The sequence below is a fragment of the Niabella terrae genome (assembly GCF_054783135.1).
In genome coordinates, this window is the sequence record NZ_BAAGRD010000005.1 from 57,672 (window position 1) to 288,357 (window position 230,686).

The following is a 230,686-nucleotide window of genomic DNA, read 5'->3' on the forward strand; positions in this document are numbered from 1 at the left end:
TTACCGGGATGAGAATGATAACCTGGGCGGCGCCGCTATTTCAATGGCGGATGCTTTTAGGGCTGCTGTGAACTACCTGGAACTACCTTTAACAGAAGCCGTGGCGATGACCAGTAGCCGGGTAGCGACCTCCATTGGGATGGCGGAAGAAGTCGGACAACTCAAAGAAGGGTACCCCGCGCGGTTTACTGTATTTGATCAGAAACTTCAGTCATTCCGTACTTTGATCGTTTAAATCCCCGCGCTGCTGAGCAAGGTAGGGGTTTTGTTGGCTTGGATATAAGTATTCGTGTATAAACGTAAATATCAACCTGACACGTCGGTCGTTATTTGACATAGAATCCTGTCAGCTGATTAGGAGTGTAAGGTTTCAGTCATGCATACCAACTACTGAATACTCGTCAAATAGGGCTTTTACCTCCTGCCACAGTTCGTAAACAATATGGGCATCAGCAGCTAATATGGTCGGGTGGTTATTTCGTTTGTTTATTGGTGAAGCAAGTCCAGATACGATACATCAGTACATCCTTTCACCAGGTTAATTATCTGTGTACCTTACCTCCCATCCACGCTTAAGCGATGAATGGATTTTACGGCACATTGTATAAAAAACGGCACCATTTGTCTTCGAATGGTGCCGCTTGGCTTTAGTCGGGATGACTGGATTCGAACCAGCGGCCTCTTCGTCCCGAACGAAGCGCGCTACCGGGCTGCGCTACATCCCGAATTAATCATCGGATTTTCATTGTGAAACGGGGAGCAAAATTAATGAATTTCGCGTGATTTTTTTAACTGTCCGAAATTTTGATAGAATCTTTAAATTGATTTTTATCGGTTTTTGCATCAGTCTTTCTCCAGGTATGAACAAGCGCTGGCTATAGGTCAGCGCAAATCTTTTTTACGATAAGTGGACCCTCATAAATAAACCCGGTCCATACCTGAACCAGCTGGGCGCCGGCCGCCATCTTATCCCGGGCATCCGCTGCCGTAAAAATCCCTCCTGATCCGACGATGGGGATCTGGCCGCCTGTTTGACGGTTGACATATTCGATTAGTGCGGTACTTCTGGCCCTGACCGGTCGGCCGCTTAATCCACCGGCTCCGATTTTTTCCTGTTCCGCTATCGGTGTATTTAAGCCTGTCCGGTCTATTGTTGTATTGGAAATTACCAATCCGTCCAGTTTTACCTCCAGGGAAAGTTCAATAACGTCATCGACCTGCGCCTGCGTGAGGTCCGGGGCTATTTTAAGCAGAATGGGTTTGGCGACCGCCTTCCCGTTATTGATCATGGCCAGGTTCCAGATAATCTTTCTCAATGACTCTTTTTCCTGCAATGCTCTTAATCCGGGGGTGTTGGGACTGCTCACGTTGACAACAAAATAATCCACGTAACGGTGGAGCTTGTTGAAACAGGTGGCGTAATCCTTCCAGGCTTCTTCATTCGGCGTGACTTTATTCTTACCGATATTACCGCCTATAATCAACGGATGGGTTTCCTGCACCTGTGCTTTATGGGCCCTCCATTCTTGCAACCGGACTGCGATGGCATCCGCCCCTTCGTTGTTAAAACCCATCCGGTTAATCAGGGCCTGGTCACTGGGAAGCCGAAACAGCCGGGGTTGGGGATTTCCATCCTGGGGCAGGGGTGTCACCGTACCAATTTCCACAAAGCCGAATCCCAGAGCTTCCAACTGTCTGAGGTATTGCGCATTTTTATCAAATCCGGCGCCCAGACCCACCGGATTCTTCAACAACATATTCAAAAAAGAAGTTTGAAGTCTTTTCCGGTTCGTGGCGGTGAATGACTGTACCAGTTTCTTGCTCCAGGAGGCTGAGGTCAGTAGTCCCAGTTGCCGCATTGCCATATGATGGGCCTGCTCTGGGGGAAACTGAAAATAGAGTTTGCGGAGTAAAGCGTACATGAGTAGCAAATATAGCCCAAGTTGCGCTGAGTTCGGACAACTGCCGGCTGATCTTATCAACAGGAATTCTTCAGGAGAAGCCCTTGGTATCAGGAAAATTGCCTGAAATCATCTTCCTGCAGGGAGCGGCTATAATTCGCAAGGAAAGCTTAAATTTGGTTTACAAAGTTGTTTATGCAACCAAATATCACCTTTTAACGATCAATATGGAAGCCTATATCGTCGCAGGATACAGAACAGCAGTGGGTAAAGCCAAAAAAGGAGGATTCCGTTTTTATCGGCCCGATGACCTGGCGATCGATGTGATTAAGGGGCTGTTGGCTAGTCTGCCGCAACTGGATCCGTCCAGGGTGGATGATGTAATTGTCGGTAATGCGGTACCCGAGGCAGAACAGGGCTTGCAGGTAGGCCGGATTATTGCGGCCCGGGCGATAGGCATTGATACGCCGGGTGCTACGGTAAACCGGTATTGCGCTTCAGGCTTGGAAACGATAGCTATCGCTACCGCGAAGATCCGTGCCGGTATGGCAGACTGCATTATAGCGGGAGGAACGGAAAGCATGAGCCTGGTGCCGGCTTCCGGCTGGAAAACCGTTCCGGCTTATTCCATTGCCAGTACGGATCCGGATTACTATCTGAATATGGGTCTGACTGCTGAGGCGGTGGCTGAAGAGTATAAAGTGAGTAGGGAGGATCAGGATGCCTTCAGTTATCAGTCCCATAAGAAGGCATTAGCTGCTATTGAGCATGGCTATTTTAAAGAGGGGATTCTACCCATTACGGTAGAAGAAGTATATCTGGATGAGCACAACAAACGAGCCGTCAGATCCAGTGTAGTAGCCGTTGATGAAGGCCCCAGGGCAGACACCTCTCCCGAACGGCTGGCCCAGCTAAAGCCCGTTTTCGCGGCCGGGGGAACAGTAACAGCGGGAAATTCTTCGCAAACCAGTGACGGTGCGGCTTTTGTGATTGTGATGAGTGAGAAAATGATGCAGGAACTGCAACTGGCACCCATCGGCCGGTTGGTCGCCTGCGCGGTTGCAGGCGTCGAGCCCCGGATAATGGGTATTGGGCCGGTAGCTGCCATTCCCAAAGTACTCCGTCAGTCGGGACAGCGGTTAAGTGATATGGATTTGATCGAGTTAAATGAAGCTTTTGCCGCGCAGTCCATTGCGGTAATCCGGGAGGCCGGGCTGGAGCCTGAAAAAGTAAATATCAACGGAGGGGCTATTGCGCTTGGTCATCCGCTGGGATGTACCGGAACCAAGCTGACCATTCAGATCCTGGGGGATCTGAAAAGACTGAACAAGAAGTACGGACTGGTCACTGCCTGTGTAGGCGGCGGGCAAGGCATTGCTGGAATATTAGAGCGGCTGTGAACTACCAAACCACTAAAGATGGTTTGGCTTCGTACTTCATAGCAACTTGCTTACTGCTCCGAAGAGTTAGAAGTCTTACTGTCGCTCCATACGTGTACTCGCAAGTCCCTTACGAGGTTTTTTAAGTCTTGTACTGACAAAACAAAGGTAAATGGCTTTTGTGAAATAGCCAAATACGTTGTGCCTTACATCCCAAAAACTAAAAGACTTTTGGGTTTTACGGCACGTCTTATAAACCGTTTGTTTTACATGGTAAAGCTGCCTTGTGCAGCTTTTTTTCTGTCAGAACTGACCCTAGTGTTTTTGGGTGTTGGGAATTGCGGTTTGAGTTTCCAAAAGTTTTGAACGGAAAAATCCGTCTAACCTTTTTAAATCTTATCGGTAACTATGGTGAAACCTTTCTCTAAAACCCTGAATCTCGCAAATATTGTCCGGCAATTATGGCCTTTCGTTAAGCCCTACCGTAAAATGGTACTCGGGACCCTGACATTGACACTGATCGGAGCCCTGGCGGCACAGGTCAATCCGCTGATCCTGAAGTATACGGTTGATGAGGTCGATATGCTGCTGCATCAGCCAGATCCTATGCAACAGGGTGCCCGTCTGCTAATGATCATTTCTGCGGTGTTATTTGGCAAAGAACTGGTCAATATATTTATTCAGTTTGGCCAGAAATATTATGGCGAGAAGATCAGGATCAATATTAGTAACAGCCTCGCAGAAAGAGCGATTGAGAAGATTCTGACCTATAAGATGCATTTTTTTTCGTTGCCGGAAAACCAATCCGGGAAGCTGCAGACCCGGATTGATCGCGGGGTGGAAAGCCTCACCAAACTGGTCCAGAATTTTTTTATTGATATTCTGCCGCTCTTGTCGAATTCCATCCTGGCACTGGTCATCATGTTTATGGCCAATGTTTATGTGGGGCTGATAGCCGTGACGATATTGCCGGCCTATTTTTATGTAAGCTCCCGTCAGGCGAAAAAGCTGCAAGGTGTCAGAAGGCAACTGCGGCGGGGCCGCGAAAACAAGAGCAACGGCCTGCTTAACCTGATAGACTCTATGACCGTGATCAAAAGTTTCGTACGCGAAGATATTGAAGAAAAAAAGCAATTAACCATTCAGCAGCAGCTGACCAATGATCAGCTATACACCCGAAGAACCAATTTCACCTATGACGGCGTTAAAAGCTTTATTGAACAGATTGGCGTGGTACTGATCATTATCCTGACGGCCTATCTCGTCCTGGACCATCAGATCAGCATTGGTGCAATTATGCTGCATATTATGCTATTCAACAATGTTTCTTCTCCCATCCGGCAGCTACACCGCATCTACGATGAAGTCAATGATGCCTTTATTTATGCGGAAGCGTATTTTCAAATCATTGAAGATGATGATGAAATTGAACAGTCCGGGACCCATATTGTGCAGGAAGCAGACGGCAACTTCGAAATGCAGCATGTGGATTTTACCTATCCCAACGGCACTAAAGCACTGCATGACATCAGCCTGAAAATTGAAAGGGATAAAACTACCGCGCTGGTGGGATTAAGCGGCGCCGGTAAAAGTACCATCCTCAACCTGCTGAATAAATTTTATCAACCCGACAGTGGCCGTATCCTGCTGGATGGCATCGATCTGTCTGAGTACGAGAATGCGAGCCTTCGATCTGAAATCGGTCTGGTATTACAGAAGAACCATATTTTCAAAGGAACCATTGAAGAAAATATCCGCTACGGTAAAATGACTGCTACCTCCGAGGAGATCATGGAGGCGGCCAAGAAAGCCTACCTGCACGATCAAATTATGGAATTGCCGATGCAATACGAGAGTGACGCTCAGTTACTGAGTGGCGGACAGCAGCAGCGGATCGCTATTGCGCGGTTATTTCTCAAGGATCCTCCGATTATATTTCTGGATGAACCTACGGCGAGTCTGGATGCGATTGCTACCGAGCAAATTAAGAACAGTCTGGATGCGATAAAGAAGAACCGGACTGTGGTGATCATCTCGCATTCTATTTCCCAAATTGTGGACGCGGATATTATTTATGTACTCAAACAGGGGCGGGTCGTGGAAAGTGGTACCCATGAATCTCTGAGCGGGACCCCCGGCGTTTATAGGGAAATTTTCGAAGCTTCTGCACGCAGCCTGAATATTGAAAGAATCGCCCGCACATTTGTGGGCTGATTTAGATTTTCATTAACATCTTTTTGAGCGGACTACCTGTCTACTTATAAAGTATCCGTTATGAAAATGAAAATCGCATTTAGTATGATCGTTGCCGCAACAATGAGCATTGTTGGGGCACAGGCGCAAAGCCGTTATGTGCCCAAGCCTTCAGTACACATATCGATAGGTATCAATCAGCCACCTGTTTATTATGCACCCAGACCGGTTGCTGTTTATCCGGTACGCTACGCCAGCAGGCCCTATTATTCAGGATACCGCCATAACCGTTATCACCGCAGCAGGCATCATTATCAAAGCCAATATATGCCCCACGGGCATGCAAAAAAGTATTACAAATACAAATCCGTTAAGGGTTCTCACTCTGGTCATTATAAGTATAAAAAGCATCGCAGATAGCCGGTGCTGCTATTTCCGGAGATGGCACTTGCAAAAATTACAGGCTGTGTACCGGCAGGTCCCTATGCACAGACAGAATGATTAACCCAGTTTTATTTTATTAAAAAGAATGCCATGAAAAATTATCGTCTTAAACCTTTTATTGTAGTAATCGGTCTATTGTTTTTGTTTATCGTTGCCGGTTTCAGTTCCTGTGCGCCCCCCATGCATTCCCACCGGCATCACGGATATTATGGGCAGCACCGACATATGCCGCCCGGCCATGCAAAAAAATATTATGGCCAGAAATCAGCAAGGTCTTTCGCACCGGGGCATAACAAGAATAGGAAATACCGGAGATAGCTATTGATGCTGATACTCAACGGGAAACCTTGTCGTTTGCAATGAATAGCATTACGTACCATTTACTGGCATTTTCTTTGATCCCTTACGATAAAGCAATATCATGAAAACTTCTAAATGTAGACAGCCGGTACTCGTTGGCGGCCTATTGATAATGTTTATGTTGGGAGCAGGTTCCTGCGCGCCGCCCCTGCACCCACGCCGCCCGCCCGGGCACAAGCACCGTCGCCCACCACATGCTTATAATGAACAATTTCATAAACATGACCCATCTGTATTGTATTATAGCTACGTTCGATAAGAGATAAGTCCTGATGGTACTTTAATAGTAATGAGCATCCACAATGGATGCTTTTTAGTTCTCAGACCCGAATTTCCGTATATCGTAAAAAGATTTTCCCAAATTCGACAACGAGTCGGTGGGTTCTTTTATAGTTTTGTGTTAACAATGAAAAAGCGAAATGGGCGATACCTCCGCTTTTTATATCGGGAAACCAATGGTTTTATGTGAGGTCGGCCCAACTAAAATTGGATGAAAGATTTTTCCTTAAGCAGATAGTTTTCGAGAGCGCACCGTTTATGTCTATAAGTGGTGCTTTTTTTATACAGGTCGGCCTAACCGCATCCTGTCCGATATTTGCAGCCGTTTTCTCTTTTGGTCAGGGGACATTTATATATTTATGAATCTGGAGGCTCAGTTCCCATTGCGGATGCTTTTTAATATAGTCAACGATCAGTGGCTGCATTTCCTGCGCCTTGGACCATTCCGGTTGCAGGTATAATTTACAGGTGGGCCCCACCTGAGCGGCAAATTTTTCACCCCAGACAAAATCAGATTTATTATATACGATGATCTTTAATTCATGGGCCCGCTCAGTGACCTCCGGTAAAGGGGCTTTAAATTTCTTGGGCGAAAGACAGATCCAGTCCCAGCTGCCTGATAAGGGGGAGGAACCCGAAGTTTCAATATTGGTTTGAATGCCCCGATCCTGCAATGCGCAGGTAAGCGCATCCAGGTTATGGAGGAGGGGTTCGCCGCCGGTAATGACAGCCAGGGGGGCGCCGGATTGCTGCACTTTCTCCGCCATTTCAGTTACCGAGAATTCCGAATGGCCCGTCATCGGCCAACTTTCCTTTACATCGCACCAGACGCAGCCCACATCACAACCACCCAGTCGGATAAAATATGCCGCCCGCCCCTGATGGTAACCTTCCCCCTGGATGGTGTAAAAGTCCTCCATCACCGGAAGCAGGTTTTTTTGATGAATATCTGTCTTTAGGTTTTTGATTTTAGTAATATTTACTGGAAGAGACAAAGGTACGATATTGTGAACCGGCGATGAGAAGACCACCTGCGGAAAGAGGTCCGCTGGCAGCCCTTTGAAACCAATAGACTATAATTTAGATGCCGGCCTTAGTCCCGCTCCAAGCAGGATTTATAGGTATTTTTCATCAATGCGGCGATCGTCATCGGGCCGACGCCCCCCGGTACCGGCGTGATGAAAGCACATTTTGGCGCTACTTCTTTAAAGTCCACATCACCGGCCAGCCGATAACCGGATTTTTTGCTGGAATCAGGCAGTCGGGTAATCCCTACATCAATTACTACGGCGCCCTCTTTGACCATATCCGCTTTCAAGAATTCAGGGATGCCGATAGCAGCTACAATAATATCCGCCTGCAGACAGATTTCTTTCAGGTTTTCTGTCTTGGAATGACAGAGGGTTACCGTGCAGTTACCGGGATTCGCGTTTTCACTTAGAAGAATACTCATCGGTCTGCCAACAATATTACTACGACCCAGCACTACCGCATGTTTTCCGGCGGTAGGAACTTTATTATGTTCCAACAGCAACATGATGCCATATGGCGTCGCAGCAATAAAAGCCTCTTTTTCCCGAAGCACCATTCTGCCAATGTTCTGGGGATGAAACCCGTCTACATCCTTGGAAGGGGAGATGGTCTCAATGACTTTTTTCTCAGAAATATGTTCCGGTAAAGGCAGCTGTACCAGGATGCCGTCTACATCGGGATCTTCATTGAGTTCCTCGATCTTCTCCAGAAGTTTATTTTCAGCGATATCCGCTTCGTACTCTATTAATGTTGAAAGAAATCCAATTTCATTACAGGTTTTAACTTTTGAAGCCACATACGTCTGACTCGCGCCGTTATCGCCCACCAGAATTGCTGCCAGGTGGGGTTTTTTCTTTCCACTTGCCGAGCGTTGCGCTACGTCCAGCTTAATTGCATCCAATATGGTTCTGGATGTCTTCTTACCATCTAATAATTGCATAGCCTGCAAAGATGCACAAAGTTTTTGATCTGTATATCAATTATCAACTGATCCGCGGGTTAGCGAAAATTATTCCTTTTCAGATCTGACAGACGGACAGATTGTGGTTTTTTTGTGTGAATTTGTCCAGAACCCCGTTGAGCGAGAAACCTGCAAATACTTGCAAATTACAACTAACGGACGTTATTTTTTGGTTGATTTTGATCAATATTTTTAACAACTGCCATTACGGGACTTACCGGGTAAGAAATTGCCTATCAATATTTTAATAATCATCTTGATAAGATTCGCTTAAAAAGCCGACACTAACCATTAAAGTAATTTGAAATAATTGTTAAAAAAAATATAACTTGGTCTTGGCTAATTGCAGGTTTATCAAGAAAGTTGAAACCCTGTTTATGTTTTAATCCGATTTAATCAATTTTTTAACAAAAAAGTTTTACATGAGAAAAATTCTATTGCTATTAGCAATGTTTATGGGATTTTCGTTTCTGGCTTTTTCTCAAACCGGTACTGTTTCCGGTACAGTTATCGATGAAAATGGAGCGCCAGTTCCGTTTGCTACGGTAGCGGTAAAAGGTACAGAAACTGCCGTATCTGCGGATGCTGATGGTAAGTTTACGATTAGTGCGGCTCAGGGAGCTACCCTGGTATTTACAGCGACCGGCTTTAACGAGGCGGAATCAGTAGTGAGTGGCGAAGCCATGAATGTTGTGCTAACTAGAAGCGATTCAACGATTATTCCTGAAGTAGTGGTAACGGGCGCCTTTAATACAAAGCGTGCCGCGCGTGGATTAAGTTCCAATACCCAAACCGTAAGCAGTGATCAACTGAATACGATTCGCCAACAGAATATTAATAATGCGTTAGCCGGGAAAGTGGCAGGTATTCAGGTAAGAAGCCAGTCTGTCGCAAAACTGGGCGTTGAAACGGTAATTCGTTTAAGAGGGGAGAATGGTTTCGGCATTGGTGATGGCGCAATCTATGTAGTGGATGGTACCATCGTTCCCAGTGGTGGCGATATTAATATGGATGATATCGAAAATGTCTCAGTTCTTCAGGGACCTGCAGCCAGTGCGCTGTTTGGTTCTGACGGTTCTAATGGTGCCATTGTTATCACGACGAAAAGGGCCAGAAAGAATCAGAAAGGCATGGGCTTGGAAATTAACAGCGGCGTACAATTTGATAAAGTGTATATCATGCCTGACTTCCAGAATTCATATGCTGGTGGTAATGATTATGATATGCATAAATTTACCTATATACCAGGCTTTCACCCTGAAGAATGGGCTTCTCTGGATGGTAAATATTATCACGATTATCAGGAAGATGTCAGCTGGGGTCCCCGTATGCTTGGCCAAGAGTATATTCCCTGGTATTCCTGGTATCCGGGTACTAAATATACAGGTACAACGGCCAGCCTGGTACCACAAAAGAATAATGCAAGGGATTACTTTAATACAGGCGTAACAGCGGTAAACAATGTCAATTTTTCTAAGGCTGGCGAAGGGTTTAACTTTAGGGCGTCTTATACCAATACAGACATTAAAGGGTTAATCCCCACATCCTGGTTAAAGAGAAATATGTTCAATGTCAACACATCTGTTGACCTGGGTAAGAAGTTAACCCTGTCTGCGAACATTACTTATTTGGACCAGCGTTCCAATGCGGAAAATGATGACGGTTATTCGAACAATACTTCTGGCTCCTTTAACCAATGGTTCCATCGGGATCTGGATATTGATATTATGCGGGAATTTACCGATTACTTGAATGTATATGGACAACAAGCATCCTGGAACCATACAAATCCGAGTGGATACGATCCTGCGAATCCGACGGCTTTTTACCGACCCTATTACTGGTTCAGTCCTTATAGTTGGCAGAAAGGTATTTCAAATGTGAATGATAAAACCCGTTTGTACGGGAATGCCTCCTTGGCCTATAAGCCAATTGAAGACTTAACGGTCAGATTTACCTATCGGAAGGCATATCTGAATCAGAATACTGATAGAAGACAATATTATGTGTTACAACAGACCAATGCAGGTAATACCTCATCCGGATTTAACTATTGGGAGTTGATCTCCGGAAGAAGCGCTACCTGGCAAGGCTTTGGTTATTCGACAAACCGTTCAGATCGTCAGAATTTCGAGTTCCTGGCAAGCTATAACAAAAAACTTACTGAAGATTGGGAGATAGGTGCCAACGCCGGTGTGGATATATTAAAAACCGCACAGGAAGTAACTTCCTGGAACTCCCTTGGGGGACTGAATGTTCCTGATGAGTTTATCATTTCTAACTCTGTAAAGGCTAATCCTCCGGCCAGAACACTTATCAATGTTGGAAGACGCGCCTTGTTTTTGACCGCGAACGTTGGATTTAAGAAAGCTTTTTATATCGATGGAACTTTCCGAAGAGACTATTGGTCCACAGAACTTGAGCCGATTGATACAAAAAGCGGTGGTTTTGCGGTAGTTTTCAATGATCTATTGGGATTAAACAATAGTACGCCCCTTAACTATTTAAAACTCCGCGGTTCAATAGGTCAAATTGCCAATGCGTTGGGTGCCTATGACAACTCGTTGGTGTATGCGAATCTTTACCCAATTCCATTTGATGGTTCTGTGAGAATGGCTACCGAGCCTAATTCCGGATTAGATCCCAATCTTCATGGGTCTGTAAATACAGAAAAGGAATTAGGTTTGGAATTGAGATTCTTGAGACAAAGACTGACATTGAATGCTACCTATTGGGATAGGACAAATAAGGATTTTCCGTATAGTGTAGCTGTTGCGCCAACTTCTGGTATAAGTTCTTTACGTACCAACGTCGGAGAGATTAAGAAAAAAGGTATCGAGTTGCAAGTCAACGCCCTTCCTGTCGACATACAGAATCTTAAATGGAATATTAACGTGAACTGGGCATACCTGCTTAATAACGATGTTATTTCGATTTCTCCAGGTGTACCTTCGTTTACAATTTCCAGTGGACAGGCAGGCACTGATGCCTATGTTCAGATTGAAGAAGGTCACCGCTGGGGTCAGCTGGTTGGTAGAGCGATCATGAGAATTGACGGTCAACCCGTAATAGACGAAGATGGCCTGTTTGTCATGGACGTTGATGAAAATGATGCGGTGAAGCTGAAAAACTACGGTTCGGTACTGCCCAGGTATACCGGTGGTGTTCAAAACAGTTTTACCCTGTTTAACAATTTTATACTCGATGCGAGTATTGACTTTTCTTCCGGAGGTAAATTCATGTCAATGTCCAAAGCCTACGGTACCGCTACCGGACTGTGGAGCTGGACTGCCACAGCCAACGACAAGGGAAATCCCATCCGGGATGCTCCTGAAGACGGAGGTGGTGTGCACGTTGTAGGTGTGGATATTGACGGAAATCCCGTTGATACCTATGTTGCGGCGAGACCCTATTTTGAGCAGTTTGCTTACGGTACCGGAATTGTAGAACCGTTTATCTCAGATCTTACATTCGTGAAGCTTAGGGAACTAAGTTTGGGTTATTTGATTCCGTTGGAGAAAATAGGAAGGGTTGGTAACTATATTACCAATGCTACATTTTCTATCGTAGCGAGAAATCCCTGGTTAATATATGCCAAACAACCCGGATTTGATCCTTCTGAAATTTCAACTAACTACGGTGAGGATGGACAATTGCCTGGTACAAGATCGATTGGATTTAATTTGAAGATCGGTTTTTAAAATAGTTGTAAATTATAATATTAATAAAATGAATATAAAGAAATCAACAAAGCTGGTTACGGGCCTTCTGCTATTGAGCGTGATCGGATTCATTGGTTGTGATAAGTTGGGTGATTTTGGAGACAAGAATGTAAACCCAAATGAAAGTACTTATGCTTCTACCGGAACGCTGATCTCAACCGTTCAGTTAAGGCTCGGGGCTAATAATTTTGGTACGACTACATCCTCTACTGCTATACCAGCTGCCGAGATACTCAGTGGGCTGCTTTGTCAGTATTTTTCTGAACCGACATATCCGCAGGCTTCTATGTACTCTGCGGCTTCACTTAACATAAGCACGACAGCTCCTTATGTTGGCGTATTATACGATTTAAAAAAGGTGATCGACCGAAATATGGACGAAACAGAAAAGGTCGAAGCGGCAAAATCGGGTTCCAATGCAAGCCAAATCGCAATAGCGCGTATCATGAAAGCCTATATTTATTGGGTAGTAACTGATAAATGGGGAAATGTGCCTTATTCTGAAGCTTTGCAATCGCCCGATATCTTTACGCCAAAATATGATGAACAGGAAGCAATCTATACAGACCTCTTAAAGGAACTGAAGGAAGCTCAGGCGCAGTTTGACGGCGGATTTGCTGTCAGTTCCGATTTGATCTATAACGGAGATGAGTCTAAATGGAAGAAATTTGCTAATTCTCTCAGAATGCTGATCGCATTACGAATGAGTAAAGTATATCCTACCCCATCGGGCCTCGCTGCACAGGAGTTTTCAGCCGCTTTTAATGATCCCGCAGGATATATCGAATCTAATGAAGATGGATTTAAACTGGACTATCCAGGCAATGCCAATCCATATAATAATCCCTATTATGCACCTTTTAACAGTGCTGATAATGGCGTTTCTGAAACATACACTAAATTAATGTCTGGATTAGGCGATACCAGAATTTCTGCTCATGCTACCAATACAACCGGTGTACCTTATGGTAGTAAAAGTCCCGCAGCAACCGGCGTGGATTGGGCAAGAATTTTGAGTTCAGAGTTTAAACAAACGGAGGGCACGGTACATTTTATAAATGCAGCTTCAGTATTACTTGCGGCTGCCGAGGCGTGCCAGTTAGGATGGGTATCAGGTTCAGCAAAGGACCTATATGAGAAAGGTGTCGAAACATCTTTTGATCAGTGGGGTGTTGATATTCCAGCTAATTATCTTACAACGGGTAGTGCCAATTTTACGACTGGGTCGGGCGTAAATGACATCAGCGGTGAACTAGTTCCGGGTTCAACAGCTAAAACTAACAATCCGTTACAAAGGATTCAATTACAACAGTATATCGCTTTTTATCCTGACGGTCATCAAGGGTGGTCAAATTGGAGGAGGACTGGTGTGCCTGGTTTGAAACCAACTACCGACGCTCTAAACAGTTCGAAGGAAATATCCCGCAGATTTACATATGGAACTACGGATTATTCAACCAACGAAATTCAGGTGAAAGCTGCCGCTGCTGCGATGGGTGGAGATAATGATGCGGTTAGAATGTGGTGGGATAAATAGATTAGAGGGTACTACCAAATAAAATAATAAAATATTATATATGAAAAGGTCTTACAAATATTTGAATTTGTTTTTATTAATTTATTCAATTTACCTTTTGTCGTCATGTATCAAAGGGCAAGTGGATGAATTAGGAAATGCAGGGTCTCCAATGATTGGTCTCGGGGAAGTTCCTGATAATATCCAATACTTTGCACCCTATGAAGGGAACAAGAACATCGACCTGTTTACTTTAAGAAGAGAGGAGGTTAGTAATGCAGGAGTAAATCAAACTGTTAAAGCAACTATTGTCATAAATTCCGACTCTCTGGATGCCTATAATGAGGCTAATGAAACAAACTTTTCAGCATTACCAGATAGTATATATACACTAGTAACAGGCAAAGGAGTTGAAGAAGTTGCTGATGGAATTTATGAAATTACTTTTCAGCCTGGAGTAACAGCCGTACCCTTTACAGTTAATGTAAATGGATCAAAATGGGATCTATCTCAAACCTATGGTTTCTATTTTGTCCTTCAGGATGCTGGTGGAAAGACAGTAAAATACGGAACAGCGGAAACAATGGCTGCTATTGCCATCACAAATCAATACGATGGATACTATATAATGAAAGGTCATCATAATAGGTCGCCTTATGATTTTGAGTATGAAGTGGAAATGTTGATGGCTACTGTGGGGATTAATAAAGTAGCATTTTATTGGCCTGAGGCGGGAAGTGTAGGGCATCCTATTGGTGTAGGGGAAGGAGAGGTAAGTTGGTATGGCGCATCAATTGCACCCATAATTGAATTTGATGTGGAAACCAACAAAATAACCAATGTTTATAATGCAGCCGGAGATCCGGTAATTTCCTTGTATACTGACGCGACTGGTCCGGGGGCAATGAGTAATTTATATGATCCGGAGACCCAAACTATTTATGTGTCATGGATGTACAATAATAATCCACAACGTGCTTTTTTCGATGAATTGAAATTTTCGCATTCAAGGTAATCCATTAAGGGTTTGTTGAAAAAAAAGAGGCTGTCAATGAAGACAGCCTTTTTTTTTATATTTATAGGAGTTAGGTAAAAGGCAAGCTATGCGATGTATAATCCGGTGTCTGGAGAACCAATAAATCAGAAAAGTCAATCCTTAAAATTTTTTAGAAATGATAGGTATCCAAAAATGGATATCACTCTACGATCAGCAAATGGACTCCTGGATCGCCTGCCAACTATAAAGCGAACCTTGAAACGATGGGTGGTGCGGACGAAGTAACAGGCCGGGTTTGGTTTGATAAAGATTAACTACGGCAAATAGCTACGCGCATTTGTCCCTCAGGCAGCCCTGAAGCCTATCCGGAACTATATAGGCCGGAAGCTTCAGGGCTTGTTTTTTGCAGCAAAATTGCCAGTATAAAGCCCGCAACAATTGTTTTCTTACCTTCGCTCTTAAATAAAATACAGACATGCAGGAACAGCAACCCAACCAGTTAAATATTGAGATTTCAGAAGATGTAGCTGAAGGAACCTATGCCAATCTGGCGGTAATTACTCATTCCCATGCGGAGTTTGTGATTGATTTCGTGAACATCATGCCGGGGACACCTAAGAGCCGGGTGAAGTCCAGAATTATTTTTACACCTCAGCATGCCAAACGGTTTATGAAGGCGTTGATTGATAATATTGAGAAGTTTGAAGCGGCTCAGGGAACAATCAAAGACCTGGATGAAGTGCAGATTCCGGTGAACTTTGGTGGACCAACAGCACAGGCTTAAAACAGATGCAGATGCGGGATTGATGCCGGTATGCCGGTTTTTACCGCAATAGCTTAGCTGATTTTTATGTGTCAGAAGAGAAGGTTCAAGGATGTAGGGATCGCTTTCGGGAAGATTTCCGGGTTGCTGCATTCCGGTCATAAGCAGGCAGGGGCGGATCCGGTTGCTGTTTGATCCAGATCGTTATTTTTTTGGATATTGAAGAATCCGATTTCAGCGCCACAGATACCTGTACTTTTTTTGCTGTGGTCTGTTCGGGTAAGATTAGGTCGTTGCCCTCAAATTTGCCATAATCTGTTTTGAACACCAGTTCTCTGCTGGTAAGTGGTTTCCAGCGACCGTTGCTCATTTTCCCATCGACATTGATATAATTATGGGTGCCTTTTTTAAGGCTGTCCGTATAGAGATTAATATAAAAACTTTCAATATGCTGGGCTTTTGCCGACCAGCCCGCAATCATAAGAAACAGTATGTAAATCAATTTCTTCATCCGCATTTTCCAATATTTTATAGAATCTGGCGAAGTCCGCCCGGTGGCCACAGCCTCGTCGAATCTCCTGCCTTAGTGCTTGTAACTATGACGAGAAAAGCATAAAAAAGGTTTGCTTTGATTTTTGCGGATCGGGTTAGTTGCAAAGCTGCCTTTTATAAAGTTGAATTGTGTTTTCAAAACCCAGATAAAGCGCGTCGCATATGAGGGCATGCCCGATACTGACTTCCCGGAGCCAGGGGATGCTCTGGCTGAAAAACTGCAAATTCTGTAAGTCCAGATCATGGCCCGCATTCAGCTCCAGCCCCAATTCCTGCGCTTTTTCGGCAGCTGCGACAAAGGGTGTAATAGCTTCCTGGGGATCAGTTACATAACCTTTAGCGTATGATTCAGTATACAGCTCGATGCGATCCGTACCGGTAGCGGCGGCTCCCTGAATCATTCGGATGTCCGGATCTACGAAAATGGATACCCGGATACCGGCAGTTTTAAAAAGACCCATCATTTCTGTAAGGTATTCTTTGTGGGTGAGGGTATCCCAGCCGTGATCGGATGTCAGCTGTCCCAGGGCGTCTGGCACCAGGGTTACCTGTGCCGGTTGGACTTCCAGCACCAGGTCGATAAACTTTTGTTCCCGGCAATTACCTTCAATATTGAGTTCTGTCTGAATGACCTTCTTCAACTGACGCACGTCCTCATATCGGATATGTCGTTCGTCGGGGCGGGGATGTACGGTAATACCATCAGCGCCGAATCTTTCTGCATCAAGTGCCATTTTAACCAGGTCGGGATTATTTCCCCCTCTGGAATTCCTTAATGTGGCAATCTTGTTTATATTTACCGAAAGTTTCGTCATTTTGCTAATTTATCGTTGGGATTTGTAAGGGTTTTCAATCACCCGGCTATGAAAACAGGCAGTATTACATGCTTCCATCGGTGCAAAGATAATCGCTATGTTGCAGAAATTATGTATGGGTCTTTTGCTGGTGGGGCTAAGTGTCACCAGCAATGCACAACAGGTCGCGCCATCCTCCGCTAAAGCAGTCGTTGCAGCAGCCGTGCGCCAGGCGGCTCAAGAGCATAAGGCGGTATTTGTCATTTTCCATGCTTCCTGGTGCGGCTGGTGTCGTAAAATGGATTCGGCGATCAATGCACCTGAATGCAAGACATTATTTAATGATCATTATGTTATCAGGCACCTTACTATTTTGGAATCCAAAGACAAAAAGAATCTGGAGAATCCGGGTGCAGACAGCCTGTTTAAACAATATGCTCCCTTGCAGAGTGGCATTCCATTCTGGCTCATCTTTAACAACAAAGGCGAAGTAGTGGCGGATGCAAAAATGGCGGATGGATCTAATAGTGGTTGTCCGGCAGCGGAAGAAGAAGTCAAACACCTGATAGCGGTACTGCAACAAACTTCCTCATTGAGTCAGGCCGAGCTGGATATTATATACCGGCGTTTCCGAAAAAACGACCCGGACTTTACACCGTAATGCCAATAGCCATACGGCATTGCACCGGGTACTAAGACACCGGGGACTCCGGGGGTATGAAGAATGCTGGGAAAAGAACCGTTCAGCTGTTAATTTTCAAGTATGCCTTCCTGGAGTTCGGAAACTAGTTGGTCTTTATGGCTTTCCACCCATTCAGGTACTTCGTCCTTACTTTCCGCCCTCCAGGTATCATTTTCCCGGATCAGCCGGAAAAAAATACGATTACCACGATCATCTGCTGTATCTATATCAAAGACATAATCGCCGGCGTTATTGTTTTTTTTAAAGTTGAACTCTCGTAATCTGTTATTTATTTTTACCAACCGGGTGAAATGTACAATTTTGACAAATGAGTTGCTCATTTTATAGCTGCTTTTGCTTGTATCCTCCATTTTATACCACATTTAAACATATTGCCAAAAAGTGCAATATCGGCGAAAGGGCCATTAACCCGTCTAAGATAAAATAAAATAGGTAATCATCTTTGGTTTTTATAGCCGTGCGATAAAGCAAAAATGTTAAAGCGGTAGGAATCAATAATATAAAGTTTTCCACAAGCGTTTGGGGGCGGATTTGGTGGAGCCAGACGGTGGCCAGCAGGTTCAACAGAATACAAGCGTTGAACACAATGCGGATCTGAACCGGTGAAAGCAGGGTAACCAGACTTTTTACCCCGCCGGCTTTGTCAAATTCGCGATCGCGCAGATCAAAGGGGATGCAAATGGCAAAAATCAATAAGAACCGGTTGATGAAAAACAGGGTATAGCCAGATTGCCATGCTTCGTCCAGCAGTAATAAAGGTAAAGCGGAGGTCACATAAGCCCACATCAGGGCAAGCAGGAGGGTTTTGGCATAAATAAAATTCCGAAGCAATGTGAAAGGCGGAAAGGGTATTTTAGGCGCCGTATATATAAAGGTCAGCAAGACCGCAGGCAGAATCCATTTAATGTAGGCCAGTTCCTGCAGGAGCAAAAAACCACAACCCACGGCACTGACAATAAAAAACAGCAAATGGGTTCGTTTATTACGTCCCAGCCAGGGCGTTCGCTGTTCTGTAATTTCGGTACCGGCATCGGTCAGGTACCAATGAATACTGTAGCTGGCCAGGGTGGAAAAGAAAACAAAAGCAGTGAAATTCAACGGCGGCAGATGTCCCGTGAATAAATGGGTGGTATAGCAGGCCATCAGTACGGCACAGACAGCAATAAAAATATTGCTGAAAACAACGAAATCAAAAAAACGCCTTTTATACAATTTACACGCAGTTTTAATTTTTCAAAAGTACTAAACCCCTCAAATATTACTGTCCTGAACCTTACCGTTCCACTCCGAAGAGCCGATTGACGGAAAATAATTATTATTGTGCTTTTTTTTTCTCTTGGTATAATTAAAAATGAATTTTGAGACTCCAGACACCATTTGACCCGCAGATCCTGTTCAGACCGGAACTGGATTTTGATGCAGCGGCTTTGCAGTTGTTTCATTTTCAATATACGCATACCGAGATTTACAGAAGATATGTGGACCTACTGGGAGTGGATCCCGATGCGATCCATAGTGTAGAAGCCATACCCTTTCTACCCATCCGGTTTTTTAAATCTCATCAGGTGGTGGCCGGGGAAGCGGCAGGTGCTACGATTTTTGAAAGCAGTGGTACCACAGGGATGCAGAACAGCCGCCATTATGTGCAGGATATCCACATTTATGAGCAAAGTTTTCATGCGGCATTTAAAGCGGCTTATGGCCATCCGGATCAATGGTGCATTATCGGACTTTTGCCTTCCTATCTGGAACGTAGGAATGCATCCCTTGCCTATATGGTACAAAAACTCATTGACAGCAGCGGCCATCCGGATAGTGGATTTTACCTTCATGAAAATGCGCAGCTGGCTGCGATCCTGACGGAGCTCGAAGCCCGCCGGCAGCCTACACTACTTTTCGGTGTGACTTTCGCCCTCCTGGATTTGGCCGAATCACACCCTATGGGATTGCAGCATACCATTATCATGGAAACCGGAGGTATGAAAGGCAGAAGAAAGGAGCTCGTAAGAGCGGAGCTACAGGACCGGCTGCGACAGGCTTTTAGTCTGGAACAGATTCATTCTGAGTACGGAATGACGGAGTTATTATCCCAGGCTTATTCCCAGGGTCAGGGAAGGTTTCGCGCACCCGGCTGGATGCGGATACGTATGAGAGATGAAGAAGACCCGCTGAGCCTGAAACCACAGGGTAGCCTGAACCGGGGCCTGATCAATATTATCGATCTTGCCAATATCTATTCCTGCAGTTTTATCGCCACGGATGACCTGGGTCTCTTGTATCCCGATGGTAGTTTTGAAGTGACCGGACGCCGGGACCATAGTGATCTTCGGGGGTGTAGTTTGTTGGCATTATAGATTGATATACATGATTTTATGTATTTGTGCTTCTTGTTCGAACCGCCCGAATGCCAAATGGCAACGGGAATTACCCCCCTGTTTTGCACCGCTAGCCGGCCCGACTTTTAAAAACAATGATTTAGTCCTTAATTTGCATTATGCAACAATATCTTGATCTGCTCCAACATATTCTGGACAAAGGTGCGGTGAAAACCGATCGTACCGGGACCGGCACCATCAGTACTTTTGGATATCAAATGCGTTTTGATTTACAGGAGGGCTTCCCATTGGTGACAACAAAAAAGGTCCATCTTAAGAGCATTATTTATGAGTTATTATGGTTTTTGAAAGGAGCGACCAATACCGCTTATTTAAAGGAACATGGCGTCAGTATCTGGGATGAATGGGCAGATGAAAACGGAGCGCTTGGACCGGTATACGGCAAACAATGGCGGAGCTGGCAGGCCAGTGATGGTCATCAGATTGATCAGATTTCGAATCTGATTGAACAGATCAGAAAAACACCCGACAGCCGCCGGCTGATTGTAAGTGCCTGGAATGTGGGCGATTTACCGCAAATGGCTTTGATGCCCTGTCATGCCCTGTTTCAGTTTTATGTAATCCCCCCCGCAGAACAGGGAGGTCGAGGCAGATTGTCCTGTCAGTTATACCAGCGTAGCGCTGATGTGTTTCTGGGGGTCCCCTTTAATATTGCGTCCTATGCGTTGCTAACGATGATGATTGCTCAGGTATGCGATCTGGCTCCGGGAGAATTCATCCATAGTTTTGGAGATGTGCATATCTATATGAATCATCTGGATCAGGTCCGTCTGCAATTGAGCCGCGAACCTTATCCCTTACCCCGAATGGTCCTCAATCCTGAAGTAAAAGATATTTTTTCCTTTGGTTTTGAAGACTTCAGACTGGAAGCTTATCAGTGTCATCCCGGTATCAAAGCGCCGGTAGCCATATAGGATCCACCTGAAATTATACTTATATTCGTTGCATGAATATATCACTAGTAGCGGCGGCTTCTGAGAATAATGTCATTGGCAAAAACAACCAGCTGGTCTGGAATCTGCCGGATGATATGAAGCATTTCAAGAATGTAACCTGGGGTATGCCGGTAGTGATGGGACGCAAAACCTTTGAATCTTTTAAGCGTCCCTTACCCGGAAGAAAGAATATTGTTTTAAGTAACAATAAGGACCTGAAGATTGACGGGGCTATTGTATCGCACTCGATGAAGGATGTCGAATTTTTGGTACGGGAAATGGACGTCAGGGAACTCATGGTAATTGGGGGTGGAGAAATTTATAAAATGTATTATCCCAGGGCCAATAAAATTTATCTCACCCGGGTCCATGCAGTACTGGAAGGCGATACTTATTTTCCGGCGATTGAGGAGAAAGACTGGCAATTGGTCAGTACCATTCATAATCCTGCGGATCAACGGCATACTTTCGCTTTTGATTATGAAAGGTGGGAAAGGAGGTAATTCAAAGTAGTTTCGATAACAGCATTCGATTGTTAAATTTAATATTCTGAAAATTGGTGTATTCTCCTCTTCAGGCTGCGGCCAAATATTTCAAGTATTATATCCACGCTGCCAATAGCAAAGGACATGGCACCCATTCGCCCTTCGTATATGAGTTCATTACCAAGGTAATGAATGATTTTACCAAATACGAGGATTACACCCGGGTGGAAACGCTTCGCAAGCGATTGCTGGCTGACAACCGTACCATCACCGTACAGGATCTTGGTGCTGGTTCGGCTGCGACTAGTGCCGATGAACGCAGTGTTGCTTCGATCGCCCGGAATGCCGCCAAGCCCAAGAAATTTGGACAATTGCTTTACCGGATGGTAAGATTCTATCAGCCAAAAGTGATCCTGGAAATGGGAAGTTCATTGGGTCTTACCACCAGTTATCTGGCACTCGCTAATCCGCAGGCGAAAGTAATTACCCTGGAAGGTGCGCCTTCAGTTGCCGATCAGGCAGAACAACATTACCGGGAGCTGGGCCTCAATAATATCGAAATGGTTCGGGGCGATTTCGATGCCACGCTGCCCCGCGTACTGAAAAAGCATCCACAAATTGATTTCGCTTTTGTGGATGGGAATCACCGCCAGGAGCCCACGTTGCGTTATTACAGGCAGCTTCTAAATCATACCGATAATGAGAGCCTTCTGGTCTTTGACGATATTCACTGGAGTCAGGGCATGGAGCAGGCCTGGAAGGAAATCATTCAGGACGATGCAGTCGCATGTGATATCGATCTTTTTTATATCGGTATTATCAGTTTCAGAAAAGAGTTTAAAGAAAAGCAGCATTTTAGTGTTCGGGTTTAAAGGGTTTTGAATATCTTTAAGAAAGGATCTATTCTTGAAGATAAACCAACTCCTATGAAGCTCGGGATCTTGAAAGAACTGGACACTGAACAGAGGGTTTCCTTGTTACCGGAAGCAGTCCGCTCCCTGACTGCTAAACATATAACAGTATTGGTCGAGTCAAACGCCGGAATCAAAGCCCTTGCTGACGATGAGGCTTATCACCAGGCAGGCGCCGTTGTGGAAAGCAGAAATGTATTATTACAGGAAGCAGATATTCTGTTAACGATTCAGGGATTGTGTCCAGCAGATCTTACCCAAATTGCCGACCTAAGGAATACTGTTCCCGAAGAAAAATCAAGGAGAAGGATGCTGATCGGCATGTACCAGCCATTATACAACAAGCCATCCATGGAAGTCTACGCCCATGCAGGACTCACTGTGTTTTCACTGGATATGTTGCCTAGAATCACCCGTGCACAGCCTATGGATGTGCTCAGTTCCCAGGCTAGTATTGCAGGATACAAGGCTGTTTTGATTGCGGCTAATCTATATGGCCGGTATTTTCCGATGTATATCACGGCCGCAGGTAGTATCGCGCCGGCAAAAGTCTTGGTGTTAGGCGCGGGCGTTGCCGGCCTACAGGCGATCGCTACCGCCAGAAGGCTGGGCGCGGTAGTGGAAGTATTTGATACCAGACCAGTAGTGCGGCTGGAAGTCCAAAGCCTGGGTGCCCGATTTGTTGAAGTGGCCGGCAATGCCGATGCCAGTCAGGCCGGTGGGTATGGTGTAGAACAGTCAGCCGCCTATCAGCAGGCTCAAGAGGAACTGATTGCCACCCATATTGCTAAATCGGATATTGTCATTACTACGGCTCAAATCCCGGGCAAGAAGGCGCCGGTACTCGTAACCGAAGCAATGTTAACCTCGATGCGGAAGGGATCTGTTATAGTGGATCTGGCGGCTGGTACTGGCGGGAATACACCCTTCACCCCTAGCAATGAAACGATAAATTTTAAGGGGATTACCCTGGTGGGCGCCTCCAACCTGCCAAGCAGTCTGCCTGTAGATGCCAGTAAGTTATACGGCAATAATCTGGTCAGTTTTATCGATCTGCTGTTGAAAGATGGGCGATTGGAAATGGATTTTGAAGATGAGCTCATCAGGAAAACCTGCATAACCGTCGAAGGAAAAATTGTTTACGAACAATTGCTGTAAACGGGGTATGTGCCACCCTTGAGGAATAGGAAAGAATGATGGAAACGTTGAATCAAAATATGTAGTTATGAACATTTTCGAATGGATAACGCTGCATCAGCAAATCCTGTACATTATTATCCTGATGATTTTCGTTGGTATCGAAGTTATTGGTCATGTACCCAGCGTGCTTCATACACCTTTAATGAGCGGCGCGAATGCCATACATGGCGTTGTGATTATAGGTGCCATCATTGTAATGGGGAAAGCCGCTACTGATAATTATCCCGCATTAATTTTGGGATTTCTTGCCGTAGTTGTGGGCACCCTGAATGTCGTGGGCGGATTTGTAGTCACCGACAGGATGCTGGAAATGTTCAGTCAGCGAAAAGCAAGATCCCCGAAATCTCAGGGAAAGGAAACTTAGTTGCGTATGATTACCTGCTGTTATTTATTGGCTTCTGTTAGTTTTATTCTCGGACTAAAAATGTTGTCTGATCCTGCTAAAGCCCGGACAGGCAATCTGGTGGCAGCAGCAGGAATGACGCTGGCCATTATTGCTACGATATTTTTATACCGGGACGGGGCAGGTCACAGGCTGGGCAACTACGGGTGGATTTTCGGTGGCATTGCTATTGGTGCCTGTGGCGGTGTTCTTGCCGCCCGGAAAGTGAAAATGACTGCCATGCCGGAAATGGTGAGTTTATTTAACGGTATGGGGGGGCTTTGTGCCGCACTGATTTCGGTCGTAGAATTCAACGAAATAACTGCTGCCGGAACACTGGCTGACGGACATCTGATAATTATTCTAACTGGTTTGGTGATTGGTGCCGTTTCATTCGCCGGTAGCCTGGTGGCCTGGGCCAAATTGAACGGACGATTGAAAGATTTTTCTTTTCGGGGACAGCAGTTGTTAAATAGCTTGTTGCTACTGTCCATCGTTTCAGCCGCTATTATCCTGATGGGGCCTACATCCGGTATCCGGCAAACGACATCATTATTGCAGCCCGCTTCTGTCTTTTACAGCCTGTTTTTGCTTTCGCTTATATACGGTCTTTTTTTCGTATTGCCGATTGGTGGAGCAGATATGCCCGTTGTTATTTCATTATTGAATTCATTTACCGGCGTTGCGGCAGCCTGTGCGGGTCTGCTCTATGATAATTCCGTAATGCTGACAGGCGGCATTCTTGTCGGGGCCGCAGGCACCCTGTTGACAATCTTAATGTGCCGGGCAATGAACCGTTCACTTTTAAATGTGCTTATCGGTTCTTTTTCTGCAACCAAAACCGGTGATGGAGGAGCAGCGCCATCTGGCGTGTATAAGGAAATCCGGATCAATGACGCTGCTGTAGCACTGAGTTACGCGCATAAAGTAATGATCGTCCCCGGTTATGGGTTGGCTGTGGCACAGGCCCAGCATGCTTGTCACGACCTGCAGAAATTGCTGGAATCCAAAGGTGTGGAACTATATTATGCCATCCATCCGGTGGCGGGTCGTATGCCCGGGCATATGAATGTCCTGCTGGCAGAAGCCGACGTTTCTTACGATAAGTTGTTGGAAATGGACGCAGCCAATGAAGCTTTCCCTACAACAGATGTGGTACTGGTTCTTGGCGCCAATGATGTGGTCAATCCGGCTGCCCTGCAGGATCCTGATTCACCTATTTATGGTATGCCAGTATTAGAATTGGAGCAATCAAAGATGGTGATTGTAGTGAAACGTTCCATGCAAACAGGATACGCGGGTATTGAGAATGCCTTGTTTTTCCAGCCTAAAACTTCGATGTTGTTTGGCGATGCCAAGAAAGTGCTCCAGGAACTTATTGCCGCCGCCAAGGAGCTTTGAGAATTCCGAATTAAAACCGGACACAGCACTATTCTTCTACCAGGAATCTTTAGCATTTCTCCGTTTGAATGTGCGTATTATTAGGTGCATTCTCTAATTTTGCCCGGTGAATTTACCCCAGCCGTTTTTGCAGTCCCTGCGCGGATTGCCCGGATATAATGAATCCGAATTTCTCGCTGCACACGATCTGAAATCACCGGTAACCTCGGTGCGTTTGAATCCGCGGAAACCGTCCATTGTGTTACAGCATTGGGAATCCCGCGGCCTGGACACTGATACTATACCCTGGACACGCGATGGCTATTACCTTTCTGAACGCCCTTCTTTTACTTTTGATCCCTTGTTTCATGCAGGTGCTTACTATGTGCAGGATGCCAGCAGTATGTTTGTGGAACAGGCACTAAAACAGACCGTAGATCTTCAGTCATCATTGCGGGTGCTGGATCTTTGTGCCGCACCCGGCGGAAAATCCACATTGATACAGTCGTTACTGAATGATAGCAGCATGCTGGTCAGCAATGAAGTAATTCGTCAACGCGTATCTGTTCTTAAAGAGAACATTATCAAATGGGGGAGCGGCAATGTTGTGGTTACGCATAATGATCCCCGTGATTTTTCAAAATTTAAAGGCTATTTTGATGTAATTGTAGTCGATGCGCCTTGCAGCGGTAGCGGTTTGTTCCGCAAGGACCCGAAGGCGGTTGAGGAGTGGAGTGAGAATAATGTAGCGCTATGCAGCCAGCGGCAACAGCGCATCCTTGCTGATGTGCTGCCTGCGTTGAAACCAGAGGGGATATTAATTTATGCAACCTGCTCCTACTCCCCCCAGGAAGACGAACATATCCTGGACTGGTTATCGGAACAGTATTCTTTGGAATCTGTTGAACTAAAGACATCTTCAGACTGGAAGCTTACACCGGTCGTGACAGCCAACCGGAATTTCGGATACCGGTTCTGGCCCCAGCAGGTTAAAGGAGAAGGCTTTTTTCTGGCAGTTTTCAGAAATCAGGGTTTGGGAAACCATCGCTATAAACCGGGAAAACAATTGCGGCTGCTTTCTAAAAAATCAGAACCCCTGCTGCAGTCCTGGGTTCACACGGCTGACCACCGCCTCATTGACATTCAAGGAACAATTTATGCCTGGCCGGTACCGCTTATTGGAGACTATAGTTTGTTGATGGAAGGGTTGCGGGTCATTTATTCCGGAACACAGTTGGGAACCCTGGCACATCATAAATTTTTGCCAGCGCATGCTTTGGCCATGAGCAGCTTGCACTCCGAAGAAATCGCCCGAATTGATATAGACTATGATACCGCTATTTCTTTTTTAAGAAAAAGTTCAATTAAACTGCCCGATCACAGAAATGGTTGGCAGTTGCTTTGCTGGAACCAGCAGGCCCTGGGCTGGGTTAATGTATTGGATAACCGGGTCAATAATTATTATCCAAAAGAATGGCGGATATTGAAGGCTAAATCCTAATTTTAACAAATACGACCAAACTGACTTACTCAGTGCTTTCCTGAGTACAAAATTGAGCAAACGGTTGCGCAGCCATCGGTACCAGTTTTTTACTACTTTCATATTATAAAGGTTGATTGGGACAGACTTTGAGACTCTGGCTTTTGATATTTGAGAAGAGTTAAACGAAGACTGGAGCGACTTTTCAGGAAACGATGAGTTTTGAACTGTGTGAAAATGACTGGGAGAAAAATTAACATTTGAATTGTTTTATTGGCTATTTGTAACCGGATGACTTGCTTAGCTGAACTTTTTTCAGAAGTTGGTCAAAGAATCGTAAAAAAAGAAGAAATCTTTCCAGTTTCACGATGAGGCGGAATTTGCCGCAGCAGTCATGAAAACGAAAATTTGTGCCTTCGGCTTTATGTAGTGCATAATACAGCATAATGTAAAGACCGTAAGTGGAAGTTATTGTCTGGAATATATGTATCGCATAATACGAAATTCCGCAAAGTGCCGATTCAGTTCTTAAAGCCAGAGATAGCTGCTAAATAGGATCACATTATACATACCCACAGGATATTATGAGAAGATACATTACATCAAATGATTGCAGGCGCTTTATTGCGATCGGAGCGTTCTTACTTGTTGCTCAATTTGTTGCAAATGCTCAGGAGCGTAACAAGCTGCCGGAATCTGATACCATCCCTGAACTGGATACCACTCAGTATTTTATCGGGACCGACAGATCGGATGGTGTTTTTTTTCAAAGCAGCCAGCTGGCTGTAAATAACGGAGATTCCAATCTGCTCAACATGTTACCCTATGTTTCCATTCAGCAACAGGGAAAAGGAAGATTGAGTGGCGTATTAACCAGCGAGCCAAGCGGAGAACCCGGCACGGACCAGCCTATATTCATACAGGGCTTAAACGGCCCGTTGCTGACGAAGAAGGATTTATTTGATCAGCAGGCGACCGTATTTCTGAACGGCATTCCTCTAACCAGAGATCATCCGTTTGCGTACGAGATCCAGAAAACGGATTACACGCGTATCGGAACCAATACCAACAATCTGGCTATTTTTCATATCGATAATATCCAGTCGATAAAAGTGATTAAAGATCCTGCAGCGCTGGCTGCTCTGGGCCCGCTTGCTGCAAACGGAGCGATTTGGATTACTACCAAGAACGCTTCTGCAGGACAAAATAAAGGCAGTGTAAATTTGTATTCCGGTTTTGTTTCCGTTCCCGCAATATCGCCTACGAATTCCGCCTACGAACGAGCGTTCCGGCAACCATATTATAATAAATATGCCAGCATCGAAGACCTGATCAATGTGCCGGCATTTTTAAAGGATTCGACGAATGCTGACTATTATGGCCCGGCAAACTGGTATGAATCCTATTACAAGCCTACTTATACATATGGTGCGGACGCCAGCCTGGAAGGGGGATCTGAAAGGGCGAACTTTCGATTATTCCTGAGTTCAGTGAGAGATGCAAACAGTGCAGACCGAACCGCGCTGCAAAGACATAATGCATCGTTTTTTATCAATGTGGCGCCGCTGACATGGCTGAACTTTTCTTCCATGATCAACTATAACCGTCTCGATCGTACCCGGAACCGCAGTATTACGGAGCGACTGGCGGAACAGCGCTATTTACCCGATCTGGCAAACCCGTTGACGCCCAATAAAGTGCTCTATGATGAATACCTGCATGAATTTGATAAGGCTATTGATGATAATGTAAATAATAGTTTTCAATCATATTTTACATTAACTGCCAGGTACAAAACATTACAACTGCATTCTTCGTTGATGGTTGATTACAGCGATATTACCAGAGATGCGTTCTGGCCGCAAACCCTGTTGGAAAAAAATAATTTCGTATCTCACTATCTAGGTATTAACCAACGGGTACTGATTTCGAACGCAGTTTCCAATGAGTTCGAATTTACCGGGCCGCACCGGCTGAAACTTACTGCACGTCAATCCTATGTCACGGATATGTACCGTTACAAGTACGCGATTGGGTATAATGGTCCCAATGATTTTATTAAGATAAATCTTTATCACAATAATTCCGACGAAGCTGCTTATATCAGTTACTACTACCCCAATCGTATATCTACTGCCCTGTTGACATATTCCGGTGAAGCAGCATACAGCTATAATGATGTATTATTCGTGAATGCGGTCGTCAGGAGAGACGGTTCTTCGACCAAGGACCTGGACAATCGCTGGATAACAGGTTATTCGGGGAGTGTCGAATACGATCTAGGAAAACAACTGCAACTCGAACGTGCAGGTATGCGCCTTTTCGCAGGGTATGGGCGGATAGGAAAAGTCATTTCCGATGACCGGTTTTCTAATGGTCCGATTTATTCATCCTATGTCGGCTGGTCCAATGAGCCTACCCTGGGCACTTATCTGGGGCTCCCTGCGCTCGCAAGACCCTATAACTTTGGATGGGTCGGAAATGATCTACCCTGGGCTTATTACGAAAAAATGAATATCGGTATTCAGCACTCGTTGCTGGGTAACCGGGTTAACTACGCCATTGAGTTCTATAACAGAAATGACAAAAATGGCGCTTTGTTGGTCCCCACTCCGGCAGAATGGGGCTATGAAGGACAGTATTTATCGGGATTGGAAGTTAACAATCGCGGGTTGGATTTCTCGTTAAATGCGCTGATTATCAAGAATCAAAGAGGAATCAATTGGTCATTGAACGGTAACATAAGTTTTAATGCCAACAAACTGGTCGCGCTGCCCAACGGTCGATCCGAGATCATTGTTGCGAACTCGAAGCTGAAAGTGGGAGAAAGGGTCGATGCACTCTGGCTCTATAAAAATGAAGGGATTTACAACAGTGACGCCGATGTGCCCCAGAATCCCGCGACAGGGAAGCCGCTTACTTATAATGGTGTGACATTCGGTGCCGGGGACGCACGCTGGGTTGATACCAATGGAGATTTTGATGTCAATAATGCCGATCGCGTATTAATGGGCAACTACATGCCCAAACAGTTTGGAGGATTTGGCACACGCCTGGATTATAAGGGTCTCTCTCTTGATTTGCAATTCTATTTTGCAGCGGGACAGAAATACTTGAATCAGTATGCAGCCTCCAGACTTGATTTTGTCAATAGTGATTTTACGAAGGCTTTGAGTTCCGTTAAAGAAATTACTTTCTGGCAGAAGGGTGAGGACCTTTCCGGTTATCCACAGTATAACCCCTGGAGTAGTCTGGTGCCGTTTCAGTTGAACCAGGATCTTTTCATGCAGGACGCCTCTTATATTAAACTGCGTTCGGCGACACTGGCCTATAGCATTCCTACCAACGACCGATTGATTAAAAAGGCGCAGGTGTATCTGATTGGCAATAACCTGCTCACATTTACAAAGTTTAAGGGGGACGATCCGGAGCTGATCAATTATCAGGGTATATATGACGGCAAGGCCCTGCCTTTGGTGCGTACTGTCACGCTTGGTGTTAGAATTGATTTATAAAGATTGAAGTAATACAATATGCTAAAGAAAATGCGACAAACAACTTTATTGAGTGCTTTGCTGCTCGTTGCAGTTTTGATGTCTGTTTCCTGTAATAAAAAGTTAGACATAGACGCTTCCTCAGTAGTATATCAGAAGAATGCCTGGAAAACACTTGAGGACGCAAGAGGTGGTATTCTTGGAAGCTATGCTTTATTTAGAACTGCTGTGGCAAATAACAATGCTTATTGGCTATATGGAGAGTTTAGAAGCGGTGTGTTTTCCGCCATCAACAGTCCCGATCTCGCAGCTGTTATTTCCAATGAGCTGACTGCAGGATATCCTTCCATTGTCAGTGCATCTGACTGGACCAAATTTTATGCAGCGATTAACAGTTGTAACAGCCTGATTGAGAATGTAGGAAATTGTAAGACTGACATCCGGTATACAGATGATTATTTTCGGCTGGACGTGGCACAGGCCCGCGCATTACGTGCCTTTGCCTATTTTCTGATGGTACGGATCTGGGGTGATGTACCGCTCATTACCACTTCAGGTGAAGGCCAGGGCTTTCCCGAAGTGGCCCGAACTGATAAAGATGTAGTGCTCCAGTTCGCTGAAAATGAACTCATAGAGATCGCTAAAGACCTGCCATATCTGTATTCAGGTCAAGACCTGGAGAATAAGTTTCCTGCCAACTATTATAACAAATCAGCGGGGTTTTGGCTGAATGCCCCAATTACAAGGCTGGGTGCCTATGCGATACTTTCTCATATTAGTGCCTGGCAGGGCAACTATGCTGAAGCATTGGTATATACAGAGTTTGTCATTAATAATTCGAGTCGGGGAAACCTCGAGCCCGTGGAGACCGATGAACTTGTTGCAGGTACCGGAATGTTTCAGGCAGGTTCCAATAACTATCGACAGCTGGTAGGCTTCAGTTTCGACAAAGCCGATGGTGAAACAACGACAGACGGTCATATTGAAAATTACACTTTGGCGAATACGCCGGTTTTCCCCATGTCGAAGCAGTTACCAAGCTTATTTGTACCCAGAGAACAGATTCTGGCGATATTCAATGAGAATGGTGATGAACGCTTCGGAGTGGATTTTGATGTGACACCTGCCATCTATAGGGATGCTTACTTTGAGAATTTTAATGGTGAAATACCTGTATTTAAAAAGATTCGTGTTCTTGATGCCGGGAGCTCTGTGACCAATGGTCGCTTTGTTGTCTACAACTCTTCCATCATTTTCACCCGCTTCGAAGAAATCAAGCTGTTACGGGCCGAAGCATTTGCGGCTGTAAACAGATTAAACGAATCCGTTCAGTTGTTAAATGAAGTTCGGGTACTAAGGGGCCTGAATGCCACTTCATATACAGGCCGGGAAGATTTGCTTGAGAAAATATTTTTGGAAAGAACCCGTGAGTTGATGGGCGAGGGATGGCATTGGTTTGATCAGATCAGGAGAACCAGGTTACTGAAAGATCGTCCTGAGATGGAAATGCTGATCAGTACGGAAGGTATTTACTGGCCGCTATCCAAGAATGTTATCGAACGGAACGGAACATTGAATCAAAACGACTACTGGAATTAAAATAATGACAAGATGAAGCTGTACAATTTTCTGTTTATTATGATTATGGGCATTATGTTTTCTCTGAGCTCCTGCGAGAAAACTGATGATACTTATAAGAATTACGAAAATGAGCTGAACGTGTTTGACGGGAATGCTTATGATTATTTTCAAAGCCAACCCCCCGGAAGCTATGATTCGCTGCTCCTGGCACTGGACAGATGCCCTGATTTGAAAGAATTTATGAGTAAAAATGATGTGACGGTGTTTGCACTTGCCAATCGATCTTTCACTTTGTCTTTTCAGAACCTTAATAGTGCCCGCGCAGACTCTGTTCCTGCGCTGCCAGCATTGAACATTAGTACGATCGATACTTCGATGTTGCAAAGGTACTTGGCAAGGTATATTGTGGTGGATAAGTATACCACTGCCGATATTTCGGTTTCTTCTGATGGTATCCGGGTACCCAGTGTTCTGTATGATTATGATATGCACTTGCAGTATGTATCGACTGACGCGTCGGGTTTTGTCGGTGGCGGCCCCAAATCTTTATTGTTCAGCGATACCAATAATTCACTGGATATTAATAACTGGATACGGGTAGGGACCACAACGGTTGACGTTTTGACCAGTAACGCCATAATTAACTACCTGCCGGCCAACCATATTTTCGGATTTGGTACTGATTTTATCATGAATGTCAACAAGGACTGAATCTTTTAACTTTTATCGATTGAAAAATATGATACAGATTTTCAGCAATAACCGAACATTATTATTATTCCTGCTCCTGCCGGTTGTGATGGTTTCCTGTGACAAATATTTACCGGATGCAAGGGAAAATATTGGTATAGATTCGGAAATTCCGGTAAAGACCTACACGCCTGTCTTAGGTCGAAATTCCGTTTATTCGAATATCTTCTCCAAGTTGAGTACTTCCTATCCGGCCACTTTTAAACTTGTGAATCTGAGACGGAGGAGTGGAGACGATGCTCCTGAATTACGGACTGTAGTGCCGGTGAAGGTATGGTCCCATGCATATACTGGTGAAGAAACCTCTCTGGAAGAAATTGAAGCAAAAAGAGAAATACAGAATCGACCAGTATTCGAGATAGGGGAACATTCGGGCGACCTTATTTTCTGGAATACCGCCAATTCTAATTTTATCAGGGCCTTACCTGATTCGGGTTATCTGTTTGATATCGAAGTTTCCAATAGCGGAGGTCGGAGATATTTTCAGGACCTGCAGTTACAACCGCTACGCGAAGTAGCTTATGAACCCAATAGTTTTGATGCCTACACCGGTATGCAGACTTCTCCTTACGTACACCCGAATGATATTATCAATGTACAGGTAGATACATCACTTGCAAACATGTATATGGGAAATTTTGCGATTGATGTCACCTTCAACAAGATCATGGATGGTAACGAGAACAAGCTAACCTTCCGTTTTCTGGATCGGGATAATAATTTTATTAATCCTGACAAATTCACCGATACTGACTGGCCTGGACTGGTGCATGGGTTTAATATGGAAAAAACGGCTACTGGAGTGAGTTATGATGTGGCTTATCCAATACCACTGGCCCGGATACCAACGAAGTATACTTCCAATGGTGGTTTGTTAAACAGGGTGATGTTCCGATACCGCTCCCTTGGATTTGGAAACGCGATAGAGGAGAACTATTTCGGGTTGAACTTTGCGATATATGAACCCGGCAACTGGGAGATAATCTTCCGATTCAGCATTTTCAATCCCAAGTTCGACTAACGGCTTATTACTTCATAAAATATCCAAAACATTTCGTGATGATAACTTTCAGCAATAAATTTTTAATCTTATCTGGCTTATTTATTATGCTGGCGACGGGTACGATCGCTCAGAATAATATTACAGTTACCGGTAAGGTCGTGGATTTGAATAGTAAAAGTGGACTTGCCTATGTGAATATAGCCACTTTAAAAGATGATAATCACCTGGGGACCACAGATGCTGAGGGTGCTTTTACGATTACGGCTCCCCAAGGCACCACTATTCTATTTACTTATGCCGGATATGACAGTTACAAAATGGCAATAAAGACTACAGGACCGCTGCTGATTGAACTTTCTCCCAAACAAGGCGGAAAAGATGATGAGGTTATTGTACAGGCTTTCAGCGAAAGGAACCGTGATTTAAAAACAGGAGCTTCCACGAGGGTGAGTGGTGATGTGGTAAAGAATGTTCCGGCGTCTTCCTTTGTGGACCTTTTACAAGGGCGGGCTGCAGGGTTGAATATCCAGAATAATGCCGGCTCTCCCGGTGCTGTAGGTACGATTACCATTCGGGGTACTTCCCAGATTGGCGTTTCCAGCGATGGATTTTTGACACCCTCTTCGCCATTGTTTATCATTGACGGTGTCCCCGTGGATATCAACAGTAACTACAGTTATAATAATAATACTACTGCAAATAACGTAAATCCGCTGTCACTAATCCCACCTGATGATATTGAATCTTTTGATATCCTGAAAGATGCGGCAGCGATGTCTTTGTACGGTTCAAGAGCTGCCAACGGGGTGATTATTGTAACTACCAAAAGAGGTCGTTCCAGAATACCCCAGGTCAACTACCGTGCAGATTTTTTTGTAAACCGTCCGCCCAGATTACTCCCGACCATCGGAGGTGTTGAGGAGAGAAATATGCGGATCAATACCATTCTGGCTTACGATACTACCCGTCTTGAAACACTGAAAGCACTGGTGAATCAGTCTTTCTTTCTTGCAGATAGTCTGAATCCCTACTTCAATAATTCGACGAACTGGCAGGATGTTTACTACCGGCCTTCCGCCAACCAAACCCATAATATTCAGATTTCAGGTGGCGACATGAAGTTCAATTATAAAACCAACCTGAACTATTATTCAGAGAAGGGGATTGTAAAGAATACGGATTTTGAACGTTATACATTGAACATGCAGGCCGGTTATAATCCCAACCCGAAATTCAGGATGCTGGCTACGATCACTGCCGGCTACGGGGTACGGGGAAACGGGACCAGTGTCGATGGACTGCAGTCGGGTATCGCAAGTTCGGCAGCCACATCTTCCCTGTTGCCTCCGCCTACGCTCTATGATGTAAACAGTGCCGCTGCAGGCCCTGATACGAAGAATAATCAAAACCGGGCCAACAGCATTTCCGGTAATCTGGATGTGCAGTATACCTTTATCGATGGTTTGACTGCTCAGAATGCTTTTAGTTATAATTATAATACCAACAATAACAACCTGTTTATCCCCTCAGCTTTATCCGGAAGTGCCGCAGATGTCCGGTTTTTGGATGATCGAAATTACACGATCAATAACCGGAGTGTACTGAAGTATAATAAAGAAGCGGGGAAACATTCGTTTGCACCTTTTGTATTTTCCGAATTGAATGCCTTTGGTTCCAAATATTATAATGTTCGCCTGGCGGGAACCGCCAATGACCAGATCAAGGGACCGCTGGGCTATGAATGGGGCAGTTCTCAGGGAGCTATCGGATCTTTAGATGGAAATGGAAATGTAGTTAATCCGGTCAAAGAGACCCGTATGATTGGTTATGGGGGATCCATGTTTTACAGTTTTGATAAGAAGTATATATTCTCGGTGGATTATCGGGTGGATCTCTCGTCCAGTAATGGTCCGACCCGGGGCTGGGTGCATTCACCTTCTGTGTCAGGCCGCTGGAATTTCTTCCGGGAGAAATGGTTTGAAGATGCTGCCTGGTTATCTGAGGGTGCCATACGAGGTAGTTGGGGACAGGTAACAACACCGGTGGGCGATATCTTTAATGTATACGGTAAATATATCGTGGGTGCTCCCTATAATAATAACCCGACGGTGACTTTGGATTTTAATTCGATTCCGAATGTTGATTTTTCTCCCCAGGTGGTTACTTACTTAAATGGAGGTCTGGATATCGGATTGTTTAGTAATAATGTGCGGGTGACGCTGGATGCCTATTATAAAACCACTGAAAACCAGCTGACCGATATTCAACTCAACAATACCACCGCATTTGGTAAGTATGTCCTGAACGGCGCTTCTGTGGTGAACCGGGGTTTTGAATTTACCGGCGATTTTGTCATTCTCAACCGGGAAGACCTGAGAATTTTCCTGAATACCAACTTTGCCATAGATAAATCAACATTGGTAAAACTTCCTGGCGGGTTAAGGGAGCGGACGCAAAGTATCACTGATGGGACGATGAGCCTGCCGGTTTTGCAGCGGATTGGATTGTCGCAGTTTACCAATATTATGCTGATTAATAAAGGTGTCTATGCTTCCACGGATGATGTGCCGGTGGATCCGAACACAGGATTACGGTTGCAATATGGCCGGAATAATAATATGTTCTTTAAGGCGGGAGACCCCATCTGGGTGGATATCAATGGTGACTATGTTATTGATGATAATGATCTGGTTCCGGTGGGTAATCCGATACCGCTGATCAACGGGGGATTTAACCCCAGTTTAACCTACAAGGATTTTGTCCTGAATTTTAGTATTGCTTTTACCCTGAAAAGAGATATTATCAATCAGGTGCTGGCTTCGCGCATGGCGGCCTATACTAGTCCTTATGCACTCAATGCGCGCCAAAGCATCAGTGATTATAATTACTGGAAACCCAATAATGGCGACCTCGACAATGGTACGGTGGGAGCTGTTTACCCCAACCCCTATGACTATGTACGCTCGAATAGTTTGGGAACATTTCGACCCAATCAAACCCTGTACCTGGAAGATGGTTCCTATGTGAAAATGAACAGTATTTCATTAATGTACAATATCAACCGAAAGCTGATTTCCCGATATGGCCTGACCCAGTTTCAGCTGAGAGCCAGTATGCGTAATGTATTTACGATCACCAATTATAGTGGGGTGAATCCGGAGAGTGTTACCAGTCTCGGCCGGGATGTATCCGGCGGGTATCCGAATGCAAAAAGTTATTCTTTAGGTATCGGAATAATATTTTAAAACAGAAAAAGAGTCGATCTATGTATAAGTTTATAACAGCACTGGTCTTATTGTTAACCCTGACATTCAGTGGTTGCAAGAAGTTTGTGGACCTGGATCCGCCAAGTAGTCTCTCGGGAAATAATTTCTGGCAGTCTGTAGATGATGTGGAGGCATTTACCAACGGTACATATCAGTTATTGCGGGAATGTTTTACCCGCCCGAATCTCCAGGCAGGTAGCGGTACAGATGAATTTCCGTTCTTTCTTTTTGCCGGAGATCTGCGTGGCGCCCCGGTCATCCGGAACACCGCATGGAGTCGGGTGTATATTGACTATTTGTCTAATAATAACCTGAGGGCTTTCTTTAACGCCACCAGCTCGGGCGATGTCTACTGGTTTGATTTGTGGAATATGCAGCGGTTCAGTCAGTGGGATAAACTATATAAAGTAGTGGCATCTGCGAATATTGAATACGTGAAGGTGGACGATGTCAAAGATCCGGATATGACAGCTGCCCTGAGAACGAAGTATAAAGCAGAATCCATTTTTCTACGTTGCTTTGCTTATTTTATTATGGTTCGGCAATGGGGAGATGTTCCGTATTATACCAATGCCTACCAGACAGATCCGCTACCAAGAACCAAGATGGTAACCGTGCTAAAGAATTGTGTCGCCGACCTGGAATCGGTTTATCAGGAACTCCCCTGGACTTATGAAGACCCGGTATATGTGGCCGTCAGAGCGATGAGGGGATCGGCACTAGCACTGTTGATGCATATGAATATGTGGCTGGCAGCTTTTGATGCGGATAATAAGCAGGCGTATTATGAAAAAGTCACCGCTTACGGGAATGAATTAATTAGTGAGAATGGAGGCGCCTACCGGTTGCTTCCGATCGAACAAACCGGTGAGATATTCAAGGGCCGGTCACCGGAAGGCTTGTTTGAAATTCCTCAGAACAGACGCTATAATGAAAGTTTCGGCTGGGGTACTTATTTTGACCATATCAACGAACAAAGCGGTAGCTATGCCTATCCTTATATTTTCTATACGACAAAGTTTATGGAAGATTTATGGCCGCAAAGTGATGCTTCAACCGATCTGCGCAAAACTGTTTGGTACCGGGCTTCCACACTCTACACCCAGGACAACCAGTTCCGGATGTATAAATTTCAGTTGAGCATAGATGAAAACAATCCGGACAACGGGACATTTGACGCGAGCTTAACGGTATTTCGGTACACAGATGCGATTCTTTTGTATGCAGAAGCTTTGGCGGATCTGGGAAGGGATGACGAGGCGATAGAGGTAGCGCAACTGGTAAGAGACAGGGCTAATGCGCCCCGACTGACCAATTCGGGCGATGATTTAAAGGAAGATCTGTATCTGGAACGTTGCCGCGAACTGATGGGAGAAGGGCATTGGTGGTTTGACCTGATAAGAACCAAAAGGATTTTGACCAACCCTTACGGATACAGAGCGACGCTCTCTCAGTTTAACGCGGGTTGCTGGACCTGGCCAATTGATGAGAAGGCACTTGAAAACAATCCCGGAATGACATTGAATACCTATTGGGAATAAAATGAATAAAATGAAATTAAGAATTATTGGTACCCTGGTTCTGGCTGCTACTACGTTGATTTTCAGTTGCAGTAAAAAAGATTATTACGAGGACACCGGTACACTGAATCCGGAGTACAATGGAACGGTTATGCAGTACCTGGAGTCCAAGCCGGAGTATTTTGACAGTCTTGTCAGAATTATTAAAATGGCAGATTACGAAACAGTACTGAACCAGGAAAACATAACTTTTTTTGCACCGACCGATTCCTCCATCCGGGCTGCTATGGAGATAGCTAATGACTACAGAGAACGGGTGGGAAAGCCAAGGTTGTATAAGATCTCCGATGTAGCTCCTTCCATCTGGAAAAAATACCTGGGTCGGTATATATTTGAATTTGCCCGTGGACTCAATGATTTTTCTCAGATCGATTTCGCGAATATTACTTCCTATCCCGGTCAGATGTATACATCTTATTCGGGTGAACAGATGAATATCGGGTCAGTTTATACCGATCTGGTCAATAAGAACGAGGCGACGGGGACTACCACCACCATTAAATATGGAGGCTATCGCTTTCTCACGATTTCCTATTTAACAAGTCCGTTCAGTCCCACCGAGTATGATACCTGGAGGTCGGCAGTAGTTTCTTCGGTAAACATCAAGCCCAAAAACGGTTATGTACATGTATTGAGTATGTTGTTGCATGTTTTTGGTTTTGATGAAAATGAGTTTTCTCAGGATGTGGCTTATTACAATGATTAATAAAACGATGTATACAATGCTTATAAGAAGTTTTGCGTTTGGTTTCCTGTTGCTGATGGCAATAAGCTCCTGTACCAAGGACGTAGTACTGGCTGAACCGGTGTATCCGCCTGGCGAGCGCCCTGCCATTCAATTTTCCTCGGACAAGCCGATTCCGGCAAACAGTAATGTGGGTGGCACTGTTAAGTTTACTATCGCAGGACTTGATGCCTATGCCGGCCAGTTTAAATTTTATATCAATGATGCAGAAGCCGAAGTGGTGGCGTTGGATAATAATAGTGTAACAGTAAGAATACCTCAAACAGCTATTACCGGGAACGCTTCTATCAAGGTTGCAGACAAGACCTACTTTGGCCCACTTATTAAAATCAATGGCAGTATCGAGATTGATCCTAATTTTTCTACCGCTGGTTCACAAGCCGTTGGCACAACTTATGGCATCGTTCCGAGTCCGAATGGGTACTATGTTTACGGTACGTTTTCCGATTTTAATAATAAAGCGTCGATAACTGTTCCGATCCGGGGTGTTGTGAATATAAATGCTGATGGAAATTACTCGGATAATCAGTACTTAATGAGTCGGGTATTTGACGGGACCGGCGTCCGGAGTATGATCCCTTTAAACGGTGGCCGCTATTTTGTTGCCGGAGGTTTTAATAGTATTTTTTATGATGAGTCCAATGATGCGTTGGACCGGCGCTTCGACAATATCAACAATATGGCCGTTGTTTATCAGGAAGGCCTGCTGGATACGACAATCGTTGATATTATTAATTCCAATCCTGCAGAAAATCCTAACGGGGATAAAGATACCGTCAGTACTTTCAATGGAGGCGTTACGGCTGGGGATGTGGTAAAGGCATTTGTGGACAGTGATGGCAAAATTGTGGTAGTAGGGAACTTCTACGTCTACAGCTCCGTTTTTTACCCGGCGTCTACAGCCACCAGCTACTATACTGATCTGATCGTAACACCGGTAAACGTACGGATGAATCAGGACGGTAGTTTTGACTCTACTTATAATTATAATCCAGCTACTAAAAGAGGCGGAGATGGCGCTACCGGAAATATTCTGGATGCGGCAATGCTGCCGGGCGATGATATACTGCTGGCAGGTAACTTTACTGCTATCCATGGTGTAGCTGCGCGTTATCTGGCCCGGATCAAGGCCAGCGACGGTACTGTTGATGCTTCGTTTAACCCGGGTGGTGTAGGTCCCAACGGAGATGTAAGCTCAGTTAAGTATAACCCGGCCACCGGGAAGGTTCTGATCGCAGGTCCATTTACCACTTATAACGGCGTTGCCGTCAATGGTGTGGCGATGCTCAATCCCGACGGCAGCCTGGACAATAATTTCCAGTTTAAACAAATAACGGGTGGGCTCGTAAATTTTGCCCAGCAGCTGAATTTCAAGAATATTATAGTCGTATCAGGTTCTTTTACCCATTATAATAATCAGGTACGTCCGGGTCTGATGTTTCTGGATGCAAGCGGGAACCTGATTCCGGAGTATAACCGTTTTGGTTTGTTCAGTGGCGCGTTAACCGGCATCCTGGAACAAGCGGATGCCAATACCGGACTCACCAGCTTATTCCTGACCGGACGTTTCTCGAGGTTCGACAATATAGAAGTGGGTAATTTCCTGAAAGTTAATTTTCTGGAGTAAATAAAAAGACTTCTAACAGATACAAATGAATCAGATTTTTTAAGGATAAAATTAGTTCAATGATGCGGATTACTAAATGGTTGATCGTTGTGATGGCCGGGTTTTTGACTGCCTCCTGTAATAAAACAGCGGATTATAGCCTGAATTCTCCCCTGAATACAACCGATACTGCCCGGGCAGGAAACAAAGTTCTATTAGTGATAGTTGATGGTCTGGTCGGAGCCGAAGTAAAGGCTGCATCACCTGTGCATTTGACATCTTATGTACCCAATGCGATATTCAGCTATGATGCCATTAATTCCTATATTGATGACAGTGTTAGCAATGCCTACGGCTGGACAAGCCTGTTAACAGGCGTAAGAGCTGCAAAGCACCAGGTTACCGGAGATTTCGACGAAGGAGAATTGGATCTGTATCCGCCGCTGATTAGCAGAATGAAACAGCTGAAGCCCGCCCTTACTACTATTGGCATAACCACCAGTCAGTCACTAAAGGACGAACTGCTCAAGGATGCAACACAGACCTATGTTTTCGCACAGCAGGATGCACAGGCTTTTAGTAAGGCGAAGGAGCTGCTGCAATCTGAAAACCCGGATCTGGCTGTTGTACAGTTTTCGGGTGTGGACAGTGCGGGTTCGGCAACGGATTATACCGCTGCTACGCCGACTTATAAACAGGCCATTAACCGTATAGACGCCTATATTGGTTCCTTGGTTCAGACTATCCAGCAACGCAAGAATTATGACAAAGAGGAGTGGCTGGTAGTTGTGAGTTCCGGCAAAGGTTCGAATACCCGGTACCAGCCGGCTGGAACAGCCTGGGATGCTTTTAGTGATAAAATGCATAATACTTTCATTATGCTGTACAATCCCAGATTTGTAGGACGCCAGATAAAAAAGCCAACAGGTGTAAATCCTTATGTCGGCCAAACCTACAATGTTAAATCCGGAAATGCGAATATCGCCGACCGCAGCGCCCTGGCTTCGCTGAGTTATAGTAATTCTATATTTGGTGAAGAAGACGAGTTTACCATGCAGTGTAAAGTCCGTCTGCCTAAAAGTGCCAATGGCAGCTATGGCTATATCAGCTGTGGTTTTCTGGGCTTCAGGCGCAGCTCGGATAATAATGCAGCCGGGATTACATTCACGATAACCGGCAACCGACCCGCACTTGCGCTCCGCTCAGGAGATGGTGGTTCGCTCATCTCTCAGGTTACCGGTCCCACCGACGTTGCCGATGATTATTGGCATACCCTGACTTTTGTTAAGAGAAGGAGTACGTCTGGCACCTCCTATACCGGACTGTTCTATATGGATGGTAACATCATTGGTGAGATTCCTGGTATTACGGCTTCGTTCAATACTGAATCCCCTTTATGTGTTGGCATGACTAAATTATCGGTGCCTAATCCCATTGTAAATGCAACTTATGGCACCCAATCCAGCGATTCCTGGGCTACTACCGTACTGCGGGTGACCGATATCCGGATTTACAATACAGCTTTGACTGATCAGTACATACAAAATAACTATTGTGCTGTTGAAATTGCTGAATCCGACCCCTATTATATTAATCTCCTGGGCTTTTGGAAAGGAACCGAAATAGCAAAAGATGGTAGCAGTTTTTATTATCCGAACCTGGCCGCTAGTGACAATACATCACTGGACATTCTGGAAGCGGGGGCAGATGGGAATTTTGTGGAAATAAACGAAACTTCCAACAAAGTATGTCCACAGCTCAGCGAAACTACCTACAAGGAAATGATGAATACCGTGGATGTGACATATCAGATCTACAGCTGGCTGGGAATGCCTCCTGCCACCTCCTGGGGACTCGATGGTAAGGTATACCTGCCAAAATATATTGATATATCAAATTAAATAATCTGAACATGAAATATTGGGTTTACAAAGCAGCGTTTATTTGTCTGATCTGTGTGGGTGTGTATTCCTGCAAACCGGATCTGGGAGATTATAATTACGGGTTCAATCAGAACGGGCTGGATTCCACGAATCTGGAAGTTGACACTTCAACTCAGCTGACCAATACAAGTAAGTATGCTAAAGCCAGGGTCTTCCCGGGTCTGGTATGTGATAACGAACGGATCGATACGACGATCACACTGGACCTCAATTATCATTATGTGACGAACGCCAAGATTCGGATTAGTGTTCCTCCAACGCCTTTGTTCAGCACAGGCCTTTATGCTGCTCCGGGAGACCTGGTGACGATCATTGTTCCAGAAGGTGAGTATTCTCTGAGTGTTCAGGTAGGCGCATGGACTGACGATCTTACCGCAAAAGAAGCAGAAGAACCGCTTTTGCGCGACCCCAGAATAGTAGAGAGAAAAGCATTGTCGCCAGGTGTCAACAGGGTTCGAAATCTCTACGGAGGACATATTTATATTGTTCCTTCCAGACCCATTAGCACCCCGCTTACTTTTAAGTTTGAACGGGTGAATGCTTCTCCGGATTTTGTACTGGGTAAGACAACCAATGCAGCGTGGCAGCAGAAAATTCAGAATTCCTGTGTGCCCTGGCTGGAACTTCGGAGTAAGTATATCGTTTTTGTAGTTTCCAGGGAATTCTGCCTGAACCAGCGTATTGAGGATCCGCAGGCTTTGATGGAAGAATGGGAAACCGCCATCCGGGAAGATTTTTTCGGCTGGATGGGGCTGGTGGAACAGGCTTCTGACGAAGTGGATGAATCGCCGGCGCTACCGTATCGGGTAGTATTTGATATCCAGCCTTCGGTGGGCTATGGCCATAATGGTAGCCCAATAGTCGTCACCAACGATTATCACTGGTTCAGCTTCTGTTCCGATCTTACCTGGCTGAAAGGCTCCAATGCCTGGGGGATTTACCATGAAATCGGACATAACGCCCAAATGAGTGTATGGAGTTGGAGTACGCTGGGTGAAACCACCAATAACCTTTTTAATTATAAACTCGCCAGACGAAATGAACTTTCTGGATATCCCAATGCCTGGCCCGCAAAACATGACAGCTGGTCTGCGCAACTGGTAGAGACATTCGATGCGGCAATAGCATTTGCCAATTCCTCCGGTGGTAAGAATTTTGATGGTTCCAATGAAGCCATCGATGATCCCTTCAGAAGAATGACGCCTTTCCTTCAGATTTTTGATTTCGTGAAGCCCAATATGCCAGGTGTGAATAACAGCCCGAATGATGGCTGGGGATTCATGACTTATTTATATCAGCAGGGCCGACGCAGTGTACGGCCCCCGACCAGCGATATTCTCAAACATGATTTTGTTTATACGAATCTTTGCGAGTATACAAAAATGGACTGGCGCTTGTTCTTTAATGCCTGGGGAATTCAGATCAGTAATATTGCTTCGGCCGGTATGTTTGGCCGTTATCCGATCATGGATAAGGAGATATGGAACTACAATCCTGCTACACGAGATGCCAGCAATGTAGGTACAGTGAACGTAGATCTGTATTCGCCAGCTAATTGGGCCATTGAGAGTTTCACTTCGGAAGAGCCATCTGGAGAAGGCGCGTCCAACGGCAAGGCCATTTTCCTGATTGACGGCAACATTAATTCATTCTGGCACTCCCAGTGGGCTGCAGCTTCCGCAACGCCACCGCATATGCTGGTGGTGGACATAGGCAGGCTTTTTGGTATGCCGCTTACATTCTCCCGTATAAAATATGCACATCGGCAATCATTGACCCGCACAGCCAATTTGGTGCATTTTGATTACAGTAATGATAATGATAACTGGACAGAAATTCCCGGAAGTCCGTTCACATTACCCAAAGTGACAGGATATATCAACCTGGATCTGGGTACCACTATAAGTGCCAGATACGTGAGAATCCGTGTGGAAAGTGCCGCTGACGGCGATGGAACGAATTTTCTGGCAATTGGAGAATTTGCCGTTGAACCGTAATAACTTGAAAGGAGGTCCTTTCAAAGGGCATCCTTTACAACTAAAGCATAAGAAAAGGGGTGGCCCCGAAATCTAAAAAAAATAATTGCAGAAAATGAAAAGAGTATCTAATACATTCTTACTATCGGGGGTTCTGGCCGCCATCGTCTGGGCGGGCATTAGTACAGGATGCAAAAAGTTTGAAGATATGCCCCCATACTTTGAGCAGATCGATACCATAAAGTCGAGTGCGGTAAGAAAAGTGTTGCTTATCGGTGTAGATGGTGTTGTAGGTGAAGCCCTGCGTGAAATTGCCCCGGCCAATCTCACAGCAATGGAACAACACAGCAAGTTTTCCTATGAATCATGGGCAGATGAAGTAACCACAGATGCAGCTTCCTGGAAAACCCTGCTTTCAGGGGTTTCCTATGCAAAACATGCGGTCAGTGACAGTTCCTTTGCATATAATTTCGATGGTGAATCAGAAGATCATGATGCAGTGAAACAGTATCCTTCGATCTTCATGAATATTCTCAGTTCTGAGAAGGCGGATCTGTCAACGGCAATTATGAGTCCCTGGAACAACCTGATTACCAAGTTGACACCGGAAGTGGAAAATAATTATGTTGCGGCAGATGATGCGGCCGTCAGTGATTCTGCGATCCGCATGATTCAGCAAAACCGTACGCCTGCGTTTTCCGTAATTAATTTCAATGAGCCTGCCATTGCAGGGAAAGCCGGCAGTTTTTCCGCTGCTGACGCAGGTTATAAAGCTGCGATTAACAAAGTCGATGGCTATATAGGTAAAATCCTCGAAGCGGTAAAAGCCCGTCCTGGCTATAATACATCCGAAGAGTGGCTGATTATCGTCACCAGTACCCATGGCGGTATCGGTAATAATTATGGCGGCAACAGCGCCGACGAGATCAATACGTTTATCTTCTTCTACAACGAACGATTTTCCGCAACCGAGTTAACTAAGGAAGGTACTTTTTCCTCTCCATATCTGAATGGCACCGGGAGCTCAGCTGTCAGAGCGGTGATCGGGGATGTGACCGCTTATGATCTGAGCTCGGCCCCGATGACCTATGAGTTTAAGGTGAAAGGCTCACGTAGTGGCAATTATCCTGTATTCTTTTCTAAAAGAGGTCCGGAAAGTGGTAATACCATCCGGTCAAATAACGATCCCGGCTTTGCATTAATAGCCGGCAATGGCGGCGGGATTCAGAATTTTTTACGCGGTACCGGCTCCAATTCTCCAGGCTCGGCTTCCGGCTTCAATGTGCAGAACGGCAGTTGGCATGATATTGCCATGACTTATGAGGACAGCGCCTCTTTCAAATTGGCTAAGATTTATATCGATGGGGAACTGGCTTCCCGGGCCGATATTAGCTCAGCAGGCGATTGGAGCAGTTATCAATCGCCTTTCCCGCTTACTTTCGGATATAAACAGGGAGATTTTGTTTCTTCTTTTAATTGCTATATCTCGGATGTTAAAGTGTTCAATGTGGCGCTGACGGCTAAAGAAGTGGCGGATAATCTCTGTACCCAGAATCCACTGGAAAACCATAGTAGAAAAGATAAAATTATTGGCTATTGGCCCTGTAATGACGGTATTGGCGGTGTGTTCAAGAATTATGCCCCGGCCGGTGCAGGCAAAGATTTTGTCATTGAGAATATTGGAAGCTGGGATATCTCAAATGATATTCCCTGTGTTTTCCCGACCTCGCCAGGCGCTGGTAAACTTTCCCTGGTGCTGACTTCGCTGGATGTTGCACCTACAGTTATGTATTGGCTTGGTATTAATATCAACAACCGTTGGGGCTGGCAGGGATCTGCAAGCTGGATGGATCAGTTTGAAGTAGAATTTCTGGAGTCTTCAGGATTCTGATCCCGCTTATAGAACAACTGATTAAGGACCTGTCACTGTCGAAATACAGCGGCGGGTTCTTTTTATTGGCCTGGTCGAGCTGATGCTGCCTTCATTAACGGAAAGGTTCCGGATTGCTGCTTAATTGTAAACCGTGGATTTATACATTTTCCAAAGTCTCAACCATCAGATGATTGTAGGCTTCATCCAGAAAATTGGGAATCAGGTTGCTATTGGTACGGTAAATCTTGTCTGGATCTTCCAAATGTTCCAGCATACTGGTAAGTTTTGCTTCGGAGTGGTTACGAATCACGGTCATTCTTTTTTCCTCTTCCTGGAAATATTTATGCATGCCCTGCGCATCCGCCTCCGGGTGGAATTGTGTACCAAAAATATACGGACTGAAACGGATCCCCATAACGGCTCTTTCGTAGGGCACATGCGGGCGCTCTTTTTCGATACAGGTGACATAGGCGCCCATGTCATGGAGCAGGTCCAGATTAGGCTGTATGAGTTGAAAATCACGGCTGTCTACGGCGTAAAAAGGGTTTTTCAGATTTCTGAAAATGGGATCACCCAGCGCATCAGGAAGTATATGGATGGGAAATATGCCGAATGAGGTGGATTTGCGTTTGCAGATCAGCCCGGCATTAAAGTAGCGGCTGGCCAGCTGAAAAGAATGACAAATCAGAAAAACATATTTCTTTACGGTATTATCAGGATTTTCGTTCCACCGGATCAAATCTCCAAACCAGCGGCTCCAGCCTATATCCCAGTCTTCAAAGCGCGTACTCAGTGGATCACCGGGCCCTCCGCTTGAAATATAAATATCGTGGGACAAATCAGGAAGTTCGTTTTTAACCCTCAGGTCAAAAACGGTATATTGAATGGAGTAGTTTTTTGCTTCTGCCCAGCGGTATGCAATTTCACGGATACATCTCATACCCTGATTGGGATAACCTGCATTTAAGTCTAAAACGGCTATCTTAACCAGCCTTTTTTCGTTCTCAAGCATCCTGCGAAAGTAAGATTTTATTTTTTACCAGCGGGTATCCGGGGAATCTGAGTCAGTAGGCCAGGGGTTGAAAAGCCCGGAAATTTGATCCGGGTTAAGTTCTTTTTGCGGGATTTACCGGTATTTTTTGGCGATGGAATAACCAACGGAATCGTTGAGGCGGTAGAGTGGATAACCGTTAACCTGTTTTTTCAACGATCGTTCATATTTATCCACAATTCTGCCTTTTTTATCAAATACTTGTGGAGAATTAAAAAAAGTAAGCAGACAGTAGCTTTCTCCTTTGAATGTGCTGTTTAAAGCCTGGTTCCTCACGGCCATCAGTATCATATATTTTTTTTGGTATTGTTCGAAGTAATTCAAACGGGTAATCCAGGTGCATCCGATGGATTTCAAATCCCTGATCAGTCGCAAGACGGCTGGCCGGTCAAAATGATATTTGTCCAGGCTGTCACCAAATGCGGGTGCATCTATATTGAAATGATAGATGTATTTTATTTTCGGGGTAATGATTTCAAACGCGATTTCAGTAAATGTGCGGTTCTCAAAGAGCACGGTAAAAGGTTTGTCGTTATAGAGCTTTTCATAACGTTCACAGACCGAGTTCAGCGCTGAAGCATTATGATCAAAGAAATTCGTGCTGAAATTTTTAGGGTAGCCGCAGGACAACAGGGTCATCGTCCAGCAACCGGAAATAATATATATAAGAATCAGCTTCAAGTCTTTCGTTTTTTCGGGTTATAAGAAGTAATGCCATAAACAATATCCCTGAAAAGGCTGGCGGGTAATTGCTGCAAGGTCAGCCGGCCATAATCCCAGTATACGATCTCTATTTTATCTCCGGGGAGCCGGGCGATATGGGTCAACAGTATATAGTGGGTGGGGGTTTTGATAAAGGACCGGGAATGCCTCTTGCGGTAAAGCTTTTTATTGTTTATATACAGAAAGACTTCGTTATCATTTATTTTCCCTGCGATATATGCATAAAGACTGACCTTGGGTCGGATTAGATCTGCGCCTACCGATTTAATTGTACCTGGGAACAGCCGACGTGTCATCCGGTTGAATTTGGCAAAGTTGGTGGAGGCCCAGAAAGTGTTTTCATCTCCCATCTGAAACCGGCGATTGAAGAAATTCAGATATCCTTTAAAATGATCTGCCAGGGATAAAAACCACATCTGTCCGGCGGGATTGATGTCCAGTTCCGCTTTATATTTCAGTAGACCAGCCGCTTTTCGAACGTCCATTCCGGGTTTGATGACCGTTTTGCCCATGCGGGCCTCCCCGTATTTAAACAGGTGAATCATGAATTTTGAAAACCCGAGAGGATCGTAGGTCAGCGGTAAGTAGGTCAGCGCGGAATAGGCACAGAAATTCGTGGGTTTGCCTTCATGAAAGGCAAAAGGGCTGGTCGTGAAAGTTCTTAAATTGTCAAGCAGCAGGCCGGGATCCACATTTGGCCAGAAATGGCTTTTGTCCAGATGGGAAATGGAATCCAGGTAAGCCACCGCCTGGGCGGCGGTACTGGTGGCCGGTGCTTTGGGAACCTGAGCCATCAGGGAACCATGAAATAAGAGGGACAGTGCCAAAAGCAGCCGTCCGAATTGCTGAAAGTTCATTGTTGTCGGAAATAATATCTCTTTTTCCCGAAAGTAAAGATTTCTGTACAATCTGATTTCGGGATTGTTAAAGGGGAAGGGTGCATAAGCAGGCGGCGCAGATGCAGCCGATTGAAAAACTCAGTCAGAAGTGCATTTTCCGGCATCATCTGTTTAAGCAGGCGAAAAATTGTCCGGTTAATGCTCCTGCACCCGGCCATAGAATGAAATCGGGGTCTTGTTGGTCTGCAGCACCTGCAACGTCGCATATCCAGATGGAGAAACGGTCAGGTATAAATCTCTTACATCCCGGTTGTCATTGGGCCGGATTTCAATCACAAAATTGCCTTTCTTTCGGCTTTGCTTATAGGAAAAGTCAGTAGAAGTGAATTTGATCCCACCTTCAGAAGGGTTCATGGGAGCCGTAAAAGATCTGCCAAAAAAAGGTAAATAGGCTATGACGGAGTCCTGGCTCACCCTGAGGTCATATCCCAGGGATAGCTGATAAAGGTTATTGGCTGCATTGGGAAACATGAGCCGCGGATTGTAACGGCTGTCTTCCGTAGGATTTACAGATTGTGCGGCAAAAGTATATTCTTGCTGGTCGATCAGGGCTTCAATTTCCGGGTCAGTTGCTGATTTCCTGGAACCGGCACAGCTAAGTACCAAACTGGTAACCAGAGCAACTAACAAATAAGATAATAAGGGTTTCATAATGCTAAATTTAATTACTTAAAAAAGATGTAACCCGAAGGATAATTGCATAACAAAGTTCCTTAATTTTCAGTAAAAAAGAACTGCGGTTGACCAGTATGCCGACCGGAGTACTAATAAGTCATAAAAACCGATCACAAATGAGAAATATTTTTCTCTGCATTTTTATCATTTCATTAACACGGTTCGGAGCTGCGGGTCAATCTACCTCAGATTCAGTATGTCAGCGTGTTCAAACACTTTTCGATGCGATGCGTCGTTCCGATGCCGCAACGGTCAAAGACTGTTTTACGGCCACAGCCAGGCTGGAGACAGTAAAGGCCGGAGGGCTGGAAACAGAAACGATTGAAAATTTCGCTCAAATTTTCGCAAAACTCAGTCCGGGAGACGCCGATGAAAGGATCGAGTTTGAAGCTGTCCATATCGATGGAGATCTGGCGACGGTCTGGACGCCTTATCAGTTTTATTTCAGGAGCAAATTTTCACATTGTGGCGTCAATGCTTTACAATTGTTGCGTATCGAAGGTAAATGGAAGATTCATTCCATAATTGACACCCGCCGAAAACAACCTTGCCAAAAACAGCGCTAACGCCGCTCGAATATATAAGTCACGGTATTGATGCTGTTGTAAACCTTTGCCTTAAAGCGGTTGGCATTACCAAAGCGTGGGATCTCCAACTGGTCAAATTTGCGGCCGCCGGGTCCGTTGACATCGATGGTCAGGATAAAATCTGTCTCAGTTTCGTCATCGTCAGAATAATAAGTATAGGCATCCATTGACCAGTTCCCGCTATAACGTTGCTCTGTTCTATCATAATAAATGGCAGTATTGTCATTGTTAAACTGGAAATGGCCGCCGTCAAAAATAATGTGGCTATTGCCAATTCCGAATGTATTGACTTCGACAAGTGCCCAATTACCCACAATACGGGAATTGAATTTTTCGAGTCGTTGTTTGGTGCAACCCAGCAGGCAGAGGCTGATCAGAAATAAGTATATGGCTTTCATAAAGGGGGGATTTAATAGGTTGACGTTAAGCATTTAAGATCGGTTGCACCCCTTTTGATCCGAACAGGGATATGGGCCGACGGCGGGATTGAAAAAACCGCCCGAAGGCGGCTTTCCTATTCTCAGGCTTCTGAAAAACAGCGGCTCACTGTCCTTAATTGAGGATGATCAGTTTGGGTCGCAACTGATCCAGGGTAACCTGCCGTTTGCGTAAGGCGGTGGCCATTGTTGGTATCAGTGCTTTTTTATCAATCACCTTGACTACCTTGCTCCGGTAGGCATTTTTCCCAAATTTTTCATTGATTTTTTTCTCTTTAATCAGCCCAGGAAAAAGCACTGCAATATCCTTTGCATTCATTCCGTAGTTTTTGCCCGGATCCAGATTCAGGTCCGCAATGAGATGAACTTCAGCGTCCAGAACGATAACCTGTTCGGGAGCGCTGAGCTGGGCGAAGGCTGTCATAGTAAAAAGTAATGTAAAAGCCAGTATCAATTGTTTCATATTTGTTGTTATTTGGGATTACTAAGCAGGTCATTCGCGGAATAATCCGTATACGAACTCTTTGACGATCTCCTGCTTGTCCGATGATGGAGATTCAGGTTTTTGCACCAGGTTCAACTCCAATATTGCTTATAGCATGGACGGGGAGAGGCATAAGAATCATCCGTGGAAGAGAATTCTCCTGGTTTCTTGTTGGGTAACAATCAGCAGTTTTCGGGAGGAGGGGTCAATTTGGAGGCGGCTATCTGCGGAAGCGGGGTCTCGTCAAACAGATTTCTTTCAGGACCGGTTAACCGGGGCAGCGTCGGCAAACGAAAGAGAACGGAAAGGAATTTATGTTCAGGCTCAGCTTCTTTTTCCGCGACCGGATTCTCTGAACCCGATTGCTCCCTGTCACAGAGCGCCATGGTTTGCTGTGCACGCAGCAGCTGCATATTGCCGGCGATTTCCTTGCCCAGGAAAAGCGTCAGTAAGCAGAGGCTAATGATGTGCAGAAAAGGCTGTTTCACTACATGCAAATATATTATTCCGTGTATTGAATCAACAGAAATTTTTTTAAAAAAATCCCAAAAATAGCGGGTCTATTTCGGCGGGGGCCTCCAAAAAAGCCCGCCGTTTACGGGGCGGGCTCTTGGGGTTTACATCCTTATTTCGTCCTGTATATTAATAACGATAATGTTCCGGCTTATAAGGGCCTTCCTGGGGAATGCCGAGATAAGAAGCCTGGGTAGAAGTCAGGCTGTCCAGTTCGACACCGATTTTCGCCAGGTGAAGACGGGCTACTTTTTCATCCAGGTGTTTGGGAAGCACGAACACATTATTATCATAGCTATCGTGACGGGTCCAAAGTTCAATCTGGGCCAGGGTCTGGTTGGTAAAAGAGTTACTCATTACGAAACTGGGATGACCGGTTGCGCAACCCAGGTTAACCAGACGGCCTTCCGCCAGCAGGATAATGTCTTTTCCATCCACATTATAAATATCAACCTGAGGCTTGATGGTATCTTTGGTTCCACCATAATTTTCATTCAGCCAGGCAACATCGATTTCAATATCGAAATGCCCGATATTACAAACGATGGTTTTATCCTTCATGCGTTTGAAATGTTCTCCGGTAATCAGGTCCCGGCAACCGGAAGCGGTGACTACAATATCGGCTTCCTGCACCGCATCGATCATTTTCTTTACTTCAAAACCATCCATGGCTGCCTGTAAAGCACAAATCGGATCGATCTCGGTGACGATTACCCGGCAACCGGCGCCCGCCAGTGAGGCGGCAGAACCCTTGCCTACGTCACCATATCCGCCAACTACGGCTACTTTACCTGCCAGCATCACATCAGTCGCCCGGCGGATGGCATCTACCAGGCTTTCTTTACAACCATATTTATTGTCGAATTTGGATTTTGTCACCGAATCATTCACGTTAATCGCCGGTACGGGCAGGGTACCCTTGGTAACACGCTCATAGAGGCGGTGTACGCCGGTCGTGGTTTCTTCACTAATGCCTTTCACATGCTGCACCAATTCCGGATAAACATCCAGTACCATATTGGTCAGATCACCACCATCGTCCAAAATCATATTCAGGGTGCGATCGGCAGTTCCGAAAAATAAAGTCTGTTCAATGCACCAGTCTGCTTCTGCCTGGCTTTGTCCTTTCCAGGCGAAAACGCCAATACCAGCTGCCGCGATGGCAGCAGCAGCGTGATCCTGGGTAGAAAAAATATTACAGGAGCTCCATTTGACTTCGGCACCCAGGGCGACCAGGGTTTCGATGAGAACCGCCGTCTGAATGGTCATATGCAGACAACCGGCGATCCGGGCCCCTTTTAAAGGCTGAGAAGCGGCATATTCCTCACGAATACTCATCAGGCCGGGCATTTCAGCTTCCGCCAGACGGATTTCCTTGCGGCCCCACTCGGCCAGGCTGATATCTTTTACCTTGTATTTAAGATCAAAATCGATCTGCGATTTGGTTACGGTGGACATATTTTTTTTAGATTTTAAATGATGCGATAACGAGAAGTACTTTGCTTCGGCGACGGTACCCCAAAATGAACCGCAAATTTAATTTAATAGTATATAATACTAAAGTTAAACCTTTATTATAGTCATTTATTCTCATAAAATGCCTATTTTCAAGTAAAAATACCTGAAGGTCATGAAATCCAAGCTTTCTAAAGTAGAAAAAACTATCCCAACCTACCCCGGATTGGATGAGAAGGACATTGCTATTCTGCAACTATTGCAACGCAATGCGCGTATGAGTGTTAAAGAGATTGCGACAACCATCCACCTGAGTGCGACACCTGTACATGAGCGCATCAAACGATTGGAACAGTCCGGTATTATTATGCACTATGCCGCCATGCTCAACGCTGTCAAGCTGGGTAGAAAGCTGATGGTGATCTGTCATGTGTCCCTAAGGGAGCATAATAAGATCGCCGGATCCAAGTTCATTCAATCTATACTTGAAATGCCGGAGGTACTGGAATGTTACAGCATTTCAGGAGAGTTTGATTTTTTGCTGAAAGTGTTGACCGAGGATATGGAAACCTACTATGATTTCCATGTCAATAAACTGAGTCAGGTTGAAAATGTCGGCCATGTCCAGAGCACGTTCGTCATGGGCGTTGTCAAACAGCGTTACGAGCTGGTCTGAGCTCCGGGAGCGTCGTCATTACTGTGCTGTCGCCTTTTTAACCTCAAGTAATTCTACATCAAAAATCAACAAAGAACCGCCGGGAATGGTCGGAGGTGCGCCCCGCAGGCCATAACCCAGTTCATAAGGTATATAGAACTGAAATTTAGCGCCGGGAGACATGAGCTGCAGACCCTCGGTCCAGCCCGGGATGACATTGGCTACAACGATATTGAGTGGGGTACCCCGTTCGTAGGAATTGTCGAACTCGGTACTGTCCGACAGCCGGCCGATATAATGGCAAACCACAGTATCGGTAGCTGTGGGTCTGACGCCCGATCCGTCCTTAAGAATTTTGTATTGTAAACCACTTGGTGTGGTAATTACGCCAGGCTGGGTTTTGTTTTTTTCGAGAAAAGCCTGACCTGCGTCGATGGTGGATTTCGATTCCTGTTCTTCCTGTTGCTGGGAGAAGGCGGATAGAATGCTGTGGAGTTCTTCGGTCTGGAACCGAGCTGTCTGTCCGTTGAATACCGTTCGGATGGCTTCCAGAAAAGCATCCTTGTTCAGGTCCTTCAGATCTTTACTAATCGAGCTGGCGATATTTTGCCCAATGGCATAACTCGCGGAATCATATAGTGTTCTCAGGGCAACCTGATTCGCAGGAGGCTGGGATACCGGAGCTGCAGGTTTTTTGGTCTGTGCTGCCAGACTGCCGGCGAATAAAAGGGAAAGACCAAGTGTATGTAAAGATTTCATAATTATTTTATTTAAGTTTTTACCGAGCGACTTCACCGAAGCTTGTCCGGCTATGTTCCGAACGCCTCATTTTGCAGGCTGTCCTGTGAAAATGGAGCTGCAAAAATAGTCGTAACATTGTTACAGAACTGTAAACAAAAAACTATTTTCCATGAGCTACCAGCTGGAATTGCAGATCAGATGGGCCGACCTGGATGCCAACGGGCACCTGCGGCATAGTGTATATTATGATTGGGGGTCTTATTGCCGGATCGTTTTTCTGGCAGCGCATGGACTATCTGTGGGGCAGATGCAGGCCTTACATACCGGTCCTGTATTGTTTCGGGAAACCGCCCTGTTCAAAAGGGAAATTCTGCAGGCAGATACCGTTAGCATTGATCTGGAATTGCTCAGCGCCAGAAATGATTTCAGCAGGTTTTCTATACGACATAATATCCGCCGCCAGGAAGACATACTGGCAGCCGTCATCGAGGTAGAAGGTGCCTGGATGGATACCCTGCGCAGGAAACTGCATACGCCGCCCGAAGCAGTTGCCCGGGCCTATGAACATATGCCGAAAGCCCCGGAATTCGAGTGGCGTTGAGCCTGATTAGCCTTCCTGTGATGGTTGTTGCCTCAGGTAATTGAGTTTCATCTGAAACATGGCTGCCATTTTATCGCTGCGCCATTTGGCTTCTTCTGCAATAGCTCCGCTGAAGTGACTGTCAATGGTTTGTTTCCAGAGCCGCAGCCAGATTTCAAAATGCCGGGCGTCAATGGGTAAACGGGCATGTGGCGGAAAGGGGGAGCCGTAATAACTGTGTTCTTCCAGTAAAATTGTCTGCCAGAAGCGGTACATTTTATCCAGGTGCACCGGCCACTGATCGCCAATGACTCCTTCAAAGACCGGTCCGATTACCGGGTCCTGCCGGACAGCCGTATAAAAACGATCAACCAGCAATTTTATATCATCTATACTAAGAATGTCTTGGGGAGTTTCCATACTTAATTATTGCCTCAGCGTAAAATAGGTAAATAAATAAAACAATGCCCAGCCGGCAAAACCGATAATCAGGATCCAGACCCACCAGGGTATGCTCTGGGGTGTCTCGCTGCCCTCAATCAGAAAGGATTTCTGATCTCCTTTTCCGTAGGCATTGATCATCAAAGGTAAGATTCCGTCGACCACGGCACCCTCTTTAATGCCTTCAATCGCAATGGCCGGGCCGTTGCGTACCACGAAAGGAATCTTCCGAATGCCTTCTTTTCCTGTGGGATCCTTGCTGACAATTTTCAGCACATGATCTCCATCGGTGAGTTTGCGGGTATCCAGTTCAAAACTAACCGGTGATTTTACTTCGGCGATCGGCCGGACTTCTTCATCCAGGAAAATGAAGATGGTACTTTTGTCAATCATTTCAGTCATCTTTAAATCATTGATCTGTTAAAGGGTATCGTTGAGTATAAACCTTTTAATATGTGTTCCAGATTTTTCCCCGGGGCGTATCAGCCATTTAACCGAGTAGAAAAGTGTGAAAGCCACTATAATCAGGGCGATAGCCACGATCAGATAGTCCCATTTACTCTCAGGTCCGGCACCATGTGTTATGCCTTTTAATATCTTGGGCTGATTGCGTTCGCAGACCGGGCAGGCCAGCAGCCAGAGACTGCTGAGCAACAAACTTAAAGTAGCGATTAATTTTTTCATCTTAATATTTTTTGTTTACCATAATTCAACTTAATGACAGGCCCTGCTTTTCAGGTAAATACGGTATTTCAATGATGGTTATTCCGTCAGGGCGCCGCATTTAATTTGACAAAATCAAGTATTTTCTTGATTTCCTCAGGGGTTACTTTTTTACCATTATTTCCCCAGCTGGTCCTTTCGTGATTGATGATGGCCGCTACCTCTACTTCGGTAAAGTTCATGGTGGTGCCGATATTCGGCATCTGGCCATATTCGGGTCGGGCATCATAACCATTCATAATAATGTCCACGTACTTTTCCAGGTTATCGTCCAGAACCACGGCACTGCCTTTGAGCGGCGGGAAGGCGCCCGGAAGTCCTTCACCATTATCCTGGTGACAGCTTTGGCAGTTAGCGGTGTACAGTGCGGCGCCGTCAACTGCTGCCCCGTCACCGGAAGCGCCTTTTTCTTTGACTTCCCTTTTATACAGGAAGGCGGGCGCTTCGGTGCCATCGGGCAGTTTGGTTTGTTTGAGTGATTGCAGATAGGCCACCAGATATAGGGCCTCTTTGGTTGCGACTACCGTACCGGTCCTGCCATTCATATATGCCGCTGGTACTTTAACGACCACATCCGATTTGGATGCGGAATCCTTGACCCTGAACAACCAGGGATAGGAGGGCATAACCGATTCCTTGACAACAATCCGGGGGTTATATAAATGGACCAGATTCCAGTCCTTACTGGGCTGGCGGTTACCGATATCTGTAAGATCGGGGCCGGTTCTCTCAGTACCCATTAGCGTAGCCGTATTACGCCAGAAGTCTGTACGCTCAATGGCGGCGTAGTCAGCTGCCAGGCTCGGCCGGCTGCCCCAGGACTTGTCCATGTCGACATTCCGGACTTGCTGCGTATGGCAGGCTACACAGCCGTTGGATACAAAGATTGCCTTGCCCTTAATAGCGTCGGCACTCAGTGGTTCGGCACCCGGCAGGGGTTTATTATTATTCTGATTGCTGATGGCCGGTGCGATGGCCACCATAATGGTCAGGCCAACAAAAAGTGCAGTCGCTACACCAAAGAGTTTTTTATGATCATCGAAGAAATTCATATTCGTGTAGTTTAGAAATTAGCTTGAACAGAAGATTTTGTTTCCAGGTGACGGATGGCGGCCTCTGCGACATCGGTCATTTTTCTATTACGGAGCATTTTGTAGACGTTGTAGGCGAATAGTATATGGCTCAGCCACATCAGGCTGCCACCGATGGCCCGCCACAACCAATAGGGTGCCATCAGGGTCACACTATCAATAAAGGGTTTGCCCTGGATCCAAAGCAATCCTTTCAGGGTGCTGCCATACATCAGTGGAATGGTATAGAAGAGCATACCGATAAAAGCCAGCCAGAAATGCGCACCAATTAGTATCTGAGGCGCCTCTTTTCCGGTAAGTCTTGGGATAATGGCATACATACAGGCCCATAAGAAGAAAGTAATAATGCCGTACATGGTCAGGTGAGAGTGTGCAACTGTAAAATCAGTAAAGTGCCAGATCAGGTTCGTGGTCCGGAATGCTTCTGCCGTGCCCTGCATCGATCCTGTAAAGTAGAAGATGATACCTACCAGAAAGAATGGCAGGGTATAACTGTCTTTGATCTTGTACCAGGCGCCCTTAAAAGTCATCAGGAAATTGGTGGTTCCCGCAATGACCGGTATGGCCATTCCCGCACTGCCCACGATAGCCACCGTCTGCAACCACCAGGGGATGGAACTAAATACAAAATGGTGGGTGCCGATCAGGGTGTAGAAAAGTATCTGGGTCCAGAAAGCCAGGATACCCAGGCTGTAGGAATAAATGGGTTTGTTCAGTTGCTGGGGCAGGAAATAGTATACGATACCCAGGGTAAAGAGCATGAACCACATACCCACGCCCTGGTGCATATAATATCCCTGAATAATCGTTTCTCCCAGGCCATTCTGCCAGTAGGGGATATATGCGGCCAGTGCAATGACAATTGTAAATATTATGGCCGCGACCATATACCAGTTAGAGATATAGATTTCCCGTGTCGTGCGGCGGGCAATGGTTTGAATATAATTGATAAGAGTCAGTACCAGACCGATGGCAAAAAGCAGCATCACCGGCCAGATATATTCCCGGTATTCACCACCACCATTGTTGATACCCGCCATCAGGCAGAGGGTGCCAATGATTACCGATGCGTTGATCAGGATCAGGGTATACCAGCCATATTTGATATGGGCCAGTCGGGTATTGCTGACCCTTGGCACGATATAGTATCCCAGACCGATCATACCCAGAGAAGCCCAGCCCCAGAAAACGGCATTGGTATGCACCGGCCGCAGCCGGCCGAAACTCAGCCAGCTCAGGTGATCGGCTTCGGGGGCGACAAATTTAATACCCAGGTATTCACCAACCGTCGTACCAAAAAGCAGCCAGAAAGTGGCGCAACCCATATACCAGAGAATCATCCTGGACAGGGCAGGATCAATATTAGGTCGGGGCAGGGCCCGCTTTTTAGGTGCAACAATATTGATCCCTGTCTGTTCATTGAGTTGCAGCAAGCCTTTGTCATCTTCGGCTGCCAGTGCCCCTGAAAGTGCATGGCCCGAAGGCTGAAAATCCAATGCGGCTTTTCTTTTCTCCATTTGTTCCAGCAGGTCAGGGTCCTGCTGTGTTTCAAGGTATTCGGCCAGTTCCCGGGCCTGTTTGATTTTTCTTTTATTACGAATCTGGAATCGGGTATGGTCCACCTTTATCATCAGCAGTACCAGTCCGGCAAGGATTGGGATCAGTAATAATACTATTGTGATCAATATACCTGCTTCGCCGAACAGGGCGCTACCGGAATTCGGCGCTACTTGCTGTGCCAAAGCGGCAACGGGGGCGCCCAGCAGCGCTATACTGATCAGAACCAGAACAGTAAGTGCGGATGAAGAGTTCTTCTTTTTCAGGGCCAGCAGCCGCTGCAATTGCTGACTACTGAACCGGGTTAACTGTCGTTGCAGGGTTTCCCGATTGAGTTTTTCAGTTGTCGGGTCGGCTGGGCCTTTCAAGGCGCTGACTTTGACAGCCAGTACGATGGCGACGCAAAGTACAATCAGGGCCAGCAGCAGTAGCAGCCAGCGTACGGTCTGTGGAGCGCTAAAGGAGAAATCAAAAGGAAGTGCCCTGTTGGGCGGACTGGCCAGTAGACTGTTGAACACTTGTAGGGATGAAAAGTAGTGTGCCATAGTTGATTGGTTAAAACAAGATATTAATACCTTTTTGTCTTTATTTTAGAAAATTTTATTTTAAAATTTCAAATACTGTATCTCTGATTCCGGAATATCCTTGAAATCGGAAAGCCGGGACTTTTCCAGCATGGTATTCATGTCTTTTCGGATCTTTTTAAACTTATGGTGTATGGGGCAGGGATGCGCCTCAGAACATTTTTTAAGTCCCAGACCACATTCGGAGAAGATTTTTTCACCGTCTACGGCGCGTACTACATCAGCCAGGGAATGCTTCAGGGATTCAACATCGTGGTAGAAACCTCCATTGGGCCCTTTTACAGAAAGTACCAGTTCCTTGCGGCTGAGCTGCTGCAAAATTTTAGCAATGAAATGTTCAGGAGAGCCAATTCCCTCGGCTACCTCCTTTATGTTAATTTTATTGCCTTTTTCCGATTTATGAGCAATGTAGATCATCGCCCGAATCGCGTATTCGCAGGTCTTTGAGAACATTTCGATCGCTTTTGTCACGCAAAGGTAATGACAAAATTTAAATAAAGATAAAAAACTCTTTTATTATTTTTTTTAAGTGGTTCCGGGGCAAATTTCACCGGAACAATCGGTGCCAGTCCCGGACTATCTGAACTATTCGTCCTGAAAATCGGAATCCTCGCTGTCCTCCTGATGGAGGTCATTGATATTGAGCATACTTCCGAAGAGATCCTTGAATTCAATTTTGGTTTCAAAGGATTTTTTGCTAATCGTCGAATATGCTGCCAGGCCATGCAGGACAAATTCCATAAGCAGACCGGCCTGTGTTTCTCCTGCACCCGGAAAGAACTTCTGAACCAGGGGATACAGCCCGTCTACCTGATAAAGCAGTTGGAGTTTTTGATCGTCTCTCAGGTCAAAAGGCAGCTCCAGCTGATGCCCCTGATCAAACCAATTGATAATAGATCGATAAGGGTCTTCGGTTGCCCTGCCAGCTACAGATGGCTTGGCGGAATTCCGGCGTTTTTTTAACTGTTCGGGGTCCGGAAAATATTTTACAAATTGGGAACGTATGGACTTGTCCAGCAGGTTCATCGCCACCTGATAAGGGCCTTCCTGTTCACCTTCATATACCAGTTCGATTTTCCCGGTTACGGAGGGTATGATACCCATCAGATCGGAAATCCAGACCTGTGTCTGGTCCTGACCATTCACCAGGGCCCGCCTTTCGGCGGTACTGATGGCATTTTCACGTGCAGAAATACTTAAGCGGGCACTGACACCGCTTTTTTTATCTACAAATTCTGAGCTACGGGCTTCAAATGCCAGCTGTTCGATCAGTCTTTTGACCAGATCGTTGACGGCCACCGTTTTCGCGGCGGCGGCATCTATTCGGGCTTCCTGTTCGGTGATTTCGAGGGCCTGTTCCAGGGTCTTGGGATAATGGGTAAGAATCTGCGACTGGATCCGGTCTTTCAGCGGCGTGACGATGGAGCCCCGGTTGGTATAATCCTCGGGATTGGCGGTAAAAACAAATAGAATATCCAGGGGCATACGCAATTTAAAACCGCGGATCTGAATATCACCTTCTTCCAGGATATTAAACAGGGCTACCTGAATCCGGGCCTGGAGATCCGGAAGTTCATTGATTACAAAAATGCCCCGGTTGCTGCGGGGGATAATGCCGTAATGCAATACCCGTTCGTCTGCAAAGCTAAGTCGCAGGTTAGCCGCCTTGATGGGGTCAATATCGCCGATCAGATCAGCGACACTCACATCGGGTGTGGCCAGTTTTTCACCATACCGGGCTGAGCGGTGCAACCACTCAATAGGCGTATCATCACCTTTTTGGGCAATCAGGTCCAGGGCATAGCGGGAAATCGGGTTGAACGGGTCATCATTGATATCACTACCCCCAATGACGGGAATATATTCATCCAGCAGATTGATCATCTGTCGCGCCATCCGGGTCTTGGCCTGGCCTCTGAGCCCCAGTAACAAAATATTATGCCGGCTGAGCAACGCCGCTTCCATTTCCGGAATGACGGAATCTTCATAACCAATGATACCGGAGAAACTCTCGTCCCGCTGCCGGAGTTTTGTGATCAGATTCTGCCTGATTTCTTCTTTGATACTGCGGGATTGATAGCCTGATTTTTTAAGGGCACCCAGGGTTGAGGGCCGGAGAACTTCTTGTTTCAATATTATGGATTTGCGTTTAGATTCTGAAATGGGATAAGAAGCATGTTTAAAAGACGGTTTTAGATTTACCGCTTTCAAAATTTTTAAAGATAAAACTTCCGAGGTTATCCAGGGAAGCAAAATAAGCCAGGCCCTGGTTCATCTCCGTAAATTCCTGCACAAACCGCTGCAGGTAGGGATCGGTAGCGATCATAAAAGTAGTAATGGGTATCTTATTTTTCTTGCATTGAGCGGCCAGGTTCATGCAGCGGTTGACCACTTTGCGATCCAGCCCAAAGGCATTTTTATAATAGCGTTTGCCGATTTTCAGACAGGTGGGTTTCCCGTCGGTAATCATAAATATTTGCTTGTTGGGATTCTTTCTGCGGCGCAGAATGTCCATGGCCAGTTCCAGGCCAGCGACCGTATTGGTATGATATGGCCCCACCTGCAGGTAGGGGAGGTCTTTGATTTCCACCGGCCAGGCATCATTACCGAATACCACAATGTCCAGGGTGTCCTTGGGATATCGGGTAGTGATTAGTTCACTGAGTGCCATGGCCACTTTCTTGGCCGGCGTGATACGGTCTTCTCCATAAAGAATCATGGAATGCGAAATATCGATCATTAGCACCGTGGAGGTCTGGGTTTTGAAATCAGTTTCCCTGATGCTCAGGTCTTCTTCCTGCAACCGGAACCGTTCAAGACCGTGATTGATCTGGGCATTGCGGATGGATTCAGTAAAATCAATCTGTTCCAGCATATCTCCAAACTGGAAGGGGCGGGTTTCGGGGCTGACTTCATCTCCCTGGCCGGGCTTAAAGGTTTTATGATCGCCGGCATTGGATTTTTTCAGTTTGCCGAAAATTTCTTCCAGGCTCTTCTTGCGGATCCCTTGTTCGGTCTTAGGCGTGATTTTGATGGAGCCATCGATGGGCTCTTCGGAGAGATAGCCCTTTTCCTTCAATTCCTCCACAAAATCGCCGACACCATACGCTCTATCAGTCAGCTGGTACTGCTTATCCAGTTCATTGAGCCAGCTCAGGGCTTCGGCTGCATCACCCGAAGTATAAGTCAACAACTGCATAAATATATCCTTTAACTTGTCAAAGGGGGATTTAGCCTGCTGTTGCAAATCAAATTTTGAAAATTGAATGCCACGCATAATTTAAATATAACAAATTATGACGGGATTGGTTCCAATTCCGTTCGATCCGGCAGGAGTAAAAAAGGCCGCCTCAAAGGGCGGCCTTATAAAATCTGATGTCTGTACCAACTAAGGGTTGCTGCTGTCAACCGTAGTTGCGGCCGCACTGTCTGCAGCCGATTGCAGCCCACCCGGAATAATTTCCTGTCCCGGGTTCGTTACCGATTTCTTCATCGGATCATAATGCTGTTCGACCGCATTCAGGGTTTCACTCATGATCTCATTCAAAATCACTTCCGTGCCTTCCATGCCGGCATAAAATTCCGGTTTATTGGTCTTCAGATAATCATAATACGCTTTCTGGCTGCTGATGTCTTTTTTTATTTCTTCAGCGATCTTGCGGGCCATATCCAGTTTACCTGCCTTGTAATAAGCCTCCGTCAGCAGTATGCTGGTCTGGTTGTGTTGACTGTATACACTTGCCATGCCATAGGGCAGGTTCTCCGGATCAATACCCTGGGCTTCCTTGTTGAGCAGTTTCAGGGCTTCTTCCGTCTTGCCCGCGTCGGCCAGATTGCCCGCCGCCTCCGCAAAAATACTACGGATATTCAGCAGGTGCCGCCGGTTTTCCTCATCGAAATAAACACCTCTTTTACTGGCACCGCCGAAAGCATATTTATTCAGCAGGTTATCGTAAATGGCCTGCAAATTATTATCCCGTACCGAACTGCCGCCGGCCCGCATGGAACGCAGCGCCTGATCGGTTACCCAGTTTTCCTGCCGGTTTTTAGCCGGGAAGGGGATGAGCCGGTAGGCCAGTCCGTCTTTACGCAGGTACTGACCAAAGCCCAACTGACCGTAAGGTGCGGTAAAATAAATGGGCCGCCGCCACTGGTTGGTGGCGATGATATTGAGCATAATGAGGTCATTTCTGGCCAGACCGCCGCTGGCAGGTATTTCAAAAGCCATCTGATCGGTCACACTATCGGTCGGCAATGCCGTTCCGTTTTTCAATACCAGCGCTTTGTCCACCGGTATGAAGAATTTCCTGAAAGGCATCACACGTGGTCCAACATCATTGCCGTCTTCATCTGTTACCCGCTGACCGAGATACTGCGTCATGATGTCCTGCAGCGGATAAAAGGCATTGGCATCCAGTTGCTGACCCGGTACCTCACCCAGTTGGACGTATTCCCGGTTATGGCCTTCCACCTGGGCAGGGCTCCAGATGACGTCCACACTATCGGCATTGTTGATTTTATAACGTAACTGGTTGATGTACCAGTCGATCCCCAGCAGACTGGTATTGATGATGCGGATATCAGGCCGGATGCCTTCCACTTCCTGGGCATACCAGAGCGGATACGTGTCATTATCTCCGAAAGTGAAAATAATCGCATTCGGTGCGCAGCTTTCCAGGTAATTTTTGGCCAGGTCGGGTGCCATCGTCTTCTTGCTCCGGTCATGGTCGTCCCATTCCTGTTGGGCCATCAGTGCGGGTACCAGCAGACAGAGTACCGAAGCGGTAATGACGGCGGTTTTCCAGTTCTTACCTCCACCGGAAACTGCCCTGACGAGGTAGGTGACCGCTATTGTGACAATCAGGAAAAGCAGGGCGGCCATAATACTGGCCGTAATCAGGCCGCTGAAAGTGCCGTTGAGACTACTGAAAAACACAAAGAGGAAGGTAATGGTAGCGCCATAGACCAGTACTTTTTTGAATAATTCCTTGTCGGTCTTTTCACGTGCCAGCCGTACAAACCCAATAACGGATAAGCCAATCCAGATGGCGAAAGCGTAACAGGCACCCACAAACACATAGTCCCTTTCCCGGGGCATATTACCCGGTGCGTTAAGATAGATCACAATGGCTTCTCCCAGGAAGAAGAACAGCACAAATACTACAATAAAATCCTTTTTATTCCGGGCCAGCTGGAATACCATGCCCAGTACACCCAGAATCAGCGGCAGCAGAAAGAGCCGGTTATGGGCCTTGTTGATTTTCAGACTGGTTGGCATTTTGGACTGATCACCCAGCCGCGGACTGTCGATGAGGCCGATACCTGAAATCCAGTTGCCGTCGCGCTTGTTCCCCTTGCCCTGAATGTCATTCTGCTTACCCGCGAAATTCCACATGAAATAACGCAGGAAAAGAAAATCGGTCTGATAGGTAAATAACCAGTTGATATTATCGCCATAAGAGGGTGCACCGTATTTAACGACCTGACCGGTATTGGGATCCCGCTGCTGGTCCAGATTCAGCCAGTCGGCATAGAACTGGGCATGTCCCTGATCATTACTCTGATCCCAGATGCGCGGAAAAAGTTGTTTGTCTGCGGACTCATATGCATATCTTCTGGTACGGCCGGTTTTAATATATTGATCCGCACCCTTGACATACTGCATTTCTCCGTATTCGATTTTGGGATAACCGCTTTCATCCCGGGCTACCTCTGCTGCGAAATGTGGGCCATAGATCAAGGGGGCACTACCATATTGTTCCCGGGCCAGATAATAGACCAGGTTGATGGGATTGTCCACATTGTTCATGTCAATTGCGGGGTTGGCATTACTGCGGATGATCGACGTGAAATACATAAAATAACCCAGCATCATAAAGGAGAAACACCAGAGGGTGAGTTTGATGACTTTGATGGCTGCCGGTTTAATGAAATAACCCAGCAGGGCGCCTACTGCCAACAGTAAAATGATCTTTAAAATTGCAGCTGTCCCGGATGCAAAAGCGAAGGGCAGAAAGGCCAGGGTAAAGAACAGGGCCGTCCAGACGATGATCGTGGTTTTGGATACCGTGGGTTTAAAACGCAGCGCCCAGGCGATCAGCAGGGCCAGGAACAGGAAATAAAAAGTAAATCCGGAAAAGAAGGGTAGTCCGAAATTATTGACAAAGAATACGTCAAACAGACCGGCCGCTTTCATGCTGTATTGAATCACTGCGACTTGCACCAGGCCGGTAATGGCGCAACCAATCAGAAATGCGATAATGGCGCCCTTGGTGGTGGCTTGGTAGCGCCGGTAATAATAAATCATTACAATGGCAGGGATGGTCAGCAGGTTTAACAAATGCACGCCGATAGACATCCCCATCATAAAGAACAAAAACACGATCCAGCGTTCACTTTTGACCCTGGCTGCCTGGTCGGTGCCGGCGCGTTCATCGGCATGCTCCCATTTCAGGGCAATCCAGAAGACCAAGGCAGTGAAAAAAGAAGATAATGCGTAGACTTCACCTTCCACCGCGCTGTACCAGAAAGAATCGGTAAAAGTATAAGCAAGCGCACCAACAGTGCCGGCTCCCATGACTGCAATCAGTTCCGGAACCGAAAGCTCTTCACCTGTCTTGCCGTACATTTTACGTGCGAAATGCGTGATACTCCAGAAAATGAACAGGATGGTAGCGGAACTGGCCAGGGCACTCATAAAGTTCACCGCATTGGCTGCGGTTTGAGGACTATCACCGAAGAGCACGATAAAAAACCGGCCCAACAGGGTAAACATCGGTGCGCCGGGGGGGTGGGGCATGCCCAACTTAAAGGCGCTTGCCACAAATTCACCGCAGTCCCAAAGGGAGCCGCGTGCTTCCCGGGTCAGCATATAGGTTATCGTAGCGATGGCAAAAACCACCCATCCGGTAAGGTTGTTTACTTTTCTGAAGTTCATCGATATTAAAGTTTATAACGCTCGCAAAAATAGGGATAAACCCCTCAGAGCGGCGATTGAAAGACAGGTATATTTGAATTTCCGGTTCAAATTAATTTTCAGCGTCTGATATATGCAGGGTTCCGGTAGGGATCATTGTACCACATCGCATCAATTTCCCGGACAAAATTTTCTATGTCCCGGTCAAAAGATTCCCTGAGATTAAAATCCTGTTTCAGGTTCCCGCCATAGAAAAAGGCAACTGTCTGATAGACCCGCGCATTCAGCCCCCCTTTAAATTCCTTCAGTATTTCATAACAGTTGTTACCGGTCTGCCGGTTGATCAGTTTCATAAGGACTTTGCCCTGGTAGACCGAGAGGTTGGTCAGGGGGTCAGCAAACTGTTTTTTGAGTTCCTTCTCCTTACTTTTAATCACGGATTTTCGGTCCTTTTTTTTATCCATGCCCGCAATCTGCTGGTTGATATCATTAATCGTTCTGCCGGCGATCCGCGCATAGGGATAGCAAACATAGACCGCATTGCGCAAACGGTTATATTCCCTTTTTACTTTTTCGAGTTTTGCAGGCGGCAGTTTGGAAATCCAGATATTTTCCTCTTCCTTATATGGCAGCATTTTAAAGGAATTAAAATCGGTGCCGTACCAGATCGCACCTACCTTGGTCAGATCCCGGGGACCCCAGTCTTTCATGATTTCTTCCATCGAGGGGCGGGGCGGGATACGCAGGCTGTCAGCCGGTCCGTTGAACTGCGCATAACAGTAACCCTTTACAGTTAATGTTATGGCCACAACAATCGTATATTTCCAAAGGGACTTCAACCTCACAAAGTTAATGGCAATACGCAAATAAATGCCGAAGCGTAACAGTCGGAATGGTAAGAAATTCTTAATTATTTGTGTTCGATCTGGTATTTATCCGCTAAGGGCTCCGAGAACGGCAGCAGTCAATGCCCCGATCGCGGTACAGCTAAAATTCACGAGATTATTACCCATCAGCCCTTTTCGCTCCCAGAATGCGCCTAACAGGGAATCCGTCAGGTTGCCCAGACAGCCGGCCAGACCTATTATCCAAAAATGGGCAGTCCAGCCGTAAAAAGCACTGTACAGGCCGGCGATCAACAGGCTGCCGGCCAGTCCAGCCAGACTGCCTTCAATGCTTACCACCCCGTTGGCGCCCCGTTGCCCCTTCCTTAAATTCCGCAGATCCAGGAATTTACGACCATAAATATTCCCCAGTTCGGAGGACAGGCTGTCACTGCATGCAGCTGCAAGCGCCCCACCGATCCATAAAGGGGCATCAATACCTGGCGGGGGTAACAGGGTCGCAATAAGTCCCAGGGCGCCAGCCAGTCCGCCGTTGGCCAGCACCTGCCCCGCATGGCGCCGGCCGGTGGGACCTTCTGCCAGTCCCCGATTCTGTTTATCCTGCCATTTCCAGGCTGTAGCCAGCACGCCGCAGGCAAAAAACGCAGCCAATAATACCAGTCCGGCGGCTCCGGCACCCAGGTAGATGCCACCGGCAATTAAAAAGCCCATCAGGGCACCTGCAGGACTCAGTTTGCCCAGCCCACAGGCCGCGACTGCGGCTGCGAGTGTCAGTATCAGCAGCATCCATTCGTTCCAGGACATAGCCGCAAGATAGGAATTGTGTTCGCTCCTTGCCGGAATCGGTAAGAAATTAAGATAAGGGGCTGATCCTGTGACCGGAATTTGTTTTTCCACATCGGTTCCGGACAGACTGTGTATAAAAGCCGATACGCCAACCAATACATCGTTATATATTCGCCCTTGGATTTAAAATGATGTAAAGTGAGATTAAAAAGTTTAGAGATAAAGGGTTTTAAAAGCTTTGCCGATAAAACCATCGTGAATTTTGATGATAATATTACCGGGATCGTCGGTCCCAACGGCTGTGGTAAATCCAATATTGTGGACAGTATCCGCTGGGTAATCGGTGAACAGCGGATCAGCAACCTGCGGAGTGAGAATCTGGACAGCCTGGTTTTCAACGGCTCCAAAACCCGTTCCGCGAGTGGTCTGGCGGAAGTGAGTCTGACCTTCGAGAATACCCGTAACCTGCTGCCAACGGAGTTTAGTACGGTGCGTATTACCCGGAAATTCTATAAAAGCGGTGAAAGTGAATACCGGCTCAATGACGTGCAATGCCGGCTCAAAGACATCCAGAACCTCTTTATGGACACAGGCGTCAGTACGGATTCCTATGCGATTATTGCCCTGGATATGGTCGATGACCTGATCCGTGACAAGGAAAACAGCCGCCGCAAAATGCTGGAACAGGCCGCAGGTATCTCCATATATAAAACCCGGAAAAAAGAAGCCAAACAGAAACTGGACGCCACAGAGCAGGACCTGAATCGGATTGAAGACCTGCTTTTCGAAATCAATAATCAGTTGAAAGCCCTGGAAAATCAGGCAAAAAAAGCGGAGAAGTACCATCAGATCAAGCAGGAGTACCGTGAAATCAGTATCGAACTGGCCAAGGCCGCCCTGGAAGGGTTCAATCTGACTTATAAAGACCTGACTGATCAGCAGGAAGCGGAAACCGATAGGGTGGTGCAGCTGGAAGCCGCCGTCGCCGGAGCCGAGGCAGCTATCGAAGGAGAGAAATTGGAATTCGTGGAAAAAGAAAGAACCCTGCAAAGCATGCAACATGCTTTTAATGAACTTGAGCAACAGGTTCGTACCAGGGAAGGAGAGAAAAATCTGGCGGTACAACGCCTCCAGTACCTTAAGGAAAAAGGCACCGGCTTACAGGATTTTCTGGATAAATCCGACGCCCAGCTGAAAGGAATTGAAGAGAGCATTGAATTCACCTCCCGTCAGGTGGAAGAAGAGGAAAATATTTATCAGAGTCTGAACGGCCAACTGGAAGAACTCAAACTGGAAGCCGATGAGCGCCGCGGAGTTCTCGACAGCAAACGCAATACCCTGGACGAACTCAGGCTCGAGAATCAGCAGGTACAAAGACGACAGTTCGAAGTTGAGAAAAAGGTTGCTGTGGCGGATACTTCCATCCAGAACCTGCAACGCACCATTCAGCAGATCGAACAGGAATCCGAACAGCGCAATGCCAGCTATCAGCAACTGGAGTCACAGCGCAATGAACAACAGCAGGCCCTTGCCCTGCAACAACAATCCCTGGAACAATTGCAGGCCCATAATGCCCAAACCAAGGAACAGATCCTGCAGACCCAGGAACAGCTCGATCAGCTACGCAATGAAATGGCTGATGAGAGCCGAAAACTGGATGCCAAAAAGAATGAACATGACCTGCTCAAGAGCATGATTGACTCCATGGAGGGGTATCCGGACAGCGTTAAATTTTTGCATCAGAATCAGGACTGGGGCTATGAAGCACCCATCCTCTCCGATATAATATATGTGAAGGAGGAATACCGTACGGCCCTGGAAAACGTACTGGAACCCTACCTGAACTATTATGTGGTGGAAGACCTTCGGCAGGGCCTCCAGGCAGTCCACCTGCTGGATCAACACAAGAAAGGAAAAGCCAATTTCTTCCTCCTCGACAAAATTGATCCGGCAGCTGTATCGACCAGTGATCATCAGTTGGAGAACGCCACCCCCGCCTTAAGCGTGGTGGAAATAGAACCGCGGTACAGCAAGCTTGCCCGCCAGCTGCTCAGCAATGTATACATTGCAGAGGGTGAGCAGGCACTTAATCACAGCAACGGATTTACCGTAATTGAAAAAAATGGTAAATACGTGAAAGGGAAATACATGCTGACTGGTGGTAGTGTGGGCCTCATCGAAGGCAAGAAGATCGGCCGTGCGAAGAACCTGGAAAAACTCCAGGAGGATATTGCCGCTCAGGACCATGTGGTGCAGGAACTACGCCAGCAGATCCAGGCCCGACATAACGAAGTTATCGCCTTTAATGAGGACCTCAGGGAAAATGCGATCAAGGAGACCGAGAAGGAAATCCAGGTACTGACCAACCAGGTCTTTTCTCTGGAAAATAAGCTGGAAAACATACAAGGGCAGCAGGCTGCGTCCCGCAACCGCCTGGAAGATCTTAACCAGCAGTTGCAACAGACCCTGAATGATGTCGAAGGTTCCCGCAAGGAACTCGGGGAACTCAATACGGTATTACAGGAGCATGCCGACAGGCTGGCCGATGCGGAGCAGACCTATAAGTCAGCACAGGGCGCCCATGAAGAAGCACTGGGCTACTTCAACGAATTCAACCTGAATGTGACCCGGCAGCAGAGCAAAGTACAGGCCCTGAAACAGGAACTGAACTTTAAAAGCAACCAACTCGGTGAATTGCAAAGGCAGGTCAGCCAGAGCAGGGAGCAGCTTTCACATACCGAAGCGGATATCAGCACCAATGAAGCCGCGCTTGAACAAACGGAACAAAGCCTGCTGCAACTGATGCAGACAAGGGAAACCGATAAAAAAGTACTGGACGAAGCCGACCAGTCCTATTATAACCTGCGCAACCAGCTCAGCGAAAAGGAAAGCGCTTTGCGGCAGAAGACCAAAGAGAAAGAACAGGCGGAACATTTACTGGCAGCCATCAAAGACAAACTCAATGAGTTGAAACTGCAGCTGGCCGGTACCCGGGAACGTCTGAATGTTGAATTTAAAATTCAAATTGAAGATATCCTGGATGAGCAACGTAGCTCAGAGACGACTGTAGACGAATTGCAGGAAAAAGCCGACCGGCTGAAAAAGCGACTGGAGAACCTCGGGGAAGTCAATCCCACGGCCATTGAAGCTTTTACAGAGATGAAGAAGCGTTATGAATTCATCGTGGAACAGAAGAATGATCTGGTCAATGCCAAGGAGAGCCTGATGAAAACCATTGAAGAAGTGGAAGCCACGGCCAATCAGAAATTCCTGGATACGTTTAATCAGGTGCGGGAGAATTTCCAGAAAGTATTCAAATCCCTGTTCACCGACGATGACCAGTGCGATCTGGTACTGGAAAAACCGGACAATCTGGCGGAGACGGGTATCGATGTCATGGCCAGACCCAAGGGCAAGCGTCCTACTTCACTTACCCAACTCAGCGGGGGTGAAAGAACCCTCACGGCCACTGCCCTGCTTTTTGCCATCTACCTCATCAAGCCAGCGCCCTTCTGTATCCTGGATGAAGTGGACGCACCGCTGGATGATGCCAATGTGAGTAAATTCACCAATATGATTCGCCAGTTCAGCGATAATTCCCAGTTCATCATAGTGACGCATAATAAGACCACCATGAGTACGGTAGATGTTATCTATGGTGTCACCATGCAGGAACCCGGTGTCAGCAAGCTGGTGAGCGTAGACTTCAGAAGCCTGGCAGCAGCAGGATAACCTAATGGTATTGACAGTTCTGTTCGCAGCAGCACAGGTTGCCCCGTCAGCCCCACAGGCCGGGGCGCCTGACTATTGGTCCGGTTTCTACCGCACCAGTCATATTGATCGGATGGCTGTGCTTCAAAAAACTGTAGGGCTTTTCCGCAGCTCATCCTGACCCTTCTCCTGATTTGAAAAGAAAATGTCGTTGTCATTCACTCTTTTCGGCTTTAGGTGGCGTTGGACTGCCCCTTAAAACTGCCGGAGAAATCAGCTAAATCATCAAAATAGCGGGGAATTTGACAGAAACCTCATTAATTTGTAACAGCAAAACGATACGCGATTATGAATCTACCCCCATGTCGATCATCATTAGTAATACTATTTCTACTGCTCTGTGGCAATCTCCTGAATGCACAAACGCGACCGCAACTTACCGCTGCTGATTACGACCGCGCCTTAAGCAAAATGAGCAATAAGTTCAATGAACTGTTGCAACAATCAGCCGTTCGGGCAGACTGGATAGCCGGTGGTTTATTGCAATACAGGAAGCCTGGGGATCAAATGTTTACAATTTACGATCCGCGTACCCGGAAAACCAGTCAGGCCGCTAAAGCTGCGGCTGTCTATCAGCCCCGGCGTTATAACCGCGTCGCCGCCCAGGTGATCGCACCGGATGGTAAAAAAGCCGCCTTTGTCCGGGATTGGAATCTCTGGGTGAAAGATCTGGAATCCGGTACTGAAAAGCAACTCACTTATGATGGCATCCCCGATTTTGGTTATGCCACTGATAATGCCGGCTGGACCCATTCTGACAACGCCGTCCTGCTCTGGTCGCCGGACAGCCGACAGCTGGCGACTTTTCAACAGGACCAGCGCCATGTGAAGGATATGTACCTGGTTCGAACAAAAGTGGGCGCGCCTGAGCTGGAATCCTGGAAATATCCACTGCCGGGTGATTCCGCAGTTATCAAAATACACCGGGTCATCGTTAATGTTGAAACCGGGAATATCCTGCGGCTGAAAATGAATCCGGATGAACACCGGGGTACCCTAAGCGATGATATATCCAGTTCCGGTGCATTTGATGACAACCAATGGAGCAGTGACAGCAGGCAGCTGGCTTTTGTTTCCGTCAGCCGGGATCATAAAATCAGTACTTTTCGTGTGGCAGATGCCAGTACCGGCGTCGTCCGTACTGTATTTGAGGAAAAAGTCGCGACCCAGTACGAGTCCGGTCAGGGTGCCATCAACTGGCGCTTCTTACCGGAAAGCCGGGAAGTCATCTGGTACTCCGAGCGGGATAACTGGGGGCATCTGTACCTGTATGATCTGACCACCGGTCAACTGCGCCATCAGATCACCAAGGGCAATTTCGTGGTGACCAAACTGATGAAGCTGGATGCCGCCAAAAAGCGGCTGGTATTTGAAGCCAGGGGTCGGGAACAGGGTGAGAATCCCTATAACCGACATTACTACCGCATCGATTTCAGTGGTGACAACCTGATCGCCCTTACACCGGAAGCCGGCGATCACAGTATCCGGTTCTCGGCAGACAGCAGTTTTTTTATTGACAAATATTCTACGCCGGTAACGGCGCCTGTCACCCATGTCCGTGACCTGAATGGTCGCAGCATCCTCGATTTGGGTCAGGCAGACCTGGAGCCACTGCAGCAGGAAGGCTGGGTCGCACCGAAACCGTTCACAGTAAAATCTGCCAATGGTGAATTTGATCTGTATGGACTGATGTATCAGCCGGAACAGCTGGATGTACAAAAAAAGTATCCTGTGGTGGTGTATATTTATCCCGGACCGCAGGGTGGCAGTGTAGGCAATTGGTCCTTTTCTGCCCTGTCGGGCGATTTTCAGGCCCTGGCTGAACTGGGTTTTATCGTCGTGCGGCTGGAAGGTAGTTGCAATCCCAACCGTTCCAAATCCTTTCATGATGCCTGTTATGGAGATATGGCGGTGAATACCCTGCCTGATCAGATCGCTGGGTTAAAACAATTGTCAGCGAAATTTGGCTATCTGGATCTCGATCGGGTGGGGATTTGGGGCCACAGTGGTGGCGGATTTGCAACAGCTGCCGCTTTGCTGCGTTATCCCGATTTTTTCAAAGTTGGTGTTGCTCAGTCGGGTAACCATGACAACCGGAACTATGAGGACGACTGGGGCGAACGGTATATCGGTCTGCTCCAGGGCGACAATTATAAACGTCAGGCCAATCAGGAATATGCCGGCAACCTGAAAGGCAAACTCCTGATTGCGCACGGGGGTATGGACAGTAATGTACCGCCTTACGGCGCCTACCTGCTGGTAGACGCATTGATCAAAGCCAATAAGGATTTTGACCTGCTGATCTTCCCGAATGCGCGTCATGGGTATGGGGCTGATAATAATTATATGATGCGTCGGCGTTGGGATTACTTCGTGCGCTACCTGAAAGGAGCAGAACCTCCGGAAAACTATAAAATCGGCGGACGCTGAGCATGCGCCGGTTGATTAACACCATGAACGGGGGTGCCTAGTGTTTTTTAGCACCCATATGTCGGTGGGATTTCCAGCGTTTCATGGCGTCTCCATCGATCTGGAAGCCCATATCCAGACTCAACCGGCGGTTGGTAAAGGGAGCGGCGACCATGTCAGTAAATGCATTTTCGTAATCCTGTTCCACCAGCCCGTGATAATAGCTGATGCTGTGTTGTAACCGGATACCGTCGGCAATACGCACCGTCATGCCCAGGGAAGCTGTGGCACCTGCATCCACCTTATTATCCAGTGCTTTTCTGGTTTTTTGCCCGACAAAGAAGCCATCTTCATTTTCGGTGAATGTTTTACCCCCCACCAGAAAACCTATGGCGCCACCGGCACCAATAAAACCCCGGACCTTACTGGCCGGATCGCAAAAGTAGAAACGGGCGAACAGCGGAACCCGGATATAGTTCATCCTTTGTTCGAACCTGGAATCCTCATCCCCTGCCTCGTTTTTAAAGCTCACACCTTCTGTACTGAAGAAAGTTCCCAGTCCCAGAGATACCGTGGGATTAAAATTATATACGGCACTGCGGCCTATGGCGAAGGAGGGATGAAATTGGTATTTCAGGTCCTCATTGACCCGGTTGCCAACTGTCCAGCTGTGACCGAAAGAAACCTGATCTCCGATAGACCAGCCCTGCGCCTGCAGGTTTATGGTACCGCTCAACAGCAGCATTAGCGGAAGGATAATTTTGTACATTACTATATTTTTTAAGGTTTTTAATGATTCGGTGTCGAAAATGGTCGGGTCTGTAATTTCTAAGATGCCTGCAGCAACCTGTAAAAAATCTGTCCGGGCTGTAATTCCAGGTGCTGGTCAAAAGCCGGCAATACCCGAGGGAAAGCCTTTGCCGGGCCTTTATGATATACCGGCAAAACCATGCCAGATTAGCAGCAATGGGGAATTGTCAGCTGCTGCGCCCGGACCCGATCCCGCCTGAGAACCAAAACGAAGGGGTTGATGAATGAACGACCGGTAGACAGATTCTTTGCCTGCTCGCAATCATTCATTAATTTAGCGCACTTAAAATTGAAAGAAAGTTTATGATCAATATAGCGTTTCCAGATGGTGCCAGCAAAGCATTTGAACCCGGTGTGACCGCGCTGGATATTGCCAAATCGATATCGGAGGGTTTGGCGCGTAAAGTAATAGCCGCAAAAGTCAATGGTGAAGTATGGGACGCGACGCGGCCGATTCATACCGATGCCAGTTTGATTTTACTCACCTGGGATGATCTCGACGGTAAGAAAACCTTCTGGCATTCTTCTGCCCACCTGATGGCTGAGGCAGTAGAAGCGGCGTTCCCCGGTGTTAAATTCTGGGTAGGTCCCGCGCTGGATAGTGGCGGATTTTACTATGATATGGATCTGGGCGACCGGAAATTGTCCGAAGACGATCTGGCCGGTCTTGAAAAGAAGATGGCGGAACTGGCCAAAACCAACAGTCCTTATATCCGAAAGGAAATGCCCAAGTCAGAAGCAGTGGCCTATTTTACCGAGAAAGGGGATCAATACAAACTGGACCTGCTCGGTAATCTTACTGACGGAGAAATAACTTTTTACAGTCAGGGTAATTTTACCGACCTGTGCCGGGGACCGCATATTCCCAATACGGGTCTTATCAAAGCCATCAAACTTACCAGTGTGGCAGGTGCCTACTGGAAAGGGGATGAGAAAAATAAACAATTGACCCGGGTATACGGTATCAGTTTTCCCGCACAGAAAGACCTGACCGCCTATCTGGAGATGATGGAAGAGGCCCGCAAACGGGACCACCGGAAACTGGGTAAGGAACTGGGCATTTATACCATGGACGATGATGTCGGTCAGGGGCTGCCGCTCTGGATGCCCAATGGTACCATAATTATAGAGGAACTGGAACGTCTGGCAAAGGAAACTGAGGATGCAGCCGGTTATAAGCGGGTGGTTACCCCGCATATCGCCAAAGAGAGTATGTACCTGACCAGTGGTCACCTGCCCTATTACCAGGACAGCATGTATCCGCCGATGGAAGTGGACGGTCAGAAATATTACCTGCGATCAATGAACTGTCCACACCACCATAAGATTTTTGCGGCGGAACCCAGGAGCTACCGGGAACTGCCCCTGCGGCTGGCGGAATACGGTACCTGTTACCGTTATGAACAGAGTGGTGAATTATTCGGACTAATGCGGGTACGTTGTCTGCACATGAATGATGCCCATATCTATTGCACGGCCGATCAGTTTTACGACGAGTTCCGCGCGGTGAATGAAATGTACCTGAAGTATTTCAGTATTTTCGGTATTGAAAAATACGTAATGCGGCTTTCGCTGCACAATCCGGAGAAGCTGGGTCAGAAATATGTAGATGAGCCGGAACTCTGGCTCCAGACTGAAAAAATGGTTCGCGACGTATTGGTCAGGACCAATACCCCATTTGTGGAAGTACAGGATGAGGCTGCGTTCTACGGACCAAAAATTGATGTGCAGATATGGAGTGCGATCGGAAGGGAATTCACATTGGCGACCAACCAGGTGGACTTTGCCCAGGGCCGGCGGTTTAAGCTGGAATTTACCACAGCCGATAACAGTACGGACACACCCCTGATCATCCACCGGGCGCCGCTGGGGACCCATGAACGCTTTATCGGCTTCCTGCTGGAACATTATGCCGGCAAATTCCCGGCCTGGCTGGCCCCGGTACAGGTAAAAATCCTGCCGATCAGCGACAAGTTTCTGCCCTACGGCAAAGAAATTTTACAAGAACTCCGACGCAGCGGCATTCGCGCCGAACTGGATGACCGAAATGAAAAGATCGGTAAAAAAATACGCGATACCGAACTGCATAAAGTGCCTTATATGCTGGTTTTGGGTGAAAAGGAAATGAATGAAACAGCTGTTTCCGTCCGCCGCCAGGGGAAAGGTGACCTGGGCATGAAGGCCGTATCGGCCTTTATCAGCGAGTTACTGGAAGAAATCCGGAGCAAGCAGAGCCTGTAACCTCGAAGCCTAACAGCAAGGGCCGGATCCGGGTGCCCGGGCCGGCAGGGAAGCCTGGATGCTGCGGGCCGGTTCCGCATGTCTCTACCGCCGTTTGAGCAACTCCGAATCGCCCTGCTGCGATAAAAAATTCTATCCGGGACGCAATTTTATGTTTTAAACACCGTCTAAAAGGATTATTCCGAGAAACTTGCCTTATCAGAAATTTTACGGGAATCCGCCCGGAAAATGCAACAATTACTATTGAGCGTTGTTGTTGTAGTTTTCTTTTAGCCGGATTTGTGGACAATGGGGAAGAAAAAAATAGGGTAACTTTTATGATCTTTTTATTGAAAAGCCTCCGAAATAGTAAGCGCCTGCAACCTTGGATCGCATTGCTGTTCTTTATTGTTTTTACCATACCGCTCCGGGCCCAGCAAGCCGATACGGTTTTGACGGATGCCAATCTGCCCTTGCTCATTGATTATGCCCTGGATCATCAGCCTGCTGTCCGGCAATCGGTCATCAATGAGGAAATTACCGGGTTGCAGATCAGGAACAAACTGGCCGACTGGTATCCCCAGGTTAATTTCGGCTATAATTACCAACGTAATTTTCAATTGCCGGTCAGCGTTATTGGTGGTAACCAGATTCAGGCGGGACTGTATAACACGTCCTCCCTGCAGCTTACTGCTTCGCAGCAGATCTTCAACCGGGACGCCCTCCTGGCTTCGAGAACCCGGGACGACGTGGAACTGATGGCCCGCAAGCAGACCGAAACCACCCAAATCGACCTGATTGCGGAAGTTTCAAAAGCCTATTATGACCTGCTGGCGACCCAGCAGCAACAAAATATCAATCAGGCAAATATTCTGATGCTGGAACGCAGTCTTAAAGACGCCCGCGCGCGATACGATGTGGGTGTGGCTGATAAGACCGATTACCAACGGGCCACCATCGCATGGAACAATGCCCGGGCTTCGGCCACCGGACTGGAACAGGCGCTGCTTGCAAAGATTACCCGCTTGCGCAGCATGATCAACTATCCGGAATCCTTGGATTTTAGTGTAAAGTCTGACAGTGCACTGCTCGAACAGGAGATATTCCTGGATACCCTGCAGCAACCGGCTTATGCCCAAAGGGTCGAATACCAGTTGCTGACCGCCCAACAGCGTTTGCAGCAGGCCAATATCAAGTACGAAAAATGGAGTTATATCCCTTCGGTTTCGGCCAATGCAGCTTATCTGCGCAATTTTATGAACGACGACTTTGGTAAATTATACAACCAGGGTTTCCCCAATTCCTATGCGGGCCTGACACTGGGTTTCCCTATTTTCCAGGGCGGCAAAAGAAAAAACAATATCCACATTGCGGAACGGCAACTAGCCCTGACTGAACTGGACCTGGTCAATTTTAAGAATCAGGTCAGCAGTGAATACGCCACAGCGCTGGCTGCCTATAAATCAAGTATGGTACAGTACCAGACCCTGAAAGAAAATATGGAGCTGGCGGCAGAAGTACAACGCATCATTGCCTTACAGTACCGGGAAGGCGTGAAAACCTACCTGGAACTGATTACCGCGCAGACCGATCTGACGGCTGCCCGGATCAGTTATTACAATGCCGTCTATAACCTGTTGAGCAGCAAGATTGATGTCATGAAAGCCAATGGCGAAATTCACGCGGAATAATATTTTTGAGCATACGAAATCATATATGAAGCATTTTTATACCTACAGCATTATACTGGCAGCGCTGATTGGCTGCAAGGATCAGCAACAGCAGGGGCCACCCGCCAATGCACCGGTTCCGGTAACGACCCTGAAAGTAATGGAATTGGGCGCCAATTATTATGACGAATATCCCGGCGTGCTGGTTCCACTGAACCAGTCTGAGATCCGTGCCCAGGTTACCGGCTATATTACCGGCATACATTTCCGGGATGGGGACAAGGTAGCCAAGGGTCAGAAACTCTATTCCATTGATCAGCAGACCTATCAGGCCAATTATGAATCTGCGCTCGCCAATGTGGCGGTGCAGGAGACCAATCTGGAAAAAGCCCGCAGGGATGCCGAACGTTATCATGCTCTGGATCAGCAGGATGCCATAGCCAAGCAACAGGTGGACTATGCGGATGCGGCCCTTGAAGCGGCTAAAAAGCAGGTGGCTGCTGCCCGCGCCTCCGCACAGGCGGTTAAAGCCAATGTGCGTTTTGCCACCATCTATGCACCTTTTTCGGGTACCATTGGCATTTCTCAGGTACGAAACGGTACTTCGGTCATTGCCGGTTCAACCGTTCTTAATACGATTTCTACCGATGATCCCATGGCAGCGGATTTTACGGTCGATCAGGCTGAGGTCTATCGTTTCAGCAAATTACAGCAGCAAAAAAACCTGGTGGATTCCACATTCGCTTTGGTCTTTGGATCAGAAGTGTATCCGCGCTATGGCCGCCTGCAACTTATTGACCGGGCGGTAGATCCCCAGACTGGGTCAATTAAGGTGAGGCTGGTATTTCCCAATCCGCAACATCTACTAAAAGCTGGAATGAGTGCATCGGTACGGGTGCTGGATCTGACCCCTTCACGTGCCGTAATTATTCCGCATAAAGCCGTCACGGAGCAGTTGGGTGAATTTTTTGTCTACCTGGTAGAGCAAGGCAATAAAGTGACCCAGCGTAAAGTAGCACTGGGGCGCATTATCGGCGCCAACGTGGTCGTAGATTCCGGACTCAGCGCCGGCGATGTTATCGTAACGCAGGGTGTACAGAACCTCAAGGAAGGTTCGGCCATTACGGCAGATACGGCTAAGGCCGCTGTTCGGCCTGCGGCAAAATAGTCCTGCATGCGAGAAAAAGTGGCGCCTGTCTGTCAGCAGGGGCGTCCTTAGCATAAGTCTTAATAACAGCTGATTTTCCTTCGGCTGTCTGATAAAATAAAAATTAATGATCGCAGACGTTTTTATAAAGAGGCCGGTAACCGCAATTGTGGTTTCGATTGTGATTGTACTGGTAGGAATCATTTCGCTGATTAACCTGCCAGTCGCCCAGTACCCGGATATTTCGCCTCCCACCGTATCGGTTTCAGGAAACTATACGGGTGCCGATGCCCAGACGGTGGAACAGACGACCACCACTGCTATTGAAACCCAGATTAATGGTACACCAGGAATGACCTATATGACCAGTAACAGTACGAGTAGTGGTCAGAGCAGTATTACGGTAAATTTTGAAGTGGGGACCGATATCAATATCGCCACACTGGATGTGCAGAACCGTACCAGCGTGGCCGAGCCGACACTGCCGGATGTGCTGAAAAGGCTGGGTCTGACAGTGCGCAAGCGTAATCCCAGTATCATGATGGTACTGGCTTTTTATTCTCCGAAAGAAACCCATGATCCCACATTTATCGGCAACTATGTCAATATATATGTCAAGGATGCCCTCTTAAGGGTTAAGGGAGTGGGGGATGTATTTTCCCGTGCAGATGACTTCAGTATGCGGGTCTGGCTGAATCCGGAGAAAATGGCCGCCATGGGGGTAACACCTGCTGAAGTAAATGCGGCGCTGCAGGAGCAGAACCTGCAGGTGGCGGCGGGTACGATCGGTGGCAATCCCCAGAGCGAGGCCCAGACTTTCGAGTATAATGTACTGACCAACAGCCGGATCAATACCCCTGATCAGTTCGAAAATATCGTGGTACGCAGCCGGCCTGTGGATGGCAGCCTGGTCTACCTGAAAGACATCGCCCGGGTAGAACTGGGAAAATTCGACTATAGCGGTAATTCCTTTGTGGATGGGCAGCCCGCTTCCTTCCTGCTGATCTATCAGGCACCTGGTGCCAATGCCCTGGAAACTTATAACGGTGTGATGAAGGCATTGGAAGAGCTGCGGCCTTCCTTTCCTAAGGATGTGGATTTCAAGATCCCCAGCGAATCGGCGACGGTCGTGAAAGTTTCCATCAATGAAGTGGTGCATACCCTGCTCGAAGCCCTGGTATTGGTGGTATTGGTTGTTTTTATATTCCTGCAGAGCTGGCGGGCTACATTGATTCCGATACTGGCGATACCGGTGTCGCTGATTGGCACATTTATCTTTTTCAGCCTTATGGGCTTCACGATCAATACACTGACCCTGTTTGCCTTCGTGCTGGCGATCGGAATCGTGGTGGATGATGCCATTGTGGTGGTGGAAGCCATCCAGCATAATATTGATGCCCTTAAAATGTCACCCAAGGAAGCCACTGTAAAAGCAATGAAGGAAATTTCTGCCCCGGTAATCGCGATTGCACTGATTCTGGCGGCGGTATTCGTGCCGGTAGGCTTTATTCCGGGTATCGTGGGACGGCTCTACCAGCAGTTTGCGATTACCATTGCGATTTCTGTATTGTTATCCGCCTTTGTGGCCCTTTCCCTGACGCCCGCGCTGAGCATGATGTTGCTCCGACCTACCAAGGAAGATGTGAAAAAAATGAACTGGCTGGAACGTTTTTTCAACCGGTTTAATAACTGGTTCAACCGCCTTTCTATTGGTTATACCAGGAGTGTAGGGGCCTGGATCCGCCGGACACCCTATGTGCTGGTCATGATGGTGGTACTGTTTATCGGCCTGATTTTCCTGTTCAAGACCAAACCCACCGGATTTATTCCCACCGAGGATGAAGGAAGGTTATTTGTGACCTACGAAATGCCCGAAGCCACCAGTACGACCCGAAATATTACCATGATCAGAGAAATCATGAGAAGACTGGACGCCATACCCGAGGTGAGTAGTGTTGGTGGGATTGCCGGCCTGAATATCATTAGTTTCAGTAACAAGTCCAATGTGGGCACCATGTTCGTCCGTTTAACGCCCTGGGAAGAGCGTACCGGCAAAGGCCAGGACGCCCAGTCAGTGATCGGAAAAATTATGGCGGCTACCCAGGATCTGAAGGAAGCCCGGGTAATACCAATTGCCCCGCCTGCGATTCCGGGCCTGGGCGCGACGGCAGGTTTTTCCTTCCAGTTGCAGCAGAAAGGGACTACGGACGATATCAAGCAGTTCGAGGTGGTGGCCAATAAATTCCTGGGTACGGTCAACGCCCAACCTGCTGTAGGCAGGGCCTACACGTTCTTTAATGCCCGCACACCCAGTTATCAGATTGATGTGGATAAGGAACAGGCCAAGCGGATGGGCGTGAGTGTCAGCGAAGTGTATACGACTTTATCCAATTTTCTGGGTAGTAGCTATGTCAATGATTTTAATCTCTATGGCCGGAATTTCCGGGTCATGACGCAGGCGGAAAGTACTTTTCGGGGATCATTGGATGACCTTAAAGACTATTATGTCCGCAATAGTATTGGTGGGATGGTGCCACTCCGGAACCTGATCACGGCTCGGGTAGTCGAGGCGCCTGCAGTAATTTCACATTACAATGGATATCGATCGATCGATATTAACGGCACCCCTGCCGACGGCTTCAGTAGTGGTCAGGCAATTGATGCCCTGCGGGATGCCGCCAAATCCCTTCCAGCTGGATACGGCTATGAATTCTCAGGGATGAGTCGGGAAGAAATTGCCGCCGGCGGACAGCAGGCGATCATCTTTGCCATTTCCATCATTTTTGTTTTCCTGTTTCTGGCTGCACTCTATGAAAGCTGGAGTATTCCGTTCTCCGTACTGCTCGCGGTGCCGATCGGTGCATTTGGATCGATACTCACACTTACCCTGTTGCCCAAGCTGTCGAATAATATTTATGCCCAGATTGGCTTAATTACCCTGATCGGACTGGCTGCTAAAAATGCCATCCTGATTGTGGAATTTGCCAAAGAAAGGGTGGACCGGGGCGTGGACATTATACAGGCTACCTTGCAGGCCGTCCGGCTGCGTCTGCGGCCGATCATTATGACTTCCCTGGCCTTTATTCTGGGCGTGGTACCGCTGATGATTGCATCGGGTGCGGCTTCGGTAAGCCGTCGGACCATCGGCTGGACCGTGTTCGGTGGCATGCTGGCCGCTACTTCACTGGCCATATTTGTCGTGCCTGTCCTTTATGTGTTGATTACAAAGATCAGTATGGGACGAAAAGCCAAGAAGACCGCTGCCGATCAATAGGCCAATGAAGCAGCACTAAGGCCGATTTCGTTCCGGTTTCTGCCTTTTCAACCGTAAAAATCTGTCAACCGGCTCCGTAAAATAAAATTGCGGGACTGGTTTTAATTCTTAATCTTTGTGAAAATTTGTTCACATACCACCCGTAGGGTATTATCAAAAAAAGCAAATGACTTCTATACGGGTAAGAAGTAACCGAATTAAATTTAAATGAGCGTACCACAAAAACCTACTTTTAACCGCCCCTCAGGTCCCGGAGGACCCTACAGACCGGGTGGACGTAAACCAAAAGGAAATTTCAGGGGTCGTTTTCCTCAAAAAGAAGCAGAACACCGCATTAACCATTTTATCCGCGTACCACAAGTAAGACTGGTAGGCGATAATGTGGAACCTGGAATCTATGCGACCCAGGAAGCACTGAAGATGGCGCAAGGCAAAGAGTTGGATCTGGTGGAAATTTCCCCCACGGCTGATCCTCCCGTTTGTAAAATCATCGACTACAATAAATTCCTGTACGATAAGAAGAAAAAGGAAAAGGAAATAAAGGCGAAAAGCAAAGCGACGGAAATCAAGGAAATCAGGTTTACACCGAATACGGATGATCATGATTTTGATTTCAAGGCCAAGCATGCCGAAGGCTTCCTCAAAGACGGCAATAAGGTGAAAGCCTATGTGCAGTTTAAAGGAAGGGCGATTCAGTTTCAGGACCGCGGGCAGTTATTGCTGCTGAAATTTGCCGAAAGACTGGCAGAATTCGGAACCCTGGAGAATATGCCCAAACTGGAAGGCAGAAGAATGCTGGCAATGATTGCACCGAAAGCCGCTACCAAGAAGAAATAGGACTTCCTAAAACGGACTATAATGGATATTGCATTACTGCAATGTCCATTTTTTGTTCCAGACCTTTGCGGTTACTTGATTTTCCGGCTGTCTTTCCAGACCTGTTTCCCGTTTTTGAGTTCGTCGAAAATACCGGGACAGCGTCCGTCTCCACTGCCGCTAATGCCGCCGTCCGGATGGCAAATGATATTACAATCGCTGTCGTATAGGGTGCCAAAAGCATCACAACAAAAAGGAGGTTCGTAAAATACGGTAGCCCCCCGGTATTCATATTGCCAGATGCTGGCGGGCGGATTACGAACCGGTTCATTTTTCAGGGTTTCAATCCGTTTCAGGATACAATCCGGCAATTGGCCTATAGCGGTAGCATGTTTATCACAGGATGGAAGCAGGAAAGCACTACAGATGACCAACAAATATATCGTCTTCATTTTGAGTGTTTTATATAATGTGGTTTCCCCAAGCCCGAAATGCTTGAAAATTGGCCAGCCTTCGGGTTTGCAACTGATATGGGCCAAGGGAGGATTTTAACTGCATCTAATGCACCAAAAACGTACCAGTCTTAGCTGGTCCTTCCTTTAGAACGCAATTTTTGAGTCTAACGCAACAATGCATTTCATTCCAGGGACAAAAAAATCCCCGCGGATGGCGGGGACAGAAAATATAGATCTTTTTAACTCAGATGATATCCATTGCTTTTACAAAAAAAGTGGTCACAAAAGGCAGGATCAGGGTCAGCCATGGCCAGTGGGATAAACACGCGAAAATAAATGCTGCTGCAGAAATCAGGAACAATATCCACATTAAACCCTTGTTTTTGGTAGCTGATGACATATGCTTTTGAATTTGTGCAAACGTACATATTTTTTTTGATCCCCGGTGGAAAATTGAAAGGAAGCTTTCACCGATTGTCAATTTACTGTCAGTGGGATCTTCGCCGTAAATTCGCCATCCCAGTTGCCAGCTGAGAAAAAAGGAACAGGAATTGAATATTATTGATTTGAATTAATTACATTCGCTTTGTGTATGTGATACACAATGTAATTACAGATTGCTGTCAGAAGCCTTCTACGAAACTTAAGAGGAATGAGCCTACAATTCTATATCCGGTACCATACTGATTTTGGTCAGGACCTTTTTTTGGAGCTCCGGGATACCCATGGCAATGATCATTTGCTGCCTATGCAGTATCTGAATGAGCAATTTTGGTACCTGGAGTTACCGGGCAGGGACCTGGGTAGTTACCGCTTTGTAGTGCAGGACAATAATGGGAACCGCTTGCGGGAGGCCCGGGAGCGTATTTTATCCGCCACGGCGCAGCGCAGCAAGAATGACCTGAAAATCTATCATACCTGGAATTTTGGCGGTCAGGTAGAGAATGTATTTGATACGGCGCCTTTTAAGGATAGGCTGTTACCCACACGAAAACCCGCAACGCTCCGGTTACCGGAAACAACCACCCATGTTTTTAAGGTCAGGGCGCCGCTGCTGAAAGAAAACGAAGTAATCTGTCTGTTAGGTGAAATCGGGACGGCTCCTTACTGGAATACTGATGCACCCATCCTATTGCAGTATTCCGGTGATTATTGGGAAACAGCCATCAATCTTTCGGGTATGCCGTCACCCGCAGCCTATAAATATGGTATTTGGGATAAACAGCGAAAATGTTTTCTGGCTTATGAATCCGGCGACAACCGGCTTTGTATGGACGCTGCGGATCCCGGTCGGATAGTGGTGCTCGAAGATGGTTTTCTGCATGCGGAACCGGACAGTTGGAAGGGCGCGGGTCTGGCGATACCGGTTTTTAGCCTCAGGCGCAGCCAGGGCGCAGGTATTGGGGAGTTTACCGATCTGCACTTACTGGCAGATTGGGCCGCCGGGGTGGGACTCAAACTGATTCAGCTGCTACCGGTTAATGATACGACCGCCACTGGTACCAACAAAGATTCCTATCCTTATGCCGCCATTTCGGCATTTGCACTGCATCCCATTTATATCAACCTGAGCTCAGTTGCCGGCAAAGCGCATATCGCGATGATAGAAAAGCAACTTGAAGGCCCCGGCCGGGCATTGAATGAACTGGAAGATCTGGACTATGCTTCGGTACTGAACTTTAAAACCGGTTTACTGCGCCTTTTGTACAATACATTGGGGCCATCCTGTTTGCAATCGCCTGCCTATCGGGATTTTTTTGAAACCAACAGGCAATGGCTGGAACCTTATGCTGTTTTTTGTTACTATAGAGATACTTACAAAACGGCTGATTTTACCAGTTGGCCGGCCGAAACAGCCTATCAGGAGACCCAAATTGCGGCTTTATTTAGTGCAGAACATCCTGCCAGCAGCGAAATACTTTTTCATTGTTTTATACAATACCATCTGCATTGCCAGTTACAGGAGGCGGTAGCTTACGCCCATCAGAAAGGGGTGGTGATGAAAGGCGATATTCCGATTGGCGTTTATCGGTATGGCTGTGATGCCTGGATGGCGCCCGAACTATATAATATGGACCAGCAGGCCGGAGCGCCTCCGGATGATTTTGCCGATAAGGGACAGAATTGGGGATTCCCGACGTATAACTGGCAGCAAATGCAGAACGACGGTTTTGCCTGGTGGCGACAGCGGTTTGCGCAGATGAGTCATTATTTTGATGCCTTCCGGATTGATCATATTCTCGGATTTTTTCGGATATGGAGTATCCCGGTTGATGCGGTACAGGGTACCATGGGGCGTTTTGTGCCCGCCTTACCTGTCCGCGCGCAGGAATTTGGGGAACATGCGATCTGGTTTGACCGCGAACGCTATTGCCGCCCCTATATCACTGACGAAATTCTCTATCAGTTGTTCGGTGAACAGACATTCGAAATCAAAACTGATTTTCTGATACCCCTTCCCGGCGGACGCTATCAGCTCCGGCCAGAATTTGATACCCAGCGTAAAGTGGAAGCCTGGTTTGCGCATTCAACTGATGCGGCTGATTATGGCATACCGGTAAAGGAAAGCTTGTATGAACTAATCTCCAATGTCATTCTGTTTGAAGAAACCGGAGATCCGGAGGCTTTTCATTTTCGGATTGATATGGAGAAAACATGGTCCTTCCGCTGTCTTTCAGAAGCAGAACAATACAAACTGAAGCAGCTCTATATTGATTATTTCTACCGGAGACAGGATGATTTCTGGAAACGGGAATCCTTAAAAAAGCTCCCATCGTTGAAAGCCGCGACCAATATGCTGGTTTGTGGCGAAGACCTCGGTATGGTGCCGCATTGTGTCCCGGAAGTCATGCAATTACTCGGCATATTAAGTCTGGAAATCCAAAGGATGCCGAAGGCACCCGGTGCCGAGTTTTTCAATCCGGCTCAGGCGCCTTATCTATCGGTGATAACACCCTCTACCCATGATATGAGCACGATACGGGGCTGGTGGCAGGAGGATCCAGAAGCCACCCGTCGTTTTTATAATAAATTGATGGGGCAGACCGGCGAGCCACCGTTTTACTGCGAGCCCTGGATCTGTAGGGCGATAATATTGCAACACCTGTTTTCTCCGGCTATGTGGAGTATCTTTCAGTTGCAGGACCTGCTGGCGATCGGTGCAGAGCTGCGGCGGAAGGATCCCGATGCCGAACGGATCAATATTCCTGCGGACCCCAACCATTACTGGAAATACCGGATGCACCTCCCGCTGGAGGACCTGCTCACTGCCGCCGCTTTCAATCAGGATATCAGGGAAATGATGGAGCGAAGTGGCCGGGCGAACTAACCGGTTCCGGAATGTTCATCTCAGTAACTTACCTGAATCGTCCTTGTAATTTTTGACGACAGTTACATAATGCGCAGTCCCCGATGTCAGCCCGGTGTTTTCGCAATGGTTTGGCATCTGGTTGAAACCTGCTGAATTAATCCTATATGGTTAGATTTGCAAAAATCATTGTCATGCGAAAATATTTTGTACTTATCCTTGGACTATTGGCTGTGTTATCTGTTCAGGCTGAAATCCGTTTACCCGCCGTTATCGGAAATCATATGGTATTGCAACAGAAAGTTACCACCCGACTTTGGGGATGGGCGGCTCCATCTGAGAAAATTTTTATTACCACTTCCTGGAACAACCAGACGGATTCCACCACTGCTACCGGCAATGCGGATTGGGAGCTGGAATTAAAAACACCTGCCGCAGGAGGGCCTTATACGATTACATTGAAAGGGCGCAATACGATTGTACTGGAAGATATTATGGTCGGAGAGGTATGGGTATGCAGCGGTCAGTCCAATATGGAATGGGGCTACAGGCAAAACCTTCAGCAAATAAAGGACGAACTACCAGTCTGCTATAATAAGAATATTCGGCTCTTCAATGTCGAAAGAATTACTTCAGCAACACCGCAGGATGATTGTCGGGCAGCATGGGCCATTTGTGATAGCAACAGCTTAAAGGCATTCAGCGCCATTGGATATTTTTTTGGTAAAAAACTGAATTCCGATATGGATGTGCCCATTGGTTTGATCAATACTAACTGGGGCGGTACGCCGGCAGAAGTCTGGACACCCAGGGAGGCAGTAGAAAAAAATCCCGAACTCCTGACTGCTGCCAATAAACTAAAAGCCTATCCCTGGTGGCCTACAGCACCCGGGCGAACCTATAATACAATGATTGCACCGCTGATTCGTCATCAGATTGCCGGCGCCATCTGGTACCAGGGCGAAGCCAATACGGAAACAGCTGCTACCTATAGTGAGTTGCTCAATACCATGATTGGCAGCTGGCGCAAGGCCTGGGGAAAAGATTTTCCTTTTTATTATGTACAGATTGCGCCCTTTAAATACGGCGATAACCTAAATGGGGCGCTATTACGGGAACAACAGGCAAGGTCTGCGGCTTATCCTCATACCGGGATGGTCGTTATCAGTGATCTTGTTGATGATACCACCAATATACATCCGGTTAACAAAAAGGATGTAGCATTAAGGCTGGCCAACTGGGCGCTGGCTGATACCTATCATCAATTTCAGGGCGCCTATCAAAGTCCGGTCTATAAATCCATGCAGCTAAAGGGTAGTAAGGTCATATTGTCCTTTGATCATCTGCCCTCTGGATTTTCGGTAAAAGGTAAGAAGATAACGAACCTGTATATCGCCGGGGCGGACCGGGTATTCTATCCGGCCAATGCCAGGGTAGACGGAAAGACATTGATTGTTTCCGCTTCAAAAGTTAAAAATCCGGCAGCGGTCCGTTACTCATTCAGTAATACCGCTATCGGCAATGTATTCAGTAAGGAAGGGCTGCCACTGGCACCGTTCCGGACAGATAACTGGGAAATACAATAATTAATATATTCAGGGACTACTGGTTGATCCTCCCCATGGGGTAGGGTATGGGTCAATAACTGCCTGCGTCAGCAGCGGGCGCTCCGTTGACAATCGCTACGCCGGCACTACAGCCCAGGCGGGTGGCGCCCGCATCAATAAGTTCCCTGGCAAAGCCATAATCGCGGATACCACCGCTGGCTTTAATACCTGTGCCTTCCGGAAGGTGTTTTTTAAAGAGTTCGACCGCGTGGACACTGGCGCCTTTTTCAGCGTAACCCGTCGATGTTTTCAAATAATCAATACCGGCAGCACCATAAAGCTCGCAACATTTAATGATCTCCTCATCGGTCAGTATGCCGCTTTCGATAATGATTTTAACAACTTTGCCCTTTTCCTTGATGACCGGCAACAGGTGGTTGATCTCATTGGCAAGGTATTGCCAGTCCTGATTTTTCAGTGCAATCAGGTTGATCACAATGTCAATCTCATCTGCACCATCAACCAAGGCGAGCAGGACTTCTGCCAGCTTGGCTTCAATAGCAGAATAGCCAAAAGGGAATCCGATGACGGTACAGGTTTTTACCCCGGAACCTTCCAGCAGTTCCCTGGTAAGCTTGACAAAGGGAGGCGGTACGCAGGCGGCCGCAAACCGGTACTGCCTGGCTTCCGTGCAAAGTTTTTCGATATCACTGATCAGGGTAGTCGGCTTCAGGATGGTATGGTCTATATAACGGTTCAGTTCCATGTTGATGATGTATTAGGGCTCAAAAATAAGATTGTAGGTTTAAATAGACCATGGATTTTGTTTCTGGTTGGCATTACTTCATGACATGGCAACAAGTAGTATTCGAGATTCGGGGTTTTCAAAGATATTTGGAGGATAATTTGCTATATTAGTAAAAATCGATGCTTATGTTATTATTGAAGAATTTCAGTTGGGTCCTTTGTTTGACCCTGGGTACTACAGTTATGGCGCAACCGGGATCCCGTCAGCCACGACAGGTTGCTGCCGATCCGGTGGTAGCTGCGATGATGCAGGAGGAGCATACTAGTTCCCAACTCGAACAACTGGCCCATGAACTATTGGACGGCATCGGCCCCAGGCTGGTGGGTACGCCGGAAATGAAACAAGCAGGTGACTGGGCCCTTGAAAAATATAAAAGTTGGGGAATTGAAGCCCGTAGCGAACAGTGGGGGCAATGGCGGGGCTGGCAGCGCGGTCCGGCACATATAGACATGGTAACACCCCGCCTGAAATCGCTGGAAGGCACCCAGTTGGCCTGGAGCCCCGGTACAAATGGGAAGGCCGTCAGTGCGGAAGTGATGCTTTTACCGCGGGTGACCGATTCAGTAACATTTGCCCGATGGTTGCCTTCTGTAAAGGGCAAGTTTGTGATGATTTCCATGTTGCAACCAACCGGCCGACCGGATAAGAACTGGCAGGAATACGGAACACCGGCTTCTTTCGACAAAATGAAGCGGGAGCGGGACTCCATTGCGGATGCGTATTCGGCCAATATACAACGTACGGGATATAATAGCCGGACCCTGCCGCTTGTTCTGGAAAATGCGGGTGCCCTGGGCATCATCACCAATTACTGGTCCAGAGCAGTGGGCGCTGATAAAATTTTTGGTGCCTACACAAAGAAAATTCCTTCCGTGGATTTATCCCTGGAAGATTACGGAATGGTATACCGGCTGGCCGCTTCCGGCAATGCGCCCCAGCTACGAATGCAGATAACGTCTAAGGAATTGCCGCCAGAACCCACTTTTAATATTATTGCTTCGATTCCGGGTGTCGAAAAGCCGGATGAATATGTAATCTTATCGGCTCATTTTGATTCCTGGGATGGGGCCACCGGTGCCACCGATAATGGAACGGGCACACTGACGATGATGGAAGCCATGCGATTATTAAAGAAATTTTATCCCCGTCCAAAAAGAACGATATTGGTAGGACATTGGGGTAGTGAGGAGCAGGGGCTGAACGGTTCCCGCGCTTTTGTAGAAGATCACCCCGAAATCGTAGCAGGCATCCAGGCCGGATTTAATCAGGACAATGGTACCGGAAGGGTGACCAGCCTGCAGGGGCAGGGTTTTCTGCATGCCTATGAATTTCTGGGACGCTGGTTGGATAAAGTGCCGCAGGATATCCGTCAGTATATAGAAACGGGATTCCCGGGCAGACCGGGTACCGGCGGTTCGGATTTTGCTTCCTTTGTGATGGCGGGTGCGCCGGTGTTTTCGCTGAGCTCCCTGAGTTGGGACTATGGCACGATTACCTGGCATACCAACAGGGACACCTACGACAAGATTGTTTTTGATGACCTCAGAAATAACGCCCTGCTGACCGCCATTCTGGCCTATGCTGCCAGTGAGGATCCCCAGCGGACTTCGAGGGAAAAAATTGTATTGCCGGTGGATCCGCGGACCGGAAAACCCGGCCAATGGCCACAGCCGGTAGCTCCCAACAGAAAAGGCGGCCTGGATTAGCCGGGGAGGGGAATACCGGGTCATTTATATCCTGGCGTCACTGGTGGGCGACAGGATATTTAGTTGCAACAATAATCTTAAAAAATGATTTACTTAACACAGTTGATTTACCTGCATGAAGGGCAGGAGGCCGTCTTTGATCAGTTTGAAGCCGTCGCCATACCGCTGATTGCCCAATATCGCGGGCAACTGCTATTCAGAATCCGGCCACAGGAGAATGATTTTATTGAGATCAGCGGTGAAAAGCCCTATGAACTGCATCTGGCAACCTTCCCTACTGAACAGGATTTTCAGGAATTTGCCCGGGATGAATCACGCCGGCAATGGCTGCATTTAAAAGAGCAGTCCATTAGATCGGTATTGTTAATTCAGGGTGTTGCTATTTGAGCGGTTGCGCACGTACTATCTAAATGTTGTCGAAGCAGGGGGACCTAGTATGCATTCACACTGATAATCACAAAAAAACCTAACCCTGCCGGTAGCAGGATTAGGTATTAAGATTGTTGGACAACTGTGAAGGCGGGGCCGGGATACTATCTGAAGATGGGTCGTCGGGTTTATTTTTTCAGTTCTTGAATTTTCAGGCTTCTGAAATATACATGGTTGCCATGGTCCTGTAATAGCAAATGCCCCTTGGGCGCCATGCCGAAATTTTTCCAGTCCTTGTATTTGCTGATGGCGACCAGCGCATTAAATTCCTTGGAGCCGCGGGTGTAGGTAACCATTTTCCAGCCGTTTAGCCAGTGTTCTACCCGGTTGTCCGGATATACTTTAATCATGCCCTTGTTCCATTGACCGATTTGCTTGCGGGCGCGCCGCTCGCGGTTCGACGCGATCAGGTCATAGAGCGATGCCAGGGTGCGGTTGTTATCACGACCCAGTTTAGCGTCAGGATGACGGGCGTCATCCAGGATCTGGTATTCCAGACCAATTGCAGAACCTTTATTATGCTCGTTTTCAGTAACAAAATATTTGACACCGCTGTTGGCGCCCTCTGTCAGTTTGAAATCAAACTGAAATACAAAAGCGCCATAGGTCTTATCAGAAACGATATCGCCGCCATTGGTAGATTCTCCACCATTGGCAGGCAGTACTTCCAATACACCCTCCTTGACAGTCCAGCCTTTTTCAGGAAAACTTTTTTTATAGGCACCCCGCCAGCCCTTGGTGCTCACCCCGTCAAATAATAACCGGACACCGTTTTTCTTTTCTGCAGCAGAGAGATTATTAGGTATCATATTTACGACAAAGACGCCCTCCAGGGGTGCAGGTTTCAGGTTTTCGGTCTGGATGCGGATATTACGCCAGCTGATCTGACGTCCTGCTTCCTCCTGTTTGCCAATCGCATGTACCTGCAGCGCGATAAAGCCTTTGGGTGTCATATCATCAATTAAATGCGCGGCGGCAATACCATTCACCCAGGTTCTGATGGAATGACCGATGCATTCAATCCGGGCTTTGTTCCACTGATCTTTCTTAAATGCATGTTGCCCTGCGGGGTTCAGGTCCATCTGGTACAACCAGTCTCTTCTGGCTTCATCGTATATGCCACCAGTCCAGGCCCGGTCGGATGGATCTATTTCAAATTGATAGCCGTGTACCCTGCCTTTTTGATAGTCAGGAGTGCTGAGACTTCTGAACTGCACACCCGAGTTCATCCGGTTGTCCACTTTAAATTCGAATTCGAGTATAAAATCACCGTAGTCTTTTTCGGTCACCATAAACGAATTGGGTTCGCCAAATACCGTTGTACCGACAATCGTACCGTCCTTAACCTCGTACTTCGCTTTGCCGTTTAATTGTTTCCAGCCCGTCAGATCCGTTCCGTTGAAAAGATCTTTCCATTGCGCCAGTAAACTGCTCTGTATCAGTAAGGCAATAAGGGTAACTCCTGCTATTTTTTTCATCATGTTTGTATTAATAGTGAACTATGTTTATTTTCGGGTCCCGGCGGCTGGCAGATACTTTCTTGCAAATTTGTTCTGAAAATGCCGGCGAAGGGTTTTTTCAGCTTGCGCCAGGTACGTTTGCCATGACAAGCCAGCCTCAAATATATCAAACCTTCAAAAATTTAAATAATCTTTTTAAAAAATCTATTGCCAAATGAATGATCGTCGGAATTTTATCAGAAGAAGTGTAATAATTGGTACAGGAGCCCTGCTCTCTCAGGACCTGTTTGCTGCCATGAAAAATAAAGTCAGTGCCAATGACAGGATCGCACTGGGAGTGATTGGATGCCGGGGGCAGGGTTGGAATAACCTGAAAGCACTGCTGAAAGTTCCGGAAGTTAACTGCATCGCGCTTTGTGATATCGACGAGAATGTTTTGAGTCAGCGCCTGGGCGAATTGGAAAAGCTTAACATTAAACCCAAAAAGTATATTGATTACCGCCAGCTGCTGGATGATAAGGACATCGATATCGTGGTCGTAGCAACGCCCGATCACTGGCACTGTTTGCAAATGATTGATGCCTGTTCCGCCGGAAAAGATGTGTTTTGTGAAAAACCCGTGGCCAATTCAATATATGAGGCCCAGTTGATGCAGCAGGCGGCAGGTCGTTACGACCGCGTCGTACAAGTAGCCCAATGGCAGCGAAGCATGCAGCATTTTAACGATGCGATGGCTTTTGTACATTCCGGTAAACTCGGAACGGTTTCTTCTACCAAGGCCTGGATGTACCGGGCGGGCACCAAAGCCCTGCCGGTGGTACCCAATAGCCCGGTTCCTCAGGGGGTACACTATGACCGCTGGCTCGGACCGGCTTCCAAACGGCCCTTCAATAAAAATCGTTTTCATTATGAATTCCGGTGGTTCTGGGACTATGCCGGCGGCCTGATGACCGACTGGGGGGTGCACCTCATAGATATGGTATTGATGGGCATGAAAGCCGGTATTCCCAAATCGGTAATGGCTACCGGCGGTAAATATGTATTTCCGGGTGATGCCCGTGAGACTCCGGATATCCAGACAGCCTTATATGATTTCGGGAACTTTCAGATGAGCTGGGAGCACAATATGGCGACCGGCGTCGGTTTGTATAATATGCAGCACGGGATCGCTTTTATCGGATCCAATGGCACTTTGCTGCTGAGCCGGCGCGGCTGGGAAGTGCGCCCTGATAAAGATAAAATGGAGGCTGTTCCCTGGTCTAAATCCGTAGATGTAGGACTGGATAAACATGCCGTCAATTTTATTGATGTGGTAAAAAGCCGTCGCAAGCAGGACCTCCATTGCCCGATTGAAGCCGGCGCCCGGGTCGCGATTGTCAGTCATTTCGGAAATATTGCGGTCCGTACCGGTGAAAAAATATACTGGGACGATGCCAAAAACAAATTTGACAACAGGGAAGCCAGCCGACTGGTAAAACCGGATTATCACAATGGCTGGAAATTACCCCAGGTTTAAATTGTTTCGGGCGAGGGAATGGTAGAATTGGTTTAAGAAATTTGACCTATTTTGTGCGAATCGTTTTGAAGTACAGTGGATGAGGCTGCCATGAAGGACGCCATATGCGCCGGACTGGAAGCCGTTTCATCCGCAATTAATTCACTATTGAAAGCAAATAGATGAAAGCAGTCATTGGTATCATTTTATTGGCAGTAACGGCTTGTAAGACCGGGCCGGCACCCACGTCCATACCTGCTACGCCGCTTGCCCTGAAAATTGATCAGCAGCAACAGCTGGGTGGCCTTCAGCTGACCGTTAAAGAGATTCGGGAAAGCCGCTGTCCGATGAACGCCCGCTGTATCCGTGCTGGTGAAGCTATAGCGATGATCAATGTGTTACAACAGGACAAGGAGCGCAATATTCAGCTTTGCAGTGGAGCCGATTGCAGAAGAGCGGGACTGGGCAGTACCTATACCCTGAATGAAGGGGAGCTCAAATACCTGTTTCAGCTGGACAGTATCACCCCAGATCCCGGTAAAACCTTGGTGCGCAGTGAGAAGGTCGTTCATTTTACGGTCAGCCAGATCCGCTAGCCAGGCAGCGCCGGCGATAATCCTTTTGACGGAGATTGTAATGTAAGCAGCCGGACCGTTCCGTTTGTTCTAAGCCGGGACCGAGCTGCCCGATTCCGGTTTGCTTTATGTCGCCCCGACTTCGTTACCAGCTGTTTGGACGACATCCTTCCGGCCTGCAGGCTGATGCACTGTAGCGGGACGGCTTGTTGCACAAAATACGCTAATATCTATTAGCGCATACTGGTAAGCCACCAGGTATTGCCGAAGGGATCCTTGATGCCGCCGCTGCGGCCATAGTCCTGATCCGCCAGTTTGTTGACAACAGTTGCTCCGTGATCCAGTGCTTTTTGAAAGCTGAAGTCGGCATCTTCCACATACAGGAAGAGATTGGCATTTGCGACATCGAAAAATTCGTTCACGTCGGCAAACATGATATTACAGCCATTAATTCGGACTTCTGCATGCATGATGATCTGATTGTCATTGTCCCGATAACTTTTGAATACTTCCTCAGCACCAAAAACATCCCGGGTAAAATCGATGAAGCCGAGCGCATTCTTTAAAATGAGATAGGGCATGAGGGGTTGGTGTCCTTTAGGGATTTTCATAATTAAATATTTCTGATTGATTAAAACTACGGCTATCTGCCCAAATACCCTAAAATGGAGAAGCTGGTTTCCGTCAACCAGGGCGCGAACAGCGCCAGTATCCAGATCAGACCGATCAGCAGTTTTCCGAACAGGCCTATATCCATCAGCAGGGTTCGCTGTAATACCGAGGCCACCATTTGGGCGATTTTTTCTTCCCGCGCGCTATAGGTATAAGGAGGTGGGTCCAGCTGTTGCAGGGAGGGAACATGTTGTATAAGGGCGCTACGGATCTGCCAGTAATCTGCATCCGGAAGATTTTCATAGCTATTTTCCAGGGGCAGGCCGGCAGCTTCCATTTCTTTTTCCAATTTCTGATTGCTTCGGGTTGCGATTAAGCGATAGATAAATAGCGCAGGAAAAACAAACAGCAGATAGATTTCTGTATAGATTGCCAGCCAGCCGGTGATACCGGCTGATAAAATCATAAAAATAGTACTGAGCCGGCCTTCTTCATCCAGGTACACCCGGTTGAGCAGCTGCCCGCCGTCCAGCGGATAGACCGGTAGCAGGTTGAGGAGATTGGCCCAGATCAACAGCTGCGCCACAAAATCAAGCGGAACCTGGCCCAAATACAAGGGCTGGTCTTTGGAGATGGCCGCCAGCAAAAGTCCTAGCAGAAGGCCGGGCAGGGGACCCGCCAACAGGATTACGGCACTCTGCTGTTGGCTGATCTGATTTTTTCTGCCCCTTACCAACGCGCCGAGAAAAGGAAGAAATAAGATACCCAGGTCCTGGTAGCGGTAGTATTTCATGGCCAAAAAATGCCCCGCTTCATGCAGCAACAGCACACCTGATAACAGCAACAGCAGATCCCAGCGCCTCAATACCATATAACCCAGACCCAGGTAGAGGACCAGGCTGTACAGCCCCCTGATCCATTGCGTACGATGATCTGCCGTCAGCGGAAATTTAGGAGGCAGGTTGACTCCCGGCGCGTCTGTAACTTGATTTTCAGCGGCTGTCATCGGCTGAAAAATAAGGAGTGAATCGCTTGTGAAGGGCTTCGGGCATTTTACTGCGGCTGCGGTCCTGGGCGTCGATGAAATAAAGCAATATCCGGGCAGAAGCCAGCAATTCTTTTCTTTCATTATACAGCTCCTGTTCAAACCAGACCTTATGGTCTTGGGGAAGTTCCCGCAGCCGGACGGTTACCGTCAGCAACTCGTCATAGAAAGCGGGCCGCAGGTAACGGCACTGGACTTCTACCACAGGCATTACAACACCCATTTTCTCCATATCGGCATAAGTAAATCCCAGTTGCCGGATGGATTCTGCGCGGGAAACTTCAAAGTACTGAAAATAGTTGCCGTGATAGACGACACCCATCTGATCGGTCTCTGCATAGCGTACCCGGATCGTTGTTTCAGCTGTAAACATGGTATTTATAAAACCTGCCGTAAAACCCAAAAGTCTTTAGTTTCTAAGGCAGAAAACTGTTCTTTGTATAATTGTAAAATACATTTGTCTTTAGCAAATGGGTAGTTCACTTGCCGATGACTTTATCCAGACTGTATTTTCCGGGACCCATCAGGAAAAGGGCTATAAATACGACCAGATAGATACCGGCCATTTCCCCTTCGCCATACAGGTCACCACCATGCGCAAAGAACAAAGCGACCACCATCGTAATGATTAACGGAATCGATGCCAGCCGGGTCAGCAGACCGAGAATAATCAAACCGGCACAGAATACTTCGGAGAAAATGGCCAGGCTTAAAGATGCCTTGGTGCCAATGTAAAAAGGGTCCGCAAAGCCTTTTTCGGCAATTGCGCTGAAATTGGACAATTTTTTCATACCGTGGTCTACCAGGAGGGCAGACCCGGAAATCACACGGAGGAACAACAGGGCGATACTCACGGAAGGCTCTGCATATTTACTCGTCATTAACTTCATAATGTCTTTTTGCAAACAAACTTAGGAAAGCTTGTGGAAAAAAAAGCTTTTTTTTAAAGAACGAAGCCATCCCCATATAACCCAGGTTATTAAGTGGCAGTAGTTTGCCGTAAGGGGCCATGTACAGGGCAATAAGATGTACCGGCGATGATATCCGCAGGTGTTCCCGAAGAAAGCCTGCGATTGACTATATTCGTTTTAAATTTGACGGTATGTTCAATCTATTATCCAACTATTTACTGGAACATAAAAGTCTGGCACTGCCCCGAATTGGGGTTTTTGAAATTCGTCCCCGTAATGCCCGGGCAGATATGTCGACAGCTACCATTGAAGCACCTGACTGGAATCTGCATTTTCGCGCTGATAACAATCCGGTGGAAGCATTGCAGAATGGTCCCCTCTATGACTGGTTGTCGACGCGCATGCAGCTGACCCGCGAAGCGGGCAGGGAACGATTTGAGCAGTTTGTTCAGGATCTGGAACGCCGGCTGATGAATGGGGAGCAGGTGCTTTGGCCAGAGCTGGGACAGTTGGAATATAATGAGGGCGCTGTTTTATTTACCCCGCAGCAGGAAGAGCTTTCACCATTTAGTCCGGTAACAGCGCAGAAAGTATTACGTGAAAATAGCAGCCATGCATCGCTGGTGGGTGACAGGGAAACCACTACCGGAGCCATGCGGCAGGAACTCAGCCAACAGGAGGAACCCCGGCCCCAAAGCCGGTTACTGATGTGGATATTACTCGGACTGGCCCTGGCGGCCGGCGCATGGTATTTCTCTGTCAATGGTTGTAGTAAAACTGCAAGTGGTAACCGGCAGCAATTGGATACAAAGGAACCCTCGTCTACTTACCAATTGCGTTAAGAAATCGTCATGGCAGAATGGATCAGGAGCGCCATTATTCAGCAATGGTATTGATTAATTTTTTCTCTCCGACGATCCAGACAACATCTCCTTCCTGGAAGATCCAGGTAGATTCGGGATTAAGGAAACGTTCGCCGTTTCTTTCCACACCGACTACCAGACCGTGGGCCTTGTTCCGCAGGTCCGATTCGTGAATATTTCTATTCAGAAAAGGGGACTCGGCGCCGATTATAATCTGATCCAGTTTCATCTCCACTTCAGGACGATTTTCAGTTAGTTTTTTATCCGGGCGAAGCAAGGCGGATATCTTACGTTCCTGACTGTCAGTGCAGATAATATAGAGTTTGTCTCCCGGAAATATCATATCATTTTTATCTGGTGGGATAATGGTAATGAGTCCCCGCTTGATCATGGCAACATTGATGCCGACTCTTTCCCGCCACTGCAGATCTTCCAGTTTCCGACCGGTGATATTGATAGATTCTGAAGGAACATCGAAAGCGGATAAATGCGCGTCCCAGGGTGCCATGCTGGTGTTGCGCCGCAATGCCGCCTGTTCGGCCAGTAACCTTTTAGCTTCAATTTCCCGGGTGTTCAGGTTTCTGATAAACCTTGCTTCAATATCATTATAGGTACGTTGCAGTCTTTTACGAAAGATCACGAGCAGGATGACCAGAACCAGCGCAGTTAATATAGCCACGTCCCGGGAGTACACACTTCTCAGCAACAGGAGCATGAAAAATAAAGCGAGCACCAGCTTAATGGCCCGCATGATCCAAATCGGTCCCAGGTATCGTTGCTGGGCATATATGCGTATAAAACTTTCGTTTTTTTCGTTGCGTATTATTAGCGCCCAAAGGAAGGGTGACATGGCTCCCAGGGTGATAATAATGGTGGAAATACTTCCGAAGTTATATCCCAGTTCACGGAGCCAGGGCAACAGGTAGGCGGTACTGATGATGATCAGTGCCGTTACAATCACCGAAAAAATGATGCAATTCGACAAAAAAGATTTCAGCACCGCATGCCAGTCGCTCACCGACCGGAGTGCGGTTGCTTCCACGCTATACCGGTTCAGTCTTTCCTGCCAGGTGGCAGGCAACTTGCTGTTAATCCAGTTATATACCGGTACGCTGGCCAGTGTCTGGTAAGGAGCTGTGAAAATGGTCAGGGCGGAGACGACGATAATAATGGGGTACAGTTTGTCGGAAATAACATCGAAGCGGTTTCCCAGGGACGCAATCAAAAAAGAGAATTCACCGATCAACGCGAGACTCATCCCGGTTTGAAGTGAGATGCGAAGCGAATTGCCTGAAATGAAAGCACCGGTGGTAATGATAATTGATTTCCCGACGATGACTGTAGCTGCAATCAGCAGTATGGGCAGGTAATACTCCGCGATGATGTTCAAATCCACCAACATGCCCACAGAGATAAAAAAGATGGCGCCAAAGAGATCACGCACCGGAATGATCAGGTGTTCAATTTTTTCCGCCTTTGTGGTTTCCGCCAGTAGTGATCCCATTACGAAAGCGCCCAGCGCTGCAGAGAAGCCTGCCTGAGCAGAAAAATAAACCATCACAAAACACATGGCGACTGAAATGATCAGCAGAATCTCATCAGAAAGAAATTTACGGGCTCGCTTTAGTATGGAGGGTACCAAAAGGATGCCACCGATGAACCAGAGGACCAGGAAAAAAATCAGTTTGAAAACGGACATCAGGATTTCGGTCGCATCAAAAGCATGGCTGGCTACAAATGTACCCAGTAAAACAAGCAGAATCACGGCAATCAAATCTTCCACCACAAGTATGCCATAGACCAGTCCGGCAAAGTTTCGCTGTTTGAGATTAAGATCATTAAAGGTTTTAATGATTACGGAAGAAGAGGAAATAGTCAGGCAGGCTCCCAGAAAAATGCAGTCCATATAGGGCCAGTTCATCAACCGGCCAAGAAAGAAACCCACCACTGCCATGCCTACCGCCTCAAAGCCCGCGGCCGTTGTTGCTGAACCACCTAGTTTGGCCAGTTTTTTAAAACTGAATTCCAGCCCCAAACTAAACAGCAGAAAAATCACACCAATCTCTCCCCATGTCTGTACGGCGCTGATTTCATAGACCTGAGGGGGGAAAATTTTAAAATTCGGGCTGATCAGAATACCCGATACCAGGTAACCCAGTATCAACGGCAGCTTGAGACGCTTAAAGATAATGGTGATCACTGCGGCGACCCCCAGTATTAAAGCAAGATCGGATATTAAATGTGGTAGATGCGTCATATATTTTATTAACCGCCTTCAAAATCTCCCCGATTGTAGATGGTCATACTGAGATGTCCATCTTACAATAATTGATGAAACACAAAATTAATGGGTGCAAATGTTGATATTTCCGGAATTACGGAACTTTCGGTTAGCACCGAATATAGAAAAAAAATGGATTTTTTACAATTTTATTTTCGGGTCAATGTCGCAAATCTAAAATGCTGACATACAGGAAACGCAGCTCCGGGCTAATGCAGTAAATTGCAGCTGCAGCGCCTAAGGGAAATGGGCTTTGCCGGTAGACTTAAATTTTGAGCCCATGCGTTTTTATTGTATAGATCAAGAAGCCCAATCCTGCCTGTTAAAAGACGGCAGCAGATTTTCCCACGCCGGCGGTTCTGCTGCCATCCGGTGGCTGCTGCTGGTCCTAGTCTTAATCGGATGCGGGCCCGCCAGATTAAAAGGCAGGACTTCGACCCTGGCTGATTCAGGTGGAAGGGGAGCCGACATTTACGTATCACTGATGCAGTTTAATATATGGCAGGAAGGAACCAAAGTGCCCGGAGGCTTTACTGGTATTGTAGATGAAATCGCAGCGTACCGGCCGGATTTTGTCTCATTAATAGAAATACGTAATTACAATCATATAGATTTCCTGCAGCGCCTAACCGATAGTCTGCAAAACCGGGGTCTGAAATATTACTTTAAAAGCAGCCAGGGCAGCGGACTCATCAGCAGGCATCCAATTCTTGCATTTTATCAAGGTGATAGCCTGCCTTCCCTGCATAAAATCATCGTCGAACCGGAGGGGGTAAGGTTGGCGGTTTACAGCGCACACCTGGATTATACGCATTATGCACAATACCTGCCCCGGGGCTATGATGGATCCGGAAAGAAACTACCGTCGCCAATAACAGCTGCCACCGCGCTACTGGCGGAGGATGCAAAGTCCACAAGGCCCGCCGCCATAGCTGGATTTCTGCAGGATGCAGCCGCGGAAAAAGCCAGGGGTGGCCTGATATTACTGGCGGGGGATTTTAATGAAGCGTCGCATCTGGACTGGACGGAAAGAACCAGTCATTTGTTTGACCATAACGGAGCAGTAGTGAACTGGCCCAGCTCCCGAAGTCTGTATGCACACGGGTTTAAAGACAGCTTTCGGGAACGCTGGCCGGATGAAGTCCTTTACCCGGGCTTTACCTGGGTGGTTCGTCAACCCTGGATCAACGAGGCCGATGAGCGCGACCGCATCGATTTCATATATTATTTTGATGATGGACGCATCCGGCCTGTTGCCAGCTGGCTGATCGGCCCGGGGCTTTCCTGGATTGCGGGCCGTCAGGAAGCAGACCCTGATGCAGCCAATATCCGGCTTCCCCAATCGGTTTGGCCCTCTGACCACCGCGCCCTGCTGACCCGTTTTCGCATCAGCAGGAAGTAGCAACAGCGGGCTGACCGCAACGTTAGTATCTCGGGTTTCGACGCCTTTTATCCAACATCTGGTGTTCTAAAAATCAGGTGCCGGCGCCGGGAATATCCTATTTTTACCGATTTTCAACATTCAATCGAGTTCAAATAGCGACATGCAGTTTCAACAGACCACCACAAAGCCCCATTACGCCATTCTGGATGGTATGCGGGGTATCGCTGCCATTATTATTGTCATTTTTCATTGTTACGAAATACTTACCCCGGAGCTCACTGATAATCCGGTTGCCCACGGTTATTTAGCGGTGGATTTCTTCTTCTGTCTTTCCGGATTTGTCATCGGCTATGCCTATGACAACCGCGTAGCGACAATTGGCGTGAAACGTTTCCTGCTGAATCGGCTCATTCGGCTGCAACCCCTGGTGATACTGGGCACCCTGCTGGGGCTGGCGGGACTTTTTCTGGATTCTTTTACGACCGTATCGCCTGTACAGGAATTTGGTTGGAGTCGTATCCTGGTTGCAACCCTTGGTTCCCTGCTGCTGCTACCCGCACCCATCCTGGGCCGGTACGGAAATGTATTTCCGCTGAATGCACCCGCCTGGTCACTGTCCATGGAATATTTTATCAACCTGTTCTATGTATTTGTGCTGGTGCATCTTTCCCGACGGCTGCTCTTGGTTTTTCTGGTGGCAGCAGCAGCCTTTCTGATTTGGGTAGCGGCCACAGAAGGCATCATCATCGGCGGCTGGTCCGCGGCCAGTTATAGGGACGGTTATGCCCGCGTCCTGTTTTCTTTTATCGCAGGCCTGACGGTCTACCGATTCCGGCTGGTTGTCGCAAACCGAATCCCGTTCTGGACCTTCACCCTCTTGTTAGTCGGCATCTTCCTGATCCCGCATACCGATCGGGATTGGCTGGTAGAATTACTATTGGTGGTGCTGGCTTTCCCTTTACTAATTGCCCTGGGAGCCGGCAGCCGGGCCAGGGGCTGGGTGCACCGCTTTGGCCTGGCACTGGGCGCCGTTTCCTATCCCCTGTACATGGTTCATTACTGGATGATCTGGATCCTGGGTGCTTATGCCGCCACCAATCCGGGGATGCCGGCGCTGTATCGTGCTTCGGGCCTGATACTGGTGGCTGCCCTGATCCTGGCCTGGCTGGTCCTCAAATATTTTGACGAACCGGTCCGTAAACGTCTGACAATCATTATGAAACAAAAAAATAAATCCGAAACAGCCGATAAATCGTAAAATGAGCGTACCTTTGCCCTCCGATTTTTTGAATCGGCATTGCCTGAAGAGGTTCGAAAAGGATTCCGCCGGTGCGGAAACGCCTCAAGGGTGTCATAATAAATATCAATTTACCATGCCAAAGGTAAAAACAAACTCCAGCGCCAAGAAGCGCTTTAAAGTAACAGCTACGGGCAAAATCACCCACCAAAAGAGTTTCAAACGTCACATCCTGACCAAAAAATCCACAAAACGTAAACGTCATATGCGTCTTGACGGCGTTGTGGCAAAACCCAATCTGGATTTTGTAAAACGTTTGCTGAGACTGAAATAATGCTCAGACTGTAAATCAGTATACTCTTAACAATTAAACTTATCAGATATGCCTCGTTCAGTAAATGCAGTAGCTTCCAAAGCACGCAGAAAAAAAATATTAAAACAAGCCAAAGGGTTCTATGGCAAACGTAAGAATGTATATACCGTAGCCAAGAACGTTGTGGAAAAAGGGATGACCTACATGTATGTGGGTCGTAAACTGAAAAAAAGAGATTACCGCACTTTATGGATTGCCCGTATTAATGCGGCAGTTCGTGAAGAGGGTTTGACCTATTCCCGCTTCATCAACCTGCTTCACGAAAAAGGGATCGAACTGGATCGTAAAGTACTGGCAGATTTAGCGATGAACAATCCCGAAGCGTTTAAAGCGCTGGTGGCCTCCGTTAAATAAGTCGTATAAGCCTAAAATAATGAAGGCGATGTCTGCGGACGTTGCCTTTTTTCTTTTTACAGCCCGGAACAAGTCCCCGGAGCTTATTTCAGATTTTCGGATACCCAATTGCTTATTTTCATAATTTAGCGTCCTTATTTAAAAACCAATAAGTGCCGGTGCAGCCGGCGTCATGGCAAATGAATAATTCATATCTGGGACTGGTGGAACAGACCTTTAACTTTCCTCAGGAAGGTATTGAAGTAAAGAAAGGCGATCTTATCTTTAATGGTATCGATTATAAAGCCCTGGTAGAGAAGCACGGCACCCCGCTAAAAGTAAGCTATCTGCCCAAAATCGGTATCAATATCAACAAGGCCAAACAGTATTTTGCCAATGCCATCAGGAAATATAAGTATGATGGGAAATATTTCTATACTTATTGCACCAAAAGTTCTCATTTCTCTTTCGTGGTAGAAGAGGCGCTCCAGCATAATGTCCATCTGGAAACCTCCTATGCCTATGATATTGAAATCATCAACCAGTTATACAAAAGACGCAAGATTACCAAAGACATCAGCATTGTCTGTAACGGCTTCAAGCAGAAAAACTACACTTCCCGGATCGCCAAACTGATCAACAGCGGATTCCGGAATGTGATTCCGGTGCTGGATAATAAAGAAGAATTAAACCTTTACAAACGCAGTATTCGTACCAAGGAACCCTTTAAAATAGGGATCCGGATTGCTGCGGAAGAAGAGCCGACTTTTCCTTTTTATACGTCCCGGCTGGGCATCAAGGCCAAGGACATTCTGGAGTTTTATGTAGATGAAATTGAGGGCAATGAAGATAAGTTCCAGTTAAAGATGCTGCATATCTTTTTAAATAAGGGAATCAAGGACGATATCTATTACTGGAGTGAATTGCGTAAAAGCATCAACCTCTACTGTCAGCTGCGGAAAATCTGTCCCGAACTGGATTCTTTGAATATTGGCGGCGGCTTTCCGATAAAGCACAGTCTGGCATTTGATTATGACTATCAGTTTATGATCAATGAAATCGTAAGTAATATAAAGTCGGCCTGTAAGAAAGCCAAAGTACCGGTACCCAATATCTACACAGAATTCGGGAGTTATACCGTGGGAGAGAGTATGGCCCATATTTATAGCGTGATCGGTGAGAAAAGACAGAATGACCGGGAAACCTGGTATATGATCGATTCTTCCTTTATCACGACACTGCCCGATACCTGGGGCATTGGCGAGCGTTTTCTAATGCTGCCGATTAATAAATGGGACAATGAATACCAGCGGGTGGTATTGGGGGGTATTACCTGCGACGGGCACGATTACTACGATAGTGAGGAACATATCAATGAGGTTTTCCTGCCAAAAATAAAATCAGATCCTCCGGCCAAAGACCTGCACGAAAGAATTGAAATGCCGGCAGAAAAACCGGCGGACCGGCAGGAGCGGGAAGAGCAGAATAAGGAACCACTGTATGTCGGCTTCTTTCATACAGGGGCCTATCAGGACCAGATTTCTGGTTATGGAGGCATTAAGCATTGCCTGATACCTTCGCCCAAGCACGTTATCCTGGAGTACGACAAGAATGGTAAGCTGACTGAATGGGTTTATGCGAAGGAACAGTCTGCCCAGAGCATGCTCAAAATTCTGGGCTACCTCAAATAAGCACCCGGAACGCCGGAAGGCTGTTTGATCTTTATCTACCTGGCCTGCAAATTCAATTTCCAGGTTCTCAGATACACTTGCCGGACCCTTGGTTTCTGTTTGCCATAATCGGGTAAAGCCCGTAATTTAGAAACTTAAATGCGATACGATGCGGGTGTACTTTCAAGGTTTTTCCCTATTGATGTTCTCCATCCTGCTACTGGCCGGCTGTAGCCGGCATACCGCACCGCCGGGCAGCACTATGCATACGGAGGCGCTGCATCATAAATGGAAGATCATCGAAATAGACCAAAAGCCGGCCGGAGACAGTGCTTTTATCGATTTACGGGACCCGGCGCATAGTTGGGTTAAACGGGATTGCCAGGGATATTATTTTGTTCCAAAATATGGAAGAGGAGGACGTATGCAGCTCAGTCACCTGACTACCGTAGCCGGCAATTGTCTTTCTGTAAATTCCCTTTACCCGCTGCTGGCCGGCATCAGCCGCTTTTCCCTGTCACAGGAGGAATTGGTGCTAAGCAACAGTGCGGGCAACCAGCTGCTTCGGGCCGTCAAAGCGCCGGATGACGAGAACGGCAGCCTGCAGCGCAACTGGCAGATTCTGGAAATGATCAACGGAGATTCCGAACAATTAAAGAAAGATCAGGCCTTTCTGGACCTGCGTCAGGCAGATGGCAGCGTCGCCCATCTGGGCTGTAATCAGTTTCGTTTGCAAATCCACCAGCAACCACCTTATTTACTAAGGATTACCGGAGGGGCTGCCACCCGGAAATTTTGTGCAGCGGCGGCCCGAAACGAGGAGGTCTTTGGGAAAATGCTGCCCCTTGTGGCCAAATACCAGATTGTCGGCAATATCCTTCGGCTTTTTGACCGGCAGGACCAGTTGCTGCTGCGTGCCCGGTCGGCCCTCTAAGTCTAACGGAATACTTAAATTTCGATGGTTTCACCCACCGCAGGCAGCAATAATTTTTTACCCGCCGCCGTGAAGGCATGTTGGGCCTGTTCGGTGTCAATTTGAATCAGATCAAACGTATTGTAATGCACCCCGATAAGGGTATCACATTTGATAAAATCAGCGGCAATTATGGCGTCTGCCACACCCATGGTGTAGTTGCCACCAATCGGCAGTACCGCGAAATCCAGTTCGGCAAACATCGGAATCAGCTGCATATCCATGGTCAGTGCCGTGTCTCCCGCAAAATAGAAATGCTGACCGGATCCGCTGACCACAAAGCCCAGCGGATTACCTCCGTAGGAACCGTCCGGCAGGTTGGAGGAATGAATGGCGTTTACCGCCCGCACCCGACCAAACTCGAAATCCACCGGCGCCCCGTGATTCAGTTCATGGAGGTTGGTAATGCCCTGTGCCGCGAGCCAACCGCAGATTTCCGGGCAGGCGATAACTTTGGCGCCGGTATGGGTGGCAATCAGGACGGCGTCGGCCACATGATCGCCATGGCCATGGGAAATTAAGATATAATCTGCCTGAATATCAAGGGGATTCAGGTGTTTGGCCAGAGGATTGCCGGTAATAAAAGGATCAAATAATAATCGTTTACCGCCCAGATCCACTGTAAATCCGGATTGGCCCAGATAAGTGAATTGCATATTGATATTTTTTGCTAAGCTATTAAATTTTACGGCTTTTGGAAAGGAAGCTGCGCTGCTACCGAAATTTACTGTGTCCGCTTTATACGATTTTTAACGTTTTTAGACATGTAGCCACAATAAATCAGCATCTAATGCAGTACATATAGAAAAAGCCAGACTTCGGATGCAAATCCGGGTCCGGACCATTAATTACCATTAAAACCAATAGACATGAAATCGATTCATTTTTTTCTAATTCTGGTCCTAGTGGCCGCAGTAGCCTGCAGTCCGAAAGTGCAAAGCAGTGATAATCAATCACAAATAAAAAGACAGTGGATGTTAAAAACCCTTCCGGGCGTAGCAGACAGCCTGGTGATTCGCTCCGGCGCATCCATCGATCTGACCGATTTAACCAAAACCGGCGGCAAGGCAGGCTGCAACCGGGCCATGTTCAAGACGACCACTGACGGGGCAGGAAGCATCAGCTTTTCACAGGCGGCGACAACCCGGATGTTCTGCAAGGATTTTATGGAAGTTGAGGCCGCTTATGTGAAAACCCTTCCCGAAATCAAGAAATATGAGCTGAAGGGACACCAGATATCCTTTCAGGATGCTGCGGGCAATACCCTGATAGAAGCAGTAGCGGCAGACTGGGATTAAGGGATTTGCCGCGTTTTCGGTGCGGTATAATTCTCAAAAAAATCCGGATTTATACCGGATTTATCCTACCTTTGCGCCCTAAAATTTGGGTATTTGGCTCAATTTTGGGGACCGGGCTGGCAGGAAGATGCCCCTATATTGCTTTACAAAGTGGCAGGCATTGGGATGACGGGCTGGTTAACAAAAAAATAATAATTACACAAAATCATGGCAGATTTAAAATTTCAGAGAAACTTTGGTATTGCCGCGCATATCGACGCCGGTAAGACCACCACTACCGAGCGTATCCTTCGCTATACGGGGATGATTCACCGTATTGGTGAAGTACACGACGGCGCTGCAACCACCGACTGGATGGAGCAGGAAAAAGAGCGCGGTATTACCATTACTTCCGCGGCTGTTAGTTGTAAATGGAATTTCCCTACAGATAAGGGCAAACCCATTCAAGGCACGACTAAAGAGTATTCTTTTAATATCATTGACACTCCGGGTCACGTGGATTTTACTGTTGAAGTGGAACGTTCCATGCGGGTACTGGATGGTCTGATTGCCCTGTTCTCTGCTGTGGACGGTGTGGAACCCCAATCTGAAACTGTCTGGCGTCAGGCCAACCGTTACAAGGTTCCCCGTATTGGTTTTGTGAACAAAATGGACCGTCAGGGTGCTGATTTCCTGAATGTGGTAAAACAGGTTCGGGAAATGTTGGGTTCCAAAGCGGTGCCCCTGCAGTTGCCGATCGGTGCTGAAGATAATTTCAAAGGGGTAGTGGATCTGATCAAAATGAAAGGGATCATTTGGGATGTGGAAACTGAAGGTATGACCTATGAGGAAATTGATATCCCCGAAGATATGAAAGCCGAAGCTGAAGAATGGAGAGCGCAACTGGTAGAAGCAGTTGCTGAATATGATGATGCGCTGATGGAGAAGTTCTTCGACGATCCCGGTACAATTACTGAAGATGAAATTCATGATGCAATCCGTAAAGCAGCGATTGACCTGAGCATTGTGCCGATGATGTGTGGTTCTTCCTTTAAAAACAAAGGTGTACAAACTGCCCTGGATGCGGTTTGTCGTTACCTGCCTTCGCCGGTGGATATCGATGCGATTGAAGGTTCTGATCCGAACGATCCCGAGAAGAAACTGGTGCGTAAACCTGACCCCAAAGAACCGTTTGCAGCGCTGGCCTTCAAGATCATGACCGATCCTTTCGTTGGTCGTCTGGCTTTCTTCCGGGCTTATTCCGGGCATCTGGATGCGGGTTCTTATGTTTTAAACGTAAGGAGCGGTAAGAAAGAACGGATCAGCCGTATCATGAAAATGTTTGCCAACAAGCAGAATCCGGTTGATTTCATCGAGGCAGGGGATATCGGAGCTGCAGTTGGATTTAAAGAAATAAAAACCGGGGATACCCTTTGTGATGAGAACCATCCTATCACATTGGAAAACATGTTCATCCCTGAGCCTGTGATCTCTGTGGCGGTAGAGCCCAAGACCCAGGCCGATGTAGATAAAATGGGCATGGCTATTTCCAAATTGGTGGAAGAAGATCCTACCCTGCGCGTTAAGACCGATGACGATACCGGTCAGACCATCCTGAGTGGTATGGGTGAATTGCACCTGGAAATTATCATCGACCGTATGCGTCGTGAATTTAAGGTAGAAGTGAATCAGGGAGCGCCTCAGGTAGCTTATAAAGAAGCATTTCAGTCTACCATTGAACATCGGGAAATCCTTAAAAAGCAAACCGGTGGTCGTGGTAAGTTCGCTGATATCCAGTTTAGCCTGGGTCCGGTGGATGAAGAATGGCAAAAAGAAAATCCCGATAAGCATTACCAGTTTGTTAATGATATTTTCGGAGGTTCTATTCCCCGTGAATTTGTTCCGGCTATCCAGAAAGGTTTTGAAACTTCAATGACCAGTGGTGTGCTGGCCAGCTATCCGGTAGATAATATGAAGATTCGTATTTTCGACGGTAGCTTCCACGCTGTGGATTCCGATTCCATGTCTTTCGAACTTTGTGCCAAGCAGGGTTTCCGTGAGGCTGCGAAGAAAGCAAAACCCATCCTCCTGGAACCTATCATGAAAGTGGAAGTACTGACGCCCGAACAATACATGGGTGATGTAACAGGTGATTTGAACCGTCGTCGGGGTATGATGGAAGGTATGGATACCCGTGCAGGTGTTCAGGTAATCAAGTCCAAAGTGCCTTTGAGTGAAATGTTTGGTTATGTGACCCAATTACGTTCCCTGACTTCAGGCCGGGCTTCTTCTACCATGGAGTTTTCGCATTATTCCCCCGCTCCCAACAATATCGCGGAGGAAGTAATCTCTAAATCTAAAGGTAAAGTGACAGCTTAATCAGCCTCACATTTAAAATACCATCCCCGCTTCGGCGGGGATTTTTTTTGGGGCTGTATCCTTTGATCTGATTTCAGGCTTGCCCAATTACTGAGGCAAGGCATTTGACTACGCAGGTCTTATGCGCACCCATTGAAGGCTTCCGGTTGTTTGTCATCAGGAGGGATGGGAATAAATCGCCGGGCGATGAAAAAACGGCGATACTACCTATAACAGCATCAGGTAATAATGGGCTCCTTGTTGGCCAGAAATCCATTATAACAAACCAGTAACATGAAAAGAAAGGCTACGATATAAGAAAAGGAACCGAATAACAGCAGGTCCGGAGCCATCAGATATCCAAGGATATTAAACACAGCAATGACCAGGACCTGGGCCAGTGCATTGAGCCGGGGCCATTGACCTCCCAGTGTCCAGATGGCCAGACAGATTTCTCCCACGCCGATGATAATGGTATACAGGTGTGCATGTGTGTTGCCGAATACCCGGGCGACAATTGCTTCATGCCGGGGAACCAGGTTCAGTATCTTACAAAGCAATCCGTTTATAATCCATACAACCGCTATGAAATATTTTATGAACAGTCTTAATTGCACCTTTTTGGTTTTAAGTATGGCAATAACTGCCCTATAAAGTTAAAAAAAACCTGACAGGGGGGCGGGTTAATTTATTCGGTAACAGCTGGCAAGACCTTTTACAGATTGAAAGACAGGAATATAACCATTGAAAACTCAGAGGAAGACGATAATTCCGGCATCCAGCGACCTGAATTTATGATCACCTGCTCCAGGCCGTGCATTATTCAGCCCATGGCTGTATTGGAGATTGAGTCCGATCTGGTCAGAAAGAACCAGCCCGGCTACTGCGTTGGCTCCATATTGGAAACGTTGCAAATACCCGGCATTCCCCGGTTGAGCGAGGACAGGCGGTTGATCCGTCCAGTGAATTCTTTCAGCGACCTCGTCTCCCGCTGCCGTTAATACGGAGAATTTATTTTTTCCTCCGATGCCAAAATCAATATAGGGTCCCAGGCCGAGATACAGCGCAACGGCGCCAAGGTCTTTCTTTAGTAATAGATTCACCGGGAGCTCCAGGTACATGGCGTTTAACTTGCCATTTTTTTCCAGTACGGTTTCATAGTTGCCGCCCTGGGTCTGCAAATCCAGGCCTGTTCGTAAAGTCAGCAGGCGGTTCAATGCAATGTCAGCAACGAGACCCGCATGGAAGCTTAGCCGCCAGTCCTGTAGCTCGGGTTGTGGGGCTTCTTTCAGCTCCAGGGTATTGAAACTGATGCCACCTTTAACGGCAAAAAGTATTTCCTTCTGTGCCCTTACCTGAAAGACCCCCAATAGCATTACCATTAAAATGAGGCCAACCGGGCAGTACCTGCGAATCAATGAAGGAGATATGTATTGTACGTTCGTTTCAATAGGCATGTGTAAACGGGATAGGTTCAACAAAACGGATGTCGTAAAATTAGGGATTTGTGCCCTAAATAATGAGTTCGTTTTTAAATAGTTACATTTGCTGCGATAATTCACCCGATCTATGAAACTAATTAACGATGAATTGTAAAAGCTTTTTATCCGGAAACCGGTTTTTCCTACTCTCTACTTTGCTACTGAACGTTTGGCTGCTGGCCGCCTGTCATAAATCGGAAAGTCTGCCGGAACAGCAGACCATCCTGGACTACGACTGGCATCCGGTTGCGGCCGGCGGTCATGTATCTATGATCCTGAAACCGGATGGATCTGTATGGGCCGCAGGTCTCGGAACACGTGGTCAACTGGGGAATGACATGTTAAAGTCGTCCAATAAATATGTCCGTGTTACCGGTGATGTCGCGCGGATGAAAGGCGGTGTTTATACGAATCTGTTCTTGAAGACCGATGGCGCCTTATGGGGCGTTGGATATGCCAAGAAGGGGCAGCTGGGAAGTGATTCTGCAACTGACAAATCATTACCGGTACTAATCATGAATGGAGTAAAAGATATGGATGTGGGCTATTACCATTCGCTGATACTGAAACAGGATGGCAGTCTCCTGTCGTTGGGTAATAACCAGTATGGTCAATTGGGGGATGGTAGCGGTAAAAATACGCTGGAGCCGGTATTGGTTGCCACCGATGTCATAAAAGCAGAAGCAGCGCATCATACCAGCTATTGTATTAAAAGTGATGGCAGTTTATGGGCCTGGGGCAGGAATAATGCCGGGCAGGTGGGTAATGGCACAACAGATGCCGTAAAAAAGCCGGTAAAAATACTGAGTAATGTAAAGGCAGTGTCTGCCTACTATGCCCATGTACTCATATTAAAGAAGGATGGGACCGTTTGGGGAACGGGATATAATAAGACGGGTCAACTGGGCATCACGACGGAGAAAACCTACATTAACAAACCTGAGAAAATTATGGAAGATGCCATTGCCGTGGCTGCAGGATCGGCTTTTTCGCTGGTGTTGAAGAAAGATGGTTCTGTATGGGCAATGGGATCCAATGCAGTGGGTTGCCTGGGTGTAGCAACCACGGAAGAGAATGTATTCAGTCCGGTAAAAGTCATGTCGGGTATCATCGATATCGCCGCCGGTTCCAGCCATTCCCTGTTCCTGAAATCCGACGGAACCGTATTGGTCTGTGGTCACAATACCCATGGTGAATTCGGAACAGGCTCTTCATCTGAAATGAGTGTAAAACCTCTGGTTTCCGGATCGGTAACTCAAATGAATTAATCTGGCTGCCGAAATCTGTCCAGTTAGCCTTTTCTGATTTCAAAGCGGGTATAAGCCCAGGCGGTGAACGGCATCAGCAAAATCAGGAGCCACCAGCACTGTAGTTCTGCCTGACAGGCCAGCCCGACTATCAGTAATACATATAAGGGATAGGTCAATAACAGAATGCCGAAACGGACCGAATCCACATGATCTGTTTTACGAAACCAGGTGCGCGTCACGAGTTCGGTCATTCCGTATAGGGGAAGGTGCAGTATGGCGCCTGCTGCTGCCGGCAGGGCCAATAGACATTTTTGCCAAAAAGGGGTGCAGCCAAATAGTTCCCTGAATTCCCGGGGGTTGTCGGGATGGGGTTTCAGTACCAGTCTGCTGAGTTGGGCTTCCAGTTGGAAGTTAAACTCCTTGTATCGCTGCCCATCCGTTTGCAAGTCAGGAAAATCATTACGGACCAAAAAGTCGCCCAGATTGATCAGGACCCTTACCCCATGTTTTCGGAATGCACTGTAGTTTAAAGCTGCAGGTAAAATATGGAGCGGCAGGCCTTTATCCCAGGCCTGAAATGCCAGTCGGGCCGTACCTTTCTTAAGAGGCCTCAGTTTCCATTCATTCACACAGAGGCCTTCACTAAAGATCAGCACTGCCTCCTTCTGGCGAAACAGTTCCAGGCAGGCGTCAAAACTGTCATAGTTGATGTTCAGATTGGCTGCTCCTTCCCGGATCCGGTAAACAGGTAACATTTTGAGCCGTCGCAGCAGCTTGAAGATTTTCTCGTTTTTAAATGCATCACCACGGGCCAGGGAAGTCACTGGGACCCGAAAAAGTATATCATAAAGGATCGCATCGAGAAAGGAATTCGGGTGATTGCTGGCGATCAGCAGTGGACCCGCAGACTGCAATAAATTCCTCCGGTTTACTATCAGACTATGACAGAGCAGGGGTATCATGCACCGGACATATATTTTTAGTAACTGATAAAGCAATGGGTACTTTTCTGTTTTAGTTCACCGGCTGCCACCCCGAAAATTTTACTAAATTAATTGATTTTTTTGTTAAAAAGCCCAAATATCATGACAGTACATGACGGTTAGCCTTTCACCAGTAATTATTTTCGGACGGATAATTATTGCTTACTGTATTGAAATTGATAAGTCCATGAATGCTATACTCGGCGTTGTTTTTCACTTTATTGGCGGATTTGCATCCGGCAGTTTCTATATACCCTATAAGAAAGTAAAGGGCTGGGCCTGGGAATCCTACTGGCTCGTAGGCGGCCTGTTTTCCTGGCTGATCGTCCCGCCGATAGCCGCCTGGCTGACCATTCCTAATTTCACCGAGATTATCAGTCAATCCAGCGGTTCGGTCCTGGGCTATGCCTTTTTATTTGGACTCCTCTGGGGTATTGGGGGGCTGACCTACGGCCTGGGCGTTCGTTATCTGGGGGTTTCGCTCGGAAGCAGTGTCATCCTGGGCCTCTGTATGGTATTTGGTGCGCTTATCCCTGCCATCTATTATCAGTTTACGCCAGCTGTGGGTAAGGACACCATCGGTTTACTCACCGGAACATCCTGGGGACTGACAGTCCTGGCAGGTCTTCTGGTATGTATCATTGGTATTATTATATGCGGCAGGGCGGGTATGCGAAAGGAAAAAGAACTGGCAGGTACGGGCGCAAAAACCACCGATCCGCATGCGCTGGAATCTGCAGATACGGAAGCCCATCTTTCCGGTAAAGATGAATATAAGTTCGGACTGGGGATTCTGGTCGCTGTCATTTCCGGGGTACTGAGTGCCTGTTTTAATTTCGGGATTGAAGCGGCAAAACCGATGGCTGATGTGGCCAACGAACTCTGGAAAGCAGCCCATCCGGGGCAGGGTGAATTTCTGTATCAGAACAATGTATCCTATATAGTGATTCTTTGGGGCGGATTGACCACCAACCTTATCTGGTGTTTGATTTTGAATGCCCGTAATAAAACATTTTCGGATTATACCAACCGTAAAGTGCCCGCAGTTTCCAATATTATTTTCTGTGCACTGGCAGGAACTACCTGGTTCCTGCAGTTCTTCTTCTATGGGATGGGAGAAAGTAAAATGGGCAATGGTCCCAGTTCCTGGATCCTGCATATGGCTTTTATCATTCTGGTGGCTAATATGTGGGGACTGATATTAAAGGAATGGAAAGGCGTGAGTCGTAAAACACTGATGACGGTTATTGCAGGAATTATCGTGATCCTGATCTCAGTATTGCTGGTTGGCTGGGGTAATTCAATGCGATAAAAGTTCGGATCTGGCAAGAGCAACTAAATATGCCCAATGGGCAGCTGAATTGAAAATAAAAGATACAATGACTAAGAATTTTAAACATGTAAGTTATTTATGGGATGAGTCCAAAGCGGCGGAGCTGGCCGGCGATGAAGTGGGTCTGCTGATCTACCGTTCGAACCTGCTGGGTGCGGATCTGCGGCTGACCAATTATGGGGGCGGCAATACATCCTGTAAGGTAACGGCCAAAGATCCGTTGAGTGGTGCGGAGAAAGAGGTGATGTGGGTGAAGGGCAGCGGAGGAGATCTGGGTACCCTGAAGCGCAGTGGTCTGGCGGCGCTGTATGTAGACCGTTTGCGGAGTCTACAATCTGTATACCGCGGACTGGAGCATGAAGACGAGATGGTCGAACTGTTCAACCACTGTATTTACGATCTGAAGTCCAAAGCGCCGTCTATCGATACGCCGCTTCATGGTTTTCTGCCCTTCAGGCATATCGATCACCTGCATCCGGATGCAGCCATTGCCATCGCGGCGGCCAAGGACAGTAAGCAGATCACCGAGGAGTTGTTTGGGGGTACGATAGGCTGGGTGCCCTGGCAGAAGCCCGGTTTCGAACTGGGACTGATGCTCAAAAAATGCCTGGAAGACAATCCCGGCATCCGGGGCATTATGCTGGGCTCCCACGGGCTGTTTACCTGGGGAGATACAGCTTATGAGAGCTATATCAATACCCTGGAAGTCATTGAAAAATGTGCTGAATATATAGTAACGCAGACCGGGAAAAAAGGGCCGGTATTCGGTGGGGAGCAGGTGAAGGCCCTGCCGGCAGAAAAGCGTCAGGCGCAGGCAGCTGCCCTGGCACCGGTACTGAGAGGGCTGAGTTCCTCCCAGCGGCAGATGATCGGTCATTTTACCGATGATGATCGGGTGCTTGAGTTTATCAACTCCCGGGATCTGGAGCGGCTGGCCCCGCTGGGTACTTCCTGCCCGGATCATTTTCTGCGCACCAAGATCAGCCCGTTGGTGCTGACCCTGTCACCGGATGAAGACCTGAGTGATGTAGCTGCCATCAAAGAGAAACTGGCGCCGCTTTTTGAGGACTACCGCCAGATGTATGAGCAGTATTACGAGGGCTGCCGGCATGCGAACAGTCCCGCCATGCGGGATCCGAACCCGGTAATCATTCTGTATCCCGGGGTAGGGATGTTCTCGTTTTCCAAAGACAAACAGACGGCGCGGGTAGCAGCCGAGTTTTATACCAATGCGATCAATGTCATGCGGGGAGCGGAAGCCATATCCGAATATACGGCCTTACCCCGTCAGGAAGCATTTAATATAGAGTACTGGCTGCTGGAAGAAGCCAAACTGCAGCGGATGCCGCCGCCCAAGGCGCTGAGCGGGCGGGTGGCGCTGATTACAGGATCCGGTGGTGGTATCGGCAAGGCCATAGCGAAGCGTTTTGCGCGTGAGGGCGCCTGTGTGATCATCAATGATATCAACCAGGAAAGGATCGATGCTACCACTGCCGAGTTCCAGCAGGAATTTGGGAAGGATGCGGTTGCGGCCGTCCGTCTGAATGTGACCGATGCCGCTTCCATCACGGCGGCCCTGGACCAGACGGCCCTGGCCTTCGGCGGGGTGGATATTGTGATTAACAATGCGGGCATCAGTATCTCCAAAAGTATTGCCGAGCACTCCATCGAGGAATGGGACCGGCTCTATGATATACTGGTGAAAGGCCAGTTTATGGTATCCAAGGCTGGTGTGGCCGTAATGCGCAAACAGGGCTTTGGCGGCGATATCATCAATATTGTATCCAAGAACTCAATAGTGGCCGGTCCGAACAATGCGGGCTATGGCTCTGCCAAGGCGGCCCAGGCGCATTTATCGCGGCTGCTGGCTGCGGAACTGGGTGCCGACAAGATCCGGGTCAATGCGGTGAACCCCGATGCGGTAATTTCAGATTCGAATATCTGGGCCGGTGGCTGGGCAGAAGGCCGTGCCAAGGCATATGGTATTACGGTGGAAGAGCTGCCGGCCTATTATGCCAAACGCACGCTGATGAATGCCATCATCCTGCCGGATGATATTGCCAACGCCTGTTTTGTGTTTGTCAGCGGACTGTTGAACAAGTCCACCGGCAATATACTGAATGTGGATGGTGGTGTGGCAACGGCTTTTGTAAGGTAAGTAATCGAAAACGGTGCTGAGGTGAGCGGGAGCGGTGTTCAGCATAAAAATGTAACAGTTACATAAAGAGTCTTCATATAGCAAAGCAACAAGGGTTGGCGGTTTTCCAATCGGCTGACCCGTTTTTTTATTCTTTCCGAACAATAAATCGTCAGAAAGAAGCTTAGTTTTGAAGACCTGGTGGCAGGTAGAAAGTTTACTACAGCGCCCAATTAATGATAAAATAAATGAACCATGATAATTGATAAATCACAAATTGCAGCACATAATGATCGTTTGCTGACTGATCATAAGAAGAAGCTTGCCTATACTTCGGAGCTTATTGATACTGCTGAGGATATTATTCAAAAGTTGATTGAATTTCAGGTGGCGATACCTTCCTGGGCCCTGGGCAACGGCGGGACGCGGTTTGGTCGTTTCAGTGGGGGGGGAGAACCTTCCACCCTGGAGGAAAAGCTGGAGGATATTGGATTGCTGCATGCGCTGAATCGCAGCAGCGGTGCCGTTTCACTACATATTCCCTGGGATATTCCCAGCGATGCCAAAGCCATCAAGGCCCTGGCTTCTGACTTTGGGCTCAGTTTCGATGCAATGAACTCAAATACATTTCAGGACCAGCCCAATCAACCGTTGAGTTATAAATATGGCTCCATGCAGCATGTCGACAAAGCAGTACGGCGGCAGGCCATTGACCATAATATTGAAGTCATCCGTTACGGTGAGGAACTGGGTTCCAAATCTCTGACCGTATGGCTGGCAGACGGCTCTTGTTTTCCCGGTCAGCTGAATTTTAGAAAGGCATTTGACAATACGTTGGAGAGCCTGACCGAAGTCTACGCGGCATTGCCTGATGACTGGAAAGTATTTGTGGAGTACAAAGCTTTTGAACCTAATTTCTATTCTACGACTGTTGGAGACTGGGGCCAGTCCCTGCTTTATACCAGCAAACTGGGTGAAAAGGCTTACACGCTGGTAGATCTGGGGCATCACCTGCCTAATGCCAATATTGAGCAGATCGTCGCACTGTTGTTAAATGAAAAGAAGCTGGGTGGTTTTCATTTCAATGACAGCAAATATGGTGACGATGATTTAACGGTCGGCAGCATCAAACCTTACCAGTTGTTTTTAATTTTCAGAGAATTGGTGGACGGCATGAATGCCCGGGATATGAACCATGCCAGGGACCTGGCCTGGATGATCGACGCCAGTCATAACGTAAAGGACCCGCTGGAAGACCTGTTGCAAAGTGTGGAAGCCATCCAGCTCGCCTATGCGCAGGCATTGCTGGTGAACAGCACCGCCCTGGAAGCTGCACGTCAGCAGAATGATGTGGTGACGGCTCAGGAACTCCTGCAGGATGCTTACCGGACGGACCTGAGACCCGTACTGGCAGAAGCAAGACTACGTGCCGGAGCGGCATTGCAACCATTGCAACTGTACCGGGATGCCGGTGTCCGCAAACAATTGATATCCGACAGAGGTGCCGTGACGGTAGCTACCGGTCTTTAGTGAGAAATTATTATCAGTTTGTTTAATTCAGACTTTCGTAAAAACCCGTCCGGCGGACGGGATAAAATGCAGTTTTGATTCCAGTTATCGCAATATTCGACATTGGTAAAACCAATAAAAAGTTCTTCCTGTTTAATGAAGATTATAAGATTGTCGAAGAACAGTCTATGAATTTTCCGGAGATCAGTGACGAGGATGGTTTTGCCTGTGATGATGTACAGGCGCTTTCGCGCTGGCTGGTAGCTACCTTGAAATATTATCTTCACCACGAGACTTATGATGTCCGTGCGGTGAATTTCTCCGCTTATGGTGCCAGCTTTGTACATCTGGATGCCGATGATCATCTGGCGGCGCCCCTGTATAATTATCTGAAACCTTATGATGCAGCGCTGGAAAGCCGCTTCTATGCAAACTATGGTACTAAGGAAACTATTGCGCTGGAGACCGCATCACCGGCACTCGGCAACCTGAATTCAGGTTTGCAACTTTATGCGCTCAAGTATAAGCGGCCACAGATATACAGTCATACCAGAAGTTCACTGCATTTCCCGCAGTACCTGAGTTTCCTGGTAAGCGGTCAACGTTATTCAGATATTACCAGTATAGGATGTCATACTGCCTTGTGGGATTTTAACAGCCAGGTCTATCATCGGTGGGTATTGGCGGAAGATATCGATCAGAAACTCGCACCTATTTTTTCTTCGTCGAAAGCATTTGAAGTCGATTTTGACGGAAGGAAACTCCAATGCGGTGTTGGACTGCATGACAGCTCGGCTGCGTTTATTCCCTATATCCAAAACATCGATACCCCTTTTCTGCTGATTTCAACCGGTACCTGGTGTATCAGTATGAACGCATTTAATGAAACACCGCTTACACGAGAAGAGCTGGACCAGGATTGTCTTTGTTACCTGACTTACGAGGGGCGCACGGTTAAATCTTCCAGGCTATTTGCGGGCTACGCTCATGAACAGGTAACCAAAAAGCTGGCCCGACATTTTAAGGTGGTTGCGAATTATTTTGATAAGGTGGCTTATGATAAAAGTCTGTTGAGACCGGAACCGGAACTAGCGGATCTGAATGATTTTGATCCGTCGGCTTACGACAGTTATGAGGCAGCTTATCTGAATTTTATCCGGCATCTGGTACGGGCCCAGCAGGGTTCCACGGATCTGGTCCTGAATGCGCAGGTAGGTAAAATATTCGTCGATGGTGGTTTTGCGAAAAACGAAACCTATATGCAACTGCTGGCTGATGCTTACCCGCAGGTGGAAGTCTATGCTGCTTCTGTCTCCCAGGCTACAGCTATTGGGGCCGCCCTGGCCATTCATCAGTATTGGAATCATCTCGAGCTACCCGATAATATTGTCCGCAGCAGACGTTTTTATGCAGATTTGCCGAAAAAGGATGATTAGTAATTATTTGAGACGGGAATGATTTTTTTAATTTTCAGGTAAGACAGCGGGATATTGAATTTTTTTATGCTCCTTATAGGCATTAAACAACTGAAGAGATGAAATACCAGAAAGGAAAAAACCTTTTCCATACTTCAGGCTTGAAAACGAAAACCAAGGATACCCCGCTATTGGGAGGTGATGACTTGTGATGTCCGGACTAATACGTTCCAATGAAACTAGCCTTTTGGTACTAAGATTGTAAATGAAATTATTCTGATATTTACCTTCGGTACTTTGATATCCAAGATAACTTTTTTAAATTCAGTTTAAAAAGTAGTAGATCTCCAATTAAAAATATATTATCAATTCCCCTTATTATTTTAGCCCTATCGACATTCAATTGAGCGATACTATCTATAAACCTGCCATTAGTTGCTCTAAGAATTTCTTGCGAATATATTTTTTGATTGGCAAATTATTTTTTACATCACAACTAATAAAAGAAAAAGTAGGTCGTGCTAGGTAAATCCACCAGCAGCTAGATGGAGCGCACTTGATGACCCTTTCCAGACAGCAGATATGTAACAGTCGATGTAAACGAAAGCTAATGGTTCTTCCGGAAAATAATTTTAATTCGTCCTGATATTATTCTTTTCTCCTTTACTCATTGGAAGGACAATGCTCTTATCCGCATTGCGAGTAATCTTATACAATGCTTTGCCTAAATCATCTATAATAAAGCTTCTGTAGAGAATTTGCCCATTAGGAGTTTTCTTGGGATCTTCAACAAAAACAAAAGGAGCAATGATGGTACAATCTGGCTGCTTAGCGAATTTCACAAGGTCAATTTCAAGTGTTTGCTTATCCTCCTTTTTAAGGTCAGTTGTATCAAAAGTGTTTCCATTCTTCGATAGTAAAACACCGTCTGCCAGTCTATTGTTTTTAAGTACACAAACGATCAAATATATATTCCCGATAGTCGAAAACTTAGGTTCATATTTGGAAATAACCTTACCTAAAGACCAGTCTATTTTCTCCAACTCAATATCGGCTTCCGCTTTCTGCGCATGAGACAATTGAGCGAATACTAAGAGATAAATAAGGATGATTGTTTTCATTATGCATCATTTAATTTTATGGACATTTTGCACCCTTTTGTAGATTGGTAGTTGTATTCCTTTTAGGAAGAAAAACTAACAATTTTTTACGAAGAAATTAATTTTTAATATTTTTTTTAATTTCTACAATTGGATTAGAATTAGATAATTTTACGCTATATATATAAATTTATTGTAAACCTTTTAAAAGTGAATTAGTAAATCATTCTGATAAAGGAGCTACTAAGATAGATTGATATCGCGATCTTGTATCAGTATTTTGAGTGGTGAATTTAAGCAAGTATTTATTTCTATTGCTAGAATATCAGCGTTTGAACTTGAAGTAATGGATGCTGTAAAAATGACCATGTACAATTTTTATTCGTCACATACTTCGTGTTTCGAAGCCGTTTTGAGTTTGGCAAAACACAAAAGCTTGTCAAAGAAATTTTGGAATGGATATACTTTCTGGTCAGATGATTACTTAGTTCAATAGGTGGAGCAAGTCCTGAAAGGGTTCATCAATATTTTCTTTCACAAGGCGAAATTTTTTGTGGTTTACACCCCAAAATCTGAGATTTTTTAGGTTTGCGGCAGGGTGTATTAAAAAAATATTTGCTCGTTTTTGAATGCTATCTTATCTTGTGCACCTGAATGGCGAAAATCATTGTTCATATTACCATTAATTACACAGTAGTGCCCTCCACTACCACTACCACTATTACAACCCCTTGCGGGTTGTAAATTGTCATATCCCCACTGGACCTTAGGGTCGTTTTTTCTGAAATTCTCTTCTTTCATCTTAATAATTTAAACCATGCAGGTTTTAAAGTTTGGCGGTTCTTCTGTCGCCAACGCAGACCGGATTCAACAGGTAATCGATATAGTAAAAAACGCTATCGATAAGGACAGTACGATTGTAGTGGTATCAGCGTTAGGGGGCGTGACCGATTTGCTCCTACAAGCGGCCTCCCTGGCTGCCAACGGCGACGAGGTGTACAAGGAACTGGTCGCTGATGTCGAAAAGCGGCATTTTGAAACAGTCAAGAATTTGATTCCGGTTGCCCACCAGAGCCATTTATTAAGTCTGGTAAAATCGGCCATCAATGAAATCGAAGACATTTGCAATGGCATTTTTCTTTTAAATGAAATTACCCCTCGTACCAAAGATCGGTTGGCCAGCTACGGTGAATGGCTAAGTTCACAGATCATCGCCGCGGGTTTGCATTACAAGGGAATCCCCGCCCAGTGGAAAGATGCCCGGGAACTTATACGCACCGACAGTGATTACACCAGGGCACAGGTAATGTTTGAGACAACCAATCACTGCGTTATTGATTATTTCAGTCAGCCGCCTGCAGAGAAAGCGGTACAGAAGCAACAACACCGGCTCTATGTATTACCTGGTTTTATTGCGGCCAATGAAGAAGGCGTTACTACGACCATCGGACGCGGCGGATCAGATTATACGGCGGCAATCATGGCAGCCGCTTTGCAGGTGGAAGTATTGGAAATCTGGACGGATGTTAGTGGTATGATGACGGCTGATCCCCGCCAGACCGGGAATGCGAAAGTGATTGAAAAGATTTCTTATGGAGAGGCCATGGAACTCTCCCATTTTGGTGCCAAGGTTATTTATCCACCAACCATCCAACCGGTGATGAATCTGAATATACCGGTGCGGATCAGAAATAGCTTTGCACCAGGCGATCCGGGCACTCTGATCGTCAATAACGGACAGGCAGCCCCTACCAATAGCGATAACCTGATAAAGGGAATTTCCAGTGTCAGTCAGCTGGCACTATTGAGTCTGGAAGGAAGCGGCATGGTGGGTATACCCGGGTTTTCGAAGCGGCTGTTTGAGGCACTAAGCATCGCAAAAATAAACGTCATCCTGATTACACAAAGTTCCTCCGAGCATTCTATCTGTGTGGCGGTAGAGGCGGCGCGGGCAGAAGATGCACGCCGCGTGGTTGATCAGGCTTTTGCCGCTGAACTGATTACCCGAAAAGTAGAACCATTAAAAGTCGAATCCGATCTGGCCATTGTCGCGCTGGTGGGTGAGCAAATGAAAAGCCACCCGGGTGTCAGTGGTCGTATGTTCAGTGCACTGGGGCGCAATGGAATCAATGTAAGGGCGATTGCCCAGGGGTCATCGGAGAAGAACATCAGTGCGGTAATTGCGATGACCGATGTGCAGAAAGCAGTGAACGTACTACATGAGGATTTTTTTGAATCCACTTATAAACAGGTGAACCTGTTTATTGTCGGTGTTGGGAATGTTGGTGCGAAATTACTGCAGCAACTGAACCTTCAGTTCCAGTCCCTGCAACAACAGCTGAAAATGAAATTTCAGGTAGTAGGGTTGAGCAGCAGCCGGAAAATGATTTTTGAAGAGAAAGGGATTGATCTGAATCACTGGGATACCCTGTTACAGCAAGGGGGTCCCGCTTCGCTGGATACCTTTGTACATACAGCACTGGAAAAAAATCTACGGAATGCTGTTTTTGTAGACATTACTGCCAATGAAAAGGTGGCCGGCGTATATGAACAGTTATTACAGAAAAGCATCTCTGTGGTTGCCTGTAATAAGATTGCCGCATCTGCCGAATATCCGCATTACCGGAGGCTCAAGGATCTCGCAAGCACCTATAACTGTCAGTTTCTGTTTGAAACCAATGTAGGTGCGGGACTACCGGTTATCACGACGCTGAATGATCTGGTACGCAGTGGTGACAGGGTACACAAGATCGAAGCCGTATTAAGTGGTACGCTGAACTTTGTATTCAATCATTACGATGGCAGCCGGCCTTTTACTGAAGTCGTCCGCCAGGCGCAGGAAGAAGGTTATACCGAACCAGATCCCCGCCTGGATCTCAGTGGGGTGGATGTGATGCGTAAGATTCTGATCCTGGCCCGGGAAGCGGGCTACCCGCTGGAAATGGAAGACATCGATAATGCGGCTTTTTTACCGGAGGAATGTCATCGGGGTTCCGTGGAGGATTTCTATAACTGTATGCGCGTCCATGAAGCACATTTCAAGAACCTTGTGGATGCCGCCGCAGAAGCGGGCGCCAAACTGAAGTTTGTCGCTACTTTTGACGAGGGCAAGGCTTCTGTGGGACTGCAGCATATCCGACCAGAGAATGACCTCTATCATTTATATGGTAAGGACAATGTCGTACTGTTTTATACCGACCGGTATCCGGAGCAACCCCTGGTGGTAAAAGGGGCGGGTGCAGGCGCCGATGTAACGGCCAGCGGGGTCTTTGCCGATATCGTAAGGGCTGCGCTCTAGGCTTTCCGTATTTATTAGTAAAAATCGCAACTATGCGCTTCAAAATAAAATCACCTGGAACAATCGCCAACCTGGTCTGTGGTTTTGATATTCTTGGACTGGCTTTAAAGGAACCTTATGACGTCATGGAATTTGAGTGGACGGATCAGCCGGGCGTCATCATCGAAAGCCGGGACACTTATGGCCTGCCAACGGATCCCTTGCAGAATGTGGCAGGGGTGGTGCTGCTGGCAGCTCTTGAAAAAGCCAAGAGCAACAGAGGGATCAAAGTGATTATAGAAAAACGGATCAAACCGGGTAGCGGTTTGGGATCCAGTGCGGCTAGTGCCGCCGGAGCCGCCGTCGGTGCCAACCTGCTTATGGGTGAAATATTTTCGCTGGAAGAATTGGTACAACTGGCGATGATTGGTGAAAAGCTTGCTACGGGTGTCAAACATGCTGATAATATTACGCCCTGTATTCTGGGTGGTGTAACATTGATCCGATCGATTCATCCACTGGATATTATTCCCCTGGCCAGTCCTGATCTGTACGTTTCAGTAGTACATCCCCAGATAGAAGTCCGCACTTCGGATGCCCGACAGATTCTGCGCAAGCAGGTATTGCTCAAAGACGCTATTCGCCAATGGGGGAATATTGCAGGTCTGGTAGCAGGCTTTATGAACAATGATAAGGCGCTGATCGGCCGTAGTCTGGAGGATGTTATTATTGAACCGGTCCGTAGTATCTTGATTCCCGGATTCGACGAACTGAAACGGCGCTGCATTGCAGCAGGCGCTTTGGGAGGCGGTATCTCGGGTTCCGGACCTTCGGTATTTATGCTGAGCGCAGATCAATCGGTGGCACAGGCTGTAGGCGATATTATGCGGGAAACCTACGACCGGCTGAAAATCGAAAACAATGTTTACCTGACCACTATTAGTAAAGAGGGCGTCGCCCCCACAGATACCAACTTTTCAACTTTAACTTAATTGAACGGCTGTCGCCGGATGCGGATCAGCCGGGAGGAATTTATATGCAATACTATAGTCTCAACCATCAGTCACCCGTGGTAAGTTTTAAAGAAGCTGCCATTCTGGGACAGGCGCCGGATAAAGGCCTGTATTTTCCTGCGCAGCTGCCACAGGTGGATGCTGCATTGATCAGGGATATCGGACAACTGTCAGCTGCTGAGCTCGGATTTCGGGTAATGCGACCTTATGTTGCGGGATCACTTCCCGATGAAGTGCTGCATCAGATTGTTGCCGAAACGATCAATTTCCCCATACCACTGGTATCCGTCACATCGCAGATGATGGCCCTGGAACTTTTTCATGGTCCGACCCTGGCGTTTAAGGACGTGGGCGCCCGATTTATGAGCCGCTGTCTGGGTTATTTTCTGCGGGATGACCGACGTACTGTAACGGTTTTGGTTGCCACTTCGGGAGATACGGGTGGTGCGGTGGCTAACGGATTTCACGGGGTTGAAAATGTCAATGTCGTCATACTTTACCCCCGGGGCCGGGTCAGCCCGGTACAGGAAAAACAACTAACCACGCTGGGTGAGAACATCACAGCGCTCGAGATCAATGGAAGTTTTGATGATTGCCAGCGCATGGTCAAACAGGCATTTGCTGACCAGCAGGTACGTGAGCAATGTTTTCTGACATCTGCGAACTCGATTAATATAGCTCGCTGGCTGCCGCAACAGATCTATTATTTTCTTGCTTATCAGCAATGGGAAAATAAGAGCCAGGCTCCTGTGGTCTGTGTACCCAGTGGTAATTTTGGAAATATATGTGCAGGTCTGCTGGCAAAGCTTTCCGGTCTGCCCCTGGGTCATTTTATTGCAGCTTGCAATATCAATGATGTGGTTTCAGAATATCTCCGTTCGGGGAGCCTCGAACCACGGCAGACGCGTTCGACGATTTCCAATGCCATGGATGTAGGCAATCCCAGCAATTTTGTCCGGATCATTGAGCTTTTTCAACAGCAATTTCCCCGGCTGAAAGAAAGTTTGTCCGCCTATACTGTAACTGACGACCAGACGAGGGCCACCATACAGGCAGTCGACCAACAGTTTGGGTATACGCTCGATCCCCATGGTGCCGTAGCTTATTATGCACTGGATCAATACCTCAAAGCGGCTAACGCATCTGCCGGTGCTGCCGGCTGGATACTGGAAACCGCACATCCTGTAAAATTCCCGGAATCTGTAGAACAGGCGACGGGTAGGGAGATTCCTATTCCGGAAGCTCTTCAGGCGATGATGACTCAGGAAAAAAAGGCGCTGGAACTGGCGCCCGATTACGAGGAACTGAAGCGTTTTCTATTGTCCTAGGGCCGAAGGGGTTCCCGGGTCGGGACTGCTTTGTCAACCGCGGTGCAGTCTCGTTTAAAGACAGGTTAAAAAACATCTGAGGCTGTTTGAAGTTCCTGAAAATCGTATTAACTTGCCGGCGAGATGCACGAACTGGAGCCTTTCTATAACTGGCAACACATTTATGTGAGTGAGGAGGATGAACGTTCTCCATTTTATGGTATTGAACATTCTCAATTCGAATACATCGATACCATCTATAATTATTATATTCATCCTCAATGGGATTATTTCGGCAGCCGCAATCTCTACCTGAAAGTGCTGATGGCTGATTACGAAGAGGGCTATGCGATACTTGAGCTGATCGGAGAATGGAATGATGCGGTAGAAAATGACATCATGACTTTGAAGCGTGATGTGCTGGAAGTCTTTATGGCTGAATCGGTCTGTAAATTTATCCTGATCGCTGAAAACGTCCTGAATTTTCATAGCAGTGACAAGGATTATTATGAAGAACTGCATGAGGATCTTACCGATGCCGGCGGTTGGATCGTATGTCTGAATATGCCTGCGTCCACCCAGTATGAATTCAGAAAAGCGCACCTGAACCAGTATATAGAACTCAAGGAAATTGTTGACTGGCGGGTATACAAACCCTATCATCTTTATAAGAAAATCGACACCGAATTGAACCTCCGATTGTCCTGATTCTAAGCGTTCCGCAATCGTTTCCGTACTTTCTTGTCATATTTTTGTCACGGGATTTGATAATTCTGTGTTACTTTTGTGGCATTCACAAACAAGATTTAGCTTATATGAAGTGGTCCCAAATTTTTACTTCGAGTGTTGGAAAAAAGATTGTTATGGCGTTAAGCGGGCTGTTCCTGGTGGCCTTTCTGGTCGTACATGCCGGGCTGAATGCCTGTATCTGGGCAAATGACGGAGGCGTCATGTTTAACAAAGCAGCTCATTTCATGGGTGCCAGTTGGGTCCTGCGGGTGTTGGAAATCGGCCTGTTTGTCTTCTTTTTGATTCATATCATTCAGGGACTGGTACTGGAAGTGCAGAACCGCAGCAAAAGAAAACAGGGATATGCCATCAGTTTGGGTAACCGGGGCAGCAAATGGTACAGCCGGTCCATGGGTATCCTGGGATCCCTGATCCTGATCTTTCTGATCATTCACCTGATTGATTTCTGGATTCCTTCCAGGTTTGGAGGTTTGACTGAAGTAATTATTGATGAGAAATCTTATCATGATCTCTATGCAGAAATGAAATTTAAATTTGCTGAATTTGAATACCATTACCTGATTGTCACCATTTATATTCTGGGTGTCATCTCTCTGTTCTGGCACCTGGTTCATGGGTTTCAAAGTTCATTTCGGACCCTGGGGCTGACCAATCAAAGATACGTGCGGCTGTTCACCGGGCTGGGCTGGGCTTTTGCTATTGTCATTTGTCTGGCATTTGCGCTGATGCCCATCAGTTTTCTGGCCGGATGGATTCAATAATGCGTTGCGGTCACAACACAAATATTAACAATTCAACGAGAAACGTTTTACAATATGCTTGATTCAAAAATACCTGCCGGAAAGCTGGAAGAAAAATGGAATGAATACAAGGGGCACAGCAAACTCGTGAACCCGGCCAATAAGCGTAAACTTGAAGTGATCGTGATCGGTACAGGGCTGGCCGGAGCCTCGGCAGCTGCCTCCCTGGGGGAACAGGGGTACCGGGTGAAAGCTTTTTGTTTTCAGGATTCTCCCCGTCGGGCACACTCCATTGCAGCGCAGGGTGGGATCAATGCAGCCAAAAACTATCAAAATGACGGGGACTCAGTTTTCCGTTTATTTTATGATACGGTCAAAGGCGGCGACTACCGTTCCCGCGAGGCCAATGTATACCGCCTTGCTGAAGTAAGTGCCAATATTATAGACCAGTGTGTGGCACAGGGTGTTCCTTTCGCGCGGGAATACGGTGGTACGCTCAACAACCGCTCCTTTGGCGGGGTGCAGGTAAAAAGGACTTTTTACGCTGCCGGTCAGACGGGTCAGCAATTACTCATCGGCGCCTATCAGGCACTGGAACGTCAGGTAGCACTGGGTAATGTACAAATGTACAATCGGCATGAAATGCTGGATGTCGTTATTATCGACGGCAAGGCCCGCGGAATTATCGCCAGAAATCTGATAACAGGACAATTGGAGCGTTATTTTGGACATGCAGTGGTGCTGGCCTCCGGTGGATATGGTAATGTATTTTATCTGTCGACCAACGCCATGGGCAGTAATGTAACAGCCGCCTGGAAAGCACATAAAAAAGGGGCATATTTTGCAAACCCCTGTTTTACACAAATTCACCCCACCTGTATTCCGGTCTCCGGAGATCACCAGAGCAAGCTCACCCTGATGTCGGAATCCCTAAGAAATGACGGCCGGATTTGGGTGCCTAAAAAGCAGAATGATACCCGTAAGGCCAATGATATACCGGAAGAAGAAAGAGATTATTATTTGGAACGTCGCTATCCGGCTTTCGGGAACCTTGTTCCCCGGGATGTTGCCAGCCGGGCAGCTAAAGAGCGTTGTGATGCCGGTTATGGAGTGGGTACCACCCGTCAGGCGGTATACCTCGATTTCCGGTACAACCTGTTGAACAAATATGGCCGCGCTGAAGCCAATAAACATGGTATTCAAAACCCGGATGAGGCCACCCTGGAACGACTGGGAAAGGAAGTCGTAAAAGAACAGTACGGCAACCTGTTTGACATGTATGAAAAAATTACCGGCGAAAATCCTTACGAAGTGCCAATGCGGATTTATCCGGCGGTCCATTATACCATGGGCGGTCTCTGGGTGGATTATGAACTGATGACTTCAGTGAAGGGACTCTATGCACTGGGTGAATGCAATTTCAGCGATCATGGAGCCAACCGACTGGGCGCCTCCGCGCTGATGCAGGGACTGGCCGATGGCTATTTTGTAGTACCTTATACCATCAATAATTATCTGGCAGACGAAATTGGCGTAGCGCCGATACCTGTTTCGGATAAATCATTTGTGGAAGCTGAAGCGGCTGTTAATGCCAGGATTCAGCAGTTGATGAATATAAAGGGGACCCAGTCAGTGGAAAGTTTTCACAAGCGTCTCGGCAAGATCATGTGGGAGAAATGCGGTATGGCCCGTAACGAGAAGGGGCTGCAGGAAGCTATTGCTGAGATCCAGGAATTGCGCAGAGATTTCTGGAAACATGTGCGGATACCAGGTGGCATCCATGAAATGAACCCGGAACTCGATAAGGCCAATAGGGTCGCTGATTTTCTGGAACTGGGTGAACTGATGTGTAAAGATGCGTTGGAACGTCGGGAGAGTTGTGGCGGACATTTTCGCGAGGAGAGTCAGACACCGGAGGGGGAAGCGCTTCGTCAGGATGAAGCGTTTTTACATGTATCAGCCTGGGAATATCAGCAGGGAGAGAATTGGGAGATGCATAAGGAGCCTTTGGAGTATGAGCTGATCAAACCGACCCAAAGAAACTATAAGTAAGGACGGATGCGTCGGCTGCCCCTGAGGCAACGGATTCATGCACCTGCGACTTAATCAATGCATATTCAGCAGACCAATAAGCTTTTTTATTATTTACAGGGATACTACAACCTGATTGCAGGAAACCTTGGATTCAGAAAAAGTTTTCCTAAAGCGTTAGATCGCTGGTCCGCTGCAGACCGTGCTGATTTGTATGACCGGGTGAATTATTATAACAAAATGCCGGATTTGCACCTGAAACCGGATTTGACTAGTTCTTTGAGCATTGCGCAGTACAACAGGCCTATGAAGCCTTCTGCGTATTTTTTTGATCTGATTCGTTACCTGCGCTTTTTTGACAGGAATCTACGGCTGCATCATCTGTTCGGTGATATCACTTTTGTTCCTGAACAGCCGACTTTGGTGAAAAGCAGACCGGTGAGAGCAGGAAATGAAAATTCGATATTACTGAATCTCAACCGCGCCCGTCATTTTAAGTTTGTGGAGGATGACTTGGATTTTGAGAAGAAAAATGATCGGTTAATAGGCAGGGGGGTAATCACGCAACCACACCGGATTGCATTTTACGAAAAGTACTTTGATCATCCGCTATGTGATCTGGGCCAGGTGAATACATCCGGAGGTAACAATGAATGGATCAAACCGCCGATGTCGATAGAAGCACAACTTCGAAACAAATTCATTCTTTGCCTGGAAGGCAATGACGTGGCTACGAATTTAAAATGGGTAATGTCTTCTAATAGCATCGCGGTGATGCCCCTACCCAGTTATGAGACCTGGTTTATGGAAGGCCGGCTTCAACCGGATGAGCATTATATTTGCATCCGGCAGGATTTTGAGGACCTGGAGGATAAATTGCAGTACTATCGGTCAAACCCCCAGGCTGCCGCCCGCATCGTAAAGAGTGCGAATCGCTATGTGAACCAGTTTCGAGATCGGAAGCGGGAAGATATGATAGCGCTGATGGTGCTCCGGAAATATTTCATTGCAACCGGACAGTTGTCAGGGGATATAATTAACACTGAGGCGTAAATTAAAATATTATTTGACAGACTATGGAACATTATAATATGAACCTCACTTTAAAAGTGTGGAAACAAAAAAATTCGGCCACGAAGGGCAGCTTCGAGACTTATAAAGTAAAGGATATTTCCTCTGAAATGTCCTTTCTGGAGATGTTTGATGTGCTGAACGAGCAATTGGTACATGAAGGCAAAGAGCCCATAGCTTTTGATCATGACTGCAGGGAAGGGATTTGTGGTATGTGTTCCATGTATATCAATGGCCGTCCTCATGGTCCCTGGCACGGCACCACTACCTGTCAATTGCATATGCGGGCTTTCAAAGACGGGGATACCATCGTAGTGGAGCCCTGGCGGGCGAATTCATTTCCGGTGGTGAAGGATTTAATTGTTGACCGTAGTGCTTTTGACCGTATTATTCAGGCCGGAGGCTACATATCTGTAAATACCGGCAATGCCATCAATGTGGATGGCAATGCGCTTCCCGTGCCGAAAGATGATGCAGATAAAGCCTTTGCGGCTGCTGCCTGCATCGGTTGTGGAGCCTGTGTGGCTGCCTGTAAGAATTCATCTGCCCTGTTATTTTTATCTGCGAAGACTTCTCATCTGGCTTTGTTGCCACAAGGACAGGCAGAAAGAAAGCAAAGGGCACTGGACATGGTTGCTCAGATGGACAAAGAAGGATTCGGTAGTTGCACCAATACCGGTGCTTGCGAAGCGGTGTGTCCCAAAGAGATTAAGATAACCAATATCGCGCGACTGAACCGGGATTTCGCCTCGGCTTCCATGTCAGTAGATAAGGACTAATCAGGAAACCGGCGCCGTTTCTGTTCCGCGCCATTCAGCGATGGCGTTCTGTTCCTGCCGCGATGCGCCGGGCTGCTGAGTTGATATATATTCTGGAAACCTATGAAAAAAAGCACCCTTTTTTTAAGCATTTTCCTGTTCCATATTACGGCTTGTCACCGACCGGCTCCCCGAAAGTTAATGCGCAGAACCCTGATGCAGATAGAGCTGGTTACCGTAAATTTCACACCCGCTTATTTCAGTCAATTGCAGGATTTAAAAGTCCAGGAACGACTGATCGTATTCAAAGAAGACCATAGGGCACGGGTCTCAGCGGCAGAATACCTTCATTACGACCTGGTAGTGCCCGTTCAGGAAGCGCTGCGGGACCTGAAACAGGTGCGTCCCCGCTCCGATACCCGGGAATTAATAAAAGCCTGTCGACTGGTACTGGAATTGGGAGAGCAGGTTTTCGAAAAGGATTATAAATACGTTGCCAGACTGATCGATGCCGGCCGACCCCAAATGCAGATTGACAGTCAGGTCGTCCGCATATTTGAGCGGAATGGCCCGCGCCTGGAAGTCCGCTTACGGGCATTGAAACAGGCCGCCCTTCCGTTTGCGGAGGACCACGGGATAGAAATTCAACGTACTTTGCCCAGGTGATGTGCAATAAGCTGGGATAGCTCTGCCCAAAATCACCGATTTTTGCGACAATACAAAATCCGGCATTTGCGTTGCTTCCAGATCATATCTGTATTCCTTATTGTTCTCCGCCTTAATTCGGAAGCGGGTGCACAGACTCCGACGGAAAGCTATGCCGGTAATCTGAGGCAGAAAGTCATTCCGGTGACGCCGGGAAAACTATACATATTGGACAGTGTCAGTATCGTTCCCGGCAGTTTTTATATACCGGCTTTGGATACCATGAGTTATCAAATCGACTACCTGCATGCCGCATTGTTCTGGAAACTTCCTCCCCAGGATTCGTTGGTAATTGTCAGGTATCGGGTTTTTCCCTTCAAATTAAATCCAACCGCTCAGAATCGCAGCTTTGACAGCCTGTTACGCTACAGTGCCGCTCCGATACCCCCACCTGCAGATCAGCGTGCGGACAATCGCAGCCTTTTTAATTTTGGAAATATCAATGCCCAGGGTAGCTTTGGCCGACAGGTGGGATTTGGTAATAATCAGGATATGGTTCTTCAGTCGAACCTGAATATTCAACTGAGCGGCATGTTGGCGGACAGTATTGAACTGCAGGCAGCCATTACCGATAATAATGTGCCGATTCAACCGGAAGGGAATACACAATATCTCAACGAATTTGACGAAGTCTATATTCGTTTTAAGAAGAAGAACTGGCAGTTGAATGTGGGTGATATGGATCTGCGGGAAGACCGGAGTCATTTTCTCAGTTTTTACAAACGTTTGCAGGGTATCTCCTTTGAAACCCGCCAACAGCTTTCAAAACAAACGCAGAGTACCACCCTGGTCAGTGGTTCGATTGCCAAGGGGAAGTTTACCCGTAATGTATTTCAGGGGCTGGAAGGCAATCAGGGGCCTTACCGGCTGACAGGTGCTAATAATGAATTGTTTTTTATCGTTTTAGCCAATACTGAACGGGTCTTTATTGACGGGGAGCTGCTACAGCGGGGTGAAGATCAGGATTACGTCATTGACTATAATACTGCTGAACTCAGCTTTACACCCAGACGAATGATAACCAAAGACAGCAGGATCCAGGTGGAATTTGAATATGCTGACCGAAATTATCTAAACACCAATCTGTTTGTCAGCCAGGACCTTAATTTTAGTGACAAACTGCGCTTACGAATAGGGTATTTCAGTAATAGTGACGCCCGCAACTCTTCCATTAATCAGGTATTGGATAACCGGCAGAAGCAATTGCTGTCACAGATCGGTGACAGCGTTGGTCAGGCCTATTATCCTGCGGTAAGCCTGGATTCCTTTGCTGCGGGAAAAATTCTTTATGAGAGGGTCTATGACAGTTTGGAGGGCCAGTTGGTGGATTCTTTTTACCGCTATTCCACCGATCCGGAGCGCGCCCAATACAGTCTTAGTTTTACGGAAGTTGGTGCCGGTAAGGGTAACTATATAGCCGATAATACCAATGCCAATGGCAAAGTCTTTATTTATATACCACCGATAGATGGAAAGCCCCAGGGAAATTTTGAGCCGGTGCAACTGCTCATCGCACCCCGAAGACAGCAGCTTCTCAGTCTGGGCGCCGATTATAGCTTTGGTTCTCACACGGTTCTAAAAACTGAGTTTGCGGCCAGCAGTCTGGATGTAAATACCTTGTCGCGGCATAATGACGGTGATGATAAGGGGTATGCCGCTAAAATAAATCTTACTGATTCCCGGCAATTACGCGGGAAAAACAGGCTGGAACTGATTTCCTCGTTGGATTATGAATGGGTACAGGACAGGTTCGAGCCGGTGGAAAGATTGCGGGATGTGGAATTTTCCAGGGACTGGGGTCTGCCGCTTCTCCCTGGCGCTGCCACAGAAAACATCCTTCGGGGAGCTGCCACCCTGCGTTCAGCTTCCGGCAACCAGCTGGCTTATCAGTTAACTCACTATCGTCGTAGTGACGACTATCGCGGCCTTCAACAGCAACTTACCCAGCATTCCGACTGGAAATTCTGGCAGTTTAATAACCAGTTAATGCTGACCCGTTATCAAACAGCGACTTACCGGGGACATTTTTTTCGACCGATCCTGGATGTAAGTAAAACCCTGCCCTGGCTCGGCAACTGGCGCCTGGGTGCTAAATATACGCTGGAGGAAAATATAAGTCGTGCGCATCAATCTGATACCCTGCTGCCAACTGCTTTTTCATTTGATACCTATACCGCTTATCTGAATTCCGGAAACCGTACGAAAAACAAATATGGCATAAGTTTTTACACCCGATCTGATAAATACCCAGGCAAACATGAACTCGTTCGCGGTGACCGCAGTTATAACCTGAACCTGCAAATGGAACTTCTGTCCAGTGCCAAAAGGCAATTTTATCTGAATACCACATTCCGGCAACTGAAAGTCTACGATCCGCAGTATAGCGGACAACAACAAGACCGGGCAATACTGACCCGTGCGGAGTACACAATGAATGAGTGGAATGGTGCACTTACAGGAAACGTTCTGTATGAAGCCGGGGCTGGACAGGAACAAAAAAGAGCCTATGCTTACCTGGAAGTGCCGGCAGGAACAGGACAATATACCTGGATTGATTATAATGAAGATGGCGTACAGCAACTCAATGAGTTTGAACTGGCTGTTTTTGCGGATCAGGCTACTTTCATACGGATATTTACACCTACCAATCAATACGTCAAGGCCAATTATACGACTTTGAATTACAGCCTGAATTTTGATCCCCGCCAGTTTTGGAAAAATGGTGATCCCCGACAGGAAAGTTTTATAGCCCGCTTTAATCTGATCAGTTCCCTTCAAATTACCAGAAAAGCATTGGCTGACGGCCTTTTTGAATGGAATCCGTTTGGCAATATCAATGATACCAGTCTGATTACTTCCAGTACTGTCATTGCCAATACGCTGTCATTTAACCGGCACAGCACCCGGTGGGGGCTGGATCTTAGCAATCTGAATAACAACAGTAAGGCATTGCTGACCTACGGATACGAAACCCGGCAGCAACGCAAATGGTCGTTGAAATACCGTCATTTTCTTTCGGGATCGATTTCAATCCATATTACCGGTAGTGCCGGTCAGAATAACCTGTTCACTGCAGACAATCAGTTTGAAAACCAAAACTATGAGATCAGAGAAAGAAGTGTAGCGCCCGCCATATCCTTTATCCAGGGGACGAAGTTCAGGCTCACCGGTTCCTATAAGTATGAACAAAAGGCTAATGCGGTAGTATATGGCGGACAGCAACTTCGTGCGCATGCCCTCACTGCGGAGACCAAGTATAATATCCTGGAAAGCGCTTCGCTAACCGGCAGGTTCACCTATGAAGGTTTGCATTATCGGGCTGATGAAGAATCCGCGCTGACCACCATCAGCTATGTGATGTTGAATGGATTGCAACCGGGGGGGAATTATTTATGGAATATTATGCTCACGAAAAGACTACTGAAGAACCTGGAATTGAACTTTCAGTACGATGGCCGAAAGCCTGCCGGCACACGTACAGTGCATACTGGTCGGGCGACGCTTACGGCTTTATTTTAATACTGAACGTTGCAGTTATCGATATCGCTTTCAAAATTGCTGGGATATCCGGGGCAGTTGTCCTAACTTCCACCTTTATTTATTTGCCTTTTTGAAAAATTGAGTTTATGCTTCGATGCCATTTTAGACATTATCTGATGTTACTACTGGTACAATTAGTTTTCTTCAGTTTCGGCGCAGTGAGGGCACAGGAAATCATTGAACTGTATCCCACGGGCAAAATACGATTTGCCAAAACCGGTACGGAAGTGCCCAAACTCACTGTGTACCGGCCCTCGACGCCAAAGACGGATATTGCAGTAATCGTCTGTTCTGGCGGTTCCTATGGGGGAAGGGCCAATGATTGGGAGGGTATTCCTGCCTGTAAAAAATTGAATGAGGCCGGTATTACTGCATTTTTACTGGATTACCGGTTGCCCAAGGCAGCACGTATGGAACATAAAGAGCTCGTGCCGCTTACCGATGCACAGAAAGCCATACTTTATCTCAGAGAACACGCCTCGGATTTTAAAATCAATCCCTCAAAGCTAGGTATCATGGGATTTTCCGCAGGAGGGCATCTGGTTACGACGGTTGCCACACATTTTGGCAACACAGCGTTGGAGAATCCCAAGAATACCAGCCTTCGGCCGGATTTTTTGATCGCAGTTTATCCCGTCGTAAGCTTTGCGGACAGCCTGACCCATATTCAATCGCGTAAGAACCTGATCGGTCCGGAAATTACGCCCGAGCGCATCCAAGAATACTCCAATGAGTTGCAGGTGACCAGTGAGACACCTCCAACCTTCCTCGTATCTGCCATTGATGATGATGTAGTAATCGTGCAGAATACGCTGTACTTTGAGGCGGCGCTGCGTCAGCACCGAGTTCCGGTACAGACATTTTTTTACGCCAGGGGAGGTCACGGTTTTGGTGTGGATCATTTAAAGGACATGGCTGTTCAGTGGACTGAGCCCTGTTTTAAATGGTTGCTTTCTGAATCCTGGAAAAAGTAATGCATCCAAGATATGACCTGTAAAACCATCATCTTGTTTGGTCTCAGTCAGATCAGTTGCCTCTCTGCAAATGCACAGCCACCGCGCATCGTCAATATCATCAATTTTATCCGGGCTGTGGAACCCAGGGAGCCGGATCGGATTACGAGGGATGTCCTGTATGAGACCGTGGTTCGTCAGATAGATCTGATGCGGAAGCATCATCTGGGCGGAAGTTTCTTACTGCAGTATGATGCGCTGATCGAACCCCGCTACCAACAGCTCCTTAAAGCGCTTCCCCGGGATAGCTTTGAAATTGGTGCCTGGTGGGAATTACCTCAGCCTTTGGTTGAAAAGGCGGGCATTGCCTGGCGGGGCCGTTTCCCCTGGGACTGGCATGCAGACGTCGGTTTTTCAACCGGTTACACACCCAAACAAAGGGAAGTTTTGATTGATGTTTACATGGCGGAGTTTAAAAAGATTTTTGGATATTATCCCCGTTCGGTAGCCTCCTGGTTCATCGATGCCCATAGCTTAGCCTACATGTATGAAAAGTATCATATCGTTGCTTCAGCCAATTGCAAGGATCAATTCGGCACCGATGGATATACCTTATGGGGCGGTTATTGGAATCAGGCTTATTATCCCAGTAGCGTTAATGCCTATATGCCGGCGCAGACGCGGGAGGGACAGATACCGGTGCCGATTTTCAGAATGTTGGGCAGTGATCCTATCCATCAGTACGATGATGCGCTGGAACAGTCAAGGCAGGGTGTCATTACGCTGGAGCCGGTATATCCCAAGGCAGGAGGTAATGCTGACTGGGTTCGCTGGTACCTGGATCAGTGGCTTAACGGTCCTTCAATGGCATTTAATTATACACAGGCTGGTCAGGAAAACTCATTTACCTGGGCGGCGATGGCCGCAGGGCTCCGGATACAGTTTCCCTTGCTGGAGCAGCTAAGGGATCAGGGTAAGATACGGGTAGAAACCCTGGCTACTTCCGGCCAATGGTTTAAAGAGCAGTTTGAGGTGACGCCACCTACTGCATTCTCCGCGTTGGAAGATATGCCCGGCAGTGATAAGCGAACCGTCTGGTATAACAGCCGATTCTATCGGGCCAACTTGCTCTGGGATCAGGGCAGTCTTCGATTCCGGGATATACATATGTTTGATGAGACAATGGCTTCCGATTATCTGGAAACTCCGGTAGCATCCAATGAATGTGTATTCCAAACCCTGCCGGTAATGGATGGTTATATCTGGAGTCGGAAAGGAAGCTACGCTGGCGGCTGGTTTATGTTGAATAGTAACGGCCAGGAGATCCGGCTGAATACCGGTAAACCGGTAGTCGATGATCGTCAATCTGGCCTGCTGCGCATCAGTTGCCCGCTGACTGATAGAAATGGTTCCCTGGAATTTGAGTTTTCAGAGCAGGGCATTCAAATATCCGTGAAAGCCGCACCGGCGCTTGCCTGGTATATTAATATGGAGCAGGGCAGAGAAGTGACCCTGCCATTCCTGTCTGTACATCCCCGGTCAATAGCGGCTTCTTTTAATAATCATTCTTATACGGTAAATTTGCAAAAAGGATTTTTCAAAACGAATGGCAGCCTGTTCAGAATCCTGCCGGAATCTGACAGTATGCATTTGTTGTTAAACAACAAACAGCCATTACGCTGAACCTTAACTCAAAAAACGATATCTTGACAACCAGAAAATTTAAACAACTACTTATTTTCGGATTGCTAATCGGACATAGTCCAATCGGCGCACAGACAGCCGGTATCCTGGGGTTACAAACAGAACATTTAACCCGGCCGCTGGGTATTGATCAACCCCATCCACGTTTTAGCTGGCAAATAGCCACGGACCAGGCTGCATTTCAACCGCAGCGTTACCGGTTGTTACTGGGTACGGATTCCGCGGCAATTGCTGGAGGCCAGGCCGACACCTGGACCTATGAAAGCAATGATGCGTCCAGGCAATTGGTGGCGTATGCCGGTCCGGCCTTGCGACCGTTTACTACTTATTTCTGGACGGTACGTGTAACTGATGGTACCGCCCGTCACCTGCAATCTGCAGTTGCCCGTTTTGAAACCGGAATGTTGGGTCGCCATAATTGGCAAGGCGCATGGATCAGTGATCATCAAGATATAGCATATCGCCCTGCTCCCTATTTTAGAAAAGAGTTTTCAATTGAAAAAAAAATTGCCTCCGCCCGGGCTTATATTGCAGCGGCCGGGTTGGTTGAACTTTCAATCAATGGCAGAAAAATCGGGAATCATGTGCTGGACCCGGTCTATACCAATTACGACAAAAGGGTGAGCTACCTGAGTTTTGATGTGGGTAGTGCCCTACAGCAGGGCGGCAATGCGGTAGGGGTCCTCCTGGGAAATGGCTGGTACAATCATCAGTCGCTGGCAGTTTGGGATTTTCATAAAGCACCCTGGCGGGCCCGCCCGACTTTCTGTATGGACCTGCGGATCCGATATATGGACGGTACGACCCAGGTCATCCGCTCCGAGCGGGACTGGAAGACCGCTGCAGGTCCCTTAATAGCCAATAGTATATATACCGGAGAACAATATGACGCCCGAAAAGAGATGTACGGATGGAATCTGCCGGGATTTGATGACAGCAAGTGGGAAGGTGTTCGTTACCGGCAGGCGCCCGCTCCTGAAATTACTTCTCAACAGATGGTACCCATTCGCCAGGTGCAGGCTTTTGATGCGGTTGCAGTTAACCGAATCAATGACAGCATTTGGGTTTTTGATATGGGCCAGAACATGAGTGGGGTGACCCGCGTCAGTGTTAAAGGCCCTGCCGGGACTAGACTTAAAATACGACAAGGCGAGCGCCTTCATGCCGATGGCCGGCTGGACCTGTCCAATATCGACGTGTATTTTCGGGGGGATAAAACCCTGGACCCTTTTCAAACGGATATCCTGATATTAAGCGGCCGCCAGGATGAATTTACGGCACGTTTTAACTACAAGGGTTTTCGTTATGTAGAAATCGTCAGCTCCATTCCTATGTCCTGGTCCAGGGACCAGGTACGATCCTTTTTTGTGCATAGCGATGTGGAGCCCGTGGGCAGTATCGAAAGTTCATCTCCATTGATCAATAAACTCTGGAAAGCTTCCAATTATTCTTATTTGTCCAATTTGATGGGTTACCCTACGGATTGTCCACAGCGGGAGAAGAACGGCTGGACCGGCGATGGACATCTGGCGATAGAAACCGGGCTCTACAATTTCGATGGTATTACTGTTTATGAAAAATGGCTCCGTGACCACAGGGACGAACAGCAACCCAATGGGGTATTGCCCGATATCATTCCTACCGGTGGCTGGGGTTATGGGACGGCCAACGGGCTCGACTGGACGAGTACGATTGCCATAATTCCCTGGGAACTCTACCTGTTTTATGGCGACTTGCGCCCGCTGAAAGATAATTATACATCGATCAAAGCCTATGTTGATTATGTCGACCGGATCAGCCCGGAAGGGTTGACCAGTTTCGGTCGTGGTGACTGGGTTCCGGTAAAGACTACTTCCAATCTGGAGCTGACGTCATCTATCTACTTTTATGTGGATGCGGATATTCTGGCGCGGACGGCCCAATTGCTCGGCAAAACCGCAGACTTCGAACATTATGATGCTTTAAGGCGAAAAATTAAATCAGCCATCAACAGCAAGTATCTCCATACGGATAAAGGAATATATGGCAGCGGCACCCAGACAGAACTAAGCATGGCACTGCACTGGAAAATTGTTCCGGAACACCTGATTGCGCAAGTAGCAGCGCAACTCAATGAGCGGGTTAAATCCACTGACTTCCATCTTGATGTGGGCGTACTCGGTGCAAAAGCGTTATTGAATGCACTCAACGATAACGGCTATCCGGAAACAGCTTACAAAGTAGCCGTGCAGGACAGTTATCCGTCCTGGGGCTGGTGGATCGTAAACGGAGCAACGACCCTGCTGGAGAACTGGGATCTTAAAGCCACCCGAGACATATCTGATAACCATATGATGTTTGGGGAAATCGGCGGCTGGTTTTTCAAAGGTATCGGAGGCATCCGAACGGACGAAAAGGCGCCCGGCTTTAAACATATCCGGCTGCAACCACATTTCCCTAAAGACCTGCAGTATTTCACGGCTTCGCACCGGGGCCCCTACGGAAACATTGTCTCTTCCTGGAAACGCAAAGGCCGGAAAATAACTTACGAAGCAGTCATCCCTCCGAACAGTACGGCTACCGTGGATTTTGCCGGTCAGCAGGGGCTTGTGACCGATCAGCAGGGTCGTCACCTCGCCTCAGATCAACCGCTGCTCTTATCGGCAGGCAGGCATATTTTTACAATTCAATAAGCGACTGAAATGCAATATATCAGGATACATTTTTATGAATTATTATTGGCAGTCAGCATGCCCTTCCTGGCCGCAGGACAGCGGAGTCAGGTGAATGTATTTCTGGGAAGCTCAGGTGATCATGGACAGCTGTCACCCGCTGCCGGCGGACCTTTTGGGATGATGAGCATTTTGCCGCAAACTGAACCTCACGGGCATACCGGCTATGAGCATTATGCAAAAAAAGTATACGGCTTCACCCATACCCGTTTTGAGGGCGTGGGCTGTATGGGCAGTGGTGGCAATATACTGATCCGGCCTTTTTTGGGATCTGATCCGGGACCACAGCCATTATATAAGAAAGCAGAGAGCGGTCGCCCTGGAGCCTACGCCATTCAGTTTACCAATGGGCTTTCGGTCCAAATGCTGGCGAACGATAAATATGGCCTGGAGACCTACCGATTCCCACAGGCAGCGAACGGGTTTGTCATAGATCTCGCGCATACCCTGGCAAATGCATTTCGGGCAGAGACCCATGAAATTAGCCCTGGACAGATTTCCGGAGAAATCAGTTCGGGTACGACCTGCAATAACGGGACCTATATACTTTATTACGCAATTGGTTTTAACCAACCCGTTGAAATTTCGACCTATAAGGAGCATCAGGTCCTGGTGCGTTCCCAAGCCAGGACCATTCAGATAAGAATCGCTTTTTCCGCGCAATCCGTGGCAAAGGCAGTGGAAGCGCTGCAGGGGGGGCTCCCCGAAAGACTGGCGCCCCAGGGTGGCCGGGATTGGGATCGCCTGCTTTATGGTTTAAACGCAAACGGTGACACCGATGAGCGCGCATTGTTGTATTCCCTGCTTTACCGTGTATTACAATCGCCATTTCTGATTACAGAAGCAAGTTCAGTCCCGCGCTATAGTGGCTGGACAATCTGGGATAATTATAAGACCCAGTTGCCACTCCTGTCGCTGCTGTATCCCAGCCAGTATCAGCATATTATTCATTCCCTGGTCGATTTGTATAAACGGGGGAAAAAAAACTGGGCGACAGACAACGAGCCCTCCAATACCGTCAGAACTGAACATGCTGCGGTTGTGTTGCTGGATGCTTATCGGAAAGGCTATCAGGTGGATTTTGCCGCAATTAAGGAACCATTGCTCCGGGAAGCCCGGGGACTGGCTTTTGAGAAGCCGGATCAGGCCCTGGAATCCTGTTACGACAGTTGGGCTATAGCCAATATTTTTGAAATACTCGGCGACAGTGCCCTGGCCCGTCAGTATTATCAGCAGGCGGCGGGCTGGCGTCGTTATTGGGACAAGGATTTCAAAGATCTCAGCCGCAAAGATGTGGACCGGCTTGGCGCGCGTGGTATGTATCAGGGAACCATCTGGCAATATCGCTGGCTGGTACCCTATGATTTGAAAGGGCTGATGGAAGCTTGTGGTGGTGTCGAAGATTATATCAGTCAGTTAAGAAATTTTTTTGATGACAATTACTATAATGCAACCAATGAAACAGATATCCAGGCGCCGTATATGTTTTCCGGAAGTCCTGAGCCCTGGCATTCCCAGGAGATAATCCACCGATATGCACACGACAGTGTGGCCCAATTGTATTTTAATGACAATTCCCGAGGTATTGACGCCGTTTTTGGTCGGGTTTACCAGAATCAACCCCGGGCTTATCCCCGCACGATGGATGATGACGGAGGCGCTATGTCGGCTTGGTACGTTTGGGCCGCGACAGGCCTGTCTCCGGCCTGTGTGGGCCAGCCTGTCTACTATCTGCATGTTCCGTTGTTCCGGGAACTGGAATGGCAGACGGGTGACAAGCCGTTTCGGATCGAAGTGCGGCATTTTGGAGAGGGTAGGCCCTATATCGGTTCTGCGACATTGAATGGCCAACCATTACGCCGTAATTGGCTGACCCATCAGGAGATCCAGCAGGGGGGACAGTTAATCATTGAAGCCGCCGCAAGCCCGAACCGGGAATTCGGCCGGCAGCAGCCCTGGATCAGTTCCCTTCCGGCTAATATGCCATAAAGTAAGAAGGGCGATAAGTCTTATTGAAAAAATAAACCCCCTTCGGTGATTGAAGGGGGTTCATAGTTGAATCAATTTGAGTATTACTCAGATCTACCGTGACAATGTTTGTATTTTTTTCCGCTGCCACAGGGACAGGGATCATTTCGACCAACCTTAGGTCCTACCCGAACCGGTTCCTGTTTTACAGCGGGTTCGCCGGATGGATCGTAATAATCTTTCTCGTTGGCAGCATAATCATCACCAGCGGCATCGATTTCGTCCTTGTTGGCCCGCATTTTACTAAGATCAGTCTTTTGTTGACGGCCTTCTTTAATGGATGCGCCCTGCTGCTCCTGCACCGGCAGTGAAGCCTGGGTCAAAAATCCAATGATGTCCTTGTTGAGGTTGGTGGTCATTCCATTGAACAACTGGAAGGCTTCCACTTTATAGATGACCAGCGGATCTTTCTGTTCCAGGTAGGCGGTCTGCACACTTTGCTTCAGATCATCCATGGCCCGCAAATGTTCTTTCCAGGTATCGTCAATTACTGCCAGGGTAATTGACTTCTCCATCGACTGTGCCAACGCTTTACCTTCTGTACTGATCGTTTTATCCAATGGTGCCAGAACATTGATAGCTTTTCGGCCATCAGTAAAAGGCACGATTACGTTCTCGATATGCTGACCTTGGGTTTCCCGGATATTTTTAAATACCGGTAATGCGTCAGAGGTGACCCGCATCACATGTTCGTTGTATTTCCGGGTAGCTTCTTCATATAATTTATCAGCAAGTTTTAAGGCATCCCTGCCTGCAAATTCTTCCTGGGTAATAGAAGTGTCCATGCCGAAATTTACGATACAGGCAAGTTTGAAGCCTTCGTAATCTTCCTGCTCTTTAAAGGAAGTGGTCAGGCTTTCTGCTACAATGGAAAAGGCGTTATCGATATCCAGTGACAACCGTTCACCGAACAAGGCATGATTCCTTTTCTCATAAATGGCATTCCGCTGCTTATTCATTACATCATCGTATTCCAGCAGTCTTTTACGGATACCGAAATTGTTCTCTTCTACTTTTTTCTGTGCCCGTTGGATGCTGTTGCTGATCATGCTATGCTGTATCACATCTCCTTCCTTATAGCCCAGCTTATCCATCATGCCGGCAATGCGTTCACTCCCGAACATTCGCATCAGATCATCCTCCAAAGAAACATAGAATTGTGAACTTCCGGGGTCTCCCTGACGTCCGGCACGACCTCTTAACTGACGGTCTACCCGGCGACTTTCATGTCGTTCAGTTCCTATGATAGCCAAACCTCCGGCATCCTTTACACCCGGACCCAGTTTGATATCCGTACCCCGTCCGGCCATATTGGTCGCGATGGTTACAGCGCCTGCCAGTCCTGCTTCAGCAACAATACTGGCTTCACGCGCATGCTGTTTGGCGTTTAGTACATTGTGTGGAATCTTTTTCTGCTGCAGCATCCGGCTCAGCAGCTCACTGATTTCCACCGAAGTGGTACCTACAAGAATGGGACGTCCCGCATTGCGGAGGGCTTCAATTTCGTCAATAACCGATTTGTATTTTTCCCTTTTGGTTTTGTAAACCAGGTCCTGGCGATCGTCTCTGATAATCGGCAGGTTGGTGGGTATGGTTACCACGTCCAGTTTATAGATGCTCCAGAGTTCTCCGGCTTCGGTTTCAGCGGTACCGGTCATACCTGCCAGTTTGTGATACATCCTGAAATAGTTCTGCAGGGTAACGGTGGCATAGGTCTGGGTGGCTGCTTCAATTTTGACATTCTCCTTGGCCTCCAACGCCTGATGTAGTCCGTCGCTATACCGACGTCCTTCCATAATACGACCGGTCTGTTCGTCAACGATTTTTATGGCACCGTCGATCACTACGTATTCATCGTCTTTTTCAAACAATGCAAAAGCCTTCAGTAATTGCTGTACGGAGTGGATACGGTCTGCTTTTTGAGAATATTCATTGAGTACCTGCTCCTTCTGTTTCAATTTTTCTTCAGCGACAACTTCACTTTTTTCGATTTCAGCCAGCTGAACACCAATATCCGGCAGGACGAAAAAATCAGGATCTTCTCCGGATTTGGTAATGGCCAGCAGCCCCTTCTCCGTCAGGTCCACTGAATTATTCTTTTCGTCAATGCGGAACAATAGCTCCTCATCAACAATTTTCATATTGCGTTCCTGTTCCTGCAGGTAATAATGTTCTGCTTTCTGGAGCTTGACTTTGATCCCCGGTTCACTCAGGTATTTAATCAGTGGGCTGTATTTAGGCAGGCCCCGGAAAGCGCGATATAAATGCAGACCGCCTGATTTGGGATCATCTTCACCTTTGTCGATCAGCCGCTTCGCTTCGTTAAGGGCGTGGCGGGCAATTTTTTCCTGCTCCTGAAAAAGCTGCTGTACCCTGGGTTTGAGTATATGGTATTGCTGATCGTCTCCTTTTTCTACCGGACCGCTGATGATCAGCGGTGTCCGCGCATCATCGATTAATACACTATCCACCTCATCCACCATTGCGAAATGGTGTTTGCGTTGTACCATTTCATCGGCAGCATGAACCATATTGTCCCGCAGGTAGTCAAAACCGAATTCATTATTGGTGCCGTAAGTGATATCGGCAAGATAAGCGTTCCGCCGGGCAGCACTGTTGGGCTGGTGTTTATCAATGCAATCCACCCGCAATCCCAGCCATTCAAAGATGGGGCCGTTCCATTCCTGGTCCCGACGTGCCAGATAGTCATTGACAGTTACGATATGAACGCCCTGACCGGCGAGTGCATTCAGGTAAGCCGGGAGCGTCGAAACCAGGGTTTTACCTTCACCTGTAGCCATCTCGGCAATCTTACCGCTGTGAAGTACAGAGCCGCCTATCAGCTGAACATCGTAATGCAACATATTCCAGGTGACCGTGCCGCCGGCAGCAGTCCAGCTGTTCTTGTAAATGGCGTTATCGCCGTCCACAGAGATATAATCAGCTTTAACGCTCAGGTCACGATCCAGATCCGTAGCGCGGGAAATAATATTTTCGTTCTCTTTAAACCGCCGGGCAGTTTCTTTGACTACCGCAAAGGCTTCCGGCATAATTTCTTCCAGCGCCTTTTCAATTTCTTTGTTGCGGTCTTTTTTAAGGTCATCTACTTTTTTATAAATTTCATCTTTTTCCAGCAATGCCTCATGGGAAAGGGTTTCGGCCTGTTGGTTCAGGGCTTCTATTTCTTCGTCGATTTTTTGAAGGTGGGCCGCGATACGTTCTTTAAATTCTGCCGTTTTACCTCTTAACTGATCGTTGCTGAGTGACTGATATTCTTCGAAGTATTTATTAACTTTTTCTACAACAGGAAGCAATTTTTTGGTATCCTTTTCAGACTTACTACCACCAAAAACCTTAGATAAAAAACCAAACATGAATAATATTTTAATTAAATTTTTTCAAATGAACGATTAAGCGCTTCAAAAACAATGCTATGCTTATTTACAGACATTTTGACAGGGGTGCAAAGATACGGAATTAACCCGCACAGATTGGGGGGGAACCGGCTACGTTTCCGGTACTGTGGAATCATAGGCCGGCTGCTTTCCGGGTCGGGTCGCCGGATGGCCCGACAATGCTAATATTAAGGAATTGTTATCAAAACTTTAAATTTGCGCGGCAAGTGGTCAATTATGGTCTATAAGGCAAATTATTATGCAGTTGTTATATACCGGATGTTTCTGGTGTTGGTATTGTTCATGATTTGCCGGCTGCTCTTTTTTGGCCTTAACTATCCGATGTTCAGTCAGGTGACCAGCGCCGACTGGACGGGCATTTTGCGGGGCGGATTGCGATTTGACATCGCAGCATTGTTTTACTTTGAAAGCCTGCCCCTGCTGTTAATGGTGCTGCCGATTGCCCCGTACTGGCGTCAGCATTCCCGCTATCAGCGACTCATTAAATGGGTGTTTTTTATTTGTACCGGCCTGGCGCTGGCCCTGAATTGCATTGATTGCATTTATTACCGCTTTACCCTCCGGCGTACCACATTTGATGTTTTCCGGGAATTTCAACATGAGCAGAACAAAGGTGCCCTGGCTGGCAGGTTCCTGGTAGATTTCTGGTATGTGGTGCTGATTTTTCTGGCCCTGCTGGCCCTGATGGCTTTCTTATACAATCGGTTGGTTCCCCATAGGTCAAAATTTCAGGCGAGACTGCGCTATTATGTAACCGCTGTAGTCGTTATGCTGCTCACTGTCTTTCTGGCGGTCGGGGGAATCAGGGGCGACTATCGGCACAGTACACGACCGATTACCATTAGTAATGCCGGAGACTATGTCAAAAATCCGGCTGATATCTACCTGGTGTTGAATACACCGTTTACTTTTATTCGGACCACCAGCCTGAAAGGGCTGAAAAAAGTACAGTACTTTTCAGAGGCAGAACTGGAGACGATTTACAGTCCGGTGCACCGGCCGGATCCGAATCAGGTTTTCCAAAAGAAAAATGTGGTGCTGATCCTGCTGGAAAGTTTTGGAAAAGAAGCGCTGGGTTTTTATAATAAAGGACTTGACGGTGGGCAGTATCAGGGGTATACGACATTTCTGGATTCCCTGGCAGGACAGAGCCTGGTGTTCTGGAACTCTTTTGCTAACGGGCGTAAATCTATCGATGCTATTCCTGCCTGCATTGCCGGCATTCCCGGATCAGGCAGCCCCTTTGTGCTGACACCTTATGTGTCTGATACCATCGGAGGACTGGCACATATTCTGGACCGGGAAGGGTATCATAGTTCCTTCTTCCATGGCGCACCGAATGGCTCTATGGGATTTTCCGCCATTACCCGTCTGCTGGGTATCCAACATTACTTTGGTAAAACCGAGTTTAACGATGATACCCAGTATGATGGCATCTGGGGTATCTGGGATGAACCTTTTTTTCAATTCTTTGCCCGGGAACTCAATAATTTTCCCCAACCTTTTTTCAGTACGATATTCTCGGTTTCTTCACATCACCCTTTTAAAGTACCTGAAGACTATCAGGGGGTTTTTAAGAAAGGGCCACTGCCTGTTTATGAATGTATGGGATATACCGATATGGCGCTACGAAAATTCTTTGAGGTAGCCAGTCGGCAATCCTGGTTTAATAACACGGTTTTTGTGATCAGCGCCGATCATGCGACTACGGTTTACCACGAAGAATACCAGAACGCCTGGGGTGAATTCGCGATACCTATCCTGCTTTATGTGCCGGGTGACAGCACCATGCGCGGTATTCGTAATACCTCCATACAGCAGATTGATATACCGGCGACAGTATTGGGTTACCTGCATTACAACAAACCCTTTTTGTCTTTCGGACAAAACGTGCTGGATAGTAGTCATAATCGACAGCAATTTGTATTTCAACACAGTGGAGAGTACCGTTGGTGGCAGGGCGATACCCTGTTATTTTCTGACGGGCAGCAACCAAAAAGTCTTTTTGATTTCAAAGGAGACCCCGGCTTGTCAAAAAATATTCTAGACCAACAACCAGATGCGGGAGCTGCCTTGTTGCGTCGGCTGCAGGCTTTTATTCAGCAATACAACAATCGAATGATCGAAAACCGGTTGACGGTGGGACAATGAGTAATACAGGCAGCTGAATGAATTTAAATATATTTGCGGCACATTTAAAGATTATGGCAAAAAAACCGGCAGACAGTTTGGTCGTGATGACAGAAATCGTATTACCCAATGATACAAATACTTTTGGTAATTTAATGGGCGGCAGGCTGATGTACTGGATGGATATTGCGGCAGCCCTGGCGGCGCAGAAGCATTCCAATGCACCAGTCGTTACAGCTTCAGTCGATAATATTTCTTTCGTTAATCCCATCAAGCTGGGCAATGCGGTGCATATCAGGGCCTATGTAACCCGGGCTTTTAATACATCCATGGAAGTTTTTCTGGATGTGCAGGGGGAAGACCTGGTACAACAACATAAATACGTCAGCAATACGGCCTATTATACATTTGTGGCTTTGGATCCGCATAGTAAACCCAAGCCCGCACCCGCCATCGAACCAGAAACTGATGAAGAAATAGATCTGTATAACGGGGCACTGCGTCGTCGCCAGCTGCGATTGATACTTAGTGGCAAGATGAAACCAGATGATGCCAGGGAACTACGCGCACTTTTTGAGAAGGGCTGAAGGGAGGAAACTTCTATAGGTTTAACAACGTAGCATCTTGTCTGACAGGACAATAGTGATATTTTACAAGCTATTGGCAGTCCTGAACATTTTAGGGGTGAAGCCTACTAATTTCTTAAACGTATTAATGAAGTAGTGGACATTTTTGAAGCCACTGTTATAGCAGATTTCGGCGTATCTTAAAACCTCAATAGTCTTCCATCTTCGGAACAGACGCAGAAATATGAATGCATCCGTATTCTAAGCTTCCTCCATAAATAGATCGCTGCGTTTTACAAAGTAAGGAACGGCGAGGGTTGCCAATCCGGTAATGACAGTAATACCCACCATCAGGCTATGGAATTCCTGGTTCAACAGGGCGTCGGAGGAGCGATGGGTTTGATAAATGCCATAAATAAGTAAAATGAAGGTCACTGCTGTGATGATCAGGTATACCGGGGCGGTTTTGGTAAAGAAAAGATCCAACAGGGCATACAGACATCCGGCCAGCGGCACCACCAGGAGTACTGCAAATATCAGTGTAGAGACGTTAATCAGTTCATGCAGTGGGTAATGGGTATAGGATCTGAACACCACATCAAATATTACACAGAGCACTGCAGCAAAATAGCCTGCGAAAAGTCCCGCCATCAGGGGTTTGTAAATATGCCCGTTATTGTTTACCTGCTTCATTATTAAAAGATTAAATTAAAATTTGGGGATATAGCGGCCCGACTTGGGACTGGAAAGCTCCCGATTGAGGCTTTGGTTGCTTCCCGAAAATATACCGCTGGTTTCACGGAGCAAAAATATGACATAAATCATATTCTGTGAAATATATTATGCAGATTTAACTCAGGAACTTTGTTTTTCTATGAGTTGCATCATATTATTTTCCTTTAACAACATCAGGTTTTTTCCATCGGAACGAATCAGTCCTTCCTGCTCCAGGTTCGCCAGCATCCGTGAAATTGTTTCATAGGTGGTACCCACATAAGCCGCCAGTTCCTGTTTGGTCAGCCGGATATCAATAAATCCTTCTTCCGTAAGCCCGAAGAGCTGCCGCAGGCCCAGCAAGGCTTCAGCAATCCGGCTTTTAACATTCATATGGGCCATATGGCGTACCCGGCGCTCAGTAGCTTCAAGTTCATTGGCGTAAAAGTCCATCAGGGCATAGGTCAGCTGGGGGTTGACTTTCAGGGTAGCTTCAAAAATATCGATAGGTAAATAAAACAGCTGGCTGTCCTCCAAGGCGGTCGCCGTAATCGGGTATTGTTTATCACGGGCCAGGCCACGGTGTCCGACCATGTCACCATCCCGGGCAAATCGAAGGATCAGTTCCTTTTCAGTGGTCCACCGCTGGTGAATTTTAATTTTACCTTTTATGATAAAATAAATGCCGCCAACCGGGGATCCCTCTTCAAAAAGGGCAGCGCCTTTTCTAATGTTGATTTCCCTTCTATGTTGTTCGATAACAGGAAGCCATTCTGCAATGCAGTACTGGTAGAGGATATTTTTATGCTCGTATGACACCGAAAAAGGGAACATTGTATGCTGTTTTAACAGTAATAGTATCCAGCGCCGGTTTGTGCTCGGAATGCCGCCGGATTTTTAACGCTACCCGAATATAGGACGCTTGTCCGGTATTAAAAAAAGGTATCAGTATTTCACTGATACCTTTAAAATCTTCCGGGATCTTAGGGCTATAGTTCGGCCATCAGGGTTTTGATCCGGGCCGCATGCTCCGGACTCACCGGTACCACCGGCAAGCGACTGTCGGTACTGCAAAGTCCCATCTCTTTAAGGTATTCTTTCACACCGGACGGACTGCCTTCAGCAAACAGGGAATTAATAATGTCTATATATTTTAAATGTAATGGCAGGGCTTGCTCAAATTTACCCGCCAGGCTGAGCCGGACCATTTCTGAAAACGCGCCAGGATAGGCATTGGCCACCACAGAAATGACGCCAATCGCGCCGAGCGCAATCATGGGCAGTGTGATGCCATCATCGCCTGATATCAGCATAAAATCGGCGGGCTTATTTTTCATGATCTGGCTGATCTGATCAAAGTTGCCGGAAGCCTCTTTCGTGGCTACGATATTTTTGCAATCGCGGGCAATCCGTAAGGTGGTTTCCGCACTGACGCTCATGCCGGTCCGGGAAGGTACATTGTACATAATTACGGGCAGGGGGCTGGCTGCATCAATTGCCCGATAATGCTGATAAATCCCTTCCTGACGGGGTTTATTGTAATAAGGAGACACAGAAAGGACTGCATCATAGCCTTCCAGGTTCATATTTCCCAGTGCCTGCACCGCTTCGCGGGTGTCATTGCCGCCGATGCCAGCAACCAGTCCTACCCGGCCTGCGGCCTTTTCCTTTACAAAATCAAAGAGCACCTGTTCTTCTTCACGGGTCAGGGTGGCGCTTTCACCGGTGGTACCGGCAGCCACCAGGTACTCAATTTTATTTTCTATCCAGAAATTGATCAGTTTTTCCAAAGTCGGGAAGTCAAATTCCCCGGCTGGAGTAAAAGGGGTTACGATGGCAATTCCGGTGCCTGTTAATTTCTGTTGGAGTGACATGTATCTTGAAAGTTGAAAAGATGATGAAGTTTATTAAGAAAAAGCGCTTCAGTCGGCTAGCTGCCTGTTTCTTCCCAGAATCCCATTTTAGAGAATTTTTCGATGCGCTGCGCTATGCGCTGCTGGGGATCAATATCCCGGATTTCCGCGAGACCCTTGATCAGTTGCTGTTTCAGATGTTCGGCAGCGGCTGCATAGCTCCATTGAGCGCCACCATCCGGTTCGGGAATAATTCCGTCAATCAGGCCAAAGGATTTCATCTTGTCGGCAGTCAGTTTCAGCTGTTCGGCAGCTTTCATCTTGAAATCCCAGCTGCGCCATAATATCGTACTGCAGTTTTCGGGAGAGATTACGGTATACCAGGTATTTTCCATCATGTAGACACGATCGCCCACACCGATACCCAGTGCACCGCCGCTGGCCCCTTCGCCGATAATTACACAGATTACCGGAACTTTCAGCCGCATCATTTCATAAATGTTCCGGGCAATGGCTTCCCCCTGTCCGCGTTCTTCTGCTTCGAGACCAGGATAGGCACCCGGCGTATCGATCAGCGTAATTACCGGTTTATTAAATTTTTCAGCCAGTTTCATAAGCCGCAGTGCCTTACGGTAACCTTCAGGATTGGCCATACCAAAATTACGCAACTGCCTTTTCTTGGTATTGGAGCCCTTCTGCTGGCCGATGATCATTACAGTCTGTCCGTCCAGAGATGCGAAACCGCCCACCATTGCTTTATCATCCTTGATATTGCGGTCGCCATAGAGTTCGACATAGTTTTCCGTCATCAGCTCGATATACTTATGGGTATAGGGGCGATCCGGATGTCGGCTCAATTGGACCCGTTGCCAGTCACTCAGATTATGAGTGATTGTTTTACGGGTTTCCTGTACTTTGGATTCCAGTTGTTTGATTTGTTCGCTGAGGTCAATTTCCGTTTTCTTCTGGCGTTCTTCAGTCAATTCAATCTCATCCAACAAATCTTTAATCGGCTTTTCAAAATCCAGGAACTGTCTGTTTTGAACTTCGGACATAATAAAAATAGCTTTTATGGAGCGGCTAAATTAATGATTATTTGTAGTGGCAAAAAGAATTATTTGCCGCCGGTACCTGATTCCGGTACGGCTTTGGGGGATTCGGGAAGGTTTACTGCCTGCAATTGTTCTTGGGATAGTTTTTTACCGGACCTGCCCGTTACCCTCCAGAATCCATTTTTCAGTGACCAGTTTTTCCAGGGCAAAGGGTCCCCGTGCGTGCAATTTTTGAGTCGAAATGCCTATTTCGGCGCCCAAACCGAATTCTTCTCCATCGGTGAACCGGGTAGAAGCGTTGGTATATACGGCAGCAGCATCGACTTCGTTGACGAATCGGCGCAATGCCTTTTTATCCTTGGAAACGATGGCTTCGGAGTGCCGGGTGGAATATTGAGCGATATGCTCCAGGGCCTGGTCAATGCCACTGACCGTTTTGATGGCGCATTTTAAAGAAAGAAATTCCCGTCCAAAATCCTCCTTACGGGCTTTTTTCAGATGCGGATAGCCTTTCAGGGTTTTAAAGGCGGCGCCGTCGGCATAAATCTCTACCTGATATTCCGCCAGTTTCGGGGCCAGTTTCGTTAAAAAAGGCCCGGCAATGCTTTTATCTACCAGAATGGCATCGGCGGCATTACAAACCGAGGGCCGGCTGACTTTGGCATTGACGGCTATAGCGACAGCCTGCTCCAGATCTGCCTTGCCTTCCACATATATATGGCATACACCGGCACCGGTTTCGATGACCGGAACCCGACTGTTCTGACGTACAAAATTGATCAGCCCTTCCGAACCTCGAGGAATAAGTACATCGATATAACGTGTCGCAGAAAAAAGTTCCTGCACCAGCTCCCTGCGGGCCGGTAGCAGGGTAACCGTGGCCGCATCCAGCCCTGCTTCCCGCAGGGCCTGCTGAATTAATTTTACCGATACCTGATTGGTATGATCCGCATCGGCACTTCCTTTCAATACACAGGCATTACGGCTGCGCAGACATAGCGCGGCAATATCAAACGTCACGTTGGGCCGGCTCTCATAAATGGCACCTACTACACCCAGTGGCACGGCGACTTTGCGCAGCTTTATGCCATTGGGCAAAGTTCTGCTGGCCAGGGTCTGTCCGGCGGGGTCTGGCAGACCGGCAATATTTTTAATAGCCCGGGCGATGGACCTGAGTCTTTGCGGGTTCAGCATTAGCCGGTCATTTCGGGGGTCCTCCGGATCCTTGGTCGCAAGATCTTTCTGATTGGCTTTCAGAATCAACTGCTCTTTTTCGACAATCAGGGCCGCGATGCGCCGCAGCAGGGCTTTCAGCTGCCGGTCAGAAAATTGCTGTAATTTGATTTTTGCTTTATTGGCTTTGATAAGGCTTTTCTCTACGGAGGTCATAATTTAGTTGTTCAATTAACCAGTTGATATTTTGCAAATTATTAAAAATACCGGAATCGCCCCGCTTTTAGAGTAAGACGATATCATTGGCATGGGCCGCCAGTACATTTTTGGTTTTCAGCTGCTTTTTCATTTCTATGTGGCTGAGTTTGGTTTTAGCCACGCCGATAATCTGATCCTGATCTGTTTTCAATTGCACTACTTCACCGGCGGAGAAGCGTCCGTCCAGGCCGCTGATACCTACAGTTAAAAGGCTTTTACGTTCACTTACTGCCTTAACGGCACCTTTGTCAAGGGTGATACTTCCCAGGGTAATCGAACCGCTGGCCAGCCATTTCTGACGGTGCTTCAGGTTGGACTTATGCGCCACAAAGCGGGAACCGGATATGTTTTTCAAAGCATCGATAAGGGGCGTTTCCGATTTGAGGCCACACATGATGACATGGATACCAAGATTCGTAGCCAGCCGCGTGAATGTAAGTTTGGAAAGCATGCCGCCCAGGCCAAATTCCGATTTCTCTCCTTTCCTGACCAGGGCCAGGATATCGGTATCAATTGATTCGATTCGAGGGACAATTTTTTTATGCTCGTCCAGGAAACCACCTACCGAAGTACATAAAATCAGGGTTTCCGCATCGAAAGCGATGGCCAGCAGGGTAGCCAGTTCGTCATTATCGGAGAATTTCAGTTCCTGATCGCTGATCACATCGTTTTCATTAACAACGGGGATCACATGATGGGACCAGAAGGTTTTAAAGGTGTCCCGAAGTTGCAGAAACTGTTTGCGATTACTGAAATGCGCCCGCTCACAAAGGGCCTGAGCTACCGTGAATCCGGACCGCTGAAAATACTGGCGGTACAGTTGGATCAACATCGGATTGCCAATGGCCGCCGCTACTTTTCGTTGCAGCAGGGTCCCTTTATAATCCCGGACAAATTTCTTGCCGCTACTCACGGCACCGCTGCTGACCAGCACTACTTTATAGTCCCTGCTTAGCCGACTGATATCGGCGACGATCTTTTTAATGACGGCCCTGTTGATGTTTCCGTTGGCATTGGTAATGACAGCGGAACCCAGCTTTATGACCAAAACCTTTTGCCCCATATTACTAAAAATGAAGGCAAAGGTACTATTCGAAGGGAATATGGCGTTGCGTCGGGATTTTACTTTGGGAATTGGCCGCTTACCGGGTCAGCCCCGCCTGTTCCAGGAGTTGTTCCAGAACATAAAAAGTGATGGGACAAAACTCACTGTTTTTTAGGGTGATGGCAGTGCGCTTGATCAGCACGTCTTCGTCCGTATAAGGAAACCGGGCACAGTCCGACGGCCGCTGTTCGTAAATCGAGCAACTGTTATCGCCGTTCAGGAAAGGACAGGGCGAGGATTTTACCACAAAATCTCCGTCTTCGTCGACCCTCAGGTACCGGTCGATAAAAACACTTTCCTTCATGTTCAGGAACCGCGCAATTCTGCGGATGTCCGTTGTCTTGAACCGGGGTGAGTAGTTTTTACAGCAGCGCGCACATTCCAGGCAATCAACCCGCGCATAGGCCGCTGTGCTAAGTGACGGTAATTGTTTCAGCATCTTATTCTTATCGGCCCGTTTCAGGAGCTGCTGATAGTTTTTACGATGATTCTTTGATTTCTGCTCCCAGTTATTAAGGATATCCTTGCCCATAATTCTTCTGCAAAAATACGGGTATTGGCAGCCAATATTAAAGGATAGTTAATAGCCATACCCCTAAGAAAACCCTGAGGGCCCTGCAGTTATGCACAAGTTATGAGTGCTCAATCGAATGCACAACGAATGCTCAAAAAATAATTTTACCTTTGCGCATCCTTAAATAAGGGCGCTTTGGTATAAACATTCCACTTTTCAACTATGAATATCTTCGAATTACAGTCTAAAGAATTTGCCGGAAGGCATATCGGGCCTGATGCACCGGAAACTGCCAGAATGTTGCAGGAAATTGAATATGGTTCTGCAGATGAACTGGTGTCAAAAACCGTTCCTGCGGGCATCCGAATGAAAGAGAATCTGATGATTCCGCGCGCGATGAGTGAACATGAGTACCTGCGGCATATTAAGCAGATATCGCTTAAAAATCAGATATTTAAGAATTATATCGGACAGGGGTATTACGGAACCATTACCCCCTCTGTCATATTGCGGAACGTGTTCGAAAATCCGGGTTGGTACACCCAGTACACTCCTTATCAGGCGGAAATTTCCCAGGGACGTCTGGAAAGTCTCCTGAATTTCCAGACACTGGTCAGTGACCTGACAGCCCTGCCGCTCGCGAATGCTTCCCTGCTTGATGAAGCTACGGCTGCTGCAGAGGCCATGGGCATGTTTTTCCATACGAAGAATAAATCCGGACAGGTTTCCCGTCCCCGGTTTTTTGTCGATAAGGAGATTTTTCCTCAGACCAAAGAAGTCATCTATACCCGGGCTAAACCTTTTGGTATCGATATCGTGGAAGGTGATTACCGGAATTTCAGCCCGGATGAGACTTATTTTGGAGCGCTGGTACAATACCCCGATAATCTGGGTAGTATTGAAGATTACCGCAATTTTATCAGCCAGTTGCATCAGGTTGACGCCGCTGTGGTGATGGCTACCGACCTGCTGGCATTGACCCTGCTGACGCCACCCGGAGAACTGGGCGCTGACGTCGCCGTAGGATCTGCGCAGCGTTTCGGTGTGCCACTGGGATTCGGTGGACCTCATGCCGCCTTTTTTGCCTGCAAGGAAGAATTTAAACGGGATCTGCCGGGACGAATTATTGGTATCAGTATTGATGCACTGGGCAACCGTGCCCTCCGCATGGCTTTACAGACCCGGGAGCAGCATATCAAAAGAGAAAAAGCAACTTCCAATATCTGTACGGCTCAGGCACTACTGGCCAATATGGCGGCAATGTATGCCGTGTACCATGGTCCTGTGGGACTGAAGCTGATCGCCCGCCGGATTGCCATATTCACCCAGACGGTAGCAACTGAAATAGAGAAACGTGGTTTTGAGCTGGTGACCGACAATTTCTTTGATACGCTGGTGGTCCGGGCAGGCGATGTGGAAGCCATCCGTCAGAAAGCAGAGGCACAGAAGATTAATTTCCGCTATTTAGCGGAAGGATTGATTGGCATTTCACTGGATGAGACTGTAATCGTAGAGGATCTTTTTGATATCATCAATTGTTTTGAAAACGATAGCAATCCCGTAAGTTTTGAAATTGCGGAAGAAGCGACGCTTGATCGAATCCCCGACAATCTGCAAAGGAATTCAGACTATCTGACCCATGCGGTTTTTAACAGCTATCACAGTGAAAGTCAGATGATGCGTTATATTAAATCGCTGGAGAATAAGGACCTTTCACTGAATACTTCGATGATTTCTCTGGGCAGCTGTACGATGAAACTCAATGCAGCGACGCAGATGATGCCCTTGAGCTGGACCCACTGGGCGGCGATACATCCATTTGTTCCTGCGGCGCAAGCCGGGGGGTACTACGAACTAATTGAACAATTGGGCCGGCATCTTTGTACGATTACGGCACTGGATGCCTGCAGTATGCAGCCCAATAGTGGCGCCCAGGGCGAGTATGCCGGGTTATTGACCATTAAGGCTTATCATGAGGCGCAGGGTAATCCACATCGGAATGTAATGCTGATTCCTATTTCAGCACATGGTACCAATCCGGCGTCTGCCGTGATGGCCGGTATGAAAGTCGTAGTAGTCAAGGCGCTGGAGAATGGATATATAGATGTGGAGGACCTGAAAGAAAAGGCAGCCGCCCATCACGACGTTCTGGCGGGTATCATGATTACCTATCCGAGTACCTACGGTGTCTATGAAGAAACCGTTACAGAGATTATCCGTATTGTTCATGAATTCGGAGGACAGGTATATATGGACGGTGCCAATATGAATGCCCAGGTCGGACTGACCGCACCCGGAATTATCGGCGCGGATGTATGTCACCTGAACCTGCACAAAACTTTTGCTATCCCGCATGGTGGTGGCGGACCTGGTATGGGGCCCATCTGTGTGAAAGCGCATCTGGCAGCCTTCCTGCCGGGACATGTTACCCGGCCATCCGGTCCTGCGGTAGCGGCAAATGGGCTGGTAGCCCTGAACAGCGACCGAAAGGGTGGTTCTGTATCAGCTGCACCTTTCGGGTCGGCCTCCATTCTGTTGATCTCCTATGCCTATATACGAATGCTGGGCGCAGAAGGCCTGAAATCGGCTACCGAATATGCTATTCTGAATGCCAATTATATGCGATCCCGCTTAAGCCGCTACTTTGATATACTGTATACCAACAATAACGGTCTCTGTGCCCACGAATTCATTGTGGATCTGCGGCCTTTCAAAAAATCAGCCGGTATAGAAGCGGAAGATATTGCCAAACGGCTGATGGACTACGGATTCCACGCACCAACCATGAGCTTTCCGGTACCGGGGACAATAATGGTGGAGCCGACGGAGAGTGAGGACAAAGGGGAGCTCGACCGGTTTTGTGATGCGCTGATTCAGATAAGGGAAGAGATTCGTGCGATCGAAGAAGGTCGCATAGACAGCAAAGACAATCCGCTGAAGCATGCACCGCATACCCAACAAATGGTTATTGCAGAAAACTGGGAACACCCCTATAGCCGTCAGGAAGCCGCTTTCCCGCTGCATTTTGTGACTTTGAATAAATTCTGGCCTTCAGTAGCCCGGGTAAATAATACGGCAGGTGACAGAAATCTGATATGCACCTGTACACCTACGGAACTCTATGCGGAAGCCTGAGGAAGTAAATTAGGAAGTTATATATTGGTCAAAGGGTGTTTTCAGGGATAATTGAAAACACCCTTTTCCATGAGACTTGGTACGGATAATCCGAAACCGGGGAAGAACTTACCTGAACAACAACGAAGCGATCAGCAGGGTAAAAATGATATTGAAGAGCTGGGCGATCAAAAAGGCAAATACCGGTTTCCGGTTTTTTACGCCAATCAGGTCCCTGAAATTCGTTTCCAGGCCTATGGAGGTAAACGCGAGCGCAAACCAAAGCAACTGAATGTTTTTCAACGGCCCTTTAACAGCTGTCACAGTTTCAGGTGAGAGCATAAAAGAGAACAGCAGTGAAGCGGCTACAAACCCGATGACGAACTTGGGAAAGCGGCTCCAGATTACTTTCAAACCGGGTTTTTCTTCTGCAGTGAGCTGATCACCTTTCTTACTGTAAGACCAGTAGACCGAAATGGCGAAAGCAGCAATGCCGAGCAGTACATTCTGAGAGAATTTAACAATAGTGCTGACTTTCAGGGCGGTGTCGCCCACCAGCGTTCCCGAAGCTACTACCGCACCCGTGGTGTCGATTGTTCCACCCAGCCAGGCGCCGGTAACGGCTTCCGTCAGGCCCATATATTTAGCCAGGTAGGGCATGAAAATCATCATCGGAACGGCTGTAATGAGTACGAGAGAAACAATCAGCGACAGCTTTTTAGAATCCCCCTTAATGGCACCCGAGGTAGCAATGGCAGCCGATACGCCACAAATGGATACGGCGCTGGAAAGCATCAAACTCATTTCCTTGTCGACTTTCATTTTACGGCAGAGCCAATAGGCAAAATACCATACCGCCAATACGACGGCCAGCGCCTGTATCAGACCCAGTCCGCCGGCTTTCAGTATATCGGAGAAAATCACCCTCGTTCCCAGAATCACCAATCCGATTTTTACAAAAAATTCCGAAGCGCCCGGCTCTTTCAGCCAGTGCGGAAGCTTGAAAAGGTTGCCGATCAACAGACCGATGGCCAAACAGAATATGACGGTCTCCATATTTAACACCTGCACGCCCTTTTGTTCGCCGATCAGGGTGGCAATGATCGTTAATACATAAATGATCGGAAAGGCCCTTAGAATGTCCCTGAGTGGTTTGCCCGTGATCCAGGCCCCCAGTATGGCGATCAGGAACACATAGAAAAACTGCATGACAATGAGTTGCAGGTTATGGCTGCTCAATACATTTTCTCTCAGTGCTGTCAATGAATTCCAGACATATTCCGGAGGGGTAATAACCAGACCGGCCAGCGAGGTGACGATTACAATAAATCCCAGGATGACTACTGTCCAGTCTTCTCCAATTAGTAATTTCTTTGTTTGCATGTACAATAAGGCTTAGGCCTTAAAGATAATCATTTGTCCGAATTGCAGAAACCTGAAATCAGGTTCATAGATTATACCGGCATTAAATCCCGGCGATGGGACTGTCCCATAAGGTTGACGATTTCACCCAAATGATTTAAAACTATGTTTAATATACTAATTAAAATGGATTATCATATTAAAGAAAAGCTTGAAAGTCTAAAAAAGCGATCACCACTTTTTTGCCTCAGCATTCCGATCACCTCGATTACATTTACCCTATGCCGCGAGAAAGTTAATCCAGCCACTGAGGCTGACGCCATGCAGCCCGAACCATTAATATTTAACCGGTTCGTTGTAATCTTTGGCATACGCACGGCTAAAGTCCAATGGTCTGACGGTGGCGGCTACATATTCGATACCGCCCCAGATATGTTTTAAATAAGTAGGGTCTGAATAGTCCTTTTTGTCGTGACCCAGGGTGGTACACCAGGTAATGCCGCCGTCAAAATTATGATACCAGGCACTGGGGAAATATTTCGCAAAAGGAGTGGAGAACCTTTTCAGAAGCTGGCTTTGTTTTGCATCGGTAGTATCGATGGTGGAAAAATCGTTGACCATCAGTGCAACGGGTCCGGGATAGAGTTCCTTGGCAAAATAACACTCATCAGATTTTTCCCAAACAGGTGCCGTACCCTTCATTGAAGGATGTTTGGTGTCAATTACCCTAACCGTAAAAGTCTGGAAACGGGCATGCCAGGAGAAAGTGCCACCCAACAACATTTTAAACCAATCCCAGTGACGTTCCGTCCCGGTAACAGAATGGATTCCTACAAAGCCGCCCCCTGCTTCAATATACCGGCGGAATGCCAGTCGCTGCGCCGCGTTGTCAAATACGTCATTATTGGTGCTGGTAAATATCAACATGGTATATTTTTTCAAACGCTCCTCGGTCATGATAGAAGGATCAGATGAACTGTCTACCTGAAAACCATATTGTTTTCCAAAATTTAAAATAGCCTGAGCGGCAAAAGGAATATTATCGTGTACATATCCCTTACCGTTCTTTTTATAAATCAGCACACGGACATTTTTCCAGTTCACCGACTGCGCATGCAGCGGGGTATATACAATCGCAAACAGCACGATTATCATTATCATTTTTCGCATCATAGTTGAATTTTTCTGAGTAGCCATTTCGATTAATTTTTAATTACCTGGACCCGTGGAGGGTGGGCAAAACCCTGCCAGGCCTGTTCGGCCTGTTCTTTAGACAGGCTGTCATTGAAAACAAGAAAGCGATATTTCAATAGATATGTTTTACCCGGTTCCAAAAGCCAGTCCTTATTTTTGGTTGGAGAAAAGTTCAGAAATACATCGCCGCGTCCATTCATCGATTCCGGCCAGATTCGCAGTGGTTCCGGATGGTTATAATTGGAAGGGTAACTCATCATCTCCAATCCCCCATAGTCATTGCCCAGACTGCCCTGTGCGATACACCATCTGGCGGTGCTGCCATCAGCATCTTTGCGGGTTTTTCCTTCGGAAGTCAGGGTACTGCTGTTTTCTTTATTCCAGGCTTCAGTGGCCCTGATGCCCAATCCGCCATAACGGTATTCCAGCAGCCGAACCGGACTGGACGAGGCGCAACTGAGTTGTACGGTAATATCCATCAGGTAATATTTATCAGTACCCGGATTGTAAATTCTTACCGTCTGTAATTCATCGATCGCTATTTTTTTGGTATGATCTTTTTTAAAGGCCACGTGCTCATGTAGGGCACTGTAACCGGCAAAGACATCACCTGAATTTATTGACGCGAAGCCGGCGAACCTGACGGTGCCTTTCCGGTCCCGGAGGTTCCAGAAATCGAGGGTGTCATTTTCAAATAACACATGGGTCCAGGGATTCCACATACCCCAATGGTGATAGTGATCCGGCGCATTGATTCGGGTCAGTGCCTGACCCGAAGGTGTATTCAGGGGATGTATAAACCCACTGCGTTTATAAGCCGTATCAATACCAGCCGGCGGATATACCGTTTTAAAATTGTAAGTCAGGAGATTCCGGTCCTGCCCGTCGCTGATGATCAGGGTTCCGTTTTCCACCTGGCTTTGCATTTCTTTATGGGAGGAAGCGGATTTTCGACGGATCAATTGATAGGTTCGTCTGGTCGCAGGGGAAGGGGTGACCAGCCAGTGGAGTATCCGGGTGGAACCTGCTTCGATCTGAATGGGTACCGGAATTTGTCGGCCTGCTTTGAGTTCTACGAGTGCCAGTACACTGTCCGGCAGAAAGCTGATCGCATTCAGGTCCGTCTGTACGGGGAGGGGCAGGGTTTCCTTGCCAGAGGTCTCCAGCTGCAGTTTTGCAAGCGGCTGGGCATTCATTGTTATGCACAGCAACAGGCAAATAACAGTGTAATATGCTGATATTCTATTTTTTATGGGCAGCTTCATGTTCCTCATTTATCTTTATTTCGGGTTCTTTTTTGCCAGTTCAAGGGCTGAAGTGGTAATAAAATACTTGGTTAGCATATTCGGTACTTCCCAGGCAGGCAGCTGGCCTGCTTTCAGGTAGCGCAGATAGGCTTCAGTAACCTGACCAAAATGAGCCTCATGACCGGTATTGTATTGGTCGGGTACTACAGCCTGCCAGCCTTTATCGTTTTTCTTTATTTCCACACCCGGATACTGGGCCTGGATAGTTTTAAGCGCTTCATTGAGGTCCTTTTCGAACCCAATATCCTTTTTATTGACAGGCTCTATATACAATACGGGTTTATATTGTTCTTCCTTGCCCTGACGAATGATCAGGTTGGCACGACTGCCCCTCATAATAGAATAATGCGTATCTCCGGTTCCCTCCGGCGCCTGATAGTTCCAGGTTACTGATACTTTGGCGTGTACGCCGCGAAGTTGGTAGTTGATTTCACCATTACAGAATACTCCCAGTGTGCTGTCATTGATCAGGCTGGATTTCAGGTAATCGGGAAAACTGTTTTGCTTGGTAATGGCGGAAAACTGACTCAGGGTCATCGGTGTCGCCCAATGTCGGGCACTGATTAATGCAACGTCTTTGTTGTAATCCAGTGTCTGTTCCGGAAAGCATTCCCACTGTACCAGGTCCACCAGATGCGTCGTTACATCAACAATGCCTTCGCCCTGCTGGGATACATCCATAAACCAGGCCGGTCTTTCCAGTACATTACCGGAAACGTATTTATAAAAATGATGAACACTTTCCTTAGTTACTGCGGGATTTTCGGGACTTCCTTTTTCCAGTTCGCCAAAAACTGCGGGAATCTGAGAGAATGCTTTTTGCAGTACGGTATTGATTTCATAACGCTCGGTCATTATATCATACAACAATACATTCTTCTCTGCAGCTTTGTCAAACGCTGTTTTCAGTAGCTCAAAACCCGCCTGGTCGATCGCCATCGGTTTATCCGCCAGAACATTCATTCCCGCTTCCAGGGTTTTATAAATGTATTCAGTCTTTTTCTGGTTGTTGCCTGCCATGACTACGACATTTCCTTTTTTCTCAGCGATCATTTTCTGGAAAAAATCGTCACCGCGGTATACATGTTCCGCCCAGTGTGTCGGATCCTCAGCCCGGCTATTGAATGCATTAATCCGGCCCAGGTGTAAGTCCAGATCCGGTCCTTCCGGGGCATATACATAAACATTACTGTCTACATCAGGATAACTTGTTTTCTGAACCAGTGCGGCATGAAAATGACCCGGGTCCAGCGTGACCAGCGTAATAGCTGATTGCGGGTCTTTTGTGTCAGGGTTGCTATTGCAGGCGATCATACATCCTGTAAGGGCTAAAAGTGTTATATTTTTAATCATCATTTGAATTTAACGGGCAACATAATTGGTGCCATAAGGAGGCCGTTGCGGACGGCTGAGTAGTTTATTGGCTTCGATATTGTCTTTGAACATTTCTTTTTTGGGATCCCAGTACAATTTGGTACCCAGTTTCATGGCTGTAAAAGCCACCAGGCAGGCGCTGCAACTACGGTGCGCAATTTCTGCCGGACTGATCGTGGTTTTTTTATTTTGGATGCAATCCAGCCAGTTGCCATGTTGTTCCGGGCTCTCATACAGGTGGATTTCCGAGGGCTGGATGATAGAAGTCAGAATCTTTGGATTGCTGGCGTTGAACGCTTTGTTCTGGGATTCATTGCCGCTGGTAGGGTCGGTAGCCGTAACGCCCACATTTCCCCGGGATACGAAAATCCAGCCTTCTGATCCGACAAATTTCACGCCGTTTGGATTCTTGCTGTTGATAAACATCGTTGTCCCGTTGGCGTATTTGGCGGTAACTTCATAGTCGCCGTGCACATTCCAGAGGCCGGTGGTAGGGAAGGAGGCTTTACCACTAACTTCGATGGGGCCGGTAAGTTCAGTACCCATACCCCAATGAGCTATATCGATATGGTGAACGCCCCAACCGGTAATCATGCCGGCTCCGAATTGCTCTTGCCTTAACCAGCCGGGGCGGGAACCTACTTCCGTTGGATGATGTACCCGGTCCTGGGTATAGTAGATATAAGGAGTGGACCCCAGCCACATATCATAATTAAGGCTGGCTGGGATAGGCATTTCTGCGGTATTGCCACCGGGCGGATCTGCCGGCAGACCCACATGAACTTCCTTAAGTTTCCCGATACGTCCATTTCTTACGAGTTCACAGGCTTTTTTAAACTGCGGCCAGGGTTTCATGGATCGTTGTTGGCTGCCGAGCTGAAATGTTACACCGGATTTTTTTACCGTATCAGCCATGGAACGTCCTTCTTCAATTGTCAGCGAAGTGGGTTTCTGCAGATAAATATGTTTGCCTGCCAGTGCGGCTTCCATGGCTGGTTGCGCATGCCAGTGGTCGGGAGTAGAGATGATGACGGCATCAATGTCCTTATTGTTGAGCAGCTCATGGTAATCGTCATAACAGGTAACGTCGATATACTTGTCATTACCGGTTTTTTTGGTATACCAGCTTTCAATCAGTTGTTTGCCATGCTGCTGACGGTATCGGTCCACATCAGCTATAGCAACCAACCGGGCCTTATCATATTTGAAAGTTTCCGGCAGGTCATGGGTTGTCGCAATACGTCCGCATCCAATCTGACCGATATTAATTTTATTACTGGGCGCATTGCGTCCAAATACGCTGGCCGGTACAATGGTGGGAACCCCCTGCAACACAAGTGCGCCCGCAGACAGCTTTAAAGAACTCTTAATAAATTTTCTACGGCTTTTACCGGTTTTTTTTGTTTTCATGACAATCGTCTTTATAAATTTTAGGCTTATGCGCTTTAATGAATCTCTCAGGATTTTCTAAGATACACTTTAGAACGGTAAATTTTCTTTTTAACCTGATTCGGATGTATTACAACGTTTGAAATAATAATATTTTTATGGGGGATCCCGGCTTGCTTTATGTAATGGGAAAAAAACTACTATTCAAAACTATTTATCATATAATCCGGTATTTCCAGCCTGTAGTCGCTGAAGCAAATGTTCCACAAGGGCGGGCTGCTCGGCTGCCATATTTTTTGTTTCCAGTGGATCGGACACATAATCGTAAAGTTCAATTCTGGGACTGGCCTGGCGATAGTATTGGGTGATCCGGTACCTGCGCGTGCGCATCGTAATACCCTGATTAAAATAGCTGTATGCCACCCGGTCCTCCGAATGATCGGCTTGTCTCAGGGACTTCAGAAATGAATGCCCGTCCAACGGATAAGGCTGAGGCAGGTCCAGCAAATCCAGCAAAGTGGGATAAATATCCACCGTTTGAACCACCGTGCCTGTCGCCCGCCCCGGGTCCTTCATGCCCGGAATCTTGATAATTAAAGGACTTCGCAGGGCATATTCAGAAAGGGTATGTTTGCCCCAGACGCGTTCCTCACCAAGGTGCCAGCCATGATCGCCCCAAAGGATGACAATGGTATTTTTGTCCATGCCTTCTGATTTGAGTGCGGCGATCAGTTTGCCGACCTGCGCATCTGAATAACTGACTGCCGCCATATAAGCGTGTTTAAGCCGTCTGGCATAGCTGTCAGATAGTTTGTGGTTCAGTGAAACCGTTTCTTCGGACAATTTGTATTGGTTAAACTCAACACTATTATGAAGACTGGCTTTATTGATTCCCAAAGGAAGGTCTGGGTTTTCAGCTGTTTTTATCTGATCTTCATCATACAGGTCCCAGTATTTTTTAGGTGCATTGAAGGGCAGGTGAGGCTTAAGAAAGCCCACTGCCATAAAAAAAGGCTGGCCGCGCTTTATGACACGCTTTAGTTCCCGGATCGCCAGGTCTGCGGTAAGCCCATCCGGGTATCCTTTGTCGGAGACATCAGCGGCTTCGTAAGGTTGAACGCGATTATGCAAACTTTGCCGGTTTTCCCCTGAGGCGTAACCAAAGAAAGCATTCCAGCCGGTACCCCATTTACCGGGGTCGAACAACATTTTATCCCAACTATGCGGTAGTTCCATGCTATCGGATACTTTCTGGGTGTAACCATAGACCCTGCCGTCGGGTGCATGACTGATTTTACCAATACCGATGGTCTGATAGCCCTGCTGACGGAAATAAGCAATCATGGATTCGGGTTGATATTTCCAATTGCCGCGTGCGGTCGTTTTTTCGAAAACTGCATTGGAAAGGGCGTCCTTGTTTGCCGGAAATTTACCAGTGAGCAATGAAAATCTGGATGGTCCACATGTGGGAACAGTGACATAGTGGTGCATGAAAAGACGACCTGTCGCTGCTAAATGATCTATATTAGGTGTGATCATAGCTGACTGACCGTAGCAATGTAGTTCGGGCCTTAGATCATCGATAGCAATAAAGAGGATATTTGGCGGATTAGCCGGACGGTTTGTCTGGGCCACAGACCGGGTATAACAAAAGCCTGTCAGTAGCAGGATGGAGAGACAGCATTGCAGGCCGCAACATTGGTATTTGAATCTGGTGATCATTTGGGAGTGGATTTTTGGACCCGGGTTGTTGGTGGCCCCTGATAAGATTTTTTCATGCCTCCGAAATCCAATACGATTTTCTGTAATACAATACCCGGATCACCGCATTTTATATGCAGGCTGTGTTTTCCTGGTTTATCAATATAGAGTGTGGATTTGTTAATAGCTGCATTTCTGAGTACATGATCCTGCCAGTCCTGGGTATATTCTCCGGCTGAAGACGAGGGAAGGGCTACTGCTCCCTCATCTATGGAAACTGCATAGCGGGTCTGCAGGGTACCTTGCTCGTGGAATCCGAAATCCCGATCAGAACTAAGTGGAAAAGTCGGTAATACATAAGTGTATACATCCACCAGGCCCCGGTTGAAACAGTAGAAATCATAAGAAACGCCCGGAGCATTATTGTCCCTGGGATTCTGGACCGCCGCTACCGGACTACCCAGCATCAATGCCTGGCGCTCATATCCCAGGTTATTAATCAACTGCATTTTTACCGCCTCGTTCTCCTTTTTGCGGTGGAATCCGGCTGCATCAATGGAAATAACGCCATTATCTTCTATATATAGTCCCTCCAGTTCACTTTCTTTAGGCAGTGGAGGATTATAAGCGGTCACCGATATGATCTCCGTTTTGTCTTTAGTTTTTATTCGGATCCATCCTGAAGCGTTTTCATTTGCGGGAACCTGATCCCAGTCAATGCTGACCGTGATTTTCTCATTTTCGCCGAACTGCCCCTTATTTTTTGAAATCCGGATCCAGCTGGCAGAAGTCTCAAGCTGCCAGGAGATGGTTCCCATTCCTAAATTGAACAGTTCGATAAAGTAGCCTCGGTCCAGGTACCGGTTGAAAGTGGGCAATGCCATCGGTCCAGAAGCGCCTTTTAATAGTGGCTGCCCTTCCACTGCAACACCCAACCGGGGTGTATTCGCAACGGTGATGGAATCCAGTTTGGGCAGTTCGAAATAAGATGCTGTGACACCCTGTCGTATGGATAGCATTCTTTTCCATTTACCGTTATTCAAATCATTGTATTGATAAGATATCTTATATAATGTGTCATAATAGTGTTTTACCGAATCAATCAGCATATTGGCATCATTTCTTCGCTGAAACGCGTGCAGGCGTTGCCGTTGGGCCGTCAGCCATTTTTTATTCATCAGTTCAGCGCCTTTTACAGGATAGTAAAGCAGTTGGAAAAAGGCAGCCTTCTGTTCCTCGGGAAGTTCCCGATAAATTTTTTCAACCTCGCTGCCGATTTCAGAATATGCTTCCCATCTGTTTGATGCTTCCCTGTAGTTGACAAAAGAGAATTCAGTATCTGTATATCTTTCACGTGGATATTTAAAGCTGTTCCATTCAGAACCCCAGCCCATGTATTCGGGCTTGCGGATAAAGGAAAGATGCTGGTAATTGCGGGTTATCTTTTTAAACTGCTCCAGATATTGTTCACCAAAGGAAGCGCTCAGCCAGTTGGCCTGGAAATCCGCGATATTCTGATAGTTAAATCGTGGCAGGGCATAAGCCATTTCCAGAAAAAGACTGACCGCAAATTCACAGGATTTGATATCACCGGCATTTAAAAGCCAGAGCCGGTCGGCACCTGTTTTATAAGCCTTATTTAGTTCCTCGTACATCAACGCCGGCGCGTTTGAAGAGATCCACAGATAATCATGCGGAATGCCCAGATAGGAAGCATGATAATAAACGCCGGAACCTCCGGCCCGCTTTTGCTCCTGGCTGTTGCTGAGTTGTTTCATGTAACCGTAATTGTCATCTGGCCAGACCAGGATAACATCATCAGGCAAATCCAGACCTTGCCTGTATAATTCCAGCACTTCCTTATAAGGCGTAAAAGCCTGGGGGATGGACGCGATGGGTGAATCAATATATTTTTTCAGGATATTGCGTTGGTCCTTCAGGGCCTGGTTGACCAGATGGACCCTTTGCTTAAGGGTGTAATTTCCGGTCATTGCCTTGTCGTGTAATCCTCTTAGCGCAAGTGTATATACGTTTTCAAAGCGACTGTTTTCTTTTACCCGTTGATCCAGCACCTTAAGGATACCTTCCTTATTGGTCATATAATTCCATTCTCCCATTGTTTTTTTGTCCCATTCACTGGCATTATTGAATAGCAGGGGTTCTGTATGCACACTGCCCATTACGATGCCAAATGAATCTGCAACCAGTTTGTTTTTCAAATATTTATTAAAAGCGCCGCTGGCCTCGTGCATTGCCGGGCATAAATAATTGGCTTTTAACCTGAGCAGGAGCTCAAATACCTTGGCGTAGGTTTTGGGACCAATATCTTTAAGCTGCGGGTCGAAAGTATGTTTTGCCCATGGCAGCAAACCCCAATCCTCATCATTGATAAAGATCCCCCGGTATTTTACAGAAGGTGCCGGAGATAAGAAGTTTTTTACATCTACAAATAGATCTTTTCTTTTGGGTACAGGCAGGTCTGCCCACCAGTACCAGGGGGAAACGCCCAGCTGCTCTGATATAGAGAACAGACCATAAGCTACAGCCCGGCGGTCGCTGCCTGCGATGACCAATGCCTGGTCGATACCAGGAAAGGGGTCTTGTAACAGAAAAATGCCATAGCGTTCCCATTGGTTCTTCAGCACTTCTGTTTGAATTTTTCCTGCTGCTGCCAGTTTTCGTATCCATTGATTGCCGCTCAGGGTGCCAGCGATGACTGCAGTTCCAGACCTGGGCAGTTTGTTTTTGATAAGGGGCAGCGTGCCGGTAATCAATCGAATGTCGTTGGCAAAGAGACGGGCGGCTGTGGAAACAGAAATTGGATCGGATGCATCAATCAGGATTTCCGCAGTTTTGAGATTCAGGCCAGATTCTTTATTGTTGGCTGCCAGTCGAACCTGCCCGGAGGCAGTTTGACAGCCGATTAGTAATAGCGTAATATATAAAAGTAATTTCTGCTGCATATATTTTTTAAAAGGAGGTCTCCAAAAAGACACGGATTGTTGGCGCTTTTGTTTTGCTAACAATCAGGCTTCAAATTTAACTGCTAACGATCTTATATGGAGCGACCCGACGCCTTCTTTCTAAAAACCTGTTGATTCGTGTACGGTCAGGCTGATCCAAACCGTCCAAATACCGGACGGAGGACACAAAACGAAACCACAGATCCTAGAATGACAGGACGCGGGTTTTGGTCTGATAGTAAGCGATATCAGCCTCCCCCAAACGACCGCGCTGAACCCGTTATCTACCTGGATTCAAATTAATTACTCGAATTTAAACGCACCTATTTCCGCCAGACAGACATTCATGGAGGAGCCGTAGTCATCCAGTACCCGCATCATAAAATACCGGGTTGATATCGGTGTTGACAATGGCAGATAATCCTGAAAGGAAACGGTATTGGTTAAAATATACGAGCCTAAAAGTACCCAGGAGTCATCCTCATTGGTCTCACTGGTGTATATTTCAACGGTTCTGACAAGATTGGTTTTCTCTTTGCGCTGAATTGTAGTGAATCCCTGTATATCTGACACGATAGCCCCCATGTCTACTTTAACCCAATGAGGATAATCTGTCTGCGGTGAGATCGAGTTTACCCAGTAAGTACTCAGGTCGTCATCCAGTAAATATTCTGGTGGACGGTACCGGCTGCCGGAACGCTGGTCGAAGCTCGAACCAATAATTGACCACCCGGCTCTGGACACCGGTGTTCTTTCTACCTGTTTGCCAACAATAACCGAGTCAAGGGCTGTGTAGAATGTATCAATAGATTTTCGTTCAGGCAGATAGATGGTACGGTAGTGGATGATACCGCCATTGAAATCGTATAGGAAACTGTTTTGTATCGAATCTCCTATGATGGCTGAATGCGCTACCCCTTGTTTATCCGTATAACTAATTTCTGTTCCAATTATGCTCGTATCGGGCAATCCTCCCCAATCGATCTGTAAAGTGTCTTTTCCCAGATAGTATGCGGTGTCGAGCGGGCGGGATAGAAGGGAGGCAGCATAATTATCGCCGTAGACTCTTGCTACGACTTCCTTACTCAAAGAAAGTTTTCCTGATACATCACTGGAGAAAACTTCGAATACATATTCTCCTTCCGCCATGTCTGTTAATACGATCCGAACTGTATCTGTTTCCGGACTTATGGCTACTTTAGCAGAATCTGATCGGTTGTTCCAGTAGATGACACCACCTTTGACTTTCGCATCGGTGGGTTTTCGCCAGGTCAATTGTATTCTTTTATATCCCGGATGGACATATACTGAATCAGGGATACCCACATATTTTATAGGTCCATCACCCAAAAACTCTTTATAGCTGTCATTCATTTTTGAGCATCCTGTCGCCAGCAATAAAGTCAGCAACGCCACTGTTAGCTGCAGCAATGATTTATTATTGAATCGTATTTTTTTCATAATATTCGTTTATTGCAGTTGCCCCCAGAAAGTCAACTCTGTTATATACATATAATCAACAAAACCCCAGGTTTCCAGAATTTTGAATCTCAGGTAGCGGATGGGCATCGGGTTATCGGGAAAAATATAATCTTCACCGGTAGTTGTGGCATAAATCATATCCTCGTTACTTACCGGATTGCCTTCGCCACTGGGTTTATAGGAATTACAATCCATAATCTTCGTCCAGCCTTCCCAACTGCCGGTTGGATCGGGTGCTTCCAGAGAGCCCCATACTTCAAATCGTTTGGGATCTCCCTGTTGATAAGACCATTGGCTACCTGGTCCCCTGTGAAATAATTTAAAACGGCTGAGGATGGCCGCTTGCCCCATATCGAATGTGAACCATTGGGGCATACCCGACCCTGGTTTTGTGTGAAAAACGGCAACGCCGCCATTGGGACCTATAATGCCATCCCATAATTTATCGACCGTATGATTGGCCTGAGGATGGGGTTCGTAAGTATCAGTAGGCAGAAAGATGCCTTTGAAACGGTCTTTTGGAATCAATTCTTCAAATATCGGTGTCAGTGTTTGTTGGATGGTATCAGAGAGATTGCCCCACCTGTCACGGATCACGGCAGCGAACAGCCGGGGACTGCTTTCAAAACCCCGAACCGCATGTCGCCCGGTTCGGGCTTTACTATAATAGGTTTCCACTTCGCTGAGCCGACCGGCAGAATCTGGTGTCAGAATAGCGACAGCCAGACTTGATTCGCTGCTGTTGTCGAATGCAAGTGCGATACCGCCGAAGGTTTCTTCAAATTTAAAACTCTCATAGGCTTCCTGCAGTGGCGATGGTTTGGGTGTGAAACTAACTGTAGCCGCAGTCGCCGATTGGTGTTCACCGTAACTCACACTGTATAGATGGACCGTGTACTCTTTTTCTTCCGGGAAGCCGTCCACAACAAGGTAATCGGTATACAGCGAAGCAATGACTTCCCGCTGATATCCAGGTCTGATTTCATAAACCGCTTTAACATAGTACAGGTTTTCATCTTCCGGCAGGGAATAGGTAATGCGTGCAGCGCCCGGCAATGGTTCTGCGCTGACATTGCTAACCAGCAGCGGTGCCTGATCGTTTGCAGTGGGTTCTACATATTTTTCTTTGGAGCAACCTGAAAACAGCTGTATGGCTACCGCCATTCCAGCCAGGATATATACCATAAATTTATTTGCCATTTTCAATGCATTTTAAATGTTAGGTCTGCCATTCTACCAGCCCGGATTTTGTACCGTGTTTTTATTGGCAAGAATTTCAGTTTCTCGGATTGGCCATAAATAATTTTTAGTCAGGTACCTTTGCTGGTACAGCACACGGGTGCGATAATAACTCTCGGCGGTCTGTTGTTCGATGTCCCAGCCGGTAATGGGCTGATTAAATTCCTGAAAGGCCTTCTTCCATCTTCTCAAATCCCAATAACGCTGGCATTCAAACATCAGTTCAATCGTGCGTTCCCGATGAATGATTTCCCGCAGTCCTTCTTTGGTGCCTGGTTTGGATGGATTATTGGAATAAGCTGCCCAGCTCTCAACAACACCGTTCAGGCCTGCACGACTCCTGATATCGTCCAGCAGTTGGTATACCTGGGCAGAGGGGCCATCGGCTTCATTGAGCGCCTCAGCATAGAGCAAATACAGATTCGCCAGACGCATTTCAGGCCAGGGGTAGTTTTCCCGGGAATAAGAAGTTTCCTGTATGACATTGACGTAATTTACCAGCTTTTTGGGCCAGATACCGGTGACATTAAATGAATTATTGGTCACTTTAGATGCGGGTTCTCCTTTTTTCGCTGAGACATACCAGGTATCTGTGTCTACGAATTTTCCCTGGCCATACCAGATACCACCATCAAATCCCAGGTCCGCATAGTAACGGGGTTCACGATCAAAGTTCAGCCTTGCAGTCGTATAGCCTTTCTTGATATAAAACTGATATTCGTCTGTACCGGTTCTTAATTCCAGGCGGTTGACATTCGTCCAGGTCTTATCTTCTTCAAGTGGAATGCCATTGCTGGTGTAAAACAGGTCGGCGATTTTCAGCGGGACTGAAAAGTTTCCGGGATGAGAGGAATTGGCTCTTCTCTGCGGATCCAGTCCGCGGGGCGTAGACTGGTTCTGCATGTCTCCCGTCATACTGTTGGTGTTGGCCCAGATGATTTCCTGATTCCATTTTTCATTTACGCTATTACGAATATTCATCTGGGTACGGATGGTATCGGAAACTTCATATTGCCGGTTACTCTGGTCATAGTAGTATAACTGATTTCCGGCAGAAGCAGCAGCAGCGACTGCTTCTTTACAGGCTTCTCGGGCACGAACCCATTTCTCAGGATCATGTACAGGGTTAAATAGCTGCGTACCCTTATTATCTACCAGTTTGTCATAGTCGGTATTGCCGTTGAACAGCGGACTGGCAGCAGTTACCAGCACATAGGCTTTGATAGCCAGTGCAGCGGGTTGGGTAACTCTACCCAACTCCGTAGCTTCGGAAATAATCTTCGGCGGCAGATCAGCCGCAGCTTCGTCGAGTAATTGAACGATATAGTTAATACAGTCATCTACCGGGTCCCTGTAGACCTTTACGGTCTCTACACCTGCATTGATAGGCAGATTTTCTTTTTTAAGCGGAATGGGTCCATACATTCTGAAAAGAAAGAAATGATAGTAGGCTTTAAGAAATTTAACTTCGGCAATCCAACGTTTTTTCTCAAATTCTTCCATATCAGGGACTCGGTCGATATTCTCCAGAAAAATATTGCAATCTCTGATGGCCTGGTAAAGATCCCTGCCACTTCGTGTTCCCTGCCAGAAATTGAGATAGGGGTCTACCACATTCTGATTTCCTCTGGCTATTTCCCGACCAGGCGTCGTGTAATACTCGCTGACCCAGATTTCATCACCGGAAGTCATCGCGATACTCTGATTGATATTGCTGTTTTGTGGCAGATAATGGTAGCAGGTGAACAAATATCTTTCTGCCGTATTGCGCAGGTTAAAGGCCTGATCAATCGTGGCAATATTATCAGGAACGATGTCCAGATATTTCTTGCAACCGGATGTTACCCAAAACAGCATCGTGAACGCAATAATTTTTTTCATATTCTTTGAATTAGATACTTTGATTTTATTGACTCAGAAGGAAACGGTAAGACCGGCGTTATACACTTTTTGGATGGGATACCGCAGGCCATTGCCGGCCATTTCAATGTCCCATAGTTTAAACTTGCTCCAGGTAAACAGATTTGTCCCATTCAGATAGAAACGCACCGAAGACATACCGGCCCGCTGAATCCAGTTTTTGGGGAAACTGAAACCCAGTTCCACTTGTTTAAGCCGCATAAAAGCGCCATTGCGCATGAACCAGGTGCTGGTTTGCACATTATTGTTATTTACTGTGGCGCTCAGTCTTGGCCATGTGGCATAGAGATTCCGGTTATCCTCTGACCAATAACTATCCGCATAGGCTTTTAGTAGCTGATTGGTAAAGCGGGTACCTGAATTGCGTTCTTCGTCACTATAATAATAGGGGACAAATGGCGCAGTAGCTTCAGGATCAATCCAGAAAGATTCCCTTCCGGCACCCTGCATGAATGCCGAAATGTCCCAGTTTTTGTATCCCCAGGAGAATCCGAACCCATAAACTATTTCCGGCGTTGTCGGGTAACCGATGGGAACCATGTCCAGTTCTGTAATCCGACCATCATTATTTACATCACGGTATTTGATATCGCCAGCCAGATAGGTTCCGAAATTCTGATAGGGTGAACTGTTGACTTCGGCCTGATCCGCAAAAAGATGCTCGGCAATATATCCCCAGGTCTGAGAGATCGGATAGCCTACCCTTGATTTCCACCATTCGGTTTCATAATCATATTCTTCATATATCTTGAATTTGCTGGAGGCGTAGGTGAAATTGCCACGGGCCTGTAACCACATGTCAGTACTGAACGTATGATTAAAGTCGAGCGAAATATCAACGCCCTGACCAACGGCTTCCCCGATATTGGCGGCCGGCGTAACCCATAATCCCATCGATGCGGGCGTCGAAGCTCTCGTCTGAAGTATGTTGGAACGATGTTCTCTGAAGTATTCAGCTACAATATCCACTTTTCGAAACAGTCCAATTTCTGCTGCGAGGTTGAGTTTTCTGGATGTTTCCCAGGTGATTTCATTGTCGGCATAACGGTTAATGGAAATGCCATCCTTCCGGTAACCGTTATCACGGCCGAAAACGGCACCCATGTCACCGTCTTCCATATTGACTTCCGAAAGATACAGGAACCTGCCCGATCCTATCGCGTCATTACCCACGAGTCCATAAGTACCTCTCAGTTTAAAGTGGTTGGCGACGTCCTTAAGTGGTTCCCAGAATTTTTCATTGGAAATACTCCAGGATAAACCGGCCGAGGGAAAGAATCCCCAACGGTGGGTCTTATAGAAGCGCTCAGATCCGTTGTATCCAAAATTGAACTCTGCATAGTATTTGTTTTTATAGCCATAGGTTGTACGCCCCGACAGGCCCAGGTTACGAAAAGGGAGAGACGCCTGCAGGCTGCCTGCATTCCCGTTCAGCGATTGACGCATGATATAAATTAACATTCCGCTGAGGCTATGATCCTGATTAAATACGCGGTTATAGTCAAGTGCGGTTTCAATGTATACAGTTGAATTGATACGGCGGTTACCTTCGTCATAATCCAGATATTCTGTTCCGCCATCGGGGTCAATTACATTAACCTGGTAGATATTATTACGCAAATCATAGCTCCCCAATTGATAATAGAAAGGATCATATTGCCGGGTTACATCGAAGTAGGATTCCCTTGTTGTGTTGAATCGCGCACGTGCTTTTAGCCCTTTGGTAATGAACCGGAGGTCCTGTTTCAGTTCAATCTGCGCATTGACATTGGAACGTGAATAATCCTTATAACCCTTCACCATGTCGGCGTAGGGATTCAGGTACCTGCCATCATCGAAGTTCCCGAACATAATATGTTTTACGAACCGATGATCTTCATCCTGGGGATAATAAGCTGGGAATAATACAGGATTGGCTCGCATGACTCTTGTATAAAATCCACCACCCGAATAAATCGGCCCGTTATAGTCATCAAAAACACCGGCGATTCTGATGATGGCTTCTGTCGTTGGAAATATATTTACATTAACATTGGTACGCAGCGAATAGGTTTTCAGGTTGATATTGTTATTGAAATTATTGCGTTTGTCAACTTTCAGCACACCATTGTCCTGGTTGAAGTTTCCGGCTATATAGTATTTGGCAACCTTCCCCCCGCCACTGACATTCATGTTGACACGCTGGTTAAAAGTGTGGTCTTTGAACATCTCCCTCCGCCAATCGGTAGCCGGGAAAATTAAGGAACCTGATCCGGGAACAGTATTATTAATTTTGTCATCATTATAGAGCAATGGCGCAAGCGGGTCCCGTGTAAGGATTGCCTCATTGTTGAGTTTCATGTAGGTCACCGGATCAGCAAGTTCAATGTTACGTGTGGGCATTGACATCGAACCTTCGGCCCGTAATGAGATTCTTGCGGCACCTTCCTTACCTTCTTTGGTCGTTACCAGGATAACACCGTTGGCGCCCCTTGCACCATAGAGGGCGGTAGCGGTGGCATCTTTCATGATGGAGAAACTGGCAATATCGTCCGGGTTCATACGGGCCAGGTCAGTCGTGTTGACTTCAATATTATCAATGAGAATCAGGGGATCTTTCTTATAACCGAAAGTAGTTACGCCTCTGATGAAAAATTCTGCGTTGTCAGCACCTGGTTCACCGCTGCGTTGATAGGCAATTATACCCGCAACCCTCCCGGCAAGCGCCGTGGTGAGATTACTGGAAGGCACCTTCAGATCTGCAGGATTTACAGACGTTACCGAACCGACAACTGCTTCCTTTTTCTGTGTGCCATAAGCAACGACAACCACATCACTCATCTGCGCCGCCGCCTGGTCGGTGCTCAAACTGACATTAATAACTTTTCTTCCCGCTACGGCTATCTGTTGCGGTTCCATTCCTGTGTAGCTGAAAACCAGTGTGTCATCCGCCGTGGCTGAAATGGCATATTCCCCCAGCGTATTGCTCAGGGTGGTTCGGCCGCTTTTTTTGATCAGGATCGAAACGGATTCCAATGGCGCATTTGTGACGTCCGTTACGGTTCCTGTAACCAGCGAATCTTGGGCCAGCACCTGCTGTAAGGGACAACTGCCAAGCAGCATCGTCAGAAATGCCATGAAGGGTTTTTGTAGAATTTTTTTCATATGACTTTTGGAAATAATAAAACTTATCCCGTATCTGTGATACAGGTTTTCAGCAATAACCCGGAAGGTGCAAGGGGAGAGATGCCTCCGAAATGCAAATCAGGTGATAAACGTTAAATATTTAGATTAGGTTACTCTTATAGTTTGGTTCTGTACTGTATGAATAAAGTAATCGTTTTGAAATTGTTAATAACTGTATTAAACTACAGCCGAGTAGTTGTTCATAATAATCGCAATCCTTAGTCGTTTAAGCGGTCATACCGTTAAGGTAATCTATGAGACTAATGTATGCAATATTTATGATCATGGTCGGATTAAAATGCTCATTTTCGGTTTACAACGTTTGAAATCGTTTTTACTGCTAACTGGCAGAAATTCTGCGTTGCGTCTTCCGGTAAAGATTTTTGTTTTTTTGTTGACATGTAAATCCTTGATACTATTTGAATTAGGGCAGACGAAAGAATAATTTAGGGTTACATTAAATTATATTATATTTCAATAGTGAAAAGGAATGTAACGATTAAGGATATAGCCAGAAAACTGAACATGTCGGTGTCGACGGTTTCAAAGGCACTCAACAATAATCCGTTGATCAGCAGTCTGACCAGAGACCGGGTCCAGGAGCTGGCAAGAAGCTGGAATTATATTCCCAATGAGGTAGCCCGGCATTTTCAACAAAGTAAATCTTTCACCATTGGAGTGATTATGCCTGACCTGCTGGATCAGTTTTACGTACTGGCGGTCAATGGCATTGAACAGGTCGCCGGCTCAAATAATTATAATGTAATTGTTTCACAAACCCATGAGGACAGTCAACTGGAGGAAAAGTTGGTTCAGAATATGATTAAAAACAGGGTGGATGGCGTAATCATTACAGCTTCCCGGAATACCCGATGCACGGATGTGTTTAAGCGTCTGTCAAACGCAGGCATCCCATTTGTGCTTTTCGCCCGCTCTTATCCTGAACCGGAATTCGATTACGTATCAACCGATAACATCAGGGGTGCTGCCAGTGCCGTGGAGTTCTTATTGAAGCGTGGACACCGTCGTATTGCTCATTTTATGGGCCCTTCCTTTCTGAAAACCAGCCTCCAGCGGCTCGAGGGTTATCAGGAAGCATTGCTGCAGTATGGCATCGGGTATGACCCGGCCTTGGTGACGGAAGTGGATCTCACCCGGGAGCAGACTTTTGCAGCGACCCATGCAGTTATGAAGCTGGCGCAACCGCCAACAGCTTTCTTTACCTTTAAAAATTATATTGGTCTGGATATCATCAAGGTTTTTAAGGAGCATTACCCCGATCGGCTGAAAGACACTGATGTGGCCGGGTTTGGGAATCTGCCGCTTATCGAATACCTGGATTATAAACCGGCCGCCGCTATCGATGAAAGTCCTTTCGAAATGGGACTGAAGGCAGCCGGGTTGATTTTTGACCATATTGCAGGAAATGAAATTCTTCAGGAAAACACACCAAAACACATTAAAGTGCCCTGCAGGCTGATAGAATATTAGATCAGGGCCAATCGATAAAAAAAAACTCCGGTTCGAAAACCGGAGTTTTTAGTAGTTATTCGCCCACTTGCAGTGGGGTTTTATTTTTTTCGGCTCCAGGGTATCCGATATTCTGATTGATCACCCCTTTAATATTTGTATTGATGGCATTGGCCGGTACCGGCCACAGAATATGGTGTACACTGATTTTATATTCAGCCCATTTGTGTTTTACGCCTTTATTATAGAAATTACTTTTACTCACTACACGATCGTACCAGAAATTAATGCCGGTTTGTTTGATATTAGCGTTGACGCCACCAGGTCCGCTGATATTCTCAAGGCTATACACATGTCCTCCGAATAATTCACAGGGTTTTTGTAATTTGGCAAAAGTGTAGGATATCCGGACCAGTTCTATATGCCGGTTTTCTTCGTAGTAGAGTTCACGGGCTCTTTCGTCCAGGATTTCTCCGATATTCACTTCAGCTGCTGCCAACGGGTTTGCACCGGCCCGGAGCCTGACCTCATTCAAGGCGATGGCGGCCTGACCCGGGTCGTCTTTCCAGTAATAACATTCTGCCAGCATCAGGTAAACTTCAGCAGAACGGTAAATATACCAGGGCGTTTGACCACCATCCCATCTCTGATTCAACGGATCAGGCACATGGAGTTTATATTGTGGCCAGGGATACCAGCAACGGATGGTGTCTTCCACACTCATGCCTGCTGGTTTGACCAGGTTTTTGCCGTACCAGGGATTATTGTCCTCCAGCAGTTTAGGATGATTGTAATGCAGATCCTCCATATGTTTCCAGCTGTTGGTATTATAAATGCCCCGCATATCATTGGCTTCTTTGTCTGAACGCCAGATATCGTGGGTAAAATACCAGGTGGACCTCAAACGACCAATTCCTCTGCCATATCTTTTGTTCAGATCCAGCGAATCAGGTGCGCCGGGAGCAATTGCTACACTGGTACCTGAAATACCATTCGGCGTCTTGACATTTGCACTGTTCCAGAAAGGAACGGCATTGCGCATGGTTTGAATCCGATCATTGGGGCTGTCGGCTAGTTCTGCTTCCGGATAAGCAACCACATACATTAATCCTTCCGTATTGGACATGTCCAATTTAGCTTCCACGCTGTGGAGATCATACATCAGGTTGGTATTGGGCAGTCCCTTGTTGCTGGTAAAGCGGGATTTCATGAGGGGATGTGCAGCAACAATTTCTTTGCCTACTGCAATCGCCCGGTCAAAATCCGTCAAAGCCATGCAAACTTTCATCAGTAATACGCCACAGGCAGCTCTTGAAGTGCGACCGCGGTCTACATTTTCAGGAACCCATTCGTAGGCGAATTCCAGGTCGGATTTCATTTTTTCCAGAATGCTCCAGCGGTCGTATGAGAAGAAATCATATTTAGGCGTACTGTATTCCCGATCCAGATAGGGAACATCTCCAAACTGGTGGGTCAGTTTGTAGTAGCGGTATGCCCTTTGAAAATAGGCCGCACCCAGGACCGCATTTTTCTCAGCTTCGTCTTTGAATTCTGCAGAATCAACCCGGGAGATGACGGTGTTGGCGTATTTAATGCCCTTGTATCCTTCGTACCAGTACCATCCCACCCGGGTAGTATTTACATTATTCAGATCGGCGTCTGGCATAAGTGCTATGTCCATGTTCATCTGCGGTCCGGCCTTATCCGTAGTTCCTTCAACGGCGACTTCAGATTGCATGATTTCAGTAAGAATGGGAGATCCGTCACCAAAATATTCATGACGCATATTCCTTTCACAGGAAGCCAGTGCGAAATACAGACTTTGTGCATTGGTCAGGGTCTCTCCGGGTTCGAACATGGAGAGGGGTTTGGGTTCCAGCCATTCCTTGCTGCAACCCCAACCAATGATTACCAGAAGCCCTGCTATAATGATATATTTAATACTATGTTTCATTGCTATTGTTTTTGATTTAATGTCTCTTTTTAATCCCCGGATACGTGTTCAAGCAAAGGCTGAATGCGGGGATATTGTATACAAGATGCACTAAAGTGTAAGATTAAGGCTGAGGTTATAAGTTCTTGGTGAAGGTTGACCGGGCGTATACTCATTTCCGTCGGAATTACGCGTACGGTAACCACCTGATTCCGGATCCCCATATTTCCAGTAGGGCGCCCAATAGGCCACATTTCTTACCGAGGCGGAAATCCTGAGGCTCTGGGCTTTGATGGGGTTCAGCCAGGACTGGGGTGCGGTAAAGGAAAGTGAGATATTGTCCAGACGTATAAAGGAACGCTCTACATAATTGGTGCCGATATTCCTTGAACCGATCCGGGCATAATCGTTGATCGGATTATCTGGTGTCCAGCGGGGCTGCTCGTAATCTGTCGTTCTGTCCGGGAAACTGGAGTTGTTGGAAGCCCTGTTGAACTGTTCGCGCTGCCCCCAATTAGAGTAAATGAAAAGTGACAATGTCCATCTTTTATAGTCGAAATCATTTCTCCAGGACCAGCGGAACCGCGGACTTTTGTAACCCAGGAAAATCCGGTCCGCATCCGTCATGACGCTGTCGCCGTTTTGATCCTTATATTTGAAGTCGCCTGGTGCAAGACCATATACATCCGCCAGTTCAGCTTCATTTTCCTGCCAGACACCCGTACGTTCATAGTTCCAGAAACGATCGGGATCCTGGCCGATAAACCAGTGATTTTTGATATCGTCTGCTTCTCTTTGACCGATTACATTACCATTGGCATCCAGCAGGTCTATCATGTCTCCATAGAGACTGACAATTTTCCTTCGGTTCAGCATGAAGATGAATCCGGAATTCCAGTTGAATTCATTTTTCTGAATAATATTGCCATTCAGTGAGATCTCAAAGCCCTTGTTGTTGAGTTGACCGAGATTGGCTGCCACGCTGTTGAAACCAATAATTTCAGGGAGGGCCCGGTCCACCAGCAAATCCATCGTAGTGGCGGTGTACAGGTCGATGGACCCATTCAGCCTTTTACCCAACAGCGAAAAATCCAAACCAAAATTATAGGAGGATTTGGTTTCCCATTTCAGACCCAGGTTGGCCATCCGGTTGACATACAGTTGCGGAAAAAGATAGACTTTACCGTCCTGCCCGATATAGGGGTGCAGGCCCGAAGTCATGTCAGATAAGGCGTCGTACTGTCCAATATCCCTGTTACCGTTCTGGCCCCAGGATAAGCGTAGTTTACCATAGTCCAGCCAGGAGGAAGTGGACTGCATGAACGCTTCCTCAGAAAAGTCCCAGGCAAACGCGATAGCCGGGAATGTCGCGCGGGGATTCTGCGCACCAAATGCCGAATAGCCATCTCTTCTGATGGAACCGGTCAACATGTACCTGTCGTCAAAGGAATAAAACAGGCGGGCCATCAGGGCATCCCCCGTGCGATAGGTGTCATTACTTTGGTTAAAGGGGTTCGAAGCGGCTTGCAGCCGGTGCCAGCTCAGGATATCTGCCCCATAATAATTGGAGGCGGTAGCTTCGGTTCTCCAGTATTGACCTTTCTCCGCATTCTGCAGCAGGGTCAGCTCCAGGCGATGCGCATCGAAACTTTTTTTCCACCGCAATACATTGTCGATCTGCCAGTTATATGTCTTTTCAAAAGTGCGTTCCGAACTACCTCCATTGTCTTCCCAGGCCGGATTTTTTGAAGATTCATGATTATAGTATTCATGCCATACAAATGAGGGGGTGAAGTTGGATTGAATTTCGAAGCCCCAGGGAAGGGTAATGACACCATAGATGCTGGCAAATAAAGTATTATAGATATTTTTCCGATCCCGGTAGAGATTGTCATGAAAGGGATTTACGGGGGTGATATCGTCTGTGGGATACCTGCGGTACAGACTGTTCGGATCGTCCAGGTTATTGGATCCATACGGAGATATTACGGCACTTTGCCCCCAATCGGCTTGTAAAAAGCCTTCATCTCTGACGGCGAAATTGGTTTGTGCGCCCACCTTTAAGAAATCAGTTATTTTTGATTCCAGGTTCAACCGGGTTCTGAAATTAGTAAAACGGTTGCCTACCACAATCCCTTCCCGGTCGGTATAATTGAGGGACAGGTAGTAATTTGAACTCTTGTTTTGGTTGGACACGCTAACGGTATAATCCTGCTGGAATCCTTTCTGAAATACCAGGTCCTGCCAGTTGGTGATTCGGCCGTCGAGGTAGTTGTCGATTTCGGGAACTTTTAATTCCAGGCGGGTAAGCCAGGTCCGCAAAAGTTCTTCATCGGTTACACTGGATGCCGGATCATTCTTGTCATAATTGTACCAGTCCAGCTCGCTGACATTTTTTAACCCACGGGGATCATCGAACATCTCCGGGTGGGCATTCAGATAATCATCACTGTTTTTACCAATTTCATAATCATAGCGCCATTTCAGAAATTCCTCGCCCGTCATCACCCGCGGCATACCAGCGATTTCTACCATACCAAGGTTGGCATTCATCGAAATCCGCGGCTTACCCGAAGCCCCTTTTTTGGTAGTGATGAGCACTACGCCATTGGCGGCTTTCGCACCATATACGGCTGTGGCGCTGGCATCTTTGAGGATGTCTATGGATTGAATATCATTAGGGTTGAGATCGGCAAGCGTTCCGTCAAATATGACACCGTCCACTACATTGAGGGGGCTGCTTCCCGCTTTTAAAGTACCTGCCCCCCTGACCAGGATATCGGCATCGCCTCTGGCGATATTGCCCGGATTGCTCTGGCCGATAATCAGTCCGGCCGCGTTGCCCCGCAACAGGTCCTGTACCGATCGGGGTGCTTCCTTTTCCATCTTGGTGGCCTGAACGGACACCACGGACCCGGTCAGATCTTTTCTACGGGCCGTGCCATAACCGATAACTACGACTTCATTCAGGTCAGTGGCATTCGAAGTCAGGCTGATATTAATTGTAGTCTGACTGCCTACGATGATTTCCTGATCGGTAAATCCGGTATAACTGTATACGAGGGTGGCATTGGCAGGAAGGGACTTCAACACATAATGGCCACTGGTATCCGTGACGGTACCCAGACTGGTACCCTTAACCATAACAGTGACCCCTTCCAGGGGCTGTTTACGGTTGTCAGTGACAATACCGGACACTTCGCGGTCCGTCTGGGCCAGCGCCGTCAGGGAAGCATAAAGACAAAAGAACAAACAGAAAGACAGGCAGATAGCTGTCCTTTGCCTAAAAGGTTTTAGTTTTCTCATTTAATTTAAATTAAAGGGTTGAAGTTTGAATCGATCGGGCTCAGGAAACCAGCATTCCAGGGTGTTGGAACGAATCATTAGGTCGCCGGTCATTGGCAGGGCACTCAGGAAAGCTCGAAGTTTTTCTTAAGCCGGGTTCATATTTTACTCATGCGAATCGACTACAATCAATAAACTAAAAATAAGTTTTTCAAAGCGAGATTTTATTATTTTCTTCCGAAAAAGCATATCAAACGTTGTAAAAAGATTATTTGCCCTCGTGGCATACGATTTAAGACGGAAAACCGTTGAAAGGTTCTTTTGAAGGTTACCCGACCGAAGGACAACGGATTGCGTTTGGTGCCGGGATCAAGCAGGAGCCTGATTGACAAATATCGGCATAGATGGGCCATCGGTTTTGTTGCGGAACCGGATCTGAATTAAAAAAGCCGCTTCTGCTGAAGCGGCTCAATTAGGCGTCATCTTGTATTAACCGGTGGGTTCGGCAAGAAGATTCGGCTTATTAGTTCGAATTTCTTTTTTCCTATCGGAAATACAAGATGACAATATTTTTGTCATAGTACCCGGTATCGATCGTCTCTAATTAACGCAGATTCCCGGGTTTTATTTTTTCGAAATTCTAAATGTTTTGTAAAAATCATTTTCCGGTCATCAGCTTCCTCAGGTTGATCAGGCCATAGCGCATCCGTCCCAATGCCGTATTGATGCTGCAACCGGTGATTTCCGCAATTTCCTTAAAAGAGAGGTTGGCAAAATGGCGCAGAATGATAACTTCCCTTTGTTCCTGGGGCAGTTTTTCCAGCAGGTCTTTGGCTTTTCCCATGCTCTGTACCTTGATAATCTTATCCTCGGCATTCTGCTCACTGCTGTTGATGGTTTCCAGTACTTCGTTGTCCGCGCTTCCTTTGACAAAAGGAAAGCGTTTCAGTTTTCTAAAATAGTCCACACAGAGGTTATGGGCGATCCGCATTGCCCAGGGAAGAAATTTGCCCTCCTCTTTGTATTTGCCACTTTTGAGGGTTTCGATGATTTTTATAAAAACATCCTGAGAAATATCTTCTGCGTGGTATTTGTCCTTAACGATATACAATATGGTATTAAATAGTTTGTCCTTATACCGTTCCAGCAGCGAATCCAGTGCGGATTCGTGACCATTGGTAAATAGATGTATGAGTTCGTTATCGCTTTTTTTTACGTATGAAGTCATGTTGTTACATGTAATTCGGGTTGGTAAATAACCACATTCTGCTGCGCCTGTCATCATTTTCACCTGTGATTGTTACGGGCTGTCACAAAACTGCCCTAAAAATTGCCCAAAGGAGGTAAATTTTTTGTTAAAATTATTTAACACTTAATTTAAATGACTGGTTCTCAGTTTTAATTTTTTTGACATTTGGATGGTTTCGGGCGGGTACCGGTAGCTGAAATAGGAGGGTCATTCCGGTTTTTTTATCGTATTTATGGTCCCGATTCCGAATTCGGGAACAATTTTGCGGGTACATTTGTAACCTTTTCGCAGTATTTTAAATCCATTCGATGAAAACAGCTAGAAAATCTCAGGAGTCCATAACGGTAAAAGGCGCCCGGGTACATAATTTGAAGAACGTTACAGTGGATTTTCCCAGAAATGAATTCATAGTGGTTACCGGCGTCTCCGGTTCGGGTAAATCATCGCTGACCATCGATACACTTTTTGCGGAAGGGCAGCGCCGCTATGCCGAAAGCCTGAGTGCCTATGCAAGACAGTTTCTGAATCGTATGAATAAACCGGATGTGGATTATATCAAAGGTCTTTGTCCGGCAATTGCCATCGAGCAGAAAGTCATCACCCGAACGCCCCGTAGTACCGTCGGGACCATGACTGAAATTTACGATTACCTGCGATTGCTGTATGCAAGAGCAGGGGTGACCATCTCACCAGTTTCCGGTCAGCCGGTGAAAAAAGACGATGTTAGCGATGTTGTTGAAGTCATTCAGCAATTCAAAGAGGGGGACAAGGTTTTTATATTGATTAAGTTTATGCAGCACCGGCATCGGGATGTTACCGAAGAACTGAATATTTTGATGCAGAAGGGTTTTAGCCGGATGGCCGTGGCTGACCCGCAACAGAAAGGCGAACTTTCCGTACTGCGGATTGAAGATTTACTGGCACCTGACGCTGCTTCATATAAAGATACATTTGCCGGCAAATCTGGCACAGAAAAAGAAGTCTATGTGCTAATCGACAGGATGGTGGTCAAAGACTTTGATGAAGACGATCTGCATCGTTTGGGTGACTCACTGGGAACTGCGTTTTACGAAGGCCACGGTGACGTGTACCTGGCGGTATTTCCCGAAAAAGGTAAGAAGAAACTATTGCATTTTAATAATCGTTTTGAGATGGATGGGTTGGTTTTTGAAGAGCCTCAGCCTAATCTTTTCTCTTTTAACAATCCACTGGGAGCCTGTCCGACCTGCGAAGGCTTTAGCCTGGTACTGGGGATCGATGCGGACCTGGTCATCCCGGACAAGCGTTTGACGGTTTACGAAGGCGCAGTAGCACCCTGGAAAGGAGAGAAGCTGGGCAAATGGCGGGACCGGTTTATCAAAAACTCCGATAAAGATGACTTTCCCGTACATAAACCGATCGCCGATCTGACAGCGGCCCAGTATGATTATCTCTGGAAGACCCGGGGCGGCATCAACGATTTTTTCCGGGAAGTAGAACAGAACCTTTACAAAGTACAATACCGGGTACTGCTCAGCCGCTACAGGGGCCGCACCACCTGCCCGGATTGTCAGGGATACCGTCTGAAAAAAGAAGCCCTGTATGTGCAGGTAGGCGGTAAACATATCGGCGCCTTAAGTGAAATGTCCGCCAAAGATTTAAAAGCCTGGTTTGGTCAATTGAAGTTATCCGCACATCAGCGCGAAGTGGCCAAAAGAATCCTGTTGGAAATAAATAACCGGCTGGATACTCTCATTAAGGTCGGGCTGGGTTATCTGAGTCTTAACCGGGTTGCCAATACCCTGAGCGGCGGAGAAAGCCAGCGCATCCAGCTCACCCGCAGTCTGGGTAGTAACCTGACCAATTCCCTGTACATCCTGGATGAACCTTCTATCGGGCTGCATCCCAGAGATACTGATAACCTGATCAAGGTATTGAAAGAACTGAGGGATCTGAATAATACAGTGGTGGTCGTAGAACATGACGAGATGATTATGCGACATGCCGATCATATCATCGATATGGGTCCGCTGGCATCCCACCTGGGTGGAGAAGTGGTCGCCGCAGGAGATTATAAGGCCCTGATTAAAAATCCAAAAAGTCTTACCGGAAAATACCTGAGCGGCAACTTCACCATTGCGCCTCCGGAAAAGGTTCGTCAATGGAACCGGTCCATTATTGTGGAAGGTGCCCGCCAGCATAACCTGAAAAATATAACCGTGGAATTCCCATTGAACCTGCTTTGCGTGGTGAGCGGCGTCAGCGGTAGCGGTAAAACCACACTGGTCAAACAAATCCTCTACCCGGCACTTCAGAAAATAAAAGGAGAATTCAGTGGCGATAAAATCGGCTTTCATAAGGCCATAACTGGAAATATAAAAGATATTGATCAGATTGAAATGGTGGACCAGAATCCCATCGGTAAATCTTCGCGGAGTAATCCTGTCACCTATATCAAAGCCTATGATGAAATACGCAACCTCTATGCGCGGCAACCTTTGAGTAAAATGCGTGGCTTTCAACCCAAGCATTTTTCCTTTAATGTCGACGGGGGACGTTGTGATACTTGTAAAGGAGAAGGCGAACAGGTGGTCGAAATGCAGTTCCTGGCGGATGTACACCTCACCTGCGAAAGTTGTGGCGGCAAACGCTTTAAGGAAGAAGTCCTGGAGGTTAAATTCAACGATAAAAGTATTTATGATGTCCTGGAGATGAGTGTCGATGAGGCAATCGAGTTCTTTTATAGTGAGGGCAAGCTGGCCGAAGCGCTCCAGCCTTTGAGTGATGTGGGCCTGGGTTATGTAAAACTGGGTCAGTCCTCGGACACCCTCTCGGGCGGTGAAGCGCAGCGGGTTAAACTTGCTTCTTTTCTCGGCAAAGGCCGCAGCAGCAATAAAGTCCTATTCATTTTCGACGAGCCCACCACCGGCCTTCATTTTCATGATATCAAGAAATTGCTCGCTTCCTTCAAGGCCCTGATAGAACAGGGACATTCTGTTATCGTGATTGAACATAATACAGATGTAATCAGGAGTGCGGACTGGTTGATTGAATTAGGCCCCGAAGCCGGAGACGCAGGCGGCGAACTGGTATTTGCTGGAATCCCGGCAGCCATCAAAAAGCTTAAAGGCAGTCATACCGCCCGTTTTCTCTGAAATCCAGGTTTTGAACAGTCCGTGTATCCGGTATTTATACCGCTGGTTCCTGCTGGCTCAGACAATGAAAGCTACCCAGCCCCCATATGATATCGCTGGAGTCAATACCTACTACCTGACGGTCTGGGAAACATTCCTGAATCAGTCCCAGGGCCTTTTCGTCATGAACGCTGCGATAAGTAGGTACGATGACGGATTTGTTGGCGATGTAGAAATTGGCATAGGAGGCGGGCAGTCGCTGGTCTTCCCAGATGACCGGTCCGGGCATCGGGATTTCAATAATATTTAATTGCCGTCCATCCGCCAGTCGCATTTTTTGGAGTTGTTTTAAATTGGCTTGCAGCAATTCATAATTCTCATCTTTGGTATTCGTTTCGACAACCGTAACGACTGTGTCGCTGTTTACAAACCGGATGGTATCATCAATATGTCCATCCGTATCATCGCCCACAATACCATCGGCTACCCACAGTACCTGATCCACCCCATAGTAGTTGTGCAGGTACGCTTCAATTTCCTCCTGATTTAAATGGGGGTTACGGTTCTTATTCAGGAGACAGGATCGGGAGGTCAGCAGCGTACCGGCACCGTTGAACTCAACCGAACCGCCCTCCATTACAATGCCTGGTTGAAAAACCGGCAGTTGGAGGCTATGGGCCACTGCTCCTGGAATTTTGTTGTCCAGGTCATAGGGCGGGTATTTATTTCCCCAGGCATTGTAGCCCCAGTCCACAATTACTTTTTTAATGCGAGCCTCCGGCTGTATCAGAAATGCAGGGCCATGGTCCCGGCACCATGCATCATTGGTGGGATGATGATAAAACTGAACCCGGGACAAATCCACTTCACCGGCTTCCAGATGCCGGATGGCAATTTGCTCCATGCGTTCATCGGTGACATTGATGCAGACCTTCTCTCCCTGGGTCAGTTCCCAGATAAATCGCACATAAAAGGGATAAATCATCTCGATTTTCCCGGGCCAGGAAGCTTCCTTATGCGGCCAGCTCAGCCAGGTGGCTTCATGTGGATGCCATTCCGGTGGAAAATAGTAACCCAATGCCTTGGGCAGCAATCCTTTGGTTTGAAAGTCTGTCAGGCCGGAAGTTTCGCTTATCATGAAAGTGGAAATATTATTAATTCAATGGTAATGGTGAAATGCGCCCGTAGCATTTTTGATTTCGGGCAATTATTTCAGGTTCGTCCCTTTGGGACAGGTCGTCTCCGGCATCCCGGTTACGGCGTATCATCAATATATCTTTTGGTGATCGGCTGGTAGGAATCAATCCGGCGATCCCTGAGAAAAGGCCAGTGTGTACGGTACTGATCTGTCTTTCCCAGTTCCAGTTCTTCTACATGCACTTCCTCCTGTTCATGGGAGGCCAGATAAAGGATCGAGCCGAAGGGGTTGGCAATAAAGGAGCCGCCCCAGAATTTCATGGCGCCCTCCTGTTCAAACCCTACACGGTTGACGCTGACGACATGCACCCCGTTGGCCACCGCATGACTTCGCTGGATGGTCTGCCAAGCCTGATACTGCTCGGTGTTGGTCGATTCGTCCTGTGAAGTCGCCCAACCTATTGCGGTAGGGTAGAAAAGGATTTCAGCGCCCATCAGGCTGGTAATCCTTGCGGCTTCGGGATACCATTGATCCCAGCAAATCAGTACCCCTAATTTGGCATACCGGGTCTCAAATATCCGGTAACCCAAGTCGCCGGGGGTGAAATAAAATTTCTCATAATAGGCCGGATCGTCGGGAATATGCATTTTACGATATTTGCCCAGATAACTGCCATCGGCATCGAGTACAGCGGTTGTATTGTGATACAGTCCCTCGGCTCTTTTCTCAAAAAGTGAGGCGATGATCACCACCTGTATGTCCCGGGCCACGGCACTCAGCCTTTCGGTAGATGGCCCCGGAATAGGTTCGGCCAGTTTGAAATTGTCGTAATCTTCAACATCACAGAAATACAGGGAGGTGAACAGTTCCTGTAAACAAACGATCTGTGCCCCTTTGGCGGCGGCTTCTTTTATTTTTCCTACGGCTTTCTCCAGATTGTCCGACTTGTCGGCGCTGCAACTCATCTGAACCACACCTACTTTGACTTTTGCCATGAATAAGTTTTTAATACTGCTGTTGTAGCATTCCTGCAAAAATACTTCAAAATACGGCACTACTACTATTAAAAAGACGGAAAGCATTGCCTTCCGTCTATCCGTATCATGTTATGGACATACTGTTATCGCAACCGGTTCAGGTCACGGACCAGTCGCTGGTCTCTCCGGATCCCTTTAATGGCGAAATAAAATCCGACTGCCGCAATCAAACTCAGCAATGCGGTCAGGGTAATATGTCCGCCGGGCGCAAAATTCTTGGTATAGGTAAAATAAACGGCAATCAGGGCCACGGTACCCACCAGGCCTGCCAGGGCCGCCTGTATTTGCTTTTTCCGGTTTCTGAACAGGAAAATAGCCCCGATGGCCAGCAGGAAGACGGCAGCCGTCAGCAGGATCAGAAAAATATTGTCGATGGCCGAAAGCTCAGGACCCGTCACACCCTTGGTATCTGCCAGTACGGTACCGGTATAGAACGGGAACTTGAAGGTCAGCGCACTACTGATGCCGGAGAGCAGCAACCATAGGGTTTGTTTTCTTTGTATCATATGCTAAGTTTATGAAGCCCCTGAAGGTAAATTACTATTTAATAATTTTGAAAATTCGCTTCCAGCGTGGACCATTCTCGTAACTGAACCAGATCATCCAGGCTTTTCCCACCACGGAACTTTCAGGTACAAAACCCCAAAAACGGCTGTCCTGGGAATTGTGGCGATTGTCACCCATCATCCAATAATAATCCATTTTAAATGTATACGTATTCGCAGGCTGTCCGTTTATATAGTATGTACCATTACGGTTTTCCAGTTGATTGCCCTCATAAGTCCGGATAGCGCGCTCATAAATCAGATAATTATCCGGATTTAACTGGATGGTAGCGCCTTTTTTAGGTACCCACAGCGGGCCGTAATTGTCGATGGACCATTTATGAGAGCTGTCGAAATAAGGAAAGAGCTGATAATAGTACCTGTCAGCAGGTTCGATATCGCGGGTAATCGAGGCCGCATCTACCGCTGCCAGCTTCCTGAGTATGCCCAGCTCCGGTACCGTAAGGTTTACCCGGTAAGTGAGGCCATCAATCTGCTGAAAGTCATTGCCATCGCTGGAAATTCTGATGCCGGCCTCTTTCAGGTAGTCGCCAGTCATGCCTACATTATTTTTGGACCGGAAAATATAGTAGGTAGCACTGGTAGGGGAGATAAAAGCCGGCTCATTATTAACAAATAAATCACCGTTGACTACTTTGATAGAGTCGCCGGCAATGCCCACGCATCTTTTAATATAGTTATCCGTTTTATCCGGGGGGTGCACCACGACCGGGTATACATCCGGGTTATTCAGAACATTGATGGACTGCTGATCGCCCAGGGCGGCAAATCGTTTGACCTGGCTATAAGGTACCAGGGATTCATAACCTTCCGCATGTATGACGGTATCGCCTTCGGGAAAATTAAAGACGACACAGTCGTTTCTTTTTACCGGCGAGGCAAACCAGCGGATATAAGGCAGTTCGATCAAAGTAGAATAGGACGTCGTATTGAAACCAGGGGTATAATTATGTATAAAGGGAATGGATAAGGGCGTATTGGGGATCCGGGGGCCGTAACTGAATTTACTAACAAAAAGGAAATCCTTTACCAGCAATGTTTTTTCCATAGAGCTGGACGGGATCGTATAGGCTTCAAATATAAATGTCCGGATCAATGTGGCTGCCACGATGGCAAAGATGGCCGCGTCCACCCATTCCCGCCAGGAGGGTTTTTTATGTTTGAGCACCCCTTCAGCGCCAATAAAACGGGCGTCCTTGTTATTGGCCAGCCAGGGAAAATAAAAAGGAGCGACCAGGGCTGCTGCGGTATGGTCCAGGAAGGAAAACCGGCAGAAGACTTTGGCAAATTCAATAAATATGCCCGGCGTAATGAACCAGCCGACCACCGGAATAAACTGCCAGAAAACCCAGTGTTTGGGTCTTTGGGCAATATCCTGCATGACCCATGTATTGTAGAACGGGATATAGGCTTTCCAGGACTCCCGGCCAGCCATTTTAAATAGTTTGGATAACCCATAGGAAGGCAGCAGTACCAGTAACAGACTGATCAGGTAAATAACGAAAAGTTGATTCAAAGGCATTGGCCAGAAATTTTAGCGGCAAATTTATCATAAACGGGTGAGAATTAGGGGTTGCCGTCCCTTAATTAACATTATCTATATGAGAATCAGGCGCTCAGCAACAATTTATCCGGCGATCTGATATATAAAATTCTGCCAGATATTGATTTCGCCCTTCAGGGAGACAAAGACAACCATAAAGACCACGCCAAATAAGGCGCCCCATAAATGCGCACTATGGTTGATGTTACCGCCACCCCTTTTATCCAGATAAGCTGTTAGCAACAGGTACAAAAGGCCGAAAATCCAGCCCGGAATACCGATCGGCAGGAACATAATGCTGATGGGCAGGGTAGGAAACAGTACAATACAGGCAAATATCACTGAAGATACCGCGCCGGATGCACCCAGGCTGCGGAAATAGTAATTGTCCTTATGTTTAAAGTAATCCGGAATACTGGAGACGATCAGTCCTCCCAGGTATAGCATGCTAAAGTAAATCGGGGCATCTTTTCCGAAAATTTCGGGCGCAGCAAAAGCAGTTTTTTCCAGGATCCTGCCAAAAGAGTAAAAGGCAAACATATTAAAAGCCAGATGCATAAAATCTGCATGGATAAAGCCGGCGGTTATAAAGCGGTAATACTGTCGGCGGGAACTGATAGCCGGTCCGTAAAAAATCAGGTCGTCAATTATTTTCTGGTTGCTGAATCCCCATAGCGAGACAAGAACGGTAGCAATAGTAATGATCAGGGTAATAGATACTTCCATCCGGTAAAAATAGGGCATAAATAGGTAGTAAAAAACTGCACCGGACGGAACTACTGATGATGATATTTTTCATTCTTCAGAATGGTACAGGCCCGGTAAAGCTGTTCTGCCAGGATCAGTCGTACCAGCTGGTGGGGAAATACCAGTCGGGAGAGACTCCAGGTCCAGCTGGCCTTTTGCATAACAGTTTCATGTGTACCGTAGGCACCTCCGATCAGGAAAATGATATTTTTGGCGCTGGTATTGATCATTCGCTGCAATCGGGTTGCCAGTTCTTCCGAATCCAGTTGTTTTCCCCGTTCATCCAAAAGGACCAACAGGTCGTCAGCTGAAAGTTTCTGCAATACCGATTCGGCTTCGGCTTTTTTCAGTCCTTCTGCTGATAATTTGCCGGCATTTTTGACCGGAGGGATCAGCTCCCATTCCGTTTTGAAATAGTTATTGATCCTTTTGGTGAAGTCGGTGATGCCGGTTTTGACATAAGAATCATGATCATTTCCGATGGACCAAAGTTTGATTTTCAAAATATCAGGATTAAATTTAAATGACGTTAAAACTTAAAGCTACAGTTCGAAATGTAATTTTGAAAAAAATATTTTAATCCCTACCTTTGCCTCCCAATAAATGGCCCCGTAGCTCAATTGAATAGAGCATCTGACTACGGATCAGAAGGTTTCAGGTTTGAATCCTGACGGGGTCACTTGAAAATCAAGCAGTTAAAACGTCTTTGTTTTGACTGCTTTTTTACTTTATACAATAGGGGCATCTGATTGAACTTTCATTCCGCCAACGATGGAAGGACGATGCGGCATTTAATAATTCATATACCATACAATTTCAATACATCTGCTATTGCAGGGTAGAAACAAGCGGGTTCCCGGCCCCTGAATCATACCACCTGTTGTCATCGGAGCGCTGCTGTTCGGCTATGCATTTTCCCTTTTCAGGTAGTCCCTGAGCACATACTGAAGAATGCCTTCATTTTGATAATATGCTATTTCGATGGCAGAGTCAAAACGAGCTTCTGCCTTGAATTCTATCTTTCTACCTGAGGGATGCAGTGCTGTTACATCCAGTAATTTATGGGGAACCAGGTCGGAGGAAAGTCCGTTGATCGAGAAGGTCTCTGTGCCATCCAGTCCCAGGGAAGCCGCATTTTGCCCTTCGGTAAATACGAGGGGGGCGACGCCCATACCCACCAGATTACTGCGGTGTATCCGCTCAAAGCTTTCGGCGATCACTGCTTTGATTCCCAGTAGGAAAGTGCCTTTAGCTGCCCAGTCCCGGGATGATCCCGACCCATATTCTTTTCCGGCCAGAACGATCAATGGCGTTGCGTCTTCCTTATATCGCATGGCTGTCTCGAATACGGTTCCGGTACTGCCTGAAGGTAAATAAGTGCTGAAGCCGCCTTCTTTATCGGTAATCTTGTTTTTGATCCGGACATTGGCGAATGTTCCCCGCATCATCACTTCGTGGTTACCGCGCCGGGATCCATAAGAGTTGAAATCAGCAGGCTGAATGCCATTGGAGGTTAAATATTGTCCGGCAGCCGATTCGGGTTTAAAAGACCCGGCCGGTGATATATGGTCCGTTGTTACCGAGTCTCCCAGATACAATAATACCCGCGCATTGTTAATATCGGTTAATGGTGCGGGGGTGGCATTCAGATTTTCAAAAAACGGCGATTCTTTAATATAGGTGGAGCCGGGATCCCACTGATATTTCTCACTGAGTTTTACATCCAGCTGTTGCCATTCTTCTGAACCATCGAATATGACATCATACACCGATTGGAAATCGTCGACTTTTACACATTCATTGATGGTCTGGGAAATTTCATCCCGACTGGGCCAGATATCTCGCAGGTATACCGGATTGCCATTGGGATCGTAGTCCAACGGATCGTCGATAAGATTTACATCGATGCGACCTACGAGGGCATAGGCAACAACCAGCATGGGGGACATCAGAAAATTCATTTTTACCTGGGGATGTACCCGCGCTTCAAAATTTCTGTTACCAGATAATACGGAGGCAACGACCAATTCTCCTTTGTCCACTGCTTCAGCTATATGCGCGGGAAGTGGTCCGGAATTTCCGATACAGGATGTACAGCCATAACCGACCGTATGAAAACGCAGCGCCTCCAGGTCGGCGCTGAGTCCGGATCTTTCCAGATACTGCGTCACTACTTTGGAACCCGGGGCCAACGAGGTTTTGACCCAGGATTTGGTGCGTAAGCCTTTCATGACCGCATTGCGCGCCAGGAGTCCGGCACCCACCATGACGGCAGGATTAGAAGTATTGGTACAACTGGTGATGGCCGCAATTACAATACTGCCATCGCTCAATACAAATTCCTTATTCTTATGTTTAACGCGCACGGCATGCATCTGTTCTTTATCTATTTCAAAATTATTGGGCGCATTGACCGGCACTTTCCCAAAAGTGAATTCGGTGCCAGAACCACCATCCGCCAGCCAGGCAGATTCGCGGCGATCGTGAATGGCATGATAGGAGCGACTGTATTCCTTATCCAGTTGTTGTTCAAAAGCCGTGTTCAGTTCCTTCACGAGTATCTTGTCCTGAGGGCGTTTCGGTCCCGATACTGTGGGTTCCAGGCTCGAGAGGTCAAAAGTAACCAAAGAGGAATATTCTATCTGTTCTTTACCGGTACGCCATAATAGATTCTCCTTGCAATAAGCTTCTACTATCTGGATATCCTGTTCACTGCGATTGGTTTGACGCATGTATTCCAGTGTTCTACCGTCAATGGGGAAATAAGTGACGGTACACCCGAATTCTGGTGACATATTGGAAATGGTGGCCCGGTCCGTAACGGAAAGATGATCCAGCCCGTCACCAAAGACTTCCACAAATTTACCCACCACACCTTTATCCCTCAGGACCTTTGTAATTGACAATACCATATCCGTGGCGGTACACTGTTCGGGGATTTTCCCGGTAAGCTGCAGGCCAACAACTTCGGGACAGGTAAAGAAGATGGGCTGTCCGAGCATGGCCGCTTCCGCTTCTATACCACCGACTCCCCAACCAATCACACCAATGCCATTAACCATCGGGGTATGGGAATCCGTTCCCACCAGTGAGTCAGGAAATAACCAGCCATCCTTACTGATGATGCCTTTGGCGAGGTATTCCAGATTGACCTGATGGCATATGCCCATACCGGGCGGCACCACCGTAAAATTATGAAGTCCGTTCTGGGCCCATTTTAAAAGTTCATAACGTTCTTTATTGCGATCGTATTCCACCTGCACATTTCTGTCATAAGAATAATCAGTGCCAAAATAATCCACCTGCACTGAATGGTCGATGACCAGATCTACCGGTATGGCTGGATTGATTTTCTGACCATCACCGCCATGTCTGACAAATTCTGCCCGGAGCGAAGCAATGTCCACTACGGCGGGCACACCGGTAAAATCCTGCATCAGGATCCGTGCCGGTTTAAAAGGAATGTCTTTATCTATCGGGACAGGCGTCCAGTTGGCGAGTAACTGGATATGATCATCTGTGATACTGAAGCCGTCGTAGTTGCGGATTACATTTTCCAGCAGGATCCGGATGCTAAATGGGAGTTTGTCGATTTTTGTCTGATCCAGGTCTTTGAGGGCATAGTATTGGTAGTTTTGCGCATTTATAGAAAGTTCGCTGGCTGATTTTCCTGTAGTAGTTTTCATGATCCCAAATTTTTAAGCTAATTTAATCAATTTAAAAGAACTCTTCCTGTGAACAACCCATTCTCTTAGTGATGTCTCCGGCGGGTTCGCTCCCATACTGTTTCCCGATACTTTTACATTTTTGCAACCAATAATGTTTATTTTTAAAAAATGGAATGCCAATTGCCGGCATTAGCTGGCAGGCTGCAACCGAAATATATGAGAACGGTAATACTGCTTTTCCTTCTTGGGGTATGGTCAATGAACGCATCGGCGCAAACGGTATACAAGACGCCTTCTGGTGCGCGGTATCACCGGGCGCAATGTCGTACAGTAAAAAACACTTCCAAGGCCCTTACGTTGGCAGCAGCCAGAGAGCAGGGACTGACGCCCTGTAAAATTTGCAAACCCGTAGAGCGTAAAGTAGCGCGCCAACCGGTCAAAAAGACCAGTGGGGTAGGCGCGACCCGCCAATGTAAAGGAATGACTAAGTCCGGCCGTCGCTGCCGGCATATGACCCGTATTGGCAACGGCTATTGCTTTCAGCACCAGCCGCCCCAAAAATGATATTTTCATCTTGCCGACTGCCGGCGTGCAGATGCCGCTTGACCAAACTGTTAAATGTGTATCCTGTGGTTGTAAAGGTTCATTTTTGTCAGGCGGTTTAATCATGATCTCCGGATGCAGAAAATGGCCAGTCGGGCAAGCGCTCCTGACCCTGTTGTGTCAGCCCGGGCCAGCGAACGGCAATTCCGGATATTTCTGGGCTGGAAAAAAGTGCTACCTTTAAGACTGCTATATCATCAAAGATGCTGCCTGTATAGATTCATACATTCCTTCTAAACTTAAGTATTATGGCTAGAAAGCGCATGTCCGCTGCTGCGGTAAATGAACTGGATCTGGTGGAGTTTCTGCAAACACAGGGGTTTGAGCCAGCCAGGATTCGCGGTACGGAATATTGGTATTATTCGCCTTTTCATGAAGAAAGGACGCCTTCCTTTAAAATCGACCGGCGCCTGAATGCCTGGTACGATCATAGTATCGGCCAGGGCGGCTATTTAATAGATTTTGGTAAGCAATATTTTAATTGCAGCTTTAAGGAGTTGATGGAAAAACTGGCCGATAATTATTTGTCTGTGGATTTTCGCTTCTCTGCACCCGCCGTTAAAGTCAAAGAGAAAAAGCCGGCGCCCGTTTCGCGGATTAAAATACTGGGGATAGGAATTATTAAGGATGCCGGGCTTAAAGCCTATTTTAAAAAAAGAAAAATTTCACTGGCCACCGCCCGCCGGTATTGTAAACAGATTGAAATAGAAACACCTGTCAGATCCTACCCTGTGATCGGGTTCCCCAACTGCTCAGATGGTTATGAACTCAGAAGTACCGGAACGTTTAAAGGTACCGTCAAACCCAAGGATTTCAGTTTGATCCGAACCCGGGGTGCTGCGGCAATGGTGGTTGTCGAAGGCTTTTTTGACTTTCTGTCATTGGTAGAATCCCAGTCTTCATTTCTGGAAGAACCGGTGCAATACCTGATCCTGAACTCTGTGGTTTATTTTAAAAAGGCGTTGCCGCTGCTGTTGCAACAGCAGCGGGTTTACCTGATGCTGGACAATGATGCAGCGGGCAGGCGATGTAAGGAGCGCCTGCAACCCTGGCCCGATCATTTTGTGGACCTTTCGGATCGCTTTTTGCCTTATAAGGACCTGAGTGAATGGTTGATGCATACCGGTACAGAACCCATTTCCAGGGAAACAAGGGGCAAAACTTAATCTAGGATAAGTCCGGCGAATGAAGATCAACCTTGAATAATAGTTTTTGTTATACAGTCATTATGGAATTAGGAATCGGCATGTTTGGTGATCTGTATCGCGACGTCAACGGCAACTATCAACCCGCGCAACAGCGCCTGCAGGAAATTATTGAAGAGATTCAGCTGATGGATCAGTTGGGACTCGACTTCTTTGGTATGGGCGAGCATCATCGACCCGATTATGCCGTATCGGTACCGGAAATACTGCTGGCTGCAGCTTCCACCGTTACCAAGAAGATCAGGCTTGGTTCCGCTGTATCTGTTATCAGTTCGGCAGATCCGGTAAAACTCTATCAGAGTTTTGCGACCCTTGATCTGATCTCAGGCGGTCGGGCTGAGATTACAGCGGGCCGCGGAAGTTTTATAGAATCTTTTCCTCTTTACGGTTTTGATCTGGAGGATTATGACGCTTTATTTGACGAGAAGCTCCGTTTATTACTTGGTATCAATCAACAGGCAGCCATCAGCTGGAAGGGACGCTTTCGGCCTGCGCTGGACAATCAGTTGGTACTGCCCCGGGCCACCGATGGTGGTCTGCCTGTATGGGTAGCCGTCGGTGGTACGCCGCAGTCGGTTCAAAGAGCCGCAGCACTGGGGCTTCCGGTGATTTTTGCCATTATCGGTGGTAATCCCGTACAGTTCAAACCACTTTTTGATTACAATAAGCAGGCTTATTTACAGGCAGGTCATGATCCCGAAAAATTTCAAGTCGGCGTACATATGCATAGTTTCTTTGGTGCGGATGCCAAAGCAACCGCTGATTATTATTATCCCGTATATGCTGCACAGATGGATCGGGTAGGTCGCTCCCGCGGCTGGCCTCCCTATCAGCGCGCCCAGTACGACAGGGGGCTGGGCCAGGGCGGGCACCTGATTATCGGTGATGCGTCGCAAGCCATCGACAAGATACTGGAAATGCAGGCACTATTCGGATTGACAAGGTTTTCCGCGCATATGGATGTCGGTGCGCCCGACCATAAAAAAATGATGCAATCCATTGAAATTTTCGGCGATCAGATTGCGCCCAAAATAAGGGAAGCGCTACGCCAGCCGGCATAAGATTCAGGGCCTGGCAGTTACCAGGCAGGCGGATCCGGCTGAAACGCGGGCCGGCACGAAACTGATCCTGGCAGACCTTAGTTTTTTAGATCCTGGATGAACTGACCTTTCCTTTTCAGTAGCAGCCCCTGCTTCAGATCGATGGTCCAGTTGACGGGTTTGCCCACCCTGCGATTTTTGATCAAATTCAGATAAGCGTCGGGGTCGGGCAGGTTGACCGGATCGGTATAGCCTGAAGTTGGCTGCAGTCGCTTTTCTTTTTGAAATACATACCAGGGATTTTTAATAGTCGTATAGAATTGAGAGATGACAGTGGATTTATTGAGGGTGTCACTTTGTGCGAACAGACCGCTCAGGGTACCGTCGGGATGTTCATCCAGGAAAAAATAGGGTTGTCCGAGGTTGCTGTAAACCGCGGTATAGCGTTTCAGTTCCCGGGGATGGGCCGGATCCTGAATATTAAAACAGAATAAACCGTAGCTGACCGCATTCCCCAGCAGGTAGTGGTCGAAAAAGCGCAGGCCCCTCATCGTTCCACTTATGGCATCTTCGCCATAATCCAGTCCCTTACCCGGCTGCAGTGCTGCAAATGTTTTCGCTTCCAGATCGATCAGATAAAGTTGGTAGCGGTCTTTAATCAGGAAATAAGGCTTTCCCTGCAAATACATGCGTTGAGCGCTGGACATATCCGGGTCGGAAAGCGGGTCCGGAGGCGCCGAGACTTCGTAAGGACCGCTATTTTCTTCAACCCGTAAACTAAGCGGGCCGTATTGCCAGTTTCCCCGTTGCCACCAGCCGGCCTGATAGTATCTGTCCCCCAATTGCCAGGAAATGGCTATCCGGAACCTGGCCGGTAAACTATCCTTTAATGTGCTTGGCTGTTCCTGCTGTGCAAAGCCAATGCCGGAGCAACTACAGAGCAGTAATGAAAAAAATATCCGGAAAATAAAATAGCGATAAGGCATTGAATGAAATTATTTCAGCGGTCCGGCCGGTTGCTAGACTGAAGACCCCGTCAGTACCCTGGCGTCCGCAAGATCAAAAATAGCATCCCGGTTGCAGGCTTCAAAGTCCCGGCCCAAAAATCCCTGATTTCATGGAGGCATGCCTGTACCGGCTTTAGCGATATTTGCGGCAGAGGTGCTTATGACTGAATGCTGCCGTACAAACGCGGTATTTTGTCCGCCATGGGCCCGGGAAAAGTTGATCCATTAGCGATTCCTGAGGGGATAGCTGGATGGATGGAATGGCGGGGAAATACAGGCGCTCAAAATGGACCTGAAAAATTAACTAGATGTATTCACGGAGAGGGATTTCTTTGATATTGGCAGCCTGCTGCCTGTTGGTTTCCTGCTATAGCAGCGGTTTATCGAACAGGCAGGTTCCGGTTTCGGGAACCTATGACTTTGAAGGCAGCCGGGTTGACGGCCGGTCACTGATTCGTCGCGACAGTCAATGGGGATATCTGTCCCGGACAGGAAAAGAACTTTGGCTTCCCCTGTCAGTTAGCTGGGCAGATGATTTTTCCAACGGGATGGCTTTGATCAGACAGGGCAATGGCTATACCTATATTAACAAGAAAGGCCGGATCCTGGAAGGACTTCTTCCGAAAATGGCCTATCCCTTCAGCGAAGGCCTGGCTGCTATTGAAACGGGGGGTAAATGGGGCTATATCAACCACAAGGGTCGGCTGAAGTTGGCACCCTGGTTTGACTGGGCGGGTCCTTTTTCTGAAGGCAGGGCCACGGTGAGTCTAGGCTATAAGAAAGGCTATATTAACAAAAAGGGTCAGTTGGCCATCCTCCCGCAGTTTGAAGAAGCACATCCCTTCAGAAATGGTGTGGCCATAGTGCGTAAAAACCGCAGGTACGGGCTGATTGACCGGAATGGCCGGGTACTGCAGCCGCCGATCTTTTATAAGATTGAACTCTGGGAAGAGGATTTTTACCGCCTGAGCCTGCTCCATCCAAAAACACACCGGGTGGAGATTCACGGACTGGCTGATGCCCGGGGTCGCCTCTTGCTGGATACGGTATACAAGGAAATAACCCTGATTCAATCCAAGTATATTAAGGTAAAAAAAGACAGCCTGACCGGTTATTTCAGTCGAAAGGGTAAGCAATTGATTCCATTGACTTATACCCGTCTGGGTTTTATCTCCGAGGAAGGCTATCTGGCTGCCTGTCGTGACGGGAAATGGGGCTTTATTGATATTCGGGGGCGGCAAAAGTTGGCTTTTGAATATGATGATTGCCGCATGGGATTCAGTGAAGGCCGTAGCTGGGTACTTAAAGACAGCTGTTTTTTATTGCTCGATAATAAAATGCGGGTACGCCGGCGTTGCCCGCAATATAGCACCGTGTTTTATTTCAACAACGGTTATGCCATTGTCGGAAAAAAGGATAGTGCTGGCCGTCCTGACGATCAGGTATATGGTTTTGTAGACCGGCAGGGCCGGGAGCAGATACCCGCCAGGTTTCACACTGCCTGGCCTTTCAATCCGGATGGACTCTCGGTTGTCGGCATCCGCCAAGAAGGCATTACCGCTCAATACCTGATTAATACCCGCAATCAATTGCTGAATAATGACCGATCCTATTTTAGCCTGGAGACATTCGGTCGCCTTATATACAGCCCCGGGCATTCCGACAAAGGGTTACAATATGCCGATAGCAGCGGATTCCATCCCCATCCCCAATACACCCAGTTAATTCCGCTACGGTCTGGGGAGCGTAAGGACCTGGCCTGTGTTTTACAGGGGCATCTGGAGGGACTATTAGATACCTCCCTGCAACTCCGGCTGCCGATTGCCTATGATGTGATTCATTCGATGCATCAGGGAAGAATGGCCCTGAGAAAAGAAGGGAAATGGGGCTATGCCGATGAGCGTTTCCAGATCAGGATACCCTTCGGGTTGGATAAAGCAGACGATTTTGCGTACGGTCTGGCCGTGGTGCATCAGGGCAAAAAAACCGGGGTGATCAATCCTAAGGGGCAGTGGGTCATTCCGCCGACTTATAGTGACCTGCATGTTGATTTCGGGTCTGACCGGATTTTTGCCGAGCGTCAGGATAGCACTTTTATTTTTGACAATCAGGGGCGCCTCTTACTCGCTACGCCTTTTGAGTATATCGGTTATTTCGGCAACCAGCATTACGCTTATTTCCGTAAGAATAAGAAACTGGGCTATCTGGATTACAATTTAAAAGTAATTTGTGCACCGCAATATGACGGAGCGGGTCATTTTTATGACGGGAGGGCCTGGGTCGTCAACAATAAGAAAGGCGGCTATATGGATGAACGGTTTCAGGTGGTCATACCACTTCAGTTCGATGCCATAGAAGATTTTGCCCTGGGATTTACTAAAGTAAAAAAAGGCGACCGACAGTATTATATAGATATCGATGGTCAGGAAGTCTTTCCGACTCAAGAAGCCATCAAAGCCAGGGAAGCAGAACTTGAGCGCAGGGAAAAAGGATGGATTGACTTCAGCAGCTGAGTAGCGTGTAACCAAACAAACAAGCAATTAGTATTCTAATGACAGAAACAATCTATCTCTTGTCCAATGAAGAGAAATACATGCTGCGGCGTGTCTGCCGCGGAAGAATTCTGTTGCTTTTTGTTTTTGTACTGCCTGCATTCCTGGGCTGTCTGTTGGTCCTGGGCCATGGACTTTCGAATTTCAGTTCCAGGGATTTTAATCTACCTTCATTGTTGTTCTTATTGTTTTTCGTAAGCCTGCCCTGCTTGATGGGATGGTATTTTATCCCATTGTATCGGGAAACCTTCCGTTACCGACTTGCCACCCATAAGCAGGTGGTCGATACCCGCGTGCTGCGTGTAATAAAATGGTACGCGAATATGAATTACCGCTTTATTATTAGTACAGAATACCGGTCACTGCATTCCGGTATGCAGGTAATCCTGATGCCCGGTCTGCAATACGGCGATTTACAGCAGGGGGATCATATCCGGCTGCACTTGTTGCATAATAGCAAAATGGACATCATCCGCATCGAACGACTGTAGCGCCCCCAACCGCTTAAATAGTAGTTTTCAGGGATATTCAGCCTGCATCGGATCAGCTATTTTTGAGTCGGTTCACCATTCTATTGACCGAACACTGAAAATTACTTTTTCGCATGACAGAATATAAGTTCACCTATTACACCGGAAAAGGATTACCGATGTTTTTAAAGTATCTGCTGGGGCCGTTTTTTGTATTGCTGCCGCTGAGTATGTATCTGTTACAATGGATATCCTGGATCTTCTGGATCAGTATTCCACTAATGATATTATCCATTATTACGGGTATTCGCAAACTAATGCGGATTGTCAAAGCCCAGGATTGTATTCAGCTCGACGATACCGGTTTTGATTCGGCCGTTTTCGGTCGGGTGTCGTTCACCGATATTGAGAGCATACCTCCCTATAATGCCTTGCAGGTGCCGCCCCCTTCGATGCGCATCCGGTTGAAGAACGGACGAAAGATATACTGGCATTTTAACAACCAGGACGGTCGTTCCTCAACTGACGTGGCTGTTTTTAGCGCTTTTCGGGATCAGTTATTTACGAAGCTTTCAAAGCAAATGGAAAAATCACTGGTATCGGCGGAGGCCCATCCACAGGCAGATCCTGTTATATCGACAGCGATCAGCCCGCTGGTGGTAGAACAATTACAGTCTCATAAAAAAAGGGAGATTAACTATAAGTATATCGCCATACCTTTTTCGCTGCTTCTCGGTATTCTTGCTGTCGTACGGGGTTGCGGGGAAGATTGGGCGCGGGAACGAAACCAGCAATCGATACAGCATATCAGGAACGGGATGCGCCTGATGGAGCAGGAGTATCAGGATAATCTGGCCAAATCCCGGGAGGTGATTTCAGATTATAGCCGCAGACTGGGTCCGGTTTACCTGCTGACCAATGACCCCGATGGCGCATTGAAATACCTGCCCGATATCCGGGAACCCTACAGTGTCTCGTCAACCGTCAGTATCGCAGGGTTTAGTCATATGGAAGAAAATGAAATTCTGGAGAAGGTGATTGCGCGACCTGATAGCTTTGATTACGAACTGGTAGTTTATAGTGAACCCATTAATTGCATGATGAAATTACAAGCCGGTATTTTTTCTGCTGGTGACAGCAGTACCGCGGAAATCTATCTGGCCGCCTATAATCCTGACAAGGAGATGGAATCCCGCCTTCGATCCCGGATGGATTCCAGTTTTCAGCCGATACAGTATACCAGTTCGGTTGCCATTCCCCGCACCGGTAAACTCAATAAACGGGTTTTCAGCAATATGAGCTTTGCTTCAGTTCGGTCCCTGCTGCAATACTATGACGGCACTTATTTTTATCTGGCACTCAAGGGGACTGCAGAAGTAGATGAACGGCGGTTTAAAGAAGTATGCCAGTTGGTGTTGGACGATTTTAAGCAGGGGGGCATCGACACGAAGGATTTTCGAACCGGTGTGTTTAATCAGTGAACAACGGTTGAGGCTTAATCAATCACGGAGGGCCACCAGGGGCCGTGCTTTGCTGATTAATATTTTTCCTTTAGTAAACGGGCGGCTATTTTGTCTACCGGAAGGGACATGCAATCTTCGTTGAAATAAGACCAGTCGATGAAGCGAAAATTTTCCGTTACTGCATCCGGATAGACCGGCTGGTGATTATTGACGGGAAAGGAGAGTGGGGCCAGTGGACGGATCAGGTAATATACACTGATGAGTTGGTGGGAGTCGTTGAAAGCAGACTGCTGAAAATAATCAGTGGTGTAAAGATGATCGATGACTTCAACCTCAATGCCGATTTCTTCCCGGCATTCCCGGATAATACCCTCCTTTAGTCCTTCCCCCAGCTCCAGTCCGCCTCCCGGAAATTTGGTGACTTCCAGATTTTTGAAATGAATCTTTTCGTCGCTGACCAGTACCTGTTTGCTGTCATTGATCAGCACACCGTAGACCCGGATATTAAAAGCAGTAATCATATCGGCTACAAAAGTTTTTTTCTAAAAGCTGCCAGTCCGATGGCTATGGCGATGACAAAAGATAGAATCGCAACTACGTAAAAGGCATAAGGAGAATGTTCGAATCCACTGGGCACATTCATGCCGAATATACTGGCGATCAGTACGGGAAAACTCAGGACAATCGTCGCAATGGCCAGCCGTTTCAATACCATATTCTGGTTATTGGCAATGATGCTGGCGAAAGTGTCCATGGTACTGCTGAGGATATTGGTATAGATATTAGACATCTCCAGGGCCTGGGAATAATCCACGATCAAATCTTCCAGAAATTCCGTCTCGTCTTCGTTGAAGTTCAGGAAATCCGTCCGGAGTACTTTGGTGAGCAACAGTTCATTGGATCGTAAGGCTGTCACAAAATAAACCAGACTTTTCTGTATTTTCATCAGATCCAGCAGGTGTTCATTTTTATTGGCATCGTAAAGCTTCTGTTCCAGTGCATTCCTTTTCTGATTGATTTCCTTGAGGTAATCCATGAAATTCTGAACAATTTTTTCGAAAATACGCAGGATCATCATGCTTCTTCTTTCGGGTGCATGTTGTTGTAATGAGTTCAGGAATTTTTTAAGTGCCGGGTTTTCAAAAGAATTGACGGTGACAATATGGTTATGGGTGACGATGATACAGATAGGAATGGTAATATAATAGGCATCGCTCTCATTAAAGGAATTGTTCTCGGTCGGCGTTTTGATGACGATCAGCCGTACATTGTCCTCTTCCTCGTAGCGGCTCCGCTCATCAATATCCAGCGAATCGGTTAGAAAGTCAATCGGTATTTCCAGGTCTTCGGAAAGTTCCGTGAATTCTTCCTGTTTCAACGGGGGTACGACATTGATCCAGCTGTCATCTTCGGGGGAACCGATCTCCACGGTTTTGCCTTCGATATTTTTAAAAAACTTAATCATATTTAGGATGCTGGGGCATGCGGATCCGGATTTAACCGGTCTTATGCCTGTTGATCGTTCAGGGTATAACTGCCTTCAAATACTTTTGTGGCCGGACCCTTCAGCCAGATATTCGTAAAACCACCTGTCTGGTTTTTTTCAAAACGCACTTCGAGGTTACCGCCAAGGGTATGAATAAACACAGGCCCTGCCGGTGGCTGATCCTTATAAAAAGCCAGGGCGCTGGCAGTTACACCCGTGCCACAGGAAAAAGTTTCGTCTTCTACACCCCGTTCATAGGTACGCACTTTCAGACTGCCGTCTGTTTGCTGTTCTACAAAGTTGACATTGATGCCCTCTTGGGCAAATGGGGCACTATTTCGAATCCGGCGCCCTTCGGTAAATACATCCAGCGCGTCCAGATTTTCCCGCGCTGTGATATAATGGGGAGAACCCGTGTCCAGTATCAGCGCATCCTCCCGGGTATCGATCTGGTTCACATCTTTCATCTTCAGGCTGACCGCGCCGGTTTCGATCCGGGCATCATGGGGACCATCAGTAGCAATAAAATGATAGGCAGGTTTGTCAATACCCTGATCCTGCGCAAACTGTACAATACAACGCCCGCCGTTGCCGCACATGCTGCCGGGGCGACCGTCTGCATTGTAATAAATCATTTCAAAATCATAACCCGGACGCTCCTGTAACAGCATGAGCCCATCGGCGCCAATGCCAAAACGGCGGTCGCATATTTTATGGATCTGGGATTCGGTGAGCCCGTCATAGGCATGCCCGCGGTTGTCGAGCAATACAAAATCATTGCCGGTGCCCTGATATTTAGAAAATTGAATGGTCATGACTGTTTGAATTATGTCGGAAAACTAGAAACTTTCTGCGATATAGGTCTCCAGAAATTTCTTAATGAGGCCTTCAACCGCCGCCTTGCCGTCTTTGCTGAAAGTTTTGGCCACCCGGTTGGCGACGATAGCATTAAGTGCCAGACAATGGTGTCCCAGTAATTTTCCCAGCCCGAAAATGGCAGAAGTCTCCATTTCAAAATTAGTGATTCTATGGTGGCCGAAACGGAATTCTGTCAGTTGGTCCAGCAATTGCGGGTGCTGGACACCCAGGCGCAACACCCGGCCCTGTGGTCCGTAAAAGCCGGGACAGGTAACAGTGATCCCCTGGTGAAAGCCGGTAAAATGTTTCAGCAGTGAAGCGGAAGCGCCGGTGAGGTAGGGGACGCTGATAAAGCCCTGCATCTGTACATGGGTTATAAAAGCATGTAATAATTGTGCTTCCTCATCATTGGGATCCAACCGGTAGAAATTGAGCAGGTTGTCAATACCCAGCCCATGTGTGGAAGCCACAAAGTCATCCACGGGTATATCCGCCTGCAGCGAGCCGGATGTGCCCACCCTTATAATATTGAGCGCTTTGAGTTGGGGTTTAATTTCCCGGGTTTCAAAGTCGATATTAACCAAAGCGTCCAGTTCATTCATCACGATGTCGATATTATCGGGTCCGATGCCTGAGGAAAGCACCGTGAGCCGCTTGCCTCCGATCGTACCGGTATGGGAGATGAATTCCCGGTGTCGCTGTTCGACTTCTATATGGTCAAAATATTTGCTGAACTGCCTTACCCGGTCGGGATCGCCGACGGTTACAATGGTGTCGGCAATCTCATCCGGTTTCAGATTGAGATGATAGATCGCGCCCCGGTCGTTCAGAATCAGTTCGCTTTCTGCTATGCGGCTCATAATTTTGCTGGGTTTAAATCGAAAATATTTCAAAAATACCCTATTTTTGCAAGCCTTCAAAAAGGGTCCCGTGGCCGAGTGACTAGGCAGAGCTCTGCAAAAGCTTCTACAGCGGTTTGAATCCGCTCGGGACCTCTCAATAAAATCTCCGAAACCCGCTAAAATAGCGGGTTTTTTTCGTAAGCGCCCGCCCCCTGTTAGATTACGGCAATCTGTTATTTGTTCTACACGAACCGGAGCCTTTATTCCTTATTTTCTATAAACGCCTGCGAAGCATGTCCATTTATATAGTATCTTGCCGGCTCTGAAAAAAGTAAGGAATATGTTTCAATTACAAGATAAATCCGCGATTGTAACAGGAGGTGGTAGTGGCATCGGAAAAGCTGTCTGTTTACTATTTGGCCAGTCCGGCGCCACCGTTTATGTGGCTGATCTGAACGAAGATGCTGCAACAGCTACTGCCGATGAAATCAATCAGGCTGGGGGACAGGCCCGTGTAATGCCGCTGAATGTCGTCCTGCAGCAGGAAGTTAGCCGTGCTTTTTCACAAGTGAAAAAAATAGATATACTGGTCAACAGTGCCGGGATATCTCATATCGGAACAGTGACCGGAACATCGGAAGCGGATTTTGATAATATTTTTAATGTCAATGTCAAAGGCGTTTACAATTGCATGTATGCGGCGATCCCGATTATGCAACAAAACGGGGGTGGTGTGATCCTGAATCTGGCTTCGATTGCGTCCAGCGTGGGTATTCCAGACCGTTTCGCTTACAGCATGAGTAAGGGCGCGGTACTGGCCATGACCCTTTCAGTCGCCAAAGACTATGTACAGCAGCAGATTCGCTGCAATTGCATATCGCCCGCCAGGGTGCATACCCCCTTTGTGGACGGTTTTCTGGCCAAGAATTACCCCGGTCGTGAACAGGAAATGTTCCAGAAGCTTTCGGCGACGCAGCCGATCGGCCGGATGGCCAAGCCGGAAGAGATTGCCGGTCTCATTTTATATTTATGCAGTGATGCAGCCGGATTTATCACAGGATGTGACTATCCGATCGATGGTGGTTTTATTAAACTGAATAATTAATCCGACTCAGGGTTCAATCCATAAATTTTTCATTACGCCTGATCAGGCATTAGGCAGTTAATATATAACAAGATACATGAAATTAATACGTTACGGCCAGCCGGGGCAGATTAAAACCGGTGTCATAATCGATGATCGCCGCTATGATACATCGGCATTCGGAGAAGATTATAATGAGCAGTTTTTTGAAACCGGTGGGCTGGAACGCCTCAGCGCTTTTATCGAAGCACAAAAAGACCAACTACCACAGGTCAGTGAAGACGAGCGGCTGGATAGTCCGGTAGCCCGGCCTTCCAAAATTCTCTGTATCGGCCTCAATTATGCCGATCATGCCAAAGAAACCGGCGCCGCTGTGCCGGCAGAACCGGTTTTGTTTATGAAGTCGACGACTTCCCTTTGTGGTCCCAATGATTCCATCATCATACCCCGGGATTCCGAGAAGACTGATTGGGAAGTGGAACTGGCGATTGTTATCGGCAGCAAAGCATCCTATGTGGCGGAAGCGGAAGCCATGGACTATGTGGCAGGATATGTACTGCATAATGACGTGAGTGAAAGAGCTTTTCAATTGGAAAGGGGCGGTACCTGGGATAAGGGGAAGGGCTGCGACAGTTTTGCACCGCTGGGGCCCTTTCTGGCGACCCGCGACGAAATTGCGGATCCCGACAACCTTAGACTCTGGCTGAAAGTCAATGGCAGCACCATGCAGGATGGAAATACGGCCAACTTTATTTTCAGGATCCCCCATATTATATCTTATGTAAGCCGGTTTATGACCCTGCTTCCGGGTGATGTGATTTCTACCGGAACACCTGCCGGGGTGGGGATGGGTTTCAGTCCCTCCGTCTATCTGAAACCGGGGGATGTCGTGGAACTGGGGATCGACGGTCTTGGCAGCTCCCGTCAGACCTGCGTGGCCTATTCGTAAACGCCGGCTATCGGCTGCCTTCAGTCCGGTTAATAATCTTCGACGATGAAAATTGACGCGCATCAGCATTTCTGGAACTATGATCCCCTCCGGGATCAGTGGATTGATGATTCGATGCAACGCATCCGGCGGGATTACCTGCCGGGTCACTTGCAACCCCTGCTGGCTCAAAATGGCATCGACGGCTGTGTCGTGGTGCAGAGCGATCAGGCGGAAACCGAAACCCTGTTTCAGCTTATCCATGCCCTCCGCCACGATTTTATTAAAGGCGTGGTTGGCTGGGTGGACCTGCAGGCCTCTGATATTGAAGAGAAACTGGCCCATTACCGCTATTATAAAAAGCTGAAAGGATTCCGTCATGTGCTGCAGGGAGAAAAGGACCGGGCCCTGATGCTACGCAAGCGGTTTAAAAGAGGCATCAGCCTGTTGCATCGGTACCAGTTTACCTATGACCTGTTGATTTTTCCCGATCAGCTGGGTTTTGCCCGTCAGCTGGCAGCCGCCTATCCCGATCAGCCCTTTGTAATCGATCATATTGCCAAACCACCCATTCGCACTGGAGGAATAGCAGACTGGAAACGGGATATCCGGGCCATTGCTGCACTGCCGAATGTCTGCTGTAAAATCAGCGGTATGGTAACGGAATCCGACTGGCAGCAATGGAAATATGCCGATTTTGTACCCTATCTGGATGTGGTGGTGGAAGCCTTCGGCACCCGGAGGATTCTTTATGGGAGCGACTGGCCGGTTTGTCTGCTGGCAGCTTCCTATAAGAAAATGTATGGTATTGTCGCGCGCTATTTTTCCGGTTTCAGCAGTCGGGAGCAGGCAGACTTTTTTGGTGGGAATGCCGTTCGGTTTTATCAGCTCCGTTAGTAAGCATCCGGCCTACTGATTTCCCCTGATGAATACTTGAATACAAATATTTGATTAGTAAACAATTATGCATTATCCGACTTGAGTACCTGTTGCAGTTTGCCCTGGCACAGTTCAGAAAGAGGGCCTTCAATAGCCAAGAATATTAATTTTTGGGATTTTTTTTGCTTGTTCAAATTCTTATCTTACCTTTGCCGTCCAAATTTTAAAGGATAAGTTAATGCCTACAATTAACCAGTTAGTTCGAAAAGGAAGACAAATTATTAAAGCGAAGAGCAAATCCAGGGCGCTGGACCAATGTCCGCAGCGTCGTGGTGTTTGTACCCGTGTTTATACCACTACACCTAAGAAACCGAACTCTGCCCTCCGTAAAGTGGCTAAAGTTCGTTTAACCAATAAAATTGAGGTCATCGCCTATATTCCGGGAGAAGGCCATAACTTACAGGAGCACTCCATCGTATTGATACGTGGCGGCCGGGTAAAAGACTTACCAGGTGTACGTTATCATATCGTACGGGGAAGTCTGGATACTGCCGGTGTAAAAGACCGTAAGCAAAGCCGTTCCAAATACGGAACCAAAAAAGCCAAGAAGTAATCCGGTAATCAACTGACTATTTAAAAAATTTACAATACAATGCGTAAAGCACAAGCCAAGAAACTCCCTTTAGCACCAGATCCGAAATTCAATGATAAACTGGTGACCCGTTTTGTGAACAACCTGATGTGGGAAGGCAAAAAGAGTGGGGCATTCACTATTTTCTATGACGCACTGGATAAAGTGGCCAAGCAAACCAACGAAGATGGTTATGAAATCTGGAAAAAGGCCCTGGCGAATGTAACTCCGGCCGTTGAGGTACGCAGCCGTCGTATCGGTGGCGCCACTTTTCAGATTCCTTCTGAAGTACGTCCCGACAGAAAGATTTCCCTGAGCATCAAATGGCTGATCCGTTATAGCCGTGACCGCAATGGCCGCAGCATGGCAGACAAACTGGCTAACGAAATCGTTGCTGCCAGCAAAGGTGAAGGTGCCGCTTTCAAAAAGAAAGAAGATACCCACCGTATGGCGGAAGCGAATAAGGCTTTCGCGCATTTCAGAATCTAACCATCTGTGCTGGTTGACAGCCTGATATAATTTTCAAGGACCCGTTTCAATTTGAAACGGGTTTCTTTTTTAGGGGTGGGAATACCGTTTCAGTTTCCCGTTTTTAATTTATCCACCAAAGCGATATACGCCTGCATGGCTTCTTCATTGGTGCTGCCTTTCTGTTCGGTCCAGGCCTCATATTTAGCCTTGGCGACGATATCAAAAGGGTTGGCTGGCGGCTCGACATTAATATCGCCTTCGGTAGCCTGCTTGTACAAAGCATACAGTTGAAGCAAGATCATATTGGAAGGTTTTTCGCTCAGTGTCTTACTGGCAGCTACAGCAGTTTCGAATTGTTGTTGAATTTCCATTTCAAAAATTTTTATCAAATTACTGAATGGCGCCCGTAATGTGACCGGCTCAGGAAAATCTTGCGCGGCGTCAATTAAAAATGCCACCCCGGAGGGTGGCATAAAAAGGTTACTGTCCGGTGCAGTGGATTTACTGGGTAATCTCGGTAATCGGATCGCCGATACAGCCACTTGGCATCTGAATATGCAGCAGGGCCGCCAGGGTAGCTGAAATATCAGTAATATGTGTTGTCCGATTGGTCTTCCCCTGTTTGATGCCCCATCCAAACCAGACCAGTGGAATATGGGTGTCATGGGGATTCCAGGTGCCGTGTGTCGTGCCGGTGCCGCCTGGGGAACCCTCGAACCAGCCAGGATAGGGAATGACCTGTATGGTGCCGGAACGTTTGCTGTTATAGCCATTGATGGTCTTGGTTTTGATGGGTTCAGGCACGGGTTCGGCACCGATATTTTCAATATCGATGACAAACTGCAGGTCGGGTTCCGCTCTCAGGTATTGCAGGGCGGTTTTCTTAATCGCGTCGTAGTCCAGGCTTTTTTCTTTAATCACCTGTTTATTAAAATGGATTTGGTAGTTCATATTTGAAATCACCAGTTTTTCCTGTCCATACTTGGACGCCAATTCTTTATTGAGTCCGGATACAATTTTTTTCAGCCCCAGGAACCCGGATGGCATTTGGTATTCTGCCATAAAGTTGATGGCATGAGCGGCGCCATGATCAGCTGTCAGGAATACCAGATAATTACCCTTGCCCAGTTTTTGGTCCATGTATTTCAGGAAATTGCCCAGGTCCCTGTCCAGTCGCAGATAAACATCTTCGATTTCAATAGAGTTGGGACCATACATATGACCCACGTAATCGGTCGATGCCAGGTTAATCGTCAGGAAGTCCGTAAAAGCGCCGCCTCCCAGCTGGTTGCCTTCAACCGCAGCCTTGGCCAGGTTAAGCGTTAATGTATTACCGAATGGCGTGGACTTGATGATGTCTTTATTGCTCTTGTAGAGCTGCGCCAGATCATGGGGAAAGCTTGACTTGCTTTCTCCTTTGAATTTTCCTTCCCAGCGGGTATCGTCCTGCGTGCTTTGTTTGTAGGTCTCAATGGGATACAGCGGTGTCCAGGGTTTGGACAGGAGTGATGCTGCCTCTTTTTTTGCATTAAAACCCTGCAACCACTGGGGTAATTCTTTCATGTACCAGCTGCTGGTAATGAAATTGCCGGTTTCGCCATCATACCAGAAGGCACCGGTAGGGTGGTGTCCCGCAGGTAAAATGGAAGCCCGGTCTTTCAGTGAAACGCCGATAACTTTAGACCGGAAATTGGTGGCCAGACGGAGCTCATCAGTGATCGTAGTCGCCAGAAGGTTGCGCGGCGACATTTTACCGGCATTACTGGTGGTACCCACCGGTGATACGGTGGAATCCTCGGTACAGTAGGTGTTTTTTCCGGTTGCCTGGTCGATCCAGTTATTACCCGCAATACCGTGAATCGCCGGTACCGATCCGGTAAATACGGAAGTATGGCCAATGGCGGTATAGGAGGGTATATAATTAATAAAGTTATTTTCACAACTGAAACCTTCACCTAGCAGCCTTTTAAATCCATCTTCCCCATACCGGTCATAATAACGGTACAGATAATCCCAACGCATCTGGTCGGCTACGATACCAATAACCAGTTTGGGACGTTGAATGGGCTGAGAGAATGCGGTAGAAAAACCAATAAACAGAAAGAGGAAAAATGCATGGAATCGTTTCATTTTGAGTACTTTTTTGCCAAAAATAAGGATTTCGTCTTTGGAATGATACAGGTGCTGCGGTTAACTTATTGAAAACGACAAGATCAGGGTATCCCGGGTAGGCGCGGCCGGTGGTTACCGCAGCGGGATGTCCATGGCACCCTACTGACAATCGTTTGCCATCGCAAGATCCCCCGATCTGAAGCATCACCACCGTTCCTGGTAAAGCGAAAACCACTTTTCCAAAAGGCACTTGGTTATTGCGGCCCCGGGGCTCATTCAAGGAGCATAGGTATGCGTAGCTGCTGGTCCCTGCCTGAAGGTTAAAATAAGAACCCGACCAAGGAAAAAATACAGCAAATACAGGAAAGACATTTAGATCGGGAATACTGCGTTTGCTGCAAGCCCAAATAAAAACTAATTTAATTGATTATCAATCGATTAATTCTTAATTTTGCCATAGAATCACAGGTAGTTGGAGCGGAAGGTTGCTGAAATCAACTGCCGGAACCCGGTTCGGATCTTCTATTCTGGAGCTGCAGGGAACAACCACTGCTCAAAATTCAAAAAAATAATTATAATTATTAGATTATTCGATTTCTTAGCTGTACATTTGCACTCCCATTTTAAAAGGGAATCTAACAATGTCGCAAAGAATCAGAATAAAATTACAATCATACGATCACAACCTGGTGGACAAGTCCGCTGAAAAGATCGTTAAGACGGTGCGAAGCACCGGAGCCGTGGTAACTGGCCCTATTCCGCTGCCGACCCACCGTAAAATATTCACTGTTTTGCGTTCTCCTCACGTCAACAAAAAGAGCCGTGAGCAGTTTCAGCTGGCAACGCATAAAAGGTTGTTAGATATTTATACTTCCTCTTCCCGTACCGTGGACGCTTTATCCAAGTTGGATCTGCCCAGCGGTGTTGAAGTGGAAATCAAGGCCTAGGCCTTTGCAGCCCCTCTGAGCAGGGGCTCATCAGTTCTTATAATCAATAAGTTACAATATCATCTTTCAACCGGCCCGACCGGGAAAAAAGCTCTGATTTCATATAATTCCCTTCAAGACACTTACGGGTGGGCAGAAGGGGCTACATAAAAACAAGCCATTCAGGGTTTGTTTACTGTCAGTACTTCCCGAAAAAGGAAAAGGTTGGCGGCAAACGGGGATCGATTAGGGTATTTTATACCCCAAGTCCCAATAATCCTGCAAGGCATAAACATTTAAAAGATGAAAGGTATTATTGGGAAAAAATTAGGGATGACCAGCATCTACGATCCTAATGGCAAACAAACCGCCTGTACGATCATAGAAGCAGGTCCCTGTGTGATCACACAGGTGAAGACCAAAGACAATGACGGCTATAACGCACTCCAGTTGTCTTTCGGTGACAAAAAAGAAAGCCGCACTAACCTGGCTGAAAAAAACCACTACGCAAAAGCTAACACCAACGCTAAAAAGTTTTCCAAAGAATTTCGTGATTTCTCAATAGAAAAAGCCCTGGGCGAATCTATAACAGTTGATATTTTCTCTGAGGGAGAAAAAGTTAACGTGGTAGGTACTTCCAAGGGTAAAGGTTTTCAGGGTGTTGTTAAACGCCATGGATTCCATGGGGTAGGTGAACAGTCCCACGGTCAGCATGATCGTCAGCGGGCACCAGGTTCACTGGGTAACTCATCTGACGCCAGCCGTGTAATGAAAGGTATGCGTATGGCGGGCCGTATGGGTGGTGACAGGGTAAAAATGAAAGGACTGAAAATCGTAAAGGTTTTCGCTGAAAAGAACTATATCCTGGTAAGCGGATCTGTTCCGGGTCATATCGGTTCGATCGTACTGGTTCAAAATTAATTTAAACTCATGTAAATCATCTTCCGGTTCAAAGCGGTTGATGATCGGATAAAATACAGAAAATGCAAGTTGAAGTTTTAAATAAAGCAGGTAAGAGTACCGGTCGTTCAGTAGAATTACCCGAGGATATCTTCGGTATTGAGCCCAATGATCACGTGATCTACCTGGCAGTAAAACAATACCTGGCAGCACAGCGTCAGGGTACCCATAAAGTAAAGACCCGTGCTGAAGTCAAAGGCTCCAGCCGGAAACTGCATAAACAAAAAGGTACTGGTGGCAGCCGTAAAGGTAATATCCGCAACCCGTTGTATAAAGGTGGTGGTACAATTTTCGGCCCCAAACCCCATAGCTACGACTTTAAGCTGAACAAAAAGGTGAAAGATCTGGCCAAGATCTCCGCACTTTCCTATAAAGCTAAAGAGCAAGCCATTCTGGTCGTAGAAGACCTGAGCCTGGAAGCGCCAAAGACAAAGGAATTCACCGGTGTATTGAAAGCCCTGAAAGTGGACGACAAGAAACTGATGTTCATTCTGGCAGAACCCAATGAGAATGTGGAACTGTCCTTGAGAAATGTACCATCCGTGCTGGGTATTTCATTAAGTGATCTGAATACTTATGATATCGTAAATTCCGAAGTACTGGTTCTTACCGAAAGTGCAGCGAAGATATTTACTGAAGAGGAAGAAGTAGTGGCAGCGGAGGCATAGCCTCAGGTCGCAGTAAAAGCGGCAAATAAATAAACACATTATCAAATTAGAAAGAGATGAACCCTTCTGAAGTTTTAATAAAACCGATTTTAACCGAAAAAGCCAATGCGCAGCAGGAAAAACTGCATCGCTATGCTTTTAAGGTAGCTAAAAAATCAAACAAGCTGGAAATCAAAAAAGCTATTGAAAGCTTTTATGGTGTAACCGTTACCAGTGTCAACACGGTGGTTGCTCCGGCTAAGAACAAAACCCGATTTACAAAAGCCGGGTTTATTCAGGGTCGTAAACCTTCCTATAAAAAAGCTTACGTTACCGTAGCAGAAGGAGAATCGATAGATCTGTATTCGAATATCTAGGTCTGATAAGGAACCTGAAGAAAGGCAAACAGCCGCCGCGAAGTGCTGGATACAATATCGCCCGGACCCGTTCCGGAACTGAAAATCTGAACAAAGAAAATGGCAGTAAAAAAATTTAAACCCGTAACAGCAGGCACCCGGTGGAGAATCGGAAATGCTTACGCTGAAATTACTACAGACAAGCCCGAAAAGAGCCTGCTGGAACCTAAAAAAAGCACGGGTGGACGTAACTCCTCCGGTCATCGCACAACCCGATACAGAGGCGGTGGTCACAAAAAGAAATACCGTATCGTTGATTTTAAAAGGGATAAGCACAATGTAGAAGCAACGGTGGCTTCTGTTGAATATGATCCCAACCGTACGGCCTTTATTGCCCTGGTAGAATATACCGATGGCGAAAAACGTTATATCCTTGCTCCACAGGGCCTTTCCGTGGGAGCGAAGATTATCAGTGGCGAGGCGGTAGCGCCTGAAATTGGAAATGCCCTGCAGTTGAAAAACATGCCCCTGGGTACCAACGTTCACAATATTGAGCTGCATCCCAATCAGGGTGGAAAAATTTCCCGCAGTGCCGGAGCTTCTGCCCAGCTGACGAATAAGGAAGAAAAATACGCGGTTTTAAAAATGCCTTCAGGAGAACTGAGGAAAGTATTGATCAACTGTTTTGCCACCGTTGGTGTGGTGAGCAACAGCGATCATAGCCTGCAAAGCATGGGTAAAGCCGGTCGCAACCGCTGGAAAGGTATCAAACCCCGTAACCGTGGTGTGGCGATGAACCCAGTAGATCACCCAATGGGTGGTGGTGAAGGGCGCGCTTCAGGCGGACATCCCCGCAGCCGTACCGGTAAATATGCTAAAGGTGAGAAAACCAGAACTGTGGGTAAGGCAAGCAGCAAATTAATCATTCAGCGTAAAGACGGAAGCAAGCTGGCAAAATAAGATGACATCGATCAGCATTGGCCGCAAGTCAAAGCTGGAATCTAAAATCTAAAAAACTGATATCTAAATGGCTCGTTCAATTAAAAAAGGTCCTTATGTAGCTACACACTTGGAAAAGAAAGTGTTGGCGATCAATGAAGGAAAAAATAAAAAATCAGTGATCAAAACCTGGAGCCGTCGCTCTACGATTACTCCTGATTTTGTAGGCCACACGTTTGCAGTTCACAACGGTAATAAATTTATTCCGGTATATGTAACTGAATTTATGGTGGGACATAAATTAGGTGAGTTCGCACCTACCCGCCAGTTTAAAGGTCACGCCGGAAGCAAGTAATTAATTAGGGTTTGTGTGAGGAGCATGCTAGGCAGGGCAGGACACAAGCCGGATCGTAAATTAAAAAACTGAAAGTAAGGTGCCGCAGCAGGATTCCCTGACCGTCGGACCACCTGAAACCTGAAACATTAAAAATGGAAGCAGTAGCAAAACTTAGAAATTATCCCACATCGCCCCGTAAAATGAGGCTGCTTGCGGACCTGATCCGCGGACAGCGTGTGGAGCTGGTATTGGCTGAATTAGAGCACAATCCCAAACATCCGGCTGTACCGTTGCGGAAACTGGTCCTGAGTGCCATCAGCAACTGGAAACAGGCAAACGAAGGTGGCGATGAGACCGGACTGGTGGTGAAAACAATTTATGTGGACGGCGGCAGAACTTTGAAACGCATGCGTCCGGCGCCCCAGGGTCGTGGTTACCGTGTTCGTAAACGCAGCAATCATGTGACTTTAATCGTTGATGTGAAAGCTGAGCAGGAAGCACCGGCTAAGAAAAAAGCCCGTCCCGCTGCCAAGAAAGCTGCTCCGAAAAAGACAAAAGAATCTAAAAAAGCATAACCAGTAAATATGGGTCAAAAAGCAAATCCAATTGGTAACAGGTTAGGTATCATCCGCGGATGGGAATCTAATTGGTATGGAAGCAAAAAAGATTTCGCTTCCAAGTTAATAGAAGATAATAAAATCAGAACCTACCTGAATGCCCGTATCAATAAGGGTGGCGTTTCTAAGATTGTAATCGAAAGAACGCTGGGTAAACTGATTATTACCATTCATACTTCCAAACCCGGTATTATCATCGGTAAAGGCGGGGGTGAAGTGGACAGGATCCGGGAGGAACTCAAAAAGCTGACCGGTAATGATGATGTTCAGATCAATATCCTGGAGATCCGTCGTCCTGAAACTGATGCGATGATCGTAGCTGATACGATCGCCCGTCAGATTGAAAACCGGATCAATTTCAAACGTGCCACTAAAATGGCCATTGCTTCTGCACTGCGTATGGGCGCTGAAGGAATCAAGGTGAAGCTGAGTGGTCGTCTGAATGGTGCGGAAATTGCCCGAAGCGAAGAGTTCAAACAAGGTCGTGTGCCTTTGCATACCCTGCGTATGGATATCGACTATGCCAACGTATTTGCACAAACCGTGTATGGTAAAATCGGTATCAAAGTATGGATCAGTAAAGGAGAAGTGCTGGCGAAAAGAGATCTGAACCCCAACTTTATTTCTGGTTCTGAGAAAGGTGGTGGTATCGGCGGAGATCGCAGAGGATCAGACAGAAGAGATCGTCGCGGCGGCCGTGATAGGAAAAATTAATATAGTCAGCGGCCCACCTTTGAGGTGCAGCAGTTGAACGCAATTCAAATAAAATGTGAAGCATCGTCCCCGGACAGGTAATCACATGATCAAATTAAATTAAGATGTTACAACCGAAGAGAACAAAGCACAGGAAAATGCAGAAGGGTCGCATGAAGGGCGACGCTAAAAGAGGTACGACTATTTCTTTTGGTTCCTATGCTTTAAAGGCATTAGATTCTCACTGGATCACTGACCGTCAGATCGAAGCCGCCCGTCAGGCGCTTACCCGTAGCATGAAGAGGGAAGGTAATGTGTGGATCCGGATATTCCCAGACAAACCCATTACCAATAAACCGGCTGAAGTTCGGATGGGTAAAGGTAAAGGTAACCTGGAATATTGGGCTGCGGTAGTAAAACCTGGCCGTATCATATTTGAAATTGACGGTGTAAGTGAAGAAGTTGCCCGCAGGGCGCTGGCGCTGGCTTCCGGTAAACTGCCGATCAAGACCAAGTTCACCATTCGCAGGGATCTGATTACCAATTAAGGTACTAACGGCAGAAATGCAACCCTGACAGTTGTATCATGCCGGTGGATAACAATAGTAGCGGATGCGCTAATCACCAATGAGCAAATTATAAATCATGTCAAAGAAAAAAGAATTTTTAGACAGCATAAAGGGACTGAGCCTGGAGGATTTGAAGGCACAAATGGAACAGTCCAAACAAAGATTAAAAAAGCTGGAATTCGCACACGCCATAACGCCGCTGGAGAACCCGATGTCTATCAGGGCCCTGCGTCAGGATATTGCACGGATTCAAACGCTGATCAATCAGAAAGCTGAGGTTGAGCAAGCATAAACAACAAACGACAAATAGTTTACAATGTCTGAAAGAAATTTAAGAAAAACGAGAACAGGGGTTGTTACCAGCAACAAGATGGATAAAACCATTACCGTTGCCATTCAAAGAAAAGTAAAACACCCTATTTATGGTAAGTTTTTGAAAAAAACTACCAAGTTCCACGCACATGATGCTAATAATGAGTGCAGCATTGGTGACACCGTAAAAATTATGGAAACCCGTCCGCTGAGTAAATTGAAGCGCTGGAGACTGGTGGAAGTTGTGGAGAAAGTTAAATAGAGTAAGGTACTGAGTATTCAGTAGGTGGAAATAATTTTTGTATCTAAGTACTAGGTACTAAATACTAAATACTAAAAAGCAAAAGATGATACAGCAAGAAAGCAGGTTAAATGTAGCTGATAACAGCGGCGCGAAAGAAGTGCTTTGTATTCGTGTGCTGGGCAACAGCGGACAGCGTTATGCTAGAATCGGCGATAAAATTGTAGTTACGGTAAAAAATGCAATGCCTGCCGGTGGTATTAAAAAAGGCACCGTTGCGAAAGCGGTTATTGTGCGCACGACCAACAAATTGCGCCGCAAAGACGGATCCTATATCCGGTTTGATGATAATGCTGTCGTGATTTTAAATGCAGCTGATGAACCCAGAGGTACCCGGATCTTTGGACCGGTAGCCCGTGAATTGCGTGATAAGGGTCACATGAAGATTGTTTCACTGGCTCCTGAAGTACTGTAAAAGTAATCTACCCGTGGCCTCTGGCCGAAGGTATCACCATAAAAAGCGCCTGGCGATCAGGGCTTACGCATTAAGCATAAAGAAAGCAAAATAAAATGAGCAACAGATTTAAACTCAAGTACAATATTAAAAAAGGCGATCAGGTGGTTGTGATAACCGGTGCTGATAAAGATAAAACCAAACCGCGCCTGGTAAAGCAAGTACTGGTTGATGAAGCCAAAGTACTGGTAGAAGGTGTCAATATCAAGACACGTCATACCAAGCCATCCGCTCAAAATACACAAGGTGGTATTATCAAGGCTGAAGCGCCGATTCACATCAGCAACGTAATGCTTTGGGATGCCAAGGAGAAAGGTCCTTCTAAAGTAAAACGGGAGCGTGAAAACGGAAAAACCGTCCGTACTTTAAAGAAATCGGGTACTAAACTTTAGTCTTTCAGCGATTAAATAACAAGATCATGAGTACAACAAAATATAGCCCCAGACTGGCAGGTAAATACAAAAGTGATGTAGTACCCGCTCTGGTGAAGAAATTTGGATATAAAAGTGTCATGCAGGCACCCAAACTGGAAAAAATCTGCGTGAACCGCGGTGTGAACGGTGCTGTTGCCGATAAGAAACTGGTGGATATTGCAGTGGAAGAATTAACCACTATTACCGGTCAGAAGGCAGTAGTTACCAATTCCAAGAAAGATATTTCAAACTTTAAGCTGCGTAAAAACATGCCCATCGGAGCCCGGGTGACGCTGCGCGGCGAAAAAATGTTTGAGTTTCTGGATCGTCTGATCTCTGTAACCCTTCCACGGGTGCGGGATTTTAAAGGCATCAATGAAAAGTCTTTTGACGGTCGCGGTAATTTCACCATGGGTGTTACCGAGCAGATCATATTTCCTGAAATCGATATTGACAAGGTGAACAAAATCACCGGTATGGACATCACTTTCGTGACAACAGCAAATACCGATGAAGAAGCTTATGAATTACTGAAAGAATTAGGAATGCCTTTCAGAAATGCCAGAAAGCAAGCCGAAGCATAAACAGATAAATAAACGTAACAAATGGCAAAGAAATCAATTATAGCCCGTCAGAAAAAAAGGGAAAAAATGGTGGAGCAGTATGCTGAAAAGAGAGAAGCGCTGAAACAGGCCGGAGACTATGCCGCCCTGGACAAGTTGCCCAGAAACTCTTCTAAAGTACGCTTGAAAAACAGGTGCCAGATTTCCGGGCGTCCCAAAGGCTATGTTCGTTATTTTGGTATTTCCAGGGTAGCACTCAGGGACATGGCGCTGAATGGCAAAATCCCAGGGCTGAAGAAAGCCAGCTGGTAGTTTTGGATGCAGGTATCAGGGTTAAAATAGCATTTTAAAACCGGATACCACCGACCAGGAACAAGAGTAGAAAATATTTAATTTAACCTCCCGGTGTAAATCGGGACAATCTTAAAAAGATTATGGTAACAGATCCAATTGCAGATTTTTTAACTAGAATACGTAATGCGCAAATGGCAGGACACCGGATCGTGGATATTCCCGCCTCCAATCTGAAAAAACGCATTACTGAGATTCTGTACAAACAAGGCTATATCCTGAAGTATAAGTTTGAGGATGATAACAAACAGGGTGTGATAAAAATTGCCCTGAAATACGATAACGAAAGCAGGAAGCCGGCTATCCATAGTCTGGAAAGAATCAGCCGTCCGGGTCTGCGTCAATATGCAAAACCCGCAGATATTAAGCGCGTGAAAAACGGTTTAGGTGTAGCGATCATTTCAACTTCCAAAGGTGTTATGACAGACAAAGACGCCAGAGCACAGAATGTGGGCGGTGAAGTGTTGTGTCATATTTACTAAGAGATCAAGAATATTTATCAATACATTAAGCCCGTCCTATACAGGCTGACCGGTTGATAAAAACAAATATAAATTTATAATCACCTGCCTGGCAGGTTTAAATCTGAAATTAAGATGTCACGTATAGGTAAAAAACCGATTCTGCTTCCCGAGGGAGTGAGCCTGCAGGTAGGAAGCGATAATGTTGTTACCGTAAAAGGTAAGAAAGGCGAACTCAGACAAGCGGTTAATTCCGAAATAAAAGTGGAAGTAAAGGAAGGTGAAGTCCTGATTGGACGACCTACGGACCAGATTCATCACCGCGCACTGCATGGTTTGTATCGCGCCCTGATTGCAAACCTGGTTCAGGGTGTTTCTGAAGGTTACGAGAAAAAGCTCGAACTGGTCGGGGTAGGTTATAAAGCCACCAATCAGGGAAATGTACTGGATTTATCCCTGGGATATTCTCATAATATCATTGTGGAAGTTCCCAAAGAGTTGTCAGTAGCTACTGAACAACTGAAAGGACAAAATCCGATTATCACCATCAGTGGTTCTGACAAGCAACTGGTGGGCGCCGTTTGTGCCAAGATCCGCAGCCTGCGCAAACCGGAACCTTATAAAGGAAAAGGGGTTCGCTTTGTCGGTGAAATTGTAAGGAAGAAAGCCGGTAAGTCTGCAGGCAAATAAGGAACTGAAGGCAAAATTTAAACTTTAAAGAGAGCAGGAGATCTGTTGGGTATAGAAATCTCAAATCTCAAATCTCGAATCTCAAATATATAAAGATGTCAAACGCAAAATCATTAAGAAGAATCAAGATCCGCCGTACCATTCGTCAGAAGCTGAGCGGATCCGCTCAAAAACCCCGGCTGGCAGTATTCCGCAGTAATACAGATATCTATGCACAACTGATAGATGACAGCAAAGGTGTTACCATAGCGGCTGCTTCTTCAAAAGATAAGGATATTAAAGCCCAGAGCGGTACCAAAAGTGAAAAAGGTAAGCTGGTCGGTGTGGCTATCGCCCGTAAAGCAGTGGAGCTGAATGTTAAGCAGGTGGTTTTCGATCGGGGTGGCTATTTGTACCATGGCCGGGTGAAAGCGGTAGCAGAAGGTGCCCGGGAAGGCGGCCTGGAATTTTAATACTTACATAATTATAAACAGATATAATGTCAAAAGTTACGTACAACAAAGTAAAAGCCAGCGATCTTGAGTTAAAGGACAAAGTGGTTGCTATTAACCGTGTGGTTAAAACCACTAAAGGTGGCCGTGCTTTTAGTTTCTCCGCCCTGGTAGTAGTGGGCGATGGCAACGGAATTGTGGGACATGGACTGGGTAAAGCCAAGGAAGTACAGGAAGCGATTACCAAAGGGATAGAGGATGCCAAAAAGAATCTGATTAAAGTACCCATCCTGAAAGGAACCATTCCCCACGATCAGTGGTGCAAGGAAGGGGCTGCTAAAGTGATGATTTTACCGGCTACACCGGGTACCGGTGTGATCGCAGGAGGTTCTATGCGTGCGGTTTTGGAAGCAGCAGGTATTCAGAACGTACTGGCAAAATCTATGGGATCAGCTAATCCGCACAATGTGGTAAAGGCGACTTATAAAGCACTGGCTATGTTAAGAGAGCCGGTTCAAATCGCCAAAACACGGAATGTCGGCCTGAAAAAGGTATTTCAGGGATAAGATTAGCTACTCGAAGGAGATTGAACCTGAAGTCCAAAGTAATTATCAATTTTTTATCCATAAAAACCCTTCCGCTGCTTGGCGGATAGAAGGAGGGAATCATGAAGAAAGTAAGAATAACACTGGTAAAAAGCCCGATTGATCGTCCCGAAAGGCAAAAGCTTACCTTAAAAGCGCTGGGGTTGAATAAAACCAACAGCAGCAAAGAAGTGGAAGCTACACCCCAGATTCAGGGTATGATCCGTAAAGTGGAGCATATGCTGAAAGTGGAAGAGATCTAAAAAAAGGCAGTGCAAGGAAATGTAGCCCGAATCGCTGCATTTTATGATTTTAGAATTACATTTGCCAACTATTAAGATGCGAGCCTCCGCTTTGAGGCGTAAGTACTAAAAAAGCAATTTAAGATGAAATTACATGAATTAAGGCCTGCGAAAGGCGCAACACACAAACAGAAAAGAATCGGTCGTGGTGAAGGAAGCGGATTTGGCGGTACTTCTACCAAAGGTAATAAGGGTGCACAAAGCCGGGCTGGCTATAAATCCAAAATGGGATTTGAAGGTGGTCAGATGCCGATTCAGCGCCGGGTTCCCAAAAGAGGCTTTAAGAATCCGGACAGGATTGAATATAAAATATTTAATGTGGGTCAGTTCGATCATTTTGCTGAAGCATATGGTCTGAGTGAGTTTTCGGCTGAGAGCCTGTACAGTATCGGGGCTATAGGTAAATCGGATAAAGTGAAAGTGCTGGGCAACGGTGAACTGAAAGGAAAATTCAGTTTCAAAGTACATGCACTCAGTGAAAAAGCAAAATCCGTAATAGAAGCTGCCGGTGGTTCCGTTGAACTCCTGAAGTAACACTTGGATCGCATTATTGACGCACGGTGGTGCGTCATTTCATTTTGACGATTGACTAATTAAGAAAAAAATCAGGTGAAAAAATTCATTCAAACACTTAAGAATATATGGAGTATTGAAGAGTTAAGAAAGAAGATTCTTTACACTTTATTACTGACTGCCGTTTATCGTATTGGAGCCTTTATCACATTGCCCGGGATCAACCCCATCATCCTGGAGCAATACAGTAAATCCAATGCGCAGACCGGTATCCTGGATCTGATCAATACATTCGCTGGTGGGGCCTTCAATATGGCCTCCATTTTCGCCCTGGGGATCATGCCCTATATCACCGCTTCGATTTTTATACAGTTGATGACGGTACTGGTACCTTCTTTCCAGAAAATGCAGAAAGAGGGGGAAAGCGGCCGCAAAAAGATCAATCAGATTACCCGCTATATTACGGTAGCGGTAACCTTTGTACAGGCTTTTGCCTATGTGGCCTATATCCGCCAGACTTCCGGTCCGGCGATTATTCCTGCGTTCGGTAATACTTTCTTTACGCTGACGACTGTCGTAGTGCTCACTGCAGGTACGCTTTTCGTTATGTGGCTGGGTGAGAAAATCACGGATAAGGGATTGGGTAATGGTACTTCATTAATCATCATGATTGGTATCCTCGCCCGACTGCCGCAGTCTTTTGCCCAGGAATTGACTTTCCGTTCTGAACGTACCGGTAACATTCTGATCTTTATCATTGAAATTGCCCTGTACATTCTGATAAACCTGGGTTGTATCCTGCTGATTCAGGCGGTACGCAAAGTTCCGGTAAATTATGCCAAACAGATCGTAGGCAACCGTCAGTTTGGTGGTGCCCGACAGTTTCTGCCGCTGAAAGTGAATGCGGCCGGGGTGATGCCGATCATCTTTGCCCAGGCGATCATCTTCGTTCCGACCTTGTTTACCATGGGTAATCCCAATAGTTCCTTAAGTAAGATATTTACGGATCATACCAATGGCTGGTATATGCTGATTTACTCGCTGGTGGTGATTGGATTTACCTTTCTGTATACAGCCCTGATCTTTAACCCCAAACAGATTTCAGATAACCTGAAACAGAACAATGGCTTCATTCCAGGCGTGAAACCCGGCCAGCCAACGACCGACTATATTGGAACCATTATGGACCGGATTACGTTCCCGGGTTCGATATTGCTGGCGCTGGTAGGTATTCTTCCCGGAATTGTTCAGTTGATGTTTGGTATGACCATGTCATTTGCCATGTTCTTCGGGGGTACGTCGCTGCTGATTATGGTGGCCGTAATTCTGGATACCCTGCAGCAAATTGAAACCCATTTGATGATGCGTCAGTATGATGGGCTGATGAAGAGTGGCCGCATTCAGGGCCGTCAGGCAACTTCTGCCATCCAGATCTAAACGACCATTCAAAGAATTTATAGTAAACCCGGTATTTTACCGGGTTTTTTTTACGAAATTTGCAGCCTTATGATTCAAATAAAGACGAATGAACAGATAGAACTGATGCGTAAAAGCGCACT

Annotated in this window: 191 protein-coding genes and 3 tRNA genes (2 of these 194 only partly in view); 114 read left to right on the plus strand and 80 right to left on the minus strand. The window is 47.0% G+C overall.

Annotated features, from left to right (window positions below):
• Positions 1-235 carry the 3' portion of an N-acetylglucosamine-6-phosphate deacetylase gene (gene nagA, locus ACYVI9_RS06200; RefSeq protein WP_460762097.1) on the plus strand. Its footprint begins 878 nt before the window's first position, so the window shows 235 of its 1,113 coding nt (coding positions 879-1,113); the start codon falls outside the window, past its left edge; its stop codon occupies positions 233-235.
• 416 nt (positions 236-651) lie between these two features.
• Here the strand turns inward: nagA and ACYVI9_RS06205 are convergent.
• Together ACYVI9_RS06205 and ACYVI9_RS06210 are read right to left on the minus strand one after the other, a co-directional pair.
• Positions 652-725 (minus strand) — tRNA-Pro (locus ACYVI9_RS06205).
• 150 nt (positions 726-875) lie between these two features.
• Positions 876-1,922, minus strand: coding sequence for a quinone-dependent dihydroorotate dehydrogenase (locus ACYVI9_RS06210; protein WP_460762099.1), 1,047 nt, complete (start codon positions 1,920-1,922; stop codon positions 876-878).
• A gap of 206 nt (positions 1,923-2,128) precedes the next feature.
• Here ACYVI9_RS06210 and ACYVI9_RS06215 point away from each other — a divergent pair, with 206 nt between their 5' ends.
• The 3 genes from ACYVI9_RS06215 to ACYVI9_RS06225 all read left to right on the plus strand — a co-directional run bounded on the left by ACYVI9_RS06215 (position 2,129) and on the right by ACYVI9_RS06225 (position 5,893).
• Positions 2,129-3,301, plus strand: a complete 1,173-nt coding sequence (locus tag ACYVI9_RS06215; protein ID WP_460762102.1) for an acetyl-CoA C-acyltransferase — start codon at positions 2,129-2,131, stop codon at positions 3,299-3,301.
• A 387-nt stretch (positions 3,302-3,688) separates the two neighbouring features.
• Entirely contained in the window at positions 3,689-5,494 is a 1,806-nt protein-coding gene (locus ACYVI9_RS06220; RefSeq protein WP_460762104.1) for an ABC transporter ATP-binding protein, read from the plus strand.
• Between the two features lie 60 nt (positions 5,495-5,554).
• Entirely contained in the window at positions 5,555-5,893 is a 339-nt protein-coding gene (locus tag ACYVI9_RS06225; RefSeq protein ID WP_460762107.1) for a hypothetical protein, read from the plus strand.
• Between the two features lie 1,001 nt (positions 5,894-6,894).
• Here ACYVI9_RS06225 and ACYVI9_RS06230 read toward each other — a convergent pair.
• Together ACYVI9_RS06230 and ACYVI9_RS06235 are read right to left on the minus strand one after the other, a co-directional pair.
• Positions 6,895-7,476, minus strand: coding sequence for a 7-carboxy-7-deazaguanine synthase QueE (locus tag ACYVI9_RS06230; RefSeq protein WP_460762109.1), 582 nt, complete (start codon positions 7,474-7,476; stop codon positions 6,895-6,897).
• A gap of 173 nt (positions 7,477-7,649) precedes the next feature.
• Positions 7,650-8,528: a bifunctional 5,10-methylenetetrahydrofolate dehydrogenase/5,10-methenyltetrahydrofolate cyclohydrolase gene (locus ACYVI9_RS06235; RefSeq protein WP_460762112.1), complete on the minus strand. Its 879-nt coding sequence runs from the start codon at positions 8,526-8,528 to the stop codon at positions 7,650-7,652.
• A 443-nt stretch (positions 8,529-8,971) separates the two neighbouring features.
• Here ACYVI9_RS06235 and ACYVI9_RS06240 point away from each other — a divergent pair, with 443 nt between their 5' ends.
• The 4 genes from ACYVI9_RS06240 to ACYVI9_RS06255 all read left to right on the plus strand — a co-directional run bounded on the left by ACYVI9_RS06240 (position 8,972) and on the right by ACYVI9_RS06255 (position 15,568).
• Entirely contained in the window at positions 8,972-12,250 is a 3,279-nt protein-coding gene (locus ACYVI9_RS06240) for a SusC/RagA family TonB-linked outer membrane protein (protein WP_460762115.1), read from the plus strand.
• 28 nt (positions 12,251-12,278) lie between these two features.
• Positions 12,279-13,808 carry a SusD/RagB family nutrient-binding outer membrane lipoprotein gene (locus ACYVI9_RS06245; protein ID WP_460762117.1) on the plus strand — a complete coding sequence of 510 codons (1,530 nt, stop codon included), beginning with the start codon at positions 12,279-12,281 and terminating at the stop codon, positions 13,806-13,808.
• Between the two features lie 40 nt (positions 13,809-13,848).
• Positions 13,849-14,802 (plus strand): DUF1735 domain-containing protein, encoded by a 954-nt coding sequence (locus ACYVI9_RS06250; protein ID WP_460762120.1) that lies wholly within the window; start codon positions 13,849-13,851, stop codon positions 14,800-14,802.
• A 457-nt stretch (positions 14,803-15,259) separates the two neighbouring features.
• Positions 15,260-15,568: a DUF3467 domain-containing protein gene (locus ACYVI9_RS06255; RefSeq protein WP_460762122.1), complete on the plus strand. Its 309-nt coding sequence runs from the start codon at positions 15,260-15,262 to the stop codon at positions 15,566-15,568.
• Positions 15,569-15,653: 85 nt separating this feature from the next.
• On the opposite strand, the gene ACYVI9_RS06260 is transcribed toward ACYVI9_RS06255, so the two are convergent.
• On the minus strand, positions 15,654-16,058 hold the full coding sequence (locus ACYVI9_RS06260) for a hypothetical protein (protein WP_460762124.1): 405 nt from the start codon (positions 16,056-16,058) through the stop codon (positions 15,654-15,656).
• A 136-nt stretch (positions 16,059-16,194) separates the two neighbouring features.
• Positions 16,195-16,914 (minus strand): pyridoxine 5'-phosphate synthase, encoded by a 720-nt coding sequence (locus ACYVI9_RS06265; protein WP_460762127.1) that lies wholly within the window; start codon positions 16,912-16,914, stop codon positions 16,195-16,197.
• A gap of 97 nt (positions 16,915-17,011) precedes the next feature.
• Here ACYVI9_RS06265 and ACYVI9_RS06270 point away from each other — a divergent pair, with 97 nt between their 5' ends.
• Positions 17,012-17,554, plus strand: coding sequence for a thioredoxin family protein (locus tag ACYVI9_RS06270; RefSeq protein ID WP_460762130.1), 543 nt, complete (start codon positions 17,012-17,014; stop codon positions 17,552-17,554).
• Between the two features lie 89 nt (positions 17,555-17,643).
• On the opposite strand, the gene ACYVI9_RS06275 is transcribed toward ACYVI9_RS06270, so the two are convergent.
• Both ACYVI9_RS06275 and ACYVI9_RS06280 read right to left on the minus strand, forming a co-directional pair.
• Entirely contained in the window at positions 17,644-17,946 is a 303-nt protein-coding gene (locus tag ACYVI9_RS06275; protein WP_460762132.1) for a hypothetical protein, read from the minus strand.
• Position 17,947: 1 nt separating this feature from the next.
• Positions 17,948-18,808 carry a UbiA family prenyltransferase gene (locus ACYVI9_RS06280; protein ID WP_460762135.1) on the minus strand — a complete coding sequence of 287 codons (861 nt, stop codon included), beginning with the start codon at positions 18,806-18,808 and terminating at the stop codon, positions 17,948-17,950.
• Positions 18,809-18,954: 146 nt separating this feature from the next.
• On the opposite strand from ACYVI9_RS06280, the gene ACYVI9_RS06285 reads away from it, so the two are divergent.
• The 19 genes from ACYVI9_RS06285 (at position 18,955) to ACYVI9_RS06375 (ending at position 46,600) form a co-directional block, all read left to right on the plus strand.
• Positions 18,955-19,950 (plus strand): LuxE/PaaK family acyltransferase, encoded by a 996-nt coding sequence (locus ACYVI9_RS06285; RefSeq protein WP_460762137.1) that lies wholly within the window; start codon positions 18,955-18,957, stop codon positions 19,948-19,950.
• Positions 19,951-20,090: 140 nt separating this feature from the next.
• Positions 20,091-20,906 carry a thymidylate synthase gene (locus ACYVI9_RS06290; RefSeq protein ID WP_460762140.1) on the plus strand — a complete coding sequence of 272 codons (816 nt, stop codon included), beginning with the start codon at positions 20,091-20,093 and terminating at the stop codon, positions 20,904-20,906.
• Between the two features lie 32 nt (positions 20,907-20,938).
• A complete protein-coding gene (locus tag ACYVI9_RS06295; protein WP_460762143.1) occupies positions 20,939-21,430 on the plus strand; it encodes a dihydrofolate reductase in 492 nt (163 codons plus the stop codon).
• Positions 21,431-21,486: 56 nt separating this feature from the next.
• Positions 21,487-22,284: an O-methyltransferase gene (locus tag ACYVI9_RS06300; RefSeq protein ID WP_460763009.1), complete on the plus strand. Its 798-nt coding sequence runs from the start codon at positions 21,487-21,489 to the stop codon at positions 22,282-22,284.
• Positions 22,285-22,338: 54 nt separating this feature from the next.
• The gene (locus ACYVI9_RS06305; protein WP_460762145.1) at positions 22,339-23,481 is read left to right on the plus strand and encodes an NAD(P) transhydrogenase subunit alpha; all 1,143 of its coding nucleotides are present in this window, start codon (positions 22,339-22,341) and stop codon (positions 23,479-23,481) included.
• Between the two features lie 67 nt (positions 23,482-23,548).
• Complete coding sequence (locus tag ACYVI9_RS06310) at positions 23,549-23,887, plus strand: NAD(P) transhydrogenase subunit alpha part 2 (RefSeq protein ID WP_460762147.1); 339 nt, start codon at positions 23,549-23,551, stop codon at positions 23,885-23,887.
• Positions 23,888-23,893: 6 nt separating this feature from the next.
• On the plus strand, positions 23,894-25,306 hold the full coding sequence (locus tag ACYVI9_RS06315; protein WP_460762150.1) for an NAD(P)(+) transhydrogenase (Re/Si-specific) subunit beta: 1,413 nt from the start codon (positions 23,894-23,896) through the stop codon (positions 25,304-25,306).
• A gap of 106 nt (positions 25,307-25,412) precedes the next feature.
• Positions 25,413-26,786, plus strand: a complete 1,374-nt coding sequence (locus ACYVI9_RS06320) for an RsmF rRNA methyltransferase first C-terminal domain-containing protein (protein WP_460762153.1) — start codon at positions 25,413-25,415, stop codon at positions 26,784-26,786.
• Between the two features lie 563 nt (positions 26,787-27,349).
• A complete protein-coding gene (locus ACYVI9_RS06325; RefSeq protein WP_460762156.1) occupies positions 27,350-30,280 on the plus strand; it encodes a TonB-dependent receptor plug domain-containing protein in 2,931 nt (976 codons plus the stop codon).
• A gap of 30 nt (positions 30,281-30,310) precedes the next feature.
• Positions 30,311-31,858, plus strand: a complete 1,548-nt coding sequence (locus ACYVI9_RS06330) for a RagB/SusD family nutrient uptake outer membrane protein (protein WP_460762159.1) — start codon at positions 30,311-30,313, stop codon at positions 31,856-31,858.
• Between the two features lie 12 nt (positions 31,859-31,870).
• Positions 31,871-32,551, plus strand: a complete 681-nt coding sequence (locus tag ACYVI9_RS06335; protein ID WP_460762161.1) for a hypothetical protein — start codon at positions 31,871-31,873, stop codon at positions 32,549-32,551.
• A gap of 28 nt (positions 32,552-32,579) precedes the next feature.
• Positions 32,580-33,611: a DUF5007 domain-containing protein gene (locus ACYVI9_RS06340; RefSeq protein WP_460762164.1), complete on the plus strand. Its 1,032-nt coding sequence runs from the start codon at positions 32,580-32,582 to the stop codon at positions 33,609-33,611.
• A 38-nt stretch (positions 33,612-33,649) separates the two neighbouring features.
• Complete coding sequence (locus ACYVI9_RS06345) at positions 33,650-36,838, plus strand: SusC/RagA family TonB-linked outer membrane protein (protein WP_460762167.1); 3,189 nt, start codon at positions 33,650-33,652, stop codon at positions 36,836-36,838.
• Between the two features lie 20 nt (positions 36,839-36,858).
• Positions 36,859-38,400, plus strand: coding sequence for a RagB/SusD family nutrient uptake outer membrane protein (locus ACYVI9_RS06350; protein ID WP_460762170.1), 1,542 nt, complete (start codon positions 36,859-36,861; stop codon positions 38,398-38,400).
• A 10-nt stretch (positions 38,401-38,410) separates the two neighbouring features.
• A complete protein-coding gene (locus tag ACYVI9_RS06355) occupies positions 38,411-39,145 on the plus strand; it encodes a hypothetical protein (RefSeq protein ID WP_460762172.1) in 735 nt (244 codons plus the stop codon).
• A gap of 16 nt (positions 39,146-39,161) precedes the next feature.
• Positions 39,162-40,811 carry a DUF5008 domain-containing protein gene (locus tag ACYVI9_RS06360; RefSeq protein WP_460762175.1) on the plus strand — a complete coding sequence of 550 codons (1,650 nt, stop codon included), beginning with the start codon at positions 39,162-39,164 and terminating at the stop codon, positions 40,809-40,811.
• Positions 40,812-40,870: 59 nt separating this feature from the next.
• Positions 40,871-42,691, plus strand: coding sequence for an alkaline phosphatase family protein (locus ACYVI9_RS06365; protein ID WP_460762178.1), 1,821 nt, complete (start codon positions 40,871-40,873; stop codon positions 42,689-42,691).
• A gap of 11 nt (positions 42,692-42,702) precedes the next feature.
• On the plus strand, positions 42,703-44,730 hold the full coding sequence (locus ACYVI9_RS06370; RefSeq protein WP_460762181.1) for a M60 family metallopeptidase: 2,028 nt from the start codon (positions 42,703-42,705) through the stop codon (positions 44,728-44,730).
• A gap of 94 nt (positions 44,731-44,824) precedes the next feature.
• Positions 44,825-46,600: a LamG-like jellyroll fold domain-containing protein gene (locus ACYVI9_RS06375; RefSeq protein WP_460762184.1), complete on the plus strand. Its 1,776-nt coding sequence runs from the start codon at positions 44,825-44,827 to the stop codon at positions 46,598-46,600.
• Positions 46,601-46,739: 139 nt separating this feature from the next.
• Here ACYVI9_RS06375 and ACYVI9_RS06380 read toward each other — a convergent pair whose 3' ends face one another.
• From ACYVI9_RS06380 to ACYVI9_RS06395, 4 genes are all read right to left on the minus strand, one after another.
• Complete coding sequence (locus tag ACYVI9_RS06380; protein WP_460762187.1) at positions 46,740-47,594, minus strand: type 1 glutamine amidotransferase; 855 nt, start codon at positions 47,592-47,594, stop codon at positions 46,740-46,742.
• Positions 47,595-47,708: 114 nt separating this feature from the next.
• Entirely contained in the window at positions 47,709-48,314 is a 606-nt protein-coding gene (locus ACYVI9_RS06385; protein WP_460762190.1) for a hypothetical protein, read from the minus strand.
• Positions 48,311-49,213 carry a hypothetical protein gene (locus ACYVI9_RS06390; protein ID WP_460762193.1) on the minus strand — a complete coding sequence of 301 codons (903 nt, stop codon included), beginning with the start codon at positions 49,211-49,213 and terminating at the stop codon, positions 48,311-48,313. The genes ACYVI9_RS06385 and ACYVI9_RS06390 overlap by 4 nt, the downstream gene beginning before the upstream one ends.
• A 177-nt stretch (positions 49,214-49,390) precedes the next feature.
• On the minus strand, positions 49,391-49,906 hold the full coding sequence (locus ACYVI9_RS06395; protein ID WP_460762196.1) for a DUF4251 domain-containing protein: 516 nt from the start codon (positions 49,904-49,906) through the stop codon (positions 49,391-49,393).
• 140 nt (positions 49,907-50,046) lie between these two features.
• Between ACYVI9_RS06395 and ACYVI9_RS06400 the strand changes: the two genes are divergently transcribed.
• Complete coding sequence (locus ACYVI9_RS06400) at positions 50,047-50,496, plus strand: nuclear transport factor 2 family protein (protein ID WP_460762199.1); 450 nt, start codon at positions 50,047-50,049, stop codon at positions 50,494-50,496.
• Here ACYVI9_RS06400 and ACYVI9_RS06405 read toward each other — a convergent pair.
• The 4 genes from ACYVI9_RS06405 to ahcY form a co-directional block, all read right to left on the minus strand.
• A complete protein-coding gene (locus ACYVI9_RS06405; RefSeq protein WP_460762202.1) occupies positions 50,493-50,915 on the minus strand; it encodes a hypothetical protein in 423 nt (140 codons plus the stop codon). The two genes, ACYVI9_RS06400 and ACYVI9_RS06405, sit on opposite strands and share 4 nt — an antisense overlap.
• 154 nt (positions 50,916-51,069) lie before the next feature.
• Positions 51,070-51,417, minus strand: coding sequence for a hypothetical protein (locus tag ACYVI9_RS06410; protein WP_460762205.1), 348 nt, complete (start codon positions 51,415-51,417; stop codon positions 51,070-51,072).
• A 203-nt stretch (positions 51,418-51,620) separates the two neighbouring features.
• Positions 51,621-51,926, minus strand: coding sequence for a hypothetical protein (locus tag ACYVI9_RS06415; RefSeq protein WP_460762208.1), 306 nt, complete (start codon positions 51,924-51,926; stop codon positions 51,621-51,623).
• Between the two features lie 154 nt (positions 51,927-52,080).
• Positions 52,081-53,409 carry an adenosylhomocysteinase gene (ahcY, locus tag ACYVI9_RS06420; RefSeq protein ID WP_460762211.1) on the minus strand — a complete coding sequence of 443 codons (1,329 nt, stop codon included), beginning with the start codon at positions 53,407-53,409 and terminating at the stop codon, positions 52,081-52,083.
• Positions 53,410-53,581: 172 nt separating this feature from the next.
• On the opposite strand from ahcY, the gene ACYVI9_RS06425 reads away from it, so the two are divergent.
• Positions 53,582-54,082 (plus strand): Lrp/AsnC family transcriptional regulator, encoded by a 501-nt coding sequence (locus ACYVI9_RS06425; protein WP_460762214.1) that lies wholly within the window; start codon positions 53,582-53,584, stop codon positions 54,080-54,082.
• 18 nt (positions 54,083-54,100) lie between these two features.
• On the opposite strand, the gene ACYVI9_RS06430 is transcribed toward ACYVI9_RS06425, so the two are convergent.
• A complete protein-coding gene (locus tag ACYVI9_RS06430) occupies positions 54,101-54,820 on the minus strand; it encodes an FKBP-type peptidyl-prolyl cis-trans isomerase (protein ID WP_460762217.1) in 720 nt (239 codons plus the stop codon).
• 151 nt (positions 54,821-54,971) lie between these two features.
• Here ACYVI9_RS06430 and ACYVI9_RS06435 point away from each other — a divergent pair, with 151 nt between their 5' ends.
• The gene (locus ACYVI9_RS06435) at positions 54,972-55,403 is read left to right on the plus strand and encodes an acyl-CoA thioesterase (protein WP_460762220.1); all 432 of its coding nucleotides are present in this window, start codon (positions 54,972-54,974) and stop codon (positions 55,401-55,403) included.
• A 6-nt stretch (positions 55,404-55,409) separates the two neighbouring features.
• On the opposite strand, the gene ACYVI9_RS06440 is transcribed toward ACYVI9_RS06435, so the two are convergent.
• The 11 genes from ACYVI9_RS06440 to ACYVI9_RS06490 form a co-directional block, all read right to left on the minus strand.
• Positions 55,410-55,802 (minus strand): group III truncated hemoglobin, encoded by a 393-nt coding sequence (locus ACYVI9_RS06440; protein WP_460762223.1) that lies wholly within the window; start codon positions 55,800-55,802, stop codon positions 55,410-55,412.
• 6 nt (positions 55,803-55,808) lie between these two features.
• Complete coding sequence (locus ACYVI9_RS06445; protein WP_460762225.1) at positions 55,809-56,225, minus strand: cytochrome C; 417 nt, start codon at positions 56,223-56,225, stop codon at positions 55,809-55,811.
• An 18-nt stretch (positions 56,226-56,243) separates the two neighbouring features.
• Positions 56,244-56,507, minus strand: a complete 264-nt coding sequence (locus tag ACYVI9_RS06450; RefSeq protein ID WP_460762228.1) for a hypothetical protein — start codon at positions 56,505-56,507, stop codon at positions 56,244-56,246.
• 86 nt (positions 56,508-56,593) lie between these two features.
• The gene (locus ACYVI9_RS06455; RefSeq protein WP_460762231.1) at positions 56,594-57,598 is read right to left on the minus strand and encodes a cytochrome c; all 1,005 of its coding nucleotides are present in this window, start codon (positions 57,596-57,598) and stop codon (positions 56,594-56,596) included.
• An 11-nt stretch (positions 57,599-57,609) separates the two neighbouring features.
• Positions 57,610-59,739: a cbb3-type cytochrome c oxidase subunit I gene (locus ACYVI9_RS06460; RefSeq protein ID WP_460762234.1), complete on the minus strand. Its 2,130-nt coding sequence runs from the start codon at positions 59,737-59,739 to the stop codon at positions 57,610-57,612.
• A gap of 60 nt (positions 59,740-59,799) precedes the next feature.
• The gene (locus ACYVI9_RS06465) at positions 59,800-60,231 is read right to left on the minus strand and encodes an RrF2 family transcriptional regulator (protein ID WP_460762236.1); all 432 of its coding nucleotides are present in this window, start codon (positions 60,229-60,231) and stop codon (positions 59,800-59,802) included.
• 132 nt (positions 60,232-60,363) lie between these two features.
• On the minus strand, positions 60,364-61,911 hold the full coding sequence (locus tag ACYVI9_RS06470; RefSeq protein ID WP_460762239.1) for a MoxR family ATPase: 1,548 nt from the start codon (positions 61,909-61,911) through the stop codon (positions 60,364-60,366).
• A 46-nt stretch (positions 61,912-61,957) separates the two neighbouring features.
• A complete protein-coding gene (locus ACYVI9_RS06475) occupies positions 61,958-63,055 on the minus strand; it encodes a vWA domain-containing protein (protein WP_460762241.1) in 1,098 nt (365 codons plus the stop codon).
• 111 nt (positions 63,056-63,166) lie between these two features.
• Positions 63,167-66,715 (minus strand): glycosyltransferase family 117 protein, encoded by a 3,549-nt coding sequence (locus tag ACYVI9_RS06480; protein ID WP_460762244.1) that lies wholly within the window; start codon positions 66,713-66,715, stop codon positions 63,167-63,169.
• 98 nt (positions 66,716-66,813) lie between these two features.
• Complete coding sequence (locus ACYVI9_RS06485; RefSeq protein ID WP_460762247.1) at positions 66,814-67,533, minus strand: DUF4294 domain-containing protein; 720 nt, start codon at positions 67,531-67,533, stop codon at positions 66,814-66,816.
• A gap of 93 nt (positions 67,534-67,626) precedes the next feature.
• Positions 67,627-68,343, minus strand: a complete 717-nt coding sequence (locus ACYVI9_RS06490; protein WP_460762250.1) for a DUF92 domain-containing protein — start codon at positions 68,341-68,343, stop codon at positions 67,627-67,629.
• A 180-nt stretch (positions 68,344-68,523) separates the two neighbouring features.
• Here ACYVI9_RS06490 and smc point away from each other — a divergent pair, with 180 nt between their 5' ends.
• A complete protein-coding gene (gene smc / locus ACYVI9_RS06495) occupies positions 68,524-72,057 on the plus strand; it encodes a chromosome segregation protein SMC (protein ID WP_460762252.1) in 3,534 nt (1,177 codons plus the stop codon).
• A gap of 327 nt (positions 72,058-72,384) precedes the next feature.
• The gene (locus ACYVI9_RS06500) at positions 72,385-74,526 is read left to right on the plus strand and encodes a S9 family peptidase (protein WP_460762255.1); all 2,142 of its coding nucleotides are present in this window, start codon (positions 72,385-72,387) and stop codon (positions 74,524-74,526) included.
• Between the two features lie 37 nt (positions 74,527-74,563).
• Here ACYVI9_RS06500 and ACYVI9_RS06505 read toward each other — a convergent pair whose 3' ends face one another.
• Positions 74,564-75,274 carry an outer membrane beta-barrel protein gene (locus ACYVI9_RS06505; RefSeq protein WP_460762257.1) on the minus strand — a complete coding sequence of 237 codons (711 nt, stop codon included), beginning with the start codon at positions 75,272-75,274 and terminating at the stop codon, positions 74,564-74,566.
• Positions 75,275-75,618: 344 nt separating this feature from the next.
• On the opposite strand from ACYVI9_RS06505, the gene thrS reads away from it, so the two are divergent.
• From thrS to infC, 5 genes are all read left to right on the plus strand, one after another.
• Positions 75,619-77,556, plus strand: a complete 1,938-nt coding sequence (gene thrS, locus ACYVI9_RS06510; protein ID WP_460762259.1) for a threonine--tRNA ligase — start codon at positions 75,619-75,621, stop codon at positions 77,554-77,556.
• A 317-nt stretch (positions 77,557-77,873) separates the two neighbouring features.
• A complete protein-coding gene (locus ACYVI9_RS06515) occupies positions 77,874-79,226 on the plus strand; it encodes a TolC family protein (protein ID WP_460762262.1) in 1,353 nt (450 codons plus the stop codon).
• 25 nt (positions 79,227-79,251) lie between these two features.
• The gene (locus ACYVI9_RS06520) at positions 79,252-80,373 is read left to right on the plus strand and encodes an efflux RND transporter periplasmic adaptor subunit (protein WP_460762264.1); all 1,122 of its coding nucleotides are present in this window, start codon (positions 79,252-79,254) and stop codon (positions 80,371-80,373) included.
• 106 nt (positions 80,374-80,479) lie between these two features.
• A complete protein-coding gene (locus ACYVI9_RS06525) occupies positions 80,480-83,626 on the plus strand; it encodes an efflux RND transporter permease subunit (protein ID WP_460762267.1) in 3,147 nt (1,048 codons plus the stop codon).
• Between the two features lie 207 nt (positions 83,627-83,833).
• Positions 83,834-84,463 carry a translation initiation factor IF-3 gene (infC, locus tag ACYVI9_RS06530; RefSeq protein ID WP_460762270.1) on the plus strand — a complete coding sequence of 210 codons (630 nt, stop codon included), beginning with the start codon at positions 83,834-83,836 and terminating at the stop codon, positions 84,461-84,463.
• A 71-nt stretch (positions 84,464-84,534) separates the two neighbouring features.
• Here infC and ACYVI9_RS06535 read toward each other — a convergent pair whose 3' ends face one another.
• On the minus strand, positions 84,535-84,894 hold the full coding sequence (locus ACYVI9_RS06535) for a DUF6970 domain-containing protein (RefSeq protein WP_460762273.1): 360 nt from the start codon (positions 84,892-84,894) through the stop codon (positions 84,535-84,537).
• A gap of 655 nt (positions 84,895-85,549) precedes the next feature.
• Here ACYVI9_RS06535 and ACYVI9_RS06540 point away from each other — a divergent pair.
• Positions 85,550-88,225, plus strand: a complete 2,676-nt coding sequence (locus ACYVI9_RS06540) for a 4-alpha-glucanotransferase (protein WP_460762276.1) — start codon at positions 85,550-85,552, stop codon at positions 88,223-88,225.
• A 173-nt stretch (positions 88,226-88,398) separates the two neighbouring features.
• The gene (locus ACYVI9_RS06545; RefSeq protein WP_460762278.1) at positions 88,399-89,790 is read left to right on the plus strand and encodes a sialate O-acetylesterase; all 1,392 of its coding nucleotides are present in this window, start codon (positions 88,399-88,401) and stop codon (positions 89,788-89,790) included.
• Between the two features lie 52 nt (positions 89,791-89,842).
• Here ACYVI9_RS06545 and deoC read toward each other — a convergent pair whose 3' ends face one another.
• A complete protein-coding gene (gene deoC / locus ACYVI9_RS06550; protein WP_460762281.1) occupies positions 89,843-90,517 on the minus strand; it encodes a deoxyribose-phosphate aldolase in 675 nt (224 codons plus the stop codon).
• A 167-nt stretch (positions 90,518-90,684) separates the two neighbouring features.
• On the opposite strand from deoC, the gene ACYVI9_RS06555 reads away from it, so the two are divergent.
• Both ACYVI9_RS06555 and ACYVI9_RS06560 read left to right on the plus strand, forming a co-directional pair.
• Positions 90,685-92,265: a M20/M25/M40 family metallo-hydrolase gene (locus ACYVI9_RS06555; protein ID WP_460762284.1), complete on the plus strand. Its 1,581-nt coding sequence runs from the start codon at positions 90,685-90,687 to the stop codon at positions 92,263-92,265.
• An 84-nt stretch (positions 92,266-92,349) separates the two neighbouring features.
• Positions 92,350-92,652: a DUF1330 domain-containing protein gene (locus ACYVI9_RS06560; RefSeq protein ID WP_460762287.1), complete on the plus strand. Its 303-nt coding sequence runs from the start codon at positions 92,350-92,352 to the stop codon at positions 92,650-92,652.
• A 170-nt stretch (positions 92,653-92,822) separates the two neighbouring features.
• On the opposite strand, the gene ACYVI9_RS06565 is transcribed toward ACYVI9_RS06560, so the two are convergent.
• Complete coding sequence (locus ACYVI9_RS06565) at positions 92,823-94,172, minus strand: 3-keto-disaccharide hydrolase (RefSeq protein ID WP_460762289.1); 1,350 nt, start codon at positions 94,170-94,172, stop codon at positions 92,823-92,825.
• 23 nt (positions 94,173-94,195) lie between these two features.
• On the opposite strand from ACYVI9_RS06565, the gene ACYVI9_RS06570 reads away from it, so the two are divergent.
• The 3 genes from ACYVI9_RS06570 (at position 94,196) to ACYVI9_RS06580 (ending at position 96,245) form a co-directional block, all read left to right on the plus strand.
• A complete protein-coding gene (locus ACYVI9_RS06570) occupies positions 94,196-94,372 on the plus strand; it encodes a hypothetical protein (protein WP_460762292.1) in 177 nt (58 codons plus the stop codon).
• A complete protein-coding gene (locus ACYVI9_RS06575; protein ID WP_460762295.1) occupies positions 94,369-95,670 on the plus strand; it encodes a Gfo/Idh/MocA family protein in 1,302 nt (433 codons plus the stop codon). The genes ACYVI9_RS06570 and ACYVI9_RS06575 overlap by 4 nt, the downstream gene beginning before the upstream one ends.
• Before the next feature lie 161 nt (positions 95,671-95,831).
• The gene (locus ACYVI9_RS06580; protein WP_460762297.1) at positions 95,832-96,245 is read left to right on the plus strand and encodes a hypothetical protein; all 414 of its coding nucleotides are present in this window, start codon (positions 95,832-95,834) and stop codon (positions 96,243-96,245) included.
• Positions 96,246-96,457: 212 nt separating this feature from the next.
• Here the strand turns inward: ACYVI9_RS06580 and ACYVI9_RS06585 are convergent, their stop codons facing one another.
• The 4 genes from ACYVI9_RS06585 to ACYVI9_RS06600 all read right to left on the minus strand — a co-directional run bounded on the left by ACYVI9_RS06585 (position 96,458) and on the right by ACYVI9_RS06600 (position 98,771).
• Positions 96,458-96,835, minus strand: coding sequence for a VOC family protein (locus ACYVI9_RS06585; RefSeq protein WP_460762300.1), 378 nt, complete (start codon positions 96,833-96,835; stop codon positions 96,458-96,460).
• Between the two features lie 32 nt (positions 96,836-96,867).
• Positions 96,868-97,842 carry a site-2 protease family protein gene (locus tag ACYVI9_RS06590; RefSeq protein WP_460762303.1) on the minus strand — a complete coding sequence of 325 codons (975 nt, stop codon included), beginning with the start codon at positions 97,840-97,842 and terminating at the stop codon, positions 96,868-96,870.
• Complete coding sequence (locus ACYVI9_RS06595) at positions 97,829-98,254, minus strand: acyl-CoA thioesterase (protein WP_460762305.1); 426 nt, start codon at positions 98,252-98,254, stop codon at positions 97,829-97,831. The genes ACYVI9_RS06590 and ACYVI9_RS06595 overlap by 14 nt, the downstream gene beginning before the upstream one ends.
• 106 nt (positions 98,255-98,360) lie before the next feature.
• Positions 98,361-98,771, minus strand: coding sequence for a DoxX family protein (locus ACYVI9_RS06600; RefSeq protein ID WP_460762308.1), 411 nt, complete (start codon positions 98,769-98,771; stop codon positions 98,361-98,363).
• A gap of 212 nt (positions 98,772-98,983) precedes the next feature.
• On the opposite strand from ACYVI9_RS06600, the gene ACYVI9_RS06605 reads away from it, so the two are divergent.
• Positions 98,984-99,634 carry a hypothetical protein gene (locus ACYVI9_RS06605; RefSeq protein ID WP_460762311.1) on the plus strand — a complete coding sequence of 217 codons (651 nt, stop codon included), beginning with the start codon at positions 98,984-98,986 and terminating at the stop codon, positions 99,632-99,634.
• 34 nt (positions 99,635-99,668) lie between these two features.
• On the opposite strand, the gene ACYVI9_RS06610 is transcribed toward ACYVI9_RS06605, so the two are convergent.
• A complete protein-coding gene (locus tag ACYVI9_RS06610; protein WP_460762313.1) occupies positions 99,669-101,912 on the minus strand; it encodes a cation:proton antiporter domain-containing protein in 2,244 nt (747 codons plus the stop codon).
• A 304-nt stretch (positions 101,913-102,216) separates the two neighbouring features.
• On the opposite strand from ACYVI9_RS06610, the gene ACYVI9_RS06615 reads away from it, so the two are divergent.
• From ACYVI9_RS06615 to ACYVI9_RS06640, 6 genes are all read left to right on the plus strand, one after another.
• A complete protein-coding gene (locus ACYVI9_RS06615; protein ID WP_460762317.1) occupies positions 102,217-103,338 on the plus strand; it encodes an endonuclease/exonuclease/phosphatase family protein in 1,122 nt (373 codons plus the stop codon).
• A 142-nt stretch (positions 103,339-103,480) separates the two neighbouring features.
• A complete protein-coding gene (locus tag ACYVI9_RS06620) occupies positions 103,481-104,578 on the plus strand; it encodes an acyltransferase family protein (protein WP_460762319.1) in 1,098 nt (365 codons plus the stop codon).
• Between the two features lies 1 nt (position 104,579).
• Positions 104,580-104,891 (plus strand): 50S ribosomal protein L35, encoded by a 312-nt coding sequence (rpmI, locus tag ACYVI9_RS06625; RefSeq protein ID WP_460762322.1) that lies wholly within the window; start codon positions 104,580-104,582, stop codon positions 104,889-104,891.
• Between the two features lie 48 nt (positions 104,892-104,939).
• A complete protein-coding gene (gene rplT, locus ACYVI9_RS06630) occupies positions 104,940-105,284 on the plus strand; it encodes a 50S ribosomal protein L20 (RefSeq protein WP_460762325.1) in 345 nt (114 codons plus the stop codon).
• Positions 105,285-105,463: 179 nt separating this feature from the next.
• Positions 105,464-106,954, plus strand: a complete 1,491-nt coding sequence (locus tag ACYVI9_RS06635) for a type III PLP-dependent enzyme domain-containing protein (protein WP_460762328.1) — start codon at positions 105,464-105,466, stop codon at positions 106,952-106,954.
• A gap of 148 nt (positions 106,955-107,102) precedes the next feature.
• Positions 107,103-107,867 carry an META domain-containing protein gene (locus ACYVI9_RS06640; protein WP_460762331.1) on the plus strand — a complete coding sequence of 255 codons (765 nt, stop codon included), beginning with the start codon at positions 107,103-107,105 and terminating at the stop codon, positions 107,865-107,867.
• 14 nt (positions 107,868-107,881) lie between these two features.
• Here the strand turns inward: ACYVI9_RS06640 and ACYVI9_RS06645 are convergent, their stop codons facing one another.
• Positions 107,882-108,562, minus strand: coding sequence for a metal-dependent hydrolase (locus ACYVI9_RS06645; protein ID WP_460762333.1), 681 nt, complete (start codon positions 108,560-108,562; stop codon positions 107,882-107,884).
• A gap of 213 nt (positions 108,563-108,775) precedes the next feature.
• Here ACYVI9_RS06645 and ACYVI9_RS06650 point away from each other — a divergent pair, with 213 nt between their 5' ends.
• Together ACYVI9_RS06650 and fusA are read left to right on the plus strand one after the other, a co-directional pair.
• Positions 108,776-109,204: an META domain-containing protein gene (locus ACYVI9_RS06650; RefSeq protein WP_460762336.1), complete on the plus strand. Its 429-nt coding sequence runs from the start codon at positions 108,776-108,778 to the stop codon at positions 109,202-109,204.
• Between the two features lie 207 nt (positions 109,205-109,411).
• Entirely contained in the window at positions 109,412-111,562 is a 2,151-nt protein-coding gene (gene fusA, locus ACYVI9_RS06655; RefSeq protein WP_460762339.1) for an elongation factor G, read from the plus strand.
• 218 nt (positions 111,563-111,780) lie between these two features.
• On the opposite strand, the gene ACYVI9_RS06660 is transcribed toward fusA, so the two are convergent.
• Entirely contained in the window at positions 111,781-112,158 is a 378-nt protein-coding gene (locus ACYVI9_RS06660; RefSeq protein WP_460762342.1) for a DoxX-like family protein, read from the minus strand.
• Positions 112,159-112,293: 135 nt separating this feature from the next.
• The gene (locus tag ACYVI9_RS06665; protein WP_460762344.1) at positions 112,294-112,998 is read right to left on the minus strand and encodes a porin family protein; all 705 of its coding nucleotides are present in this window, start codon (positions 112,996-112,998) and stop codon (positions 112,294-112,296) included.
• Between the two features lie 128 nt (positions 112,999-113,126).
• Here ACYVI9_RS06665 and ACYVI9_RS06670 point away from each other — a divergent pair, with 128 nt between their 5' ends.
• Positions 113,127-114,290 (plus strand): RCC1 domain-containing protein, encoded by a 1,164-nt coding sequence (locus tag ACYVI9_RS06670; RefSeq protein WP_460762347.1) that lies wholly within the window; start codon positions 113,127-113,129, stop codon positions 114,288-114,290.
• A gap of 23 nt (positions 114,291-114,313) precedes the next feature.
• On the opposite strand, the gene ACYVI9_RS06675 is transcribed toward ACYVI9_RS06670, so the two are convergent.
• On the minus strand, positions 114,314-115,234 hold the full coding sequence (locus tag ACYVI9_RS06675) for a 1-acyl-sn-glycerol-3-phosphate acyltransferase (RefSeq protein WP_460762350.1): 921 nt from the start codon (positions 115,232-115,234) through the stop codon (positions 114,314-114,316).
• 208 nt (positions 115,235-115,442) lie between these two features.
• Here ACYVI9_RS06675 and rhaT point away from each other — a divergent pair, with 208 nt between their 5' ends.
• The 4 genes from rhaT to ACYVI9_RS06695 all read left to right on the plus strand — a co-directional run bounded on the left by rhaT (position 115,443) and on the right by ACYVI9_RS06695 (position 121,670).
• Positions 115,443-116,567, plus strand: coding sequence for an L-rhamnose/proton symporter RhaT (gene rhaT / locus ACYVI9_RS06680; RefSeq protein ID WP_460762353.1), 1,125 nt, complete (start codon positions 115,443-115,445; stop codon positions 116,565-116,567).
• A 67-nt stretch (positions 116,568-116,634) separates the two neighbouring features.
• Positions 116,635-118,746, plus strand: coding sequence for a bifunctional aldolase/short-chain dehydrogenase (locus tag ACYVI9_RS06685; RefSeq protein WP_460762355.1), 2,112 nt, complete (start codon positions 116,635-116,637; stop codon positions 118,744-118,746).
• Between the two features lie 234 nt (positions 118,747-118,980).
• Positions 118,981-120,255, plus strand: coding sequence for a TIM barrel protein (locus ACYVI9_RS06690; protein ID WP_460762358.1), 1,275 nt, complete (start codon positions 118,981-118,983; stop codon positions 120,253-120,255).
• Positions 120,256-120,329: 74 nt separating this feature from the next.
• Positions 120,330-121,670 carry an FGGY-family carbohydrate kinase gene (locus ACYVI9_RS06695; protein ID WP_460762361.1) on the plus strand — a complete coding sequence of 447 codons (1,341 nt, stop codon included), beginning with the start codon at positions 120,330-120,332 and terminating at the stop codon, positions 121,668-121,670.
• 611 nt (positions 121,671-122,281) lie between these two features.
• Here the strand turns inward: ACYVI9_RS06695 and ACYVI9_RS06700 are convergent.
• Both ACYVI9_RS06700 and ACYVI9_RS06705 read right to left on the minus strand, forming a co-directional pair.
• Positions 122,282-122,770 carry a hypothetical protein gene (locus tag ACYVI9_RS06700; protein ID WP_460762364.1) on the minus strand — a complete coding sequence of 163 codons (489 nt, stop codon included), beginning with the start codon at positions 122,768-122,770 and terminating at the stop codon, positions 122,282-122,284.
• Between the two features lie 582 nt (positions 122,771-123,352).
• A complete protein-coding gene (locus ACYVI9_RS06705; RefSeq protein ID WP_460762366.1) occupies positions 123,353-123,550 on the minus strand; it encodes a hypothetical protein in 198 nt (65 codons plus the stop codon).
• A gap of 16 nt (positions 123,551-123,566) precedes the next feature.
• On the opposite strand from ACYVI9_RS06705, the gene thrA reads away from it, so the two are divergent.
• The 14 genes from thrA to ACYVI9_RS06775 all read left to right on the plus strand — a co-directional run bounded on the left by thrA (position 123,567) and on the right by ACYVI9_RS06775 (position 145,298).
• Positions 123,567-126,047 (plus strand): bifunctional aspartate kinase/homoserine dehydrogenase I, encoded by a 2,481-nt coding sequence (gene thrA, locus ACYVI9_RS06710; RefSeq protein WP_460762369.1) that lies wholly within the window; start codon positions 123,567-123,569, stop codon positions 126,045-126,047.
• A gap of 32 nt (positions 126,048-126,079) precedes the next feature.
• A complete protein-coding gene (locus tag ACYVI9_RS06715) occupies positions 126,080-127,018 on the plus strand; it encodes a homoserine kinase (protein WP_460762371.1) in 939 nt (312 codons plus the stop codon).
• Between the two features lie 44 nt (positions 127,019-127,062).
• On the plus strand, positions 127,063-128,367 hold the full coding sequence (gene thrC / locus ACYVI9_RS06720) for a threonine synthase (protein ID WP_460762374.1): 1,305 nt from the start codon (positions 127,063-127,065) through the stop codon (positions 128,365-128,367).
• Positions 128,368-128,490: 123 nt separating this feature from the next.
• Entirely contained in the window at positions 128,491-129,054 is a 564-nt protein-coding gene (locus ACYVI9_RS06725) for a hypothetical protein (RefSeq protein WP_460762377.1), read from the plus strand.
• A 107-nt stretch (positions 129,055-129,161) separates the two neighbouring features.
• Positions 129,162-129,857, plus strand: coding sequence for a succinate dehydrogenase cytochrome b subunit (locus ACYVI9_RS06730; RefSeq protein ID WP_460762380.1), 696 nt, complete (start codon positions 129,162-129,164; stop codon positions 129,855-129,857).
• Between the two features lie 54 nt (positions 129,858-129,911).
• Entirely contained in the window at positions 129,912-131,888 is a 1,977-nt protein-coding gene (locus tag ACYVI9_RS06735; protein WP_460762382.1) for a fumarate reductase/succinate dehydrogenase flavoprotein subunit, read from the plus strand.
• A 57-nt stretch (positions 131,889-131,945) separates the two neighbouring features.
• Positions 131,946-132,920: a glycosyl transferase family 90 gene (locus ACYVI9_RS06740; protein WP_460762385.1), complete on the plus strand. Its 975-nt coding sequence runs from the start codon at positions 131,946-131,948 to the stop codon at positions 132,918-132,920.
• A gap of 23 nt (positions 132,921-132,943) precedes the next feature.
• The gene (locus tag ACYVI9_RS06745) at positions 132,944-133,717 is read left to right on the plus strand and encodes a succinate dehydrogenase/fumarate reductase iron-sulfur subunit (RefSeq protein ID WP_460762387.1); all 774 of its coding nucleotides are present in this window, start codon (positions 132,944-132,946) and stop codon (positions 133,715-133,717) included.
• Positions 133,718-133,819: 102 nt separating this feature from the next.
• Entirely contained in the window at positions 133,820-134,362 is a 543-nt protein-coding gene (locus ACYVI9_RS06750) for a hypothetical protein (RefSeq protein ID WP_460762390.1), read from the plus strand.
• Between the two features lie 42 nt (positions 134,363-134,404).
• Entirely contained in the window at positions 134,405-137,920 is a 3,516-nt protein-coding gene (locus ACYVI9_RS06755) for a hypothetical protein (protein WP_460762393.1), read from the plus strand.
• A 107-nt stretch (positions 137,921-138,027) separates the two neighbouring features.
• The gene (locus ACYVI9_RS06760) at positions 138,028-138,915 is read left to right on the plus strand and encodes an alpha/beta hydrolase (protein WP_460762395.1); all 888 of its coding nucleotides are present in this window, start codon (positions 138,028-138,030) and stop codon (positions 138,913-138,915) included.
• Between the two features lie 12 nt (positions 138,916-138,927).
• Entirely contained in the window at positions 138,928-140,577 is a 1,650-nt protein-coding gene (locus ACYVI9_RS06765) for a hypothetical protein (protein ID WP_460762398.1), read from the plus strand.
• Positions 140,578-140,600: 23 nt separating this feature from the next.
• A complete protein-coding gene (locus tag ACYVI9_RS06770; protein WP_460762401.1) occupies positions 140,601-143,270 on the plus strand; it encodes an alpha-L-rhamnosidase in 2,670 nt (889 codons plus the stop codon).
• A 9-nt stretch (positions 143,271-143,279) separates the two neighbouring features.
• On the plus strand, positions 143,280-145,298 hold the full coding sequence (locus ACYVI9_RS06775; protein WP_460762404.1) for a glycoside hydrolase domain-containing protein: 2,019 nt from the start codon (positions 143,280-143,282) through the stop codon (positions 145,296-145,298).
• Positions 145,299-145,381: 83 nt separating this feature from the next.
• On the opposite strand, the gene secA is transcribed toward ACYVI9_RS06775, so the two are convergent.
• Positions 145,382-148,711 (minus strand): preprotein translocase subunit SecA, encoded by a 3,330-nt coding sequence (gene secA, locus ACYVI9_RS06780; protein WP_460762407.1) that lies wholly within the window; start codon positions 148,709-148,711, stop codon positions 145,382-145,384.
• 258 nt (positions 148,712-148,969) lie between these two features.
• Here secA and ACYVI9_RS06785 point away from each other — a divergent pair, with 258 nt between their 5' ends.
• Both ACYVI9_RS06785 and ACYVI9_RS06790 read left to right on the plus strand, forming a co-directional pair.
• Positions 148,970-150,904: an LTA synthase family protein gene (locus ACYVI9_RS06785; RefSeq protein WP_460762409.1), complete on the plus strand. Its 1,935-nt coding sequence runs from the start codon at positions 148,970-148,972 to the stop codon at positions 150,902-150,904.
• A gap of 53 nt (positions 150,905-150,957) precedes the next feature.
• Positions 150,958-151,470: an acyl-CoA thioesterase gene (locus ACYVI9_RS06790; RefSeq protein WP_460762412.1), complete on the plus strand. Its 513-nt coding sequence runs from the start codon at positions 150,958-150,960 to the stop codon at positions 151,468-151,470.
• Positions 151,471-151,533: 63 nt separating this feature from the next.
• Here ACYVI9_RS06790 and ACYVI9_RS06795 read toward each other — a convergent pair whose 3' ends face one another.
• The 8 genes from ACYVI9_RS06795 to ACYVI9_RS06830 form a co-directional block, all read right to left on the minus strand.
• A complete protein-coding gene (locus ACYVI9_RS06795; RefSeq protein WP_460763012.1) occupies positions 151,534-151,695 on the minus strand; it encodes an AraC family transcriptional regulator in 162 nt (53 codons plus the stop codon).
• 15 nt (positions 151,696-151,710) lie between these two features.
• Positions 151,711-152,142, minus strand: coding sequence for a hypothetical protein (locus ACYVI9_RS06800; protein WP_460762415.1), 432 nt, complete (start codon positions 152,140-152,142; stop codon positions 151,711-151,713).
• A gap of 162 nt (positions 152,143-152,304) precedes the next feature.
• The gene (locus ACYVI9_RS06805) at positions 152,305-152,997 is read right to left on the minus strand and encodes a Crp/Fnr family transcriptional regulator (protein WP_460762417.1); all 693 of its coding nucleotides are present in this window, start codon (positions 152,995-152,997) and stop codon (positions 152,305-152,307) included.
• Positions 152,998-153,152: 155 nt separating this feature from the next.
• Positions 153,153-154,037, minus strand: a complete 885-nt coding sequence (gene dapA, locus ACYVI9_RS06810; RefSeq protein WP_460762419.1) for a 4-hydroxy-tetrahydrodipicolinate synthase — start codon at positions 154,035-154,037, stop codon at positions 153,153-153,155.
• A gap of 56 nt (positions 154,038-154,093) precedes the next feature.
• Positions 154,094-155,071: an acetyl-CoA carboxylase carboxyltransferase subunit alpha gene (locus ACYVI9_RS06815; protein ID WP_460762422.1), complete on the minus strand. Its 978-nt coding sequence runs from the start codon at positions 155,069-155,071 to the stop codon at positions 154,094-154,096.
• A gap of 144 nt (positions 155,072-155,215) precedes the next feature.
• Positions 155,216-156,457, minus strand: a complete 1,242-nt coding sequence (locus ACYVI9_RS06820; protein ID WP_460762425.1) for a glutamate-5-semialdehyde dehydrogenase — start codon at positions 156,455-156,457, stop codon at positions 155,216-155,218.
• Between the two features lie 67 nt (positions 156,458-156,524).
• Positions 156,525-157,562, minus strand: a complete 1,038-nt coding sequence (proB, locus tag ACYVI9_RS06825; protein WP_460762428.1) for a glutamate 5-kinase — start codon at positions 157,560-157,562, stop codon at positions 156,525-156,527.
• Positions 157,563-157,641: 79 nt separating this feature from the next.
• A complete protein-coding gene (locus ACYVI9_RS06830) occupies positions 157,642-158,136 on the minus strand; it encodes a YkgJ family cysteine cluster protein (RefSeq protein ID WP_460762431.1) in 495 nt (164 codons plus the stop codon).
• 204 nt (positions 158,137-158,340) lie between these two features.
• Here ACYVI9_RS06830 and gcvP point away from each other — a divergent pair, with 204 nt between their 5' ends.
• On the plus strand, positions 158,341-161,253 hold the full coding sequence (gene gcvP / locus ACYVI9_RS06835; protein ID WP_460762434.1) for an aminomethyl-transferring glycine dehydrogenase: 2,913 nt from the start codon (positions 158,341-158,343) through the stop codon (positions 161,251-161,253).
• Between the two features lie 108 nt (positions 161,254-161,361).
• On the opposite strand, the gene ACYVI9_RS06840 is transcribed toward gcvP, so the two are convergent.
• The 11 genes from ACYVI9_RS06840 to ACYVI9_RS06890 form a co-directional block, all read right to left on the minus strand.
• A complete protein-coding gene (locus tag ACYVI9_RS06840; RefSeq protein WP_460762436.1) occupies positions 161,362-162,615 on the minus strand; it encodes a YeiH family protein in 1,254 nt (417 codons plus the stop codon).
• Positions 162,616-162,930: 315 nt separating this feature from the next.
• On the minus strand, positions 162,931-163,767 hold the full coding sequence (locus ACYVI9_RS06845) for a ThuA domain-containing protein (protein WP_460762439.1): 837 nt from the start codon (positions 163,765-163,767) through the stop codon (positions 162,931-162,933).
• A gap of 29 nt (positions 163,768-163,796) precedes the next feature.
• Positions 163,797-164,984: a DUF6807 domain-containing protein gene (locus tag ACYVI9_RS06850; RefSeq protein WP_460762442.1), complete on the minus strand. Its 1,188-nt coding sequence runs from the start codon at positions 164,982-164,984 to the stop codon at positions 163,797-163,799.
• An 84-nt stretch (positions 164,985-165,068) separates the two neighbouring features.
• Complete coding sequence (locus ACYVI9_RS06855) at positions 165,069-166,448, minus strand: putative oxidoreductase C-terminal domain-containing protein (protein ID WP_460762445.1); 1,380 nt, start codon at positions 166,446-166,448, stop codon at positions 165,069-165,071.
• Between the two features lie 9 nt (positions 166,449-166,457).
• Positions 166,458-167,879 carry a Gfo/Idh/MocA family protein gene (locus ACYVI9_RS06860; RefSeq protein WP_460762448.1) on the minus strand — a complete coding sequence of 474 codons (1,422 nt, stop codon included), beginning with the start codon at positions 167,877-167,879 and terminating at the stop codon, positions 166,458-166,460.
• A gap of 189 nt (positions 167,880-168,068) precedes the next feature.
• Entirely contained in the window at positions 168,069-169,580 is a 1,512-nt protein-coding gene (locus tag ACYVI9_RS06865; RefSeq protein WP_460762450.1) for a sulfatase, read from the minus strand.
• Positions 169,577-172,522 carry a glycosyl hydrolase 115 family protein gene (locus ACYVI9_RS06870; protein ID WP_460762453.1) on the minus strand — a complete coding sequence of 982 codons (2,946 nt, stop codon included), beginning with the start codon at positions 172,520-172,522 and terminating at the stop codon, positions 169,577-169,579. The genes ACYVI9_RS06865 and ACYVI9_RS06870 overlap by 4 nt, the downstream gene beginning before the upstream one ends.
• A gap of 303 nt (positions 172,523-172,825) precedes the next feature.
• Positions 172,826-173,983 carry a DUF4998 domain-containing protein gene (locus ACYVI9_RS06875; RefSeq protein ID WP_460762456.1) on the minus strand — a complete coding sequence of 386 codons (1,158 nt, stop codon included), beginning with the start codon at positions 173,981-173,983 and terminating at the stop codon, positions 172,826-172,828.
• A gap of 9 nt (positions 173,984-173,992) precedes the next feature.
• Positions 173,993-175,204, minus strand: a complete 1,212-nt coding sequence (locus tag ACYVI9_RS06880) for a DUF5000 domain-containing lipoprotein (RefSeq protein WP_460762459.1) — start codon at positions 175,202-175,204, stop codon at positions 173,993-173,995.
• A gap of 33 nt (positions 175,205-175,237) precedes the next feature.
• Positions 175,238-177,124, minus strand: coding sequence for a RagB/SusD family nutrient uptake outer membrane protein (locus ACYVI9_RS06885; RefSeq protein ID WP_460762461.1), 1,887 nt, complete (start codon positions 177,122-177,124; stop codon positions 175,238-175,240).
• Between the two features lie 33 nt (positions 177,125-177,157).
• Positions 177,158-180,307 carry a SusC/RagA family TonB-linked outer membrane protein gene (locus tag ACYVI9_RS06890; RefSeq protein WP_460762464.1) on the minus strand — a complete coding sequence of 1,050 codons (3,150 nt, stop codon included), beginning with the start codon at positions 180,305-180,307 and terminating at the stop codon, positions 177,158-177,160.
• Between the two features lie 501 nt (positions 180,308-180,808).
• Between ACYVI9_RS06890 and ACYVI9_RS06895 the strand changes: the two genes are divergently transcribed.
• Positions 180,809-181,819, plus strand: coding sequence for a LacI family DNA-binding transcriptional regulator (locus tag ACYVI9_RS06895; protein ID WP_460762467.1), 1,011 nt, complete (start codon positions 180,809-180,811; stop codon positions 181,817-181,819).
• A 55-nt stretch (positions 181,820-181,874) separates the two neighbouring features.
• Here ACYVI9_RS06895 and ACYVI9_RS06900 read toward each other — a convergent pair whose 3' ends face one another.
• From ACYVI9_RS06900 to ACYVI9_RS06910, 3 genes are all read right to left on the minus strand, one after another.
• Positions 181,875-183,752, minus strand: coding sequence for a RagB/SusD family nutrient uptake outer membrane protein (locus ACYVI9_RS06900; protein WP_460762470.1), 1,878 nt, complete (start codon positions 183,750-183,752; stop codon positions 181,875-181,877).
• A gap of 90 nt (positions 183,753-183,842) precedes the next feature.
• Positions 183,843-187,037 carry a SusC/RagA family TonB-linked outer membrane protein gene (locus ACYVI9_RS06905; protein WP_460762473.1) on the minus strand — a complete coding sequence of 1,065 codons (3,195 nt, stop codon included), beginning with the start codon at positions 187,035-187,037 and terminating at the stop codon, positions 183,843-183,845.
• A 637-nt stretch (positions 187,038-187,674) separates the two neighbouring features.
• Positions 187,675-188,244: an RNA polymerase sigma factor gene (locus ACYVI9_RS06910; protein ID WP_460762476.1), complete on the minus strand. Its 570-nt coding sequence runs from the start codon at positions 188,242-188,244 to the stop codon at positions 187,675-187,677.
• Between the two features lie 329 nt (positions 188,245-188,573).
• Between ACYVI9_RS06910 and uvrA the strand changes: the two genes are divergently transcribed.
• Positions 188,574-191,399: an excinuclease ABC subunit UvrA gene (uvrA, locus tag ACYVI9_RS06915; RefSeq protein ID WP_460762479.1), complete on the plus strand. Its 2,826-nt coding sequence runs from the start codon at positions 188,574-188,576 to the stop codon at positions 191,397-191,399.
• 34 nt (positions 191,400-191,433) lie between these two features.
• On the opposite strand, the gene ACYVI9_RS06920 is transcribed toward uvrA, so the two are convergent.
• The 6 genes from ACYVI9_RS06920 to rlmH all read right to left on the minus strand — a co-directional run bounded on the left by ACYVI9_RS06920 (position 191,434) and on the right by rlmH (position 196,912).
• Positions 191,434-192,516 carry an agmatine deiminase family protein gene (locus ACYVI9_RS06920; protein ID WP_460762482.1) on the minus strand — a complete coding sequence of 361 codons (1,083 nt, stop codon included), beginning with the start codon at positions 192,514-192,516 and terminating at the stop codon, positions 191,434-191,436.
• A gap of 116 nt (positions 192,517-192,632) precedes the next feature.
• On the minus strand, positions 192,633-193,511 hold the full coding sequence (locus ACYVI9_RS06925) for a carbon-nitrogen hydrolase (RefSeq protein WP_460762485.1): 879 nt from the start codon (positions 193,509-193,511) through the stop codon (positions 192,633-192,635).
• 125 nt (positions 193,512-193,636) lie between these two features.
• A complete protein-coding gene (locus ACYVI9_RS06930; protein ID WP_460762488.1) occupies positions 193,637-194,059 on the minus strand; it encodes a DUF4293 domain-containing protein in 423 nt (140 codons plus the stop codon).
• 34 nt (positions 194,060-194,093) lie between these two features.
• Positions 194,094-195,641 carry a signal peptidase I gene (gene lepB, locus ACYVI9_RS06935; protein WP_460762490.1) on the minus strand — a complete coding sequence of 516 codons (1,548 nt, stop codon included), beginning with the start codon at positions 195,639-195,641 and terminating at the stop codon, positions 194,094-194,096.
• Positions 195,642-195,746: 105 nt separating this feature from the next.
• Positions 195,747-196,388: a rhomboid family intramembrane serine protease gene (locus ACYVI9_RS06940; protein WP_460762493.1), complete on the minus strand. Its 642-nt coding sequence runs from the start codon at positions 196,386-196,388 to the stop codon at positions 195,747-195,749.
• A gap of 50 nt (positions 196,389-196,438) precedes the next feature.
• Positions 196,439-196,912 carry a 23S rRNA (pseudouridine(1915)-N(3))-methyltransferase RlmH gene (gene rlmH / locus ACYVI9_RS06945; protein ID WP_460762496.1) on the minus strand — a complete coding sequence of 158 codons (474 nt, stop codon included), beginning with the start codon at positions 196,910-196,912 and terminating at the stop codon, positions 196,439-196,441.
• Between the two features lie 102 nt (positions 196,913-197,014).
• On the opposite strand from rlmH, the gene ACYVI9_RS06950 reads away from it, so the two are divergent.
• Positions 197,015-197,088, plus strand: a tRNA-Arg gene (locus ACYVI9_RS06950).
• A gap of 226 nt (positions 197,089-197,314) precedes the next feature.
• Here ACYVI9_RS06950 and acnA read toward each other — a convergent pair.
• Positions 197,315-200,095 (minus strand): aconitate hydratase AcnA, encoded by a 2,781-nt coding sequence (gene acnA / locus ACYVI9_RS06955; RefSeq protein WP_460762499.1) that lies wholly within the window; start codon positions 200,093-200,095, stop codon positions 197,315-197,317.
• 198 nt (positions 200,096-200,293) lie between these two features.
• Here acnA and ACYVI9_RS06960 point away from each other — a divergent pair, with 198 nt between their 5' ends.
• The 3 genes from ACYVI9_RS06960 to ACYVI9_RS06970 all read left to right on the plus strand — a co-directional run bounded on the left by ACYVI9_RS06960 (position 200,294) and on the right by ACYVI9_RS06970 (position 202,946).
• Positions 200,294-200,641 (plus strand): DUF5763 domain-containing protein, encoded by a 348-nt coding sequence (locus ACYVI9_RS06960; RefSeq protein WP_460762501.1) that lies wholly within the window; start codon positions 200,294-200,296, stop codon positions 200,639-200,641.
• 287 nt (positions 200,642-200,928) lie between these two features.
• Complete coding sequence (locus tag ACYVI9_RS06965; RefSeq protein WP_460762504.1) at positions 200,929-201,846, plus strand: CHC2 zinc finger domain-containing protein; 918 nt, start codon at positions 200,929-200,931, stop codon at positions 201,844-201,846.
• Between the two features lie 62 nt (positions 201,847-201,908).
• Positions 201,909-202,946: an LLM class flavin-dependent oxidoreductase gene (locus ACYVI9_RS06970; protein WP_460762507.1), complete on the plus strand. Its 1,038-nt coding sequence runs from the start codon at positions 201,909-201,911 to the stop codon at positions 202,944-202,946.
• A gap of 77 nt (positions 202,947-203,023) precedes the next feature.
• On the opposite strand, the gene ACYVI9_RS06975 is transcribed toward ACYVI9_RS06970, so the two are convergent.
• The gene (locus ACYVI9_RS06975) at positions 203,024-203,911 is read right to left on the minus strand and encodes a hypothetical protein (RefSeq protein WP_460762510.1); all 888 of its coding nucleotides are present in this window, start codon (positions 203,909-203,911) and stop codon (positions 203,024-203,026) included.
• Positions 203,912-204,240: 329 nt separating this feature from the next.
• Here ACYVI9_RS06975 and ACYVI9_RS06980 point away from each other — a divergent pair, with 329 nt between their 5' ends.
• The 3 genes from ACYVI9_RS06980 (at position 204,241) to ACYVI9_RS06990 (ending at position 208,435) form a co-directional block, all read left to right on the plus strand.
• Positions 204,241-206,445 carry a WG repeat-containing protein gene (locus ACYVI9_RS06980; protein ID WP_460762513.1) on the plus strand — a complete coding sequence of 735 codons (2,205 nt, stop codon included), beginning with the start codon at positions 204,241-204,243 and terminating at the stop codon, positions 206,443-206,445.
• A gap of 38 nt (positions 206,446-206,483) precedes the next feature.
• Complete coding sequence (locus tag ACYVI9_RS06985) at positions 206,484-206,975, plus strand: hypothetical protein (RefSeq protein WP_460762516.1); 492 nt, start codon at positions 206,484-206,486, stop codon at positions 206,973-206,975.
• Positions 206,976-207,088: 113 nt separating this feature from the next.
• The gene (locus tag ACYVI9_RS06990) at positions 207,089-208,435 is read left to right on the plus strand and encodes a hypothetical protein (RefSeq protein ID WP_460762519.1); all 1,347 of its coding nucleotides are present in this window, start codon (positions 207,089-207,091) and stop codon (positions 208,433-208,435) included.
• Positions 208,436-208,491: 56 nt separating this feature from the next.
• Here ACYVI9_RS06990 and ACYVI9_RS06995 read toward each other — a convergent pair whose 3' ends face one another.
• From ACYVI9_RS06995 to ACYVI9_RS07010, 4 genes are read right to left on the minus strand one after another with little or no spacing between them, the layout of a single operon-like run.
• Positions 208,492-208,938 carry an NUDIX hydrolase gene (locus ACYVI9_RS06995; protein WP_460762522.1) on the minus strand — a complete coding sequence of 149 codons (447 nt, stop codon included), beginning with the start codon at positions 208,936-208,938 and terminating at the stop codon, positions 208,492-208,494.
• Between the two features lie 5 nt (positions 208,939-208,943).
• On the minus strand, positions 208,944-209,882 hold the full coding sequence (locus ACYVI9_RS07000; protein WP_460762525.1) for a magnesium transporter CorA family protein: 939 nt from the start codon (positions 209,880-209,882) through the stop codon (positions 208,944-208,946).
• A gap of 41 nt (positions 209,883-209,923) precedes the next feature.
• On the minus strand, positions 209,924-210,718 hold the full coding sequence (gene dapF / locus ACYVI9_RS07005; protein ID WP_460762529.1) for a diaminopimelate epimerase: 795 nt from the start codon (positions 210,716-210,718) through the stop codon (positions 209,924-209,926).
• Between the two features lie 24 nt (positions 210,719-210,742).
• On the minus strand, positions 210,743-211,621 hold the full coding sequence (locus ACYVI9_RS07010) for a nucleoside phosphorylase (protein WP_460762532.1): 879 nt from the start codon (positions 211,619-211,621) through the stop codon (positions 210,743-210,745).
• Positions 211,622-211,685: 64 nt separating this feature from the next.
• On the opposite strand from ACYVI9_RS07010, the gene ACYVI9_RS07015 reads away from it, so the two are divergent.
• From ACYVI9_RS07015 to rpsG, 6 genes are all read left to right on the plus strand, one after another.
• Positions 211,686-211,756 (plus strand) — tRNA-Cys (locus ACYVI9_RS07015).
• A gap of 187 nt (positions 211,757-211,943) precedes the next feature.
• Positions 211,944-212,708 carry an SDR family NAD(P)-dependent oxidoreductase gene (locus ACYVI9_RS07020; protein ID WP_460762535.1) on the plus strand — a complete coding sequence of 255 codons (765 nt, stop codon included), beginning with the start codon at positions 211,944-211,946 and terminating at the stop codon, positions 212,706-212,708.
• Between the two features lie 76 nt (positions 212,709-212,784).
• Positions 212,785-213,636 (plus strand): fumarylacetoacetate hydrolase family protein, encoded by an 852-nt coding sequence (locus ACYVI9_RS07025; protein ID WP_460762538.1) that lies wholly within the window; start codon positions 212,785-212,787, stop codon positions 213,634-213,636.
• Between the two features lie 45 nt (positions 213,637-213,681).
• On the plus strand, positions 213,682-214,512 hold the full coding sequence (locus ACYVI9_RS07030; protein WP_460762540.1) for an amidohydrolase family protein: 831 nt from the start codon (positions 213,682-213,684) through the stop codon (positions 214,510-214,512).
• A gap of 220 nt (positions 214,513-214,732) precedes the next feature.
• Positions 214,733-215,107 (plus strand): 30S ribosomal protein S12, encoded by a 375-nt coding sequence (gene rpsL, locus ACYVI9_RS07035; protein ID WP_114790683.1) that lies wholly within the window; start codon positions 214,733-214,735, stop codon positions 215,105-215,107.
• A gap of 39 nt (positions 215,108-215,146) precedes the next feature.
• A complete protein-coding gene (gene rpsG / locus ACYVI9_RS07040; protein WP_460762543.1) occupies positions 215,147-215,614 on the plus strand; it encodes a 30S ribosomal protein S7 in 468 nt (155 codons plus the stop codon).
• A gap of 89 nt (positions 215,615-215,703) precedes the next feature.
• Here the strand turns inward: rpsG and ACYVI9_RS07045 are convergent, their stop codons facing one another.
• Both ACYVI9_RS07045 and pafA read right to left on the minus strand, forming a co-directional pair.
• Positions 215,704-215,967: an acyl-CoA-binding protein gene (locus tag ACYVI9_RS07045; protein ID WP_460762545.1), complete on the minus strand. Its 264-nt coding sequence runs from the start codon at positions 215,965-215,967 to the stop codon at positions 215,704-215,706.
• A 130-nt stretch (positions 215,968-216,097) separates the two neighbouring features.
• Positions 216,098-217,726: an alkaline phosphatase PafA gene (gene pafA, locus ACYVI9_RS07050; RefSeq protein ID WP_460762548.1), complete on the minus strand. Its 1,629-nt coding sequence runs from the start codon at positions 217,724-217,726 to the stop codon at positions 216,098-216,100.
• A 623-nt stretch (positions 217,727-218,349) separates the two neighbouring features.
• Between pafA and rpsJ the strand changes: the two genes are divergently transcribed.
• From rpsJ to map, 23 genes are all read left to right on the plus strand, one after another.
• Positions 218,350-218,655, plus strand: coding sequence for a 30S ribosomal protein S10 (gene rpsJ, locus ACYVI9_RS07055; RefSeq protein ID WP_008584585.1), 306 nt, complete (start codon positions 218,350-218,352; stop codon positions 218,653-218,655).
• A 282-nt stretch (positions 218,656-218,937) separates the two neighbouring features.
• A complete protein-coding gene (gene rplC / locus ACYVI9_RS07060; RefSeq protein ID WP_460762551.1) occupies positions 218,938-219,555 on the plus strand; it encodes a 50S ribosomal protein L3 in 618 nt (205 codons plus the stop codon).
• A gap of 62 nt (positions 219,556-219,617) precedes the next feature.
• A complete protein-coding gene (rplD, locus tag ACYVI9_RS07065) occupies positions 219,618-220,262 on the plus strand; it encodes a 50S ribosomal protein L4 (protein WP_460762553.1) in 645 nt (214 codons plus the stop codon).
• A gap of 56 nt (positions 220,263-220,318) precedes the next feature.
• Positions 220,319-220,618 carry a 50S ribosomal protein L23 gene (rplW, locus tag ACYVI9_RS07070; RefSeq protein ID WP_460762556.1) on the plus strand — a complete coding sequence of 100 codons (300 nt, stop codon included), beginning with the start codon at positions 220,319-220,321 and terminating at the stop codon, positions 220,616-220,618.
• Positions 220,619-220,717: 99 nt separating this feature from the next.
• A complete protein-coding gene (gene rplB / locus ACYVI9_RS07075) occupies positions 220,718-221,557 on the plus strand; it encodes a 50S ribosomal protein L2 (RefSeq protein ID WP_460762558.1) in 840 nt (279 codons plus the stop codon).
• A 67-nt stretch (positions 221,558-221,624) separates the two neighbouring features.
• The gene (rpsS, locus tag ACYVI9_RS07080; RefSeq protein ID WP_460762561.1) at positions 221,625-221,891 is read left to right on the plus strand and encodes a 30S ribosomal protein S19; all 267 of its coding nucleotides are present in this window, start codon (positions 221,625-221,627) and stop codon (positions 221,889-221,891) included.
• Positions 221,892-222,025: 134 nt separating this feature from the next.
• Positions 222,026-222,448, plus strand: a complete 423-nt coding sequence (gene rplV / locus ACYVI9_RS07085; protein ID WP_460762564.1) for a 50S ribosomal protein L22 — start codon at positions 222,026-222,028, stop codon at positions 222,446-222,448.
• Between the two features lie 9 nt (positions 222,449-222,457).
• Entirely contained in the window at positions 222,458-223,204 is a 747-nt protein-coding gene (gene rpsC / locus ACYVI9_RS07090; protein ID WP_460762566.1) for a 30S ribosomal protein S3, read from the plus strand.
• A 104-nt stretch (positions 223,205-223,308) separates the two neighbouring features.
• Entirely contained in the window at positions 223,309-223,731 is a 423-nt protein-coding gene (gene rplP / locus ACYVI9_RS07095) for a 50S ribosomal protein L16 (protein WP_460762569.1), read from the plus strand.
• Between the two features lie 97 nt (positions 223,732-223,828).
• Positions 223,829-224,044, plus strand: coding sequence for a 50S ribosomal protein L29 (rpmC, locus tag ACYVI9_RS07100; protein WP_460762572.1), 216 nt, complete (start codon positions 223,829-223,831; stop codon positions 224,042-224,044).
• A 24-nt stretch (positions 224,045-224,068) separates the two neighbouring features.
• The gene (gene rpsQ / locus ACYVI9_RS07105; protein WP_460762574.1) at positions 224,069-224,326 is read left to right on the plus strand and encodes a 30S ribosomal protein S17; all 258 of its coding nucleotides are present in this window, start codon (positions 224,069-224,071) and stop codon (positions 224,324-224,326) included.
• An 85-nt stretch (positions 224,327-224,411) separates the two neighbouring features.
• Entirely contained in the window at positions 224,412-224,780 is a 369-nt protein-coding gene (rplN, locus tag ACYVI9_RS07110) for a 50S ribosomal protein L14 (RefSeq protein ID WP_460762576.1), read from the plus strand.
• A 95-nt stretch (positions 224,781-224,875) separates the two neighbouring features.
• A complete protein-coding gene (gene rplX, locus ACYVI9_RS07115; protein WP_460762579.1) occupies positions 224,876-225,211 on the plus strand; it encodes a 50S ribosomal protein L24 in 336 nt (111 codons plus the stop codon).
• A gap of 26 nt (positions 225,212-225,237) precedes the next feature.
• Positions 225,238-225,816, plus strand: a complete 579-nt coding sequence (gene rplE / locus ACYVI9_RS07120) for a 50S ribosomal protein L5 (protein ID WP_460762581.1) — start codon at positions 225,238-225,240, stop codon at positions 225,814-225,816.
• A 21-nt stretch (positions 225,817-225,837) separates the two neighbouring features.
• Complete coding sequence (gene rpsN / locus ACYVI9_RS07125; RefSeq protein ID WP_460762584.1) at positions 225,838-226,107, plus strand: 30S ribosomal protein S14; 270 nt, start codon at positions 225,838-225,840, stop codon at positions 226,105-226,107.
• Positions 226,108-226,229: 122 nt separating this feature from the next.
• Positions 226,230-226,628: a 30S ribosomal protein S8 gene (gene rpsH / locus ACYVI9_RS07130; RefSeq protein ID WP_460762587.1), complete on the plus strand. Its 399-nt coding sequence runs from the start codon at positions 226,230-226,232 to the stop codon at positions 226,626-226,628.
• 114 nt (positions 226,629-226,742) lie between these two features.
• Positions 226,743-227,297 (plus strand): 50S ribosomal protein L6, encoded by a 555-nt coding sequence (gene rplF / locus ACYVI9_RS07135; protein ID WP_460762589.1) that lies wholly within the window; start codon positions 226,743-226,745, stop codon positions 227,295-227,297.
• Between the two features lie 95 nt (positions 227,298-227,392).
• A complete protein-coding gene (gene rplR, locus ACYVI9_RS07140; protein ID WP_460762592.1) occupies positions 227,393-227,749 on the plus strand; it encodes a 50S ribosomal protein L18 in 357 nt (118 codons plus the stop codon).
• Between the two features lie 26 nt (positions 227,750-227,775).
• Positions 227,776-228,294, plus strand: coding sequence for a 30S ribosomal protein S5 (rpsE, locus tag ACYVI9_RS07145; protein WP_460762594.1), 519 nt, complete (start codon positions 227,776-227,778; stop codon positions 228,292-228,294).
• A gap of 101 nt (positions 228,295-228,395) precedes the next feature.
• On the plus strand, positions 228,396-228,575 hold the full coding sequence (rpmD, locus tag ACYVI9_RS07150) for a 50S ribosomal protein L30 (RefSeq protein ID WP_460762596.1): 180 nt from the start codon (positions 228,396-228,398) through the stop codon (positions 228,573-228,575).
• Positions 228,576-228,698: 123 nt separating this feature from the next.
• On the plus strand, positions 228,699-229,148 hold the full coding sequence (rplO, locus tag ACYVI9_RS07155; protein ID WP_460762599.1) for a 50S ribosomal protein L15: 450 nt from the start codon (positions 228,699-228,701) through the stop codon (positions 229,146-229,148).
• A 75-nt stretch (positions 229,149-229,223) separates the two neighbouring features.
• The gene (gene secY / locus ACYVI9_RS07160; RefSeq protein ID WP_460762602.1) at positions 229,224-230,564 is read left to right on the plus strand and encodes a preprotein translocase subunit SecY; all 1,341 of its coding nucleotides are present in this window, start codon (positions 229,224-229,226) and stop codon (positions 230,562-230,564) included.
• Positions 230,565-230,633: 69 nt separating this feature from the next.
• Positions 230,634-230,686: the start of a type I methionyl aminopeptidase gene (map, locus tag ACYVI9_RS07165; RefSeq protein ID WP_460762605.1), read on the plus strand. 745 nt of this gene lie beyond the right edge of the window; the window shows 53 of its 798 coding nt (coding positions 1-53); its start codon is at positions 230,634-230,636; its stop codon lies off the right edge, out of view.

Excerpts from the sequence above, each read along its gene's own strand:
- ACYVI9_RS06210 (WP_460762099.1), bottom strand. The coding sequence starts at position 1,922 with ATGTACGCTTTACTCCGCAAACTCTATTTTCAGTTTCCCCCAGAGCAG.
- ACYVI9_RS06215 (WP_460762102.1), top strand. The coding sequence starts at position 2,129 with ATGGAAGCCTATATCGTCGCAGGATACAGAACAGCAGTGGGTAAAGCC.
- ACYVI9_RS06220 (WP_460762104.1), top strand. The coding sequence starts at position 3,689 with ATGGTGAAACCTTTCTCTAAAACCCTGAATCTCGCAAATATTGTCCGG.
- ACYVI9_RS06225 (WP_460762107.1), top strand. The coding sequence starts at position 5,555 with ATGAAAATGAAAATCGCATTTAGTATGATCGTTGCCGCAACAATGAGC.
- ACYVI9_RS06230 (WP_460762109.1), bottom strand. The coding sequence starts at position 7,476 with ATGGAGGACTTTTACACCATCCAGGGGGAAGGTTACCATCAGGGGCGG.
- ACYVI9_RS06235 (WP_460762112.1), bottom strand. The coding sequence starts at position 8,528 with ATGCAATTATTAGATGGTAAGAAGACATCCAGAACCATATTGGATGCA.
- ACYVI9_RS06240 (WP_460762115.1), top strand. The coding sequence starts at position 8,972 with ATGAGAAAAATTCTATTGCTATTAGCAATGTTTATGGGATTTTCGTTT.
- ACYVI9_RS06245 (WP_460762117.1), top strand. The coding sequence starts at position 12,279 with ATGAATATAAAGAAATCAACAAAGCTGGTTACGGGCCTTCTGCTATTG.
- ACYVI9_RS06250 (WP_460762120.1), top strand. The coding sequence starts at position 13,849 with ATGAAAAGGTCTTACAAATATTTGAATTTGTTTTTATTAATTTATTCA.
- ACYVI9_RS06255 (WP_460762122.1), top strand. The coding sequence starts at position 15,260 with ATGCAGGAACAGCAACCCAACCAGTTAAATATTGAGATTTCAGAAGAT.
- ACYVI9_RS06260 (WP_460762124.1), bottom strand. The coding sequence starts at position 16,058 with ATGAAGAAATTGATTTACATACTGTTTCTTATGATTGCGGGCTGGTCG.
- ACYVI9_RS06265 (WP_460762127.1), bottom strand. The coding sequence starts at position 16,914 with ATGACGAAACTTTCGGTAAATATAAACAAGATTGCCACATTAAGGAAT.
- ACYVI9_RS06270 (WP_460762130.1), top strand. The coding sequence starts at position 17,012 with ATGTTGCAGAAATTATGTATGGGTCTTTTGCTGGTGGGGCTAAGTGTC.
- ACYVI9_RS06275 (WP_460762132.1), bottom strand. The coding sequence starts at position 17,946 with ATGGAGGATACAAGCAAAAGCAGCTATAAAATGAGCAACTCATTTGTC.
- ACYVI9_RS06290 (WP_460762140.1), top strand. The coding sequence starts at position 20,091 with ATGCAACAATATCTTGATCTGCTCCAACATATTCTGGACAAAGGTGCG.
- ACYVI9_RS06295 (WP_460762143.1), top strand. The coding sequence starts at position 20,939 with ATGAATATATCACTAGTAGCGGCGGCTTCTGAGAATAATGTCATTGGC.
- ACYVI9_RS06305 (WP_460762145.1), top strand. The coding sequence starts at position 22,339 with ATGAAGCTCGGGATCTTGAAAGAACTGGACACTGAACAGAGGGTTTCC.
- ACYVI9_RS06310 (WP_460762147.1), top strand. The coding sequence starts at position 23,549 with ATGAACATTTTCGAATGGATAACGCTGCATCAGCAAATCCTGTACATT.
- ACYVI9_RS06315 (WP_460762150.1), top strand. The coding sequence starts at position 23,894 with ATGATTACCTGCTGTTATTTATTGGCTTCTGTTAGTTTTATTCTCGGA.
- ACYVI9_RS06325 (WP_460762156.1), top strand. The coding sequence starts at position 27,350 with ATGAGAAGATACATTACATCAAATGATTGCAGGCGCTTTATTGCGATC.
- ACYVI9_RS06330 (WP_460762159.1), top strand. The coding sequence starts at position 30,311 with ATGCGACAAACAACTTTATTGAGTGCTTTGCTGCTCGTTGCAGTTTTG.
- ACYVI9_RS06335 (WP_460762161.1), top strand. The coding sequence starts at position 31,871 with ATGAAGCTGTACAATTTTCTGTTTATTATGATTATGGGCATTATGTTT.
- ACYVI9_RS06340 (WP_460762164.1), top strand. The coding sequence starts at position 32,580 with ATGATACAGATTTTCAGCAATAACCGAACATTATTATTATTCCTGCTC.
- ACYVI9_RS06345 (WP_460762167.1), top strand. The coding sequence starts at position 33,650 with ATGATAACTTTCAGCAATAAATTTTTAATCTTATCTGGCTTATTTATT.
- ACYVI9_RS06350 (WP_460762170.1), top strand. The coding sequence starts at position 36,859 with ATGTATAAGTTTATAACAGCACTGGTCTTATTGTTAACCCTGACATTC.
- ACYVI9_RS06355 (WP_460762172.1), top strand. The coding sequence starts at position 38,411 with ATGAAATTAAGAATTATTGGTACCCTGGTTCTGGCTGCTACTACGTTG.
- ACYVI9_RS06360 (WP_460762175.1), top strand. The coding sequence starts at position 39,162 with ATGCTTATAAGAAGTTTTGCGTTTGGTTTCCTGTTGCTGATGGCAATA.
- ACYVI9_RS06365 (WP_460762178.1), top strand. The coding sequence starts at position 40,871 with ATGATGCGGATTACTAAATGGTTGATCGTTGTGATGGCCGGGTTTTTG.
- ACYVI9_RS06370 (WP_460762181.1), top strand. The coding sequence starts at position 42,703 with ATGAAATATTGGGTTTACAAAGCAGCGTTTATTTGTCTGATCTGTGTG.
- ACYVI9_RS06375 (WP_460762184.1), top strand. The coding sequence starts at position 44,825 with ATGAAAAGAGTATCTAATACATTCTTACTATCGGGGGTTCTGGCCGCC.
- ACYVI9_RS06380 (WP_460762187.1), bottom strand. The coding sequence starts at position 47,594 with ATGCTTGAGAACGAAAAAAGGCTGGTTAAGATAGCCGTTTTAGACTTA.
- ACYVI9_RS06390 (WP_460762193.1), bottom strand. The coding sequence starts at position 49,213 with ATGAACTTTCAGCAATTCGGACGGCTGCTTTTGGCACTGTCCCTCTTA.
- ACYVI9_RS06395 (WP_460762196.1), bottom strand. The coding sequence starts at position 49,906 with ATGAAACCCTTATTATCTTATTTGTTAGTTGCTCTGGTTACCAGTTTG.
- ACYVI9_RS06400 (WP_460762199.1), top strand. The coding sequence starts at position 50,047 with ATGAGAAATATTTTTCTCTGCATTTTTATCATTTCATTAACACGGTTC.
- ACYVI9_RS06405 (WP_460762202.1), bottom strand. The coding sequence starts at position 50,915 with ATGAAAGCCATATACTTATTTCTGATCAGCCTCTGCCTGCTGGGTTGC.
- ACYVI9_RS06410 (WP_460762205.1), bottom strand. The coding sequence starts at position 51,417 with ATGAAACAATTGATACTGGCTTTTACATTACTTTTTACTATGACAGCC.
- ahcY (WP_460762211.1), bottom strand. The coding sequence starts at position 53,409 with ATGTCCACCGTAACCAAATCGCAGATCGATTTTGATCTTAAATACAAG.
- ACYVI9_RS06425 (WP_460762214.1), top strand. The coding sequence starts at position 53,582 with ATGAAATCCAAGCTTTCTAAAGTAGAAAAAACTATCCCAACCTACCCC.
- ACYVI9_RS06430 (WP_460762217.1), bottom strand. The coding sequence starts at position 54,820 with ATGAAATCTTTACATACACTTGGTCTTTCCCTTTTATTCGCCGGCAGT.
- ACYVI9_RS06435 (WP_460762220.1), top strand. The coding sequence starts at position 54,972 with ATGAGCTACCAGCTGGAATTGCAGATCAGATGGGCCGACCTGGATGCC.
- ACYVI9_RS06440 (WP_460762223.1), bottom strand. The coding sequence starts at position 55,802 with ATGGAAACTCCCCAAGACATTCTTAGTATAGATGATATAAAATTGCTG.
- ACYVI9_RS06445 (WP_460762225.1), bottom strand. The coding sequence starts at position 56,225 with ATGACTGAAATGATTGACAAAAGTACCATCTTCATTTTCCTGGATGAA.
- ACYVI9_RS06450 (WP_460762228.1), bottom strand. The coding sequence starts at position 56,507 with ATGAAAAAATTAATCGCTACTTTAAGTTTGTTGCTCAGCAGTCTCTGG.
- ACYVI9_RS06455 (WP_460762231.1), bottom strand. The coding sequence starts at position 57,598 with ATGAATTTCTTCGATGATCATAAAAAACTCTTTGGTGTAGCGACTGCA.
- ACYVI9_RS06460 (WP_460762234.1), bottom strand. The coding sequence starts at position 59,739 with ATGGCACACTACTTTTCATCCCTACAAGTGTTCAACAGTCTACTGGCC.
- ACYVI9_RS06465 (WP_460762236.1), bottom strand. The coding sequence starts at position 60,231 with ATGTTCTCAAAGACCTGCGAATACGCGATTCGGGCGATGATCTACATT.
- ACYVI9_RS06475 (WP_460762241.1), bottom strand. The coding sequence starts at position 63,055 with ATGCGTGGCATTCAATTTTCAAAATTTGATTTGCAACAGCAGGCTAAA.
- ACYVI9_RS06480 (WP_460762244.1), bottom strand. The coding sequence starts at position 66,715 with ATGAACTTCAGAAAAGTAAACAACCTTACCGGATGGGTGGTTTTTGCC.
- ACYVI9_RS06490 (WP_460762250.1), bottom strand. The coding sequence starts at position 68,343 with ATGTCCTGGAACGAATGGATGCTGCTGATACTGACACTCGCAGCCGCA.
- ACYVI9_RS06500 (WP_460762255.1), top strand. The coding sequence starts at position 72,385 with ATGAATCTACCCCCATGTCGATCATCATTAGTAATACTATTTCTACTG.
- ACYVI9_RS06505 (WP_460762257.1), bottom strand. The coding sequence starts at position 75,274 with ATGTACAAAATTATCCTTCCGCTAATGCTGCTGTTGAGCGGTACCATA.
- thrS (WP_460762259.1), top strand. The coding sequence starts at position 75,619 with ATGATCAATATAGCGTTTCCAGATGGTGCCAGCAAAGCATTTGAACCC.
- ACYVI9_RS06515 (WP_460762262.1), top strand. The coding sequence starts at position 77,874 with ATGATCTTTTTATTGAAAAGCCTCCGAAATAGTAAGCGCCTGCAACCT.
- ACYVI9_RS06520 (WP_460762264.1), top strand. The coding sequence starts at position 79,252 with ATGAAGCATTTTTATACCTACAGCATTATACTGGCAGCGCTGATTGGC.
- ACYVI9_RS06525 (WP_460762267.1), top strand. The coding sequence starts at position 80,480 with ATGATCGCAGACGTTTTTATAAAGAGGCCGGTAACCGCAATTGTGGTT.
- infC (WP_460762270.1), top strand. The coding sequence starts at position 83,834 with ATGAGCGTACCACAAAAACCTACTTTTAACCGCCCCTCAGGTCCCGGA.
- ACYVI9_RS06535 (WP_460762273.1), bottom strand. The coding sequence starts at position 84,894 with ATGAAGACGATATATTTGTTGGTCATCTGTAGTGCTTTCCTGCTTCCA.
- ACYVI9_RS06540 (WP_460762276.1), top strand. The coding sequence starts at position 85,550 with ATGAGCCTACAATTCTATATCCGGTACCATACTGATTTTGGTCAGGAC.
- ACYVI9_RS06545 (WP_460762278.1), top strand. The coding sequence starts at position 88,399 with ATGCGAAAATATTTTGTACTTATCCTTGGACTATTGGCTGTGTTATCT.
- deoC (WP_460762281.1), bottom strand. The coding sequence starts at position 90,517 with ATGGAACTGAACCGTTATATAGACCATACCATCCTGAAGCCGACTACC.
- ACYVI9_RS06555 (WP_460762284.1), top strand. The coding sequence starts at position 90,685 with ATGTTATTATTGAAGAATTTCAGTTGGGTCCTTTGTTTGACCCTGGGT.
- ACYVI9_RS06560 (WP_460762287.1), top strand. The coding sequence starts at position 92,350 with ATGATTTACTTAACACAGTTGATTTACCTGCATGAAGGGCAGGAGGCC.
- ACYVI9_RS06565 (WP_460762289.1), bottom strand. The coding sequence starts at position 94,172 with ATGAAAAAAATAGCAGGAGTTACCCTTATTGCCTTACTGATACAGAGC.
- ACYVI9_RS06570 (WP_460762292.1), top strand. The coding sequence starts at position 94,196 with ATGTTTATTTTCGGGTCCCGGCGGCTGGCAGATACTTTCTTGCAAATT.
- ACYVI9_RS06575 (WP_460762295.1), top strand. The coding sequence starts at position 94,369 with ATGAATGATCGTCGGAATTTTATCAGAAGAAGTGTAATAATTGGTACA.
- ACYVI9_RS06580 (WP_460762297.1), top strand. The coding sequence starts at position 95,832 with ATGAAAGCAGTCATTGGTATCATTTTATTGGCAGTAACGGCTTGTAAG.
- ACYVI9_RS06585 (WP_460762300.1), bottom strand. The coding sequence starts at position 96,835 with ATGAAAATCCCTAAAGGACACCAACCCCTCATGCCCTATCTCATTTTA.
- ACYVI9_RS06590 (WP_460762303.1), bottom strand. The coding sequence starts at position 97,842 with ATGACAGCCGCTGAAAATCAAGTTACAGACGCGCCGGGAGTCAACCTG.
- ACYVI9_RS06595 (WP_460762305.1), bottom strand. The coding sequence starts at position 98,254 with ATGTTTACAGCTGAAACAACGATCCGGGTACGCTATGCAGAGACCGAT.
- ACYVI9_RS06600 (WP_460762308.1), bottom strand. The coding sequence starts at position 98,771 with ATGAAGTTAATGACGAGTAAATATGCAGAGCCTTCCGTGAGTATCGCC.
- ACYVI9_RS06605 (WP_460762311.1), top strand. The coding sequence starts at position 98,984 with ATGTTCAATCTATTATCCAACTATTTACTGGAACATAAAAGTCTGGCA.
- ACYVI9_RS06610 (WP_460762313.1), bottom strand. The coding sequence starts at position 101,912 with ATGACGCATCTACCACATTTAATATCCGATCTTGCTTTAATACTGGGG.
- ACYVI9_RS06615 (WP_460762317.1), top strand. The coding sequence starts at position 102,217 with ATGCGTTTTTATTGTATAGATCAAGAAGCCCAATCCTGCCTGTTAAAA.
- ACYVI9_RS06620 (WP_460762319.1), top strand. The coding sequence starts at position 103,481 with ATGCAGTTTCAACAGACCACCACAAAGCCCCATTACGCCATTCTGGAT.
- rpmI (WP_460762322.1), top strand. The coding sequence starts at position 104,580 with ATGAGCGTACCTTTGCCCTCCGATTTTTTGAATCGGCATTGCCTGAAG.
- rplT (WP_460762325.1), top strand. The coding sequence starts at position 104,940 with ATGCCTCGTTCAGTAAATGCAGTAGCTTCCAAAGCACGCAGAAAAAAA.
- ACYVI9_RS06635 (WP_460762328.1), top strand. The coding sequence starts at position 105,464 with ATGAATAATTCATATCTGGGACTGGTGGAACAGACCTTTAACTTTCCT.
- ACYVI9_RS06640 (WP_460762331.1), top strand. The coding sequence starts at position 107,103 with ATGCGGGTGTACTTTCAAGGTTTTTCCCTATTGATGTTCTCCATCCTG.
- ACYVI9_RS06645 (WP_460762333.1), bottom strand. The coding sequence starts at position 108,562 with ATGCAATTCACTTATCTGGGCCAATCCGGATTTACAGTGGATCTGGGC.
- ACYVI9_RS06650 (WP_460762336.1), top strand. The coding sequence starts at position 108,776 with ATGAAATCGATTCATTTTTTTCTAATTCTGGTCCTAGTGGCCGCAGTA.
- fusA (WP_460762339.1), top strand. The coding sequence starts at position 109,412 with ATGGCAGATTTAAAATTTCAGAGAAACTTTGGTATTGCCGCGCATATC.
- ACYVI9_RS06665 (WP_460762344.1), bottom strand. The coding sequence starts at position 112,998 with ATGCCTATTGAAACGAACGTACAATACATATCTCCTTCATTGATTCGC.
- ACYVI9_RS06670 (WP_460762347.1), top strand. The coding sequence starts at position 113,127 with ATGAATTGTAAAAGCTTTTTATCCGGAAACCGGTTTTTCCTACTCTCT.
- ACYVI9_RS06675 (WP_460762350.1), bottom strand. The coding sequence starts at position 115,234 with ATGATACCCCTGCTCTGTCATAGTCTGATAGTAAACCGGAGGAATTTA.
- rhaT (WP_460762353.1), top strand. The coding sequence starts at position 115,443 with ATGAATGCTATACTCGGCGTTGTTTTTCACTTTATTGGCGGATTTGCA.
- ACYVI9_RS06685 (WP_460762355.1), top strand. The coding sequence starts at position 116,635 with ATGACTAAGAATTTTAAACATGTAAGTTATTTATGGGATGAGTCCAAA.
- ACYVI9_RS06690 (WP_460762358.1), top strand. The coding sequence starts at position 118,981 with ATGATAATTGATAAATCACAAATTGCAGCACATAATGATCGTTTGCTG.
- ACYVI9_RS06700 (WP_460762364.1), bottom strand. The coding sequence starts at position 122,770 with ATGAAAACAATCATCCTTATTTATCTCTTAGTATTCGCTCAATTGTCT.
- ACYVI9_RS06705 (WP_460762366.1), bottom strand. The coding sequence starts at position 123,550 with ATGAAAGAAGAGAATTTCAGAAAAAACGACCCTAAGGTCCAGTGGGGA.
- thrA (WP_460762369.1), top strand. The coding sequence starts at position 123,567 with ATGCAGGTTTTAAAGTTTGGCGGTTCTTCTGTCGCCAACGCAGACCGG.
- ACYVI9_RS06715 (WP_460762371.1), top strand. The coding sequence starts at position 126,080 with ATGCGCTTCAAAATAAAATCACCTGGAACAATCGCCAACCTGGTCTGT.
- thrC (WP_460762374.1), top strand. The coding sequence starts at position 127,063 with ATGCAATACTATAGTCTCAACCATCAGTCACCCGTGGTAAGTTTTAAA.
- ACYVI9_RS06725 (WP_460762377.1), top strand. The coding sequence starts at position 128,491 with ATGCACGAACTGGAGCCTTTCTATAACTGGCAACACATTTATGTGAGT.
- ACYVI9_RS06730 (WP_460762380.1), top strand. The coding sequence starts at position 129,162 with ATGAAGTGGTCCCAAATTTTTACTTCGAGTGTTGGAAAAAAGATTGTT.
- ACYVI9_RS06735 (WP_460762382.1), top strand. The coding sequence starts at position 129,912 with ATGCTTGATTCAAAAATACCTGCCGGAAAGCTGGAAGAAAAATGGAAT.
- ACYVI9_RS06740 (WP_460762385.1), top strand. The coding sequence starts at position 131,946 with ATGCATATTCAGCAGACCAATAAGCTTTTTTATTATTTACAGGGATAC.
- ACYVI9_RS06745 (WP_460762387.1), top strand. The coding sequence starts at position 132,944 with ATGGAACATTATAATATGAACCTCACTTTAAAAGTGTGGAAACAAAAA.
- ACYVI9_RS06750 (WP_460762390.1), top strand. The coding sequence starts at position 133,820 with ATGAAAAAAAGCACCCTTTTTTTAAGCATTTTCCTGTTCCATATTACG.
- ACYVI9_RS06760 (WP_460762395.1), top strand. The coding sequence starts at position 138,028 with ATGCTTCGATGCCATTTTAGACATTATCTGATGTTACTACTGGTACAA.
- ACYVI9_RS06765 (WP_460762398.1), top strand. The coding sequence starts at position 138,928 with ATGACCTGTAAAACCATCATCTTGTTTGGTCTCAGTCAGATCAGTTGC.
- ACYVI9_RS06775 (WP_460762404.1), top strand. The coding sequence starts at position 143,280 with ATGCAATATATCAGGATACATTTTTATGAATTATTATTGGCAGTCAGC.
- secA (WP_460762407.1), bottom strand. The coding sequence starts at position 148,711 with ATGTTTGGTTTTTTATCTAAGGTTTTTGGTGGTAGTAAGTCTGAAAAG.
- ACYVI9_RS06785 (WP_460762409.1), top strand. The coding sequence starts at position 148,970 with ATGGTCTATAAGGCAAATTATTATGCAGTTGTTATATACCGGATGTTT.
- ACYVI9_RS06790 (WP_460762412.1), top strand. The coding sequence starts at position 150,958 with ATGGCAAAAAAACCGGCAGACAGTTTGGTCGTGATGACAGAAATCGTA.
- ACYVI9_RS06800 (WP_460762415.1), bottom strand. The coding sequence starts at position 152,142 with ATGAAGCAGGTAAACAATAACGGGCATATTTACAAACCCCTGATGGCG.
- ACYVI9_RS06805 (WP_460762417.1), bottom strand. The coding sequence starts at position 152,997 with ATGTTCCCTTTTTCGGTGTCATACGAGCATAAAAATATCCTCTACCAG.
- dapA (WP_460762419.1), bottom strand. The coding sequence starts at position 154,037 with ATGTCACTCCAACAGAAATTAACAGGCACCGGAATTGCCATCGTAACC.
- ACYVI9_RS06815 (WP_460762422.1), bottom strand. The coding sequence starts at position 155,071 with ATGTCCGAAGTTCAAAACAGACAGTTCCTGGATTTTGAAAAGCCGATT.
- ACYVI9_RS06820 (WP_460762425.1), bottom strand. The coding sequence starts at position 156,457 with ATGACCTCCGTAGAGAAAAGCCTTATCAAAGCCAATAAAGCAAAAATC.
- proB (WP_460762428.1), bottom strand. The coding sequence starts at position 157,562 with ATGGGGCAAAAGGTTTTGGTCATAAAGCTGGGTTCCGCTGTCATTACC.
- ACYVI9_RS06830 (WP_460762431.1), bottom strand. The coding sequence starts at position 158,136 with ATGGGCAAGGATATCCTTAATAACTGGGAGCAGAAATCAAAGAATCAT.
- gcvP (WP_460762434.1), top strand. The coding sequence starts at position 158,341 with ATGAATATCTTCGAATTACAGTCTAAAGAATTTGCCGGAAGGCATATC.
- ACYVI9_RS06840 (WP_460762436.1), bottom strand. The coding sequence starts at position 162,615 with ATGCAAACAAAGAAATTACTAATTGGAGAAGACTGGACAGTAGTCATC.
- ACYVI9_RS06845 (WP_460762439.1), bottom strand. The coding sequence starts at position 163,767 with ATGATGCGAAAAATGATAATGATAATCGTGCTGTTTGCGATTGTATAT.
- ACYVI9_RS06850 (WP_460762442.1), bottom strand. The coding sequence starts at position 164,984 with ATGAATGCCCAGCCGCTTGCAAAACTGCAGCTGGAGACCTCTGGCAAG.
- ACYVI9_RS06855 (WP_460762445.1), bottom strand. The coding sequence starts at position 166,448 with ATGATTAAAAATATAACACTTTTAGCCCTTACAGGATGTATGATCGCC.
- ACYVI9_RS06860 (WP_460762448.1), bottom strand. The coding sequence starts at position 167,879 with ATGAAAACAAAAAAAACCGGTAAAAGCCGTAGAAAATTTATTAAGAGT.
- ACYVI9_RS06865 (WP_460762450.1), bottom strand. The coding sequence starts at position 169,580 with ATGATCACCAGATTCAAATACCAATGTTGCGGCCTGCAATGCTGTCTC.
- ACYVI9_RS06870 (WP_460762453.1), bottom strand. The coding sequence starts at position 172,522 with ATGCAGCAGAAATTACTTTTATATATTACGCTATTACTAATCGGCTGT.
- ACYVI9_RS06875 (WP_460762456.1), bottom strand. The coding sequence starts at position 173,983 with ATGAAAAAAATACGATTCAATAATAAATCATTGCTGCAGCTAACAGTG.
- ACYVI9_RS06880 (WP_460762459.1), bottom strand. The coding sequence starts at position 175,204 with ATGGCAAATAAATTTATGGTATATATCCTGGCTGGAATGGCGGTAGCC.
- ACYVI9_RS06885 (WP_460762461.1), bottom strand. The coding sequence starts at position 177,124 with ATGAAAAAAATTATTGCGTTCACGATGCTGTTTTGGGTAACATCCGGT.
- ACYVI9_RS06890 (WP_460762464.1), bottom strand. The coding sequence starts at position 180,307 with ATGAAAAAAATTCTACAAAAACCCTTCATGGCATTTCTGACGATGCTG.
- ACYVI9_RS06900 (WP_460762470.1), bottom strand. The coding sequence starts at position 183,752 with ATGAAACATAGTATTAAATATATCATTATAGCAGGGCTTCTGGTAATC.
- ACYVI9_RS06905 (WP_460762473.1), bottom strand. The coding sequence starts at position 187,037 with ATGAGAAAACTAAAACCTTTTAGGCAAAGGACAGCTATCTGCCTGTCT.
- ACYVI9_RS06910 (WP_460762476.1), bottom strand. The coding sequence starts at position 188,244 with ATGACTTCATACGTAAAAAAAAGCGATAACGAACTCATACATCTATTT.
- uvrA (WP_460762479.1), top strand. The coding sequence starts at position 188,574 with ATGAAAACAGCTAGAAAATCTCAGGAGTCCATAACGGTAAAAGGCGCC.
- ACYVI9_RS06920 (WP_460762482.1), bottom strand. The coding sequence starts at position 192,516 with ATGATAAGCGAAACTTCCGGCCTGACAGACTTTCAAACCAAAGGATTG.
- ACYVI9_RS06925 (WP_460762485.1), bottom strand. The coding sequence starts at position 193,511 with ATGGCAAAAGTCAAAGTAGGTGTGGTTCAGATGAGTTGCAGCGCCGAC.
- ACYVI9_RS06930 (WP_460762488.1), bottom strand. The coding sequence starts at position 194,059 with ATGATACAAAGAAAACAAACCCTATGGTTGCTGCTCTCCGGCATCAGT.
- lepB (WP_460762490.1), bottom strand. The coding sequence starts at position 195,641 with ATGCCTTTGAATCAACTTTTCGTTATTTACCTGATCAGTCTGTTACTG.
- ACYVI9_RS06940 (WP_460762493.1), bottom strand. The coding sequence starts at position 196,388 with ATGGAAGTATCTATTACCCTGATCATTACTATTGCTACCGTTCTTGTC.
- acnA (WP_460762499.1), bottom strand. The coding sequence starts at position 200,095 with ATGAAAACTACTACAGGAAAATCAGCCAGCGAACTTTCTATAAATGCG.
- ACYVI9_RS06960 (WP_460762501.1), top strand. The coding sequence starts at position 200,294 with ATGAGAACGGTAATACTGCTTTTCCTTCTTGGGGTATGGTCAATGAAC.
- ACYVI9_RS06965 (WP_460762504.1), top strand. The coding sequence starts at position 200,929 with ATGGCTAGAAAGCGCATGTCCGCTGCTGCGGTAAATGAACTGGATCTG.
- ACYVI9_RS06970 (WP_460762507.1), top strand. The coding sequence starts at position 201,909 with ATGGAATTAGGAATCGGCATGTTTGGTGATCTGTATCGCGACGTCAAC.
- ACYVI9_RS06975 (WP_460762510.1), bottom strand. The coding sequence starts at position 203,911 with ATGCCTTATCGCTATTTTATTTTCCGGATATTTTTTTCATTACTGCTC.
- ACYVI9_RS06980 (WP_460762513.1), top strand. The coding sequence starts at position 204,241 with ATGTATTCACGGAGAGGGATTTCTTTGATATTGGCAGCCTGCTGCCTG.
- ACYVI9_RS06985 (WP_460762516.1), top strand. The coding sequence starts at position 206,484 with ATGACAGAAACAATCTATCTCTTGTCCAATGAAGAGAAATACATGCTG.
- ACYVI9_RS06990 (WP_460762519.1), top strand. The coding sequence starts at position 207,089 with ATGACAGAATATAAGTTCACCTATTACACCGGAAAAGGATTACCGATG.
- ACYVI9_RS06995 (WP_460762522.1), bottom strand. The coding sequence starts at position 208,938 with ATGATTACTGCTTTTAATATCCGGGTCTACGGTGTGCTGATCAATGAC.
- ACYVI9_RS07000 (WP_460762525.1), bottom strand. The coding sequence starts at position 209,882 with ATGATTAAGTTTTTTAAAAATATCGAAGGCAAAACCGTGGAGATCGGT.
- dapF (WP_460762529.1), bottom strand. The coding sequence starts at position 210,718 with ATGACCATTCAATTTTCTAAATATCAGGGCACCGGCAATGATTTTGTA.
- ACYVI9_RS07010 (WP_460762532.1), bottom strand. The coding sequence starts at position 211,621 with ATGAGCCGCATAGCAGAAAGCGAACTGATTCTGAACGACCGGGGCGCG.
- ACYVI9_RS07020 (WP_460762535.1), top strand. The coding sequence starts at position 211,944 with ATGTTTCAATTACAAGATAAATCCGCGATTGTAACAGGAGGTGGTAGT.
- ACYVI9_RS07025 (WP_460762538.1), top strand. The coding sequence starts at position 212,785 with ATGAAATTAATACGTTACGGCCAGCCGGGGCAGATTAAAACCGGTGTC.
- ACYVI9_RS07030 (WP_460762540.1), top strand. The coding sequence starts at position 213,682 with ATGAAAATTGACGCGCATCAGCATTTCTGGAACTATGATCCCCTCCGG.
- rpsL (WP_114790683.1), top strand. The coding sequence starts at position 214,733 with ATGCCTACAATTAACCAGTTAGTTCGAAAAGGAAGACAAATTATTAAA.
- rpsG (WP_460762543.1), top strand. The coding sequence starts at position 215,147 with ATGCGTAAAGCACAAGCCAAGAAACTCCCTTTAGCACCAGATCCGAAA.
- ACYVI9_RS07045 (WP_460762545.1), bottom strand. The coding sequence starts at position 215,967 with ATGGAAATTCAACAACAATTCGAAACTGCTGTAGCTGCCAGTAAGACA.
- pafA (WP_460762548.1), bottom strand. The coding sequence starts at position 217,726 with ATGAAACGATTCCATGCATTTTTCCTCTTTCTGTTTATTGGTTTTTCT.
- rpsJ (WP_008584585.1), top strand. The coding sequence starts at position 218,350 with ATGTCGCAAAGAATCAGAATAAAATTACAATCATACGATCACAACCTG.
- rplC (WP_460762551.1), top strand. The coding sequence starts at position 218,938 with ATGAAAGGTATTATTGGGAAAAAATTAGGGATGACCAGCATCTACGAT.
- rplD (WP_460762553.1), top strand. The coding sequence starts at position 219,618 with ATGCAAGTTGAAGTTTTAAATAAAGCAGGTAAGAGTACCGGTCGTTCA.
- rplW (WP_460762556.1), top strand. The coding sequence starts at position 220,319 with ATGAACCCTTCTGAAGTTTTAATAAAACCGATTTTAACCGAAAAAGCC.
- rplB (WP_460762558.1), top strand. The coding sequence starts at position 220,718 with ATGGCAGTAAAAAAATTTAAACCCGTAACAGCAGGCACCCGGTGGAGA.
- rpsS (WP_460762561.1), top strand. The coding sequence starts at position 221,625 with ATGGCTCGTTCAATTAAAAAAGGTCCTTATGTAGCTACACACTTGGAA.
- rplV (WP_460762564.1), top strand. The coding sequence starts at position 222,026 with ATGGAAGCAGTAGCAAAACTTAGAAATTATCCCACATCGCCCCGTAAA.
- rpsC (WP_460762566.1), top strand. The coding sequence starts at position 222,458 with ATGGGTCAAAAAGCAAATCCAATTGGTAACAGGTTAGGTATCATCCGC.
- rplP (WP_460762569.1), top strand. The coding sequence starts at position 223,309 with ATGTTACAACCGAAGAGAACAAAGCACAGGAAAATGCAGAAGGGTCGC.
- rpmC (WP_460762572.1), top strand. The coding sequence starts at position 223,829 with ATGTCAAAGAAAAAAGAATTTTTAGACAGCATAAAGGGACTGAGCCTG.
- rpsQ (WP_460762574.1), top strand. The coding sequence starts at position 224,069 with ATGTCTGAAAGAAATTTAAGAAAAACGAGAACAGGGGTTGTTACCAGC.
- rplN (WP_460762576.1), top strand. The coding sequence starts at position 224,412 with ATGATACAGCAAGAAAGCAGGTTAAATGTAGCTGATAACAGCGGCGCG.
- rplX (WP_460762579.1), top strand. The coding sequence starts at position 224,876 with ATGAGCAACAGATTTAAACTCAAGTACAATATTAAAAAAGGCGATCAG.
- rplE (WP_460762581.1), top strand. The coding sequence starts at position 225,238 with ATGAGTACAACAAAATATAGCCCCAGACTGGCAGGTAAATACAAAAGT.
- rpsN (WP_460762584.1), top strand. The coding sequence starts at position 225,838 with ATGGCAAAGAAATCAATTATAGCCCGTCAGAAAAAAAGGGAAAAAATG.
- rpsH (WP_460762587.1), top strand. The coding sequence starts at position 226,230 with ATGGTAACAGATCCAATTGCAGATTTTTTAACTAGAATACGTAATGCG.
- rplF (WP_460762589.1), top strand. The coding sequence starts at position 226,743 with ATGTCACGTATAGGTAAAAAACCGATTCTGCTTCCCGAGGGAGTGAGC.
- rplR (WP_460762592.1), top strand. The coding sequence starts at position 227,393 with ATGTCAAACGCAAAATCATTAAGAAGAATCAAGATCCGCCGTACCATT.
- rpsE (WP_460762594.1), top strand. The coding sequence starts at position 227,776 with ATGTCAAAAGTTACGTACAACAAAGTAAAAGCCAGCGATCTTGAGTTA.
- rpmD (WP_460762596.1), top strand. The coding sequence starts at position 228,396 with ATGAAGAAAGTAAGAATAACACTGGTAAAAAGCCCGATTGATCGTCCC.
- rplO (WP_460762599.1), top strand. The coding sequence starts at position 228,699 with ATGAAATTACATGAATTAAGGCCTGCGAAAGGCGCAACACACAAACAG.